General features: G+C 62.5%; 175 protein-coding genes and 3 tRNA genes (2 of these 178 only partly in view). 100 read left to right on the forward strand and 78 right to left on the reverse strand.

The genetic code is table 11. The annotated features are described in order from the left end of the window. The 9 genes from ACN9MW_RS08155 to ACN9MW_RS08195 all read left to right on the forward strand — a co-directional run. Positions 1-2175: the 3' portion of a TonB-dependent receptor gene (locus tag ACN9MW_RS08155; RefSeq protein WP_426169608.1), read on the forward strand. Its footprint begins 924 nt before the window's first position; 2175 of the gene's 3099 nt are visible here — the last part of the coding sequence; its start codon lies beyond the left edge, outside the window; the stop codon is at positions 2173-2175. A 63-nt stretch (positions 2176-2238) separates the two neighbouring features. Then, positions 2239-3759 (forward strand): tryptophan halogenase family protein, encoded by a 1521-nt coding sequence (locus ACN9MW_RS08160; protein WP_426169610.1) that lies wholly within the window; start codon positions 2239-2241, stop codon positions 3757-3759. Further along, positions 3756-6404 carry a beta-mannosidase gene (locus ACN9MW_RS08165; protein WP_426169612.1) on the forward strand — a complete coding sequence of 883 codons (2649 nt, stop codon included), beginning with the start codon at positions 3756-3758 and terminating at the stop codon, positions 6402-6404. The genes ACN9MW_RS08160 and ACN9MW_RS08165 overlap by 4 nt, the downstream gene beginning before the upstream one ends. Before the next feature lie 191 nt (positions 6405-6595). Then, a complete protein-coding gene (locus ACN9MW_RS08170; protein WP_426169615.1) occupies positions 6596-7582 on the forward strand; it encodes a LacI family DNA-binding transcriptional regulator in 987 nt (328 codons plus the stop codon). 19 nt (positions 7583-7601) lie between these two features. Next, a complete protein-coding gene (locus ACN9MW_RS08175; RefSeq protein ID WP_426169617.1) occupies positions 7602-8816 on the forward strand; it encodes an AGE family epimerase/isomerase in 1215 nt (404 codons plus the stop codon). Next, on the forward strand, positions 8809-9732 hold the full coding sequence (locus tag ACN9MW_RS08180) for a carbohydrate kinase family protein (protein ID WP_426169620.1): 924 nt from the start codon (positions 8809-8811) through the stop codon (positions 9730-9732). Before ACN9MW_RS08175 ends, ACN9MW_RS08180 begins: the two co-directional genes overlap by 8 nt. Next, positions 9732-12134, forward strand: a complete 2403-nt coding sequence (locus ACN9MW_RS08185) for a GH92 family glycosyl hydrolase (RefSeq protein WP_426169622.1) — start codon at positions 9732-9734, stop codon at positions 12132-12134. The genes ACN9MW_RS08180 and ACN9MW_RS08185 overlap by 1 nt, the downstream gene beginning before the upstream one ends. 23 nt (positions 12135-12157) lie before the next feature. Next, the gene (locus tag ACN9MW_RS08190) at positions 12158-13420 is read left to right on the forward strand and encodes a sugar MFS transporter (RefSeq protein WP_426169624.1); all 1263 of its coding nucleotides are present in this window, start codon (positions 12158-12160) and stop codon (positions 13418-13420) included. Continuing rightward, positions 13407-15872 carry a TIM-barrel domain-containing protein gene (locus ACN9MW_RS08195; protein WP_426169626.1) on the forward strand — a complete coding sequence of 822 codons (2466 nt, stop codon included), beginning with the start codon at positions 13407-13409 and terminating at the stop codon, positions 15870-15872. The genes ACN9MW_RS08190 and ACN9MW_RS08195 overlap by 14 nt, the downstream gene beginning before the upstream one ends. On the opposite strand, the gene ACN9MW_RS08200 is transcribed toward ACN9MW_RS08195, so the two are convergent. Genes ACN9MW_RS08200 through ACN9MW_RS08210 form a run of 3 tightly spaced genes read right to left on the reverse strand, consistent with a single transcriptional unit; the run spans position 15836 to position 21705 of the window. After that, positions 15836-17224 carry a TolC family protein gene (locus ACN9MW_RS08200; RefSeq protein ID WP_426169628.1) on the reverse strand — a complete coding sequence of 463 codons (1389 nt, stop codon included), beginning with the start codon at positions 17222-17224 and terminating at the stop codon, positions 15836-15838. The genes ACN9MW_RS08195 and ACN9MW_RS08200 overlap by 37 nt on opposite strands. Further along, positions 17221-20511, reverse strand: coding sequence for an efflux RND transporter permease subunit (locus ACN9MW_RS08205; RefSeq protein WP_426169631.1), 3291 nt, complete (start codon positions 20509-20511; stop codon positions 17221-17223). Before ACN9MW_RS08205 ends, ACN9MW_RS08200 begins: the two co-directional genes overlap by 4 nt. A 9-nt stretch (positions 20512-20520) precedes the next feature. Next, positions 20521-21705 carry an efflux RND transporter periplasmic adaptor subunit gene (locus tag ACN9MW_RS08210; protein ID WP_426169634.1) on the reverse strand — a complete coding sequence of 395 codons (1185 nt, stop codon included), beginning with the start codon at positions 21703-21705 and terminating at the stop codon, positions 20521-20523. Between the two features lie 224 nt (positions 21706-21929). On the opposite strand from ACN9MW_RS08210, the gene ACN9MW_RS08215 reads away from it, so the two are divergent. Continuing rightward, positions 21930-22445 (forward strand): TetR/AcrR family transcriptional regulator C-terminal domain-containing protein, encoded by a 516-nt coding sequence (locus ACN9MW_RS08215; RefSeq protein WP_426169637.1) that lies wholly within the window; start codon positions 21930-21932, stop codon positions 22443-22445. 9 nt (positions 22446-22454) lie between these two features. Here the strand turns inward: ACN9MW_RS08215 and ACN9MW_RS08220 are convergent, their stop codons facing one another. Next, positions 22455-22667 (reverse strand): hypothetical protein, encoded by a 213-nt coding sequence (locus tag ACN9MW_RS08220; RefSeq protein WP_426169640.1) that lies wholly within the window; start codon positions 22665-22667, stop codon positions 22455-22457. 229 nt (positions 22668-22896) lie between these two features. Between ACN9MW_RS08220 and ACN9MW_RS08225 the strand changes: the two genes are divergently transcribed. From ACN9MW_RS08225 to ACN9MW_RS08245, 5 genes are all read left to right on the forward strand, one after another. Then, on the forward strand, positions 22897-24039 hold the full coding sequence (locus tag ACN9MW_RS08225) for an MlaE family lipid ABC transporter permease subunit (RefSeq protein WP_426169643.1): 1143 nt from the start codon (positions 22897-22899) through the stop codon (positions 24037-24039). Further along, positions 24036-24815, forward strand: coding sequence for an ABC transporter ATP-binding protein (locus ACN9MW_RS08230; protein WP_426169645.1), 780 nt, complete (start codon positions 24036-24038; stop codon positions 24813-24815). Before ACN9MW_RS08225 ends, ACN9MW_RS08230 begins: the two co-directional genes overlap by 4 nt. After that, complete coding sequence (locus ACN9MW_RS08235) at positions 24805-25398, forward strand: MlaD family protein (protein ID WP_426169648.1); 594 nt, start codon at positions 24805-24807, stop codon at positions 25396-25398. Before ACN9MW_RS08230 ends, ACN9MW_RS08235 begins: the two co-directional genes overlap by 11 nt. Before the next feature lie 259 nt (positions 25399-25657). Continuing rightward, the gene (locus ACN9MW_RS08240; RefSeq protein ID WP_426169651.1) at positions 25658-26392 is read left to right on the forward strand and encodes an MFS transporter; all 735 of its coding nucleotides are present in this window, start codon (positions 25658-25660) and stop codon (positions 26390-26392) included. Further along, complete coding sequence (locus tag ACN9MW_RS08245) at positions 26392-26910, forward strand: hypothetical protein (protein ID WP_426169653.1); 519 nt, start codon at positions 26392-26394, stop codon at positions 26908-26910. Before ACN9MW_RS08240 ends, ACN9MW_RS08245 begins: the two co-directional genes overlap by 1 nt. Before the next feature lie 228 nt (positions 26911-27138). Here the strand turns inward: ACN9MW_RS08245 and ACN9MW_RS08250 are convergent. Continuing rightward, positions 27139-27215 (reverse strand) — tRNA-Pro (locus tag ACN9MW_RS08250). Positions 27216-27308: 93 nt separating this feature from the next. Here ACN9MW_RS08250 and arsC point away from each other — a divergent pair. Together arsC and ACN9MW_RS08260 are read left to right on the forward strand one after the other, a co-directional pair. Next, on the forward strand, positions 27309-27656 hold the full coding sequence (gene arsC / locus ACN9MW_RS08255; protein WP_426169656.1) for an arsenate reductase (glutaredoxin): 348 nt from the start codon (positions 27309-27311) through the stop codon (positions 27654-27656). Continuing rightward, on the forward strand, positions 27657-28466 hold the full coding sequence (locus tag ACN9MW_RS08260; RefSeq protein WP_426169659.1) for a hypothetical protein: 810 nt from the start codon (positions 27657-27659) through the stop codon (positions 28464-28466). A gap of 30 nt (positions 28467-28496) precedes the next feature. Here the strand turns inward: ACN9MW_RS08260 and ispB are convergent, their stop codons facing one another. Continuing rightward, positions 28497-29447 carry an octaprenyl diphosphate synthase gene (gene ispB / locus ACN9MW_RS08265; protein WP_426172150.1) on the reverse strand — a complete coding sequence of 317 codons (951 nt, stop codon included), beginning with the start codon at positions 29445-29447 and terminating at the stop codon, positions 28497-28499. 227 nt (positions 29448-29674) lie between these two features. Between ispB and rplU the strand changes: the two genes are divergently transcribed. The 4 genes from rplU to proB all read left to right on the forward strand — a co-directional run bounded on the left by rplU (position 29675) and on the right by proB (position 32746). Beyond that, positions 29675-29986, forward strand: coding sequence for a 50S ribosomal protein L21 (gene rplU / locus ACN9MW_RS08270; protein WP_055933037.1), 312 nt, complete (start codon positions 29675-29677; stop codon positions 29984-29986). A gap of 43 nt (positions 29987-30029) precedes the next feature. Beyond that, positions 30030-30290 (forward strand): 50S ribosomal protein L27, encoded by a 261-nt coding sequence (gene rpmA, locus ACN9MW_RS08275; RefSeq protein ID WP_155456463.1) that lies wholly within the window; start codon positions 30030-30032, stop codon positions 30288-30290. Positions 30291-30379: 89 nt separating this feature from the next. Beyond that, positions 30380-31489, forward strand: a complete 1110-nt coding sequence (gene obgE, locus ACN9MW_RS08280; protein ID WP_426169663.1) for a GTPase ObgE — start codon at positions 30380-30382, stop codon at positions 31487-31489. A 138-nt stretch (positions 31490-31627) separates the two neighbouring features. Beyond that, on the forward strand, positions 31628-32746 hold the full coding sequence (gene proB / locus ACN9MW_RS08285; RefSeq protein ID WP_426169665.1) for a glutamate 5-kinase: 1119 nt from the start codon (positions 31628-31630) through the stop codon (positions 32744-32746). A gap of 100 nt (positions 32747-32846) precedes the next feature. Here proB and nth read toward each other — a convergent pair whose 3' ends face one another. The 10 genes from nth to ACN9MW_RS08335 form a co-directional block, all read right to left on the reverse strand. Next, positions 32847-33494, reverse strand: a complete 648-nt coding sequence (gene nth, locus ACN9MW_RS08290) for an endonuclease III (RefSeq protein WP_426169667.1) — start codon at positions 33492-33494, stop codon at positions 32847-32849. Then, a complete protein-coding gene (rsxB, locus tag ACN9MW_RS08295; RefSeq protein ID WP_426169669.1) occupies positions 33491-34168 on the reverse strand; it encodes an electron transport complex subunit RsxB in 678 nt (225 codons plus the stop codon). Before rsxB ends, nth begins: the two co-directional genes overlap by 4 nt. Positions 34169-34397: 229 nt before the next feature. Further along, positions 34398-34823, reverse strand: a complete 426-nt coding sequence (locus ACN9MW_RS08300) for a YeeE/YedE family protein (protein WP_426169672.1) — start codon at positions 34821-34823, stop codon at positions 34398-34400. Beyond that, positions 34820-35248: a YeeE/YedE family protein gene (locus tag ACN9MW_RS08305; RefSeq protein ID WP_426169675.1), complete on the reverse strand. Its 429-nt coding sequence runs from the start codon at positions 35246-35248 to the stop codon at positions 34820-34822. The genes ACN9MW_RS08300 and ACN9MW_RS08305 overlap by 4 nt, the downstream gene beginning before the upstream one ends. A gap of 5 nt (positions 35249-35253) precedes the next feature. Continuing rightward, on the reverse strand, positions 35254-35559 hold the full coding sequence (locus tag ACN9MW_RS08310) for a metalloregulator ArsR/SmtB family transcription factor (RefSeq protein WP_426169677.1): 306 nt from the start codon (positions 35557-35559) through the stop codon (positions 35254-35256). Between the two features lie 74 nt (positions 35560-35633). Continuing rightward, the gene (locus ACN9MW_RS08315) at positions 35634-36869 is read right to left on the reverse strand and encodes a polyhydroxyalkanoate depolymerase (protein WP_426169680.1); all 1236 of its coding nucleotides are present in this window, start codon (positions 36867-36869) and stop codon (positions 35634-35636) included. 208 nt (positions 36870-37077) lie between these two features. Then, positions 37078-38145, reverse strand: a complete 1068-nt coding sequence (locus tag ACN9MW_RS08320) for an NAD(P)/FAD-dependent oxidoreductase (RefSeq protein ID WP_426169682.1) — start codon at positions 38143-38145, stop codon at positions 37078-37080. A gap of 81 nt (positions 38146-38226) precedes the next feature. Then, positions 38227-38550: a ferredoxin FdxA gene (gene fdxA / locus ACN9MW_RS08325; RefSeq protein ID WP_028100735.1), complete on the reverse strand. Its 324-nt coding sequence runs from the start codon at positions 38548-38550 to the stop codon at positions 38227-38229. 139 nt (positions 38551-38689) lie between these two features. Next, a complete protein-coding gene (locus tag ACN9MW_RS08330) occupies positions 38690-38968 on the reverse strand; it encodes a protealysin inhibitor emfourin (protein ID WP_426169685.1) in 279 nt (92 codons plus the stop codon). Then, positions 38965-40374 (reverse strand): hypothetical protein, encoded by a 1410-nt coding sequence (locus ACN9MW_RS08335; RefSeq protein ID WP_426169688.1) that lies wholly within the window; start codon positions 40372-40374, stop codon positions 38965-38967. The genes ACN9MW_RS08330 and ACN9MW_RS08335 overlap by 4 nt, the downstream gene beginning before the upstream one ends. Before the next feature lie 121 nt (positions 40375-40495). On the opposite strand from ACN9MW_RS08335, the gene ACN9MW_RS08340 reads away from it, so the two are divergent. Further along, positions 40496-40777, forward strand: a complete 282-nt coding sequence (locus tag ACN9MW_RS08340; RefSeq protein ID WP_426169690.1) for a polyhydroxyalkanoic acid system family protein — start codon at positions 40496-40498, stop codon at positions 40775-40777. A gap of 128 nt (positions 40778-40905) precedes the next feature. On the opposite strand, the gene ACN9MW_RS08345 is transcribed toward ACN9MW_RS08340, so the two are convergent. The 9 genes from ACN9MW_RS08345 to ACN9MW_RS08385 form a co-directional block, all read right to left on the reverse strand. After that, entirely contained in the window at positions 40906-41301 is a 396-nt protein-coding gene (locus ACN9MW_RS08345) for a hypothetical protein (RefSeq protein WP_426169692.1), read from the reverse strand. 211 nt (positions 41302-41512) lie between these two features. Next, positions 41513-42427 (reverse strand): GNAT family N-acetyltransferase, encoded by a 915-nt coding sequence (locus ACN9MW_RS08350; RefSeq protein ID WP_426169695.1) that lies wholly within the window; start codon positions 42425-42427, stop codon positions 41513-41515. 92 nt (positions 42428-42519) lie between these two features. Next, positions 42520-43053, reverse strand: a complete 534-nt coding sequence (locus ACN9MW_RS08355) for a DUF2867 domain-containing protein (protein WP_426169698.1) — start codon at positions 43051-43053, stop codon at positions 42520-42522. Next, positions 43050-43388 (reverse strand): hypothetical protein, encoded by a 339-nt coding sequence (locus tag ACN9MW_RS08360; protein ID WP_426169701.1) that lies wholly within the window; start codon positions 43386-43388, stop codon positions 43050-43052. The genes ACN9MW_RS08355 and ACN9MW_RS08360 overlap by 4 nt, the downstream gene beginning before the upstream one ends. Positions 43389-43468: 80 nt before the next feature. Further along, the gene (locus ACN9MW_RS08365; RefSeq protein ID WP_028100729.1) at positions 43469-43720 is read right to left on the reverse strand and encodes an acyl-CoA-binding protein; all 252 of its coding nucleotides are present in this window, start codon (positions 43718-43720) and stop codon (positions 43469-43471) included. Between the two features lie 87 nt (positions 43721-43807). Next, positions 43808-44851: a DUF1176 domain-containing protein gene (locus ACN9MW_RS08370; RefSeq protein WP_426169705.1), complete on the reverse strand. Its 1044-nt coding sequence runs from the start codon at positions 44849-44851 to the stop codon at positions 43808-43810. A gap of 110 nt (positions 44852-44961) precedes the next feature. Further along, the gene (locus tag ACN9MW_RS08375; RefSeq protein ID WP_057261775.1) at positions 44962-45249 is read right to left on the reverse strand and encodes an HU family DNA-binding protein; all 288 of its coding nucleotides are present in this window, start codon (positions 45247-45249) and stop codon (positions 44962-44964) included. Positions 45250-45422: 173 nt separating this feature from the next. After that, positions 45423-46700, reverse strand: coding sequence for a hypothetical protein (locus tag ACN9MW_RS08380; protein ID WP_426169708.1), 1278 nt, complete (start codon positions 46698-46700; stop codon positions 45423-45425). 105 nt (positions 46701-46805) lie between these two features. Beyond that, positions 46806-48173: a S8 family serine peptidase gene (locus ACN9MW_RS08385; RefSeq protein ID WP_426169711.1), complete on the reverse strand. Its 1368-nt coding sequence runs from the start codon at positions 48171-48173 to the stop codon at positions 46806-46808. Positions 48174-48262: 89 nt separating this feature from the next. Here ACN9MW_RS08385 and ACN9MW_RS08390 point away from each other — a divergent pair, with 89 nt between their 5' ends. Together ACN9MW_RS08390 and ACN9MW_RS08395 are read left to right on the forward strand one after the other, a co-directional pair. Next, entirely contained in the window at positions 48263-48766 is a 504-nt protein-coding gene (locus ACN9MW_RS08390; protein WP_130315233.1) for an RNA polymerase sigma factor, read from the forward strand. Continuing rightward, positions 48763-49521: an anti-sigma factor family protein gene (locus ACN9MW_RS08395; protein ID WP_426169715.1), complete on the forward strand. Its 759-nt coding sequence runs from the start codon at positions 48763-48765 to the stop codon at positions 49519-49521. The genes ACN9MW_RS08390 and ACN9MW_RS08395 overlap by 4 nt, the downstream gene beginning before the upstream one ends. A 21-nt stretch (positions 49522-49542) precedes the next feature. On the opposite strand, the gene ACN9MW_RS08400 is transcribed toward ACN9MW_RS08395, so the two are convergent. Then, positions 49543-49899: an FKBP-type peptidyl-prolyl cis-trans isomerase gene (locus ACN9MW_RS08400; protein ID WP_057261771.1), complete on the reverse strand. Its 357-nt coding sequence runs from the start codon at positions 49897-49899 to the stop codon at positions 49543-49545. A gap of 141 nt (positions 49900-50040) precedes the next feature. Here ACN9MW_RS08400 and ACN9MW_RS08405 point away from each other — a divergent pair, with 141 nt between their 5' ends. The 8 genes from ACN9MW_RS08405 to ACN9MW_RS08440 all read left to right on the forward strand — a co-directional run bounded on the left by ACN9MW_RS08405 (position 50041) and on the right by ACN9MW_RS08440 (position 61919). After that, the gene (locus tag ACN9MW_RS08405) at positions 50041-51009 is read left to right on the forward strand and encodes a cytochrome D1 domain-containing protein (RefSeq protein WP_426169718.1); all 969 of its coding nucleotides are present in this window, start codon (positions 50041-50043) and stop codon (positions 51007-51009) included. Continuing rightward, positions 51009-51788: a polysaccharide deacetylase family protein gene (locus ACN9MW_RS08410; protein WP_426169721.1), complete on the forward strand. Its 780-nt coding sequence runs from the start codon at positions 51009-51011 to the stop codon at positions 51786-51788. The genes ACN9MW_RS08405 and ACN9MW_RS08410 overlap by 1 nt, the downstream gene beginning before the upstream one ends. Next, the gene (locus tag ACN9MW_RS08415; RefSeq protein WP_426169723.1) at positions 51785-52750 is read left to right on the forward strand and encodes a sterol desaturase family protein; all 966 of its coding nucleotides are present in this window, start codon (positions 51785-51787) and stop codon (positions 52748-52750) included. The genes ACN9MW_RS08410 and ACN9MW_RS08415 overlap by 4 nt, the downstream gene beginning before the upstream one ends. After that, positions 52750-53577 (forward strand): EI24 domain-containing protein, encoded by an 828-nt coding sequence (locus tag ACN9MW_RS08420; protein WP_426169726.1) that lies wholly within the window; start codon positions 52750-52752, stop codon positions 53575-53577. Before ACN9MW_RS08415 ends, ACN9MW_RS08420 begins: the two co-directional genes overlap by 1 nt. Further along, positions 53562-54347 carry a competence/damage-inducible protein A gene (locus ACN9MW_RS08425; protein ID WP_426169728.1) on the forward strand — a complete coding sequence of 262 codons (786 nt, stop codon included), beginning with the start codon at positions 53562-53564 and terminating at the stop codon, positions 54345-54347. The genes ACN9MW_RS08420 and ACN9MW_RS08425 overlap by 16 nt, the downstream gene beginning before the upstream one ends. 311 nt (positions 54348-54658) lie before the next feature. Beyond that, positions 54659-57868, forward strand: coding sequence for a transglycosylase domain-containing protein (locus tag ACN9MW_RS08430; protein WP_426169730.1), 3210 nt, complete (start codon positions 54659-54661; stop codon positions 57866-57868). Between the two features lie 153 nt (positions 57869-58021). Next, positions 58022-59320 (forward strand): TAXI family TRAP transporter solute-binding subunit, encoded by a 1299-nt coding sequence (locus ACN9MW_RS08435; protein WP_426169732.1) that lies wholly within the window; start codon positions 58022-58024, stop codon positions 59318-59320. A 106-nt stretch (positions 59321-59426) separates the two neighbouring features. Further along, on the forward strand, positions 59427-61919 hold the full coding sequence (locus ACN9MW_RS08440; protein WP_426169735.1) for a TonB-dependent receptor plug domain-containing protein: 2493 nt from the start codon (positions 59427-59429) through the stop codon (positions 61917-61919). A 90-nt stretch (positions 61920-62009) separates the two neighbouring features. Here ACN9MW_RS08440 and ACN9MW_RS08445 read toward each other — a convergent pair whose 3' ends face one another. Next, positions 62010-62471: a rhodanese-like domain-containing protein gene (locus ACN9MW_RS08445; protein ID WP_426169737.1), complete on the reverse strand. Its 462-nt coding sequence runs from the start codon at positions 62469-62471 to the stop codon at positions 62010-62012. Between the two features lie 217 nt (positions 62472-62688). Here ACN9MW_RS08445 and glnA point away from each other — a divergent pair, with 217 nt between their 5' ends. From glnA to ACN9MW_RS08480, 7 genes are all read left to right on the forward strand, one after another. After that, entirely contained in the window at positions 62689-64104 is a 1416-nt protein-coding gene (glnA, locus tag ACN9MW_RS08450) for a type I glutamate--ammonia ligase (protein WP_090437322.1), read from the forward strand. Between the two features lie 99 nt (positions 64105-64203). Continuing rightward, a complete protein-coding gene (locus ACN9MW_RS08455) occupies positions 64204-64689 on the forward strand; it encodes a DUF4124 domain-containing protein (protein WP_426169741.1) in 486 nt (161 codons plus the stop codon). Further along, the gene (gene glnL / locus ACN9MW_RS08460) at positions 64686-65777 is read left to right on the forward strand and encodes a nitrogen regulation protein NR(II) (protein ID WP_426169744.1); all 1092 of its coding nucleotides are present in this window, start codon (positions 64686-64688) and stop codon (positions 65775-65777) included. Before ACN9MW_RS08455 ends, glnL begins: the two co-directional genes overlap by 4 nt. 9 nt (positions 65778-65786) lie before the next feature. Beyond that, on the forward strand, positions 65787-67274 hold the full coding sequence (ntrC, locus tag ACN9MW_RS08465; RefSeq protein ID WP_426169747.1) for a nitrogen regulation protein NR(I): 1488 nt from the start codon (positions 65787-65789) through the stop codon (positions 67272-67274). Positions 67275-67410: 136 nt separating this feature from the next. After that, positions 67411-68376, forward strand: a complete 966-nt coding sequence (gene corA, locus ACN9MW_RS08470) for a magnesium/cobalt transporter CorA (protein ID WP_426169749.1) — start codon at positions 67411-67413, stop codon at positions 68374-68376. 42 nt (positions 68377-68418) lie between these two features. Then, positions 68419-69960, forward strand: a complete 1542-nt coding sequence (locus ACN9MW_RS08475) for an HD domain-containing phosphohydrolase (protein ID WP_426169751.1) — start codon at positions 68419-68421, stop codon at positions 69958-69960. Between the two features lie 9 nt (positions 69961-69969). After that, on the forward strand, positions 69970-71313 hold the full coding sequence (locus tag ACN9MW_RS08480; protein WP_426169753.1) for a sensor histidine kinase: 1344 nt from the start codon (positions 69970-69972) through the stop codon (positions 71311-71313). Here the strand turns inward: ACN9MW_RS08480 and ACN9MW_RS08485 are convergent. Further along, the gene (locus tag ACN9MW_RS08485) at positions 71288-72922 is read right to left on the reverse strand and encodes an NAD(P)/FAD-dependent oxidoreductase (protein WP_426169755.1); all 1635 of its coding nucleotides are present in this window, start codon (positions 72920-72922) and stop codon (positions 71288-71290) included. The genes ACN9MW_RS08480 and ACN9MW_RS08485 overlap by 26 nt on opposite strands. Positions 72923-73159: 237 nt before the next feature. On the opposite strand from ACN9MW_RS08485, the gene ACN9MW_RS08490 reads away from it, so the two are divergent. Further along, positions 73160-75952, forward strand: coding sequence for a TonB-dependent receptor (locus tag ACN9MW_RS08490; protein WP_426169758.1), 2793 nt, complete (start codon positions 73160-73162; stop codon positions 75950-75952). A 169-nt stretch (positions 75953-76121) separates the two neighbouring features. Here ACN9MW_RS08490 and ACN9MW_RS08495 read toward each other — a convergent pair whose 3' ends face one another. After that, positions 76122-76847, reverse strand: a complete 726-nt coding sequence (locus ACN9MW_RS08495) for a 16S rRNA (uracil(1498)-N(3))-methyltransferase (protein ID WP_426169760.1) — start codon at positions 76845-76847, stop codon at positions 76122-76124. 126 nt (positions 76848-76973) lie between these two features. Between ACN9MW_RS08495 and tkt the strand changes: the two genes are divergently transcribed. Next, positions 76974-78965 (forward strand): transketolase, encoded by a 1992-nt coding sequence (gene tkt / locus ACN9MW_RS08500; protein ID WP_426169762.1) that lies wholly within the window; start codon positions 76974-76976, stop codon positions 78963-78965. 24 nt (positions 78966-78989) lie between these two features. Continuing rightward, entirely contained in the window at positions 78990-80000 is a 1011-nt protein-coding gene (gap, locus tag ACN9MW_RS08505) for a type I glyceraldehyde-3-phosphate dehydrogenase (protein ID WP_426169765.1), read from the forward strand. A gap of 197 nt (positions 80001-80197) precedes the next feature. Here the strand turns inward: gap and ACN9MW_RS08510 are convergent, their stop codons facing one another. Then, positions 80198-81166, reverse strand: a complete 969-nt coding sequence (locus ACN9MW_RS08510) for a helix-turn-helix transcriptional regulator (protein WP_426169768.1) — start codon at positions 81164-81166, stop codon at positions 80198-80200. A 92-nt stretch (positions 81167-81258) separates the two neighbouring features. On the opposite strand from ACN9MW_RS08510, the gene ACN9MW_RS08515 reads away from it, so the two are divergent. After that, the gene (locus tag ACN9MW_RS08515) at positions 81259-81837 is read left to right on the forward strand and encodes a glutathione S-transferase family protein (RefSeq protein ID WP_426169770.1); all 579 of its coding nucleotides are present in this window, start codon (positions 81259-81261) and stop codon (positions 81835-81837) included. Here ACN9MW_RS08515 and ACN9MW_RS08520 read toward each other — a convergent pair whose 3' ends face one another. Then, entirely contained in the window at positions 81838-84702 is a 2865-nt protein-coding gene (locus tag ACN9MW_RS08520; RefSeq protein WP_426169772.1) for a TonB-dependent receptor plug domain-containing protein, read from the reverse strand. It abuts the gene before it with no gap. A gap of 121 nt (positions 84703-84823) precedes the next feature. Next, positions 84824-87553: a bifunctional [glutamate--ammonia ligase]-adenylyl-L-tyrosine phosphorylase/[glutamate--ammonia-ligase] adenylyltransferase gene (glnE, locus tag ACN9MW_RS08525; protein ID WP_426169774.1), complete on the reverse strand. Its 2730-nt coding sequence runs from the start codon at positions 87551-87553 to the stop codon at positions 84824-84826. 101 nt (positions 87554-87654) lie between these two features. On the opposite strand from glnE, the gene ACN9MW_RS08530 reads away from it, so the two are divergent. The 4 genes from ACN9MW_RS08530 to udk all read left to right on the forward strand — a co-directional run bounded on the left by ACN9MW_RS08530 (position 87655) and on the right by udk (position 94818). Then, entirely contained in the window at positions 87655-91818 is a 4164-nt protein-coding gene (locus ACN9MW_RS08530) for a YhdP family protein (RefSeq protein ID WP_426169777.1), read from the forward strand. After that, positions 91815-92624 (forward strand): carbon-nitrogen hydrolase family protein, encoded by an 810-nt coding sequence (locus ACN9MW_RS08535; protein WP_426169779.1) that lies wholly within the window; start codon positions 91815-91817, stop codon positions 92622-92624. The genes ACN9MW_RS08530 and ACN9MW_RS08535 overlap by 4 nt, the downstream gene beginning before the upstream one ends. A 38-nt stretch (positions 92625-92662) precedes the next feature. Next, positions 92663-94123, forward strand: coding sequence for a metalloprotease TldD (gene tldD / locus ACN9MW_RS08540; RefSeq protein ID WP_426169782.1), 1461 nt, complete (start codon positions 92663-92665; stop codon positions 94121-94123). Positions 94124-94185: 62 nt separating this feature from the next. Further along, a complete protein-coding gene (udk, locus tag ACN9MW_RS08545; RefSeq protein WP_426169784.1) occupies positions 94186-94818 on the forward strand; it encodes a uridine kinase in 633 nt (210 codons plus the stop codon). Positions 94819-94876: 58 nt separating this feature from the next. Here udk and ACN9MW_RS08550 read toward each other — a convergent pair whose 3' ends face one another. After that, positions 94877-97750: a TonB-dependent receptor gene (locus tag ACN9MW_RS08550; protein WP_426169787.1), complete on the reverse strand. Its 2874-nt coding sequence runs from the start codon at positions 97748-97750 to the stop codon at positions 94877-94879. Between the two features lie 401 nt (positions 97751-98151). Continuing rightward, positions 98152-100791 (reverse strand): TonB-dependent receptor, encoded by a 2640-nt coding sequence (locus tag ACN9MW_RS08555; protein WP_426169789.1) that lies wholly within the window; start codon positions 100789-100791, stop codon positions 98152-98154. Positions 100792-101226: 435 nt separating this feature from the next. Between ACN9MW_RS08555 and aroG the strand changes: the two genes are divergently transcribed. Next, on the forward strand, positions 101227-102285 hold the full coding sequence (gene aroG / locus ACN9MW_RS08560; protein WP_426169791.1) for a 3-deoxy-7-phosphoheptulonate synthase AroG: 1059 nt from the start codon (positions 101227-101229) through the stop codon (positions 102283-102285). 128 nt (positions 102286-102413) lie between these two features. Here aroG and ACN9MW_RS08565 read toward each other — a convergent pair whose 3' ends face one another. The 4 genes from ACN9MW_RS08565 to ACN9MW_RS08580 all read right to left on the reverse strand — a co-directional run bounded on the left by ACN9MW_RS08565 (position 102414) and on the right by ACN9MW_RS08580 (position 114612). Next, positions 102414-105206 carry a TonB-dependent receptor domain-containing protein gene (locus ACN9MW_RS08565; protein WP_426169794.1) on the reverse strand — a complete coding sequence of 931 codons (2793 nt, stop codon included), beginning with the start codon at positions 105204-105206 and terminating at the stop codon, positions 102414-102416. Between the two features lie 392 nt (positions 105207-105598). Then, on the reverse strand, positions 105599-108415 hold the full coding sequence (locus tag ACN9MW_RS08570; protein WP_426169797.1) for a TonB-dependent receptor: 2817 nt from the start codon (positions 108413-108415) through the stop codon (positions 105599-105601). 164 nt (positions 108416-108579) lie between these two features. Next, the gene (locus tag ACN9MW_RS08575; protein ID WP_426169799.1) at positions 108580-111477 is read right to left on the reverse strand and encodes a TonB-dependent receptor; all 2898 of its coding nucleotides are present in this window, start codon (positions 111475-111477) and stop codon (positions 108580-108582) included. 366 nt (positions 111478-111843) lie between these two features. Next, on the reverse strand, positions 111844-114612 hold the full coding sequence (locus tag ACN9MW_RS08580; RefSeq protein WP_426169802.1) for a TonB-dependent receptor: 2769 nt from the start codon (positions 114610-114612) through the stop codon (positions 111844-111846). 241 nt (positions 114613-114853) lie between these two features. Between ACN9MW_RS08580 and ACN9MW_RS08585 the strand changes: the two genes are divergently transcribed. From ACN9MW_RS08585 to ACN9MW_RS08680, 20 genes are all read left to right on the forward strand, one after another. Next, positions 114854-115789 carry an ABC transporter permease gene (locus ACN9MW_RS08585; RefSeq protein ID WP_426169804.1) on the forward strand — a complete coding sequence of 312 codons (936 nt, stop codon included), beginning with the start codon at positions 114854-114856 and terminating at the stop codon, positions 115787-115789. A 12-nt stretch (positions 115790-115801) separates the two neighbouring features. Then, positions 115802-116833, forward strand: a complete 1032-nt coding sequence (locus tag ACN9MW_RS08590; RefSeq protein ID WP_426169807.1) for an ABC transporter permease — start codon at positions 115802-115804, stop codon at positions 116831-116833. 1 nt (position 116834) lies between these two features. Continuing rightward, entirely contained in the window at positions 116835-118508 is a 1674-nt protein-coding gene (locus tag ACN9MW_RS08595; RefSeq protein WP_426169809.1) for an ABC transporter ATP-binding protein, read from the forward strand. Between the two features lie 70 nt (positions 118509-118578). Continuing rightward, positions 118579-120801 carry a response regulator gene (locus ACN9MW_RS08600; protein ID WP_426169811.1) on the forward strand — a complete coding sequence of 741 codons (2223 nt, stop codon included), beginning with the start codon at positions 118579-118581 and terminating at the stop codon, positions 120799-120801. A 29-nt stretch (positions 120802-120830) separates the two neighbouring features. Further along, positions 120831-121820 carry a VTT domain-containing protein gene (locus ACN9MW_RS08605; RefSeq protein ID WP_426169814.1) on the forward strand — a complete coding sequence of 330 codons (990 nt, stop codon included), beginning with the start codon at positions 120831-120833 and terminating at the stop codon, positions 121818-121820. Between the two features lie 245 nt (positions 121821-122065). Continuing rightward, complete coding sequence (locus ACN9MW_RS08610; protein WP_426169817.1) at positions 122066-123076, forward strand: glucokinase; 1011 nt, start codon at positions 122066-122068, stop codon at positions 123074-123076. 177 nt (positions 123077-123253) lie between these two features. Further along, complete coding sequence (gene scpB / locus ACN9MW_RS08615; RefSeq protein ID WP_426169820.1) at positions 123254-123988, forward strand: SMC-Scp complex subunit ScpB; 735 nt, start codon at positions 123254-123256, stop codon at positions 123986-123988. Beyond that, complete coding sequence (rluB, locus tag ACN9MW_RS08620) at positions 123975-125990, forward strand: 23S rRNA pseudouridine(2605) synthase RluB (protein ID WP_426169823.1); 2016 nt, start codon at positions 123975-123977, stop codon at positions 125988-125990. Before scpB ends, rluB begins: the two co-directional genes overlap by 14 nt. 337 nt (positions 125991-126327) lie before the next feature. After that, complete coding sequence (gene rimP / locus ACN9MW_RS08625) at positions 126328-126816, forward strand: ribosome maturation factor RimP (protein WP_130315189.1); 489 nt, start codon at positions 126328-126330, stop codon at positions 126814-126816. After that, the gene (gene nusA, locus ACN9MW_RS08630; RefSeq protein ID WP_426169826.1) at positions 126813-128378 is read left to right on the forward strand and encodes a transcription termination factor NusA; all 1566 of its coding nucleotides are present in this window, start codon (positions 126813-126815) and stop codon (positions 128376-128378) included. Before rimP ends, nusA begins: the two co-directional genes overlap by 4 nt. A gap of 63 nt (positions 128379-128441) precedes the next feature. Then, on the forward strand, positions 128442-131330 hold the full coding sequence (gene infB / locus ACN9MW_RS08635) for a translation initiation factor IF-2 (protein WP_426169828.1): 2889 nt from the start codon (positions 128442-128444) through the stop codon (positions 131328-131330). Between the two features lie 197 nt (positions 131331-131527). Then, the gene (rbfA, locus tag ACN9MW_RS08640) at positions 131528-131929 is read left to right on the forward strand and encodes a 30S ribosome-binding factor RbfA (protein ID WP_426169831.1); all 402 of its coding nucleotides are present in this window, start codon (positions 131528-131530) and stop codon (positions 131927-131929) included. Then, the gene (truB, locus tag ACN9MW_RS08645; RefSeq protein ID WP_426169834.1) at positions 131926-132852 is read left to right on the forward strand and encodes a tRNA pseudouridine(55) synthase TruB; all 927 of its coding nucleotides are present in this window, start codon (positions 131926-131928) and stop codon (positions 132850-132852) included. The genes rbfA and truB overlap by 4 nt, the downstream gene beginning before the upstream one ends. Next, entirely contained in the window at positions 132849-133430 is a 582-nt protein-coding gene (locus ACN9MW_RS08650) for a hypothetical protein (RefSeq protein WP_426169836.1), read from the forward strand. Before truB ends, ACN9MW_RS08650 begins: the two co-directional genes overlap by 4 nt. A gap of 111 nt (positions 133431-133541) precedes the next feature. Continuing rightward, positions 133542-135521 (forward strand): M13 family metallopeptidase, encoded by a 1980-nt coding sequence (locus tag ACN9MW_RS08655; RefSeq protein WP_426169839.1) that lies wholly within the window; start codon positions 133542-133544, stop codon positions 135519-135521. A 70-nt stretch (positions 135522-135591) separates the two neighbouring features. Then, on the forward strand, positions 135592-136689 hold the full coding sequence (locus tag ACN9MW_RS08660; RefSeq protein ID WP_426169842.1) for a sensor histidine kinase: 1098 nt from the start codon (positions 135592-135594) through the stop codon (positions 136687-136689). Beyond that, a complete protein-coding gene (locus ACN9MW_RS08665) occupies positions 136686-137405 on the forward strand; it encodes a LytR/AlgR family response regulator transcription factor (protein WP_426169845.1) in 720 nt (239 codons plus the stop codon). The genes ACN9MW_RS08660 and ACN9MW_RS08665 overlap by 4 nt, the downstream gene beginning before the upstream one ends. Before the next feature lie 73 nt (positions 137406-137478). Continuing rightward, positions 137479-139314 carry a translational GTPase TypA gene (gene typA / locus ACN9MW_RS08670; RefSeq protein WP_426169847.1) on the forward strand — a complete coding sequence of 612 codons (1836 nt, stop codon included), beginning with the start codon at positions 137479-137481 and terminating at the stop codon, positions 139312-139314. A gap of 263 nt (positions 139315-139577) precedes the next feature. Beyond that, positions 139578-142676: a TonB-dependent receptor gene (locus tag ACN9MW_RS08675; RefSeq protein ID WP_426169849.1), complete on the forward strand. Its 3099-nt coding sequence runs from the start codon at positions 139578-139580 to the stop codon at positions 142674-142676. An 8-nt stretch (positions 142677-142684) separates the two neighbouring features. Next, positions 142685-144592, forward strand: coding sequence for a family 43 glycosylhydrolase (locus ACN9MW_RS08680; RefSeq protein WP_426169851.1), 1908 nt, complete (start codon positions 142685-142687; stop codon positions 144590-144592). On the opposite strand, the gene ACN9MW_RS08685 is transcribed toward ACN9MW_RS08680, so the two are convergent. The 6 genes from ACN9MW_RS08685 to ACN9MW_RS08710 are packed head-to-tail and all read right to left on the reverse strand — an operon-like array spanning position 144579 to position 151332. Further along, positions 144579-145949, reverse strand: a complete 1371-nt coding sequence (locus ACN9MW_RS08685) for an FGGY-family carbohydrate kinase (protein ID WP_426169854.1) — start codon at positions 145947-145949, stop codon at positions 144579-144581. The two genes, ACN9MW_RS08680 and ACN9MW_RS08685, sit on opposite strands and share 14 nt — an antisense overlap. After that, a complete protein-coding gene (locus tag ACN9MW_RS08690) occupies positions 145946-146962 on the reverse strand; it encodes an ABC transporter permease (RefSeq protein WP_426169856.1) in 1017 nt (338 codons plus the stop codon). Before ACN9MW_RS08690 ends, ACN9MW_RS08685 begins: the two co-directional genes overlap by 4 nt. Further along, the gene (locus ACN9MW_RS08695) at positions 146959-147951 is read right to left on the reverse strand and encodes an ABC transporter permease (protein ID WP_426169859.1); all 993 of its coding nucleotides are present in this window, start codon (positions 147949-147951) and stop codon (positions 146959-146961) included. The genes ACN9MW_RS08690 and ACN9MW_RS08695 overlap by 4 nt, the downstream gene beginning before the upstream one ends. After that, positions 147948-149435: a sugar ABC transporter ATP-binding protein gene (locus ACN9MW_RS08700; protein WP_426169861.1), complete on the reverse strand. Its 1488-nt coding sequence runs from the start codon at positions 149433-149435 to the stop codon at positions 147948-147950. The genes ACN9MW_RS08695 and ACN9MW_RS08700 overlap by 4 nt, the downstream gene beginning before the upstream one ends. Before the next feature lie 26 nt (positions 149436-149461). After that, a complete protein-coding gene (gene rhaS / locus ACN9MW_RS08705; protein ID WP_426172152.1) occupies positions 149462-150427 on the reverse strand; it encodes a rhamnose ABC transporter substrate-binding protein in 966 nt (321 codons plus the stop codon). A gap of 38 nt (positions 150428-150465) precedes the next feature. Continuing rightward, on the reverse strand, positions 150466-151332 hold the full coding sequence (locus ACN9MW_RS08710; RefSeq protein ID WP_426169864.1) for a DeoR/GlpR family DNA-binding transcription regulator: 867 nt from the start codon (positions 151330-151332) through the stop codon (positions 150466-150468). 277 nt (positions 151333-151609) lie between these two features. On the opposite strand from ACN9MW_RS08710, the gene ACN9MW_RS08715 reads away from it, so the two are divergent. The 4 genes from ACN9MW_RS08715 to ACN9MW_RS08730 are packed head-to-tail and all read left to right on the forward strand — an operon-like array spanning position 151610 to position 156777. Beyond that, entirely contained in the window at positions 151610-153709 is a 2100-nt protein-coding gene (locus ACN9MW_RS08715) for a bifunctional rhamnulose-1-phosphate aldolase/short-chain dehydrogenase (protein WP_426169866.1), read from the forward strand. A 21-nt stretch (positions 153710-153730) separates the two neighbouring features. Further along, positions 153731-155023, forward strand: coding sequence for an L-rhamnose catabolism isomerase (gene rhaI / locus ACN9MW_RS08720; protein WP_426172154.1), 1293 nt, complete (start codon positions 153731-153733; stop codon positions 155021-155023). Positions 155024-155026: 3 nt separating this feature from the next. Beyond that, the gene (locus ACN9MW_RS08725; protein ID WP_426169868.1) at positions 155027-156463 is read left to right on the forward strand and encodes a glycoside hydrolase family 28 protein; all 1437 of its coding nucleotides are present in this window, start codon (positions 155027-155029) and stop codon (positions 156461-156463) included. Then, complete coding sequence (locus tag ACN9MW_RS08730; RefSeq protein WP_426169871.1) at positions 156460-156777, forward strand: L-rhamnose mutarotase; 318 nt, start codon at positions 156460-156462, stop codon at positions 156775-156777. The genes ACN9MW_RS08725 and ACN9MW_RS08730 overlap by 4 nt, the downstream gene beginning before the upstream one ends. Here the strand turns inward: ACN9MW_RS08730 and ACN9MW_RS08735 are convergent. Then, positions 156765-157670, reverse strand: coding sequence for an alpha/beta hydrolase (locus tag ACN9MW_RS08735; RefSeq protein WP_426169874.1), 906 nt, complete (start codon positions 157668-157670; stop codon positions 156765-156767). The two genes, ACN9MW_RS08730 and ACN9MW_RS08735, sit on opposite strands and share 13 nt — an antisense overlap. A 14-nt stretch (positions 157671-157684) precedes the next feature. On the opposite strand from ACN9MW_RS08735, the gene ACN9MW_RS08740 reads away from it, so the two are divergent. Then, a complete protein-coding gene (locus tag ACN9MW_RS08740; RefSeq protein WP_426169876.1) occupies positions 157685-158308 on the forward strand; it encodes a 3-keto-disaccharide hydrolase in 624 nt (207 codons plus the stop codon). Between the two features lie 14 nt (positions 158309-158322). Here ACN9MW_RS08740 and ACN9MW_RS08745 read toward each other — a convergent pair whose 3' ends face one another. Beyond that, the gene (locus ACN9MW_RS08745) at positions 158323-159663 is read right to left on the reverse strand and encodes a hypothetical protein (RefSeq protein WP_426169879.1); all 1341 of its coding nucleotides are present in this window, start codon (positions 159661-159663) and stop codon (positions 158323-158325) included. Positions 159664-159789: 126 nt separating this feature from the next. Here ACN9MW_RS08745 and ACN9MW_RS08750 point away from each other — a divergent pair, with 126 nt between their 5' ends. Both ACN9MW_RS08750 and ACN9MW_RS08755 read left to right on the forward strand, forming a co-directional pair. Continuing rightward, positions 159790-162096, forward strand: a complete 2307-nt coding sequence (locus ACN9MW_RS08750) for a DUF6250 domain-containing protein (protein ID WP_426169881.1) — start codon at positions 159790-159792, stop codon at positions 162094-162096. Positions 162097-162116: 20 nt separating this feature from the next. Continuing rightward, positions 162117-163472: a glycoside hydrolase family 88/105 protein gene (locus tag ACN9MW_RS08755; RefSeq protein WP_426169884.1), complete on the forward strand. Its 1356-nt coding sequence runs from the start codon at positions 162117-162119 to the stop codon at positions 163470-163472. Positions 163473-163506: 34 nt separating this feature from the next. Here the strand turns inward: ACN9MW_RS08755 and ACN9MW_RS08760 are convergent, their stop codons facing one another. Genes ACN9MW_RS08760 through ACN9MW_RS08780 form a run of 5 tightly spaced genes read right to left on the reverse strand, consistent with a single transcriptional unit; the run spans position 163507 to position 175588 of the window. Further along, positions 163507-166470, reverse strand: a complete 2964-nt coding sequence (locus ACN9MW_RS08760) for a DUF4982 domain-containing protein (protein WP_426169887.1) — start codon at positions 166468-166470, stop codon at positions 163507-163509. Next, positions 166467-169295: a GDSL-type esterase/lipase family protein gene (locus tag ACN9MW_RS08765; RefSeq protein WP_426169889.1), complete on the reverse strand. Its 2829-nt coding sequence runs from the start codon at positions 169293-169295 to the stop codon at positions 166467-166469. The genes ACN9MW_RS08760 and ACN9MW_RS08765 overlap by 4 nt, the downstream gene beginning before the upstream one ends. Further along, entirely contained in the window at positions 169292-171613 is a 2322-nt protein-coding gene (locus ACN9MW_RS08770) for a glycoside hydrolase family 2 TIM barrel-domain containing protein (RefSeq protein WP_426169892.1), read from the reverse strand. Before ACN9MW_RS08770 ends, ACN9MW_RS08765 begins: the two co-directional genes overlap by 4 nt. Before the next feature lie 14 nt (positions 171614-171627). Further along, on the reverse strand, positions 171628-174384 hold the full coding sequence (locus ACN9MW_RS08775) for a Tat pathway signal sequence domain protein (RefSeq protein WP_426169894.1): 2757 nt from the start codon (positions 174382-174384) through the stop codon (positions 171628-171630). 1 nt (position 174385) lies between these two features. Next, complete coding sequence (locus tag ACN9MW_RS08780; protein ID WP_426169897.1) at positions 174386-175588, reverse strand: DUF4861 family protein; 1203 nt, start codon at positions 175586-175588, stop codon at positions 174386-174388. A gap of 127 nt (positions 175589-175715) precedes the next feature. On the opposite strand from ACN9MW_RS08780, the gene ACN9MW_RS08785 reads away from it, so the two are divergent. The 7 genes from ACN9MW_RS08785 to ACN9MW_RS08815 all read left to right on the forward strand — a co-directional run bounded on the left by ACN9MW_RS08785 (position 175716) and on the right by ACN9MW_RS08815 (position 182855). After that, entirely contained in the window at positions 175716-177857 is a 2142-nt protein-coding gene (locus tag ACN9MW_RS08785; protein WP_426169899.1) for a DUF3141 domain-containing protein, read from the forward strand. A gap of 151 nt (positions 177858-178008) precedes the next feature. Continuing rightward, positions 178009-178953, forward strand: a complete 945-nt coding sequence (gene dusA / locus ACN9MW_RS08790) for a tRNA dihydrouridine(20/20a) synthase DusA (protein WP_426172156.1) — start codon at positions 178009-178011, stop codon at positions 178951-178953. Between the two features lie 335 nt (positions 178954-179288). After that, positions 179289-181034, forward strand: a complete 1746-nt coding sequence (locus tag ACN9MW_RS08795) for a methyl-accepting chemotaxis protein (RefSeq protein WP_426169902.1) — start codon at positions 179289-179291, stop codon at positions 181032-181034. Positions 181035-181084: 50 nt separating this feature from the next. After that, on the forward strand, positions 181085-181417 hold the full coding sequence (locus ACN9MW_RS08800; RefSeq protein WP_426169904.1) for an energy transducer TonB: 333 nt from the start codon (positions 181085-181087) through the stop codon (positions 181415-181417). Positions 181418-181453: 36 nt separating this feature from the next. Further along, positions 181454-181786 carry an energy transducer TonB gene (locus ACN9MW_RS08805; RefSeq protein WP_426172157.1) on the forward strand — a complete coding sequence of 111 codons (333 nt, stop codon included), beginning with the start codon at positions 181454-181456 and terminating at the stop codon, positions 181784-181786. Positions 181787-181865: 79 nt separating this feature from the next. Next, positions 181866-182429, forward strand: coding sequence for a hypothetical protein (locus ACN9MW_RS08810; RefSeq protein ID WP_426169907.1), 564 nt, complete (start codon positions 181866-181868; stop codon positions 182427-182429). 81 nt (positions 182430-182510) lie between these two features. Then, positions 182511-182855 (forward strand): hypothetical protein, encoded by a 345-nt coding sequence (locus tag ACN9MW_RS08815; RefSeq protein WP_426169910.1) that lies wholly within the window; start codon positions 182511-182513, stop codon positions 182853-182855. A 214-nt stretch (positions 182856-183069) separates the two neighbouring features. Here ACN9MW_RS08815 and ACN9MW_RS08820 read toward each other — a convergent pair whose 3' ends face one another. From ACN9MW_RS08820 to ACN9MW_RS08845, 6 genes are all read right to left on the reverse strand, one after another. After that, a complete protein-coding gene (locus ACN9MW_RS08820) occupies positions 183070-183510 on the reverse strand; it encodes a hypothetical protein (RefSeq protein ID WP_426169913.1) in 441 nt (146 codons plus the stop codon). A gap of 72 nt (positions 183511-183582) precedes the next feature. After that, entirely contained in the window at positions 183583-184287 is a 705-nt protein-coding gene (locus ACN9MW_RS08825) for an NIPSNAP family protein (protein ID WP_426169916.1), read from the reverse strand. A 37-nt stretch (positions 184288-184324) separates the two neighbouring features. Continuing rightward, positions 184325-185575 carry an adenylosuccinate synthetase gene (locus ACN9MW_RS08830; protein ID WP_426169919.1) on the reverse strand — a complete coding sequence of 417 codons (1251 nt, stop codon included), beginning with the start codon at positions 185573-185575 and terminating at the stop codon, positions 184325-184327. 52 nt (positions 185576-185627) lie between these two features. Next, complete coding sequence (locus ACN9MW_RS08835) at positions 185628-186605, reverse strand: VWA domain-containing protein (RefSeq protein WP_426169922.1); 978 nt, start codon at positions 186603-186605, stop codon at positions 185628-185630. A gap of 20 nt (positions 186606-186625) precedes the next feature. Further along, positions 186626-187549 carry a protein kinase family protein gene (locus ACN9MW_RS08840; protein WP_426169925.1) on the reverse strand — a complete coding sequence of 308 codons (924 nt, stop codon included), beginning with the start codon at positions 187547-187549 and terminating at the stop codon, positions 186626-186628. 83 nt (positions 187550-187632) lie between these two features. Then, positions 187633-188118 carry a tetratricopeptide repeat protein gene (locus tag ACN9MW_RS08845; RefSeq protein ID WP_426169928.1) on the reverse strand — a complete coding sequence of 162 codons (486 nt, stop codon included), beginning with the start codon at positions 188116-188118 and terminating at the stop codon, positions 187633-187635. 271 nt (positions 188119-188389) lie between these two features. Here ACN9MW_RS08845 and ACN9MW_RS08850 point away from each other — a divergent pair, with 271 nt between their 5' ends. The 4 genes from ACN9MW_RS08850 (at position 188390) to ACN9MW_RS08865 (ending at position 191632) form a co-directional block, all read left to right on the forward strand. Next, complete coding sequence (locus ACN9MW_RS08850) at positions 188390-188872, forward strand: pilin (protein ID WP_426169931.1); 483 nt, start codon at positions 188390-188392, stop codon at positions 188870-188872. A 645-nt stretch (positions 188873-189517) separates the two neighbouring features. Beyond that, positions 189518-190000: a pilin gene (locus ACN9MW_RS08855; protein WP_426169933.1), complete on the forward strand. Its 483-nt coding sequence runs from the start codon at positions 189518-189520 to the stop codon at positions 189998-190000. A gap of 470 nt (positions 190001-190470) precedes the next feature. Next, on the forward strand, positions 190471-190950 hold the full coding sequence (locus ACN9MW_RS08860; RefSeq protein WP_426169936.1) for a pilin: 480 nt from the start codon (positions 190471-190473) through the stop codon (positions 190948-190950). A 187-nt stretch (positions 190951-191137) separates the two neighbouring features. Continuing rightward, positions 191138-191632: a pilin gene (locus ACN9MW_RS08865; protein ID WP_426169938.1), complete on the forward strand. Its 495-nt coding sequence runs from the start codon at positions 191138-191140 to the stop codon at positions 191630-191632. A 264-nt stretch (positions 191633-191896) separates the two neighbouring features. Here ACN9MW_RS08865 and ACN9MW_RS08870 read toward each other — a convergent pair. From ACN9MW_RS08870 to ACN9MW_RS08885, 4 genes are all read right to left on the reverse strand, one after another. Further along, positions 191897-191972: transfer RNA gene (locus ACN9MW_RS08870), tRNA-His, on the reverse strand. 82 nt (positions 191973-192054) lie between these two features. Then, positions 192055-192891 carry a glutamate racemase gene (gene murI / locus ACN9MW_RS08875; protein WP_426169941.1) on the reverse strand — a complete coding sequence of 279 codons (837 nt, stop codon included), beginning with the start codon at positions 192889-192891 and terminating at the stop codon, positions 192055-192057. Beyond that, a complete protein-coding gene (locus ACN9MW_RS08880; RefSeq protein WP_426169944.1) occupies positions 192892-194418 on the reverse strand; it encodes a fumarate hydratase in 1527 nt (508 codons plus the stop codon). Positions 194419-194436: 18 nt separating this feature from the next. Beyond that, positions 194437-195045: a TIGR00645 family protein gene (locus tag ACN9MW_RS08885; protein ID WP_426169946.1), complete on the reverse strand. Its 609-nt coding sequence runs from the start codon at positions 195043-195045 to the stop codon at positions 194437-194439. Positions 195046-195159: 114 nt separating this feature from the next. Here ACN9MW_RS08885 and ACN9MW_RS08890 point away from each other — a divergent pair, with 114 nt between their 5' ends. The 4 genes from ACN9MW_RS08890 to ACN9MW_RS08905 all read left to right on the forward strand — a co-directional run bounded on the left by ACN9MW_RS08890 (position 195160) and on the right by ACN9MW_RS08905 (position 199587). Further along, entirely contained in the window at positions 195160-196299 is a 1140-nt protein-coding gene (locus tag ACN9MW_RS08890; RefSeq protein WP_426169949.1) for an acyltransferase family protein, read from the forward strand. A gap of 102 nt (positions 196300-196401) precedes the next feature. Continuing rightward, a complete protein-coding gene (acs, locus tag ACN9MW_RS08895; RefSeq protein ID WP_426169951.1) occupies positions 196402-198360 on the forward strand; it encodes an acetate--CoA ligase in 1959 nt (652 codons plus the stop codon). A gap of 124 nt (positions 198361-198484) precedes the next feature. After that, positions 198485-198575: transfer RNA gene (locus tag ACN9MW_RS08900), tRNA-Ser, on the forward strand. A gap of 211 nt (positions 198576-198786) precedes the next feature. Then, on the forward strand, positions 198787-199587 hold the full coding sequence (locus tag ACN9MW_RS08905; protein WP_426169953.1) for a hypothetical protein: 801 nt from the start codon (positions 198787-198789) through the stop codon (positions 199585-199587). Positions 199588-200193: 606 nt separating this feature from the next. Here ACN9MW_RS08905 and ACN9MW_RS08910 read toward each other — a convergent pair. Next, entirely contained in the window at positions 200194-200610 is a 417-nt protein-coding gene (locus ACN9MW_RS08910) for an organic hydroperoxide resistance protein (RefSeq protein WP_426169956.1), read from the reverse strand. 34 nt (positions 200611-200644) lie between these two features. Beyond that, on the reverse strand, positions 200645-201619 hold the full coding sequence (locus ACN9MW_RS08915; protein WP_426169959.1) for an alpha/beta fold hydrolase: 975 nt from the start codon (positions 201617-201619) through the stop codon (positions 200645-200647). 117 nt (positions 201620-201736) lie between these two features. Here ACN9MW_RS08915 and ACN9MW_RS08920 point away from each other — a divergent pair, with 117 nt between their 5' ends. Then, on the forward strand, positions 201737-202177 hold the full coding sequence (locus tag ACN9MW_RS08920; protein WP_426169962.1) for a MarR family winged helix-turn-helix transcriptional regulator: 441 nt from the start codon (positions 201737-201739) through the stop codon (positions 202175-202177). A gap of 61 nt (positions 202178-202238) precedes the next feature. Here ACN9MW_RS08920 and ACN9MW_RS08925 read toward each other — a convergent pair whose 3' ends face one another. Continuing rightward, a complete protein-coding gene (locus tag ACN9MW_RS08925; RefSeq protein WP_426169964.1) occupies positions 202239-202892 on the reverse strand; it encodes a DUF6445 family protein in 654 nt (217 codons plus the stop codon). Between the two features lie 154 nt (positions 202893-203046). Between ACN9MW_RS08925 and ACN9MW_RS08930 the strand changes: the two genes are divergently transcribed. After that, entirely contained in the window at positions 203047-203814 is a 768-nt protein-coding gene (locus tag ACN9MW_RS08930; protein WP_426169967.1) for a S1 family peptidase, read from the forward strand. Position 203815: 1 nt separating this feature from the next. On the opposite strand, the gene ACN9MW_RS08935 is transcribed toward ACN9MW_RS08930, so the two are convergent. Further along, positions 203816-204598 carry an EAL domain-containing protein gene (locus ACN9MW_RS08935; RefSeq protein ID WP_426169969.1) on the reverse strand — a complete coding sequence of 261 codons (783 nt, stop codon included), beginning with the start codon at positions 204596-204598 and terminating at the stop codon, positions 203816-203818. Positions 204599-204742: 144 nt separating this feature from the next. On the opposite strand from ACN9MW_RS08935, the gene ACN9MW_RS08940 reads away from it, so the two are divergent. After that, positions 204743-205519, forward strand: a complete 777-nt coding sequence (locus tag ACN9MW_RS08940) for a pseudouridine synthase (protein WP_426169971.1) — start codon at positions 204743-204745, stop codon at positions 205517-205519. Here ACN9MW_RS08940 and ACN9MW_RS08945 read toward each other — a convergent pair. Next, positions 205445-206341: a 5'-nucleotidase gene (locus ACN9MW_RS08945; protein WP_426169974.1), complete on the reverse strand. Its 897-nt coding sequence runs from the start codon at positions 206339-206341 to the stop codon at positions 205445-205447. The genes ACN9MW_RS08940 and ACN9MW_RS08945 overlap by 75 nt on opposite strands. A gap of 143 nt (positions 206342-206484) precedes the next feature. On the opposite strand from ACN9MW_RS08945, the gene ACN9MW_RS08950 reads away from it, so the two are divergent. Together ACN9MW_RS08950 and ACN9MW_RS08955 are read left to right on the forward strand one after the other, a co-directional pair. Beyond that, positions 206485-206691 carry a hypothetical protein gene (locus ACN9MW_RS08950; protein ID WP_426169977.1) on the forward strand — a complete coding sequence of 69 codons (207 nt, stop codon included), beginning with the start codon at positions 206485-206487 and terminating at the stop codon, positions 206689-206691. Positions 206692-206730: 39 nt separating this feature from the next. Continuing rightward, on the forward strand, positions 206731-207744 hold the full coding sequence (locus ACN9MW_RS08955) for a helix-turn-helix transcriptional regulator (RefSeq protein WP_426169980.1): 1014 nt from the start codon (positions 206731-206733) through the stop codon (positions 207742-207744). Here the strand turns inward: ACN9MW_RS08955 and ACN9MW_RS08960 are convergent. Then, complete coding sequence (locus ACN9MW_RS08960; RefSeq protein WP_426169982.1) at positions 207729-208049, reverse strand: hypothetical protein; 321 nt, start codon at positions 208047-208049, stop codon at positions 207729-207731. The two genes, ACN9MW_RS08955 and ACN9MW_RS08960, sit on opposite strands and share 16 nt — an antisense overlap. A 158-nt stretch (positions 208050-208207) precedes the next feature. Between ACN9MW_RS08960 and ACN9MW_RS08965 the strand changes: the two genes are divergently transcribed. The 4 genes from ACN9MW_RS08965 to ACN9MW_RS08980 all read left to right on the forward strand — a co-directional run bounded on the left by ACN9MW_RS08965 (position 208208) and on the right by ACN9MW_RS08980 (position 214957). Then, positions 208208-209530, forward strand: coding sequence for a BNR repeat-containing protein (locus ACN9MW_RS08965; protein ID WP_426169985.1), 1323 nt, complete (start codon positions 208208-208210; stop codon positions 209528-209530). 29 nt (positions 209531-209559) lie between these two features. After that, positions 209560-212445, forward strand: a complete 2886-nt coding sequence (locus tag ACN9MW_RS08970) for a TonB-dependent receptor (protein WP_426169988.1) — start codon at positions 209560-209562, stop codon at positions 212443-212445. Between the two features lie 96 nt (positions 212446-212541). Then, positions 212542-213675, forward strand: a complete 1134-nt coding sequence (locus ACN9MW_RS08975; protein WP_426169991.1) for a glycoside hydrolase family 88 protein — start codon at positions 212542-212544, stop codon at positions 213673-213675. Positions 213676-213688: 13 nt separating this feature from the next. Then, positions 213689-214957, forward strand: coding sequence for a DUF2264 domain-containing protein (locus tag ACN9MW_RS08980; RefSeq protein WP_426169994.1), 1269 nt, complete (start codon positions 213689-213691; stop codon positions 214955-214957). Between the two features lie 6 nt (positions 214958-214963). Here the strand turns inward: ACN9MW_RS08980 and ACN9MW_RS08985 are convergent, their stop codons facing one another. From ACN9MW_RS08985 to ACN9MW_RS09035, 11 genes are all read right to left on the reverse strand, one after another. Next, on the reverse strand, positions 214964-215911 hold the full coding sequence (locus ACN9MW_RS08985; protein ID WP_426169996.1) for a LysR substrate-binding domain-containing protein: 948 nt from the start codon (positions 215909-215911) through the stop codon (positions 214964-214966). 32 nt (positions 215912-215943) lie between these two features. Beyond that, positions 215944-216813, reverse strand: coding sequence for an SMP-30/gluconolactonase/LRE family protein (locus ACN9MW_RS08990; protein WP_426169999.1), 870 nt, complete (start codon positions 216811-216813; stop codon positions 215944-215946). After that, positions 216791-217447: a 2-dehydro-3-deoxy-6-phosphogalactonate aldolase gene (locus tag ACN9MW_RS08995; protein WP_426170001.1), complete on the reverse strand. Its 657-nt coding sequence runs from the start codon at positions 217445-217447 to the stop codon at positions 216791-216793. The genes ACN9MW_RS08990 and ACN9MW_RS08995 overlap by 23 nt, the downstream gene beginning before the upstream one ends. A 1-nt stretch (position 217448) precedes the next feature. Then, the gene (locus tag ACN9MW_RS09000) at positions 217449-218399 is read right to left on the reverse strand and encodes a 2-dehydro-3-deoxygalactonokinase (protein ID WP_426170003.1); all 951 of its coding nucleotides are present in this window, start codon (positions 218397-218399) and stop codon (positions 217449-217451) included. After that, entirely contained in the window at positions 218393-219541 is a 1149-nt protein-coding gene (dgoD, locus tag ACN9MW_RS09005) for a galactonate dehydratase (RefSeq protein ID WP_426170006.1), read from the reverse strand. Before dgoD ends, ACN9MW_RS09000 begins: the two co-directional genes overlap by 7 nt. 102 nt (positions 219542-219643) lie before the next feature. Next, positions 219644-222013, reverse strand: a complete 2370-nt coding sequence (locus ACN9MW_RS09010; protein ID WP_426170008.1) for a beta-galactosidase — start codon at positions 222011-222013, stop codon at positions 219644-219646. Further along, positions 222010-225159, reverse strand: coding sequence for a glycoside hydrolase family 2 TIM barrel-domain containing protein (locus ACN9MW_RS09015; protein WP_426170010.1), 3150 nt, complete (start codon positions 225157-225159; stop codon positions 222010-222012). Before ACN9MW_RS09015 ends, ACN9MW_RS09010 begins: the two co-directional genes overlap by 4 nt. A gap of 121 nt (positions 225160-225280) precedes the next feature. Then, the gene (locus ACN9MW_RS09020; protein ID WP_426170013.1) at positions 225281-227374 is read right to left on the reverse strand and encodes a TonB-dependent receptor plug domain-containing protein; all 2094 of its coding nucleotides are present in this window, start codon (positions 227372-227374) and stop codon (positions 225281-225283) included. Between the two features lie 67 nt (positions 227375-227441). Further along, positions 227442-227777 carry a hypothetical protein gene (locus ACN9MW_RS09025; RefSeq protein WP_426170015.1) on the reverse strand — a complete coding sequence of 112 codons (336 nt, stop codon included), beginning with the start codon at positions 227775-227777 and terminating at the stop codon, positions 227442-227444. 58 nt (positions 227778-227835) lie between these two features. Beyond that, positions 227836-228342, reverse strand: coding sequence for a TlpA family protein disulfide reductase (locus tag ACN9MW_RS09030; protein ID WP_426170018.1), 507 nt, complete (start codon positions 228340-228342; stop codon positions 227836-227838). 2 nt (positions 228343-228344) lie between these two features. After that, positions 228345-229442 carry a sialidase family protein gene (locus tag ACN9MW_RS09035; protein ID WP_426170020.1) on the reverse strand — a complete coding sequence of 366 codons (1098 nt, stop codon included), beginning with the start codon at positions 229440-229442 and terminating at the stop codon, positions 228345-228347. A 197-nt stretch (positions 229443-229639) separates the two neighbouring features. Here ACN9MW_RS09035 and ACN9MW_RS09040 point away from each other — a divergent pair, with 197 nt between their 5' ends. Next, positions 229640-230686: the 5' portion of a TonB-dependent receptor gene (locus tag ACN9MW_RS09040; protein ID WP_426170022.1), read on the forward strand. 1605 nt of this gene lie beyond the right edge of the window; only the first 1047 of its 2652 coding nucleotides appear in the window; it begins with the start codon at positions 229640-229642; the stop codon falls past the right edge of the window.

The following is a 230686-nucleotide window of genomic DNA, read 5'->3' on the forward strand; positions in this document are numbered from 1 at the left end:
AAGGGCGGCCAGATGACGCTGCAGTTCAAGCCGGTCCGCAACCTGACCCTGACTGCCAATTACTTCCGTTTCGACCTGAAGCAGAATTCGCAGACCAATATCCTGAAGGTGCCTGAGTGGAATTTGGCCCGCTACAGCGGCGACGGCAACTGGCCGGGCGGCCGCATGCTGGATGGCCTGACTTTCGACCGCAGCGGCACCCTGGTGACCGGTGCGCAGTACAGCGTCCACCCCGGCAAAGCCTATTATTGCAGCGAGGCGCAAGCGGCGGCGGCCGGCCAGCAGCCTGGCGGCTGGGGCCCGGACGATTGCACCATTCCGACGCCGCAAATCACCGGCAGCTACAACCACGAGAAGTCGCTGTCGCAGACCGCCGACTTCGAAGCCGAATGGCGCGGCAAGTCGATGGACGGCATTTTCAAGTTCGGCCGTACCTGGGCCAACGGTGGCCCGCAAATGCAGATGACGATGCCGATCAAGCCGCGCGTCCAGAATGCGGACGGCAGCTGGACCCTCGGCAACTACGCCAGCTCCTGGAACACAGTCGGCACGCCGGCAATGGTGTTCTCGCCGGAGCTGATGGCCAACCTGGCCAAGGGCATCGGCGAAATCGACCTCGGTTCCACCTCGTCCTCGTGGACGAAGAACAGCACCCAGCAGAAGTACGCCCAGGCCGACATGACCTGGCATGCCGACAGCAACTGGCTGGATTCGCTGCAGTTCGGCGCCAAGTATCGCAAGGGCGGCACCCATCGCGCCACCGGAAACAACTACTGGGTTTGCAAGGGCGCGGATCCAAAGGATTACGACATGCGCTACCAGGCAGGCTGCGATTCGAGCGCGAACAAGTTCCAGCCGCAGTTCCTGTACGGCCAGTCCCTGGGCAACCAGGCAGGCGGCATCAATGCCAGCGCATTCCCGGCGATTGACTACCCGGCCTATATCTCTTTCCTGAACCAGAACTATGGCCAGATGCAGACGCGTAACGAAGACAACTTCGTCTACAACGTGGACGAAAAGATATCTTCGGCATATCTGCAGGCCAATGTGAAGGCCGATCGCCTGCGCGGCAACGTCGGCGTGCGCCTGGTGCGTACCCGGCAGCACGCCGACTCGACCGACCAGGTGGAAAGCTACAAAGACTACTTCTTCAACGGCGCCAATGGCAGCCCGGCACCTTGCCAGGCCGGCGGCTTGCCGGCTGCCGGCGCGCCTGCCGGTTCCGGCTGCACCAGCGGCTTTACCCGCCTGCCGGACAGCATCGCCCGTGATTCGTCGTTCGTGGTCAGCTCGCTCGACCGTACCTACAACGACGTGCTGCCAAGCTTTAACCTGGCCTATGACCTGACCTCGAACCTGCTGCTGCGTGCCGCCGCCTCCAAGGTGATCTCGCGTCCAAGCTACAACGACATCGCTTCGCCAGGCGCCCTGCGCTATTACAGCCAGGAGTACGTCAACGACCGCCGCCTGATCGGCGGCGGCGACCAGCAAGGCTGGTTCGGCGAAGGCAGCAACAAGCAGCTCGAGCCCTACAAGGCCAAGCAGGTCGACTTGGGCCTGGAGTGGTATTTCCATCGCGGCTCGGTGCTCGGCATCGACTTGTTCCGCAAGAACGTCAGCAACTTTGCGGTGCCGGTGGTGCGCGACGTGACCCTGAACGTGGGCGGCCAGAACGTGACCGTGCAGCGCTACTCGACCAGCGCCGGCGGCCGCGACGGCGTGTCGAAAGGCGTTGAGCTGTACGCCCAGCATACGCTGGACATGGGCCTGGGCTTCCAGTTCAACTACACCTACAACAAGACCAACCAGGCCGACATCACGATGGAAGATGGCACCAGGATCGGCAAGTCGCCGCTGGTCGGCAGCGCCAGGAACCAGATGAACCTGACCGTGTTCTACGAGACCGACAAGTTCCTGGCGCGTGCTTCGTACAACCGTCGCGGCGAAGTGGTCGATGGCCTGGTCAACGGTTTGAACGTGTATGAAGAGCCGTACTATCAGGTCGACCTGAACGTGGCCTACAACATCACCAGGGAGTTGAGCCTGACCGCCTCGGTGCTGAACCTGACCAGGGAAGAGACGCGTTCCCACCTGGGTAACGACACCAAGGACCGCTTCTATTCCAACGGTTATGCCGGCCGTATTGCCTATTTTGGCCTGAACTACAAGTTTTGATGCTTCCTTCCTTCCTCCCCATGCCGCGCGGCTGGTGAGGTCTTTTCCTGTTTTGGGCCTGCCATGAACCAGCACAACCGAATCAGCAAGATCACCATCGTCGGCGGAGGGAGTGCGGGCTGGATGGCCGCGGCAGCCCTGGCCACCTACCGCGGCAAGGGAGCCTCGGTGCGCCTGGTCGAGTCCGAGGAAATCGGCATCGTCGGCGTAGGCGAGGCGAGCGTGCCGCATATCCGCCTGTTCAATGGCCAGATGCTCGGCATCGATGAAGCAGAGTTCATGAAGCGCACCCAGGGCACGATCAAGCTCGGTATTGAATTCAAGGACTGGAGCCGCATCGGCGACAGCTATATCCATGGCTTCGGCACCATAGGCCGCTCGGTCGGGCCGCTGCCTTTCCACCAGTTCTGGCTGAAACTGTTCCAGTCCGGGCGCGCCGCGCCCATTGGAGAATACTCGCCGCAAACCGTGATGGCGCCGCAAGGCAAGTTCGCGCCCGGCGATCGCCGTGCAGCCCAGGGCTCGCCGCTGGCCGACATCGCCTATGCCTACCATTTCGACGCCAGCCTGTATGCGCGCTTCCTGCGCGAGCTGGGCGAGCAGCGCGGAGTGCAGCGCATCGAAGGCAAGATCGTTGGCGTCAAGCAGCGCGCCGACGACGGCTTTATCGAATCGGTGACGCTGGAAAGCGGCCAGGTGGTCGATGGAGAATTGTTCATCGATTGTTCCGGCTTCCGCGGGCTGCTGATCGAGCAGACGCTGAAAACCGGCTATGTGGACTGGTCGCACTGGCTGCCATGCGACCGCGCCATGGCCGTGCCTTGCGAAGGCGTGGCGCCGATCGCACCGTACACGCGTTCCACCGCCCGCACGGCAGGCTGGCAGTGGCGCATCCCGCTGCAGCACCGCACCGGCAATGGCTATGTATATTCGAGCCGGCATATCAGCGATGACGAAGCGGCTGCGACCCTGCTGGCGAACCTGGACGGCAAGGCGCTGGCCGAGCCGCGTGCGCTGCGCTTCACTACCGGCATGCGCCAGAAATTCTGGAACAGGAATGTGGTGGCGCTGGGGCTGGCCAGCGGTTTCCTCGAACCGCTCGAATCCACCAGCATCTACCTGGCGCAATCGGGCATTACCCGCCTGCTGGGGCTTTTCCCCAAGCGCGACTTCAACCCCTTGCTGGCGGAGCGCTTCAACCGCGAATCGGCGTTCGAATATGAACGGGTGCGCGATTTCCTGATCCTGCACTACAACGCCACCGAACGCAACGACTCGCCGTTCTGGGACTACTGCCGCACCATGCCCGTCCCTGACAGCCTGCGCGAGACGGTCGACTTGTTCCGCTGCGATGGCCGCTATTTCCGCAACGGCGAGGATTTCTTCGCCTTGCCAAGCTGGGTGCAGGTGATGCTGGGGCAGCGCATCATGCCGCAAGGCTATCATCCGATCGTCGACGACATGCCCGAAGAAAAGCTGGTTGACGTGGTCGAAAGCATGCGGGCGATGCTGGCCAATGCGGTCGACGCGATGCCGGTCCACCAGGATTGGATTGAGCGCCACTGGAAGGCGGCCGCGCCATGAGCACCCACCTGTACTGGCGTTCCCTGGCGGCCCTGATGCTGGGCCTTTGCCTTGCCGTGGTCGCCGTTGTGGCGACGGCTGCCACGCCAGGGCGCAGCGTAATCGATGGCGGTTGGGCCTTCCGCCTCATGCCCGGCAACGCGCAGCTGGCTGCGCATCCCGAAGCCTTGCCATGGCATGCGGCGAAAGTGCCAGGTACCGTGCATACCGACCTGCTTGCGAACAAGCTGATCCCCGATCCCTACGTTGGCGCGCCGGAAGCCGGCTTGCAATGGATCGGCCTGGCGGACTGGGAATACCGCACCCGTTTCGAGGCACCGCGCAGGGCAAAACGCAGCGACCTGGTATTCGAAGGCCTGGATACCTTCACCGAGGTTTGGCTGAATGGAGAGAAGTTGTTCGAGGCGGACAATGCCTTCCGCACCTGGCGCATTCCGGTGCAGGACAAGCTGCGCGCGAAGGGCAACGAATTGCGCGTCGTCTTGCGTTCGCCGATCAGCCGCCTGCTGCCGGCCGTGCGGGCCATGCCGCGCAAGCTGGCCGGAAACTATCCCTCGCCCTATGGCGACGAATCGGCGGACGCGATGACAGCCAATTTCGCCCGCAAGCCGGGTTATCACTATGGATGGGATTGGGGGCCGCGCTACGTCAGCGCCGGCATCTGGCAACCGGTTGTGCTGGAAAGTTGGGACGCCGTGCGCATCGATAACCTGCAACTGAGGCAGGACCGCGTCGACCAGGCGCGCGCCGACATTGCCGCGGTCGTGCTGGCCGAAGCGGTGCGCGATGGCGCCTTCGACTTGCGCCTGTGGCAGGTCGCGCCGGACGGCAAGCGCTCGCTGGCGGCACTGCGACGCGTCGAGCTGCGCGCTGGCGACAACCGCATCGAACTTCCCGTGCGCATCGACCGCCCGCAACGCTGGTTCCCCAACGGATATGGGGCGCAGCCGCTGTACCGCTTCGAGCTGGAAATCGGCGACAGCAAGGCGGTTGCGGCCAGGGCCCGCGCCCGCACCGGTTTGCGCAGCGTCGCGCTGCGCCGTGAAGCGGACGACAAGGGCAGGAGTTTCTATTTCGAGGTCAACGGCATTTCGGTATTCGCCAAAGGTGCGAACAGCATCCCGTTCGACATGTTCCAGCCGCGCGTGGGCAAGGCGCAATTGCGCCGCGTGCTGCAATCGGCGCGCGACGCCAATATGAACTTCCTGCGCAGTTGGGGCGGCGGCTATTATGAAAGCGACGATTTCTTCGATCTCGCCGACGAACTTGGCCTGCTGGTATGGCAGGACTTCATGTTCGGCGGAGGCATGCAGCCGGCCTACGACGACGCCTTCCGCGCCAATGTGATCGCGGAAGCGCGCGACAATGTTCGGCGCCTGCGCAACCATCCGAGCCTTGTCCTGTGGTGCGGCAATAACGAGGAAGAAATCGCCTGGAAGTACTGGGGGCCGGGCAAGGCAATGACGGAAGCCGATCCGGAGTTCGCCGGCAAGGTGTGGAATGGCTATGTGCAGCTTTTCGGAACCGACCTGCGCAAGGTCGTGGCGGAAGAGGGGGGCGGGATTTCCTATTGGGCCAGCTCGCCCAGTGACGACCTGGCCGAAGTTGCCAATACGCCGGCCAGCGGCGACATGCATTACTGGGAAGTGTGGGGCAATCCGGCGTATCCGCCGTCGAAGTATCTGGAGATCACGCCGCGCTTCATGTCCGAGTACGGTTTGCAGGCGTGGCCGGTACAGCGCACGATCGAGGCTTTCGCCAGCCGTGGCCAGCAAGGCATCGCCACGCCGCTCATCGAGGCGCACCAGAAATTCATGGCAGGGAAGGGCAATGAACGCCTGATGAAGTACGTGAATTTCGAGTTCGGCGACCCGAAGGACTTTTCCAGTTTTGTCTATTTAAGCCAGGTGGCGCAGGCGGAAGGCATCGAGCTTGCAGCGTTGCACCATCGCGCCAGCCGGCCATACACAATGGGATCGCTGTACTGGCAACTCAATGACGTCTGGCCAGGAGCCTCGTGGTCGAGCGTGGACTGGTTCGGACGCTGGAAGGCGTTGCATTTCCATGCGCGCCGTTTCTACGCGCCTGTGGCCGTGGCAGCCCTGCGGAACGCTGAAGGCAGAACGAGGGTCAGCCTGCTCAACGACCGTACGCACCATGTGCGGGGCGAGCTGCGGCTGCGCCTGATGACGCTGGACGGCAAGCTGCTGCGTGACGAGCGCAAACCGGTGGAACTCGCACCGCTGTCGGCGTCGCAGTTGGCCAACTATAGCGACGCCGAGTTGCTTGGAAATGCTGATCCGGCGTCGACGGTCGCGGTCTTCGATTTGCAGTCGGAGGGCGAACCGGCCTCGCGCCGCGTGGTGTACTTCATGGCTGCCAAGGACATGCGCTGGCCCGATCCCGGCCTGCGCTCGGAATTGCGCCGGGACGGCGGCGGCGCCAGGCTCGCACTGCGCGCGACGAAGTTGGCCCGCGCAGTGTGGATCGACTTCGGCGACACCGATGCAGGGATTGCCGACAACGCGATGACGCTGCTGCCCGGGGAAGCCGTGGACCTGCACATTGCTTCCAGTGCCAGCCTGGCGACGCTGCGCACGGCGCTGCGACTGCGCTCATTGGCCGATGAGCTGCGTGTTTACTAAAACTGGCTAAAGATGATTGCTTCCGGCTGCTTTTGTTGACGCCTGCAAAAGGCGGCTGATATAAAACTTACCTATACCGGGAGCGAGAAAAGGCATTTCCGCTCGACGCTTGAAAGCGCCAGAATAGGCGTTTAATAAACTGAACATTGGAGACTCTTCATGCACTTGATTCCTTGCCCAGGGGTGCAGCCGTGAGCCAGGTCACTTTGCGCGACATCGCCGAAGCTACCGGGCTGTCGATCGGCACGGTCTCGCGCGCGCTGAAGAACCAGGCCGGCATGACCGAAGTCACCCGCAACCAGGTGCGCCAGGCCGCGGAGAAAATGGGCTACGACTTGGGACAGCTCAAGAAAGGGCGCATCCGCCGTATCGCCTTCCTCCTGCACAGCCAGCACAACACGCTGGCATCGAGCCAGTTCTATTCGCCGGTCCTGCATGGCGCGGAAGCGGCGTGCCGGCGCGAGGGTATCGCCCTGTCCTTCATCGCAGTAGGGCCGGCCGAACCGGTGCAGGGCCTGATCCGCGTGCACCAGCCAGACGCCATCCTGTGCGCAGGATTCTTCGAACCGGAAGTGCTGGCTGCCCTGCAGCAGTCCGGCAAGCCTATCGTGCTGGTGGACATGCACCGCCGCGGCTTCACTTCGGTCAACCCGGACAATGTGCGCGGCGGCTACCTCGCCACCCAGCACCTGCTGCGCTGCGGCCGCAAGCGCATCGCAATGATGTCCGGCTCGCTGGCCCACTACAGCATCCAGCAGCGCAACCGCGGCTTCCGCCAGGCGCTGTTCGATGCCAAGGTGTTTGCCGACCCGGAGCTGGAAGTCATCGTCCCTACCATGGGGGAGGGCGACGAGGCGGTGGTGGAATCCATGCGCAGCCTGCTCAGTCTTCCCAAGCGGCCCGATGCCCTGTTCTGCTACAACGACAGCACCGCATTGGTCGCCATGAAGCATTGCCTGAACGAGGGCATGAAGATCCCGCATGACATTGCCATTGTCGGCTTCGACGATATCAGCAGCGCTGCCGCTGCCATTCCTCCGCTCAGCACTGTCCACGTCGACAAGGAGGACCTGGGGCGGGCGGGCATCGAATTACTGCTCCAGAAACCAGACGAAAACCCCTTTCAGATAACCATGCCAGTCGAATTGATCGTGCGCGAAAGCAGTTGCGACGACTAGCGTACCCACCAGGCCAAACATGAACAAACTCCCGAATTTCCGCAACCCGGACGTCCTGCTCGATCACGCGCGCCACACCATGCGCTTTTACCACCCGCGTGCGCTCGACCCTGCCGGCGGCCTGTATCACTACTTCAAGGATGATGGCACCGTCTACGACGCCGCGCACCGCCACCTGGTCAGCAGCACGCGCTTCGTGTTCACCTATTCCATGGCTTATCGCCATTTCCGCGATCCGGCCTACCTGGAGGGCGCACGCCATGCGCTGCGCTTCCTGCGCGAGGTGCACCGCGACCCGACGGGCAGCGGCTACGCCTGGATGCTCGATGGCCGTGACGTGGAGGACGGCACCCAGCACGCCTATGGCCAGGCCTTCGTGCTCCTGGCTTATTCGCATGCCACCATGGCCGGCCTGGAAGAGGCGCGCGGCTGGATCGGCGAAACCTTCGAGCTGATGGAAAAGCGTTTCTGGAACCAGCAAGACGGCCTGTACGCCGACGAAGCGAGCCGCGACTGGAGCGAGCTTTCGAGCTATCGCGGCCAGAACGCGAACATGCATGCCTGCGAAGCACTGCTGGCGGCGCACCAGGCCACCGGGGAGCTGCGCTACCTGGAACGGGCCTACACCGTGGCCTGCAACATCACCCAGCGCCAGGCTGCCCGTTGCGGCGGCCTGATCTGGGAGCACTACGACGCGAACTGGCAGCCGGACTGGCGCTTCAATATCGACGATCCGGAAAACCTGTTCCGCCCGTGGGGCTACCAGCCGGGCCACTTCACCGAGTGGGCCAAGCTGCTGCTGCAGCTGGAAGCGCGCGGCAGTGTGCTGGGCAAGGACCTGGGCTGGCTGCTGCCGACCGCGGAACGCCTGTTCCAGACCGCTGTGGACAAGGGATGGGATGCCGTGCATGGCGGCCTGGCTTACTCGCTGGCGCCTGACCTGACCGTGTGCGATCCGCACAAGTATTTCTGGGTGCAGGCCGAAAGCACGGCGGCTGCCGCTATGCTGGCCAAGCGCACCGGCAACGACGGGTACTGGGACTGGTACCAGCGCCTGTGGGCCTATAGCTGGACCCACTTCGTCGATCACGAGCATGGCGCCTGGTACCGCATCCTGTCCGGCGACAACCGCAAGCTGAGCGACGAAAAGAGCCCGGCCGGCAAGGTCGATTACCACACCATGGGTGCCTGCTATGACATCGTGGCGGCGCTGGGGGCGGGCGATCATGCATGACGCGCCAGTGATGCTGTGCGCTGGCGAGGCGCTGACCGACATGATTTACCAGGGCGACGAGCGCTGGGTCAGCCGCGTTGGCGGCTCGGTGTGGAACGTGGCGCGCGCGCTGGCCGTGCTGGGCGAGCGCACCGCCTTTGCCGGCGCAATCAGCCGCGATCGTTTCGGCGACGCCTTGTGGAGCGCCAGCGAGGCTGTAGGCCTGGACCTGCGCCTGCTGCAGCGCGTTGAACGCTCGCCGCTGCTGGCGATCGTGGAGCAGGGCGAGCCGCCGAGCTACTTCTTCATTGGCGACGATAGCGCCGACCTGCATTTCGATCCGGAGGCACTGCCTGAATACTGGTCGCGCGATTTGCGCTGGGCGCATTTCGGCGGCATCAGCCTGGCGCGCGAGCCGCTGGCGTCGAACCTGGTCGCGCTGGCCGAGAAGCTGAAAGAGCAGGGCGTGGCCATCAGCTATGACCCGAACTACCGCAACCTGATGGATGACCGCTACGCGCCAACCCTGCGCAGCATGGCCGAACTTGCCGACGTGATCAAGGTTTCCGACGACGACCTGCGCGGCTTGTTCCCCGGCGTGCCGCTGGATGCGGCCCTGCAGCAGCTGCGCGCCGCCGCGCCTTCCGCGTGCTGCTTGCTGACCCGCGGCGGCCAGGGCGCAAGCCTGTTCCATGGCGAGCAGCGTGCCGACGCGCGCGCGCCGGCGGTCTCGGTGGTCGACACGGTCGGCGCGGGCGATGCCAGCGTGGCCGGCCTGCTGCACAGCCTCGCACGCCATCCGGGCCGTTCGCTGCAGTCACACCTGCATGCGGCGCTGGCGGCGGGTTCCGCTGCCTGCCTGCAGTCCGGTGCAACCCCGCCGCCGCCCGCAGCCATGCAGCAGCTGTTCGAATTGCTTGAAGGAGAGGCACCGTAATGAAAGCAATCCGCTTTGCCATTCGCTCCGTCCTGCTGGCGGCATGCGCCCTGCCACTGGCTGCAGCGCCGGCCGACATGCCGGTCAACACCTTCATCGGCACCCAGGACGAAGGCAATACCTTCCCCGGCGCCTCCGCACCCTTCGGCATGATCCAGGTCAGCCCGACCGGCGAACATTACGCCGGCTGGCACTATAGCGATGCGCGCATCCGCGGCTTTGGCCATTCCTTCCTGTCCGGCGCCGGCTGCTGGGAGCAGGGCGGCCAGCTTTCGGTGCTGCCGGTCATCGGCAGCATCGGCCCCGGCGGCGATTTCGACACCAAAAAGGCGGAAAGCTTCAATTACAAGCGCTATGCAGCCAACTACAGCCACGAAGGCGAAGTTGGCCAGGCAGGCTTCTACAAGGTGCAGCTCACCAGCTATGGCGGCATTACCGCGGAGGCCACAGCGCTGACCCGCGCAGCCGCGGAACGTTATACCTTTGCCCCCGGGACCGCCAGCGGCCACGTGCTGCTCAACCTGGGCCAGGCCAACGAGCGCCATTCCGTGGTCGGCAGCGAAGTGCGCGTACTGGACGAGCGCAGTGTCGAAGGCAAGATCGTCACCAGGAGTTTCTGCGGCGGCGCCCAGTACACCACCTGGTTCCGCATCGTGTTCGACCAGCCCTTCGTGGCCAACGGCATCTGGGATGACCGCGGCGGCTGGCCAGGCGTGAAGGGACCAAGCCAGCAAGGGGACAGCCGTCCGCATGGCGTGTGGCTGACATTCGACCTCAGGAACGGCCAGGCCGTGACGGCGGTCAGCGCCATTTCCCACGTTGACGCGGAAGGCGCACGCATCAACTTGAAGGCGGAAGGCATGGCCGGCGGCAAGCCGCTCACGTTCGACGCAATGCGGGCGCAGGCGCAGGCGGCGTGGCAGAAGGAACTGGGCACGGTCCGCATCGAAGGCGGCAGCAACGATGACCGCACCGTGTTCTACACCGCCCTGTATCATGCGCTGCTGCAGCCGCTGACGGGCAGCGATGCCGATGGCCGTTATCGCGGCTATGACGATGCGCTGCATAGCGCCAGGGACTGGACCTATTACGAGTTCTTCTCTCTGTGGGACACTTACCGCGCGCAGAACCAGTTGCTTGCCTTGCTGCGTCCGCAGCGCTCGCGCGACATCGCCAATTCCGTACTGAAGATCCGCGAGCAGGGCGGCTGGCTGCCGCGCTGGGGCTACGCCAACTTCGACAGCAATGTGATGACTGGCGACCCGGTCACGCCGTTCCTGGTCGACCTGTGGCGCTTTGGAGCGTTGCAAGGACGTGAGCGCGAAGCGTACGCCGCGCTGCGCGAAAACGCCTTTGGCGTGCCGCCGTCGCGCATCCGCGCCGAGGGCCGCGCAGGCAATCCGAACTACCTGAGCCAGGGCTTTGTCCAGTATGACCGTGGCTTTGTCGCCAAGGGCATGGACATCGACCCGCACCACGGAGCGTCGGCGACGCTGGAATATGCGCTGGCCGACAGCTCGCTCGCGATCATGGCCAGGGCGCTTGGCCAACGCAAGGATGCAAAGCTGCTCGAACAGCGCGCCCTCAACTGGCGCAAGATTTGGGATCCGTCGGTTGTCGACGCACCAACCGGGCAGCGCGGCTTCCCGCGTCCGCGCACGCTGGATGGCAGCTGGTTCACCGACTTGAACGGCAGCTATGACCCGCGCGCCGAGCGCGGCTTCCACGAGGGCACCGCCTGGCAGTACCAATGGCTGGTGCCGCAGGACGTTCCGGGCCTGGCAGAGGCTATGGGCGGACGCGCCAAGGCCTTGCAGCGCCTCGACCAGTTCTTCGATTACGACGCCGTGCTGGCCGATCCGGCGGCCGTGCGCAAGTCGTGGGTGGTGGGCGCCTACAGCTACTACAGCCAGTTCCGCTACAACCCGAATAACGAACCGGACCTGCACGCGCCATGGATGTACACTCTGATGGGGCAGCCGTGGAAAACCACCACCGTGCTGCGCGCGGCGGAAACCCTGTTCGGTAACGGTCCCGGCGGCGTCACCGGCAACGACGACCTGGGCACGATGTCGGCCTGGTACCTGTTCAGTGCCCTGGGCCTGTATCCGGATGTGCCGGGCAGCGGCCGTTTCCTGCTGCACGCGCCGCGCTTTGCGCGCGCCGAGATCGACCTGCCGCAAGGCCGCACCCTGCGCATTGAAGCGCCGCAGGCCAGGCCGGGCGAGCGCCGCTTCGTGCAGTCGGTGCAGTGGGGCGGCCGGCCGCTGTCGCGCGTGTGGCTGGATTGGGAACAACTGCAGGGAGCTGGCACCCTGTCGTTCAAGCTTGCACCGCAGCCTGATACGGCCGGCTGGGGCACGCAGGGCCGTGACCTGCCGCGCCCACCAGCCGGCATGTAAACATAAAAACTGAGGAGACATTCATGGCATCCACCGTACCCAACGCTACGCCAACTGCACCGCCAGCGGCGGCAGGCGGCGCTCAGAACGGAACGAACACCGGCGCGCTGGTCATCGTCACACTGCTGTTCTTCATGTGGGGTTTGATTACCTCGCTGAACGACGTGCTGATTCCGCACCTGAAGGCGATCTATACGCTGTCCTATTTCCAGGCGATGCTGGTGCAGCTTTGCTTCTTCGGCGCTTACTTCATCGTATCGCTGCCGGCGGGCGCCCTGATCCGCCGCATCGGCTACCAGAAGGGTGCGGTAGCCGGCCTGCTGATTGCCGCCGGCGGCTGCGTGCTGTTCTATCCGGCTTCGTTCGGCGGCTACGGCCTGTTCCTGCTGGCGTTCTTCGTGCTGGCTTCGGGCATCACCGTGCTGCAGGTTGCCGCCAACCCGTATGTCACCGTGCTTGGGCTGCCGCGCACGGCCTCCAGCCGCCTGAACCTGACCCAGGCTTTCAATTCCCTCGGCACCACCATCGGCCCTTCCGTTGGCGGCATGCTGATCCTGTCGGCGGCCGGCGTGGCGGGCGCCGCGGCTGATGCAGCCACCGTGCGCGGCCCCTACCTGGCCCTGGCCGGTGCGCTGGCCTTGCTGGCTGTGCTGTTCTTTGTCGCCAAACTGCCGCAGATCGCCGACACCGAAGACGTTTCGCTGGCGGGCGAGGGACACGGTTCGGCCTGGGCCCACCGCCACCTCGTGCTGGGCGCCATCGGCATTTTCCTGTACGTTGGCGCGGAAGTCAGCATCGGTAGCTTCCTCATCAACTTCCTGGGCGAGTCGCACATTGCCGGCCTGGCCCACGCCGAAGCGGCGCATTACGTCAGCATCTACTGGGGCGGCGCCATGGTGGGTCGTTTCATCGGCTTCGTGGTGATGCGCGTGGCCAGCCCGGGCAAGACGCTGGCCGTCAACTCGCTGGTGGCAATCGGCTTGGTGCTGGCGGCGACCTTCGGCAAGGGCAGCGTGGCAATGTGGGCCATCCTGGCGGTGGGCCTGTGCAACTCGATCATGTTCCCGACCATTTTCAGCATGGCGCTGCATGGCCTGGGCAAGTACACCGGCCAGGGCTCTGGCATCCTGTGCATGGCCATTGTCGGCGGCGCGCTGGTGCCGTTCGCGCAGGGCGCGCTGGCGGATGCCATCGGCGTGCAGGCATCGTTCATGCTGCCTGCCGCCTGCTATGCCTTCATCCTTTACTTCGGCGCGAAGTATTCTTCGATGTATGCGGCCCAGTAGTGTCCTGGCCGTCCTCGCGCTGGGCGCAGCAAGTACGCTGCACGCGGAAACCGTGGAGCGCATGGTGCTCTCCCGCGGCGGCGTGGTGCTTGAAGTATCTGCACCGGCCAGCGGCATCGTGCGCATCCGCATGGGCCGCGGGAAATTGCCGGAAGATGCCTCGTGGGCGGTGCCGGCTGCAAGGCGCAGCGCGCGCCTGCCGCTGAAAGTCACGCGCCGTGGCGAACAGGTGCTGCTGCGCACGGCGAACATCGCCGCCCGCATCGATTTGCGTACCTTGCGGACGGACGTGCTCGATGGCGGCGGCCGGCTGCTGCTGGCCGACCTTGCCGGACGGGCCGCGCTTTCACCCGATGGCGGCTTCCGCATGCGTGGGCGCATGGGCGGCGACGATCATGTCTTTGGCCTGGGAGACAAGACCGGGACCTTCGACCGCAAGGGTGGCGCCTACACCATGTGGAATACGGACACCTACAAGTTCACGCAGGCGACAGATCCCCTTTACAAGACCGTTCCATTCTTCCTGGCCGTGAGCGACCGTGGGCAGGCCCATGGCCTGTTCCTCGACAACACCTGGCGCACCACTTTCGATTTCGGCAAGACCGAACGGGGCGTGCTGTCGATCAGCGGCGAGGGTGGACCTGTCGATTACTACGTCATGGCAGGCCCCGCACCGAAGGACGTGCTGCAGCAATATGCCCGGCTGACCGGCTCGGCGCCGCTGATGCCGCAATGGGCGTTGGGCTTCCAGCAGTCCAAGTGGAGCTACAAGACGGACGCCGAAGTGCGCGCGATCGCGCGGCGCCTGCGCAGCGAAAGGCTGCCCTCGGACGTGATCTACATGGATATCGACTATCAGGATCGCTCGCGCCCATTCACCGTCAACCGCCAGGCCTTCCCCCACGTGCGGCGGCTTGCCGACGACCTTCGCACGCAGGGCATCCGCCTGGTGCTGATTACCGACCCGCATATCGCCAATGCTCCAGGCCAGGGCTACGCCGCCTACGACAGCGGTGCGGCGCAAGACCTTTTCCTGAAACTGCCGGGTGGCCGGTACTACTCGGGCGATGTGTGGCCCGGCGCAGCCGTGTTCCCCGACTTCAGCCGCGCCCAGGCGCGCCGCTGGTGGGGCGAGCTGTATGCCGGATTCGTGAGTGACGGCGTGGCGGGCTTCTGGAACGACATGAATGAGCCTTCGATCTTCAATGCTCCGGGCAAGACCATGCCGCTCGAGGTCGTGCACCGGATTGAAAGCGACGACTTCGCGCCGCGCAGCACCTCGCACGCGGAAATGCACAACGTCTATGGCCAGCTCAATTCGCGCGCCACGTACGAAGGCCTGCTGCGGCTGCAGCCGGACGTGCGTCCCTTCGTGCTGACCCGCGCCACCTACGCCGGCGGCCAGCGTTATGCGGCAACGTGGACCGGCGACAACGTCTCGAGCTGGCAGCACCTCAAGATGGGCATGCAGCAGCTGGTCAATCTTGGTCTGAGCGGTTTCTCCTACGCCGGCAACGACATTGGCGGCTACGCCGGCGAGCGGCCGTCGCCCGAATTGCTGACGCGCTGGTTCCAGCTTGGCGCCTTCATGCCGCTGTTTCGCGCCCATGCGGAAACCGGCCGGGCCGACCAGGAACCCTGGGTTGGCGTCGCGGCGCAGGTCGAGATCCGCCGTCGTTTCATCTCGGAGCGCTACCGCCTGATGCCCTACCTGTATGCCGCAGCGGAGGAAAACAGCCGCAGCGGCATTCCTCTGCTGCGGCCAGTCTTCCTCAACTTCCCTTCAGTACTGGCGCATGGCGACCGGCTTGGCGGTTCGGAGGACCAGTTCATGATCGGCGGCGACCTGCTGCTGGCGCCATCGCCGATGCTTGAATCGCCGGGCGACTACAACGTGGAGCTGCCCGGCAAGGGCTGGTACGACTACTGGACGGGACGGCGCCTGGACGGCAAAGGGCTTGTCGTCAAACCGGATATCGCCCAGTTGCCGGTCTATGTGCGCCCGGGTGCGATCATCCCCCGCCAGCCCCTGGTGCAAAGCACGGCCTTCATCCCTGAGGGCAGGCTGGAACTCCATGTTTATCCTGGTGCCGGCTGCCAGGGCGACATCTACGCCGACGATGGCGTCAGCCTGGCATACCAGCGCGGCGGCTTCCTGCGCCAGCGCATCCGCTGCGAGCAAACGCCATCGGGCCTGAAGCTGTTGTTCGAGCAGCGCGAGGGGAGCTGGAGGCCGTGGTGGAATGGCATGGCGCTTTATGTCCATGGATGGGATGCCGAGGCCGCGCCGCAAGCGTATGCGGCCGGCGGCGCACTGGCCACTTCCGTGGATCGCGAGCAGAATGCGGCCGTGATCCTGGCGCCGGACCTGGCAGGCGGGGTGGTCGAAATCGACCGGCAGCGAGCGGTTGACCCTCAGGGGCCGCCCCAGCCACCGGCAAGCGCCTTGTAGACCACGACCAGCGAAACGGCCGCACCGGACTGCGCCTGCGCCAGCCGGTCGCGCGCCGACAGCAGTTCGCGTTCGGCATCCAGCACCACCAGGAAATCGGTCGAACCAACCGCAAAGCGCTCGCGCGCAATTTTGGCCGCCTGCTCGGAAGCGACGACCGCGTCGTACAGCAGCGCGGCCTGCTGCTGCGAGCGCGTGTAGTTGATGAATGCGCCCTCTGTTTCCTCCAGCGCCGCCAGTACGGCGCGCTCGTAGTTCACCACCGCCGCATCGGCGCGTGCATCAGATGCGGCAATATTGGCGCGGATGCGGCCGAAGTCGAGCAGGTTCCACGCCAGTTGCGCGCCGAGGTTATAGGCGTAGGACGCGCCCTTGCCAAGGTCGCTCGCATGAGAGGCGTTCTGCCCCAGCGTCCCGCCCAGCGTGATGGACGGGAACCATGCGCTGCGAGCGACGCCGGCATTGGCTGCCGCCGCGGCCAGTTGCGCTTCCGCCAGCTGCACGTCGGGCCGGCGGCGCAGCAGGTTTTCCGGCGTGCCGATGCCGCCGATATCGAAGGATTTGAGCCCCGGCAGCGGGCGCGGCTCGCCCAGCTCCGCATCCAGCCCGGTCGGCGGCAGGCCGCAAAGCACGGCAAGCCGATAGCGCGTGCGGGCTAGCGCCGATTCGAATGCAGGCACCGAAGCGGCAGTCGAATTCACCAGCGAACGAGCGCGTTCCGTATCGAGCGCGGTGCCGCGCCCAACGCTCTCGCGGGCCTCGACCAGCTGCAAGGCGGCGCGCTGGGTCTCCAGGGAAGCAACGGCAACGCGCAATTGCTCCTGCAATCCCCGCAAGTTGAAATAGTTGCGCGCCACTTCGGCCGCCACGCTTAGCTGCGCTGCCCGATAGCCCGCCTCGCCGGCCAGGACGCCGGCTTGCGCCGCGCGCCGCGCGTCGCCCAGGCGGCCGAACACATCGACTTCCCAAAGCACGTCCAGGCCTACTAAATAAGCATTGTCGGTCTTGGGAACGCCGTTGCTATCCTTGGCCCGCACGCGTGCTGCCCCCGCGTTGAGGTTCACGGTCGGCCACAGGTCGGCGTCGGCGAAGCGTCCGATTGCGCGCGACTCGGCCAGGCTGGCAGCCGCGCTGCGCACGTCGGTATTGGCCTTCAGTGCGCGCAGGACCAGGGAAGACAACTGCTCGTCCTCGAAGCGGCGCCAGAATTCGGCCACCGGTTCGCTGTTCGCTGCCTGGCCGGGGGCGTTGACGAAGCCCGCCTGCGCGGGAGGCTGGTAGCGCGCCAGTTGCGGCGCATGGGAGCAAGCGCCAAGGAGCAGCGCCGCAAGCAAGGATAAGGTGCTTTTCATGATTTTCCCTCGGGCGGCGGACTGGCGTCGTCAATGCCGGCGTGGAAGGGGTGGGCGGCGGCGTCGACCGCGCGCCGCACTTCGGCCGCGTGTTCACGGCGCTTGGCTGTGCTCTTGCGCACCATGCTGTAGAACACCGGCGTCAGGAAGATGCCGAAGAACGTCACGCCAACCATGCCCGAGAAGACCGCAATGCCCATGGCCCGGCGCATTTCGCTGCCTGCGCCGCTGCCGAGTATGAGCGGGACGACGCCGGCGCAGAATGCGATGGACGTCATCAGGATCGGTCGCAGCCGCAGGTGGCAGGCTTCAAGCACCGCTTCGACCATGGGCCTTCCGCGCTCTTCCAGCTCCTTGGCAAACTCCACGATCAGGATCGCATTCTTGCAGGCCAGGCCGACCAGCACCACCAGCGCCACCTGGGTAAAGATATTCAGGTCCCCGGTCTGCCCGAAGGGCGGCCAGTGCGACAGCCAGACCCCGAACAGCGCGCACAGTATGCACATCGGCACGATCAGGATGATCGCCAGCGGCAGGCTCCAGCTCTCATATTGCGCAGTGAGCACCAGCACCACCAGCACAACGGACAGGAACAGGACCGCCGCCAGCGTGGGTATCTTTGCGCCGATCACCGGCAAGGTCACGTCGCGCGTCAGGCGGTCCTGGTAGGTCAGGTCGGTCCATTCAAAGCCCATGCCGCGCGGCAGGCCCTTGATCAGCTTTTCGATTTCCGCTTCCGCCTGGCCGCTGGAGAAACCCGGCTTGGGAGCGCCATTCAGGTCGGCGGCGGGAAAGCCGTTGTAGCGGGTCACGCGTGTCGGTCCAAAGGTAGGCTGGACCTGCATGAGGGCGCCGAGTTGCACCATCTGCCCTGCGTCGTTACGGGTTTCAAGGCGTGCGATGCTATCTGCGCTGGAGCGGTAGGGCGCGTCTGCCTGCACCACCACCTGGTAGGTTTTTCCGAAGCGGGTAAAGTCGTTGACGTACAGGGAGCCCAGGTTGATCTGCAGCGTATCGTAGATCGACTGCAGCGGCACACCCATCTGCTTTGCCTTGGTCCTGTCCACATCGGCGAACAACTGCGGCACATTGATATCGTAAGTCGAGTAAGGCGTCGCGATGGTCGACTTGGGATTGCCGTAGATCGGCCCGAGTATGCCCCACACGCTGCCATAAAGCGCTTGCTCGCCCTGGCTGCTGCGGTCCTGCACCATCAGCTTGAAGCCGCCGGCGGCACCCAGGCCCTCCACGGCTGGTGGCGGCACCACGAAGATACGGGCGCCCTGTATCTGCTGCATGGCGCCGTTCACCTTGCCCAGGATGGCGTCCTTGGACAGTGCGGCCGAGGTTCGCTCTTCGAACGGCGTCAGTCCCAGGAAGACAATGCCCTCGTTTGGCGCCGCCGAGAATCCTGCAATCGAAAGACCGGGGAAGGCGATTGAATCGCGGATGCCCGGCACTTTGCGGGCGATATCGCTCATTTCCCGAATCACCTTCTCCGTGCGATCGAGGGTCGCCCCGGCCGGCAACTGGGCTACGCCGATCAGGTATTGCTTGTCCGGCGCCGGCACGAACCCGCTGGGAATGGCGCCGAACAGCACTGCGGTCAGGGCCAGCAGCACGCCATAGACAAGCAACGCCGCAGATTTTCGCTTCAGGATAGCGTCGACGCCGCGACTGTACTTCTTGCTCTGGCGCTGGAAGAAGCAGTTAAACCAATGGAAGAAGCGTCCGAACAGCTTGTCCATCCAGATCATCACGGTATCCTTGGGCGCATCGTGCGGACGCAGGAGCAGCGCCGCCATCGCGGGCGAAAGAGTCAGCGAGTTGATCGCGGATATGACTGTGGAAATTGCGATGGTGACGGCGAACTGCTTATAGAACTGGCCGGACAGGCCGGGCACGAAGGTCAGAGGGATGAAGACTGCGCACAGCACCAGCGCAATCGCCACGATAGGCCCGCTGACTTCGCTCATCGCCTTGTGCGTTGCGGCGTGCGGAGTAAGTCCGTCCGCGATATTGCGCTCGACGTTCTCCACCACCACGATCGCATCGTCGACGACAATGCCGATTGCCAGCACCAGGCCGAACAGCGTCAGAGTGTTGATCGAATAGCCGAGCAGCAGGAGCACCCCGAAGGTGCCGACAATCGACACCGGCACCGCCAGCAGGGGAATCACCGAAGCGCGCCAGGTCTGGAGGAAGATGATCACCACAAGCACCACCAGCAAGATGGCCTCGACCAGGGTGTGCACCACCTTTTCAATCGAGGTCTGCACGAAGCGTGTCGGGTCGTAGACGATGTCGTAGTCGACGCCCTGCGGGAAGGACTGTTTTAGCCGGGCCATGGTGGCGCGGACATTGTCGGAGAGCGCCAGCGAGTTGGATCCGGGCGCCTGGAAAATACCGATCGCCACGGCATCCTTGTTGTTCAACAGGCTGCGCAAGGCGAAGGTGCTTGCGCTCATCTCGACGCGGCCGATGTCCTTGATCCTCACGACCGCGCCGGTGCGCGTATCGCTGCGAACAATGATGTTTGCAAAATCCTCTTCCTTGACCAGCCGTCCCTGCGCGTTGACCGCCAGCTGGAATTCCGTGTTGTTCACGGCCGGCGGCGACCCGACCACGCCCGCCGCGACTTGCGCGTTCTGCTCGCGAATCGCCTGGATGACGTCGCCCGCAGTCATGCTGCGCGAAGCCAGTTTCTGCGGATCGAGCCAGATGCGCATTGCGTAATCGCCGCCGCCGAAGAACAGCACGGACCCCATGCCGGGAATGCGCAGCAGTTCGTCGCGTACATACAGGTTGGCGTAGTTGCGCAGGTAAAGCGTGTCGTGGCTGTTGTCCGGGCTGGCCATGTGCACCACCATGGTCAGGCTGGAGGACTGCTTCTCCGTCGTCACGCCGATCTGGCGCACGATGTCCGGCAGGCGGGGAAGGGCGCGGTTGATCCGGTTCTGTACTGCCGTTTCGGCTTGCTCCGGCACCGTGCCGATCTTGAACGTGACCGTAATGCTCATGCTGCCGTCGGCCGTGGCCTGGCTCTGGAAGTACAGCACGTTTTCCAGCCCATTGATCTGCTCTTCGAGCGGGGCCGCGACCGTCTCCGCAATCACGCGCGGATTCGCGCCCGGGAATTGCGCGCGTACCACCACCTGCGGCGGCGCCACCTCGGGATATTCCGAAATCGGCAGTTGGAAGATCGCCAGCAGCCCTGTCAGGAAAATGAAGATCGAAATGACGGTTGCAAGGCGCGGATGCTCGATGAAATGTTTTGAGAAGTCCATGGCTCCTCCTCAACCCTTGGCCGGTGCAGGGGCTCCGGGCGGCGGGGCAGGGATGGGCATGCCTTGCTCATTCACTTTCAGCACCTGCGGCGTGACGGGCGCGCCAGGGAAGGCGCGCAGCAAGCCGTCCACGATCACAAGTTCGCCTTCCTTCACGCCTTCCACCACACGCATGCCGTCGATCAGTGCTCCGGGCTTGACCTCGCGCTGTTCGACGATATTGTTCTTGCCTACCACCAGCACGACCTTGCGGGTCTGGTCGGTGGTGAGCGCGCGGTCCGCAATCACGGTGGCCATGTACTTGCCGCTGCCCACCAGCTTCAGGCGCGCGAACAGTCCCGGGGTGAACAGGCCGTCCTTGTTTTCGAATACTGCCCGCCCGCGCAGCGATGCAGTGGCGGGATTCAGCCGGTTGTCGACGAAGTCCATCTTGCCTTCGTGGGGGAAACCCTCTTCATTGGCCAGGCCGAGGTAGATGACGTTCGGCGTATCGCGCGACGAGGCGCGGGTACCATCGCGGGCTGCGCGCATGTATTTGAGGTATAGCGCCTCGCTGGCGTCAAAGTATGCGTAGACCTTGTCGGTCGAGACGACCGTTGTCAGTACCGGCTCGCCCGCATTCACCAGGTTGCCTTCGGTGACGTTGGCGCGCGAAGTGCGGCCTTCCACCGGAGAGGTAATGTTGGTGAATTCCAGGTTGAGGCGCGCCTGCGTGAGCGCCGCCTCTCCGGCACGTATCGACGACTGCGAATTGGCGACGGCAGCGCGCAGCTGGTCCAGTTCCTGCTGGCTGACGCCACGAACGGCGACCAGTTTTTCCGCACGCGCGAATTCGGATTTGTTCAATTCGAACTGGGTGCGGGCGGACTGCAACTGCGCCTCGGCTCGCGCCACCTCGGCCGCGTAGGGGCGGGGATCGATGGTGAAGAGCGGCTCGCCTTTCCTGACGACCTGGCCCTCCTTGAAATGGACTTTGACCAGGTTGCCGGTCACGCGCGACCGCACGTCGACTGTGTGCGGCGCTTCCAGCCGTCCTGTGAATTCATCGAACTCCTGGACCTGCCGCTTGACGACCGGCGCCACCGAGACGGCGGGCGGACCTCCGGCTTGTTTGGAGGGATCTTCCTTGGCGCCGCAAGCGGCGAGAAGTGCCAGGACGGCAAAGGGGACAAGACGTGCTGCCAGCGTATTCATAGCTCGAACCTTCCAAACTGCGTTGCACAGCGGGGAAACCGATTCTTACAGCGTGATACTTACGGCGGGTTTTCAGGAAAATAGCACAAAAATAGCAGCGTGGGCAGGAAACGCTTCCACCTGGTTAAGACAGGAAATCGCTCGCGGACATGGTTCCCGCGAGGGCTCCGGGTTTCAGCACATAGGCCGCTGTATCCGGCGGCAGCGCCATGTCGCCATCAGCCTTGTTCGGGGAGCTGGTTTCGCGGTCCACGCAAGAACATGGCGGACAACTGGCCGATCTTTTTGGCGAGCGGCCGTGCGCCGCAATTGGCCCGGGCTTGCCGCCCGACGCAATGGAAGTGCTTGCCCTGCTGGACCCCAAGCAGGATGTCGAAGTTTCGCTGAAAGGCTTCGGCGAGCGCGTGCTCAGAACCTTTTTCACGCCGCAGAAATTCGCCATGCGGCGCATGGTGATTGCGGCCTCAGGCAACAATCCCGAAGTGGGGCGCACATTCTACGAGAACGGCCCAGGCAAGGGCATGAAGCTGGTCGCCGGCTATTTTGAAGCTGTGATGAAAGCAGGGAAGTTGCGCATGGCCGATCCCCATGTGGCAGCAAGCCAGTTCCGTGCCCTGCTCGATTGCGAATTGGAAGAGCGCGGCCTGATGAATGCCTTGCCCGAGTTTCACGATGCGCAGGTTGTTGCAACGGTAGCCCGCGCCGTGGACACCTTCATGCGCGCTTACCGCCCGGACTGAAGCCTGCGGTTATTCGCCCAGCGCTGCTTTTTCTTCGGCGGTCAGGCGCTTCGCCTTCACCACGACGATTGGAGTGGTGCTTGCTTTAACGCTGGCGACTTGAGCGGCCGGTGCCAGCAATTTCGGCACGGCGGCGGTGGCTGCGGCAGACACGCCGATCAGGATCAAAGCGCCCAAGAAGATGAATTCCATATGCTTACTGAGTTCCATACTGTTCTCCATAAAATGTAATTCCTTGGAAACATTATGTGGCAGTGCAGCATATAACTCAAATTCAAAGTTTCGATAATCGTCATTCGCAAAGAGAATGACTCGGTTGGCGCAGGGGAACCCCCAATGTGTTGTTCCGCACAGAACCGCCCAAAGCGTCGAGCCTAAACTGAAACAAAGAAACGCCAAGCTATTCGCGCATGTTCGGCGACCAGTTTATGCCACCAAATAGGCAGACACCATGCCCAGGGTTCCCGCCAATCCGGCGCAAGCCGCCTCACCCCGTTCACCACCGGCTATCGAAGTCAGCGGAGAAGGAGAGCGCCACGCACTGTCGGGCTCGCTCGTCATTGGCACCCTCACCACAGCCAGGAACTCGTTGAAGAGCTGGTCGAAGCCCGGGCCGTCGTGCACCCTTGATGTGGCCGGGATCACGCAGCTCGATACGCCGGGTGCCTTGTTTCTTTCAGCCCTCCGCAAACTGGGCGTGGCGCTCACCGGCGTGCGCCCGGAACACCAGACCCTGTTCGACTTGATCGACTCGCTCGATCTCAAGCCACTGCCGGCTGTAGCAGCAGTTCCGCGCTGGCGCCAGCGGGTGATAGCGTTGGGAAAAAGTGCCCATGACACCTGGCACGAGGCGCGCTCCCTCATTACTTTTGTCGGCTGTGTCGCAAGCTGGACCTTCCATGCCCTGTTACACCCCACTTGCCTGCGTCCGGCGTCGATCTCGCGCCATGTCCGGGAGACCGGGATCCAGGCCTTGCCCATCATCGGCTTGATGGCGGTCATGATTGCAATCGTCATCGGCTACCAGGGTGTCGCGCAATTGCGCCAATATGGCGGAGAAGACCTCACCATCAACCTGGTCGCCGTCTCGGTGTTGCGTGAAATGGGCGTGTTAATCACCTCCATCATGGTGGCGGGCCGCTCCGGCTCCGCCTACACGGCTGAAATTGGCGTCATGAAGACGCGCGACGAAGTCGACGCGCTCACCGTGATGGGGCTGGAACCGATGCAGATGCTGGTCGTGCCCCGCGTGATCGCACTGGTCCTGACCTTGCCTGTGCTGGCCTTTTTTGCCGACATCATGGGCTTGATCGGCGGAGCGGCCATTGCACAAGTGCTGCTGCAGGTGGCGCCGGCGCAATACCTGGCGCGCTTGCCGCAGGTCGTCAGCCTCAGCGACCTGAATGTCGGCTTGTTCAAGGCGCCGGTATTCGCCTTCTGCATTGCAGTCATCGCGTGCATGCACGGGTTGCGGGTCAAGGGTACTGCCGAAAGCGTTGGCCGCGAAACCACCCGTTCCGTCGTGAAGTCGATTTTCCTGGTGCTGGTGCTTGATGCGCTCTTCTCGATCCTGTTTGAAAAGCTTGGAGTATGAAACCCGCCGCCACGCCCATCCTGTCTGCCCGGGGCATCGTCAACCGCTTCGGCAAACAGCTCATACATGACAAGCTTGACCTTGACGTCAAGCGTGGAGAAATCATTGGCATCGCCGGCGGCTCCGGTTCCGGCAAGTCGGTGCTGCTGAAGACCCTGATTGGCCTGCACCAGCCGGACGGCGGCGAAGTCTTGCTCGACGGCGTGGCGATCAGCACCATTTCAGCCCATGAGCGCGCCTTTGCGTTTGGTGTCCTGTTCCAGCAAGGCGCGCTGTTTTCCTCCCTGTCTGTGGCCGACAACATCATGCTGCCAATGCGCGAACATACGAGCTTGCAGGCCGACGACCGTGAGCAGATCGCCGCGATGAAACTGGCGCTGACCGGCCTGGAGGCGGACAGCGGCCTCAAGTTTCCGTCCGCACTGTCGGGCGGCATGGTCAAGCGCGCCGCGTTTGCCCGTGCCCTGGCGCTCGATCCTCAGATTCTTTTCCTCGATGAACCGAGCTCCGATCTTGATCCGATTGCCGCTGCAGGCATTGACGCCCTGATCCAGCAGCTCAATCGTAGTCTGGGGATCACGGCCGTCATCGTCACTCATGATCTCACGACCCTGGTGACCATCTGCGACCGCATCGCCTTGCTGGTTGACCGGAAGCTGACGATCGATACCGCCAGCCAGTTGCGGAAATCCAAACATCCGTGGATACACGACTTCTTCCACGGGCCGCGCGCCGAGGGCGCAATGTCCGCCAGGGAGGTGAGTCATGGAAACTGACAGGCGCTATTTCATGGAAGGGCTGTTCATCATCGCCTTTGCCGTTGCCGCCGCCTTGTTTGCCGTCTGGCTAGGCAGCCCGGGACAGCGCGATGATGTGCTGTACCGCATCCACTTCCCCGAATCGGTCGGCGGCCTGACCGTCGGCGACCCGGTGAAGTTCCGCGGCGTCGATGCCGGCACGGTCAAGTCGATCATCAATGATCCGGACGACCCGAGCCTGGTGCAGGTAGACGTGCGCTTGCGCAAAAATACACCGGTCAAGACAGACACCCGGGCCAGCCTTGCGCTCAAGGGCATTACCGGCGTCGTTTATGTCGAGCTGAGTGGCGGAGGAAAAACCGCCAAGCCCCTGCTTGCTGTGACGGCTCCGGACAAGATTCCCGAGATCCCGTTCCAGAAATCAGGGCTCAAAGCCATGCTCGATGAACTGCCCAAGGCCGTTGAAAAATTCATGGCGATCGAAAACCAGGCCAAGAAGGTCGTGACGGACGTTGGCGCCTTGACTGAGAAGGTCAAGGCTAATCCCTCTCTGCTGCTGCGCCGTCCTGACAAGGACAGCAATGACGGCGCCAAAAAATAGCGGCAATTTAAGAGCAGTGACAGTGCATCGAGATTTGCAACGGATATCGCGATAAGACTGAAGTCAACACAATTGAAAGACCATTGAGCTTCGTTCGTTTGAGGTGGAGCCGTTGACTTTAGTGCGTTGTCATTCATACTGTCTATATATACAGCATGCGCTCGGGTGTAATTGCAAATTGACAACAATTGCTCTTATTGATCAGCAAATGTCGTAATGCCTAACTCAATGAATGACCTAGCTGTAGTATTGTGACGCGATGGAAACACCAAAAGAACTTGATTTCAGCATTGATGCGTTCAGCCCTGACACCATACCAATGTCTCGGCTAGCTGAATACATGCAGCAGCTGGCCGCCTTGTACGGGAGCGAGCCTGCTGTGCATTTTCGAACAGTTCGACCAGGAAGCGCAATTCTCAGCGTGCTGATCGACACCGCCGCTGTCGATTGTGTTGAATCTAGGCTGCGTATGGTTCACGACGCTTCGGCACCCGATGACCTGAAGAAGGCCTATCAAAACCTCAATAATATGCTGAAGGCTGACAAGGCAATCGGAGAGGTTAGGCAGACGACCGGAGGAGTCGTCTTAGCCTTCCCTGGTAGAGACACCCCGATCCAAAAGACGTTCCGTGTCAAAGAAGCAGGCGTACTTGACGGCGTCGTCATTCGAATTGGTGGCAAAGACAACACTATCCCCGTTTGGTTGAAGGATGTCGACGGCACGATTCACAAATGCGAAGCAAACAGCGATATGGCGCGAGAGTTGATTCGAAATTACCTTTCGACCCCGATTCGCGTTTCGGGGCAAGGCGATTGGCTGCGCGGCGAAGATGGGGTTTGGTCGCTTGAGAAGTTTCGAATCAGTGGCTGGGAACCTTTAGACGATGTGTCGATAACGGACATTCTTAATGCAGCTCGGTTAGCTAAGGGCAATGGATGGAACGAAGTTGATGATCCAATCAAGGAGCACCTGCTGATACGAGGATCGGATTAATGGTAATTTTTGACGCGGGCATTCTCATAAAACTGCTTGATCCGCGCACATCGGATATTCAGCGCGATAAGCTGGACTATCTAGTAGTTCGATTGCAAAGATCGAAGACTAAGATATTGATTCCAACGCCGGCCGTTTCTGAGTTCTACGTCAAGGCTGACCCAGACGTTTTGGCTTCCTTCAAAGGCCGTTCGGCCTTCATCATTGCTCCCTTTGATGAAAAGGCTGCAATCGAGTGCGCGATAAGCGTCAGAGACGCGGTTCGTTCCGGTAAGAAGAAGGGTGTCCAAGATGCCGCACCCTGGCAGAAAGTGAAGTTCGACCATCAGATAGTCGCGATTGCCAAGGTTCACAGGGCTACCTGTATTTACTCCGAAGATGAAGGGCTGCGAAACTTTGCTGCATCACTTGGGCTGAGCGCTCAATGCACAGAAGAATTGCAAGAAAATCCGGAGTCTAAACAGCAGAAACTTGACTTGAACATGGAAGGCGACGGGGCAATCCCCCCCACCAAATGATAGCCGCAGAAAGTAGAGATGGCACGACACTATGTCGAAGCTGGGCGCATGACCATCAAGAGCGCTTGCCTGGCGGTTTGCATCAGCCAGACCTGGTTTGTTAGGTGCTACGCGAGGTCAGTAAACCTCGGCTGGCATAAGGGACACTGGGACAACAGATTTACTCCATATCGTTATCAATAACTGATCAGTGTGAGATGGGAAACCGTTTGGGTTTAAAAGTATCTTTGGTCGGGGTGAGAGGATTCGAACCTCCGGCCTCTACGTCCCGAACGTAGCGCTCTACCGGGCTAAGCTACACCCCGACTGGTGTGAGCTAATTCTACACATAATTTTGTGGATTTATCAACTCCCTTGCCGGTGATATAGTGCGGCTTTGAATTAACTTCATTTGCATCATGGGAATCACCATTTATCACAACAATTCGTGCAGCAATTCGCGCGGCGCGCTGGCGCTGATCCGCGAAGCGGGCATTGAGCCGGAAATCGTTGAATACCTGAAGGCGCCGCCATCGCGCGAAGTCCTGATAGACCTGATTGCGCGAGCCGGCCTGACGGCGCGCGGCGCCATGCGCAACAAGGGTGAGCTGTACGACCAGCTTGGCCTGGCAGACGAATCGCTGCCGGAGGATGAGCTGGTTGACGCCATGATGGCGCACCCGGAACTGATCAACCGTCCCTTCGTGGTGACCGACAAGGGCGTGCGCCTGTGCCGTCCGCCGGAAACGGTCAAAGAGATCCTTTAAGTGCGCAAAGCCTTCGTTACCGCTTTGCTGGCGCTGGCCGCCAGCGCGCATGCCGACACTTCGGAATGCGAGATCCACAAGCTGGCCACCTACCCATTTCCGCATCGTCCGACGGCGGAGCAGGCCGCGGCATTGAAGGACTGCAATGCTGACAAGCTGTATTACGGCATCGGCGTGCATTTCGATTATGTGAAGGCGCGGCACTGCGCCTTTGCGGCGGATAGCCAGGATGTCCTGATGATGCTGTACGCGAACGGCCTGGGCGTGCCGCGCAATTATGCGGTGGCGAAGATGGCGGCCTGCCGCGCCGATGCCACCGAGATCGAAGCGCGCCTGGCGCGTTTGGCGCGCATGCAGACCGGCAAGGAAGGCCCATCGCCGAAGATCGACATGTGCGATGACGCGGCAAACAGCCATCTGCTGTCGCGCTGTGCCGCGATCCGGCTGGACCTGGCCGACCAGGACCGCAACGCACGCATCGACACCATTTCGGCACGCTGGAACGATGCCGAGAAATCCGCTTTGCAGCAGGTGCGGCGTCACGGGACAGACCCTGCGCAAATTGAGGAAATCCTCAACTCCTTGCTGGATTTCGAGGCCGGCAAGCTGCCATCCTTCATGGCAGAAGATGCCGCGGCAGCCGAGCGTGAAATGAGCCAGATGAAGATCCCGGCCGAGAAGCAGCGCAGCTGGCTGGCCTACCGCGATGCATGGCTGGCGCTGGGCAAGCTGCGCTACCCAGCGGTCGCACCGCATGCGTGGAAGGCATACTTCGCCAAGCGGCGCATAGCCGCGGTCAAGGCGCAGTAAGAAAAAAGGCGCCGATTGGCGCCTTGTTCTTTAGTGGCTGCGGTCCACCGAGAAGCGGGCCAGTTGCAGCAAGGCTTGTTTGTAGGTGCCGTCCGGCATGCTTGCAATCGCGTCGATGGCGCGCTGCGCTGCCACTTCGGCGGCGCGACGGGTGTAGTCCAGTGCGCCGCTATTAGTGATCGCGGCCAGGATGGTATCGAAGTGCTGTTCGTCGCCGTTCTCGATGCAGGAACGGACCAGGGCGCGCTGTTCTTCGCTGCCGTTTTCCATCAGCCAGATCAGCGGCAGGGTAGGCTTGCCTTCGCGCAGGTCGTCGCCCACGTTCTTGCCGATCTCGCTTGCGTCGCCGGCGTAATCCAGCACGTCGTCGATCAGCTGGAAGGCAGTGCCCAGCGAGCGGCCATATTCGCCTGCGGCGGCGATGTCGGTGTCGGAAGCACCGGCAACCAGCGCGCCCAGCTCCGCAGCCGCTTCGAACAGCTTGGCAGTCTTGGAGCGGATCACCTGCAGGTAGCTTTCTTCGGTCACGTCCGGGTCGTGCATGTTCAGCAGCTGCAGCACTTCACCCTCTGCGATCACATTGGTCGCATCGGACAGGATCTGCATCACGCGCATGGAATCCAGCGACACCATCATCTGGAAGGCGCGGGAGTAGAGGAAGTCGCCCACCAGCACCGACGCGGCATTGCCAAACAAGGCGTTGGCCGTCTGGCGGCCGCGGCGCATTGACGATTCGTCAACCACGTCGTCATGCAGCAGGGTCGCGGTGTGGATGAACTCCACCACGGCGGCCAGTTCATGGTGGCCGGCGCCCTTGTAGTTGTATGCATTCGCTACCAGTAGGACCAGGACTGGTCGGATACGCTTGCCGCCCGCGCTGATGATATATTCAGCAATCTGGTTGACCAGCGCCACTTCCGAGTGAAGGCGCTGGCGGATCACCGAATTGACCGCGTCCATATCGGCGGCAATGGTGCTCATGATGTTGTTCTGGGCGTTGTTCGACAAGGCAAACCTACTGGTAAGGTTGGTAAGAGTGCCGCGATTATACGTTACTCGTTGCCGACATACCACGACGGCCGCCCGTCGACAATACCTTTTGACCAGTTTCCCGAAACTATGTATAATCAGCGGTTCCCCGGCTTTCGTCTGTTGTTTTTGGGCGTCGAGCAAGCGGGACTTATTAACAATTCAAGAGGTTTCCAATCATGTACGCGGTCATAAAAACCGGCGGCAAACAATACAAAGTTGCTGCTGGCGAAAAAATTAAAGTAGAACAGTTGCCGGCTGACATTGGTTCCGAAATCACTATCGACCAGGTTCTCGCCGTTGGCGCGGGCGACAGCATCAAGTTTGGTGCTCCTCTGGTTGCAGGTGCATCGGTTCTGGTGAAAGTAGTTGCCCAAGGTCGTCACGACAAGGTACGCATCTTCAAGATGCGTCGTCGTAAGCACTACCAGAAGCGTCAAGGCCACCGCCAGAACTTCACCGAAATCCAAATCGTTTCGATCAACGGCTAATTGCTGCTTGCCCGAATTTACCGAGCTATCAAGGAGTAACTAAATGGCACACAAAAAAGGCGGCGGTACTACCCGCAACGGTCGCGACTCTGAATCAAAACGCCTGGGCGTTAAAGTGTACGGCGGCCAGTCCATCAATGCTGGTGGCATCATCATCCGTCAACGCGGCACCCCAGTGTCCGCTGGCGAAAACGTCGGTACCGGCAAGGACCACACCCTGTTCGCACTGGTGGACGGCGTTGTGAAGTTCGTGACCAAGGGTCCGGACAGCAAGAAGTACGTTACCGTCGTAGCTGCTGCTTAAACCAGCAAATACAGGTACAGTAAGGCGAAAGCCTTCTCTCCAAAAGGCTCTGCCAGTGGTAGGGCCTTTTTAGTTTTCAAGGTGGTCTTATGAAGTTTATTGACGAAGCACGCATCGAAGTTATCGCCGGCAGCGGCGGCAATGGCTGCGCCTCTTTTTGCCGTGAAAAATTCCGTCCATTCGGCGGCCCTGATGGCGGCGACGGCGGCAAAGGCGGCAGCATCTGGGCGGTAGCCGACCGTAACGTCAATACGCTGGTGGACTATCGCTATTCCAAGATGCACCGCGCCGGCAACGGCGAATCCGGCCGTGGCTCCGACTGCTACGGCAAGGGCGCAGACGACATCTTCCTGCGCATGCCGGTCGGCACCCTGATCATCGACGAAGTCACCGGCGAAATCATCGCCGACATGACCGAACATGGCCAGATGGAACTGCTGGCCAAGGGCGGCGAGGGCGGCTGGGGCAATATCCACTTCAAGACCTCGACCAACCGCGCACCGCGCCAGAAAACCGACGGCAAGGAAGGCGAACGCCGCGAGCTGCGCCTGGAGCTGAAAGTGCTGGCCGACGTTGGCCTGCTGGGCATGCCGAATGCCGGCAAGTCGACCTTCATCACCGCGGTATCGAATGCCCGTCCGAAGATTGCGGACTACCCGTTCACCACCCTGCACCCGAACCTGGGCGTGGTGCGTGTGTCGCACGAAAAATCGTTCGTGATCGCGGACATTCCTGGCCTGATCGAAGGCGCCGCCGAAGGTGCGGGCCTGGGCCACCAGTTCCTGCGCCACCTGTCGCGCACCGGCCTGCTGCTGCACATCGTCGACCTGGCGCCGTTCGAGGCGACTGTCGATCCGGTCAAGGAAGCCAAGGCCCTGGTCAAGGAACTGCAAAAGTACGATCCTGCGCTGGGCGACAAGCCGCGCTGGCTGGTGCTGAACAAGCTGGACGTGATTCCGGAAGAAGAACGCGCCAAGCGCGTCAAGGACTTCGTCAAGAAGTTCGGCTTCAAGGGTCCGGTATTTGAGATCTCCGCACTGTCGCACGAAGGCACGCAGGAACTGGTCAACGCCATCTACCTGCACTTGGAGCAGCAGCGCTATTCCGAGCAGCGCTCGGAAGAAGTGCAGATGACCGAAGAAGCCCGCGGTATCTCCTCCATCGACCCGGACGACCCACGTTTCAAAGTTCTCGATTAAAATCGAGACAACCTCTTATCTTTGCCGCCCCTGCCAACCGCGGGGGCGAGCATTGTCTGCGGCAAGCCGGCATCACCCCGCCCGGCGCATCACCAGAAGTTTCGCGTACCTTTTGTTTGATCAGACTTTTGCCGTCCTATGAATTCGCTTATCCAGAACTCCACCCGCATCATCATCAAAGTGGGCTCCTCGCTCGTCACCAATGACGGCCGCGGGCTCGATCATGCCGCTATCGCCCGCTGGGCCTCACAGATTTCCGCCCTGCGTGCGCTGGGCAAGGAAGTCGTGCTGGTCAGCTCAGGCGCCGTAGCAGAAGGCATGCTGCGCCTGGGCTTCGAAAAGCGACCGACGGACATACACGAACTGCAGGCATGCGCCGCCGTGGGCCAGATGGGCCTCGCGCAGATTTATGAAACCAGCTTCCGCGAGCACAGCATCGGCACTGCCCAGGTGCTGCTGACCCACGCCGACCTGGCCGACCGCGAACGCTACCTGAACGCGCGCTCCACGCTGACCACCTTGCTGCGCCTGGGCGTGGTCCCGATCATCAACGAGAACGACACCGTCGTCACCGATGAAATCAAGTTCGGCGACAACGACACGCTCGGCGCGCTGGTGGCAAACCTGATCGAAGCCGACGCGCTGATCATCCTGACCGACCAGCGCGGCCTGTTCAGCGCCGACCCGCGTAAGGACCCGGCGGCCTACCTCATCACACATGGCCGCGCCGGCGACCCTGCGCTGGAAGCGATGGCGGGCGGCGCCGGCTCCGCGCTGGGACGCGGCGGCATGCTGACCAAAATCCTGGCCGCCAAGCGTGCGGCCAAGTCCGGCGCCCATACCGTGATCGCCTTTGGCCGCGAAGCAGATGTGCTGACCCGCCTGGCTGCAGGCGAGAATATCGGCACCGAATTGTCCGCGCAGACCGGCCACCTGACGGCGCGCAAGCAGTGGATGGCAGACCACCTGCACACCGCAGGCCAGGTTGTGCTGGATGCCGGTGCCGTACAAAAGCTGGTGAAAGAGGGTAAATCCCTGCTGCCGATTGGCGTGATAGAAGTACACGGTGAATTCGGCCGAGGCGCGGTCGTCACCTGCATCGGCGAGGACGGTCACGCCATCGCGCGCGGCATCAGCAATTACACCAGTGCTGAAACCCGCCGCATCAAGCGCAAGCCCTCCGCCGAGATCGAAGCCATCCTCGGCTATGTCGAAGGACATGAGCTGATCCACCGCGACAATATGGTTTTACTCTAAACCGGTAAACCAGTGTCAGACCCGCGGGGTCTGACACTAACCCGCGGCGGCCGCTGGCCAGGTGTCTGACCCTGCGGGTCGGACACCGAAGTTCCGGTTTTCAGGCGTTGGCGGGGGCGGGCGTCTTGCCCTTGAATTCGCATAGGTCGGCGATGATGCAGTTCCAGCACTTGGGCTTGCGCGCGACACAGGTGTAGCGGCCGTGCAGGATCAGCCAGTGGTGCGCATCCATCAGGAATTCTTTCGGCACGAACTTCATCAGCTTCTGCTCGACGATGTCGACGTTCTTGCCCGGCGCGATGCCGGTGCGGTTGGAGACGCGGAAGATATGCGTGTCGACCGCCATTGCTACCTGCCGGAAGGCGGTATTCAGCACCACGTTGGCGGTCTTGCGGCCTACGCCCGGTAATTGCTCCAGTTCTTCGCGTGTCTGCGGTACTTCGCCGCCGTATTGGTCCACCAGGATCTGGCAGGTCGCAATCACGTTCTTCGCCTTGGTCTTGTACAGGCCAATGGTGCGGATGTATTCGGTGAGTTCGTCGAGGCCCAGGTCCAGGATCGCCTGCGGTGTGTTCGCCACCGGATAGAGCTTGCGCGTGGCCTTGTTCACGCCTACATCGGTCGCCTGCGCTGATAGCAGCACGGCGATCAGCAGCTCGAACGGCGTCGTGTATTCCAGTTCGGTTTCGGGATTGGGATTCGCCTCGCGCAGGCGTTCAAAGATCTGTTGGCGTTTGGCGTTGTTCATTTATTCTTGTCGGCTTCGGCGCGCTGGCGGGCGCGCTCCATGGCGGCGGCGATGATCTGGCGCTTGCGTTCCTTTTCCGCCAGCTCGGCTTCATTTTCCGGCGTCAGGCGTTCCACGGCAGCGGCTTTCGCGTGGGCCTTGGCGGCAAGGCGCGCATCGTTTTCTTCGCGCTCGCGGATCAGGCGCGCCAGGCGGAAGTCGTGGCGATCGCGCGCCTCGTCGGCCTGCGGTTGGGTCCAGGCATCCCAGCCGGTGGTTTCGGTCACCGGGTACATCACGATGCAGTCGACCGGGCAGGCCGGCACGCACAGGTCGCAGCCGGTGCACTGTTCCGGGATGATGGTATGCATCTGCTTGGCCGCGCCCATGATGGCGTCGACCGGGCAGGCCTGGATGCACAGCGTGCAGCCAATGCATAGCGATTCGTCGATGAAGGCCACCGCGCGCGGGCGCTCGAAACCATTGACGGGATTCAGCGGAATGACGGGGCGCCCGGTCACGCTGGATAAGCGGCGGATGCCTTCGGCGCCGCCAGGCGGGCATTGGTTGATGTTCGCTTCACCGGACGCAATCGCTTCTGCATACGGTCGGCAGCCCTTGTAGCTGCACTTCGTGCACTGGGTTTGCGGCAGCACGTCCTCGATGCGGTCGGCCAGGGTTTTCGGATCAGTCACGGCGAAAAGCGGAACGTTAAAGCGCTATTATCCAATATCTGCGCGGGCTTTGCGGAAGTTGCTTCGTATAAACTTGTGTGGAACATGCCGCTTCTTACCGGTCAACGTCTCCACGCTCCGTGAGCTGCGCGAGGAGAGCATCGGCATCGTGACCGCAAATTCGAACGCGACTACCTGCGCCGCCTCGACACCGACCGCCCGACAGCCAATTGACCTGCCTCAAAGCTTGTTAGCTTGGCCTTCCTGCTCGCCTTTCGACAATTTCGAATAGCGCCATCCCGCCAAGCATCGCAATGAAAAAAATCCATGGCTTGCTGCCGCCTGTCGCCAGCGATGCGACTGCCGGACCAGGACAGTAGCCGGCCAGTCCCCAGCCGATGCCGAAGCCAAGATTGCCCAGCACCAGGCGGCGGTCGATGTCGCGTTTGGTGGGAATGTTCATCGGGTTGCCAAGCAGTGCGCGCTGGCGCTTGCTGGCGAAGCGAAACGCGATGGTGCCAACCAGCAGGGCGCCGCCCATCACGAAGGCCAGCGATGGGTCCCATTTCCCGAACAGGTCGAGGAAGCCGATGATTTTGGCCGGGTTGGTCATGCCTGAAACGATCAGGCCAATCCCGAACAGAAGGCCGGCCAGCATGGAAGCCAGCGCGTTCATGCGAAGCTCCTTACGACGGCAACTGTCGCAAAGCCGGCTGCCATGAAGCACAGCGTGGCAACCAGCGAACGGGGCGACAGCCGCGATAGTCCGCACACGCCGTGGCCGCTGGTGCAGCCGGAGCCATAACGCGTCCCCACACCGACCAGCAAGCCGGCGGCGGCCAATGTGAGCGTGCCCGCATCGACCTGCACGGATGGCAATGCGGCGAAGGCGCCATACACTAGCGGTGCGGCCACCAGGCCGCCGAGGAAAGCGAAACGCCAGGCCGCATCGCCTTCCGTGGCCTGGCCAGGGAAGGCGCGCGACAGCAAGCCTCCCACGATTCCGCTGATGCCGGCAATCCGGCCGTTGACCAGCAACAGCATCGCTGTCGCCAGCCCGATCAAGATGCCGCCTGCCAGCGGCGCGTAGTAAGCACTCATTTGCATCACTCCTTGGGACAGTAAAGTTTGTACAGCACCTGCAGCACGGCCATCGCTTCCGCGCTGGCGATGCTGTAGAAAATCTGCTTGCCTTCGCGCCGCGTGGCAACCAGCTCGCCGTTGCGCAATACGGTCAATTGCTGCGACAAGGTCGGCTGCGAGATCCCGGTTGCCGCTTCCAGCTCCCCGACTGAATGCTCGCCTTGCACCAGCTGGCAAAGCAGCAGCAGGCGGTCCTGGTTGGACAGGGACTTCAACAATCCGGACGCGCGACCGGCAGCGGCCTGCAAAGCAACGGGATCAATCTTCATATTATATAAAAAAGTATAATGTATACGGTAATAAAAGCCGGGCACGCAGGCCCGGCCGGCTGAAGGGCAGGCCCTTAGCCGTGTTTCTTGATGAACGCCGCGATCCGCGGGCAGACCATCTCGCGCCAGCGGCGGCCGGAGAAGATGCCGTAGTGGCCGGCGCCCGGCACTACGAAGTCTTCCTGCATATTGGCTGGAATGCCGGAGCACAGGTCGTGCGCCGCCTGCGTCTGGCCGGCGCCGGAAATATCATCCAGTTCGCCTTCGACCGTCATCAGCGCTACGTTCTTGATGTCCTGCGGACGCACGAACACGCCATCGACTTCCCAGGTCCCTTGCGGCAGGCGGAATTCCTGGAATACGGTCTTGATCGTGTCGAGGTAGTACTCGGCCGGCATGTCCAGCACTGCATTGTATTCGTCGTAGAACTTGCGGTGGCTTTCCGCCGGTTCGTCGTCGCCGCGCACCAGGTGCATGTAGAACTCTCGATGCGACTGCGCATGGCGGCCCGGGTTCATGGCGATAAAGCCCGCGTGCTGCAGGAAACCGGGATAGACCTTGCGGCCAAAGCCCGGATAGTTCGGCGGCACAGCATAGATCACGGTGTTTTCGAACCACGAGAACTTCTTTTCCACTGCCAGGTTGTTGACCTGGGTCGGCGACTTGCGCGGATCGATCGGGCCGCCCATCATGGTCATGGTCTTCGGCAGCTTTGGATCCTTGGCCGTCGCCATCAGGGAGATGGCCGCCATGACGGGCACGGTAGGCTGGCAGACGGAAATGACATGCAGGTCAGGGCCGAGCAGGCGGATGAATTCCTGCACATATTTCACATAGTCGTTCAGGTGGAACGGGCCTTCCGACAGCGGCACCAGGCGCGCGTCGATCCAGTCGGTGATGTATACGTCGTGTTCGGACAGCAGCGCCTGCACGGTATCGCGCAGCAGCGTCGCGTGGTGGCCGGACAGCGGCGCCACCAGCAGCACGGTCGGCTGCTTGAGGGCCTTGAACTCCTTCTCGCTCAAGTCCTTGCGGAAGTGGAGCAATTTGCAGAAGGGCTTGTTTTCCACGACGCGTTCATCGATGTGGACTTGCTTGCCATTGACCACAGCCTGCTTGATGCCGAACTCCGGCTTCTCGTATTCCTTGCCCAGGCGGTACATCAATTCGTAGCCCGCTGCGATACGCTGTGAGAACGGTGTGTGCGCAAACGGCGAGACAGGATTGGTGAACAGCTTGGACGAGGCTTCAGCCCACTGCATCAGTGGATGCAGGAGCGAGCGTTGCATTTCGTGCAATTGGTAAAGCATAGTATGTCCCGCCGAAAATTGTGGCAATGCGCAAAGATGGTCCAATTATAGGCCATTTATACATGACCTACAGCATTCCGCAGTACCCCTCAGAAAGTACGTAAACAACGGCTAACACAACATGATTCCAACATAATACGAGGCGGGAAATAAAAAAAGCAGCGTTTCCGCTGCTTTTTTGTAGGATGCGTCCGAAGAACCGGTCGGATCAGTCGAACACCGGAGTTTCCACGCCCAGCACCTTGTGCAGTTTTGGCGACGTGGTGGTGTACTGCATGTGGATCTTCTTGTCCGGGAAGATATATGGTGCAGCGCCGAAAGCGGCCAGCGCGGCTTCGTGGAAGCCCGACAGGATCAGCTTTTTCTTGCCTGGGTAGGTGTTGATGTCGCCCACGGCGAAGATGCCCGGCACATTGGTTTCGAACTTCTCGGTCGACACCACTTTCAGCTGCTTGCGCTCGATATCCAGGCCCCACTCGGCGATCGGGCCCAGCTTTGGCGACAGGCCGTAGAATACCAGCAGCATGTCCAGCGGCACACGGCGGGTCACGCCGTCGGCGCCGGTTACGCGCAGTTCAGACAGCTTGTCATCCTTGGTTTCGATGCCCGACACCTGGCCGATGATCAGCTGCATCTCGTACTCTTCGCACAGCTGCTTCATCTTCGCCACGGAAGCCGGGGCAGCGCGGAAGTCTTCACGGCGGTGCAGCAGCACTACGGACTCGGCCTTGCCGACGAAGTTCAACGCCCAGTCCAGCGCGGAGTCGCCGCCGCCGCAGATGACCAGGTTCTTGCCTTCGAACATGGCCGGGTTTTTCACGCGGTAGAACAGCTGCGAGCCTTCGAAGGCGTCGATGCCGTCCACCTTCATGGTGCGCGGCTGGAACGAACCCACGCCGGCAGCGATAAAGATGGTCTTGGTGATGAACTTGGTGCCCAGCGAGGTCTCGACGTCGAAGCGGCCGTCTTCGCGCTTTTGCACGACAGTCACTTCCTGGCCCAGGTGGTAGGTCGCGCCGAACGGCTCGATCTGCTTCAGCAGGCCGTCGGTCAGTTCCTGGCCGGTGCAGGATGGAATGGCTGGAATGTCGTAGATCGGCTTGTCCGGATACAGTTCCACGCACTGGCCGCCAACGGCGCTCAGCGAGTCGATCACGTGGGCTTTGATCTCCAGCAGGCCGAGTTCGAAGACCTGGAACAGGCCGACCGGGCCGGCGCCGATGATGACTGCATCGGTCTCGTGGAGACCGCCTGGTGGGGTGCTGACGACATTCATAATGATTCTCATTCCATCTGAATAAGCGAACACCGCGTCAGGCGCGGTGTTGCACGGTGAATAACAGGCTGCTGGAAGCGTTTAGCGCTTCAGCAAGTGGGCCTTTTCCTTGACGTCCTTGAACTGCTCGGCTTCCGGCAGGGCAGGCTTGGTCTTGGTGATCGAAGGCCAGTTGCGCGACAAGTCAGCATTGATCTTGATGTATTGCTGCTGGTCGGACGGCACGTCTTCCTCAGCGAAGATGGCGTTGACCGGGCATTCGGCCACGCACACGGCGCAGTCGATGCACTCGTCTGGGTCAATGGCCAGGAAGTTCGGGCCTTCGCGGAAGCAATCTACCGGGCAAACATCGACGCAATCGGTATAGCGGCAGGCGATGCAGGATTCGGTGACAACGTGGGTCATAACAGTCCTATCTATGTTGGAGCGCTGGAAAAAGCTCAGCAAAGCACTGTATTTTAAGGCAATCCGCTATTTCTCACAATTCGGGCTTAGATACAATCTAAATAAGCAAATTCGTGGCGTGACTCTAACAGTCTTGCTTTCAGGCAGCGGAACGGATCAAATCGAGCAGATTTTGCCAGGGCGGCGCGCCAGTCTCGACAAAGCTTAAGCTATGTCGTCGACGGCCATCGTCGGCTGTGATAGTCCAGTGCCCCAGATCGGCGCCAAGCGGGGGCGAAAAATTTTCTGCGGACGCGAAAAAACCACTGGAGGCGAGGGCCGCCTCCAGCGCCGAACCGACTGGACTTGCATCCGTGTCAACTTCGAAGTGCTGGCTGAGGCCGGCGAAGCCGCCTCCACCGGTCGCGGTGATCTTCATTTTTCGACGGTGAATTCTCCATGGCGGGTACTGTAATTTTTGCACCAGGCCGCTAAAGCCTGGCGCTCGGCATCGAGCACGCCTTCCAGGTCGAAGTATTCGGCATGGTTCATGGTACCGCAGCAGGCGCGGCGGTCCTGGCGCGCGTCGGGGGCGTCTTCCACCATGGCCGGCAGTTCCAGGTTTTGCGGCTGGTCCTCGGTCAGCGGCACGGGCGAGACCACCACCTCGCGCAGGGCGAAGCGGTTGCGGATGAAGTTGGCGTAGTCGACAGGCTTGCCGTCTTCCTGCGCAATGCGCAGCATCTGGTTGACCACGTCGGCATACTTGGCGTTGGCGTCGGGTGCTGCGACCAGGGCGCGCAGCACCAGGCTGCACAGGTACCCTGCCACGCCGTGCAGGCAGGCTGCATCGTCGCGCAGGCCCGGGGCGCGTTCGAACGAGAAGATGTCGGCCAGGATGTCATAGATGGCGCCGGTGAACACCTGGGAGATCGCGTGCACTTCATTGCCGGTTTCGGACAGCTTGAGGTCGTTGTCGGCATTGCGCAGGCCGTTCGGACGGCCGAGTGCGAGGCCGAACTGTTCCGCCATATCGGCCAGGAAGGTTTTGTCGTGCAGGTCAGCCTTGGTTTGCGCGATCACGGCTTCCACCTGGTCGAGCTGGGACAGCGCCAGGAAGATCGCCGTCAGGTCGCCGAAGGATTCATGCAGGCCGCCGGTTTGCGGCGGCGCGCTGTTCAGTATCCATTGTGGTTTCAGCCCGTCCAGCACGGCGTGGCCGGTCTCGTGCGAGACGATATCGAAGGAGCGGCAGGTGAACACGCGCCCGGTGGCGCCGGTCGGCACGAAGTCGCCGAATTTCAGCGCGCGGTCGCTGCGGCTGTAATAGGCGTTCATCACATTCGGCAGCCCATGCGGGAACACCTGCAGCGGATCGGTGTTGCTGCCGCTGTTCCAAGCCCAGGGCAGGGGCGCGCTCGTGTCGGCACGCGATAGCACGCGCTGGTACATGGTCAGGGTCGAGCGCACCACGGCAAAGGCATGCACGGCATCGAACTGGTCGGTGTCCGGCGCCATGATGAAGTCGCCGAAAGCATTCGGGCTGACCGGGGCAATGCCGGGCTGGCCGTACGTGATGCGGGCGTCGCGCGGACCTTCCAGGATCACGCCGGGCAGGAAAATCTTGCGGGTGCCGAGTTCGCTGACGGAAGGGTCCTGCTTCCAGATCAGCACGCGGGCGCCAGCGGGCGGTGCGGCGGCGGGACGCGTTGGCAACGCGGTATCTTTCAGGCGTGGCAGGCTGGGCTGCTGTAGCAGTTGCGCCGACTTACGGTGTGCGCGGTACAGGGCGGATGGTGTCGGCACAAAGCTGACAGGCAAAGTCATGCACATATTCTCATCCATGATCACTCTCCCAAGGGCGGTTGAATGACCATGGTTACCCTGTCTGTGGCATCGCCCTTTGATCCAGCACAAAGGTGCGTGCGTTAAAATAGCGCCTTTTGTGCTTTTTGATTAGCAGAGTATGGCCGATATCAACATCACCCAGGCCCACAGCCTGGAACCTGCGCAAGCGCGCGCAGCAGCAGAACAAGTCGCACAACGTATCGCCAAGGAATTCGACCTGGCCTGCCAATGGCACGGCGATACCCTGAAGTTCGGCCGCAGCGGCGTGGAGGGCACGCTGACCCTGGCCGACAGCGCAGCCCATATGAATATCAAGCTCGGCTTCCTGATGGGTGCCTTCAAGAGCGCCATCGAAGGCAAGGTGGCCGAGAAGATGCGCGCGGTATTCGCTCCGGCCTAAGCGGCCCTGGTGGGTTGGCCCACCGTCTCGCTCATCGCCACCGCAGCACGCTCCAGTTCCTGCCTGCCTGGCTCATGCTTGCCGCTGCCTGCCATGCGCTGCTCGATGTGCAGCAGGCGCTTGCTTCTTCATCGTTCCAGGTCCTTTCTCATCGCTAGGGCGGCTCGGCAGGCTGGATCTTCCTCGCCAAACTTACACGATTTCTTGAGCGCTTCGAGGGCTTTCTGCCTGTTGCGCGGATTGCTCTTGTCCCCGCCCAGGATAAACCCGCACATCGAACAGCCCCATGGGTCGTTTGCCGCACAAGTTCGCTCGAACGTGCGCGCAGGGCAGCTTTGCGCGTCCACCTTCGCTGGACGTTCCGGCATCAAGGTGGCTGCACGGTTGGTGCAACCGGATGCCACGCCTAATTTGCAGGATCGCTGGAACAGAATGTCCGACGCGCGATCATCCTGCGCCGATGCTTGCAGCGCAACCCCTAACCAATAACAATATTCGCCTTTGCCGGCCTTGCAAGCAGCCATGCATGCCGTCTGGCTGGACGTGGTCTCGCATTGCGCCTTGACGCCGTGGTTGTAGTCTGGCTGCTAGTTGCAAGCATCAGGTCGGCAGGGCATCTTGCGAGATCGCCTGCCCAGTCCTTGTTTGCATTTATCTCCTTGGCCAGCGCCGAAGTGTTTGATTCGGCCCACGCTGAAGGCAGCATCAAGCAAAGCAGCAGGAACATTAACTTCTTCATTCTTCTTCAAGGAATCGATGTAAAACGTAGGCGTCGACCAGTCCAAGTTCGCGATGACGGAAAGCTTGCGGCAAGATGCCGGCGATGTTGAAGCCAAGCTTGCGATACAGCGCCAACGCCGCGGCGTTGGTACTGACGACGTAATTGAACTGCATGGCGAGGAAGCCTTCGCGACGCGCCTGTGCCAGGCTGTGTTCGACCAGCGCGCGGCCGATGCCATTCCCATGCGCCGGTGCGGCGACGGCGTAGGTGGCGCTGGCGACGTGGGCTCCGTGGTCGGGATAGTTGGCGCCCATTTTGTACATGCCGAGAATGACGTCTCCCGCGCAGGCAACATAGGCCGGGTGGCTGCCGAACCAGTGCAACTGGAAGGTGGATTTCTCAAATCCCTCGCCAAACGGGAATGCGTCGCCGCCTGCCAGCAGCGGCTGGAAAATGCTCCACATTGAATCAAGGTCGCGCGGTTCGGCAAGGCGAATCGTCGTCGCTCGCTCGAGCCGGTAGTGCACATCGACGCCATTGCTGATCTCACCGCGCTGCCAGCCTTGGGCCAGATAGAAGCGATCGGCGCGCGTGTCGGCCGCAGTGGAGAGTTTGATGGATTGGGCGCCGCTGGCAAACAGCCATTGCGTCGCCAGTTGCAGCAAGCGCTTGCCCGCGCCCAATCCTTCAAATGCCGGCTCAACGAATAGTGCCCAGATCGAGTTGTCTTCGCGCGCAGCGCAAGAAAAGCCGATTACTGCTCCTTCGCGTTCGCACACCCAGCCCTGGCCAAGGCGATCCAGGTAATCCTCATACATCTGTTGCGTAACGCGAGCCGGATTGGAAAGCGCGTTTTCGCGCACGGCCAGCCTGATCGCACTCATGGCGGGAATATCGGCAGTTGTCGCGCGGCGGAAAAGAAGTGTCATGCGTCGGGATTGGCTTATAAAAAGCGCAACTCTAGCATGCAGGTGGAAGAGGTGGCGAGCTCGCGCGCCTGCTTGCACATTGGCGGCGTGTGCTACCGACAGCGATGCGCGAACGTCGCCAAGGCTGTCCTCTTCAGCATTGTCCTGACAATTATCTTGTGCAGAGGCGTGACCGGCAACATGTACAAGCGCCCCAGCCAATTGTGCACATGGACGACAGTGGTCACGCTGACCGCACCTTGCGGCGCTTTGCAGACGGATAGCACCACGTTCAGGTGCTTGTCCGAGTCGCCCAGCAGCACTTCATCCTGCGACAGGTAAAGCAGGGAGAAGATGCCGACGCGATCGCCGATACGATATTCGCTTACCGGTTTGGCCGCGCGCAGCGCGCCCAGGTGGCCCAGGTTTTTCAGCCCGGCCAGGCCGGCCAGCCAGTTGCGCAAGGCCATGAGCCGGTTTACCCAAGCTGGAGTCTGCTCCACAACGTGCAAGTACAGCTCCAGCGCGGAGACGTTGGCGTCCGGTGAGACGATCTGGTAGCAGTCATGGAAGTACGCGCCCGGCAGGCGCAGGCTTGCCTGGCTACCCGCTGGCGCTGAGGCGGGAGTAACTTGGCCGCGCATCATTTGCGCAGCAGCGCCCACAGGGAATAGCCGCCTGTCACGGTGCCGACTGGAACGTTGAACAGGGCGACAATGCTGAAGATGATCAGGGGCGTGCGCGCGGCGCGCGAACCCTTCAGGTAAGCGATGGCTGAGCCGATTTGCAGCAGGCAAAGCGCAACCAGCAGGCCAAGAATGATGGTGCCCGCACCCGTGATGAATTCAACGACACCCGGAGCATTGCGTACGATCTCCGCCAAGGCGTGGAAGAAGACGGCCAGGCAGGCCACCAGTAACAAGGAAAGGAAGCCGAGGACGATGTGGGCAATCGCGGCGATCCTGGAGTGGTTGTCCAGCATTTGACTGTTAATTATTTTGCAAATACTGGAGTGTGCAGCGCCGCGCTGGTTTTGACAAGCGCGGCGTCAAGGCGGGAGGATTACTTCAAGCTTTCGATCAGGTCGATGTACTGCTGCTTGGCGTCGTCCTGGCTGGTGCCTGCCAGTGCCGCCCATGCGTCGAACTTGGCGCGGTTGACGAAGTCGGTCATGCCAGGGCGCTCGCCGGTGGCGTCGCCTGCCGAGCCTTGCTTGAACAGGGCGTAGATCTTCAGCAGGGTCATATTGTCTGGGCGTTCCGGCAGGTTCTTGGAATCGGCCATCGCTTGGTCAAACTGTTCTTGCAGGCTCATGGTGTCTACCTTTGGTTTAGTGGAGTTATGAAGCGCCATCATACAAAAGAAAGCCTGCGCTGCCTTAGAGGGGAGGCTCCAAATTCGCTACTCCTGGGTCACCACGGTTGGCAGGTGCCAGGTTCCGCCAGGTGCGATCGCCTGGCACATGCCGGTCGTGGATGCTGCGGTAAGCTGGAATTGCTTGCCGTTCCAGCGCAGGGTTTTATAGGTCCAGCAGTCACCGAGGCCACGTCCCTTGTGCATCTCGCTGATCTTGCCGGAGGCGTAGTCGCTGCCGGTCGTCGTCACCAGGACCGGCCGGAACGGCGGCTTGTCGTTGACGACCCAGTAGCCAGCTCCTGCGTTATAGGCCGCTATCCAGCAGCGCATGGATACCAGCATCTGATTGGAAGTCAGCCTGACCGCTTTCAGCGAGTACAACATCTCGTCGTCAAACAGTTCTTCGCAATCGTCCGGCTTCACGCTGGTGCGCAGGGCAGCCACCAGGTTCTTGCGATGGCGATCCACGAAGCGGGAGTCCGCCTGCTGCGTCATGGCGGTTGGCGCGGGCAGGAACTTTGGCTTGGCGACAGCCGGCGGGACGCTTGATTCGGACCGCGAACCCTTGCGAACCACCGCGCCGGGCGTGCCAACCCGTCCCTGGTATTCGTCCATCTTCAGCAGGACGGCGGTGGCGCCAGCGTCGGATATCTCTCCCCATAGCTCGTCTTCCCGCTTCAGTTCAACGGTGGCATGCTGGGGCAATGCGGCCAGCAGCGCCGCGGTCTGAGCCTGCGAAAGCTCGGCTACCAGCGTCTCCCGGGCAAATTCCAGCGCCCCTGTCGCCGTGTCGTTGATCCACAGTTCAAGCTTGAACTTTGCCGGCATGTGCGCAATCGCTTCCCTTTCGTCATAATGGCCCAGCATGACTTGTCCGCTGACTTGCTGGCCAGGGCCGGCTTGCCTGGTCAGCAGGATGGATGCTGCCTGGTCTTTCTGGAGATTCCCGCCGTAGCCGGCAGCACGGCAGGCGCCGGTGTTGTCGCAGGCCAGTTCCCATGCGTCGTGTTCGAAATACAGGCCGGACGGATTGAAGGCGTGGGCGCAAAGCGGCAGCAGTGCCGCGGCGAGGGCAAATATCAGGCGCATGAATTTTCCTGGCGTGGGCGCCGTGTGCGGCGCACCATATAAAAACGGCGGTTCAAGACAAGCCGCTTGGGCCAGCCTTGAACCGCCGTTCTGGCGGTAAGCCTGAAGAATTACTTCTTCTTGGTTGGGTTCACAGCGGCTTTCAGGGTTGCGCCAGCCGAGAACTTAGGGGTCTTGGATGCAGCGATCTTGATCGCTTCGCCGGTTGCTGGGTTGCGGCCTTTACGGGCGGCGCGCTTGGCGACGGAGAAGGTGCCGAAACCGGTGATGCCAACGGTGTCGCCCTTTTTCAGACGCTCGGTAACGATCGCGATCAGGGTGTTAATTGCGTCGTTAGCGGCTGCGCCGGACATTTCGGTACGCTTCGCAAATTCTGCAATCAGTTCGCCTTTTTTCATTACTACCTCCTTGGTTAATGGAGCGCGCAGATTAGCACATTAATTGAAAAAAGTGTGTACCGTTTTTTGAAGAAGCCCATATAGTGACTGGCTCGCCACGAAATCTGGGGCGGTTTTTGGCGAAAACCTCAGCTAGTTTAAGCTTTTCCGCCGCGCCGCCCCAGCCTGGTGCGTCATTGCGCGGAGCCTTCAACGGCGGCGCTCCTGCCTGCCTGGGCGCTGAAACCGGCGTTCACACCGCCGTTGGCTGAAGCGCTTTTCGGCGATTGCTGCGCTGCGGTTTGGCTACCGTTGCGGGCGCTTTTACTGGCGCTGGCGGAACCGTTGGCCGAGCCGTTTGCCGCCGCGTTGGCATGGCGGGAAGGCGTCGCTGCCTTGCCGCTGGCCGCGCCGTTGGTGCTGCCGTTCGCCGAACCGCTGGCGCCGGAACGGCTTGCATTCGCGTTTGCGCCGCCGTTGGATGCGCCGTCTGCGCTGCCGCTCACCATGCTTGTGCCGCGTGCCAGGCTGGCGCCCAGGCCGGACGCGCCGTTGCCGCTGCCGGATGCCGAACCGGACTTGCCGCCGTTCGAAGTTCCGCTTGCCGCGCCGTCGGCGTTGCCGCTAGCCGCACCGGCATTGCGCGCCACCTGAGCGCCCAGGGAATGTGCGCCCGCGGCGCCGCCTGCCAGGCTACCCGTCAGGCCGTTAGCCGTACCATTCGCCGCGCCGCCCGCGTTGCCGCTGGCGTTGCTGTTCGAAGCGCTGTTGGATGCATTGTTTGCCGCGCCGTTTGCGGTGCCCGATGCGGCACCGTCCACTGCGCCGGTGGCAGAACCTGCACGGTGCGCCACCTTGCCGCCGAGGGCGGATGCGCCTGCCGCTGCGCCAGCCAGGCCGCCTTCCGCACCATTCGCGCCGCCACTGGCCGCGCCGCTAGCAGCGCCGTCGGCGCTGCCGCTGGCAGTGCCAGCGCCGCGCGTCAACTGGGCGCCGAGCGCAGGTGCGCCGCCGGCACCACCGGCCAGGCTGCCGGCGATGCCGTTCGCCGCTCCATTGGCGGCGCCGTTTGCTGCACCGTCCGCGTTACCGCCTGCCGCGCCAGCATTGCGCGACAGGTTGCCGGTCAGGTTGGCGGCGCCGTTGGCCGCACCGCTGGCGTCCAGGCTGCGCTGGGTGGCATTGTTAGCCGCCGAATCCGCAGCGGAGGCGCGGGAAGCGGTAGCAGTGACATTGCCTGCTGCATTGCCGGCGATATCGGCGCCGGCACGGCTGCCGCGCATGGTGCTGCCGGCGATATCACCGGTCATTCCGCCGCGCATGGCGCCCATGCCGCCGCCAAAAGCACCGCCGATGCCGCCGCCGATATTCCCGCCCAGTGCGCCGCCGAGCGGGCCGGCCTGGGCGATGGATGCGACGCTGGCAGCAGCGATAAAGGCAGCGCGGATGATGGTTGCGATGTTGGTTTTCATATCAGTTCTCCTTAGTCTGGCTGCGGGAAATCCGCCGCTTACATACAGAGAACGAACCGGGAAATGGATTTCTTCCATCCATCCGAAAAAAACTTCAGATTCTTTTCAGCGGAAGGCGGAAGGGGGAACGCGCAGGTTTTCGGCCACCACGCCGCGGCCGGTGCCGTCGCCGGCTGCGCTGGCGTCGGCGGCGAGGGCGGAAACCGCTTCGGCGGCCTGCGCCGGGGAGGGCGTGGGCAGGCGCGGCGCCAGCAACGCGGCCACCAGCGGCGAGGCGAAACTCGTCCCGCGCACAAGTTTGTAGGGCGGCGTGCCGATGGCAGCTGCGGCCATCTGGCTGCCTGGCGCGGCGAACATCACTTGCGGGCCGCGCGCAGCTTCCGGCAGCGGGCGGCGCTTCGGATCGATGCCCGTCACGCCGATCACGCCGGGGTAGCTGGCCGGATATAAAGGCGGTGCAGCCGGCCCGTCGTTGCCGACTGCTGCTACCAGCAAGTGGCCGCGCGCCACCATTGCCTGCACCACGCGGCCCAGCATCTGGTTGGGCGGACCGACCAGGCTGATATTGATGACCCCGACCTGTTCCCGCGCCAGCCAGGCCAGCGCCTGCACGATCCGGCTGGCCGAGCCGCCGGTCGGCTGGTCGCAATATATATCTGCAGCATAGAGTTTTGCGCCGGGCGCTGCGCCGGTGAAGCGCTCGGACTTGCCGATCATCAGGGCGCCTACCGCCGTGCCATGGGGCGCAGGATGGGCCGCTCCGTCGCAGCCCCAGCGCACGATGCGGGCGTTCTCGAAAACCTCGTGGCTGCCATCGATGCCGCTGTCCACCAGGCCAACGCGCACATCGCCGCCAACCGCGCGGGCTGGCTTAGTGCGCGGCAAGCTGCCCGCATTGTCTCGCGCCGCTGCCGGATCGGCATCTGGCGCATCGTTCGCACCGGCGCCTGTATACACATGGTTGAAATCGTAGCTGCTATCAGGATCGGCGGCGCGCAGCCTGGCCAGCGCATCCGCCGTGGCAATGCCATCGGGGACCCGCAAGGTCACCAGCACCTGTCCGACCTCCGGCATTTCCTGGCGGCCGGTCAGCGTCAGCCCGGCCGCGGCGGCTGCCGCAAGTCCGGCCTCCGATGGCGACCAGGCCAGGATTTCCTTGCGCACAATAGGAAATCCGGCGGGATCCGGCTCAAGCTGCGCCGGATGCCGCTGCAGCAATTGGCGCATGTTCAGCGCACGGAGCTGGTCCAGCGACACCTTGCCTGGCAGTTCGGCCGTGTCCAGCAATTTTTCGCGCAGCCGGTCGCGCAAGCCGTTGTCGCCAAGACGGGATGGCAGGCCGCCGGGCAACTGGGGCAAGCCAGGCAGGCCGATTTGCGCCGCCGCCGGCCCCGCGCCGGCCAGCAGGCCAAGGGCCAGCAGCAGGCAGCGGCAGGAACGCAACAGGGAATAAGTCGGGCGCAAGGTTGGCATGGTCGGATGATAATATAAGCTACCGGTATCTATTCTGTATTAACGACGGAGAGAGGGAAGAAAATCCCGATCCCGTTCGTTATCTTCATATGATGGACAACGATAGCGCCCTGCACGAGGAAATCGCCACACTGTTGCCGCGACTGCGGCGTTTCGCCCGTACCCTGGCCTGGCACCGCGAGGATGCCGACGACCTGGTCCAGCTCTCCGTGGAGCGCGCCATCCTGCACAGCAGCTCTTACCAGCCGGGAACCCGCCTGGATAGCTGGTTGTTCCGCATTATTAAAAATGCCTGGATCGACGAAGTGCGTTCCCGTACCCGCCGCAGCGAACTGTTTGCGCCGGAGGAGGAAGGCGAGCACGTAGGCGACGATTATGCCGAAGCGCACCAGCAGCGCATGGCGGTGCAAAAAGCCGTCAGCCTGCTGAGCGAAGAGCACCGGCTGGTGGTCGGCCTGGTGCTGGTGGAGGGGCTGCCTTATAAAGAGGCGGCCGAGGTGCTGGATATTCCGGTCGGCACCCTGACCAGCCGCCTGGCGCGTGCCCGCACCGCGTTGCAAGAAATGTTATCGGAACAAGCGAGGACAGTATGAAGAGTTTTTCCGACGAAATCCTGATGGCCTATGCCGACGGCGAGCTGGATGAAGTCACCCGCCGCGCAGTGGAAGAAGCCATGCACAAGGATGCCGCGCTGGCGCGCCGCGTCGCCCAGCACAAGGCCATGCGCAATGACGTCTTTGCCGCCTTTGCCCCGGTGGCGGAGGAAGCGGTGCCGCCAAGGCTGGCGCAGCCGCTGCGCCAGGCCACGGTGGTCAGCCTCGATTCCGTGCGCGCCCGGCGCGAGGCCGAGCAGCAGGCTGCCCGCAAGGCCACTCGTGGCCGGCGCTGGTCATGGCCGGAGTGGGGCGCGCTGGCGGCGATGTTGATGGTGGGCGTGATGGCCGGCCATTACGGCGTCGGCATGCTGCCGATCGACCGCGGCGAAACGGTGGCCAGCCGCGATGGCGTGCTGGTGGCGCAAGGCCGCCTGGCAACGGCGCTGGACCAGCAACTGGCCGGCAGCGGCGGCCCGGTGCGCATTGGCACCAGCTTCCTGGCGCAGGACAACAGCTACTGCCGCAGCTTCACCACGGCCCAGGATATGTCGGGCCTGGCCTGCAAGCAGGGCGGTGCATGGAAGGTGCAGCTGGCGGTGCAAAGCCAGGGCAAGGCCCAGCAGGGGGAATACCGGCAGGCGGCGGCGGACATGCCGACGCAGGTGTTGGATGCGATCGACCAGCGTATTGCCGGCCAACCACTCGATGCAAAAGCGGAGCAGGAGGCCGTGCAGCGCAAGTGGCAGCGCTAGGCCTCCCGTCGCAGGGCTGGCTTATACGCCCAGCAGTTCCACGTCGAAGATCAGGGTGGCGTTTGGTGGAATCACGCCGCCGGCGCCGCGCGAGCCATAGCCCAGTTCAGCAGGGATGATCAGCTGGCGGGTGCCGCCTACCTTCATGCCTTGCACGCCTTCATCCCAGCCGCGGATCACCATGCCGGCACCCAGGGCGAATTCGAACGGATCATTGCGGTCCTTGGACGAATCGAATTTCGGGCCTTTGCTGCCGTCGTCGTTGCGCAGCCAGCCGGTGTAATGGACGGTGACGTTCTGGCCAGCTTTTGCTTCCGCGCCATCGCCAACCTTGATGTCGTCGTATTGCAGGCCGGATGCGTTAGTGATGATAGTCATTTGGATTCCTTAGAAATGTGGGGCTTAGGCCGCGATTGTAGTCCATTCGCGGCCGATACCCATTAAATGTTGTCGGTAATAACTTAATGCAAGACGTTTGACCGTAAAATACTGGTTGGCTTAACCAATAAGCGAGTTTTCATGTTCCGCAGTATCCGTAGCGCAGCAGTTTTATGTGGTTTGCTGGCAGGCGTGCAGCCTGTCCAGGCAAACGTCGTCGTCGTGCTCAATTCGCGCGATGCCACGGTCCAGTTGCTGGACCAGGTAAGCTACAAGAGCCTGCAGACCTTCCCGGTGGGGAAAGAGCCCCACCACCTGATGGCCACGCCCGATAACAAGTCGCTGATCGTCGCCAGCGCCGTGGGCAATGAGCTGGTCTTCCTGGACCCTGTGACCGGCCAGGTGCAGCGCCACGTCAAGGATATCCTAGATCCATACCAGATCGGCTTTTCGCCGGACCAGAAATGGTTCGTCGCGACTTCGCTGCGCTTGCACCGGCTCGATGTCTATTCGTATAACGGCAAGGAAATGACCCTGGCCAAGCGGATTCCGCTGCCCAAGCTGCCCAGCCATATCGCCTTCGATGCCAAGAGCACCACGGCCTTCGTCACCCAGCAGGGCAGCGACCAGGTCAGCGCGGTCGACCTGAAGACGCAGAACGTGCTGTGGACTATCCCGGTCGGCAAGCTGCCGGCCGGTATCGCCATGACGCCGGACGATAAATACCTGCTGGTCGGGATCATGGGCAGCGACTACGTCGAAGTAATCGACTGGCGCACCCGCCAGACCGTCAAGCGCATCAAGGCCGGCGCCGGCACCCACAACTTCCGCGCGCTGGGCGATGGCCGCTACACCTATGTGTCGAACCGGGTGTCGAATACCATCAACATCATCGACCAGAAGACGCTGGAGAACGTCGGCACCATCGACGTGCCCGGCGGCCCCGATTGCATGGAAATCACGGCCGACAAGAAATACATGTGGGCCACGCTGCGCTGGATTAAAAAAGTGGCAGTGATCGACCTGCAGCAGAAGAAGGTCGTCAAGATGATCCCGGTCGGCCGCTCGCCGCACGGCGTCTTCTTCGCCAACTCGTCCGCGAGGATGTAATGCGGTTGCAGGCATGCGTGCTGGGACTGGCCGCTGCGGCGGCCACCGGCGCGTCGGCCGCCGCGCAGGCGCCCGCGCCGGCATGCCGCGGCACGATCTACCTCACCTTCGACACCGGCAGCCAGTCGCAGGCCGACCTGATCGCGACGGTCCTGGCGCGGCAAAACGTCAAGGCCACCTTCTTCCTGGCGAACGAAAAGACCGTCAAGGGCGACTACAGCCTGGACCCGTCCTGGCAAGCCTACTGGCGCGCCCGCGTCGCCGAGGGCCATGCCTTCGGCAGCCACACCTTCGACCACACCTATTACGTGCGCGACGCCGGCAACGGCAAGATCAGCGTCAAGCCGCAATTCGGCGCCCGCGCCGGCAAGGTGCAGGACTGGACTTCGCAACAGTACTGCGCAGAGTTGCGCCGCGTCGACCAGCGCTTCCAGGAACTGACCGGCAAGGCGCTGGACCCGTTCTGGCGCGCTCCCGGCGGCAAGACCAGCCCGCGCACCCTGGCTGCCGGCAAGGCCTGCGGCTACCAGCATGCGGGATGGGCCACGCCCGCCGGCTTCTCCGGCGACGAACTGCCGGTGGAACGCGCCTCCAACGCGCAATTGCTGAAGCGCGCCCTGGACGGCCTGCGCGACGGCGACATCTTCATGGCCCACATGGGCATCTGGTCGCGCAAGGATCCATGGGCGCCGGCCAACCTGGAACCCCTGATTGAAGGCCTGAAGCAGAAAGGCTTCTGCTTCGCCACCCTGAGAGAACACCCGGATTACCGCAAATGATTCAATTCTTCCTGGACCTCCTGGGCCAAGCCCAGGGCTGGCTGTTTGAAAACGCCATCCAGCCGCTGATTTATTACTCCGGCATGGGCGACATCACCGAAGAAGCCTTTGAAGGCACGGAATGGCTGCTGATCGGCATGGCCGAACTGCTGCTGATCTACCTGGTGCTGCGCCCGCTGGAAGCGGCCATCCCGGTGCACCAGTTCAGCGACAAGCGCGCGCGCTGGAATGACTTCATCTACACCGTGCTGCAGCGTATCGGCCTGATTCCGCTGCTGCTGTTCTTTACGCTCGATCCCGTCATGGACGCCATTTCCGGCGCCTTGCACATGGAAGGCGTGCAGCCCTTCAACCTGGAAAACCTGGTCACCAATATGCACCCGCTGGCCAGCTTTGCCGTCTACCTGCTGGTGCTGGACTTTTTCGATTACTGGTTCCACCGCGCCCAGCACCAGTTCAACTGGTGGTGGGGACTGCATAGCCTGCACCACAGCCAGCAGAACATGAACCTGTGGAGCGACGACCGCAATCATTTGCTGGACGACCTGCTGCACGACGTCTTTATGGCGGTGCTGGCGCTGGCCATTGGCGTGCCGCCAAGCCAGTACGTGCTCCTCGTATCGCTGTCCCGTATCGTACAAAGCTTACAACACGCCAATGTTCGTATACACTTCGGCCGCATTGGCGAACGGCTGCTGGTGTCGCCGCGCTACCACCGCATGCATCACGCGATTGGCGTCGGCCATGAATCGAAGGGCCAGGGCACGCTGGGTGGTTGTAATTTCGCCGTGCTGTTCCCGATCTGGGACATTATTTTCCGCACCGCTAACTTCACGCCGCGCTTCGAAGCGACCGGCGTGCGTGACCAGTTGGCGGGCCGCGATTACGGCCGCGGCTTCTGGGCCCAGCAATGGCTGGGCCTGAAGCGGATGTTTGAATATTTGAGAAAGAAACCGAGTTAATGCGCGCTGTTATCCACGCTTATGGCAGGGCCCTGCTGTCCCAGTTCCACGGCAAGATCTTATTGCTGAGTATTGTTCCTTTCATTTTGTCAGTCGCCCTCTGGGCATTGCTGCTCTGGCTTGGCCTGCAGCCGCTGCTGGACTGGCTGCACGGCCACTTCGTGGAATTCGAGGTATACCGCGTCACCAGCGACTGGCTGCAATCGATCGGCCTGGGCGGCTTGCGCTCGATCGTGGTGCCGCTGTTTGCGCTGCTGCTGCTGCTGCCGCTGATGATCGTGACGGCCATGATCTTCATCGGCGTGGCTGCCATGCCGTTCATCGTGCGCCACGTCGGCGGGCGCCATTTCCCGCAGCTGGAAAAGAAGCAGGGCGGTTCGATACTGGGCGGCGTCGTCAAGGCGCTGGGTGCCTTCGGCATCTTCGTCGTGGCCTGGCTGTGCATCCTGCCGATGTATATCTTCCCGCCGCTGGCCGGCCTGGCCACGGTGCTGCTGTGGGGCTGGCTCACCAGCCGCGTGATGAGCTATGACGCGCTGGCCGACTATGCCAGCCCGGAAGAACTGTCCAAGCTGCAGCGCGAACATCGCTGGCAGCTGATGTCGATCGGCGTGGTGTCCGGCCTGGCCGGCTCGCTGCCGGCACTGGTGTGGGTGGGCGGCGCGGCTGCTGCCATTGCCTTCTTCCCGATCCTGCTGGCCGCATCGATCTGGGTGTATGTGGTGATTTTCATCTTCACCGGCCTGTGGTTTGAGTATTATTGCCTGCAAGCGCTGGCGCAATTGCGCCATGAACCCTTCGAGGAAAGCCTATGCGAATCGGACTGATCATCATTGGCGACGAAATCCTTTCCGGCAAGCGAACCGACCAGCACTTCCCCAAAGTGGTGCAGCTGCTGGCGGCACGCGGCTTGCAACTGTCCTGGGCCGAATTCCTGGGCGATGACCGCGAGCGCATCACCGCCACCCTGAAGCGCACCTTTGCCAGCGGCGATATCGTGTTCTCCTGCGGCGGCATCGGCGCCACTCCGGACGACCATACGCGGCAGGCCGCCGCTGCGGCACTGGGCTTGCCGCTGGTATTGCACGAAGGCGCAAAAGACAGCATCCAGCAGCGCGTGCGCCAGGTGGCTGAAGAGAAGGGCGAGGTAGCCGATCTCGCTTCGGCGGAAAATCTGCAGCGCCTGCAAATGGCCGAATTCCCGCAAGGCGCTGCGCTTATTCCAAATCCGTATAACAACGTGGCCGGATTCGTGCATGGAACACATTACTTCGTGCCCGGCTTCCCGGTCATGGCGTGGCCGATGATCGAATGGGTGCTCGACACGCACTACACCGACCTGTTCAATCGTGAGCCTCGCGCTGAGCGATCGGTGTTAGTGTACGAGGCAGCGGAAGCCGCGCTTACTCCGCTGATGCTGGCCCTGGAAGCAGCCTGGCCGCGCATCAAGGTCTTCAGCCTGCCAAGCGTGGGCGATGCGAACACCAGGCGCCATATCGAGCTTGGCGTGAAAGGCGATCCGCCCCAATGCGAGGCTGCATTTTCCCAAATGTGCCGTGAGCTCGATGCCCTGAACGTGGAGTACGCGAAGCCCTGAATCCACAGTGTGAAAAGGGTGTTAACTGCTCTTGCAACGGCGCTTACAAACGTGTGAAGCGCCGTTGTTTTTTTGCGAAACTGAACCGCGAAGTTTAAATATTTTGCGAGTTGCCCCGTGCAGTGCGCGCCGATGTGGTGCAATGGTAATCAAGCAGAAATACTCTGCGTGTACTGTCCGGTTTGAACACTATGTTAAGCAATCGTCGTTTTCGCCGGCCCCGAGTTGTCGTTCGAGCGGTGCGCAAAATGCGCGCCGGCGCGGCAGCAATTGGATATGGCGGCAACAGGCGGCGTTTGCGCTCGGTACCTATGCCTTCCCAACAAGATCACGAATCAAGCTCCTTCGAACCAAGCCCGCCAACCGAGCCAGCACTGCCACCTCCATCTGAACCGAAGAAGGGTTCGCGCTTGCGCAATGCGCTGATTGTGCTGATCCTGGTGCTGCTGACCGTGGGCGGATTCTGGGGCTATCACGAGACCCGCACCTCGACGATGCAGGCGAAAGTGTTCACCGACCTGGTCGGCAAGCTGACCTACAAGGTGGAACCGGGGCCGAGCAAGTCGATCCGCTTCCCGCACGACAGCCCATACGACGAGCGCCTTGGCTACGCCAACCTGCCGGATTACCTGGACAAGCTGAAGGCGCGCGATTACGAAGTCATTTCGCAGGCGCGTTTCTCGCCGAAGATGCTGGAGCTGACCGACATGGGCGTGTTCGCGACCTATCGCGAAAAGACCCGCACCGGCCTGTCAATCTTCGACTGCCGCGAACAGCCTCTATTCACTGCCAGCTATCCGGAGCGCATTTACGGCAGCTTCGAGCAGGCGCCGAACGCGCTGGTGCAAAGCCTGCTGTTCATCGAGAACCGCGAGCTGCTGGACAACAAATACCCGAAACGCAACCCGGCCGTCGAATGGGATCGCCTGTCCAAGGCCATCCTTGAAAAAACCGCGAGCGCCGTGGGCGCCGGCGGCCACCGCGCGGCGGGCGGCTCCACCCTGGCTACCCAGATCGAGAAGTATCGCCATTCTCCGGAAGGCCGCACGGGCTCGATGAAGGACAAGCTGCAGCAGATGATTTCGGCCTCGCTGCGAGCCTATCAGCAGGGCGAAGACACTACCAAGGTGCGGCGCCAGATCGTGGTCGACTACCTGAATACCGTGCCGCTGTCGGCCAAACCGGGCTACGGTGAGGTGAACGGCGTGGGCGACGGCATGTGGGTCTGGTACGGCCGCGACTTCGACGAGGTAAAGCGCCTGTTGGGCGGCAAGATGGACCAGCCGGGCAGTCCCCTGGCCTTCAAGGAAGCGCTGTCACTGCTGATCGCGCAGCGCCGCCCGAGCTACTACCTGGGCGAGGGCGATGAAGACCTGGAGACGCTGGCCAACAGCCACCTGCGCCTGCTGGCCAGCGCCGGCATCATCACGCCGCAGCTGCGCGACGCCGCGCTGAAGGAAAAGCTGCACCCGGCCAAGGGCAACGGCGTGCAGGCTGCGCCGCCGATGACCTATGTCACCAAGAAGGCCTCGAACGCCGTGCGCGTGCACCTGGCCAACCTGTTGGGCGACAACCGCATGTACAACCTGGACCGCCTCGACCTGTCGGTGAACACCACGCTCGACGCGGAAACCCAGAAAACCGTCACCGCCATGCTGCGCCAGTTGCGCGAGCCGGAGACCGCCGTGCAGGCTGGCCTGACCGGCAAGGGCATGCTGGGCAATGGCGACCCGGCCAACGTGGTGTACAGCTTCACGCTGCTGGAGCGCGGCGAGCACGCCAACTACCTGCGCGTGCAGACCGATAACTACGACCAGCCGCTGGACATCAACGAAGGCGCCAAGCTGGACCTGGGCTCCACCGCCAAGCTGCGCACCCTTGTCACCTACATGGACATCGTAGACCAGCTGTACAAGAAGTATGGCCAGATGGAGGTGGCGGAACTGAAGAAGGTCAGCGTCGACCAGCGCGACCGCCTGACGACCTGGGGCATCGAGTACCTGACCATGACGCCGAAGGACAAGCGCAACCTGCCTGACATGCTGCAGGCGGCGCTGGAGCGCAAGTACTCGGCCAATCCTGGCGAGGGCTTCTTCACCGGCGGTGGCCTGCATTACTTCGGCAACTTCAGCAAGGACGACGACTTCAAGATCATGACCGTGCGCGAAGCGCTGCGCCGCTCCACCAACCTGGTGTTCGTGCGCCTGATGCGCGACGTGGTCAAGTATTACTCCTTCCAGATGCCGGGCTCCTCGCAGACCCTGCTGACCGATTCCGACGATCCGCGCCGCGCGGCCTACCTGGCGCGCTTCGCCGACAAGGAAGGCAAGGAATTCCTGTATCGCTTCTACGCCAAGTACAAGGGCAAGAAGACGTCGGAGCTCGATGCCATCCTGCTCGATACGATCCGCCCGACCCCGGTGCGCCTGGCGAATATCCACCGCACCGTATATCCAAACGCGACGCTGGCGGAGTTCGACAAGTTCGTGAACGAAAACCTGAAGGTGCAGAACGATGTGCCGGAAGAGCGGCTGGCGAAGATGTACGAGCAATACGCGATGGACAAATGGAACCTGGCCGACCGCGGTTACCTGGCTGCCGTGCACCCGCTGGAATTGTGGCTGGTGGCTTACCTGCACCAGAACGAAGGGGCTTCGTTGTCCGACGTGGTGGCCGCCAGCGAGAAGGAGCGCCAGGAGGTTTACCAGTGGCTGTTCAAGACCCATCACAAGTACGCGCAGGACAAGCGCATCGCCGGCCTGCTGGAGATGGAGGCCTTCATGGGCATCCACCGCCAGTGGAAGAAGATGGGCTATCCGTTCGATTCGCTGGTGCCATCGTATGCGACCACGCTGGGCGCGTCGGCCGATCGTCCGGCCGCACTGGCCGAGATGATGGGGATCATCGTCAACGGCGGCGTGCGCAAGACTACCCAGCGCATCGAGTCGCTGCACTTTGCGGCAGGCACGCCGTATGAAACGACGGTGGCGCGCAACAAGTCCTCTACTAACGAGCAGGTGCTGACGCCGGAAGTGGCGCGTGCCGTGGCCGACGCGATCCGTGAAGTGGTGTCGGATGGTACGGCGCGGCGCGTGAAGTCCGCTTTCGTCGGCTCGGACGGGCAGATCATTCCTGTGGGCGGCAAGACCGGTACCGGCGACCAGCGCTTTGACGTGTATGCGGCGGGCGGGCGCCTGATCGAGTCGCGCTATGTGAACCGTTCGGCGACGTTTGTATTCAATATCGGGGAGCGCTTCTTTGGCTCGATGACGGCGTATGTGCACGGGCCGGAGTCGAAGAACTACGACTTTACTTCGGCGCTGCCGGTGCAGCTGCTGACGGTGCTGGCACCTTCGCTAATGCCGCTGATCGAGCCGAATGCGCAGAAGGCGGCGCCGGTTGTCACCGCGATGGCGGCTGGGGCGCCGGGCGGCGTGCAGCCGGTGGCCACGGCGGCTTTGGTGGCGGCGACTTCCGCTGCAGCTCCCGCCGCGCCGCTGCGCGCCTGCGGCGCGCGCTAAACCGGTAAACCTGGGTCTCCAGGCCGAGGGCTTGGGTTGTGCGCCGTTGATCTTCGTCGAAAGTCAAAAGCCTCAAACCCCGTCAGCGGCCGCCGCACTGACGGTGTCTGACCCTGCGGGTCAGACACCGGGTTACCGGTTTAAAATGCGCGAATGAAACTCATCACCAAGTTCACCCGCATCAGCCTGCGCGACCTGCTGGTCTCGTTCGCCCCCACCATCCTGCTGATCGCCGGCGCCTGCGCACTGGCCTACTGGATCATCGACCCCACCCCGCCGCGGGTGGTCAAGCTCTCCACCGGGCAGGAAAACAGCGCCTACGAAAATATCGGCAAGCGCTACGCGCAAGCGATGGCCAAGCACGGCATCAAGGTCGTCCTGCAGCAAAGCCAGGGCTCGCAGGAAAACCTGCAGCGCCTGAACAAAGGCGAAACCGACATCGCCTTCGTGCAAAGCGGCTCCACCAACGAAGCCGAAGCCGAACGCACCGGCCTGGTCTCGCTGGGCAGCCTGTTCACCGAACCTGTGTGGCTCTTCATGCGCGAGAAGAAAGCCGTCAACAGCCTGACCCGCCTCAAAGGACTGAAGGTCAACCTCGGCCCCGAAGGCAGCGGCGTGCCGCGCCTGTTCCGCCAGGTACTGCAGATTAACGGCGTCCACAACGGCGACATCATCGCCAGCGACCTGGAAAACACGCCCGCCACGGTGGAACTGCTGGAAGGGCGCATCGATGCCCTGGTATTCGCAGCGGCGCCGGACGACCCGCTGATCCAGATGCTGTTGATGACGCCCGGGATCAAGCTGTTCAACTTCACCCAGGCCGAAGCCTATGCGCGCCGGCTGCCGTTCCTGACCCATGTCACCCTGCCGCGCGGCATCGTCGACCTGGGCCGCGACCTGCCGGCTCGCGACTACCACCTGATCGCACCAACCGCCACCCTGGTGGCGCGCGAAGACTTGCACCCGGCCTTGATCGACTTGTTCGTGCAGGCCGCCAGCGGCATCCATAGCGGGGCGGGCTGGTTCCAGCAGCAGGGCCAGTTCCCTTCACCGCGCTATACCGAGATCCCGGTCGCGCGCGAAGCGGCCAAGTTCTACAAGGATGGCCCGCCGTTCCTGCAGCGCTACATGACCTTCTGGCTGGCCAACCTGTTCGATCGCCTGTGGGTGGTGGTGCTGGCCGCCGGCGCCCTGATCCTGCCGCTGTCGAAAGTCGTGCCGCCGATCTACGTCTGGCGCATCCGCTCGCGCGTCTACCGCTGGTATGGACAACTGCGCTCGGTGGAGCAAGGTGTCGATGAGGGCAAGCCGCGCGATGAGCTGCTGCACCGCCTGGACCAGATCGAAGAACGGGTCAACCGTCTCACCGTGCCGCTATCCTTTGCCGATGAGTTCTACGGCTTGCGCAACCACATCGAGTTCGTGCGGCAGAAGCTACGTACAAACACGTAAAACACCTTGAAAGTGTTGTATCCGCGAGACCCTTAATTGACAGTTGCTTACAGTTACCTCAAAGATAAGCCGGGGAGTGAAACTGGTTTAACAACAAGGGGTAGCTATGGCACCAAAAAAACAGGTTCTGGCAATCGCAGTTGCATCACTTTTCACCAATGCCGCATGGGCGCAGGAAGCGCCCGCCGGCGAAACCGCGACGGTGGTGGTGACCGGTACCCGGGTCTCCAACCGCACTGTGCTCGACACCACCGCACCGGTGGACGTCATCAGCGCCGACAGCATCAAGAATGCCGGTGTGCCGGAAGTGACGCAAGCGCTGTCCGTGGCGCTGCCTTCATTGAATTTTCCGCGTCCGGGCCTGGCCGACGGTACCGACACCATCCGCCCGGCCACCCTGCGCGGCCTGGCGCCCGACCAGACCCTGGTGCTGGTCAACTCCAAGCGCCGCCACACTTCATCGCTGGTGAACCTGAATGGCACTATCGGCCGCGGTTCGGCAGCGGTGGACATGAATACCATCCCGGCCGGTATTGTGAAGACCATTGAAGTGCTGCGCGATGGCGCGTCCGCACAATACGGCTCTGACGCGATTGCCGGCGTGATCAACGTGCGCCTGCGCACCGATCGCACCGGCGGCGAAGCCAGCGTGAGCTATGGCCGTCGCGATACCGAGTACAACTTCAATCCAGGCACGCCGCCGGCCGGCGCCACCTGGGGCGTCGAAGATTCGCGCAAGCGCAAGGACGGCAATACGCTCAATCTCAGCCTGTGGAAGGGCATGGAGCTGGGCGAGAGCGGCTTCCTGACTCTCGCGCTGGAGCGCAAGCGGCAGGATCATACCGAGCGTTCCGGCTGGGACGTACGCCAGCAATATCCGCTGGTAAACGGCGCCTTCGATCCGCGCGAAGCGAACTTCAACCGCTTCAACGCCTGGTACGGCGAGCCTGAGCTGACGCAGAGTACCTTCTTCGCCAACGCCGGCTACAACCTGGCAGGCGGCGTCAAGCTGTATGGCTGGACCAGCTACCAGGACCGCGATGCGCGTTCGGGCGGCTTCTTCCGCCGCGCCCAGCAGGACAACAATACGATCGAGATTTATCCAAATGGCTTCCTGCCGATCATCGCGCCGGCAGTATCGGACTTCAGTGCCGCCTTCGGCGCCACCTGGACCGCCGGCGAGTGGGACATGGATGCATCCGTGACTTACGGCGACAACCGGATGGACTTCACCATCGAGAACACGCTGAACCGTTCCCTTGGCCCGTCCTCCAAGACTGTCTTCGATGCAGGCGGTTTCAAGTACGACCAGCTCACCTTGAACCTGTCTGGCGTGCGGCAGTACGAAGTAGGCCTGTCGTCGCCGCTCAATGTGGCCGTTGGCGCGGAAGCGCGTCGCGAAGGCTACGCACTGCATGCAGGCGAGCCTGACTCCTGGCGTAACGGTGGAGTGACGCTGCCGCCGCTGCCGCCGCCGGCGGCGCAAACGCCACGGCCTACGGCTTCCGGTTCGCAGGTCTTCCCAGGCTTCCGTCCGAGTGATGAATCGGATGCCAACCGCAAGGCCTACTCGGTATATGTCGACGTGGAAGCGAACCTGACGCAGAACCTGTTGGCATCGGCCGCAGTGCGCGGCGAGCATTACACGGACTTCGGCAACAACTGGTCGGGCAAGCTGGCGGCCCGCTACAACTTCTCGCCATCGTTTGCACTGCGCGGTTCGGCGCAAAATGGTTTCCGCGCACCGTCGCCGCAGCAGCAGTTCTTTACCTCCACGGCGACCAACTTCGTTGGCGGCGTGCCATACGACATCACCACCTTCAAGCCTAGTGATCCGGCTGCAGTGGCGCTGGGCGCCAAGCCGCTCGATGCCGAAAAGTCGACCAACTTCTCGCTGGGCGCGGTCGGCAAGATGGGCAAGGCCAGCCTGACGGTGGATGCGTTCCAGATCAAGATCCGTGACCGCATCGTGTTGTCTGAGAACCTGCTGCAGGACAATGTGCGGAACTACCTGACATCGCTGGGCTTCATCGGCATCGGCGGCGGGCGCTTCTTCATCAACGGCGTGAACACGACGACGCGCGGCGTGGACGTGGTGGCCAACTATCCATGGAATGCAGGCAACGTGGGCAAGTTCGACTTCACTCTGGCGGGCAATTACACCAAGACCGAAGTGACCAAGGTGCCGGTGACTGCGCAATTGGCCGCGCTGAATCCTGCGCCCCCGCTGTTCGACCGCGTGAACGTGCTGACCTTTGAACATGGCACGCCGCAGACCAAGTTCACGGCCAGCGTGAACCATACGCTGGGCAACTGGAGTGGCACCTTCCGCGCCACGCGCTACGGCAAGGTGTTGCAACCGGATGCGAATCCGGCACGCGATCACTGGATGACGCCGAAGACTTTGGTTGACGTGGAAGGGCGCTACAAGATCACGCAGCGCCTGACTGCAGCGCTGGGTGCGGAGAACCTGTTCGACCAGTATCCGGATCCGTATCCAGCGTTGTTGAATGGCACCGGCAATGCGCCATATTCCAATTACTCGCCGTTTGGCCGCTCGGGGCGCTTTGTCTATGCACGTTTGAACTACGCGCTTTAACCCAGAAGCCGCGGATCGGATAGGCGGCAGTTACACCGGAGAGATGATGGGCATCGGCGATATTGAACTATCCCGATGCCCATTTAATTCTTACGCGCCCGCCCAGGGCAGGCCTGCCTTGCACCAGCCGCCCACGTTCTTGCGGTGGCCTTCGGCATCCTTGTCGCCTTCGAAGCCTTCCAGGATGTCGTAGCACTGGGTGTAGCCGGCCTCGGTCGCCGCCTTGGCCGCATGGCGCGAACGCACGCCAGAACGGCACAGGAACACAATCACTGTGTCCTTGCCAGGCACCGCCGCCGCCAACTGGCCCAGGAAGTCAGGATTGGGCGTCCCGCCCGGATAGACGTTCCACTGCGCCGCATGATGCTGCTCGGCCGGAATCGCCACGCGCCCCACCCAATCGCGCTCGGCATTGGTCCGCACATCGACCAGGCGCACATGCGGATCGCATTTCAGCAGCTCGTATGCCTCATGCGGGGTCACCGCACCGGCATAGGGCAGGGAAGTGTCGCGTTTGCGTGCACGGTCGAGGATTTCGGCGGTGGAACTCATGGTTTTTCCTTTATGATGACTGCACCACAACGATGCATTTGCTTCAATTGGTGCAAATATGCACCACAGTGGTGCGGTAATCGGCAGATGCACCCGCATGGTGCGCCTTTTGCGTGTTGGTAGCATGGAATTGGCTGGCATGATACCTGCTTAATGTACCACCAGCGTTCGCCGCACCCAAGTGGTCGCGGCAGTTTTTTCACTTAGGAGATATGTAATGGCACTGACCGCCGCAGACGTTCTGAAGATGGTACAAGAGCACGAAGTCAAGTTCGTGGACTTCCGTTTCGCCGATACCCGTGGCAAGGAACAGCACGTAACCGTGCCTGTGTCCCATTTCGACATCGACAAATTTGAATCGGGCCACGCTTTCGACGGTTCTTCCATCGCCGGCTGGAAAGGCATTGAAGCTTCCGACATGATCCTGCTGCCGGATCCTGCGACCGCCAACATCGACCCATTCTTCGAAGAAACCACCCTGTTCATGCAGTGCGACGTGATCGAACCGTCGGACGGCAAGGGTTACGACCGCGACCCGCGCTCCATCGCCAAGCGCGCTGAAGCCTACCTGAAATCCTCCGGCCTGGGCGACACCGCCTACTTCGGCCCAGAGCCAGAATTCTTCATCTTCGACTCCGTGAAGTGGAAGATCGACATGTCCGGCGCCATGGTCAAGATCGACTCCGACGAAGCTTCGTGGTCGACCGACAAGGACATCGACGGCGGCAACTCCGGCCACCGTCCAACCGTGAAGGGCGGCTACTTCCCAGTGCCTCCAGTCGACTCCTTCCAGGACATGCGCTCCGAAATGTGCCTGATCCTGGAATCGATGGGCATCCCGGTCGAAGTGCACCACCACGAAGTGGCCGGCGCCGGCCAGAACGAAATCGGCACCAAGTTCTCGACCCTGGTCGAGCGCGCCGACTGGACCCAGAACCTGAAATACGTAGTGTGGAACGTTGCCCACTCCTACGGCAAGACCGCTACCTTCATGCCTAAGCCAGTGGTTGGCGACAACGGCTCGGGCATGCACGTGCACCAGTCGATCTGGAAAGACGGCAAGAACCTGTTCGCCGGCGACGGCTATGCCGGCCTGTCCGACTTCGCGCTGTACTACATCGGCGGCATCATCAAGCACGCCAAGGCACTGAACGCGATCACCAACCCAGGCACCAACTCGTACAAGCGCCTGGTGCCAGGCTACGAAGCTCCAGTGAAACTGGCTTACTCCGCACGTAACCGTTCGGCTTCGATCCGTATTCCACACGTGGCCAATCCAAAAGGCCGCCGCATCGAAACCCGCTTCCCGGACCCGCTGGCCAACCCATACCTGTGCTTCGCTGCACTGATGATGGCCGGCCTGGACGGCGTGCAGAACAAGATCCACCCAGGCGAAGCAGCGTCCAAGGACCTGTACCACCTGCCACCGGAAGAAGATGCACTGATCCCAACCGTCTGCGCATCCCTGGAAGAAGCCCTGGATCACCTGAACAAGGACCGTGAGTTCCTGACCCGCGGCGGCGTGTTCACCGATTCGATGATCGATGCCTACATCGAACTGAAGATGACCGAAGTGACCCGCATGCGCCAGACCACTCACCCGGTCGAGTTCGACATGTACTACTCCCTGTAATCAGGGGACGATTGTCGGAATTAACCGGCAGTCAACAAAAACGCGAGGCCAGCAGCTTGCTTTCCTCGCGTTTTTTTTCGGATGTTGTATAGTCGGGGCATGAACACTCGCACTCTCGTATTACATGGGCTGGCGTTGCTGGCCGTGAGTGGCGCAGCGCAGGCGCAGCAAATTTTTCTCTGCGTGGATGCCGATGGCCGCAAGGAACTGACCGATACCCGCAAGGGGAAGAATTGCAAGACGCTGGACCTGCCGGGCGCCACCATTCCCGCGCCGGGCGGCGCGCGCCGCGGCTCGACGCCGTCCGCACCTGCCATAGCGCCAGCCAACTTCCCGCGCGTGGAAAGCTCGGAGCAGAAAGCCCGCGATGCGGACCGCCGCGCCATCCTGACCGATGAGCTCAACACCGAAAACCGTAAGCTGGCGGATTTGCGCAAGGAATTCAACAACGGCGAACCTGAACGCCGGGCCGACGAGCGCAACGCCGCCAAGTACCAGGAGCGCGTAACTGGCCTGAAGGACAGCATCGCGCGTGCGGAATCGAACGTGGAAGCGCTGAAGCGCGAGCTTGCCAATATAAAATGACCCCAGACAGCCCTGCCAGCATCCGGCCCGCTGAACTGGCAGGGCTGGACCTGCTGGCATCGGCCGTTGTCATCGTCGATGGCGGCGGCCATATCCTGTACCTCAACGCGGCTGGCGAAAACCTGCTGGAATCGTCGCTGAAAGCCCTGGCGCGCCAGCCGCTGGGCGGCCTGTTTGCAGCGCCGCTGGAGCTTGAGAACATCATCGCGCAGGCGCGCGAGCACAAATTCTCCGACGTACGGCAAGAGCTGGTGCTGGAACGCAGCGGGCGTGAAGCGCTGCACGTGCACATCATCGCCAGCGCGCTGGACGAGCCGGATGGCGCCGTGATGATCGAGCTGCGCGAGATCGTGCAGCAGATGAAGCAGGACCGCGAAGAACGCCTGATGGACCAGAGCCAGGTCAACAAGGAGCTGATCCGCAACCTGGCGCACGAAATCAAGAACCCGCTGGGCGGCATCCGCGGCGCTGCCCAACTGCTGGAAATGGAACTGCCGCCGCTGCACCTGACGCAGCTGCGCGAATACACCCAGGTCATCATCAAGGAAGCGGACCGCCTGCAAACGCTGGTGGACCGCCTGCTGGCGCCGCACCGCCGGCCGCACATCGTGGGCGACGTCAATATCCACGAAGTGCTGGAGCGGGTGCGCAGCCTGATCCTGGCCGAATTCCCGGTCGGGCTCACCATCCGCCGCGACTACGACGCTTCCTTGCCCGAATTCCGCGGCGACAAGGAGCAGTTGATCCAGACGGTCCTGAACATCGCCCACAATGCCGCGCAAGCGCTGGCGGCGCGCATCGAGCAGGGCGATGCCGAGATCATTTTCCGCACCCGTGTGGCGCGCCAGATGACGCTGGCGAAGGTGCGTTATCAGCTGGCATTAGATTTGCATATCATCGATAACGGACCGGGCATCCCGCCCCAGATCCGCGACCGCATTTTCTACCCGCTGGTGTCGGGCAGGGATGGCGGCAGCGGCCTGGGACTGACGCTGGCGCAAACCTTCGTGCAACAGCACATGGGTGTTATCGAATGCGAAAGCAGGCCTGGTCAAACGGACTTCAGAATCTTATTGCCTTTGCCTTGATCGGAATACATGAAACCAATCTGGATAGTTGACGACGACGAATCGATCCGCTGGGTGCTGGAGAAAGCCCTGGCGCGGGAGAACCTCGCAACGCGCAGCTTTGCCAATGCGCGCGATGCGGTCGCCGCGCTGGAACATGAGACGCCGCAGGTGCTGGTGTCGGACATCCGCATGCCGGGCGACTCCGGCCTCGACTTGCTGCAACTGGTGAAGCAGCGCCATCCCGGCCTGCCGGTGATCATCATTACCGCCTTCTCCGACCTGGATTCCGCCGTGGCGGCCTTCCAGGGCGGCGCCTTTGAATACCTGGCCAAGCCCTTCGATATCGACAAGGCGGTGGAGCTGATCCGCCGCGCGCTGGACGAAAGCCTGCGCGAGTCGAGCATCGAATCCGGGCCGGCCGATACGCCGGAAATCCTGGGCCAGGCGCCGGCCATGCAGGAAGTCTTCCGCGCCATCGGCCGCCTGTCGCAATCGAATGTGACGGTGCTGATCACCGGCGAATCCGGCACCGGCAAGGAGCTGGTGGCGCGCGCATTGCACAAGCACAGCCCGCGCGCCGAGCAGCCCTTCATCGCCATCAATACGGCGGCGATTCCGAAGGACCTGCTGGAATCCGAATTGTTCGGTCACGAGCGCGGCGCCTTCACCGGAGCGCAGACCACGCGCCGCGGCCGTTTCGAGCAGGCCGAAGGCGGCACGCTGTTCATGGATGAAATCGGCGACATGCCGTTCGACCTGCAAACGCGCCTGCTGCGCGTGCTGTCGGACGGGCACTTCTACCGCGTCGGCGGCCATTCGCCGCTGAAGGCCAATGTGCGCGTGATCACGGCCACGCACCAGAACCTCGAGCAGCGCGTGCGCGATGGCTTGTTCCGTGAAGACTTGTATCACCGCCTGAACGTGATCCGCCTGCGCTTGCCCAGTTTGAGGGAGCGGCGCGAGGATATCCCTATCCTGGTGCGCCACTTCCTGGTGCAGAGTGCGCGCCAACTGGGCGTGGAAGCCAAGCGCATGAGCGATTCGACGCTGGCGTTCTTGCAGCAGCTTGAGTTGCCGGGCAATGTGCGCCAGCTGGAGAACCTGTGCAACTGGATCACCGTCATGGCGCCGGGCCAGACGGTGGAAGTGAAAGACCTGCCGCTGGAACTGACGCAAGGGCAGGAGAGCGCCATGCATGCCGCCGTGCCGGCCGCGGCCGAAACCGCGATGCCGCAGCACCACGGCACAGTGCAGCCCTTGGCGCCACCGCCATTGGCTGCATCGCCGGAAGGCTGGCTTAGCCTGCTGGAACTGCAGGCGGCCGGCATGCTGAGCAGCGGCCAGCAGGACGTGATGGACGTGCTGGGTCGCCAGTTCGAATCGGCCCTGATCCGCACCGCGCTGAAGTACACGCACGGGCGCAAGAACGACGCCGCGATCCGGCTTGGCATCGGGCGCAATACCATCACGCGCAAGATTGCCGAACTGGGCATCGACGGCGCCAAGGATGACTGAAACCGGTAAGGCGGTGTCAGGCACAAGTGCCTGACACCGGTCCGCGGCGGCCGCGTGCGGGGTCAGGCCCTGCGGGCCTGACCCCGGTTTACCGGTTTTCAGTTATGCTGCGGGCTTGGAAATTTGAGGAGCCTGCATGCTGATTAACTGCGTCGCCTACCAGGATGGGCGCAAGCTGGCTGATATCCCGGTCGAGGACATCAGCGATTACGTGGCGCGTCAAGACGCCTTCGTCTGGGTCGCCCTGCGCGACGCTTCACGCGCGGAACTCGAAGTGATGCAGGAAGAATTCGGCCTGCACGAACTGGCGGTGGAAGACGCCGGCCGGGGCCAGCAACGCCCCAAGATCGAGGAATACGGCGACTCCCTGTTCGTCGTGGTCAAGATGCTCGAGTTGCGCGAGGACGAGCTGCATGTCGGCGAAGTCGATATCTTCGTCGGCCCAAACTACGTCCTGTCCAATCGCTCCAATTCCACCAAGGACTTCCTTGGCGTGCGCGCCCGTGCCGAGCGGGAACCGCACCTCTTGCAGCAAGGCTCCGGCTTCGTGCTGTACGCGCTGATGGACGCTGTGGTCGACCGCTATTTCCCGATCATCGACACGCTGGAAGTCGAACTGGAAAAGATCGAAGAGCGCATCTTCATCCGCGGTTCGCAGCAGGACAATATCGAGCGGCTGTATGAGCTCAAGCGCAAGGTGATGACGGTGCGCCACACCGTCGCCCCCTTGCTCGATGCCATTGGCAAGTTGCACGGCGGCCGCGTGCCGGCGGTCTGCCGGAATACGCAGGAATATTTCCGCGATGTCCACGACCACTTGCTCCGCATCAACTCTGCCCTCGATACCATGCGCGAGACCATCGGCACCGCAATCCAGGTCAACCTGTCGATGGTGGCGCTGGAAGAAGGCGAGGTCAACAAGCGCCTGGCCGCCTGGGCTGCAATTTTCGCCGTCTTGACCGCCTTCGCCGGCCTGTGGGGCATGAATTTCAAGCACATGCCCGAGCTGGACTGGCGTTTCGGCTACCCGGCGGCCCTGACCTTGATGGCTGTTGTTTGCGGCGCATTGTATCGACGCTTTAAGAAGGTGGGCTGGCTGTAGCGGTATATAATTTTCAATAAACAACCTCTGGTGGGGCTGGGCATGGTTGATGACGCAATGTTGTTCGACGATGATGAAACGCCAGCCCCGGCCGCGTCCCTCCCGCCCTGGGAGATCCTGGTCGTCGATGACGAGCAAGCGGTACACCAGGTCACCGAGCTGGTGATGTCGGACTTCGAGTTCGACGGCCGCCGCGTCCATTTCTCCCATTGCTATTCCGGCAGCGAAGCGCGCGCGCACCTGGCCCGGCCCGGCCAGTTTGCCCTGATCCTGCTCGACGTCGTGATGGAGTCCGAGCACGCCGGCCTGGAGCTGGTGCGCTATATCCGCGAAGAGCTGGGCGACCGCAACGTGCGCATCGTATTGCGTACGGGCCAGCCTGGCCAGGCGCCGCAGGCGCTGGTGTTGAAAACCTACGACATCAACGATTACCGCGAAAAGACCGAGCTGACGCACGCCAAGCTCAGCACCGTGTTCTATTCCGGCCTGCGCGCCTATCGCGACCTGATGCGGCTGGAGCGGGCCCGCCTTGGCTTGCGGCGCTCGATCGACGCCATCACCCATGTCTGCGATTCGGACAACCTGCGCCACTTCTGTTCCGCAGTACTGGAACAGGCCTCGGCATTGCTGGGCCGGCAGGCGGAAGGCGTCTGCGCCAGCCGCATGAATGCCTACGCTGCGGCGCGCCAGCCAAGCCGCCTGCAGGTGCTGGCGGTGACCACGGCCTACGCCGACCTGGCCCTGGAGGAAACGCTGGACCATTTGCCGGCGCAGGTGCGCGATGCCTTCCTGCGCTGCATGGCGGAGCAGGCCGACCATTATGGGCCGCGGTACTACGCTTGCTACTACCGCACGCGCGACGGCAACGAGAGCTTGCTGTACATGTCTTTCAGCGAAGCGCTGGAAACAGAGGAGCGCGAACTGCTTGGCCTTTTCTCGGCGAATGTCGCCATCACCTACGAACGGCTGCTGGCGCGCGAGGAACTGGAGGCGACCCAGGAAGCCATCATCCACATCCTTGGCCAGGCGCTGGAAAGCCGCTCGGCAGCGTCCGGCGGCCATGTGGAACGCGTGGGCGAGATCGCCGCCATGCTGGGCGCAGCGGTCGACATGCCGGAAGACGCCGTGCGCCAGCTGCGCCAGGCCGCCCCGCTGCACGATATCGGCCATGCCGGCATCCCGGACGAAATTCTCAACCTGCCCGGCCCGCTCGACGCGGCGCAGCGTACGCGCATGCAGGGCCATAGCGACATCGGCTGGCATATGCTGTCCTCTTCGACCCAGCCGGTCCTGCAACTGGCAGCGCGCATCGCCCACGAACACCATGAGCGCTGGGATGGCGCGGGCTACCCGCAAGGCTTGCAGGGTGCCGATATCAGCCTGGCAGCGCGCATCACCGCGCTGGCCGACTTCGTCGACGCCATGGTGAGCCCGCGCAGCTATCGCCCGGCGCATACGCTGCAGCATGCGCTGGATGAGGTGCGCGAGGGCAGCGGCAGCCGCTTCGATCCGGCATTGGCCAGCCTGCTGTTGCAGCATAAAGATGACCTGCAAGACCTGTACCGGCGCCACCCACCCCATTAGGAGCCCGTGATGGAATTATTCGACGCCAACGACGCGCGCACCCTGGCCGAAGCGGCGTTGCGCTCGATTACCGATTCCACTGCGCGTGCGCGCGGCGAGGAATTTTTCCGCGTACTGGTGCGCGACCTTGCGGCGGCGCTGGACGTGACCTATGTGATCGCGGGCCGCGTGATCCACATGCCGGACGGACAGGAAGGCATCCGCACCCTGGCCGTGTGGGGCGGCGAAGAGTTCCTGCCGAATATGGAATACAGCCTGGAGCACACGCCTTGCCACAACGTGACCGACCAGACCATGTGCTTCCACGGCTGCGGCATCCAGCAGGATTACCCGCTCGACACCCTGCTGGTGGACATGAAGGCGGAAAGCTACGTCGGCATGCCGATGGTCGATACCGAGGGCAAGACCCTGGGCATCCTGTCGGCCATCGACACCAAGCCGATTGATGAAAACAGGCGTCTGCTGGCGCTGTCGCTGCTGTCGATCTTCGCCGCGCGCGCAGCGGCCGAGCTGCAGCACCAGGACCGTGAGCACCTGCTGGAGGAAAAGGTCTCGCGCCGCACCGAGGCCCTGCGCGCGGCGCAGGCCAGCCTGGTGGAGCAGGAAAAGCTGGCGGCGCTGGGCGCGCTGGTGGCCGGCGTGGCGCATGAGGTGAACACGCCGGTGGGCGTGGCGCTGACCGCCGCATCGGCCATGAGCAGCTATACGGCGCAACTGGTGCAGGCATTGGAAGCGCCGAAAGTGAGCCGCTCCGACCTGGTCAACCTGGCCGCGCGCTTGAACGATGCGGCAGCGCTGATCGAGCAGAACCTGCACCGCGCCGCCGCCCTGATCGGCAACTTCAAGCAACTGGCAGTGGACCAGGGTACCGAGCATGTGAGCACGCTGGCGCTGAAGGATTATGTGCAGGGCGTGGTGTCGGCGCACAGCCCGGAATTGCGCAAGGCCGGCATCAAGGTGGAGGTGGAGATCGACCATCTGCTGCGGCCACGCCTGCCGCCCGGGAAGTTCTCGCAAGTGCTGTCCAACCTGCTGATGAACGCCGCGCGTCACGCCTACCCGGATGGGCAGGGCGGCACGGTGACCGTTCGCGCCAGCACGGCCGACGGCTGGCTGGAGATGGACTTCATCGACCAGGGCGTGGGACTGGCCCCCGGCGTGAGGGAAAGGATTTACGAGCCCTTCTTCACCACCAAGCGCGGGCAGGGCGGCTCAGGACTCGGCATGCATATTGTCTACACCATCATGCAGCAGATGGGCGGCGCGGTGGAAGTGCACAGCAAGCCCGGGCAAGGCTGCCGCTTCCACCTGCAGATGCCGTTTGAAGTCAGGACTTCTCCGCCGCCTGCATAGACAGCGCCACCGCTTCCGCCACCTTGATGCCATCCACGCCGGCCGAGAGGATGCCGCCGGCATAGCCCGCGCCCTCGCCGGCCGGGAACAAACCGCGCGTGTTCAGGCTTTGCAGGTCGTCGTTATTGCGCTTGATGCGGATCGGCGAGGAGGTGCGGGTTTCCAGGCCGGTCAGCACGGCATCGTGCTTGAAGTAGCCCTTGACCTGCTTGTCGAAGGCCGGGAAGGCTTCACGCAGCGCGACCACGGCGTAGTCCGGCAAGATGGTGGCCAGGTCGGTCCAGGTGATGCCGGGCTTGAAGGAAGGGACTACGGCGCCAACGTCGCTCGACGCGCGGCCGGCCACGAAGTCGCCCATCAACTGGCCCGGCGCATTGTAATTGGAGCCGCCCAGCACATAGGCCTTCTCTTCCAGGCGGCGCTGCAGTTCGATGCCGGCCAGCGGGTGGCCAGGGTAGTCTTCCTCAGGGCTGATCGACACCACGATGGCGCTGTTGGCATTGCGCTCGGCGCGCGAGTATTGCGACATGCCGTTGGTGACCACGCGGCCCGGCTCCGAAGCGGCCGCCACCACGGTGCCGCCCGGGCACATGCAGAAGCTGTATACCGCGCGGCCATTGCTGGCGTGATGCACCAGCTTGTAGTCGGCCGCGCCCAGGATAGGATGGCCGGCATTCGGGCCGAAACGGCACTGGTCGATCAGCGATTGCGGGTGCTCGACGCGGAAGCCGATCGAGAACGGCTTGGCCTCGATGTAGACGCCGCGCTGGTACAGGGTTTCGAACGTGTCGCGCGAGCTGTGGCCGATGGCCAGCACCACATGATTGGTTGCGAGATATTCGCCGCTGGCCAGGTGCAGGCCGCGCATCTGGCGCACGCCGCTTTCCTCGCCGATGTCGAAATCGGTCACGCGCTGCTCGAAGCGGATTTCACCGCCCAGGGCGGTGATTTCCTCGCGCATGTTTTCCACCATCTTCACCAGGCGGAAGGTGCCGATGTGCGGCTTGCTGACGTAAATGATTTCTTCCGGCGCGCCGGATTTGACGAACTCGGTCAGCACCTTGCGGCCATAGTGCTTGGGATCGCTGATCTGGCTGTACAGCTTGCCGTCCGAAAAGGTGCCCGCGCCGCCTTCGCCGAACTGCACGTTCGATTCAGGGTTCAACACGCGCTTGCGCCAGAAGCCAAACGTATCCTTGGTGCGCTCGCGCACGGTCTTGCCGCGTTCGAGGACGATAGGCTTCAGGCCCATCTGGGCCAGGATCAGGGCGGCGAACAGGCCGCATGGGCCCATGCCGATGACCACCGGGCGCGGCTGCTTGCCGTCGGCGTTGACGCCATGCGCGACGAACTTGTAAGCCATGTCCGGCGAGACCATCAGGTGCTTGTCGTCGGCGCGCTTGGCCAGGATGCCGGCATCGTCCGTGGTTTCCACATCGACCGAGTAGATCAGCGAGATGTTGGACTTCTTGCGCGCGTCATAGCTGCGTTTATAGACGGTAAAGCCCAGCATCTGCTGCGGTGAAATCTTTAGGCGGGCCAGAATGGCTTTGGCCAGCTCCGGTTCTTCGTGGTTGAGGGGGAGCTTGATTTCGTTCAGTCGCAACATGGTGGTCTTTCTCTCTCGGATGGGGCGCGCAACGGGCCCAAAGGCGACATTTTACCCGCTTCCTCCAGATTGATTTGTGTTGGTTGCACGCCATAAGGCTTTGCCGATTCGCCGCCGCCTTCCTGGCGACTCCGGCACAATCCGCTTTTTTCATTATTCATTGCTGAATTGACATGCTTTGATTCACAAGCCGCACCCGGCGGCGAGTACAAAAAACAGAGAGTCAAAGAGGAAACGATGATGAAAGAAACCATCCTGTCGCGTTCAGTGCGACTGATGTTCATGGCCGGCCTGGGCGTTGCAGTCCAGCCGGTGATGGCTGAGGAGAACATCCAACGGGTCGAGATCACCGGCTCGGCAATCAAGCGCGTTGCAGTGGAAGGCGCGCTGCCGGTGCAGACCCTGTCCAAGGCGCAGATCGAGCAGACCGGTGCCACCACGGTGGCCGACCTGGTAGCAACGCTGCCGTCGATGCAGGGCTTCGTGACGTCGTCGGCGTCGATCAACGGCGGCGGTGGCGGGGTGCAGACGGCTTCGGTGCATGCCATTGGCACCGGCTACACGCTGGTATTGCTGAACGGCCGCCGCATTGCACCTTACAGCTCGGGCTCCGCGGTCAACCTGGCCTCGATCCCGCTGTCGGCGGTCGAGCGGGTCGAGATCCTGACCGACGGCGCTTCGGCCCTGTACGGTTCCGACGCGATTGCCGGCGTGGTCAACTTCATCCTGAAGAAAAACCAGACCGACGCAAACATCGAGCTGACCTACAACCGGCCCACCAAGGGCAGTGCAGGCTCCACCTCGAACGTGGCCATTTCCAAGGGCTTTGGCGAGCTGGAGAACGATGGCTTCAACGTGCTGCTGGCCTACAGCCACGACACGCAGAAGGAGCTGAGCGCGAGCGACCGCCGCTTCTCGGCGCCGGGTGGGGTGCATGCCTTCGGCGAGGGCGGCAAGGCCTATTCGCTGTATCAGGTATCGGCCAATTCGATCCCGGGCAACGTCAATGCGCGCACCAGCAACGGCAATGTGCTGTTCAATCCAAGCCTGATCAATACTGGCGCCTGCGGCGCGCCGAACACCTTCAAGGTGGGCGACCGCTGCATGTACAACTACGGTTCGGTGGTCGAACTGTTGCCGGAACTGAAACGCGACGGCCTGTTTGCCTCCACCAACATCAAGCTCAATGCCGATTGGACCTTCTTTGCCGAAGGCCTGTATTCGAAGTTCACCAGTACGGCACGCTATGCGCCGCCGGCCCAGCCGCTGTCGTTGGATATCAATTCCGCGCTGTACAAGGCCAACGTGGTGCCGGCGCTGGTCAAGCTTGGCGTGGACCCGGCGACGGTGAATTCCGCCACCATGAGCTTGCGCCTGGTCGATGCGGGAGGCCGTACCGACGACTGGAAAACCGAAGCGAGGCACCTGGCGCTCGGCGTCGAAGGCCGGTTGGGCGGCTGGGACCTGACCGCCTCGTACACGCATTCCGAAACCAAGGCGGAAGACCACGCGGTAGCTGGCTACACCAGCAGCGACAAGCTGGACGCATTGATGGCCTCCGGCGCCTACAACCCCTTCATTGTGCCGACTGAGGAAACGCGCGCCGCGCTGGCTTCTGCCGTACTGCACCAGCAACTGGATGAAACCACCTCGAAGATCGATGTCGTGAACCTGCGGGGCTCGCGTCCGGTATTCGAGGCGCCGGGAGGGGCCGCCATGCTGGCTTTGGGCGGGGACTTCCTGCGCCAGAAATATGTTTACGATCCAAGCGCGATCACCATGGGTGCCAACAGCCTGCAGCCGAACTTTACCGATAGCCCGATCGGCGGCATCTCCGGCTCCTTGCCGACCGATGCCTCGCGCAAGAACTGGGGCGCGTTCGCCGAACTGGTTGTGCCGGTGATGAAAGGCCTGGAGCTGACTGGCGATGTGCGCTATGACAGCTACGACGCGGTGAAGGACAGGATGAACTTCGACAGTACCGGCAAGCTGGTCGCGCCGGGAACCAAGGGCAATGAGGCCAGCAAGACCACCTACAAGCTGGCCGCGGCCTGGCGTCCGGCCGATTCCGTGCTGGTGCGCGGCTCATACGGCACAGGCTTCAAGGCGCCGGTGATGACCGATATCACCAACCCGCTGCAAGGCGGCGGCTCGTCGAATGCGCATCCATGCCCGATTACGTCAGGTCCGCTGATGCCGCTGTGTAACGGCACCTCAGAATATAACCTGCTCAGTGGCGGTAATCCGTATTCCGGCGCCACCGGCTTGAAGCCGGAGACTTCGAAACAGGCTTCCATTGGCTTGCGCGTGGAGCCGATGCGCGAACTGTCCATTGGTTTCGATTTCTGGGATGTGAAGATCAACGACCAGATTTCCAAGTTGCCGGAGAACGAAGTGTTCAACAATCCGGCCAAGTATATGGGCCTGTTCGTGTCCTACTACGACCCGATCCAGAAGCAGGATACGCTGGCCGCTGCGCTGACGCCATTTAACCTGGCCAAGTCGCACTACCAGGGCATCGACTGGGACCACACCTACAAACTGGGCAAGCTGGCGTTCAACTGGACCGGTACTTATATGAAGAAGGCCGATTTCCAGACGCTGGCGACCGACCCGGTCGAGAACAGCGTGGGGCGTTTCGATTCGTATAACTCGGTGACCTTCCGCTGGATCAGCAAGGTGGTGGCGAGCTGGAAGCAGTCGGATGTGCTGACGCATTCGCTGACCGGGGTGTACAAGTCCGGCTATCACGATATGCCGATCAGCGCGGACAGCCTGGCGGTGCGGGATGAGGCGGGCAATTTCGTGGCGTCGAACCGCAAGGTGGATGATTACCTGGTGTGGGATTGGCAGACGCGCTATCGCTTCAATCCGAACCTGGTGCTGACTGGCGGCATCAAGAACCTGTTTGACCGTGAGCCGCCGTTCTCGCAGCGGATCGCGGGGGGCGGTAACCAGATGGGGTTTGATGCGCGGTATACCGATCCGCTGGGGCGGCAGGTTTATCTGGTGGGCAACTACAAGTTCTAAACCGGTAAACCGGGGTCAGACCCGCAGGGTCTGACCCCCAACGGTCTTGAAGCCTGGGTTGGGTTCGAGGCTTTTGATCTTCGCAATAAGTCAAAGGCCTACAACCACCCCCGCGGCAGTTGAGTCGACCGGGTCTGACCCTGCGGGTCAGACCCGGGTTTACTGGTTTTCAGATCCCGCCCCAGGCCGCAGACAGGATCGATACCGCCGCTAAAGCCGCCGTCTCTGTCCGCAAGACCCGCGGCCCGATCGACAAGGGCAGGACCCCATGCCGCAAAGCCTCAGCCTCCTCCTCATCGGAAAAGCCGCCTTCCGGCCCAACCATGATGCTGAGCGCCTGCGCCGGCTGGTGCCTTGCCCAATTGGCCAGCGACTCCGTCGCGCGCGGGGTCAGGATCACGCGCTTGTGCAAATCCTGCCGCGCAATCCACTCGCGGAACTCGAGCGGCGCCGCCACCGATGCCAGCCGGTTGCGTCCGCACTGCTCGGAAGCCGACACCACGATCCCATTCCAGTGTTCCAGCTTCTTCTCCGCCCGCTCGGCCGACAGCCGCACCACGCAGCGCCGCGCCGCCAGCGGCTGGATGCCGGCCACGCCCAGTTCCACCGCCTTCTCGATAATCCAGTCCATCTTCGAGCCCTCGGGCAACGCCTGGGCCAGGGTCACGGCAAACGGCAGTTCCGCTTCGCGCGGGTCGAAGACCTTGATCTCCGCCCAAGCTTTCTTTTTTTGCACATCTGTCAACACTGCCGTATACTCGCCGCCATCGCCATTGAACAAGGTCAACGTGTCGCCCGGCTCCATGCGCACCACGTTGATATGGTGGGCAACGTCGGCTGGCAGCTCCAGTTGCTGGCCTGCGGCAAAGGGCTGTTGCACGTGGAAACGGGGCATATGGTCACTTCGGAAAGGTTGAAATGCACCAATTTTAAGCGTTGCTGTCACGCTCTGGTAAAATATCGGGTTCCATAGGCGGCGTCTGCCGCAGTGCACCAAATACTCAACCTTCCTCGAACTACGATGAAAACTTCGCTCCCTTTCACCAAAATGGCCAACGCGATCCGTGCGCTGGCAATGGACGCTGTGCAGAAGGCCAATTCCGGCCACCCAGGCATGCCAATGGGCATGGCTGAGATTGCCGTAGCACTGTGGAGCGGTCATCACCGCCACAACCCGACCAACCCAGCCTGGGTCAACCGCGACCGCTTCCTGCTGTCCAACGGCCACGGCTCGATGCTGCACTACGCGCTGCTGCACCTGTCGGGTTACGACCTGCCGATGGAAGAGATCAAGAATTTCCGCCAGCTGCACTCCAAGACTCCGGGCCACCCGGAAGTGGGCTACACCCCAGGCGTGGAAACCACCACCGGCCCGCTGGGCCAGGGTATCGCCAACGCGGTCGGCATGGCGCTGGCTGAGTGGCTGCTGGCATCCGAATTCAACAAGCCAGGCTTCGACGTGGTCGACCACTACACCTACGCCTTCATCGGCGACGGCTGCCTGATGGAAGGCATCTCGCACGAGGTGTGCTCGCTGGCCGGTACCCTGGGCCTGAAGAAGCTGATCGCCCTGTACGACGACAACGGCATTTCCATCGACGGCAAGGTTGAAGGCTGGTTCACCGACGACACGCCTAAGCGTTTCGAGTCCTATGGCTGGAACGTGATCAAGAACGTCGACGGCCACGACGTGGCAGCGCTGTCCGCAGCCATCGAACAAGCGAAGAAATCCGACAAGCCAACCCTGGTTTGCTGCAAGACCATCATCGGCAAGGGCTCGCCAAACCTGCAAGGCGGCGACAAGGTGCACGGCGCACCGCTGGGCGACAAGGAAATCGCCGCAGTGCGCGAGTACATCTCCTGGGGCGCCGAGCCGTTCGACATTCCTCACGACGTGAAGGAAGCGTGGGACTTCAAGGAAGAGGGCGCGAAATTCGAAGCCAGCTGGAACGAGATGTTCGCCAAGTACTCCGCCCAGTACCCAACCGAAGCTGCTGAACTGACCCGCCGCATGAAGGGCGAACTGCCAGGCAACTTCCAGGCAACCCTGGACGCCGCCATCGCCGCCTGCGTCGAAAAGAAAGAAACCATCGCCACCCGCAAGGCATCGCAGAACGCAATCCAGGCCCTGGCGCCAATCCTGCCTGAATTCCTGGGAGGCTCGGCCGACCTGACCGGCTCCAACCTGACCAACTGGAAAGAATGCATCGCCGTTCGTTCCGGCGTGCCGGGCAACCATATCAACTACGGCGTGCGCGAGTTCGGCATGTCCGCCATCATGAACGGCGTTGCCCTGCACGGTGGCTATATCCCGTTCGGCGCGACCTTCCTGACCTTCGCCGACTACAGCCGCAACGCGCTGCGCATGGCCGCGCTGATGAAGCAGCGTTCCCTGTTCGTGTTCACCCACGACTCGATCGGCCTGGGCGAAGACGGCCCGACCCACCAGTCCGTGGAACATGTGTCCTCGCTGCGCCTGATCCCCAACCTGGACAACTGGCGTCCGGCCGACACCGTCGAATCGATGGTCGCATGGGGCGAATCCGTAAAGCGCGCCGACGGCCCGTCGACCCTGATTTTCTCGCGCCAGAACCTGCCGTTCATCGAGCGTTCCGCTGAAGTCCTCGCCAACGTCGCCAAAGGCGGCTATGTGCTGTCCGACGAAGCCGGCGCTAAGGCCATCCTGATCGCCACCGGTTCCGAAGTGGAACTGGCCATGAAAGCCGCCGCCGAACTGAAGGCAGCCGGCACCCCGGTACGCGTGGTTTCCATGCCGTCGACCGACGTGTTCGACCGCCAGGACGCAGCCTACAAGGCATCCGTGCTGACCAAGGGCCTGCCACGCGTGGCGATTGAAGCGGGTGTCACCGCCTTCTGGTACAAGTATGTCGGCCTGGAAGGCGCGGTGGTTGGTATCGACACCTTCGGCGAATCCGCACCGGCTGGCGTGCTGTTCAAGCACTTCGGCTTCACCGTCGACAATGTTGTGGCAAAAGTCAAAGCAGTCATCTAATTTCTATCATCAGGAGTAAACAGCATGACGATCAAAGTAGCAATCAACGGTTATGGCCGTATCGGCCGCAATGTCCTGCGCGCTTTCTACGAAGGCGGCAAAAAGCAGGACATCCAGATCGTGGCGATTAACGACCTGGGCAACGCCGAGTCGAACGCCCACCTGACCCGCTACGACACCGCCCACGGCAAGTTCCCAGGCACCGTCACGGTGGAAGGCGACAACATGATCGTGAACGGCGACAAGATCCGCGTGTTCGCGCAACGCAATCCAGCTGAAATCCCATGGGGCGAGCTGGGCGTGGACGTGGTGCTGGAGTGCACCGGCTTCTTCACCACCAAGGAAAAAGCTTCGGCCCACCTGAAAGGCGGCGCCAAGAAAGTGATCATTTCCGCGCCAGGCGGCAAGGACGTTGACGCGACCGTCGTGTACGGCGTGAACCACGGCGTGCTGAAGGCTTCGGACACCGTGATCTCGAACGCTTCCTGCACCACCAACTGCCTGGCCCCGCTGGTCAAGCCGCTGAACGACGCCATCGGCCTGGAAACCGGCCTGATGACCACCGTGCACGCTTACACCAATGACCAGGTGCTGACCGACGTGATGCACGAAGACCTGCGCCGCGCCCGTTCCGCCACCCAGTCCATGATCCCGACCAAGACCGGCGCTGCTGCCGCTGTCGGCCTGGTGCTGCCGGAACTGAACGGCAAGCTGGACGGCTACGCCATCCGCGTTCCGACCATCAACGTGTCGATCGTCGACCTGTCCTTCATCGCCAAGCGCGACACCACCGTTGAAGAAATCAACAAGATCATGAAGGAAGCTTCGGAAGGCGCACTGAAAGGCGTGCTGACCTACCAGACCGAGCCGCTGGTTTCCGTCGACTTCAACCACAACCCGGCCTCGTCCAACTTCGACGCCACGCTGACCAAGGTGTCGGGCAAGCTGGTCAAGGTATCGTCCTGGTACGACAACGAGTGGGGCTTCAGCAACCGCATGCTGGACACCACCGTCGCTCTGATGAGCGCCAAGTAATTCCTGGCTTCAGCGACAAGAAAGCGCCCTGCGGGGCGCTTTTTTTTTCAAATTCGCAAATTCGGGGTCAGGTCTGTCATTTGGACATCTACGAACATCCTTTGATCTTGATCAATACGCGAAACGCACAACTTTTGCTCCTTGATCGGCATCAAAGGATAGCGCTAGCTGTCCAAATGACAGACCTGACCCCGAATTTATCCTGCGAGGCGGGCGAGGCGGCGAGCTTCGTCGCGCACGGCGTTGCGTAGCTCTTCCGGGCCTTCGATCGTGAAATCGAAATTCAACGAGGCCAGCAGGCGCGCAAACCAGCTGTAGCTGGTGGTCGTTGTCTTCAGGCGCACCCCGCCTTCCACTTCCGCCAGCGGGCCGATATAGCGGCCGACTTCCCTTGCGGCGCTGGCCAGGTCCGCGTGCAGCAGTACTTGTACCGGCAGGGGCCGCGGCAAGGTCGCCATGGCGTGCTGCAATTGCGCGGCGGCGTCAAAGCTGTCGGGCTTGTCGAACACGGCACCGGTTTCGCTCACCTCCGCAATACGGTCCAGCCGGAACGAGCGGATTGCCAGTCGCAGCCGGCACATTCCCACCACATACCAGCGTGTATGGCTGAACACCAGCCCGTAAGGATCGAATTCGCGCTGCATGGCTTCACCGTCTTGCGGCGTGTAGCGGAAGCGCACGCGGTGCTGGGTCTGCGCGGCCAGTGCCAGCGCCGTCAGTTCGCCGGTCAGGGCAGGACGGGCGGCGCCGGAATAGGTCCAGCGCTGTTCTGGCGTGTCGAGTACCGCGGTCTCGCGCAAGGCTTGCACGCTGCCTTGCAGGGCTGGCGGCATCACGCGTTCCAGCTTTGCCTGTGCGCTGGCGACCGAGGGCGCGGTATCGGCCAGGCGCAGCGAGCGTACCGCCATCAGTCCCAGCGCTACGGCGGACGCCTCGTCATTGGTGAACATCAGCGGCGGCAGCTTGAAACCCGGCACCAGCATGTAGCCGCCATAGCGGCCTCGCTCAGCCGTGATCGGAATGCCCAGCTCTTCCAGCATGGCGATGTAGCGGCGCAGCGTACGGCGGTCGATGCCGAGCCGCTCGGACATGTCGGCGCCGGAAATCTGCCGCTGGCTTTGCAGCAGTTCGAGGATGGAGAGGGCTTTGATGGCGGGTTTCGACATGATGTGGCAATCATTGCACGAAATCAGGGCGGATATTGTCCTATATTAGTCAGACAATGCCTCATCCCCAACAAGAACAATGAGGCAAGCACATGGAAACCATCCTGTACCACGGCGCACCGCAGGGCTGTGCATTCAGCGTGATCGTCGCCCTTGAATGGTTGTGCCGGCCGTACCGGCTGGTGCGGGTCGACCTGCCGGGCTTGCCGGTGCCGGTCATGCAGGCGGGCGGCAGGATGCTGCGCGATTGCCGCAGCATCCTGCGCCATATCGGCCAGCAGAAACGCTACCTGCTGGGCTACCGTGCCGGCACGGCGGAGGCGCGCAAGCTCGACACGCTGCTGGATTACCTGCACGAAGGGTTCGATGGCGGCCCGGCGCGCATGGCGCTGGCCTGTGCCGCGCTGGACGAAGTGCTGGCTAGCCAGGAGTGGCTTGACGGCTGCAAGCGCACCGTGGCGGATGCCTGCCTGGTGGCCGTGGTGCGCTGGGCGCAGCGCGAGGCGGGACTGGAACTGGCGGCTTATCCGGCGTTGCAGCGCCATGTGGCGGATCTGCATGGCGATCCGGCCGTCTTCTTTGCCGATGCGATTGAAGCGCGGCGGCCGGCGGTGAGCAGCGGCCGCTTCCTGGGCAGCGCATCGGCCGATGCGCTGCCCATGGCTGCCTGATCAGAAGAAGCGGTACTCTGCCGTCAGGCGGATGCGGCGGCCGGCCACGTCATCCAGGTTTTGCGGGACGATGCCGCCGCCATCGCGGTTGACGGCCTTCAGGTCCAGCGGCGGGCGCTGGTCGAACAGGTTGCGGATATTCACCGACAGCGTCAGGTTCTTGATGCCGTTATAGGCGAAGTTGTAGTCCCAGCGCACTTCGGAACCGACACGGCATACGCCCGAACCCCATTCGTTCGCTTCGCAAGCTTCCTTGGTGTACTCCTCGTCGAAGTAGTCGCCCTGCAGCTTTTGCGGGCTGAAATATACTGCGCGCAGGCTGTTGGTGTAGGCGCCGGTGGTCAGCGCCGCCATCAGGTTGGCGGTGAATTTGGAGTAGTTATAGCGGCCCGCCAGGTTGTCACCCCAACTGCCGCCATTGCGCGTCGGAGCAAAGTTGCGCAAGTCGATCAGGTAGGTGGCATTGCCGTTGATGTCGAGGCGGCCGGCCGGTACCGTGAAGCGCGAAGCCAGGCCCAGGTCGACGCCGCTGGTCTTGGTCTTCGACACGTTCTCGAACATGCCGTTGGTGGAGGCCAGCGGGCCAGCGGTCACGCCATAGGTCGCGCGTTCGGCGGCGCTGAAGGTCGTGTCCTGCGCGAGGGGCAGGCGGGTGATCGTGCCCGCTGGCAGGGAGTCCTCCGCCGACAACAGCTCGGAGGTGTTCTTCAAGCCGATTTCGTTCTTGCGCTCGATACGGAAATAATCGAGCGCAATCGAGGTGCCTTTCACCGGCTCCAGCACGAAGCCCAGCGTGGCGCTGCGCGAGGTTTCCGGCTTCAGGTTCGGGTTGTTGCGCACGATGGACGCCACGCCGGCCGCGCATTCGTTGCCTTCCACCGTGTCGGCGCGCGCCAGCAGCAGTGCAACATTGGGATCGCTGGGCGGCAACGCGTCGGCCTGGGTGCGCAAATCGTTGGCCAGGGCCTGTGCCTGGTCGCAGCGTTTCGGATCGGTGACGCCGTTATCGAAGGCGAACTTGCTCGATTGTGCGCTCTCGGTCAGGTTCGGTGCGCGGAAGCCGGATTCCACGGTCGCCCGCAACAGGAACGATTCCGCGGCTTGCCAGCGTGCGGCCACCTTTGGGGAGAAGCGGCCGGAAAAGCCAGGGAATTTGTCGTAGCGCGCGGCGCCGATCAGTTCAAGCTTCTCCAATACCGGCAGGCTGACCTCGGCAAACAGCGACTCGTTGGTGCGGCTGGCATTGGCGGCCGACGCGCCATTGCTGACGATATCGCCCGCCAGCAAGTTGGCCGTCGGCATGATGCGGATCTTTTCATGCCGTACATCGCCGCCTACCGCGACACTGACCGGGCGATTGGCGATGCTGCCGGCCTGGCCGTTAGCCTTCACATCGATGAAGGTTTGCGTGATCTTGCCGTCGTAGCCGTTTTCCGGGAACAGCCTGGCGATCACGTCGGGCGAGTTCATCTGGCCCAGCTTGTAGTCGCGGTTGAAGAAGTTCGCGTCAGGGAAGAGCGCCGGGTCGCGGTCTTCGCCGATCACCTGCCTGAAACCGCTGACGCTGAAGAAGCCGCCGCGGCTGCGGTCCTTGGTCTTGCCGCCCATCACGCCCAGTGCCGCCTCCCAATCCCATTTATTCGGCAGCGTGCCTTTGATGCCGGCCAGCGCGCGGTATTGGTCGCTGGTCGACTTGCGGTAGGAAGGGTCATCGGCGAAGCGGTAGCGCAGTTCGAGCTCTTCGCCGCTGGTGTTGAGCGGATGGGTGGCCGGCAGGCCGCGAGAGAAAAAGCTGCGTTGCTGGCCTGAGCTCGGGTCACCCCAAACGGCGACCGGATTGGTCGAACCATAGGTGGCGAAGGCACCGCCGTAGTCAGTAGTGGTGTGCGAGTACAGGACTTCGGCAAACCCTTCGGTGCCCTCATTGATCTTGAAGCGGCCGGAAATCAGGCTGTTGACACGTTCGGCACCCGGTTGGGCCTGGAAGCGGCTGAAACGGTCGTAGATGCACAGGCCGCCCGCATTCAGGGTGCTGCAGCCTGGCAGCGGGCCCTGGCCGATCAGGTTGCCCGGGAAACTGTAAGTGGAAGGCAGGCCGCGGTTGCCGAACATCTGGCCGCTCTTCGGCGCCAGCGCGCCGAAATAGTCGCCGTAGGTCGGGTTGATATCGTCCACCACTTCGCGCCAGAACACGCCGTTGCGCTTGTAGTACTCGATATTGGCCAGGACGTTGAAGCGGTCGGTGTCGAGGTCGCCCATGCCGCCGGTCACGCTGACGGTGCCGTTGCGTATCATTTGCTGCTCCACGGAGCGGGTGAAGCTGCCGCTGGCCGTCAGGCCGCGGAAGTCGGAGCGGGTAATCACGTTGATCACGCCGGCAACGGCGTCGGAGCCGTAAATGGCCGAGCCGCCGTTGCGCAGGATCTCGACGCGCTCCACGGCGTCAAGCGGCAGCGAGTCCAGGTTGGTGAACACCTCGTTGTAGTCGGCCAGCGGATAAGGTGCGACGCGGCGCGAGTTCAGCAGTACCAGGGTCGATTGCTTGCCGAGGGCGCGCAGCGACACGGACGAGGCGCCGCCGGCGAAGGAGTTGCTGCCGCCGGCATCGGTGAGGGCGGAACGGTCCGACGAGGTCAGGGTGTTCATCAGTTCCTTGACCGAGCTGACGCCGAGGCGCTTGATGTCCTGCTGGCGGATGACTTGCACCGGCTGCGAGGTTTCGGACTCGATGCGGGCAATGTTCGAGCCGGTCACGATGACTTTGGGGATGGGCTTGTCGCTGGCTTCCTGAGCCAGCAGGAATGGCGATACAGGCAGAGTCAAGGCTACTGCGATGACACTGCGTTTCGGCAGGATTCGCTTCACTATTGTTCTCCCATAGATGTTGCACAAAGGCCATGCATGTGTCGCATGGCCGCACGCTTCAATCTAGGAAGCAGACGTTATAAGCTCAATAATTTTGGTTGAAATGCACCTGAATCGGTGTTCATGGCGTGGTGTAGAAGATACATTCCCACAGCTTGCGCACATTTTTAGCGTGCGATGCCGCTTTCTCCGGCGCCACCCGGGACTGGTCCTGGCCTTGCAGGCGCAACTGGTGCTGCCACTTGCGCATGTCGCGGTAGGCGTCAGCCACCGCGCCCGCCAGCGTGGCCTCCACCAGGCCCAGCTGGCCGGCCAGGTGCAGCAGGGCGATGTTGCCGATGTTGCCGGTCAGCTCGCTGTATTGTGCGGCGTGCTGCAGCACCAGGTATTGCACGATGAATTCGATGTCGATCATGCCGCCCTCGTCCTGCTTGAGATCGAACAGTTCGCTGCGGTTGGGGCGGGCGTCGCGCATTTTCTGGCGCATGGCCAGCACTTCCTGTTTCAGGGCGGCAGCGTCGGGGCGTTCCTTGCGCAGCACCTGGCAGCGGATCTGTTCGAAGCGCTGGCCGATGGCGGCGTCGCCGGCACAGAAGCGGGCGCGCGTCAGGGCCTGGTGCTCCCACAGCCAGGCCGAAGTCTGCTGGTATTTTTCAAACGAGCCGACGCTCGATACCAGCATGCCGCTGGCGCCGTCCGGGCGCAGGGCGGTGTCGATGTCGAACAGGATCCCGGCCGGGGTGTGCGAAGTCATCCAGGTGATGAAGCGTTGCGCCAGCTTGGCGTACAGGCCGGGCGCGTCCTGGTCTTCATCGTCGAACAGGAAGATCACGTCGAGGTCGGAGACATAGCCGAGTTCCTTGCCGCCCAGCTTGCCATACGCGATCACGGCGAACTTGGGCACTTCCACATGGCGCTTGGCAACGGTCTGCCAGGCGGCTTTCACCACGGCGGCGACGATCACGTCGGCCAGGGCGGACAAATGGTCGGCCAGCTTTTCCACCGTCAGCGAGCCGGCCAGGTCTTGCGCCAGCAGGTGGAACAACTGGGCGTGGTGCACTTCGCGCAGGATGTCGAGCTGGCGCTCGGTATCGCCGGGGGCGGTGGCCAGTTGGCGCTCCAGCTCGGCTGCCGCGGCAACCGGGTCGAACGTGGCACTGAGGATGCGGTCGTCCAGCAGCTCGTCGAGCAGGATCGGGTGCTGGGTCAGGAATTTGGCGGCCCAGCCGCTGGCGTGCATCATGGTGATGACGCGTTCCAGCGTGTGCGGGTATTCGGTCAGCAGCGACAGGTAGGAGGAGCGGCGTGAGATCGCTTCCAGGAAGTCGAGCAGGCGGCCCAGCGTGCCAAGCTGGTTGCCTGCGCTGTTGCGCTCGGCGGCGCGCGCGATCTGCGGCAGGGCGGCGTTGACCAGGGCCACCAGGCGCTGGCGGCTGGCGTCGGGCAGGGTGGCCAGCTTGGGTGCTTGCCAGGTGGCGATCAGGCGCTGGGCTGCGGCGGCCGGGTCTTCGTAGCCGAGGCTGGCAAAGCGTGCTTCGATGGCTTCGCGGTTATCGGGATCGGCGCATTCATTGCTGGTGGCGGGATCGACATCTTCGCTGCCGTTGCCGCTCTTGTCGGCGAAGATGGCGTCAAATTGCTCGGCGACGTACTGGCGGCGGGAATCCATTTCAGCCAGCAGGGTGGCGACGTCAGGCAAGCCCATCATCTGCGCCACGGCCAGGCGGTCGGCCTCGTTCGGCGGCAGGGTGTGGGTCTGGGCGTCGTCGAGGTATTGCAGGCGGTGCTCGAGATTGCGCAGGAAGGTGTAGGCGTCCATCAGGCGTGCGACCACGTCGGCGCCCAGCAAGCCTTTTTCCGGCAACTGGCGCAAGGTGCCGCGCGTGGAGCGGCCGCGCAGCTCGGGATCGCGCCCGCCGCGGATCAACTGGAAGACCTGGGCCAGGAATTCGATTTCGCGGATGCCGCCGCGGCCCAGCTTGACGTTGTGGCTGCGTTCCGGGTGCAGCCTTTCCTGGCGCGCCACCTCGGCACGGATCTGGGCGTGCATGGAGCGGATGGCGTCGATCACGCCGAAATCGAGGTAGCGGCGGAAGCAGAACGGGCGCACGATGGCGTCCAGGGCTGCGATGTCTTGCGCGCGGCCGGTGACGGCGCGCGCCTTGACCCAGGCATAGCGTTCCCATTCGCGGCCTTGCACGATCAGGTAGTTTTCCACCATGCCCAGGCTGGCCGCCAGCGGGCCGGAAGCACCGTTCGGACGCAGCGCCATATCGACCCGGAAAGTGAAGCCGTCTTCCGTGATTTCCGCGATAGCGGCAATCAGCTGCTTGCCGAGGCGGACGAAATACTCATGGTTGGAGAGCTGGCGCTGGCCGGCACCGGCCGCAGTTTCGCCGTCTTCCGGATAGACGAAGATCAGGTCGATGTCGGACGACACGTTCAGTTCGCCGCCGCCGCCTTTGCCCATCGACAGCACCATCAAGTGCTGCTCTGCGCCCGATTCGGCGCCCATCGGCACGCCGTGCGCTGCCCGCATGGCCGCGTCCAGCTCGGCCAGGTGGCGCTCGATCACGAAGTCGGCCAGCCTGGTCATGGTGGTGACCACTTCGTCCAGGTCCGCCTTGCCCTCCAGGTCGCGCCGGATCAGGGTGGCCAGCACCAGGTTGCGCAGGCGGCGCATGCCGCGTGCCAGCGGCAGGTCGCCCTGCTCGTTTGCCAAAACATCGGCAAAGTTCAGCGTGGCAAGCGATAATTGCGCTAGAGCATCTATTTTGCCCTGGCGGGAGGGATCGGCAGCCAGCCAGCGCTGGTAAAAGCGGGATGCGGAAACGAGTGCGGAAGTGCTCATTGACAGATGTTAGAGAGTGTAAAAAGCCTGCGAAACCGTGCCTATTGGAACATAGTTTAACGGGGCAGTGCGGTAAAATGCTGTATTGATAAGGGCCTGGCTTGAGCGTATTGAAGGACAACCTGGTAGAGCAGATCGAGGCAGTCGAGGCCCCGCTCAAGGAGCGCTGGCATCGCCTGCAGGCCGCCTATCGCTTCTGGAACCTGGCTACCCATCACGTCCTCGGCTTCACCATCAAGCTGGTGCTGCTGCTGTATTTCGCCTTCACCATCGTGTTCCTGGCCCTGCGCTGGGTGGTGTTGCCGAATATCGACCATTACAAGCCCGACATCGAACGCCTGGCCACCCAGGCGGTCGGCAACCCGGTGGCGATCGACCGCATCTACGCTTCCTGGAAGGGCCTGCGCCCGCAACTGATTTTGGGCGACGTGGTCATGCGTGACGCGCGCGGCCAGCAGGCGCTGCACCTGCCGAGCGTGTCGGCCACGCTGTCGTGGTGGAGCGTGCCGGCCGGCGGCCTGCGTTTTGAATCGCTGGAATTCCACCGCCCCGAAGTCGCCGTGCGGCGCGAGGCCGATGGCAAGCTGTACGCCGCCGGCATCTACATCGACCTGGAAAAGAAGGGCGATGGCAAGAGCGCCGACTGGCTGCTGTCGCAACGCGAGGTGGTGGTGCGCGACGGCCGCATCGTCTGGACCGACCTGCAGCGCGGCAGCGCGCCACTGCAGCTCGAGAATGTCACGGCCCTGATGCTGAACAAGTGGCGCCGCCACCAGTTTGCCTTCAAGGCCACGCCGCCGGCCGCGATGGCGGCGCCGCTCGATGTGCGCGCCGATTTCAGCCACCAGCCGTTTTCCCGTATTTCGGACGTCAAGCACTGGAAGGGCGAGGTGTATGCGGAACTGCGCCATGCCGACCTGGCGGGCTGGAAGCCTTACCTGCCCGGCAAGCTTGACGTGCAGTCCGCCAGCGGCGGCGTGCGGGCCTGGCTGAGCATCGATAATGCGCGCCCGGCGGCCATCACGGCCGACGTCGCACTGGACAATGTGGTGGCCACCCTGGGCAAGGATTTGCCGCAGCTGGACGTTGCGGCCCTGCGCGGGCGCGTGACCGCCAGCGAGGAACATGCCGCCACCCTGGTGGCCACGCCCGGCACGCCGGCTGCCATCACGCGCTCGCTGGAATTGAAAGACGTGACGCTGCGCACGCGCGACGGCGTCGAGCTGGCGCCGACCACCGCCTCGGCACGCCACGTGACGGCCGCCCAGCAGCCGTCCTGGACCGAAGTCAAGGCTGCCGCGCTGGACCTGGAAATCCTGTCCGAACTGGCCACCCGCCTGCCGCTGCCGCAAGTGCAGCGCGACCTGCTGGCGGAAGCTGCGCCGCGCGGCCGCGTGCGCAACCTGGTGGCTGAATGGCGCGGCCCGTTGTCGGCAGCCAGGGACTACAAGCTGAAGGCGGACCTGGACGCGCTGGGCATGGAGGCGCTGGCTGCGCGTCCCGCCGTGCCGCGTTCGGCCAAGGCCCTGCCGATGCCGGCGCTGCCCGACATTCCCGGCTTCGCGAAACTGAGCGGCCATGTCGAAGCCGGCGAACAGGGCGGCAGCGTGGCCTTCGATGCGCCCGGCTTCACGCTGGCGATGCCGGCCTGGTTCGACGACGAGCCAATGGAATTCGAGCAGTTCAAGCTGAACGGCAGCTGGTCGCTGGCCGATGCCAGGCAGCTCGCGCTCAAGCTGGAGCAGCTGGACCTGGTGCAGGAGGGCATGAACCTCAGGCTGGCCGGCAGCCACAGCTTGCCGCGTGGCCCGGGCGCCAAAGGCCCCGGCGTGTCCGACTTCACCGGCAGCATCGACAACTTCACCATCAACCGCATCGGCCGCTACCTGCCGAAGCAGACGCCGGAGCACACCCGCCAGTGGCTGGTGGGCGCGCTGGAAGACGGCATGCTGCAGGAGACTTCGCTGCGCCTGCGCGGCGACCTGTCGCACTTCCCGTTCAAGGAGGGCTCGCCGGACAAGGCCAAGGGCGAATTCCGCGTGGCAGGCCGCATCGTGGACGGCCGCCTCAACTATGAACCGGGCTATTTTGCCAAGGATGGCAAGACTCCGGTCTGGCCGCTGGCGGAAAAGATCCGCGGCAGCATCGTGTTCGACCGCGCCCGCATGGAGATCAAGGCCGACACCGCACGCACCCTGGGCGTCGCGCTCTCCAATGTGAAGGCGGTGATTCCCGACCTGGGCACCCACGACAGCATGCTCGACATCGACGGCACGGCTGCCGGCGCGATGCAGGACTTCCTCAAGTACGTCACGGCCAGCCCGGTGCTGGAGTGGATCGGCCACTTCACCGAGGAAACCACGGCCAGCGGCAATGCGAGGCTGGCGCTCAGCCTGCACTTGCCGCTGTCGCACATCATCGACGCCAGGGTGCAGGGCAGCCTGCAACTGCAGGGCAACGACGTGCTGCTGTGGCATGACATGCCAACCGTGGCCGGTGCTACCGGCAAGATCGAATTCAATGAGAAGGGCGTCAACCTGAACAACCTCGCCGGCACCTTGCTGGGCGGCCCGCTGTCGGTGAGCGGCGGCAGCCAGAAGGATGGCAGCATCCAGGTGCGCCTGGGCGGCACGGCGACCGTGGACGGGTTGCGCAAGCAGTACCCGAACGCCGCGGTGCAGCGCCTTGCCAACCACCTTGGCGGCGGCGCCAGGTTCAGCGGGCTGGTCACGGCTCGGGACCACAAGTACGAAGTGGCGATCGATTCGAGCATGCAGGGGGCGAGCCTGGACTTCCCGGCGCCGCTGAAGAAAGCCGCGGCCGACAGCATGCCGCTGCATTTCCAGCTCAACGGCGGCAGCGCCAACGAGCAGGGCGTGGCGCGCGACGATATCCGCGTGACGCTGGGCAGCGCCTACGCAGCGCGCTACCATCGCCAGCGCGTCAACAAAGGCCCGTGGAAGCTGGTCAACGGCGGCATCGGCGTCAACCTGCCGGCGCCGGAACCGGACAGCGGAATGATGATCAATGCCAGCCTGAAGTCGCTGAACGTGGATGACTGGATCGACCTGGCGGCCGAGATCGCCGGCAAGGACGAGCATGAGCCGGCCGCTGGAGCGGCCGCCCACGACGCGGCCGACGGCGCTGATATCTCGCAGTACGTGGTGCCGGAAACCATGGCCGCGCGTGCTGCCGAGCTGATAGTCGGAGAGCGCAAGCTCGATAACGTGGTGGCCGGCGTCACCCACAGCAAGGGCGTGTGGCAGGCCAGCATCGATTCGCAGCAGGCGGTCGGCTACATCACCTGGAACGAATCGCCGACCGGCAAGGGCGTGGGCAAGGTCACCGCACGCCTGTCGTCGCTGATCGTGCCCGAATCGCAGGCGGCGGAAGTCAAGGATCTGCTGGAAAGTTCGACCAATGCACCGACCATCCCGGCGCTGGATATCGAGGTGCAGCGCCTGGAATGGTTCAACCGCCCTCTGGGCCAGCTCGAACTGCATGCCTACAACGCGCTGATCACATCCGCACGCGAATGGCGCATCAGCAAGCTGTCGCTGGTCAATGCCGATGGTGAATTGAACGGCACCGGCCGCTGGCAGAGCAAGGATGGCCAGCACAACACCTCGCTCAACTTCAATATGGATATCCATGACGCCGGCAAGCTGCTCGAGCGCTTCGGCTTCAAGGACACGCTGCGCAACGGCAAGGGCAAGCTGAGCGGCGATATCGCCTGGAAGGGCTTGCCCTACCATATGGACTTGCCCAGCCTGTCCGGCACGCTGGCGCTGAACGTGGAGAAGGGCCAGTTCCTGAAGCAGGACCCGGGCGCCGCCAAGCTGCTCGGCGTGTTGAGCCTGCAAGCCTTGCCGCGCCTGCTCAAGCTCGATTTCAACGACGTGTTTTCGGAAGGCCTGCAATTCGACGGCATCACCGCCAACGCCACCATCAACCAAGGCATCGTCAAGACCGATAACCTGAAGATGCACGGCGTGCAGGCCACGGTGCTGATGGACGGCTCGGCCGACATCGCCAATGAATCGACCAACCTGCGCGTGGTGGTGATCCCGCAGGTCAACCTGGGTACGGCGCCGCTGGTGTACGCGCTGGCAGTCAACCCGGTGATTGGCCTCGGCAGCTACCTGGCGCAGCTGTTCCTCAGCGCGCCGGTAATGAAGGCGCTGACCTACCAGATGCAGGTGACCGGGCCGTGGAAGGCCCCCGTCATCACCAAGATCGAAAATCCGAAGGAGCCGACGCCATGACGAATGTAGCCAATAAGGTCTCAGCGATCCAGATGGTATCCACCCCCGTGGTGGAACAGAATATCGCCACCGCCGCCCGCCTGATCGGCGAAGCTGCCGCCCAGGGCGCCAAGCTGGTGCTGCTGCCGGAATACTGGGCCATCATGGGCATGAGCGACAGCGACAAGGTGGCCAGGGCGGAGGCGCTGGGCAAGGGCCCGATCCAGGACTTCATGTCGGCGATGGCGCGCGAGCATGGCATCTGGCTGCTGGGCGGCACGCTGCCGCTGGCGTCCGACGATCCCGAACGTGTCATCAATACCACGCTGGTCTACGATCCGCAGGGCAAGCATGTTGGCCGTTACGACAAGATCCACCTGTTCGGCTTCACTAAGGGAAACGAGTCTTATGACGAGGCGCGCACCATCGTGCCGGGCAAGGCTGTCGGCACGGTCGAGACGGCAGTGGGCAAGGTCGGCATGTCGGTCTGCTACGACTTGCGCTTTCCCGAGCTGTACCGTGCCATGGGCCCGCTCGACCTGATCGTGGTGCCGGCAGCCTTTACCTACACCACCGGCAAGGCGCACTGGGAAATCCTGTTGCGTGCCCGCGCCATCGAAAACCAGTGCTATGTGCTGGCTGCCGCGCAGGGCGGGACGCACGTCAACGGCCGCCGTACCTGGGGCCATTCGATGCTGATCGACCCGTGGGGCGAGGTCAAGGCTGTGCTGGCGGAAGGCGAGGGCGTCGTGACGGGGGAACTGGACCCGGCCTTCGTACACGGCGTGCGCGAGAGCTTGCCAGCGCTGAAGCACCGAATCCTCTAAAATTCGGCTAAGAGCACATTTCAAAGAATTCTTCTCATATGAAACCATTCGACCCTAACCTGTCCGCCATGGCCGCAGCGAAAGATATCTTGCTGACGCCTTTTGGCCTGGATGAAAGCAAGCTGCTGACTGCACTCGGCAGCATGTTCACCCATAAGGTCGACTACGCCGACCTGTACTTCCAGTTCACCAAGAACGAGGGCTGGAGCCTGGAAGAAGGCATCGTCAAGACCGGTTCGTTCTCGATCGACCAGGGCGTCGGCGTGCGCGCCGTGTCGGGCGACAAGACCGCCTTCTCCTATTCCGATGAGATCTCCGAAGCGGCGCTGCTGGACGCTGCCGCGGCAACGCGCACCATTGCCCGCGCTGGCGCCGGCAAGATCAAGGTGGCCGGCAAGATGTCGCCGGTCGGCGGCCGTTCGCTGTACATGCCGCATGACCCGCTGGTGTCGCTTGATGCGGCATCCAAGGTCAAGCTGCTCGAACGCGTGGAGAAGATGGCGCGCGCCAAGGATCCGCGCGTGGTGCAGGTGATGGCTGGCCTGGCTGGCGAATACGACGTAGTGCTGGTGGTGCGCAGCGATGGCGTGCTGGCGGCCGACATCCGCCCGCTGGTGCGCGTGTCGGTGACCGTGATCGTGGAACAGAACGGCCGCCGCGAAGTCGGCTCTTCCGGCGGTGGCGGGCGCTATGAATACAGCTATTTCACCGACGCGCTGCTGGACCAGTATGCGACCGATGCGGTGAAATCGGCCCTGGTGAACCTTGATTCGCGCCCGGCGCCGGCAGGCCCGATGACCGTGGTGCTGGGCCCGGGCTGGCCGGGCATCCTGCTGCACGAAGCGATCGGCCACGGCCTGGAGGGCGATTTCAACCGCAAGGGTTCTTCCACTTTCTCCGGCCGCATCGGCGAGCGCGTGGCAGCCAAGGGCGTCACCGTGGTCGATGACGGCACGCTGGCCAACCGCCGCGGCTCGCTCAACATCGACGACGAGGGCAACCCGACCCAGTGCACGACGCTGATCGAAGACGGCGTGCTGAAGGGTTATATCCAGGACACCATGAATGCGCGCCTGATGAAGATGAACGTCACCGGCAATGCGCGCCGCGAGTCGTTCGCGCACCTGCCGATGCCGCGCATGACCAACACCTATATGCTGGGCGGCGACAAGGATCCCCAGGAAATCCTGGCTTCTGTGAAGAACGGCATCTACGCGGTCAACTTCGGCGGCGGCCAGGTCGACATCACCAACGGCAAGTTCGTGTTCTCGGCTTCCGAGGCCTACATGATCGAAGACGGCAAGGTGACCTATCCGGTCAAGGGCGCCACCCTGATCGGCAACGGCCCGGACGTGATGAACCGCATCACCATGATCGGCAACGACATGAAGCTCGACCCGGGTGTCGGCGTGTGCGGCAAGGAGGGGCAGAGCGTGCCGGTCGGCGTCGGCCAGCCGACCTTGCGCCTGGATGGCGTGACAGTCGGCGGCACCGCCTAAAACGGGGGCAGCGCAAAGACCGGGTAAAATACCCGGTTTTTTTTGCCTGGGACGGAAATCACATGAACAATTCGAGCAACAAACCCTTCGTGATTGGCGTCGCAGGCGGCAGCGGCAGCGGCAAGTCGACGGTCACGCGCGAAGTGCTGAAATCCTTTGGCTCGGAGGTGGTGTCGGTTGTCCTGCAGGATGACTACTACCTGGACCAGACCCATATGTCGCCCGAAGACCGGCGCAAGGTCAATTACGACCATCCGGAAGCCTTTGACTGGGCCCTGATGATCGAACATCTGCAAAAGTTGCGTGAGGGCCAGTCGATCGAGATGCCGGTGTATGACTTCTCCATCGACAACCGCACCACCCGGACCATCACGGTCAAGCCGGCGCCGGTGATCGTCGTCGAGGGCCTGTTCGCGCTGTACGACGCCGACCTGCGCAAGCAGATGTCGCTGAAGATCTTCGTCGACACCGCGGCTGACGTACGCTTTATCCGCCGCCTGCAGCGCGATATCGCGGAGCGCGGCCGCAGCACCGAGAGCGTGATCAATCAATACATGGAAACCGTGCGGCCGATGTACAAGCAGTTCATCGAGCCGACCAAGCGCCACGCGCACGTGATCCTGCCGCACGGCGCCAACGGGCCGGCGGTGGACATCATCACCACCAAGGTAGCGAGCCTGATCAAAGGCGAGTAATCAAAAAAAAACCGCGCCCCGAAGGGCGCGGCTGTCAGGGGCGAGGTGCCCCGCCTGCTTAGAACTTGTAGCGCAGGCCGATGTTGAAGTAACGGCCCAGCGCGCCGCTGTAGTCCAGCGGATTGTAGCTGGTGGCGCCGTAGGTCAGCGGATCGAGCGGAGCCTTCTTGTCGAACAGGTTGTTGATCGAACCGAACAGTTCAGCTTTGTCGCTCAGGCGATAACGGCCCACCATGTCGAACGTGGTGAAGGACGAGATCTTGCAACCTGCTGGTGCCGGGCCACCGCCAAAGCCTTCGGCGAAGTGCGAGGCGCAACCATCTGGGTCATCCTTGAAGTTGATGTTGTCCAGCTTGTCGCGGTAGTTCATGTTCAGCGACAGGCGCAGCGCATCACGTTCCCAAGTGGCGCCCAGGTTCACGCGGTTGTCAGGAGTGCCCATGCAGTTGGTGGCGTCGCAGTTACCGTGGGTACCTGCGTAGTCACGCTTGCTGCCGTCCTGCTCCGTCCGTTCAAACTTGAACAGGTGGGTCCACTTGGCGTCGATGGTCAGGGTGCCATTGCCATCGCCCAGTGTGAAGGACTTACGTGCATCCAGGTCGACACCTCGTACAATGGTCGAGGCCGAGTTCACGTATTTCGCCAACACGGCGGTGATTTGGCCAGGGTCGCCAGGATGGTCGGGATCGGCAGTCGACGGGTCACGCGCAATGTGGCCAGCAGCGATTGCGGCGTCGGTCTGCTCCTGGTTGATCTCGTTCTTGCGCTTGATCTGCCAGAAGTCGACCGCCAGGCTGGTACGCGGCATCGGATCCCACACCATCCCCAGCGAGTAGCTCTTCGAGCGTTCTGGCGACAGGGCAGGGTTCGGGCTGGTGATGATGGCAACCGAAGCAGGGCTACATCCCACATCTACGCCCAGGGCGCAACGAACCGGGTCCTCTGCGGTGGAGAACGCTGCCAAGCCGCCTTTACCGTTTTCCGCAGCACTAGGCGCACGGAAGCCGCGCTCCAGGTTGGCACGCAGGGCAAAGTTGCCGGTCGGGGTCCACTTCAAGCCCAGCTTCGGCGTGTAGGAATTGCCGACGTCAGAGAAATGGTCCCAACGAATTGCGGTCTGCGCTTCCAGGGTCTTATGCAGTGGGATCGCCATTTCAGCGTACACTGCGCTTTCGTTACGTTTGCCGTCATAGGCCGAGTAACCCAGGCCAATGATGTTGCCCTTGTCGGTGCCCTCGGTCGGATCCAGGCGGGTTTCGGCGCGGCGGTATTCGGCGCCGAATGCCAAGCCAACCGAACCTGCTTCCCACTTGGCGATTTCACGTGAAGCCTTGAAGTCGAGTTGCGAGATGCTGGTTGCGGCATCGTTGGAGATCATTGGCGACAGAGCTGCGTACATTTCGCGCGAGTTCAGGCCGGCGTTCTCGCCGATGCGCCAGAAGGTGCCAGCTGGCAGAGCAGCATAGCGGGCGTTCTTCATGGCTGCGAGTACATTGGCGCCGGTGGTGCCCGGGCCGGTCGGGTTCAGCAAGGCGAAGGTGACATCGCGCTGCAGGTAGCCGGTGCGATCATTGCTGACCTTGGTTGCCGAATACAAGTAGGCGGTGTCGATATCCCAGCCTGCAGCCGTACCCTTCACGCCGATCAAGGCGCGGTAGAAGTTGGAGTCAACGTTGCTCACGCGTGGGCCGACGTCCGCGGCCAGGTAACGCACGCGGGCGTCGGTGCCGAAATATGGGTTGTCCGGGTGGCTCGCGCCCAAGGCCACGGCCGCGTTGCTGACCGGGCCGCCTGGATAGCCAACGCTGCCGGAAATGCCGGACGGGGTACCGCTGGCGATCGATTCGCTGCGGTAGGCGTTGCCTTCAAAGTAGGCTTGCCAGTCCTGGTTCAGATTAATGGTGGCACGGGTGAACAGGTTGGCAGTTTTCTGGCGTGGCTGGATTTGGCCGTATTCCTGCGCGGCATCGGTCAGGCAGCCGCCACCTGGGTCACCCTGCGGGTGGCTGGTCAGCTTGCTGCAATCTGCGCCCGGGAAGGTGCGAGTGAAGCCCGTGTCAGCAGCCATGTTGCCGCGGCTGTAGTACTTCGACGTGGCCGGGTTGCGCACGTTACCGACGATGGAACTACCAGCGGCGTTGGTGCCCGTGATGGCGCCAGTGCCGCCCAGCGCTTCCTGGGCGCTGAAGCCGAAGTCGCGCAGGTCGCTCTTGCCGATGGCACCGCGGTCGCTGCGGTCGCGGTTCCATACTTCGCGCTTGAGGCCGAATTCGGCGTTGAACAGCACGTTGTAGCGGTCGCTGTCCAGGTCGCCGAAGCCGGTGGTCAGGGCCAGTCGGGTATCGCCGCCGTCGCGTTCTTGCGACAGGCCTTGGCTGGCGCGCACGGTGGTGCCTTTGAATTCCTTGCGCAGGATGATGTTGACCACGCCGGCAATCGCGTCCGAACCGTACAGTGCGGAAGCGCCGCCTTTCAGAATCTCAACGCGCTCGACAGCTTCGGCCGGGATCACGTTCAGGTCCGAGAACACCTTTTGGCCGTCGTCGGCGAGGCCGTACGGCGCCATGCGGCGGCCATTCAGCAGTACCAGGGTGGACGCCGCGCCCAGGCCGCGCAGGGAGATGCCCGATGCGCCCGAAGCGAAGCCATTACCGAAGGAAGTCGGGACCGAACCCTGGTTGTCGACTGCCAGCGTCTGCAGCAGTTCGGAGACGGTAGTCTTGCCGGACTTTTCAATGTCCGCACGCGACAGCACCTGGATCGGGTTCGCGGATTCGGCTTCGGCACGACGGATGTGCGAGCCGGTGATTTCAACGCGCTGGATTGGCGCGGTGGCCTGCTGGGCTTGGGCGGCCACAGAAGACAGCAGCAGCGGCGCAGCCAGGTAAGGCAGGCAGCGGCGCAGATTCACAACCAGTTTCTTTTGTTGCATTGAACATTCTCCAAAAGGTGGGGATAACTCTTTTGCAAGAGATCTATCTTTTATAATATTTTTCAATTGGCAAGGGAATAGGGCGTTACAAAAAATCTTTGCCGAAAATAACTTTCAAATGAAAAGTATCATTTGCGCAAAACAGTCCAAATGTCGCGAAAATGTAGCGAAATCGAGGGAATTCACCTGTGTATACGACTTTTTGGTGGTTTCAATTAATCTTTCGGCTTTCTTCCCGCGCGGCGATTGTGTAACAAGCGGTTCGCGTAAAAACAACAGAATTACCGGCAGAAAGCTAAACAAGCCGACCAATTAAAGAACCCCAATTGTTGGATGCCAACAATTGGGGTTTAGTTTTAGATACCGTATTTCGCTTTAGCTTACGTATTATTACGCACGAGTCAGAAGCTGTAGCTGGCGCGCAGGTAGATGGCGCGGCCGATCGGGTCGGAGTAGCGCGGGTCATACCCCTTCTGGAACACGGTGCCCTGGTTGGTGAACGGCGGGTCCTTGTCCAGCAGGTTCTTCACGCCGCCAGTCAGGGTCAGGCCCTTCCAGCCGGTGTAGGTCGCCGACAGGTTCCACAGCTGGTAGGAGTCGACCTTGTTGAAGAATTCCGGCGCCACGAAGTTCTGGTCTACATAACCGGACTTGAAGTTTTGCGACAGCGTCGCGCTCCATGGGCCTTCGCGCCAGGTCAGCGAGGCGTTGTGGCGCCAGCGCATGATCGGGCCGTTGTCGCCGTAAGTACCGACGTTCTGGATGAACGCGCCGTCGCGCTCGTTCTGGTACTTGTAGCTGTGGACCCAGGTACCGTCCAGGGTGAAGCTGAAGTTGCCGTATGCGGTGCGGCCGGAGCTGACAGTTGCACTCAGGTCGATACCGTCGGTCTTGACCCGGCCCAGGTTTTCGTTCAGGTCGAGGATGGCGAACGGCGAGCCGTCCGGGTTGCGCAGGAAGCGATCCTTGTACTTCGCATAGTTGCCGTAGATCGCTTGCTCCGGCAGGGCGCCGATCTTGTCTTTCAGGCGGATGTTCCAGTAGTCCAGCGCAATGGTCGTATTGCGCACCGGCTCGAACACGGCGCCGAAGGAGAAGGTCTTGGATTTTTCCGGCGTCAGCGCAGCATTGCCGCCTTGCAGCTTGAACTGCTGCAGGTCGCAATCGCGCAGCGGGTTGGCTCCAGGCTGCGGCACGCCGCCCGGGCACAGGATCGGGTCGTCGTAGGAGTTGCTGGTGTCGTTCTTCGACTGCGGCGCGTTCTTCTCGAACAGGGTCGGGGCGCGGAAGCCGGTGCTGGCCGATGCGCGCAGCAGCAGTTGCTGCATCGGCTGGTAGCGCACGCCCAGTTTCGGATTGGTGGTGCTGCCCGCATCGCTGTAATGGTCGTAGCGCACCGCGGCCTGGATGTCGAGGTCCTTGATCAGCGGCACGCTCAATTCGCCGTACACCGCTTTCACATTGCGCGAACCGGTCTTGGACTGCGAACCGGACAGGCCGGAGCTGGACGCCTGGCCCGCGATATCGCGGTTCACGTTGAAGTCGGCGTCTTCCTTGCGGTATTCGGCGCCGAGCGCGACCGCCATGGCGCCGCCGGCCAGTTGCATCACGTCGCGCGAACCTTTGATGTCAAAGGTAGTGGACTTGTTCTTGGCGTCCTGCACCTTGCCGCGCAGGGCCACGCTGGCCAGGTAGGCACGGCCGGCTTCATTTTGCAGGCCGAAGGGATTCAGGATGCCGTTCTGCACGCCGGCAGCGAAGCCGGCGTCCTGCACATAGCCGCCGGTAAAGTTTTCTTCAGACTTGCTGACCGAGTGGTTCAGGCCGGCCTTGTAGTCCCAGCCTGCGGCGATGCCTTCCAGCGCGGCCACCAGGCGGTCGCCTTCACCCTTGGAGTTGATGCGGCGCTGGCCGGCTTCCGTTGGACGCCAGTTGACCGACAGCGGCTCGCCCGACAGGTTAGGCTGGGCCGGCACGCCGCCCGAATTACCTGGATAGTAAGGGCTGGTGATGGGCAGCGACAGGCCGGTCTGCGGCGGCGGCGCGGTGCGCGACACGACCTTGTTACGCGAGTGCAGGTATTCCAGGCTGGCCGTGGTATCGGCGTTCAGCTTGAATGCTGCCTTGCCGAAGAAGACCAGGCGGTCCTGCTCAGGCAGGTCGTCGATCTGGCGCGTATAGTCCTGGCGGCAGGTGCCATCCGAGGCGCGCGGCAGCGAGAGCGGCGGGTTGCAGCCGCCGGCAAAGCCGGGGTTGCCGGTGGCTTCGGTGACCGGATCGAAGTAGTTGCCGGGGAAGGTAGTGCCGGAGGTGCCGTCCGATACAGTCATGCCGCGTTCGGGGATCACGGCAGTCTTCGAGAAGTCGCGTTGCTGCGAGGTCAGTACATCCTGCTTCTGCCAGTCCAGCACGCCCATCAGGTTCCAGCCATCCTGGTCGAGGTTGCCGATGCCGCTGACGATATTGGCGCGGCGTTCCTTGCCGCCCGATTCGCGCGGCAGCATGGTCTCGGCCGTGACGGTGGTGCCGGTCACGGAACGCTTGGTGATGAAGTTGATGACGCCGCCGATGGCATCGGTACCGTAGATGGCCGAAGCACCGTCGCGCAGTACTTCGACCCGCTCCAGTGCCGCCACCGGGATCACGTTCAGGTCGACGCTGGCACCGTCATAGGGGTGGTTGGCGATGCGGCGGCCATTCAGCAGCACCAGGGTCTTGTCGCCGCCGAGGCCGCGCAGGTCGGCCACGGCCTGGCCGCCGGTCGGCAGGCCGCTGGCGTTGCCGCCCACCACGTTGCCGGCACCCATACTGGTCTGGTTGGACGGGATGCGGTCCAGGACTTCCTGGGCGGTGGTCAGGCCTTGCTTGGTGAATTCCTCGGCCTTGAACACGGAAAGCGGCTGGGAGGTTTCCGACACCAGCCGCTTGATGGACGAACCGGTCACTTCGACGCGGATCATTTTTTCTTCAGGAGCCTGTTGCTGCGCCATGGCCGGCAACACCGCCAGTGCGCCGAATGCTGACAACAGGGAATAGATCATGGATTTAGCCTTGATTGTAGCCAACGTACTTCTCCTCAAATAGAAGGTGTGCCAAGACTGACGGAAGTGCTTGAGTTAGGCACTTGCAAAGGTTGAACAAATTCTATTTGATATCTGATAACAATCGCCAAAAACTACTATTCGGAAACTCTTTTGTGTTGCGCCTGCGCGTCTACTTCCTGCTTGCAAGCGAACTCAAGCCTCGCTTGCAATGGGCGCTAACTGTTGTTATAGTGGATCGAAATCCGCGGAACTCTACCCATGCACCTGCACTTTTTTACCGGCTTTTTTTACTTTAGCAATTCCAACCCAAAGGCGGTGGAGTAGCGGCCGGTTCACGTAGCAGCAAAACGAGATCCCAGCAGATACAAGACAAACCGCCAGTAATGGCGGTTTTTTTTTACCGATTTTATTTAAGTCTCAGGAGAAACCATCATGCAACGTACCGACGACCTGCGTATTCGTGAAATGAAGGAGCTGACGCCACCGTCGCACCTGATTCGCGAATTTCCCTGCACGGAAGCGGCATCCAACACGGCCTCCCAAGCGCGCGTCGCGCTGCATCGCATCCTGCATGGACAGGACGACCGCCTGATGGTGGTGATCGGCCCATGCTCGATCCACGACCCGAAAGCCGCGCTGGAGTATGCGCGGCGCCTGGCGCCGGTACGCGAACGCCTCAAGGGCGACCTGGAAATCGTGATGCGCGTGTACTTCGAAAAGCCGCGTACCACGGTGGGTTGGAAGGGCATGATCAACGACCCCTACATGGACAACAGCTTCCGCATCAACGATGGCCTGCGCATGGCGCGCGAACTGCTGCGCGACATCAATGAGATGGGTCTGCCGGCCGGCACCGAATTCCTGGACGTGATCAGCCCGCAGTACATCGCCGACCTGATCTCCTGGGGCGCGATCGGTGCCCGCACCACCGAATCCCAGGTGCACCGCGAACTGGCTTCCGGCCTGTCCTGCCCGGTGGGCTTCAAGAACGGCACGGACGGCAACACCAAGATCGCCGTGGAAGCGATCAAGGCCGCTTCGCAGCCGCACCACTTCCTGTCCGTGACCAAGGGCGGCCATTCGGCGATCGTGTCGACCAACGGCAATGAGGATTGCCACATCATCCTGCGCGGAGGCAAGACCCCGAACTATGATGCGGCCAGCGTGGAAGAAGCGTGCAAGGCCATTTCCGGCTACGGCCTGGCAGCGCGCCTGATGATCGATGCTTCGCACGCCAATTCCTCGAAGAAGCCGGAAAACCAGGTACCGGTCTGCGCCGACATCGCGCAGCAGGTGGCGGGCGGCGATACGCGCATCGTTGGCGTCATGGTGGAATCGCACCTGGTGGCAGGACGCCAGGACCTGGTGCCAGGCAAGGAATTGACCTACGGCCAGTCGATCACCGATGGCTGCATCGACTGGGATGCCAGCGTACTGGTGCTGGAAAACCTGGCTGCCGCAGTGCGCCAGCGCCGCCTGCAAGGCGAATAAACCTGCGGTTTGAGCCTGCCCCAAGGGGCGGGTTCGATCTGCGAAGGCTGCAGGCTGAAAAAGCAATAAAAAAACCCCACCTGCGCATTGCGCAGGTGGGGTTTTTTGCACTCAGGCTACTTCAGCGATCAGTACTTGTACGTTGCGCCAACGTAGTAGGTACGGCCGATCGCGCTGGCGTAGCGTGGGTCGTAGCCCAGCTGGTGAGAACCAGTGTTACGCAGCGACAGCGGTGGGTTGCGGTCGGTCAGGTTCTTCACGCCGAAGGTCAGGTCCAGGCCCTTGATGGCGCGGAAGGTGGTCTGCCAGTCGAAGGTGGTGTAGCTTGGCACGTCCAGTTGCACGTCCACGCACTCCGCCGCTGCGTCGTTGGTGTTGACCGCGCAGTTGTCCACGTCGTGGTGCTTGTCCTTGTAACCATTGCGGAAGTTGCCGGTCAGGTTGTGGGTGAAGCGACCGATGTCGTAGGTCAGGCTGGTGGCGATCACGTTGCGGAACTGCACAGCGTTATCGACGCCGTACACGTTCAGGCTCGACTGCCATTCGTCGTCGGTACCTGGAGTGGTGTACTTCGAGTGGTACAGGTAAGTACCGGCCAGGCGAGCGGTCAGCTTGCCTTCCCAGACTTTCTCGCGGAACTGGAAGTCGTAGTCCACGCCCTTGTTTTCCTGACGGCCGATGTTGATTGGCAGCAGTTTGATAGCCAGTTTGTCCAGGCCGGTGGAGGCCTTATGCTTCACCGTGTACAGTTCGATGTACTTGTTCGGGTTGGTGGCGATCAGGTCTTCGCTGACGCTGGCAACCGCATCACGGATTTCAACCGACCACAGGTCGATCTTGGCGCTGAAGTTCGAAGTTGGCTCGAATACTGCACCCAGGGTCCACTGGCGCGATTTTTCCGGCTTCAGTTCGGTGTTGCCGCCCTGGAACACTTCCAGCTGGCCGCGGGTGTCGCAGTATTGGGCCAGTGGGTGGTTCTGCAGGCCATTGGCTGCGCTCAGAGGGCAGTTGTAGGTACCGCCGGTCACGCCGAAGTCAGCCAGTGGCTGGCCGATCTGGGTCATGGAAGCGACCTTGAAACCGGTGCCGTAAGCGCCACGGAATACCATGGTCTTGGTTGGCTGCCAGCGGGTGCTGACCTTGAAGGTGCCTGCGGACTGATCTTTGCCCAGGTTGCCGCCATGCAGGTCGTCGCTCAGCTTGGTCACGCGGTCATAGCGCGCCGAAGTGGTAACCGACCAATCCTTGGTGATTGGGGTCTCCAGTTCGCCGAACACGCCGCCGCTCTTGCGCGAGAAGGCGAATTCCGGCTGCACGTCGTCGAACAGGATTTCGGCATTTGCCACAGCCTGGTTAGCCAGCTGAGAGAACTTGGTCTTGCGAATGTCTACGCCCATACCCAGCATGGCAGGGCCGGCCGGCAGGGAGAAGGCTTCGCGGGAACCGTGCAGGTCCCAGCCGTACACTTTAACGTCGGTAGTGTTGTAGTTGCCAACGTATTGGGTGGAGCGCAGCACGTCCTGCATGTCCTGAGGCATTTCGCCGAGTGCGTATGGGAACGGGTCCAGTTTGCCGGCCGCAACAGCTGCATCGAACTTGTCGGCCAGCGGGAAGCCGCCCAGATAGTTCTGTGGTTGCTTGTTGCGAGAGTAGACCACAGCGGAATTGATATCCCAGCCTGCTGCCGAACCTTCCACGCCAGCGACGATGTTGCTTGCCTTGCTCTGGTAGTCGTAAGCGCGGCCACCCAGGTCTTGCAGACGGTACTTGACGGTTGCCGAGGTCATGCCGTTGAGCTGCTCAGCGGTCAGGTAAGGCTGCACGTATTTGGTGAATAGCGGGCTCGACTTCGCCAGCGAGAATTCAGCTGGGTATGGAGCGATGGTGGCGTAGATATCCGACTTGTTGTAAGAGATATCGGAGAAGGCTTTCCAGCCGGTGTTGCCCAGTTTCAGGCTGCCAGAGGCCCAGAAGCCATCGCGCTTGATTTCAGGAGAGATTTCCACCGAGGTGGTGTAGTCGAAGTAGCACTGGCCGTCGCCCAGATCAACGTGAGCGGCTGGGCACTTGCCGTTGAGCTTCAGGTAAGGGTTGACCGAGACCGAGCTCTTCTCGCCGGCGCTGTCCAGGTAGCCAACGGTCACGTTCGGAGGGATCGACCGCGAAGAACCGTTGAAGAACTGCAGTGGCTTGCCGGTCTTGGGATCGTTGAAATTGATGATGCCGGTCTTGGCGAAGTCGCGCTGCGAAGCCTTCAGGCGGTCGGCGTCCTGGTGGCTGTAGGACATGAACAGGCTGTAGCCATCATTCTCATAGTCGCCGAAACCTTTGGAAATGGACACGGTGCGGTCGGTGCCGCCTGGGTGCTGTGGCTTGCTGTATTTAGCGTCGATGGTCAGGGGAGCTGCGCCCTTCTTCATGATGAAGTTAACCACGCCCGCGATCGCGTCTGCGCCGTACAGTGCGGAAGCACCGTCGGTCAGCACTTCGATACGCTCAACGGCTGCCAGCGGGATGGTGCTGATGTCGATGGTGGTGCCGGAGGTCGCAGGTGCGATACGACGGCCGTTAACCAGGACCAGGGTGTAGGATTCGCCAACACCGTGGATGGATGCGGTGGTCAGGCCGCCGCCGCCGCCGCCGACCGAGTCGGACGACGCGGTGAAGCCCTGCATCACAGGCAGTTGCTGGATGAAGTCGGTGACCGAGGTGACGCCGGTGCGCTGGATATCCTTCTGGCTGAATGTCTGAACCGGCAGCGATGCCTCAGCAGCGATGCGCTTGATCGAGGAACCGGTGATTTCCACGCGTTGCATTGGCTGTTCAGCTGCTTCTTGTGCGAATGCGGCGTGCATGCCAAGCGCCAGGCCCCCCGCGCAGATCACGCGGACCGAGCGGGACAGAATGGTTTCCTTCAACATATCTTTGATACTCCCAAGAATTACAAACTGTTTAAGGCCGTTGCCAGCCCTTAATTTTTGTTTGACGACAAACAGTGCAACTTGTGGTCTCTGCTTTACGTCCGCGCTTATCAAATCATTCATTGACGAACTGTGTCAATGAGAACCAAGTCGCAAGTTATCGAGACAACTTCAGCTTTGGCGCTGGCTTGGAACGATGGAAAAGACGTAAATTGGCCTGAGTTAGGAGATTTAGTGATGGAATGGCGACAATTTGAGCAATTGACATTGAGCTCGAATTTGCCGAAATGCAGCTTTTGAAACGGAAGGAAGTGTGCCCGATTTGCCACAAAAATTACAGAAACGATAAAAAGCCCCGCCCGGGCAGGCGGGGCTGGTCTTAGCGTTGCAGCTTAGAACTTGTAGGAGGCGCTCACATAAAACTGGCGACCCAGTGCCGACGAATAGGATGGGTTGTAACCCACCTGGTGCGAGCCGGTGTTGCGCAGGGTGAACGGCGGGTCGCGGTCGAACAGGTTGATGATGCCGCCGGTGATTTCCAGGTTCTTCACCGGGCGGTAAGCCGTCTGCAGGTCGAAGGTGGTGTAGCTCGGCACCTGCAGGGTGATGCCATAGCATTCGCCCGGTTGGCCAGCCACGATCACGGCGCAGTCATCGACGGATTGTTCCTTGTCGGTGTAACCGTTGCGGTAGCTGGCGCTCAGGGTATGGGTCCATTGCGCCTGCTCGAAACTGGTCGACGCGCGCACCACGTGGCGGAAGCTGACCTTGTCGTTCGAACCGTAGCGGTTCAGGCTCGATTCCCACTGGTCGTCGGTGCCTGGCGTGGTGTAGCGCGAACGGATCAGCCAGGTGCCGGCCAGGCGGCTGGTCAGCTTGCCGTCGAACAGCTTGGTCTTGTGGGTGAAGTCATAGTCGACGCCGCGGTTTTCCACCTTGCCGATATTGATCGGCAGCAGCTTGATGGCCAGCACGTCCTTGCCGGTCGAGCCGATGTGCTTGGTGGTGAACAGCTCGGCATACTTGGCCGGGTTGTCGAAGATCAGGCCTTCGGAGACGGCGGTCACCTGGTCGCGGATTTCCACGTTCCACAAGTCAAGCGACATCGACAGCGAGTTGGTCGGCTCGAACACGGTGCCGATGCTCCACTGCTTGGATTTCTCCGGCTTCAGGTCGGGGTTGCCGCCCTGGAAGGCTTCGAACTGCTGGCGTACCACGCCGTTGCAGTAGGAGGCCAGCGGGTGGCTGGTGCCAGTCAGCGGGCACTGGTAGTTGCCGCCAGTGACGCCCCAGTCTTCCAGCGGGCCGGCGATTTCCTGCATCGAGGCAGCGCGGAAGCCGGTGCCGGCTGCGGCGCGGAACAAGAGGTTCCTGGCCGCGGTGTACTTGGCGCTCAGCTTCCAGGTGGCAGCGTTTTCCTTGTTGCCGACTTTTTGGCCGGTCAGGTTGTTGTCGATGGCGCCGATCTGGTCGTAGCGGGCGGAACCGGTCAGTTCCAGCGCTTTGCTGACGGGCATGACCAGCTCGGTGTAGGCGCCAAAGTTGTCGCGCTCGTAGGCGCTGTCCACCTGCGGGTTGTCGAACAGGATCTGGGCGTTCTTGGCCACGTCGGCCTGGTTGACCTTGAACGAGGTGTTGCGGTAGTCGACGCCGACGCCGACCTGGGCCGCGCCGCCTGGCAGGGTGAACGCTTCGCGCGAGGCACGGGCATCCCAGCCCTTCATTTCCACGGTCTGGGTGTTGTAGGTGCCGTTGAATCCGGTCGACAGCAGGGTGTCGCGCATGGCTTGCGGCATTTCGCCCAGGCCGTATGCGAACGGGTCGATGCTGCCGGCGTCGATCGCAGCCTGGAACTTGTCCGCCAGCGGGAAGCCGCCGACGTACTTCTGGGTCTGCTTGTTCTTGGAGTAGGTCAGGGCCGAGTTGACATCCCAGCCTGCAATCGCGCCGTCCACGCCAGCCACCAGGTGGGTCGCCTTGGTGCCGTAGTCATAGGTGCGGTTGCCCATTTCGTACAGGCGGTACTTGGCCACGACCGAGGTGGCCCCGGCGTCCTGTTCGGCGCTCAGGTGTGGCTGGATGTACTTGTTGTACAAAGCCGAACCCTTGGCGACCGAGAAGTCGGCCGGGTAAGGCGCGATCGAGGCGACGACTTTCGCTTCGGTGTAAGCCAGGTCGTAGAAGCCCTTGAAGCCGGAATTGCCGAGCTTGACGCTACCGGACGAGAACAGGGCGTCGCGCTGCGATTTCGGGTTGATCTCGATGGTCGAGGCGCTGTCGAAGTAACAGTTGCCGTCGCCGTAGAAGTCGGCGTTGACCGCGGCGCACTTGCCGCCGTGGGCCAGCGCATACGGGTTCAGGTTGACGGTCTTTTCCACCGGCTGGCCTGTGCCTGGGTCGATCTCGCTGGAGTTGTACGTCACGCCGGCGTTGGCTGGCAGCGAACGGGAAGAGCCGTTGATGAACTGCAGCTGCTTGCCGTTGGACGGGTCGGTGAAGTTGATGATGCCGGTCCGCGCGAAGTCGCGCTGGGACGCCTTGAGCTGCTTTTGCTCATCGTGGCTGACCGAGAAGAACACGCTGTAGCCGTCTTCATCGATGTCGCCAAAGCCCTTGCTCAGCGAGATGGCATTGCTGGCGCCACCGCTCTGCTCAGGGCGCGAGTACTTGGCGTTGATTTCCCAGTCGGTGGCACCCTTTTTCAGGATGAAATTGACCACGCCAGCGATGGCGTCGGCGCCGTACAGGGCGGAGGCGCCGTCGGTCAGCACTTCCACGCGCTCGATGGCCGACAGCGGGATGGAGTTCAGGTCGATGGTGGTGCCGGAGTTGGCCGGGGCGACGCGGCGGCCGTTCAGCAGCACCAGGGTGTAGGCGGCGCCGATGTCGTGGATGGAGGCGGTGGTCACGCCGCCGCCGCCGCCGCCGACCGAGTCGGCCGCCACGGAGAAGCCCTGCATGGCTGGCAGTTGCTGGATGAAGTCGGTCACGGTGGACACGCCGGATTTCTTGATGTCTTTCTGGCTGAACGATTGCACCGGCAGCGAGGATTCGGCAGCAATACGCTTGATGCTGGAACCGGTGATTTCAACGCGCTGCATCGGCGCTTCGGGGCTTGCTTCCTGGGCAATGGCGGCGGCGCTGCCGATGGCCAGGCTACCGGCGAACATCACGCGCAGGGTGCGCGACAGGGCTTTCTCGATGATCATTGATAAACATCTCAGTAATAAATTAATGGGAGTGTTATCAGATCATCGGCGGCTTAGTTTGGCAATGGATGTTTGATAAGTGAAACAAATGAAACATTAGGCGACAATAAAAAAATCCCCGCCAACTTGCGCGGGCGGGGAGCGGGAGTCGTGCTAAAGGTGGGTTACTTGAACTTGTAGCTGGCAGTCAGGTAGAAGGTACGGCCCAGCGGGTCGGTGTAGCGACCGTCGTAGCCAACCTGGTTGCCGCCGCCGGTGTCGCGGATCGACAGCGGCGGATCCTTGTCCAGCAGGTTGCGGATACCACCGGTGATCGACAGGTTCTGGTTGAAGACGTACTTCGACTGCCAGTCGAGGGTGGTGTAGGCCTTGACCTTGCGGCCCTCCATGTCGACGTAGCCGCCCAGTGTGCCGTCGTCGTTGACCGAGCGCACGCGGCCATCGTCGGCCGTGTAATTCTTGTCGGCGTAGCCGGACTTGTAGTTCACGGTCAGCGAGTTGGCCCACTGCTCGCTCGACTTCAGCGAGAACACCAGGCGCGAAATCCAGCGGAAGGTCACGTCGTCGTAGGAGTCGAAGCGTGCGATGCTGCTTTCAGTCTTGTTTTCGCCAGGCTTGTCTGCGTCAGGCACGGTCTTTTCGGCCTTCAGCATATAGGTGGCGGACCAGTTCGTGGTCAACTTGCCGATCGGGGTGGCGGCGCGGAAGGTGGCATCGAGGTCGATGCCGCGATAACGCGAGCTGGCCAGGTTCAGCGGCGACTGGGTCATCACCAGGACTTTCGATTTCTGGATCGGATCGAAGTAGATGGTGGCGTACTTGTTGGCCAGTGCTTCGGTGCCGAACAGCATGTCCTGCGACAGGTTCTGGATCTGGTTCTTCAGGCGCACGTCCCAGAAGTCCACGCCCAGCGACAGCGAGTCCATCGGTTCCAGGCGCATGCCGATCGACGCCTGCTTCGAGGTTTCAGGCTTCAGCGCATCGGCGCCGGTGCCTGGGTTACCCACGGTCAGCAGGCCGTATTCCTGCACGCCGCGGCAGTAAGCGAAGCGTGGGTCGGCCGCGTTCTTGATCGGGCAGGCGAAGAAGTTCGACGAGCCTGCGTTTTTCAGTGGGTCGGAGATGTCATTCATGGTCGGCGCCTTGAAGCCGGTGCCGTAGGAGCCACGCAGCATCACTTCTTTCGAAGGCTGCCAGCGGGCGGACAACTTGAAGGTAGTCTTCGAGACGTCTTTGCCCTGCTTGCCTGCCAGTGACGGATTGCCGTTTACGTCATAGCTGGTATTGCGCTTGTCGACCGCGTCGTAGCTGTCATAACGCGCCGAAGCGGTCACGTCCAGGCCTTTGATGACAGGCATTTGCAGCTCGCCGAATGCACCCCAGTTGTTGCGCTTGGCATCCAGCGGCTGGGAGCCAGTGCTGCCGCCGATGACGGTGTCGGTCCAGCCCGGATTGCCTGGGCCAGGGCCCATCACGATCCTGCTCGGCGAGTCTTCATACTTCTGCATGGTGTAGTCGGCACCCAGGCCCAGGGCGGCATTGCCGCCTGCCATGGCGAACACTTCACGCGATGCGTGGGCGCTCAGCACGTCCAGCTTGGACTTGGTGGTCGACAGGTTTTCATGCAGCACAGCCGGCGCCAGGATGGAAGCGGCATTCGGGTCGAAGACGTAAGGGTTGTAAGCGCCGGACTGGACCAGGGCTTCGAACTTGTCGCCGCTCATGTAGCCGCCTGCAGCCTTGTCGGTCTGCTTGTTCTGCGAATGGGTGTAGGCTGCGCCGACGTCCCAGCCAGCGAACTCGGAGTCCAGGCCGACGGAGAAGTGCAGGGCCTTGGTGCCCCAGTCATCGGTACGGCCGCCCGCGTCACGCGCACGGTAGTACAGGTAGGCGTCGGTCACGGCGTTCGGGTCGATGCCCTGGCCAGCCAGCAGCGGCTCAACCGACTTCTTGTAAGGCACGATGTAGACCGGGCTGATGGTCTTCACGTGGGTTTCCGGATCGGTGCTCATGGTGGTCAGCGGCTGCGCCGGTGCCGCGTAGCGTGCGGTGCTGGTGAACTTGGAATAGACGAACTCGCCGGTCAGGCGGGTCTTGTCGGAGATCTTCAGCGCGCCGGAAGTGAACAGGCTGTCACGCTTCAGCTCAGGCAGCAGTTCCACGGTTGCCGCATAGTCGTAGCGGCAAACGCCGCTGCGCGCGAACGTGTTGGGGCCGCTGCACTTGCCGTTGTTGACCAGGTCCGGCGAGAACGTTGCTTCGACATCGGGACCGTTGAACACGTCGGCATTGGCCGGGATCGAGTTGATCGAGTTCTGCCAGGTCGCATATTGCTTGCCGTCCTTGCTGAACTTGACCACGCCGGAGTTGGCGAACGGGCGCTGGGTGGCGTTCAGTGCCTTGCTCTGGTCGTGGCTGTACGCCAGCATGACGTTGAAGCCGTCGCTATCATAGTTGCCGAAGCCTTTGGTGATCGAGACGTTGGCGCTCTGGCCGCCTTTATGTTGCGGGCGGTTGTAAGTGGCGTCGATGTTCAGGTCGTTCTGGTTTTTCTTCAGGATGAAGTTGACCACGCCGGCGATGGCGTCCGAGCCGTACAGCGTGGAGGCGCCGTCGGTCAGGATCTCGACGCGCTCAACCGCTGCCAGCGGGATCGATGCCAGGTTGACGGCGCTGCCGGTGCCATAAGGCGCCATGCGCTTGCCGTTCAGCAGCACCAGGGTATAGTCGGTACCGATCGAGTGCACCGATGCGCTCTGCACGCCGCCGCCGCCGCCGTTGATGGAAGCGGACGAGGTGATCATGCCCTGCATCGAAGGCAGCAGGGCAACCAGGTCGGCCACGTTCTGCACGCCGGTTTGATCGATGTCCTTGCGGCTCAGGGTTTGGATCGGCAACGCACCCTCTTGGGCAATGCGTTTGATCGACGAACCGGTAATTTCAACGCGCTGGATGGCAGCGTCAGTTTGCTGGGCGAAAACTGGTGCACAGACTCCGGCTGCCAGCAAGCCGCTGGCGCAGGCCAGGCGGATTGCATACGACAGGCTGTTCTCTTTCATCATAATTCTTTGATCTCCCAGAAGGTGGACTGTTCTTTGCATTTGCGCAAAACCTAGCAATAGGCTGCTAGTACTTTCTTGCAAGTGTTCTCGTCTTGCAATCTTTTCGATACAAAAAGCCACAGACTGTTACGAAAGCGCAACAATGGCTGGCTCCAGGCGTGTGGGAAGTTGGCCTGAGATGAAGATCTTTACTTGGTAGTTGGAAGGATTTGGCTCCTTTTTGCCAGAAAGGCGCAATCGCTCTGCTACTGAATATTTCTTATTGTAACTATTTAGAAACATGCGCCTTGTGTACACAACTTGCGGCAGGGGTGAAAAAAAAACGGCACCGAAGTGCCGTTTTGGGAGTGCTTCAAGCCTCGTGGCTTAGAAGAACTTGTACTGCGCGCCGAGCTTGAAGTAGCGGCCAATGGCGCCGGAAGCGTCCATCGGGTTGTAGCTCATGCCGCCGTAGGTCAGTGGGTCCAGCGGCGCGATCTTGTCGGTCACGTTGTTGATCGAAGCGAACACCGTGAACTGCTGGTTCACGTTGTAGCGCGCCGACAGGTCCAGGGTGGTGAACGAGGCGATCTTGCAGCCGTTGGTGCCCGGCTGGCCGTTGGCCAGGGTGGAGGCGCAAGGATCACCGGCGAACTTGACGTTCTCCATGCTATCGCGGTAGTTGACGATACCGGCAACGTTCCAGTCACGGAAGTCCCAAGATGCGTTCAGGTTCATCTTGTTCTTAGGCGTGCCGGCGCAGTTTGAAGTGTCGCAGTTGCCGTGGGTGCCGTTGAACTGGTACACGGTAGTGGCGGACTCGTGACGCTTCCAGGTCGCGGTATGGGTCCATACGAAGCCCACAGTTGCGCGGCCGTACTCGCCCAGGCGGATGCGCTGCTTGACATCCAGGTCCACGCCGCTGACTTCGGTGAAGCTGGAGTTGCGGTACGGCGCCTGTGTCAGCACCAGGGTGCCCGAATTCGGGATCACGACGCCGTTGACGACCAGGTTGTTGTCGTTGCGGATGGCGGTTGGCAGGGCAGCTGCTTCGTTGTATGGCAGCGGGTTGATCTCGTTGCTACGCTTGATCTTCCACGCATCGAGCGCCAGGCTGGTGCCGTCGAACGGGTCCCACACGATGCCCAGGGTCGAGCCCTTGGAGGTTTCAGGTTTCAGGGCAGAGGAGCCAACCTTCACAGCTGCAACCGGAATGCCGCAGTCGGTCGAGGTAGCACCGCCAGGTGCCGGCGTTTTGCCGTTCGGGCAGCGGATTGGATCGGTAACGGTGGAAGTGCCGGTCGATTGCGACAGCGGGGAACCTTCCGCTGGGCCAGGAGCACGGAAGCCTTCGGTGTAAGTACCGCGCAGGGCGAAGGACTTGACCGGGGTCCATTTGAAGCCGGCTTTAGGCGTAGTGGAATTGAAACTGTCGTACTTGTCGTAACGTACGGCAGCGCTCAGTTCCAGGCCTTTCAGCACCGGGGCGGCCAGTTCGAGGAAGACTGCCGATACCTTGTTGTCGCCGAAGGCTGCAACGTAGGAAGAGTTGATCGAACCGTCGATCGAGCCAGACAGCGACGGGTTTTCCAGCTTTTCACGGCGGTGTTCGGCGCCGACTGCCAGGCCCAGGTTGCCGCCTGGCAGGGCGAACAGTTCACGCGAAGCGTGGAAGTCGATCACGTCCAGCTTGGTGGTCGAATCCGAGGTCGCGTTGGTGACCAGGGCAGAGTACAGGGCAGCCGAGTTCTTGGACGCTTCGGTGCCGATGTAGTACCAGCCGTACTGGGTCGGATCGCGCATTGCCGTGCGCAGCACGTTCAGGTTCAGCATATTGCTGTAGTCCAGGTGCAGCTTGGACTTGGAGTGGGTCAGGCCAGCGTCGTAGTCCCAGCCGGCGACCGCGCCTTTGATTCCCACCACGAAGCGATTGAACTCGTTGTTGGCCGAGCGGGTGCTTGGGCCGATATCAAACGCGGTGTAGCGCACGCGGGTCGCCACGCCATATGGGTTCTGCGGGTGGTTTGCGCCCATCAATGCCAGCGCGCCGTAGTTGACGAAACCCAGCGGGTTGGCGGCATTCGGCGGGAAAGCCACCGTTGGCGTGATCGATGGCGGCGTCATGGTGAAGGCGGTATCGCGCTTCGAGTAGCCGGCTTCAGCGTACACCTGGGTGTCGCCATTGACCTGCCAGGTGCCGCGCGTGTACAGGTTGACCGATTCGATCTCCGGCTGCATGTCGCGGAACTGATCCTGATGCCACAGGCAGCCGCCGTTGGCGCCGGTCTGGTCCTTGGTGGCGCTCAGGGTGGAGCAGCCAGGCAGGCCGACGTAATCCAGGGTGGCCGGATTGCGGATCGCGCCGGCTGGACCAGCCGAAGCGTTGTTGTTGCCGGCGATGTAGCCGCCGGCGAACTGGGTGCCGACCGGGAAGCCGTACGGACGCAGGTCGCCCTTGCCGATGTGGCCGCGGTCCTTGCGGTCGCTGTTCTTGATACGGTCCGAATCCGTGAACTCGGCATTGACCACCCAGTTGTACTTGTCTTCGTCCAGGTTGCCCAGCCCGTAGGTGATGGAAGCCTTGTTCTGCTTGCCGTCGTCGTAGCGCGACCAGCCGGTATCACCCTTGACTTGCAGGCCCTCGAAGTCCTTGCGCAGGATGATGTTGACCACGCCGGCGATTGCGTCTGCGCCGTAGGTGGAGGAAGCGCCGTCTTTCAGGATTTCAATGCGCTCGACGATCTGCATCGGCACCGTGGACAGGTCGGTAAAGCTCTTCTGGCCGTCGTCGGCACGTGCGAATGGGGCCATGCGGCGGCCGTTCAACAGTACCAGGGTCGACGTCGCACCGAGGCCGCGCAGGGAAATCGCGGTGGAGCCAGCAGCGAAGCCGTTGCCGAAACCAGTCGGCAGCGAACCGGCGCCGTCAACGGTCAGGGTCTGCAGGTATTCGGCCACGGTTGCCTTGCCGGACTTCATCAAGTCTTCCTTGCTGATGACCTGGATGGGCGATGCAGTTTCCTGGGTCGCACGCTTGATGCTCGAGCCGGTCACTTCCACGCGCTGCATTGGCGCCGGGGCTTCCTGCGCAAAGACAGGGGCGGCTATGGTGGCCAGCATACCGCCGGCGCAAACCAGCCGTACGGAACGAGCCATGATTTTTTCCATCATGTTTGCTATCTCCAAAAATTTGGAATAAAAAGACGAGCTACAGCTTTTGACTACTGCTTCGGCGCTCCCATTGGAAGGAACCATCTATGTGATTCCTCGGGGAAAGATGAGAGCATTTGGACTAATATTGCGTCAATTAAAAACTGGCCAACGATACAATTTTGAGAAGATCCGTCTCATTTATGAAACGATAGCAAGTGAACCAGTTATAGATTGATTACCGAGGATGATTTCATTTTTAATACGCCGCATCTGGCAAATGGCGCCGACACTGCTGGGTGTTGTGTTACTGGTGTTCGTGCTGTTCAACTGGGTAGGTGGCGATCCTGCCTATATCCTGGCCGGCAAGATGTCCGACGCCGCCAGCATCGACAATATTCGCCGCCAGCTTGGCGTGGACCAGCCCTGGTACGTTCAGCTGGGAATTTTCCTGAAGCAGATCGCGACTTTCGATTTTGGCCAGAGCTGGGCCACCGGGGAAGCGGTATCGGACATCATCACTTCCCGCCTGGGGCCTTCGCTGACCGTGCTGGTGCCGCTGACCTTGCTAGAAACCGTGCTGGGCATTGCACTGGCCCTGGCGGTGGCCTTCGTGCGCGGTTCGCTGGCCGACCGCGCCGTGATAGTCGCTTGCACGGTAGGCATGTCGATCTCCATCCTGGTCTATATCATCGTGTTCCAGTATTGGCTGGCCTACAAGGCGGGCTGGTTCCCGGTGCAGGGCTGGGGTGCCGGCTTGCCGGAGAACCTGCGCTTCGCAGCGCTGCCCATCCTGATCGGGCTGGCTGTGTCGCTGGCGCCGACCTTGCGCCTGTACCGCAGCTTCGTGCTGGACGAAGTCGGGCAGGATTACGTGCGCACGGCGCGCGCCAAGGGCTTGCCCGAGCGGCGCGTGATGTGGCTGCATGTGCTGCGCAATGCGGCGATCCCGATCATTACCCACGTGATGGCGAATTTGCCGGCCATGCTGATCGGCGCCTTCCTGCTGGAGCGCTTCTTCGGCATCCCGGGCATCGGGCGCGAAGTGATCCTGGCGGTGGAGCGTTCCGATTTCCCCGTGATCAAGGCGATTACCGTCTACGTAGCCGTGGCGACCATGGTGTTCAACCTGCTGACCGATCTGCTGTACCAGGCTGTCGATCCGCGCGTACAGCTCAAGTAAGAAGGACAGCGCATGCATGCCATTCATGACTCGGCCGGACTGTGGACCCTGGCCTGGCGCCGCCTGCGGGCAGACCGGATTGCCATGGCGGCGCTGGCGGTCGTAGCCGGCTTCCTGCTCCTGCTCGCAGCTTCCGCCAGCGGCATCGTAGCAGCCGACTGGGAAGAGGAGGTTGCGCTCAACTATGCGCCGCCGACATTTGCTGCGCCGCCTGCGGTGCAGGTGGCGCACGATGCCGCCGCCGGGACCGACAACGCCGGCAGCGCAGCGCCACCCCCCAATGAATTCGACCCGCTGGCGGAAGACCTGCGTGAGCTGCGCGCCACCCTGGGCAAAGCGGTCGCCGAGCCCGCTGCAGGACGGGCTCCGAGCCTGCCATTCGGCGCTGACAAATGGGGCCACGACATCATCAGGAAAACCATCAAGGGCGGCGAAACCTCGATCGTGGTCGGCCTGGCTGCGGCCACGCTGGCAGTTGGCCTGGGCACGTTTTTCGGCGCCGTTTCCGGCTTTTACGGCGGCGTGGTGGACGATTTCTTGAACTGGTTCTACAACGTCTTTACCTCGATCCCCTCGATCCTGATGATCCTGACCGTGGCCGCCGTGCTGCAGCAGAAAGGTGTGCTGACCATAGTCCTGATCCTTGGATTGACCGGCTGGACCGGCCCATACCGCCTGATCCGCGCCGAATACATCAAGCACAAGGCGCGCGAATACGTGCTGGCTGCCGACGCCATCGGCGCTTCGGCCTGGCGCAAGATGTTCAGCCACATCTTCCCGAATGTCAGCCACGTGGCCCTGGTGCAGCTGTCGATCCTGGTGGTGGGCTTCATCAAGGCCGAAGTGATCCTGTCCTTCCTTGGCTTTGGTGTGCCGGTCGGCGTGGTGAGCTGGGGCTCCATGCTGAACGAGGCCCAGAATGAACTCGTTCTCGGCAAATGGTGGCAGCTGACTGCTGCCGCCAGCGCCATGGCCTTGCTGGTCACGGCCTTCTCCCTGTTTGCCGACGCCCTGCGCGACGCGCTCGACCCCAAGGTGAAATGACATGCTGCTACAGGTCCGCAACTTGCGTATCCGCTTCCGTACCGACAAAAAGAACACTGTCGAGGCGGTGAAGGGCATTTCCTTCGACATCCCGCATGACCGTACGGTCGCCCTGGTGGGCGAGTCGGGCAGCGGCAAGTCGGTCAGCTCGCTGGCTGTCATGGGCCTGCTGCCGCCGCAAACGACCCTCATCGACCAGCAAAGCAGCGTGCTGTTCGAGGGCCGCGAAGTGCTGCACCAGCCGGCACGTGAACGCCGCGCCATGTGCGGCAGGGATATTGCGATAATTTTCCAGGAACCGATGTCCTCGCTGAACCCCGTGTTCACGGTCGGCTTCCAGGTCGGCGAAGTGCTGCGCCTGCATATGGGCATGGACCGGCGCAGCGCCCGCGCCCGCACGCTGGAGTTGCTGGAAGAGGTGGGCATCCCCGATCCGGCGGCCAGGATCGACGCCTATCCGAGCCAGTTGTCGGGCGGCCAGCAGCAAAGGGTGATGATCGCCATGGCGATAGCCTGCAGGCCCAAGCTGCTGATCGCCGACGAGCCCACTACCGCACTGGATGTCACGATCCAGAAGCAGATCATGGAACTGATTGCCGGGCTGCAGAAGAAACACCGGATGTCGGTGCTGTTCATCACCCACGACCTGGGCCTGGTGGCGGAAATTGCCGATGACGTGATCGTGATGCGGCACGGCGAAGTGCGCGAAACTGGCGATGCGCGTGCGGTGTTCGCCGATCCGAAAGACCTGTACACGCGCGCGCTGCTGCACTGCCGGCCATCGCTCGACGCGCGCCCGGTGCGCCTGCCGGTGATCAGCGACTACATGGAAGGGCGCTTCGGCGCTGCCGTGCAGCAGGCGCAGCGCGCGCGCGGCAGCGCTCCGGGCGATGAGATCGTGCTGGACGTGCGGGGCCTGAAAAAGAGCTTCTGGCTGCGCGAAGGCCTGTTCGGTAAGCGCGAATTCCAGGCTGTCAAGGACGTCTCGTTCACGCTGGCGCGCGGCAAGACACTGGGCGTGGTCGGCGAATCGGGCAGCGGCAAGTCCACGCTCGGCCTGACGCTGCTGCGCCTGCACCAGGCCAGCGGCGGCAGCGCCCTGTTCAAGGGGCGTGACCTGCTGGCGATGAGCGACAAGGAGTTCCGCCCGTTCAAGCGCCGCATCCAGATCATTTTCCAGAACCCGTATGCCTCGCTGAACCCGCGCTTTACCGTGGGCCAGATCCTGCTGGAACCGATGCGGCTGCACGGCATCGGCGCCGACGACGCCCAGCGGGTAGAGCTGGCGCTGGCGCTGCTGGAGCGGGTAGGGTTGCCTCAGCAAGCCTACCATCGCTATCCGCACGAATTCTCCGGCGGCCAGCGGCAGCGCATTGCCATCGCGCGCTGCCTGACCATGAAGCCGGAAATCCTGGTATGCGACGAGTCGGTATCGGCGCTGGACGTGTCGGTGCAGGCCCAGGTGCTGAACCTGCTGCAGGACCTGCAGGACGAATTCGGCCTGTCCTATATTTTCATCTCGCACGACCTGTCGGTGGTCAGGTACATTTCCGACCAGGTGATGGTGATGCACAAGGGTGAAGTGGTGGAAATGGCCGACTCGGACGAACTGTATCGCAACCCGCGGCACCCCTACACGCGCTCGCTGCTGGCGGCTATCCCCAGGGCTGCTTGATCGCCCCCAGCAAAGCTGGCACACTGGTCATTCGCGCCGCATACCGCGGCGCCCCGGCCGGAGCAGGTCTTTGCGTTCGAACAAAGTTGCCTCCATCGCATTATTGGTCAGCGTGGCGTTAGCGAGCATCGTCAGCGCCGTGCTGCTGGTGTTCGCCGCTTATTCCTATTCCTCGGAGAGCAGCAAGCGCTGGCAAGAGCTGCAGCGCGTGCTGAACATCAGCGCCGACCAGTTGGCGCTGGGGGTAGCCATGCCAGCCTGGAATTTCGACGACAAGCAAGTGTTGTCCATCATGCGCGCCAGCATGAACCAGCGCGACCTGCATGCCATCGTGTTGTACGGCACGGGCAGCAAGCGTGAGCTGGTGGTGCAGCGCGGCCCCGGCGACAAACTTGAAACCAGCCTGCCGCTGGCAACCACGCCGGACATGCTGGTGGCCCAGCGCCCGGTCGTCGTCGATGGCGCCGCGATCGGCACCATCAAGGTTTTCGCAACGCCAGCCTATATGCTGCAGCAATTGCAGGACCAGCGCCGCGCCAACCTGATGGCGATCCTGGTGCTGGCCGCGGCGCTGGTCACCAGCCTGTACGGCTTGCTGTGGTTCCTGATCCTGCGGCCACTGAAGGCTGTAGGCCAGTACGTCATGGGCGATACGCCGCAAAAGGCCTGCTTCTACGGCGAACTGCGCACCCTCAAAGAGTCCATCCACAAGATGTGGGAGCTGCTCGACAGCCGCTACCGCGCGATGCGCGAGAGCGAGGAACGCCTCAGCGTTGCCACCCGCGCTGCACGCATCGGCATCTGGGACTGGGACGTGGTCTACGACGAATTGATGCAGGACGACGAGATCATGCGCCAGTACGGCCTTGGCAGCCGGCTGGGCGGCGGCAACTACAAGGCCTGGCTGGAGCGCGTGGTGCCGGAAGACCGGGAGCGCGCGCGCGCCGAAGTGGCGGCCGCCTTGAACGGCGAGCGCGACTTTTCCCTGCAATTCCGCATCCGCCGGCCTGACGGCACGCTGCGCCACTTGCGTTCAATGGCTCGCTCCTTCCGCGATGCGCAGGGCAAGGTGGTGCGCATGGTCGGCGTCAGCATCGACGTCACCGAGGCTACCGAAAGCGAGCAGGAGTTGCGGCGCCACCGCAGCCACCTGGAAGAACTGGTGAGCGAACGCACGGCAGCCCTGTCGGTAGCGGTCGCCGAAGCCCAGGCGGCCAGCCGCGCCAAGAGCGTGTTCCTGTCCACCATGAGCCATGAACTGCGTACGCCCCTGAATTCGGTGATCGGCTTTTCGCGCCTGATGGCGCATTCGACCACCATGTCGGCCGATGAAAAACGCAATATGGCGATCATCCACCGCAGCGGGCAGCATTTGCTGGCCTTGATCAACGACATCCTCGAGCTGTCGCGGATCGAGGCCGGCGGCGTCAGCTTGCACCGGGAAGCGGTCGACGTGGCGCAGCTGCTGCGCGATGTGTGCGATATGGTCGGCGAGCGTGCCGTGCAGGCCGGGGTGGCGTTGAAGATGGAATGCGGCGCCTTGCCGCGCGCGCTGATGATGGATGGCGCCAAGGTGCGCCATGTGCTGCTCAACCTGGTGACCAATGTCCTCAAGCATGCGCGCCAGGGCACGATCACGCTGTCGCTGCGGCCGACGGGCTTGCCCGGCGGGCGGCATGGCCTGGCGTTTGCAGTATGCGCGGGACAGGCTGGCATTCCAGAAGACCCCGGCCTTGGCCTGGCGATTTCGCGCCAGTACGTGCGCATCATGGGCGGCGAGCTGGAAGTCGAGCCCGGGCCGAGGCCGGGAGCGGGCACGGTATTCCGCTTTACCATCGAGGCGGAAGAGGCCGATGCCGGCGAGCCCCTGGCGCGCCTGCCGCAGCTGGCGCCGATGCACCAGGGCCGGCGCATCCTGGTGGTGGATGACGGTGTCGAGGGCCGCCACCTGTTGCGCAGCATGCTGCTGCCGGCCGGCTTCGAGGTTCAGGAGGCGTCCGATGGCATGGAGGCACTGGATGTCATCGCCAAGTCGCAGCCGGAACTGGTATTGATGGACTGGCGCCTGCCAGTGCTGGACGGGCTGGAAGCAACGCGCCGCCTGCGCGCCGATCACAGCCTGCCGCAGCCGCGCGTGGTGTTGATGGCGGCAACGGCCTTTGGCGGCGAGCGGCAACAGGCCCTGGCGGCCGGCGCCGACGACTTCCTGCACAAGCCGGTGGAACAGGACAGGCTGTTCCGGATGCTGCAGCAACAGCTGTCGCTGCAGTACGTCGAGGGAGCCCTGCCTTAGCCCTCGTTTTGCGCTACCATAGTCGAACTATGGCTAACCTAATATCCTTGTTGCAGCAGTATGGTGTCCTGATCGTCTTTGCCGTGGTGCTGGTCGAACAGATGGGGTTGCCAATTCCTGCCTATCCGGTGCTGATCGTGGCCGGTGCGCTGGCCATCGATAATGGCAATAGCGCGCCGTTTCCGGTGGTGCTGGGCGTTGCCATGCTGGCATGCCTGCTCAGCGATTTCTTCTGGTTCCGCGCCGGCCGCCGTTTTGGCAAGCGCATCCTCAAGCTGCTGTGCAAGATTTCGCTGTCGCCGGACTACTGCGTCAGCCAGACGGAAGACAACTTCCGCAAATGGGGGCCGAAGTCGATGGTGGTGGCCAAATTCATCCCCGGCTTCAACACCATTGCCCCACCGATGGCAGGCGCGCTGGGCACCGGCGTGCCCACCTTCCTCGGTTTCAGCCTACTGGGCGGCCTGCTGTGGAGCGCCACCGGACTGCTGATCGGGGCCTATTTCCATGCCGACGTGGACAAGGTGCTGGACGTGCTGTCGACCATGGGGTCGACCGCGCTGACGGTGCTGGCTATCCTGCTCGGCCTGTTCGTGCTGGCCAAGTTCATCGAGCGGCGCCGCTTCCAGAAGGCCATGCAGACCGAGCGCATCAGCATCGACGAACTGAAAGAGTTGCTCGATTCGGGCCATGATCCGGTAATGGTCGATGCCCGCAGCGCCACCGCACAATTGCTGGATCCGCCGGTGCCGGGCGCCCTGCTGGTAGGCGCCAGCGACCCGCTGGCCGTGATCAAATCCCTGCCGAAGGACCGCCACATCATCGTCTACTGCAGCTGCCCGAACGACGTCACCGCCGCCAAGGTCGCCAAGCAGCTCCACTCCCACGGCTACAAGCGCGCCAAGCCCTTGCACGGCGGCCTCGATGCCTGGAATACCGCCTTCCGCAGCGAGGGCGAATCCGCCGTGATCGCCGAACAGACCCCCGACAGCCTCACCCCCGCCGACTCCCGTCATTAATTAAAGTCGGGGTCAGGTCTGGCAATCCGCCAAAAAAGGCACGTGCGTGCCTTTTTTGGCGGATTGCCAGACCTGACCCCGACTTTTTTTACGCAAGCTGGAGTAGTCATACTACCGTCGAAATATCGCGTAATGTAGTGTGTGTACCTAATTTTTACGTTTCTTGTACTCAAACTACAAAGAATTCCTTGCGTCTCGGCTAACAAATCCCTTAGGATTAAGGCTCAACTTAATCGCTTGTGCCCATGACTGCCCAGACCATCCCTGTCACGCCTGCCTTCTTCCAAAGCCCGCGCCTGCTGGCCGATGTGGGTGGGACCAATGCCCGGTTTGCCCTGGAACTGGCGCCAGGCAGGATTGAGCATATCCACGTGCTGTCCGGCGCAGCTTATGCAACGCTGGCCGATGCGCTAAGGGCTTACCTGGCGCTGCCGGATGTGGTGGCGGCTGCCGGCCTGGGCGTGCGTCATGGTGCGATTGCGATCGCCAATCCGGTCAATGGCGATTACGTCAAGATGACCAATCACCATTGGGAGTTTTCGATCGAGGCATTGCGCCTGGAAGTGGGCTTCGAGGTGCTGGTGGTGGCCAATGATTTCACCGCGCTGGCGCGCTCGCTGCCGCTGCTGGCGGATGACCAGAAGCGCCAGGTCGGTAGCGGCACGCCGCAAGCCGGCGCGCCGCTTGGCCTGATCGGCGCCGGCACCGGCCTGGGCGTGTCGGGCCTGATCCCGTCGGCAGCCGGCTGGACCGCACTGCTGAGCGAGGGCGGCCATGTCAGCTTCCCGCCGATGAATCCGGAAGAGGTGGCGATCCTGCAATATGCCTGGACCGAATTCCCGCATGTGTCGGCGGAGCGCTTGCTGTCCGGCGTCGGCATCGAACTGATTTACCGCGCGCTGGTGGCCCAGCGCGGCCATGAGGAGCCGGTACTGCCGGCGCCGGAGATTGCGCGCCGCGCGCTGACCGGCGAGTGCCCGCTGTGCGACGATGTGATTGAGCACTTCTGCACCATGCTGGGCACCATTGCCGGCAACCTCGGCGTGACACTGGGCGCGACGGGCGGCATCTATATTGGCGGCGGCATCGTGCCGCGCCTGGGCGAGCGCTTCGACCGTTCCGGCTTCCGCGCCCGTTTTGAGGAAAAAGGGCGCTTCAACAAATACCTGGCGGCGATTCCTACCTATGTGATCACTGCCGAGTACCCGGCTTTTGTTGGTGTTTCGGCAATCCTGGCCGAGCGCCTGGCCGGCTAAGCGAGCAGGCTTTTACACTTCTCCTGACTTTTATCAGGTACAATTGGCCAAGTTGGATGAAGCGGCGCCTGTCGTCCGCCTTGTTTTCGCCCTGAAAACGCTCTCCACCTGAGACTCTCGCCCCGGCGCGTAGCGGTCCGGCGCCTTCTTACTTAGTTACACAACCAAATGTAGTGTATGGATAATGCAGAGGCTAAGAAAGTCCTCGAAGCTGCGCTGCTATGCGCCCGTGAACCCTTATCGATCCACAGCCTGAAAAAGCTGTACGTCGAAACCGACGACCAGGGCAATCCGCTCGGAGCTGGGGTCGGCGCTGATACGATCAAGGAATTGCTGGAAGAGTTGCGCCAGGATTGGCAAGGGCGCGGCATTGAGGTGGTCAGCCTCTCCAGCGGCTGGCGCTTCCAGAGCCGGCCTGAAATGAAGTTGTACCTGGATCGCCTGAATCCGGAAAAACCGCAGAAATATTCGCGCGCCACGCTGGAAACGCTGGCCATCATCGCTTACCGCCAGCCGGTAACCCGCGGCGATATCGAGGAAATCCGCGGCGTTGCGGTGAACTCGCAGACGATCAAGATGCTGGAAGACCGCGGCTGGGTCGATACGGTCGGCTATCGCGATGTTCTGGGCCGCCCGGCCTTGCTGGGCACGACCAAGCAGTTCCTGGACGACCTAGGGCTGGAATCGCTGTCGCAACTGCCGCCGTTGCAGCAGATCAGCGATACGCAGAATGAAAATCCGCTGGAAGTGCTGGAGGCTCGACTGACCGAGAACTTCGAGAAGGCGGCGCACGAAGCACAAGCAGCAGAAGAAGAGAAAGAGGCGACGCCAGACGAGGCGCCGCCGGTAACAGATGACCCGGCGCCCGATAACGTCGAGCCCTTAGCAGAAACGAATAATGAACAAGCCTGATAACTCCCCAGAAACCGGTACCCCGGCAGCCGCCGAGACCGCACCCGCCAAGCCGAAACGCCGCACCAAGGCGCAGATCGAGGCTGACAACGCTGCCGCTTTGGCAGCCGGCGAAATGCCAAAGCCCAAGCGCCGTACCAAAGCCGCAACTGCGGCCGAAGCTGTGGCGGGCGAGCAGCCTGCTGCGAGCGCGGAAGCGGCTCCGGTCAAAAAGCCGCGTGCCAAAAAGGCTGTAGCAGCGGAAGCGGCGCCGGTTGCGGAAGCCGCTCCAGCGCCGGTTGCATCGGCGCCGGTGGAAACTGCGCAGGCCGGCGAAGGCGGGGAAGGCCAGGGCAAGGATCGTGGTCGTGCGCCGCGCGGCCCGCGCCAGATGCGCGAACAGCGCGCACTGCGCCAGGCTGAAAAGGCTGCCGTGGCGGCAGCGGCACTCGGCGCCGAAGCAGCGCCTGCCGAAGGCGCCGCGCCGGCCGCCGCTGAAGGCGGCGAGGGTGCGAGCCCATGGCCAAGCGCAGTCCCTGCTGAAAAGCGCCACGACAAGCACGGTAAGCACAAAGGCAAGAAGGGCAAGCACGGCAAGCAGGCGCACGGCGAAGGCCAGGGCGCGCAAGTCGGCGAGGGCGGGCAGGGCCAAGGTCAAGGCAAGGGCGGCCAGGGCAAGCAACGCGTGCCGGGCGCCTTCGGCAACAAGATGAAGGCCAAGGACAAGTCGTCCGAAGCCGATGCGGTGTTCTCTTTCGTGACCTCCGACGCGTTCGACCGCGACGAGGGCGGTTCCGGCAAGCCGGTCAAGGCGCGCCGCGACCTGACGGCGGAAGACGATGCGCCGAAGCTGCACAAGGTGCTGGCGGAAGCGGGCATGGGTTCGCGCCGCGACATGGAAGAACTGATCATCGCCGGCCGCGTGTCGGTGAACGGTGAGCCGGCCCACATCGGCCAGCGCATCCTGCCGACCGACGCAGTGCGCATCAACGGCAAGCTGGTGCAGCGCAAGGTTTCCAAGAAGCCGCCGCGCGTCCTGGTATACCACAAGCCGGCCGGCGAAATCGTGTCGCACGACGACCCGGATGGCCGCCCATCGGTGTTCGATCGCCTGCCGACCATGAAGACCGGCAAATGGCTGGCCGTTGGCCGCCTGGACTTCAACACCGAAGGCCTGCTGCTGTTCACCACCTCCGGTGACCTGGCCAACCGCCTGATGCACCCGCGCTACAACATCGACCGTGAATACGCGGTGCGCACCCTGGGTGAGCTGGAAGAGGGCATGCGCCAGAAACTGCTGGCCGGCGTCGAACTGGAAGACGGCATGGCGCAGTTCACCAAGATCGCCGATGGCGGCGGTGAAGGCGTCAACAAGTGGTACCGGGTGGTGATCGGCGAAGGCCGTAACCGCGAGGTACGCCGCATGTTCGAGGCGATCGGCCTGACCGTGTCGCGCCTGATCCGTACCCGTTACGGCGCGCTGACCTTGCCTTCGAACTTGAAGCGCGGTCGCTGGGAAGAGATGGAAGAGAATTCGGTGCGCGACCTGCTGACGGCTGTCGGCTTCAAGAAAGAAGGCAGCGCCGGCGCTGGTGCTGGCGAGGGTAAGAAGCCGCAGGGCGGTCCGGGTCAAGGCCAGGGCAAGCGTGAACGTGAGCGCGAGCCGAATGGCAACCGCATGGATGTGAGCAACAAGAATGCCGATCCTTTCCCGCAGGCGCCGCGCGGTGGCCGCAACCAGGGGCAGGGGGCGTTCTATGGTGCGCCGCGTCATGGCGGCGGCTTCACCGGATTCGGTGACCAGCAGCCGGGTGGCCGTGGCGCCGGTGGTGCTGGCGGCGGCAAGGGTAAGGGTAAAGGCAAGGGGCAGGGTAGCGGTCCTCGCCAGCCGGATCCGCTGATGACGACTTTTGGCTTCGCTGGCCAGGGCCACGGCCACGGCCAGGGGCAGCAGCGCCGCGGCGGGCACCAGCCGCGCGGCGGGGCTTCGGACCATGGCATGCCGCGCCGCCGTAAGGGCTAAAACCGGTAAACCGGTGTCTGACCCGCAGGGTCAGACACCTGCCCAGCCAGCGGCAGTAGCGTACAAGTGTCTGCCCCCGCGGGTCGGACGGGGCGGCCGTCCGACTGCAGTGCCGGTTTAAGGTGTTGGTTTTTGAGCACCTTCCTATTGTTACACCCTCGTCCGCTGTGGTATGTGGCATTGCAGCGAAGTCAATAAGGCGCTATAATGAGCAGCCTAGTTAAAGTTCTTCGCAGGTATTTTTGCCGAGAGTGCTTTCATCTGGCTGCAGTAACGAAAGATGGGCAGTTGCCCATTTTTTTTTGGTTGAATCGTTTTAAGTATCTGGAGATTTCTTTTGCAACTGCCTGAATTGATTGAAAAAACCGTCGCTGGCCTCGGCTACGACCTGGTCGATTTCGAACGGGCCGAACGCGGACTGCTGCGTGTTTATATCGACTTCACGGCGGAAGATGCAGAAGAAAAGGGCCCGATCACGGTTGAAGACTGCGCCACGGTGAGCCACCAACTGTCGCACGTGCTGACGGTCGAGAACGTTCCTTACGAACGCCTCGAAATTTCGTCGCCTGGCCTGGACCGTCCGCTGCGCAAGTTCAGCGACTTCGTCCGCTTTGCCGGCTCCGAAGCGATCGTCAAGCTGCGCATGGCCATTCCAGGCACTGCAAATCGCAAGTCCTACCAGGGCATCCTGACGGAGCCTGAAGGCGATCAACTGGGTATTGAATTTGAAGGTAAAGAAGGTCCTGCGGTGCTGAATTTCACGCTCGCGGACATTGACAAGGCACGCTTGGTGCCGCAGGTGAATTTTGGGAGCCGCAAAGCATGAGTCGCGAAGTATTGTTATTGGTTGATGCGCTGGCGCGCGAAAAGAACGTCGACAAGGAAGTCGTGTTCGGCGCGCTCGAGTTCGCACTGGCGCAAGCCACGAAGAAGCGCTATGAAGGCGAAGTGGATATTCGCGTTTCGATCGACCGTGAAAGCGGCGAGTTCGAGTCCTTCCGCCGCTGGCACGTAGTGCCGGACGAAGCCGGCCTGCAACTGCCTGACCAGGAAGTGCTGCTGTTCGAAGCGAAAGAGCAGATCCCTGACATCGAAGTCGATGAATACATCGAAGAGCCGATCGAATCCGTGGAATTCGGCCGCCGCTTCGCCCAGGACACTAAGCAAGTGGTCCTGCAGCGCGTGCGCGATGCTGAACGCGAGCAGATCCTGCAAGACTTCCTGGAGCGCGGCGACGCGCTGGTCACCGGCACCATCAAGCGCATGGAACGCGGCGATGCGATCGTCGAATCCGGCAAGATCGAAGCCCGTCTGCCGCGCGACCAGATGATCCCGAAGGAAAACCTGCGTATCGGCGACCGCGTGCGTGCCTACATCCTGCGCGTTGACCGCAATATGCGCGGCCCGCAAGTGATCCTGTCGCGCACCGCGCCAGAGTTCATCATGAAGCTGTTCGAACTGGAAGTGCCGGAAATCGAACAAGGCATGCTGGAGATTAAATCCGCTGCGCGCGACGCCGGCGTGCGCGCCAAGATCGCCGTGCACACCAACGACAAGCGCATCGACCCGATCGGTACCTGCGTCGGCATGCGCGGTTCGCGCGTGCAGGCCGTGACCGGCGAGCTGGGCGGCGAGCGCGTGGACATCGTGCTGTGGTCGGAAGATCCAGCGCAATTCGTGATCGGCGCGCTGGCACCTGCCAACGTGTCCTCGATCATGGTTGACGAAGACAAGCACGCGATGGACGTGGTGGTTGACGAAGAAAACCTGGCAATCGCCATCGGCCGCTCCGGCCAGAACGTGCGCCTGGCTTCCGAGCTGACCGGCTGGAAGATCAACATCATGACCGCGGAAGAATCGGCCGACAAGCTGGCCACCGAAACCGCTGCCGTGCGCGCACTGTTCATGGAAAAACTGGATGTGGACCAGGAAGTGGCCGACATCCTCGTGGAAGAAGGCTTCAGCAGCCTGGAAGAAATCGCCTACGTGCCGATCTCCGAGATGCTGGACATCGAAGCGTTCGACGAAGACACCGTCAACGAGCTGCGTACCCGTGCCCGCGACGCCCTGGTGACCGAAGCCATCGCTTCGGAAGAAGGCCTGGAAGGCATGGAAGAGCAGCTGGTTGGCCTGGAAGGCATGGACCGCGTCACCGCGGGCAAGCTGGGCCTCGCAGGCATCAAGACCCTGGCGCAATTTGCCGGTCTGGCCTATGACGAGTTCGGCGCCATCCTGGCATTGTCGAGCGACCGCGCGCGTGAACTGATTTCGAATGAGTTTGAGAATGTGACCGACGATGAAATGAAGCTGGTCGACGGTAAGTACGATGATCGCGCCAAGGCCCTGCAAGCCAAGGCCTGGGCATCGTCCGAAGCGGCCAAGGCCTAAAGAATGGCCTGAACAGCAGTAGCAGCTTTATTTATCATCGAGACACATAGAAAAGAGGACTGAATGGCGAGTAACAACGTAGCCCAATTTGCCACCGAACTGAAGATGCCTGCAGATTTGCTGCTGTCGCAGCTGAAGTCTGCTGGCGTCGAAAAGAGTTCGGCGTCAGATCCATTGTCAAAAGATGATAAGGACAAGCTGCTGGAACACCTGCGCCGTACCCACGGCGCAGGCGCAGAGCCGGGCGAAAAGAAAAAGATCACCCTGACTCGTAAAGAGACCACGGAGATCAAGCAGGCCGACGCCTCCGGCAAGGCCCGCACCATCCAGGTCGAAGTGCGCAAGAAGCGCACCTTCGTCCAGCGCGACGACGTGGTGACCACCACCGCCGCCAAGCCGGCCGCGCCGGTGATCGACGCTGCCGAACAGGCGCGCCGTGAAGAAGAAGCACGCCGCCAGGCCGAGCTGATCGCCCGCCAGGAAGCGGAGCTGAAAGAGAAACAGGAACGCCTGGCCAAGCTCGACGAGGAAAAGGCTGCACAAGCCAAAGCCGCCGAAGAGGAAGCCAAGCGCGTAGCGGAAGAACAGTCCAAGAAGGCTGCAGCCGACAAGGCCGCCGCCGAGAAGGCTGCTGCCGCCGCTGCAGCCGGCGCCGCGCAGAAAGCCGCCGCCGAAGAAGAAGAGAAGAAGCGCCTGGCCGATGCCGAAGAGTCCAAGCGCAAGCACGAAATCGCCGCCAAGGAAGCCGCCGAGCGCGCCGAAGCGACCGAACGTGCCCGTAAAGCTGTGGCAGACGAAGTGGCCCAGATCAAGCTGATGATGAGCCAGCCGCGCCGCGTGATGAAGGCTCCTGAGCCGGCCCCGGCAGCCGCTGCCGTCAAGCCGAAAGTCGCCGAAGGCACGCTGCACAAGCCTGCTGACAAGAAGCCTGCGACGACCGCAGCAGCTCCAGCCGGCGACAAGAAAGAAGGCAAGCCAGGCGACAAGAAGTCCATCAAGTCGGCCAACGTGGCTTCGACCTGGCAGGATGAAAAGCGCCGTGGCGCTCCAGGCGGCGGTGCAGGCAAAGGCCGCGGTGGCAACACCGGCGCCAATGCAGGCGGCCGTGACGGCTGGCGTGCAGGCGGCAAGGGCGGTCGTCGCGGTGGTCATCATGACGATCGCGAAACCAACTTCCAGCAGCCGACCGAGGCGATCGTGCATGAAGTGCACGTGCCGGAAACCATCACCGTGGCCGAACTGGCGCACAAGATGGCGGTCAAGGCATCCGAAGTCATCAAGCAGCTGATGAAGCTGGGCCAGATGTGCACCATCAACCAGGTGCTGGACCAGGAAACCGCGATGATCGTGGTGGAAGAGATGGGCCACAAGGCCTTCGCTGCCGCCGTCGACGATCCGGAAGCGCTGCTGGCCGACCAGGGCGAGCACGCCGAATACGAAGCAACCCCGCGTGCACCAGTGGTGACCGTGATGGGCCACGTCGACCACGGCAAGACCTCGTTGCTGGACTACATCCGCCGCGCCAAAGTCGCGTCGGGCGAAGCCGGCGGCATTACCCAGCACATCGGCGCCTACCACGTGGAAACCCCGCGCGGCATCATCACCTTCCTGGATACCCCGGGCCACGAAGCCTTTACGGCAATGCGTGCCCGCGGTGCGAAAGCAACCGACATCGTCATCCTGGTCGTGGCGGCCGACGACGGCGTGATGCCGCAGACGAAGGAAGCAATCGCCCACGCCAAGGCAGCAGGCGTGCCGCTGGTGGTGGCGATCAACAAGATCGACAAACCAGGCGGCAACGTTGACCGCGTGACCCAGGAGCTGGTGGCCGAACAGGTGGTGCCGGAAGAATACGGCGGCGATTCGCCGTTCGTGCCGGTGTCCGCCAAGACCGGCCAGGGCATCGACGACCTGCTGGAGCAAGTGCTGCTGCAAGCCGAAGTGCTGGAACTGAAAGCCCCGGTGGAAGCGCCTGCGCGCGGCCTGGTAGTGGAAGCTCGCCTGGACAAGGGCCGTGGTCCTGTGGCCACCATCCTGGTGCAATCCGGCACCCTGCGCCGCGGCGACGTGGTGCTGGCAGGTTCGTCCTTCGGCCGCGTCCGTGCGATGCTGGACGAGAACGGCAAGTCGATCGCGGAAGCAGGTCCTTCCATCCCAGTGGAGATCCAGGGCCTGACCGAAGTGCCGGCCGCCGGTGAAGAAGCGATGGTCATGGCTGACGAGCGTAAGGCCCGTGAGATCGGCCTGTTCCGCCAAGGTAAGTTCCGCGACGTGAAGCTGGCCAAGCAGCAAGCCGCGAAGCTGGAAAACATGTTCGACCAGATGGCCGAAGGCGAAGTGAAGAACCTGCCGCTGATCATCAAGACCGACGTGCAAGGCTCGCAGGAAGCGCTGGTCGGCTCGCTGCAGAAGCTGTCGACCTCCGAAGTGCGCGTACAGATCGTGCACGCAGCGGTGGGCGGCATCTCGGAATCGGACGTCAACCTGGCGACCGCCTCCAAGGCAGTCATCATCGGCTTCAACGCCCGTGCCGATGCACAGGCGCGCAAGCTGGCCGAGACTAACGGCGTCGACATCCGCTACTACAACATCATTTACGATGCGATCGAAGAGGTCAAAGCGGCGCTGTCGGGCATGCTGGCGCCGGAGAAGCGCGAACACGTTACCGGCCAGGTCGAGATTCGCCAGGTCATCCACGTCTCCAAGGTCGGCGCGATTGCGGGCTGCCTGGTTACCGATGGCGTGGTCAAGCGTTCGTCTTCCGTCCGCCTGCTGCGCAACAACATCGTGGTGTGGACCGGCGAGATCGACTCGCTCAAGCGCTTCAAGGACGATGCGAAGGAAGTTCGCGCCGGCCTGGAGTGCGGCCTGAACCTGAAGGGCTACAACGACATCGTCGTAGGCGACGTGCTCGAAGTGTTCGAAGTGCAGGAGATCGCCCGTACCCTGTAACAGCAGGACGGCGCGATACACGGCGGGTGCTTCCCGCCTCGCGAGAGCGGGGCAGGGCACCCGCCTTTTAGTTTTATGAAAACCGGCAAACCGATGCCCGACCCGCAGGGTCAGGCACCTGGCCCACGGCAGCCGCGTATCGGTGTCTGACCCTGCGGGTCAGACACAGGTTTACCGGTTTAAAAGGAAAGAAAATCATGGCAAAACACAGCAAATCCATCCCCCAGCGCGGCCTGCGCGTGGCGGATCAAATCCAGAAAGACCTGTCCGAGCTGATCGCCTTCGAAGTGAAGGACCCGCGCGTCGGAATGATTACCCTGTCCGAAGTGCAGCTGACGCCCGACTACGCGCATGCGAAAGTCTTCTTCACCACCCTGAAGGACGATCCCGAGTCGATCAAGAACACCCTGGCCGGCCTGGCCGCCGCCGCCGGCTACCTGCGCAACCAGCTGGGCAAGCGCCTGCACATCCACACCTTGCCGCAGCTGCACTTCCTGCACGACATGTCCGCCTCGCGCGGCATGGCGATGTCCGCCCTGATCGACAAGGCCAATGCCACCCGCGCCGCCGACTTCGAAGAAGACAAAGACGAAGAATGACCGAAGCACGTGTAAAGCGCGTGCGCGACGCGGTGAACGGCGTGCTGCTGCTCGATAAGCCGGTTGGCCTGTCCAGCAACGACGCCCTGATCAAGGCCAAGCGCTTCATGAACGCGAAAAAAGCCGGCCACACCGGCACGCTCGACCCGTTTGCCACCGGCCTGCTGCCGCTGTGCTTCGGCGAAGCGACCAAGTTCTCGCAAGACCTGCTGGAAGCCGACAAGACCTACCTGGCCACCGTGCACCTTGGCGTGCGCACCGACACCGGCGACACCGAAGGCCAGGTGCTGGAAACGCGCGACGTCGGCGCGACGCTGGCAGACATTGAAGCCGTGCTGCCCCGTTTCCGCGGACCGATCAAGCAAGTGCCGCCGATGTACTCCGCGCTCAAGCGCGATGGCAAAGCCCTGTACGAATACGCCCGCGAAGGCATTACGCTTGAGCGCGAGGCGCGCGACGTGGCGATCCACAAGCTGGAAATCGTCGGCTATGAGGCGCCGTTCCTGCGCATTGAAGTCACCTGCAGCAAAGGCACTTACATCCGCGTGCTGGGCGAAGACATCGGCGCCGCCCTGGGCTGCGGTGCGCACCTGAATGCCCTGCGCCGTACGCAAGTCGGCGCGCTGACCACCGACAAGATGGTCGCGCTGGAAGACCTGGCCGCCCACGCTGCGCCACGCGAGCTGCTGGCGCCAGTGGACGCACTGCTGTCCTCTTTCCCGCGCATCGTGCTGAACGCCGACCTTGCGAAACGCTTCCTGCACGGCCAACGCCTGCCGCTCGGCAAAGAGCCGAGCATTGCCGTCCCCACGCCATACGAGGGCCGGGTGCGCATTTACGATGAAGCCGGCCGCCTGCTCGGCACTGGCATCTTCGGCGAATATGCCATCCTGGCGCCGGAGCGCTTGATCGCAGCTGCGTGAAGGCGTACTTTGAACTCGGCGCACCTGACGGCCTCCGCTCCAGGTTTCTCGCCGATGCCGCCGAATTCGAAAGCTGGCTTCTTGACCTGGCAGGAGAACTATCCGGCGAATATCCGCCTGCGGCGCTGGCCAAGCTTGCGGACATTTCACTGCGCGGCGCTGCAGCGCTGAAGACTGCCCATCTGGACGAAGCATGCCTGATCGACCGCCTCATGCACGATTACTGGATCTTCTGCACCATGACCGCCCGGCATGGAGAGCAGGACGTCACGCCGGCGACCGGGCATTGCTACCCGATGGAGCTCGCGCGGGTCCTGCCGGCTGCCAGCCCCGAAGTGTGCGAATACTATCGGCGCCTGTTCGCGGGCAACACGCTGGCTGAGTGCAGCGGCCATACTTTTCGATCGGCAGCCGGCGTGTTCCGCTGGTCCTGGCTGTTGCCGCATGAGGTGGCGGATTTTTGCGACAGGTTGCAGGACCATGCACATTCCGAAAGCGAAGATGCAGTACGCGAGATTCTCGCGCTACTCCGTATGGCAAAGGACGAGCGAAGCAGTCTGCTGATTTCGATTGCCTGAGCGCCCAGGTTTTTTGCCACCTGTCCTCGCATAGCGCCGTTCGGCCCCTTTTTTTCCAGGCTCAAGGAAGAGGTCCGAGAATGAACCACCAATTCATTCGAAAGGCTCACCATGAAACTGCTGAAGCTTGCCAGCCTGGCCGTGCTGGCTTCCCTCGCCGCCCAGGCCGGCGCCGCTGCGCCGCGCATCCAGGATGACCTGTACCGGGCCGTCAACGGCGCCTGGATCGAGACCACCACCATTCCCGCCAGCCGCACCGAGTCCTACGGTGCGGAGCTGCCCGATATCGTCGATCAACGCGTGCGCGAAATCGTCGAGGAGCTGTCCGCGCGGCCGCAGCGCGCGGGCAGCATTGAGCGCAAGATCGGCAGCTACTACGCGGCCTACCTGGATACCGGACGGATTGAAAAGGCAGGCTTGGCGCCGGTCCGGCCCTTGTTGGCCGAGATTGACGCGATTGGCAATCGCCGTGAGCTGGCCCGGTGGATGGGACGGGCGCAGGGACGCATCGAGACGCCGCTGTGGCTGTGGGGCGGCTTTGCCGACTTCAAGGATCCGACGCTGAACCGCGTCATGATGTGGCAAGGCGGGCTTGGCTTGCCGAGCCGGGATTACTATCTGTCGCCGGACGACGTTCCGATGGCGAAAGCGCGCGCGGCCTACCGCGAGTACCTTGGGGCGCTGGCGGCGCTGGCGGGCCAGCCGCAGCCCGCAGCGATGGCTGCACGCGTGTTGGCGCTTGAACAGCGCATTGCTGCAGTCCAGCTTCCGCTGGCGCAGGCGCGCGATCCGGCGCTGATGCACAACCCGATGAACGCGCGCGAGCTGCTGCGGCATGCGCCCGGCATCGACTGGCCGGCCTTCATGCGCGCCGCCAGCATGCCCGCGGACGAAGCGGTAACGGTGGCGCAGCTTGCGCCGGCCAAGGCGATTGCCGCGCTGTTCGCCGCAGTTCCCCTGGACGACTGGAAGATGTACTTCAAGCTGCGCAGCCTGGACGAAGCGGCACCGGTATTGCCGAAGGCTTTTCGCGACGCCAGGTTTGCTTTCAGGGGCAGGGCCCTTGGCGGCCTGGGCGCTGAAGCGCCGCGTGCCGAAAGCGCGATCATCGAGCTCAGCTCGGCCTTGAGCGAACCGTTAAGCAAAGTGTATGTCGAACGCCATTTCCCGGCTGCGCACAAGGCGCGCGTGAGCGCCATGGTCGATCACCTGCTGGGCGCCTATAGCGAGGTGATTGCCGACAGCAGCTGGATGTCCGCGGCGACACGTGAGCAGGCATTGGCCAAACTGTCCAAATACCAGGCCAAGATCGGGTATCCGGAGCAGTGGCGCGATTATGCCGGGCTTGTCGTGCGTGACGGCGATGCCCTTGGCAACCGTCACCGAGCGCGTCGTTTCGAGTGGGAATACAAGGCGGCGCAGGCGGGCAAACGGATGGACCGCAGCGCATGGGCAATGTCCCCGATTGCCGTCAACGCTTTCTACGATCCGATGCTGAACGAAATCAACTTGCCGGCCGGCCTGCTGCAGGCGCCCTTGTTCGACATGGCAGCGGACGATGCGGCCAACTACGGCGGTATCGGGGTCCAGATTGCCCATGAGATCAGCCACGGTTTCGATTCGATGGGCGCGCAGTTTGATGGCGATGGCGTCATGCGCAACTGGTGGACCGATGCCGATCGCAAAGCTTTCGAGGAAATCGGGCAGCGTCTGCAAGCGCAGTACGCGCGCTACGAGGCCTTGCCGGGCAAGTACGTCAACGGCGCCATGACGCTGGCGGAGAATATGGCCGATCTGGCCGGGCTGCAGGTGGCGTTCCGCGCGTATCAGCTCGCATCTGCCGGCAAAGTCGTGCCGCTGGTGGACGGCTTCAGTGGCGAGCAGCGCTTTTTCCTGAACTTTGCAAAAAGCTGGCGCAAGAAGGCGCGCGACGAACGGGTGCTGCAGCTGCTGGCGTCCGATCCCCATGCGCCGAACGAGTTTCGCGCCAATGGGCCGGCAGTGAACGTCGACGCCTTCCATGAGGCGTTCGCCACCAAGCCGGGCGATGCCATGTTCAAGCCGGCGGATGAGCGTATTCGGGCGTGGTGAGGCGCATAGCTCGCTTATTGCATAAAAGTCACCTAGAATGCGGTACTCGAATCCTTTGCCTGCCACCTGCATGCGTCAACCCTTCTTCTTCCCGCGCGACAGGCAGTTCTGGATCTTCCATGGCAGCGCGCTCGCCCTTGGCTTTGCGGTGTCGGCATTGATGATCTATTTCGCCGGCTACCGCGTCGCCAGCAAGCTGCTGGCAAGCACGGTGTGGATGCCGGTATACACGGTGGCAGTGCTGTGTTTCCGCTGGCTTTACCTGCGCCGCGCATGGCAGCGACTGTCCATGGGACGCCTTGTTTTCATCGCGGTGGGCTACAGCGCGGTGGCGGGCATCGCCATCGGGGGGCTGGTCGTGTCGCTTGTCGCTCCGCCGTTCATCGGCGATGTGCGTGTCCAGTACCAGGCTCTCGGGATGTCGTTCGACCCCCGGCGCTATTACTTCGATTCGTTCGTTGAACAGGCGGTGCAAAGCCAGCTCTTTGTCTGCATCTGGTGCTTCATCTATACCAGCGTCACCTCGATGCGACGCATTCGGGAGACGGAATTGCAGACCTTGCGTCTGCAAAACGGCTTGAAGGAAGCCCAGTTGAGCAGCCTGTCAAACCAGCTCAACCCCCATTTCCTGTTCAACGCCTTGAACAACATCCGTTTCATGATGCATGAGGACGTGCAGTTGGCCGACCGCATGACGACGTCGCTGTCGGACATCTTGCGCTATTCACTGGAAAGCAGTCGCCATGACAAGGTGAGCTTGCGGCGTGAGCTGGCCATCATCCACCAGTACGTGGACATTGTGAAGATCCAGCTGGAAGAGCGCATGGATTTCGCGATCCGCATTCCCGAGCAATTGCACGGCGCCCTGGTGCCGCCGATGGTGCTGCAGATGCTGGTTGAAAATGCGGTCAAGCATGGCCTGGAGAACCTCCAGCGCGGCGGCAGGCTGGCGGTGGACCTGGCCGACCGCGGTGATTGCCTCGTATTCGAAGTCTGCAACGATACGCCGCAACAGGCGCCCGGCAAGACAGGCGGCATGGGTATCGGTTTGCAGAATATCGAACGCCGCTTGAAGCTGCTGTATGGCGAACTGGCCGCCATGCTGGTCGAGCGCAGCGCCGGCCAGTTTAAAGTGACCGTGACATTACCCAAGGAATATGCAAAGTGAAAGCTGTTGTCGTTGAAGATTCCCGCCTGGCGCGCGAAGGGCTGGTGCGCATGCTGCAGGCTTTCCCCGCGATGGACGTGATCGGACAGGCGGACCATCCGAGCACGGCGCTGGCATTGATGCGGGAGACGCGGCCCGAAGTTGTTTTCCTCGACATCCATATGCCCGGTGCCACAGGCTTTGATTTGCTGGAGCAGCTCGATTATGTGCCGCGCGTGATATTCACCACCGCCTATTCGGAACATGCCATCCGTTCCTTCGACTTCCATACGGTCGATTATCTCCTGAAGCCGATCAGCGCCGAACGCCTGGCCCTGGCCATAGCCAAGCTGACGGGTGCCCCCGGTGCCTCGGACGAGGATGAGGTGCACAAGCCGGAACTGGAATTTAACAGCAGGATCTTTATCAAGGATGGCGACCGCTGCCACCTGGTGTCGCTTGACGCGATCCATTACATCGAGAGCTGCAGGAACTACGTACGGGTGTTCTTCGGCGAGAAGAGCGCCTACGTCAAGAAGTCGTTGAACAGCATTGAGGCCCGCCTGCCCAGGCAGTTCTTCTTCCGCGCCAATCGCCAGCACATCGTCAACCTGCAGTCCATTGTGCGCATCGAGGAGTCGATGAATCTAGGCTACGACGTGACCCTCGCCTGCGGCAAGGTGCTGGAAATTTCGCGCCGCAACGCAGCCGAGTTGAAAGAGCTGCTCAGTTTCTAAGTCGCGCCACACCATGCTATACTAGTGGGTTCAGTGCTTCCGCACGTGCAGAATTCCTGTCAATACACAAATCATGTCTAATACTAAACGCGCAATTCGCAACATCGCCATCATCGCCCACGTTGACCATGGCAAAACCACCCTGGTGGACCAGCTGCTGAAGCAATCCGGTACCTTCCGCGAGAACCAGCAGGTTGACAACCGCGTCATGGACTCCAACGATCTGGAGAAAGAACGCGGCATTACCATCCTGTCGAAGAACTGCGCCGTTGAGTACGAAGGCACCCACATCAACATCGTCGACACCCCAGGCCACGCCGACTTCGGCGGCGAAGTGGAGCGCGTGCTGTCGATGGTCGACTCCGTGCTGCTGCTGGTCGACGCGCAGGAAGGCCCGATGCCTCAGACCCGTTTCGTCACCCGCAAGGCGCTGGCCCTGGGCCTGAAGCCGATCGTGGTGCTGAACAAGATCGACCGTCCTGGCGCGCGCGCTGACTGGGCGATCAACCAGACCTTCGAACTGTTCGACAAGCTGGGCGCAACCGATGAACAGCTGGACTTCCCGATCATCTACGCATCGGGCCTGAACGGCTACGCCGGCCTGACCGAAGACGTGCGCGGCGGCGACATGAAGCCGCTGTTCGAAGCGATCCTGAAGTACGTGCCGGTGCGCGACGACAATCCGGACGGCCCGCTGCAGATGCAAATCACCTCGCTGGACTACTCGTCCTACGTGGGCAAGATCGGTATCGGCCGTATCAACCGTGGCCGCGTGAAAGCAGGCCAGGACGTGGTCGTTGTCGACGGTCCAGGCGCTACCCCGATCAAGGGCCGCATCAACCAGGTGCTGAACTTCAAGGGCCTGGAGCGCGTTCTGGTTGACGAAGCTGTCGCAGGCGACATCGTCCTGATCAACGGTATCGAGGAAATCGGCATCGGTTCCACCGTGTGCGCAGCCGACACCCCTGATCCGCTGCCAATGCTGACCGTGGATGAACCAACCCTGACCATGAACTTCATGGTCAACACCTCGCCGCTGGCTGGCCGCGAAGGCAAGTTCGTGACCTCGCGCCAACTGCGCGACCGCCTGGACAAGGAACTGAAATCCAACGTGGCACTGCGCGTTGCCCCGACCGACGACGACACGATCTTCGAAGTGTCCGGCCGCGGCGAACTGCACCTGACCATCCTGATCGAGAACATGCGTCGCGAAGGCTTCGAAATGGCCGTGTCGCGTCCACGCGTTGTGTTCAAGATGGTGGACGGCGTGCGCCATGAGCCGTACGAAATGCTGTCGGTTGACGTGGAAGAAGCCAACCAGGGCGGCGTGATGGAAGAACTGGGCCGCCGCCGTGGCGACCTGCAGAACATGGAATCGGACGGCAAGGGCCGTGTGCGCCTGGAGTACCGTATTCCTGCGCGCGGCCTGATCGGCTTCCAGGGCGAATTCATGACCCTGACCCGCGGTACCGGCCTGATGTCGCACGTGTTCGACGCCTACGCTCCGGTCGACACCTCCAAGGGTGAAATGGCTGGCCGCCGCAACGGTGTGATGATCTCCCAGGACGACGGCCAGGCCGTTGCCTACGCACTGTGGAAGCTGCAGGACCGCGGCCGCATGTTCGTGGTGCACAACGACCCAGTGTACGAAGGCATGATCATCGGTATCCACTCGCGCGACAACGACCTGGTGGTGAACCCGATCAAGGGCAAGCAGCTGACCAACGTGCGCGCTTCCGGCACCGACGAGGCAGTGCGCCTGGTTCCGCCAGTCCAGCTGTCGCTGGAATACGCAGTGGAATTCATCGAGGACGACGAGCTGGTGGAAATCACGCCTAAGTCGATCCGCCTGCGCAAGCGCTACCTGAAGGAACACGAGCGCAAGCGCGCTTCCAAAGAAAACGCGTAATCGCCTCAGCGCATCGCGCCAGCCCGCCGCCTCGCAAGAGCCGGCGGGCTTTTTCTTTGCGCCTGCGCGTAACAAGCAATCACCGGATTGATCGTTTGCGCATTGCAGCAAGCATATCCTTATTCGTAGAACGCCTTTAACTGCGGGTTTTTTTCAACACTTTGATCATCGTAGTGATTCTTTGGCAGAGCCGTGATTTTTCGTTACAGGGCTCACTTAGAATCGGCTCACCAAGCAAGCAAAACTACAACAAGGAGATCACCGTGAGTCAGCCGCAGTACAGGAAAGTCCGACTGTTCAATCGAACGATGTTCATTTTGGTATCGCAACTGGTCGCCAGCGGCGCCTTTGCGCAGGAGGCGGAGCAGCAAGCGACGCATGTGGTGACCGTCAGCGGCACGCGTGCTTCCGTGGCGTCGGCCATCGAGCGCAAGATCCGCAGCAGCACCGTCTCCGATTCGCTGGTGGCGGAAGACGTGAACCAGTTCCCGGACAAGAACGTGGGCGAGGCGCTGTCGCGCATCACCGGCGTGCAGTTGACCCGCGATTTCGGCGAAGGCTCGCAGGTCTCCATCCGCGGCGTTGAGCCGGACCTGAACCGGGTGGAGATCAACGGCATGTCGGTGCTGGCCACGGGTGATGGCGGCGGCCGCGGCGCGGAATTACGCGAGCTGGCATCGGAACTGATCCAGTCGATCGACGTCTACAAAGGAACCACCGCCGACCTGACGGAAGGCGGCGTAGGCGGTACGGTGGTCATCACCACGCGCAAGCCGCTGGACTTCACCAAGCCCACCCTCAGCACTACAATTTCGGCCGAACGCGCGACGAGCCGTGGCGGCGCGCAGCCGCGTGCCAGCTTGCTGCTGGCCGACAAATACCTGGACGGCAAGCTGGGCCTGATGGCCAATATCGTCTACGACAAGGTTTTCACCCGCAACGACTACGCGCGCAATACTTCGTGGCGCTTCCTGCGCGACTGGGACTTCTCGCCGGAGAAGACCGTCACCAGCCTTGACCCGGCCGTGGCGGCTGTGAGCACGCCTGCCGGCTGCGCGTCGACGACGCTGACCTCGGCCCAGCGCACCGCCTGCAACGCGCAATGGTCCGACTATTCGCCGGGTATTTCGCGCTACGGCATCTGGACCCGCGACCATCAACGCACTTCGGCGGAACTGACGGCGCAATACCAGTTCACGCCGGGCTTGCGGGCCTTTGTCAGCTACGAAGGCAATGACCAGGACCAGCGCCTGAATGACCGCAACTTCGGCACGGACCTGGGCAACGTCAGCCGCCTGTCCAATGCCGGCACCGCGCCGGTGTATAACCCCGCCACAGGCGTCCCGACCACCGCAGGCAGCTGCGTGGGCGTCCCAACCACGAACACTCCCGCAGGCGTCACGGTGCAAAACCATTATGTGACCCAATACACAATCGGCAACTGCCTGTATGTGGGCGGCGCCGGCGGACAGGGCGCCTTCGGTACGTCGGCGCGCGACTTCTCGCTGAAGGTCCGCTCGGATTACCTGTCCACGGGATTCAACTGGAAGACCGGCGCCTGGGAGGTGGACGGTTTGCTGAATACGTCGAAGTCCAAATACAGCTCGCAGAGCAATAATATTTCGATGACGCAGAATGCGCCCGGCCTGAAGGTGTCGCTGGATGCGCAAGGCTTGCCGCATTTCGAATTCCCGTCAGGGTATTCGCCGGATGCCAACACCTCCTATACGCAAGTACAGCTGCAATACCGGCCTTCGGAAACCAAGAACACGGAAGACCAGGGCAAGCTGGATTTCAAGTACAAGCTGGATAACCCATTCTTCCGCAAGCTGTGGTTCGGCGTGCAGGGCCGCCGCTCGACGGCGCAAAAATATGGCGGCGGCGGCTACCTGGCCAGCAACGGTGCGAACCTGGCCTCGACTGCGGACGACGTCAACGTATTGCAGGCCAATGTCAACCAGACGCTGATCTACGATCCTTTGAACAAGACCGGTGTCGTGCGTGCTGCGGACGTGCAGCCGTTTATCTCGTCGACTTCTTCGACCAAGTACATCAATGCGGCGCAGATGGAAGCGCTGGTGGCCGCCGTGCGCGGAACTTCGCCGGGCACCTTCTTCAAGGGCTTCGATGGCGTCAGCAACATGCCTTCGGGCTGGTTGAGCCCCAACTACCAGGCAGCGGCGCCTTATTTCGATACGTCGAATTTTACCCACCAATACCTGTACAACGCACCGGGCAGCGACGGCAAGACCTATCCGCAGATTCCTGCATTCAAGGCGGAGGAACGCGTGCTTGCCGGCTACGGCCGCCTGGACTTCAGCACCGAGCTGGCAGAGCGCCAACTCTTCGGCAACATCGGCGTGCGTTATGCCCGTACCCAGGAAAGTGCCACCGGTCTGGCGAAATACCAGGTGCGGGTCGCCACTGCGCCTGGCAGCACGTCTTTCGTCGACCGCGTCATTTCCAACGGCATCGCTACCGTCGACAACACCTATCACGACTGGATGCCGAGCGTGAACGCCGGCTTGTGGCTTGTCCCCGACACTTTCCTGGTCCGCACCGCCTGGGGCAAAGTGCTGGCGCGTCCGAAGATCGACTTGCTGGTGCCGAACGCCACCTGTACCGCAGGCAGTGGCCTGGCGCAATTCGGGGGCGATGGCGTTGACGACTGCAAGGCCGGCAACCCTGACCTGAAGCCATACCGCGCAACCAATACTGACCTGAGCCTGGAATACTATCCAAGCAAGGATACCCAGTTGAGCATGGGCCTGTTCAACAAGAAGATCACCAGCTACATCGTCGACAAGGCGGTAGTGCCCAAGGTCGACTTGTTCAAGGATGGCGTGCTGTTCGACGTGACCCAACCGATCAACGGCCAGGGCGCAACCACCAAGGGCATCGAGCTGACGGCACGCACGGCCTTGACCATGCTGCCTGGCTGGCTCGGTGGTCTCGGCATCGATACCAACTACACGCGCATGAAGTTCAAGTACGCTGCCGGCACGGCGCTGGTGAATGCCCTGGACGGGACCGAGCTGCCATATCCGGGCTTGTCGAAGAACAGCTACAACATCGCCTTCTGGTATGACCGCAATGAGTACAACGCACGTATCGCATATACTTATCGCGACCGCTTCTTCACCGGCGGTAATGACGTGTCGGGTAATCCGAACTTCCAGGAGAAGACAGGCTTCCTGGATGCGAAATTCCAGTACCGCTTCAACAAGAACCTGACCTTCTCCATCGAGGGCAAGAACTTGACCGACCAGGAACAAGTCACCGATGCCGGCGACCTGTTCCGCGTGAACGAGCTGGCCTTCTCCGGACGTCGATATTTTGTGAGCCTGACTTATACGCACTAAGGAGTAAGATGGTTGCACGCTTCCTTGTAGTTTTGCTGGCTTTGCTGGCGATGGGGGAGGCGTCTGCCAATCCCCTGGTCCTGCAGCGCGCCGATCCACAGGTGCTGCTGCAGGACGACGGCAATTACTATCTCGCCGCCACCGTTCCCGAATATGACCGCATCGAGCTGCGCCGCGCGCCCACGCTGGAAGGCCTGGTCAAGGCCGAAGCGCATGTGGTCTGGCGCAAGCATGCGAAAGGTGAAATGGGCGCGCATATCTGGGCTCCCGAGCTGCACCAGATCGGCGGCAAGTGGTACATCTACTTCACGGCCGGCCGTTCGGATGCGATCTGGGAAATCCGCTTGTACGTGCTGGAGAATAGTTCGCCCGATCCCTTCAAGGGCGAGTGGATAGAGCGCGGCCAACTGAAGACCGGCAGGGAGTCCTTCTCTCTCGATGCCACCACCTTCGCGTTGCGCGGCCAGCGCTACCTGTTGTGGACGCAGAGCGATCCCGATCCTGCCAGGAAGGCGACCAACATCTATATCGCGAAGATGGATTCGCCGCTGTCGATCAAGGGCCCGGCAACCATGTTGTCGACACCCGATTACGCGTGGGAGAAGAAGGGCCATAACGTGAACGAGGCACCGGCTGCGCTGGTGCGCAACGGGCGCGTGTTCGTGACTTATTCCGCCAGCGCGACGGACGCGAACTATGCCTTGGGGATGCTGACCGCGCGCGACGATGCCGACCTGCTCGACGCTCGCTCGTGGAGCAAGTCGCCCGAGCCGGTGCTGCGCAGCAGCGTCGCGAACGGCCAGTTCGGACCGGGACATAACTCCTTTACCACAACACCGGACGGCAAGACGGATATCCTGGTCTACCATGCGCGCAATTACCGCGACATCAAGGGCGATTCATTGCTCGACCGGAATCGCCACACCCGTGCGCAGGCAATTCGCTGGCGCGCCGACGGTACGCCGGATTTCGGCGAGCCGGTGCCCGACGATGCCGGGGCTTTGGCCCCCAAACCGCTGTTCCGCGACCCGGTGCATGACGGCGCGGCAGACCCGGTCGTCATCTGGAATCCGTTCGTGGGGCGGTGGTGGATGTTCTATACCAACCGCCGTGCCAACGTCCCGGGCCTGGCTGATATCGCCTGGGTCCACGGTACGCGCATCGGCATTGCCGAATCGGATGATATGGGGGCGCATTGGCGCTACGTGGGCACGGCCAACATCACGCTGCCGGAGGAGCTGGGCGGGGCCGGTGCGACGCAATGGGCGCCGGACGTGGTGCGTGCGCCCGATGGCCGCTATCACATGTTCCTGACGGTGGTGCCGGGCGTCTTCAACGACTGGAAGCATCCGCGCCATATCGTTCACCTGACCAGCGGCGATTTGCGCAACTGGGGCGATGCGAAGGAAGTGCCGTTGGCTGTGCCGAAGGTGATCGACGCCAGCGTCGTAGCGCTGCCCGAAGGCGGCTGGCGCATGTGGTACAACAATGAGGCGGACAAGAAGTCGATCTATTTCGCAGACAGCGCGGACCTGGTGAAATGGACTGACGGCGGCCGCGCCATCGGCGACCAGGCCGGTGAAGGGCCAAAGGTATTCCGTTGGAAGGACAGTTGGTGGATGGTGACCGATGTTTGGCAAGGCCTGGGCGTGTACCGCTCCTCAGACGCCTTGAACTGGAAGCGCCAGCCGGGCTACCTGCTGCAGCAGCCAGGCAATGGGGAGGACGACCGCGCGATCGGTGGGCATCCGGATGTAGTGGTCAGCGGCGAGCGCGCATTCCTGTTCTATTTCACGCATCCGGACGGGAAGGGCACGCGCCGCTCCAGCATCCAGGTGGTGGAATTGGCCAGCGACGGCCAGGTACTGCATGCCGAGCGCGATGCTGCGGCACGCGTCATGCTCATCCCTCAATAAGTTCGCGCCAGCGCTGGCGGTAGGCTTGCAGGCCGTCCAGCGCAAGCGCTTCGGCGGCTTGGCCCTGCAGTTGGGGCGTGCCTTCGCGGCGATGCAGCAGCCAGCCGCCGCAAGTTGTTCCGCTGGTATCGTTAGTTGCCAGCACGCGGCCGGTGCGTAGCGCTGCCAGCACCGGAGCGAAGTACGCATTTCCGGTAAAAGCTCCCTCGACCACCACATCGCCGCGCACGCCCAGCGCATCCAGGCAGTAATCGCACATCAGGACGAGGTACAGCGTCGCCAGGGCTGAACGTTCCGCAGCGCTCGTCGGCGCCGGTCCGGCAATGCCGCCATTGCGCCGTGCGAAGGGGCCTGCCTGGGCGAATGCCGGCAGCGCGAACGTGGCCTGGTGCACGATGGCCGCCAGGTCGCTTGCCAGGAAGTCCGTTGGCGGTGTGCCGTCCGTGCCGCTGGCGATCGCGCCGAATTCCCTTCCGCCCATGAAGCGCATGCAGGGCACCGGTTGCGCGAAAGCGCTGCTGTTGGCCAGCATGTCCGCCTTCTCGCGCAAGCCGTCGAGCGCCATGCCGGGGGCGGCGGCGATGACCCAGGTGCCGGTGGAGAGCACGGCTGGGGCGGCAGGCGCGCCAAGGTGGCGCAGCAGGGACGCATTGCTGTCGTGGATGCCGCACAGTACCTGGCAATCGACCGGCAAGCCGGATTGCGCCGCCAGTTCGGGCTTGAGCGTGCCAAGCGCCTGCCAGGCTGGCTGCAAGGGCGGCAGCAGTGCATGCCAGCCCATGCGCTCCACCAGGGCGGTGTAAGCCTGCCTTGCGGGCTGCCACAAGTCGGTATGGCAGCCCAACGACGTCACTTCGCCCGCCGCCACCCCGCACAGGCGCCAGGCCCAATACTGCGGATACATCAGGATGTGCTGTGTTTGCGCGAACTCGTCGGGGTAGGCTTGTGCCAGCCATGCCAGCTGGCTGCCCAGGTTCAAGCCGGCGGGCAGGCGCGGCGAGTAGCTGCTTGTGTAGGCAGGCCGCAGCTCATCGTAGCGTTGCACGTGTGCGGCTGGAAGCACGTATTCATAATCCAGTACCGGCAGCACCAGGCCGTCGCAGTTGACCAGGGCCGCTGTGGCGCCGTGGGTAACAGGCACGATGGCGCCGATGCTGGCCTGGCCGCCAAATTGGCGCAGCACGCCCAGCATCCAGTGCCAGATGCCTTCCGTGTCGTGATGCGGATAGGGGCCATCCTGCAGGATGGTATTGGACCGGCGTTGCTCGGTAAGCTGGCTGCCGTCAGCGGCGATCAGGGTCAGCTTGGCGTTGGTCTTGCCGATGTCGAGGACGACGGTGGCGCGCTGATCGCTCATTTCGCCACCTGGCGACGACGAAACAGGCGCGGCAGGGCAATCGCGACCAGCAGCAATACGCCTACGGCAATCGTCATGTAAATGCCAGGCACGTTAGCCAGCGACAGGCCGAAGGTGACGGCGCCCAGCGTCAACACGGCAAGCATCACGCCGCCGATGGTGCCGATGCCGCCGGCGATGCTGACGCCGCCGAGGATCACCATCGTGATCGCTTCGAGCTCCCAGCCCATGGCAATGTTGGGGCGCGTGCTGCCTATGCGGCCGGTCAGGAGGAAGGCGGCCAGGCCGGCCATGGCGCCCGCCAGGACGAACAGCATGAAGCGGTAGCGTTCCACGGCGATGCCGGAAAAGCGCGCCGCCACCGGGTTGTTGCCGATAGCGTAGATGCGCCGCCCCCAACTGGTGGCGTGCAGCACGAAGGCGAACAGGGCGGCACACAGCAGCAATACGGTGAATTCACGCGGCAGGACGCCGAAGAAATAGCCCTGGCCCCAGTCGGCCATCTGCTGCGGGTAGCCGGTGAAAGCCTGATCGCCCAGCACCACGCTGGCGAGGCCGCGGAACACCGACACCGTGCCGATCGTGACGACGATGGAGGGCAGGGCGAAATGCGTTACCAGCACGCCATTCAGGGCGCCGCATGCCATGCCGGTCAGCAGGGCTACCAGGAACAGGGATTCCGGCGGCCAGCCGGCGCTGTTGGCCAGGCCCATCGCAACGGAGCTGAGCGCGAGGATGCCGGCCACGGAAATGTCGATCTCGCGGCAGATGATCAACAGGGCCATTGGCAGCGCAAGAAGGGCCTTCTCGCTGAAGTTGAAGGTGCCGTCGGCCAGGTTGTCCAGGTCAAGGAAATGCGGCAGCAGTGCGCCGTTGACGGCGAACACCGCGATGAGCAGCAGAGCCAGCATGGATTCCCAGCGTCCGAGCAGGGCGCCAAGCCGGAAGCCGGGACGATCGAGGATAGTGTAGCGAGAGGTGCTTGGAGCGGTCATGGTTTGAGCGGAGGTCATGCGGGACCCCTGGCGGGAATATTCAGTTGCAGCTGCAGGATCTGGCGCCCTTTGCTGCGGCCGCCGCGTGCATTGATCAGCACAGCGACCAGGATGACGAGGCCGGTCAGCGCACTTTGCCAGAATGGCGATACCTTGATGACCGGCAGGGCGTTGCCGATCACGGCGAGGAAGAGCGCGCCGAGGACCGCGCCTGTCACCGAGCCGCAGCCGCCGGCAATGCTGATGCCGCCGATGACGCAGGCTGCAATGACGGTGAACTCAAAGCCGTAAGCGATTTCGGTATAGGCCACGGCATAGCGCGCCACCCACAGGTAGCCGCACAGGCCGGCCACGGCGCCGGACAGGCCGTAAGTCCACAGCAGTCGGCGCGCGATCGGAATGCCGACGTAGCGCGCCGACGCCGGCTCGTTGCCGATGGCGTACAGGTCGCGGCCAAAGCGGCTGTGGCGCGCTACGTACCACGCTGCGAGCGCGGTGGCTGCGGCGATCCAGACCAGGTGGGTCAGGCCGAGCAGGCGTTCAAGCGGGAAAGCAATGAACTGCGCCGGCATCTGGTGCGAATTGACCCAGGCGCCGCCCGAAAGCACGAAGACCAGGCCGCGATAGACGCTCATGGTGCCTAGCGTGACGACGATGGGCGGCAGTTCAAGGTAGCCGACCAGCCAGCCATTGAGCAGGCCAAGCACGAGGCCCAGAGCCGTCGCCGCCAGCATGACGAAGGCAAGCGGCAAGCCGGGATTGCGCGACGCCAGCAGGGCGGCAGCCATGCCGCAGAGCGCAAGGGTGGACGCTACCGACAGGTCGACACCGCGCGTGACAATCACCAGCATTTGCGCCAGTGCCAGCATGACCAGCAAGGTGCCGTCGGTCAGCAGGTTGGCCAGGCTGGGCGCGGTCAGGAATACCGGCGCGCGCCAGCCGACCAGCAAGGCCAGGGCGGCAATCGAAAGCGCAAGCTGGGCTTCGCGTTGCTTCAATATCTTCATGCCGTCTCCATCTCCAATCCTGACGCGGCGGCCACCACGTTCTCGGGCGTGGCTTCACCGCGCTTGAATACCTGCTTCACATGACCCTTGTGCATGACCAGAACGCGGTCGGCCAGGCCCAGTACTTCCGGCAATTCGGAAGAGACGAGAATGACCGACAAGCCTTGCTCGACCAGCCTGCTGACGAAGCGGTGCACGGCGGCTTTGGAACCAATATCGATGCCCTTGGTCGGTTCGTCCAGGATGATGACCTTCGGCTGCGTTGCCAGCCATTTGCCCAGCACGACTTTCTGCTGGTTGCCTCCGGAGAGTTCGCTCACGTTCTGCAGCAGGTGGCTGGCCTTGAGTTCCAGCTGCTCGCTGTAGTGGCGCGCAATTGCGCATTCCTCGGCACGCCGCCGGCGCAGCAAGAAGCCAACGCGCGAAAGGATCGGCAGCGTGATGTTCTGCAGAATCGGCATCGACAGATGGGCGCCCTGGTGCTGGCGGTCTTCCGGCACGTAGGCGATGCCGTGACGGATCGCGTCCAGCGGCCCTCGGATGTGCAGCGCCTTGCCTTCCAGCCTGATGCTGCCGCTGACGTTGGCGGTCAGGCCGAACAGGCCCTGCATCACTTCCGAGCGGCCGGCGCCGACCAGGCCATAGAAGCCGAGGATCTCGCCGCGCCGCAGCTGGAAGCTGACCTGGTCAAATTCGGTGGGGTGGCACAAGCCTTCCACCTCCAGCAACACTTCGCCCGGCTCCACGCTAGCCTTGGGGTAGGCCTCGTGCACCGCCCGTCCAACCATGAGGGCGACCAGGCCGGCTTCATCGATGTCGGACAGCGCACCAGCAGCGATGAACTGCCCGTCGCGCAGCACCGTGTAGCTGTCGGCGACGGTAAATATCTCATCGAACTTGTGCGAAATGAAAATCACCGCCGTGCCGGCCGCGCGCAACTGGCCGATGATGCGGTACAGCTCCTGGATCTCATGCTGCGAGAGGGAAGCGGTCGGTTCGTCCATGATGACCACGCGCGCTTCCTGCGACAGGGCGCGGGCGATTTCGACGAAGTGTCGCTGCGCGACGCTCAGGTCCTTGACGCGGGCGCGAACCGGCAACGACACTTCGAGCCGCGCGAACAGACGCTCCGCTTCCGCTTCGATCAGCTTCCAGTCGATATGGCCCGCGCGGCTTGGGTGGCGGCCGACGTAGATGTTCTCGGCTACGGTCAGCTCGTCGAACATCACGGTTTCCTGGTGCACGGCAGTGATCCCCGCGCGCATGGCGTCCTGCGGACAAGTGAATGCCACGTCCTGGCCGGCGAGGCGAACGACGCCTTCGTCCGGCGTGTAGATCCCGGTGAGAGTCTTGACCAGGGTCGACTTGCCGGCGCCGTTCTCGCCCACCAAGGCCATGACTTCGCCTGCGCGTACAGAGAGGCTGACCTTGTTCAGCGCCACGATGCCGGCAAAACGCTTGCTGATGCCAGAAAGTTCCAGCACTGGTGCCTTGTTTTCCTGCATGGCGCTCAGAAGATACTGGAGAACTGGTCGACGTTCTCCTTGTTGTAGGTGAACGGCGGCGCCATGGCGGCTTCGCCGTGCGCGTCGAGCGAAATCGCGCCCATGCGGCCGGCGTTGATGCTGCCACCGGCCTTGGCTCCCGGCTCGCCCTTGACGAAGCCGTAGGCCGCATACGTTGCCGCGTAGCCCAGGTCGATCGGGTTCCAGATCGCGAACTCGCGTACTGCGCCGCTCTTGACGTGACCTGCCATTTCCGATGGCAGGCCAAGGCCAGTGACGAAGACCTTGCCGACCAGCTTTTCGTCCACTACTGCCTTGCTGGCTGCGTTGATGCCGACGGTGGTCGGGGCGATAATGGCTTTCAGTTGGGGATTGCTGCGCAACAGGCCGATGGCTTCGCGGTAGCTTTTGTCGGACTGGTCGTCGCCATACACGGTGGCGACCAGCTTGAGTTTGGCAAACTCTGGCTTGGCCAGTTCGTCCTTCATCACCTTGATCCAGATGTTCTGGTTTGTCGCCTGGGCCGATGCGGACAGGATCGCGATGTCGCCCGCGCCGCCGATGGCGTCGGAAGCCATCTGCACCTGCTTGCGGCCGATCAGCTGCGCATTGGAAGGATTGAGGTGCATCTGGCGGCCTTCTTCGGCCAGACCGCTGTCGAAGGAGATCACCTTGATCCCGCGCTGCATGGCCTTCTTGGCGATCGGCACCAACGCGTTCGGGTCGTTGGCCGAGATCACGATAGCGCTAACCTTCTGGCTGATCAAAGAGTTGATGATCTCGATCTGGCCTTCCGCGCTGGGCGTGGTGGGGCCGGTGTAGATAATCTCCACGTTCTTCAACTGTGCCGCCGCCTCGTTGGCGCCGGCATGGGCGGCATCGAAGAAACCGTTGCCGAGGCTCTTGACCACCATCGCGATGCGGATTTTCTCGGGCGCTTTTTGGGTGCAACCGGCGACGGCCGCCAGCATGCCTGCGGCGAAGGCCGCAATGACTAATCTCCTGGATTTCAATGCGAAGTCTCCGTGTGGTAAAGCGCTGCAGGCTGGAAGTCGAAGTTGGGTGCGAATGCGGCTGGGCTGATTGTTTGCGGCAGTGCCTCTGGCGCCACCGTGACGACGTGGACGCCGGATTGTTCCAGCAGCTGCACGGCGTAGTCGGAGGCATTGGTGTCGGTGATGACAGTCGAAACGCGATTCAGGCCGCACAGGATCAGGCCAGCTTTCTTGGCGAACTTGGAGCTGTCGGCCAGCACGATCAGTTCCTCGGCCTGGCTGATCAGGCGCTGCTCGGCCTGGATCAAGAGCGGATCGGCCTCCATCAGGCCAAGCAGGGACAGGCCGTACACGCTCATGAACATCTTGGCGGCGTAATGGTGCTGGGTGATGTCGTTGTCGAAGGGGCTGAGAATCACGTTCTGCTCGCGATACACTTTTCCGCCCGGGAGAATGATTTCGTTATCGCTCGAGACGAGCAGGCGCTCCGCCATCAGGAAGGAATTGGTCAGGATCTTCAGGTGCTTGTCGGTCAGGAACTCGGCCATCATGAAGGTCGTCGTTCCGCCGTTGATGATGATCGTTTCGCCATCGCCGCACATGCTGGCGGCATAGCGTGCAATGGCGCGCTTGCGCTCCGCATGGCACTGGATGTTGTTCTGGAAGGTTTCGCTCGTGAGCGGGAAGCCGCGCTTTTTCTGCGGCAGGTTGGCTGCGCCGCCCCTGGTGCGCGTCAGGAGGTTGCGGGCGGCCAGCCAGCTGATGTCGCGCCGCACCGTGGCAGGCGAGGCGCAAAGCCATTCGACCAGTTGCGGAACGCTGGCTGTCGTATGTTCCGCGAGCAGCTTGAGCAAACGTTTACGGCGCTTGTGATTCACCATCTTCGTCTCCTTATGTTGTGCCTTCCCTCGGTTCCGAAGTCGGGCCGGGTGGCAACTTTATTAAATCGAGGCTAATCAATCCGCCGGCACAGGTCAATCAAGTGATGATCAATTCGCTGATTATTTCGGGATTTGCTGTGACCGATAACCAAATGCGATCAACGATATGATTATTTCGTTCTTGGTCATCATGTTGATTGCTTTCGCATTGACACTCCACAGGCGCCTGATTTCTACTGGTTTCCAGGCAAATCAACCAACCAATACGGAGAAAGTAATGCAAGATTCAAGGCAGAAGGCGGCGATTGCATCGCTGTGGGACGACGCGAAGGCGGCCGCCATGAGCGAGCCGGAGCTGCTGCTGTACCGTTCCAACCTGCTCGGATCGGACCTGCGCATCACCAATTTCGGCGGCGGCAACACCTCGGCCAAGGTGATGATGGAAGATCCACTGACCGGCGGCCAGGTCGAAGTGCTGTGGGTGAAAGGCTCCGGCGGTGACCTGGGCAGCATCAAGATCGATGGTTTCTCGACCCTGTACATGGACAAACTGCAGGCGCTCAAGCAGCGCTATCGCGGCCTTGAGCACGAAGACGAGATGGTGGGCTACCTGCCGCACTGCACCTTCAACCTGAATCCACGCGCGGCTTCGATCGACACGCCGCTGCATGCCTACATCGACCGCAAGCATGTGGACCACATGCATCCTGATTCCGTGATTGCGATTGCAGCCTGCGCCAACAGCAAGGCGCTGACGCAGAAGATCTTCGAGGGTGAACTGGGCTGGCTGCCATGGCAGCGCCCGGGCTATGACCTGGGCTTGAAACTGGAGGCCCTGTCGCAAAGCCAGCCGGAGCTGAAGGGCATCATCCTGGAGGGCCACGGCCTGTTCACCTGGGGCGACAGCGCCAAGTCCTGCTACGAAACCACGCTGGCCATCATCAAGCGCGCCGAGGAATGGCTGGCAGCGAACACCCGGCAGCCGGTCTTCGGCGGCGCGGCGATCGCGCCGATGGCTGCGCAGGAGCGCGCCGACCTGGCCGCGAGCCTGATGCCCATCCTGCGCGGGAAAATCAGCAGGACCGAATTCAAGCTGGGCCACTTCGACGACAGCGACGCCGTGCTGGAATTCGTCTGCAGCCGCGACCTGAAGCCGCTGGCTGCGCTGGGCACGTCGTGCCCCGACCACTTCCTGCGCACCAAAATCCGTCCGTTCGTGATCGACTTCGATCCTGCCCGTCCGGATTTCGAGGCGCTGGTAGCTGGACTGGATGCCGGCCTGGAAGCCTACCGCGCCGACTACACGGCCTACTATGAGCGCTGCAAGCGGGCCAACAGCCCGGCGGTGCGCGACGCCAACCCGATCATCTACCTGATTCCCGGCGTGGGCATGCTGTCCTTCGCCAAGGACAAGGCAACGGCCCGCATCGCCGGCGAGTTCTACGTCAACGCCATCAATGTCATGCGCGGCGCGAATGGCGTCGACAGCTACGTCGGCCTGCCGGAGCAGGAGGCCTTCGACATCGAATACTGGCTGCTGGAAGAAGCCAAGCTGCAGCGCATGCCCAAGCCGAAGTCGCTGGCCGGACGCATTGCCTTGGTGACTGGCGGCGCCGGCGGCATCGGCCAGGCGGTGGCGCGCCAGCTGCTGCAGGAAGGCGCTTGCGTGCTGCTGACCGATATCGACAGTGAGGTGCTGGCCGAGGCGCACCAGGCGCTGGCCAGGGTGTCCGGCAAGGACAATGTCGCGAGCATCGTGGCCGACGTGACCTGCGAGCAGGCGGTGGAGGCGGTGCTGCGCGAATCGGCGCTGCGCTTCGGTGGTGTCGACCTGCTGGTGTCGAATGCCGGTATCGCGTCGTCGGCGCCGCTGGAGGAAACCACGCTGGAGATCTGGCAGCGCAACCAGGACATCCTGGTCAAGGGCTACTTCCTCGCCAGCCGCGGCGCCTTCCGCGTCATGAAGCAGCAGAAGCTGGGCGGCAGCATGGTCTTCGTCGCCAGCAAGAACGGCTTGGTGGCATCGGCCGGCGCGTCGGCCTACTGCACCGCCAAGGCGGCTGAAATCCACCTGGCGCGCTGCGTGGCGCTGGAAGGCGCGCCGCACGGCATCCGCGTCAACGTGGTCAATCCGGATGCGGTGATCCGCGGCTCGCGCATCTGGGATGGAAAATGGAAGCAGGAACGGGCACAATCGAACAAGATCGATGCGGACGACGTGGAGGCCTTCTACCGCGACCGCAGCATGCTGAAACGCAGCGTGCTTCCGGAAGACATTGCGGAAGCGGTGTATTTCCTGGCCAGCGACAAGGCTGGCAAGAGCACCGGCAACGTGCTCAATGTCGATGCCGGCAACGCGGCAGCCTTCACACGATAAGCAGCGCAACAAGGAGACATGATGACGGCAGTAGTCAAGCAGGACCAGGTGGCGGGACATAACGCCACCCTGCAGGCGGGACTGGATGCGGATTACGCAGCCCTGGGCGGCATGCTGGGGCGGCGCGGCGTGGATATCGAGCAGCTCACCGCCGCGGCGCAAACTTTCGCGGTGGCCTTGCCCAGCTGGGGCGTCGGCACCGGCGGCACCCGCTTCGCGCGTTTCCCGGGCAAAGGCGAGCCGCGCAATGTGTTCGAGAAGATGGAAGACTGCGGCGTGATCCACCAGCTGACGCGCGCCACGCCGACCGTTTCGCTGCATTTCCCCTGGGACCGTACCGACGACCCGAAGGCGCTGCGCGAGCAGGCTGCGTCGTACGGCCTTGGCTTCGATGCTGTCAACTCAAATACCTTCCAGGACCAGCCGGGCCAGCAGCACAGCTACAAGTACGGCAGCCTGACTGCGCAGAGTGCCGAAGCACGCGCGCAGGCCGTTGCGCACAATATCGAATGCATTGAGCTTGGCAAGGCGCTGGGTTCGAAGGCGCTGACGGTGTGGGTGGGCGATGGCGCCAACTTCCCGGGGCAGCATAACCTGCGTGGGGCGCTGGAGCGTTACCTGGACAGCATGCGCGACATCTACGGCGCGCTGCCGGCGGACTGGCGGGTATTCATCGAGCACAAGCTGTTCGAGCCGGCCTTCTACGCCACCACCATCGCCGACTGGGGTACCAGTTTCGCCTGCGCGCAGCAACTGGGCGAGAAGGCGAAATGCCTGGTCGACCTGGGCCACCACGCGCCAAATACCAATATCGAAATGATCGTGGCGCGGCTGGCGCAGTTCGGCAAACTGGGCGGATTCCACTTCAACGACAGCAAGTACGGCGACGACGACCTGGATTCTGGCAGCATCAACCCTTTCCAGCTGTTCCTGGTATTTAACGAGCTGGCCGATGCCGCGCAGCGCGATGCTGCACTGCAGCCGGCCTATATGCTGGACCAGTCGCACAATGTGACCGACCCGATCGAAAGCCTGATGAACAGCGCGGCTGAAGTGCAGCGCGCTTTCGTGCAGGCTGCCCTGGTCGACCGCGCGGCGCTGCGCCGCTACCAGGAAGCGAACGACGTGCTGCAGTCGGCGCAGACGCTGAAGCAGGCTTACCGCACGGACGTCAGCCCGATCCTGGCCATGGCAAGGTTGCGCTCCGGCGGCGCAATCGATCCGGTGGGAGCATACCGTGCTTCAGGCTATCGCGAACAGGCGGCGGTGCGTCGCCCGGCCAAGGCCGGCGCCAGCAGCAGCGGCATCGTTTAAGGCGTGCTGCGCTACCTTGCCGCCGTACTGCTGGTCCTGGCCCAGGCCTGCGGCGCTGCGCACGCGGCAAGTGCCGCCACCGTGGCCGAATTTGGTGCGAAAGGCGACGGTGTCACGCTGGACACGGTCGCCATCCAGCGCGCTATCGATGTTGCCGCGTCGAAGGGCGGCGGCACCGTCAGCTTCCGGCCCGGAACTTACCTGACCGGCTCGATTTTCGTCAAATCCGGCGTCACGCTGAACATCGGCAAGGGCGTGACCTTGCTCGGGTCCCAGCGCATCGAGGATTATCCCGTCCTGCCGACCCGCATTGCCGGCATCGAAATGAGCTGGCCGGCCGCGCTGGTCAACGTCTATGGGCAGAAGGGCGCGGCGATTGAAGGCGAGGGCACGATCGATGGCGACGGCAAGGTTTTCTGGGACAGCTACTGGACGCTGCGCAAGCAATATGAGCCGCGCGGCCTGCGCTGGGCGTCCGATTACGATGCCCGGCGCCCGCGCCTGGTGCAGGTCTTCGACAGCAAGGACGTCAAGGTGGGCGGTGGCCTGCATCTGCGCCGATCCGGCTTCTGGACCCTGCATATCTGCTATTCGGAAAACGTGACGGTGGACGGTGTCACCATCCGCAACAATGAAGGCGGGCGCGGGCCGTCGACGGACGGCATCGACATCGATTCGTCGCGCAAGGTGCTGGTGCAGAACGCCGATATCGCCGTCAACGACGATGCACTCTGCATGAAGGCTGGCCGCGACTCGGACGGCCAGCGTGTAGCGCGGCCGACGGAAGACGTGGTCATTCGCAATTCCATCGTGCGCGACGGCGCCGCCGGCATCACGTTCGGCAGCGAAACCGCAGGCGGTTTCCGCAATGTGGAGGCCTACAACATCACCGTGGAGCGCGCTGTACCCGTCGGCATCCTGTTCAAGTCGGCCCACACACGCGGAGGCTTCGGCGAGAACCTGCGCCTGCACGACTTCACGATGAAGAACGTTGCGGTGGTGCTGCGCATCACGATGAACTGGAACCCCAGCTACAGCTATGCCGCCATACCGCCCGGGATGAAAGACGTGCCGCCGTACTGGAAAGTGCTGGCGACGCCGGTGCCGCGCGCAAAAGGCATCGCGCATTTCCACGACGTGGAGATCAGGAATATCAAGGCCACCGGCGCTGCCACGGCCTTTGAAGTCAGTGGCTACAAGGAGGCGCCGCTGCAGCGCTTTACCCTCGACAAGCTGGAAATCCAGGCTGCCAACGGCGGCCATTTGTACGATATCGACGACTGGAGCATCACCAACAGCCGGCTCGAGCTGGGTGCGCCGCTCGAGATGGAAGACGCCCGCGGCGTGCAAGGCCTGCCGCAAGGGAGCTTCATCGTGCGCCCGGCTGCGCCGAGGGCGGATCCATCGAAAAAGAGTTTTGAGGAGCAGGACAAGACATGACGACGACACGAGCATTCCGCATGAAGCTGAAACCTGGCATGGTGGAAGAATACCGCCGCCGCCACGATGAACTGTGGCCGGACCTGGCGCAGGCGCTGGGAGAGGCCGGCATCTACGACTATTCGATCTTCCTTGACGAAGAGACGCTGCACCTGTTTGCGGTCCTCAAGCTCAGGCCGGACCACAGCATCGATGCGCTGCCGCAGCAGCCTGTCATGCGCAAATGGTGGGATTGCATGGCTGACCTGATGGAGACGGTGCCCGGCAACCGTCCCCGCGAATGGCCCCTGCAGCCGATGTTCTACTTCGCTTGAGGCGTCGCCAGCAGGCCGCGTGCGCGCAGCCACTCCTCGGCGCGCCTTGGCCAGGCCGAAGCCGTGCCAAGGTTGTCGCGCATGCCCATGCCGTGCGAGCCCTGTTCGAACAAATACATTTCAGCCGGCACCTTGTGGCGGGTCAGGGCCTGGTAGAACAGGATGCTGTTCTCGACCGGCACCGACTGGTCGGCCTGGGTGTGGATCAGCAGCGTCGGCGGCGTGCGCGGCGTGACCTGCTTCTCAAGCGACATCAGCTCGACCAGCTCCGGCGACGGCGCCGCGCCAAGCAAGGCTTTGCGAGAACCGTGGTGGGCGGCGGGGCCGTCCAGCGTGATCACCGGGTACATCAGGACCAAGAAGTCAGGCCGCGCGCTGACGGCGTCGAGCGCTGCGCCGGTGCGGCCGGCGGGATGGTCGAACAGGGTGCCCGCGCTGGCCGCCAGGTGGCCACCGGCGGAACTGCCCATGATGCCGATGCGGTTCGGGTCGATGCCGAATTCTGCGGCGCGCGAGCGCACCAGGCGGACTGCGCGCAGCACGTCCTGCAGCGGGGCCGGATGGCCGAACTCCTGCATCCGGTAATTCAGTACGAAGCTGGTGACGCCGAGGGTGCTGAGCCAGTTGGCATATTGGACACCTTCGCGCATGGCGGACTGCCGCACGTAGCCCCCGCCCGGCGCAATGATGACGGCAGTGCCGTTGGGGCGGTCGATTGCGGCGGGTACCACGGTCAGCGTCGGCACGCTGGTATTGGAGATATAGCCGTCCTTGCGCACTTCGGCGCCGATATTGCGTGCACCCGGCACGCCTTCGGGCCACAATGGCATTTCGGCGGCTTGCGCGAGCAGGGCGCCGGCGGACAGGATCAGGAACAGCAGTGTTTTCTTCATAGGGAGTCCAGGTGGTGAATCGACGAATTCTTGTTGCGGCTTTGGCGCTGGCACTGGCCGGCAGCGCGGCGGCAGCCGATATGTTCAATGGCCGCGATTTCAGCGGCTGGGAGTTGCGCACGGAGCCCTCGGCGGCGATCGACAGCGTATTCAACGTTCAGCCGGGCGGCGTTATTGCGGCCAGCGGTTCGCCGCTCGGCTTCCTGGCGACCAAGGCCAGCTACCGCAACTACAAGCTGCACGTGGAATGGCGCTGGCCGGGCAAGACCGGCAACGGCGGCGTGCTGCTGCACATCAGCGACGGCCCGCTGGACCGCGTCTGGCCTCTGAGCCAGCAGGTCCAGACCAAGTTCGGCGCTGTGGGCGACCTGCTGCCGATGGCGGGCGCCAGCTTCGCCGAACCACTGACCGGCGACAAGCCGGCGCTCAAGGCACATATTGCGCCAGCCAGCGAGAAGCCGGCAGGGGAGTGGAATGCCGCCGATATCGTCAGCCGCGACGGCGTGATCGAAGTGACCATCAACGGCGTGCTGCAGAACCGCATCAGCGGGGCGGCGCCGCGCGAGGGACGCATCGGCTTCCAGCTGGAGGGCACGCCGTACGAGCTGCGCGCGGTGACGGTGACGCCTCTCGACTGAGGCGGCGCTACGCGTCATTTCCGCTTCAGCCATTCCTCGGGTACGGGCACCACCACGATATTCATGGAGCGCCCGTCGGCCGACAGCATGGCCGACTGGATCTCGATCTTCGTCCCGTCGGCATTGAAGGTCGGATGGGGATGGTCCTGGGCGGTGTCCTTGTGGCCGGTGGTCAGCATGATCATCTCGCGCGTACGGCGGTCGATCAGGTAAAGGCTGCGGCTGAAGTCATCGCCGACGGCGAAGCGGCCGTCGGGTGAGCCATGCACGTGCCACAGGCCGCTGCCTGAAGGCGTCTGGCCGGCGATGGTCATTTCACGGGTGCGCAGGTTGACGATGGCAAGGCCGGTTGGCTTTTCGCGGGTGCCACTGTTGCCCCAGCCGGCATCCTGGCCCGGATTTGCGCCATACACACCGGTGGCCGGCGCCGCGACACCGCCTCCGCCGCCCGCCACGGGCCGATGGCCCATGATGGCCATCGCCACCTCGTCTTTGCCGATCACGGCCTCGTGCGTTACCCATTCATACGGCGCTTCCGGATACAGCGGGCGCAAGCCGCTGCCGTCGGCCTGCACGGTCCAGGTGCGCTGCGGCGACTTGCCGCCGGTCTCCCAACAGAAGACGATCTCGCCCGCCTGCCACAGGTTGGCCTGGATATGGCCGATCTGGAAGGGGACCGACACTACGTGGCGGATTTCTCCCGTCTGCAGGTTCATGCGCGCGATGCCGTTCGGCCCGGCGCCCATATTGCGCGGGCCGAAATTGGGTTCGATCCTGGTGCCTGGCTTCAGGTGGGGGGCTGCAGCCTCTTTGCCGACCCTGAAATAGACCCATTCCTCGTCCGCATCCAAGGCCATGTCGCCGCCGGCCTCCAGCTCTGCGGGCGTGATCCCTGCCACGCGCTGGTAGCTGGCTGCAGGCTGCATGGCGCCTGCCTGGCTGTCGGCCAGGACCTGTCCCAGGTCGACTTCAACGATCTGCACCCGGCCCGGCGTGCCGTCCTTGCGCATGAAATACAGCTTCATCGCCTTGCGGGCCAGGTTAAGCATGCCAATGTAGCCGCCTTCGGTCACCTGCACCAGGTCCCCGGTCGCTTCGTTGACGGCCATCGCTTCGCCGCGCACACGGTTGGAACGGAACACCAGCCATTTCCCGTCGGACGTCCATTGAGGGTGCGTCGGGTAGATCTTGGCGTCGCCATGCGGCTGGCTGGTGAGGAAGGTCAGCATGGTGCCGGTAACCGGGTCCTTGACGACCTTGCGCTCGGAAGCGAAGCGCTTGCCGATCTGCGCCTGCGCAGTGGTGGAGAGGAAAAACGCCACGCACAGCATGGCGCAGGTGGTCAATCGTTTCATCTTGGTCTGCATCGCCTGTTGAAGGAATTTGATTGTCGGCGCTTTCTTTTGATCATATTGCTCATTTTCTTGATTCTTTAAACCGGGGGCGTTTTGGCCGAAACGCGCTCGCTTAGAATTGGCCGCATGAACAGCTTCCAGAAGGCGCTTGCCAGCGCCGCCGCCTATATCTTCCTGCTGGCGGGTTGCGCACAGCAGCCTCCCGCTGCCGTCAACACCGACCCCGCGCGGGCCCAGGTTACGCTGCCGGAACCTGGCAACCCGGCATTGCCGTCGCTGATCCTGATCGGGGATTCTACCGTGCGCAATGGCCGCGACGATGGCCAGGGCAAGGGACCGCAAGGGCAGTGGGGCTGGGGCAATCCGATTGCGGCCTATTTCGATCCTGCCAGGGTGAATGTGGTGAACCGCGCCGTGGGCGGCTTGAGCAGCCGCACCTACCTGACGAGCGGTCACTGGGCGAACACGCTGGCGCTGGTCAAGCCGGGCGACGTGGTAATCATGCAGTTCGGGCACAACGACAGTTCGGCCATCAACGATACCTCGCGTGCGCGCGGCACCATCCGCGGATTTGGTGACGAAAGCCAGGAGATTGACAACCTGTTGACCGGCAAGCACGAAACGGTGCGCAGCTACGGCTGGTACCTGCGCATGTACATCGCCGCGATCCGCGAGCACGGCGCGACGCCGGTGGTGGCGTCGCCGATCCCGCGCAAAGCCTGGGATGCGGAAGGCCGCGTGGCGCGGGCCCGCGGCGATTACGCCGGCTGGGCGGAGGCGGTGGCGCGCCAGCAGAATGTGGGTTTCATCGACCTGAACGAACAGGTGGCGCGCCAGTACGATGCGCTGGGCCGCGACGAGGTGACGAAGCTGTTCCCGCAGGTGACGCCGGATGAGCGGGTGCATACCAACCTTGCCGGCGCCGAACTGAATGCGCGCACCGTGGTGGCGGGCATCAAGGCGCTGCGGCTCCCGATGCTGCTTGCCGCGCTGTCGCCGCGCGCGGACAGCATCGCCGCCGCCGAGGACGAGCGTCCGGTGGTGGATGCCGCCAGGATCAAGGGCGAGCAGCCGCGCGATCCGCGCCTGCCCAGCATTTTCATCGTGGGCGATTCCACCGTCCGGAGCGGCGGCCAGAACGGCGCCATCGGCTGGGGTGAACGCATCGCGCCTTACTTCGATACTTCGCGTGTGAACGTCGTGAACCATGCGATAGGCGGACGCAGCAGCCGCACCTTTTTCACCGAAGGACGCTGGGAGCGCGTGCTGGGCCAGTTGAAGACCGGAGATGTGTTGTTGATCCAGTTCGGCCACAACGATGGCGGCCGCATCGGCGACCCGGCCAACAAGAACAGGGCATCGGCCCCCGGTACCGGTCCGGAAACCGTCACCGATACACGCCCGGACGGCAGCCAGGAACAAGTGCATACCTTCGGCTGGTATATGTCGCGCTACGTGCAGGACGCGAAGGCGCGCGGAGCGCGCGTGGTGCTGCTGTCGCCTGTGCCGCACCGGGATGCCTGGGAGCAGGGACGCGACTTTGCCAATTTTGCCGAATGGGACCGCGAAGTCGCTGCGCGCGAAGGCGCATTGTTCGCAGACCTCACCATGACGGTCAGCGACGGCTACCGGCGCCTGGGGGCTGCAGCGGTCAATACCTTCTTCTCCGACGCCCGTACGCATACCAATGACGCCGGCGCGCGCTTCAATGCCGAAAGCGTGGTCGCGGCCCTGAAGTCCTTGCCCGAAAATCCGGTTGCCGCTTGGCTCTCCCAGCGGGAACCGCAAGTCTGCACCTTTTCCGGCGAGCACGGGAAGCTGCTGTATGCCGACGATTTCACTAGGGGACTGGCGCAGTGGCAGGCGGAGTACAGGCGCGGCGCATCCAGGGCGCCGGCGGCTCGCATCGGCGCCGCCAAGGGCCGGTTGGTCATGGACCTGCCGGGCGACGCCACGCTGTGGTTCAAGCCAAAGCTGAAGGGCGATATCCTGGTCAGCTACAAGCGCAAGGTGGTCATGGCCGGTGGGACGAACGACCGCCTGTCCGACATGAACCAGTTCTGGATGGCCAGCGATCCCGCCAACCGCAAGCTATTTACCCGCGACGGCACGTTCGCGCAATACGACAACCTGTCACTCTACTACGCTGGCATTGGCGGCAACGGCAATACCACAACACGTTTTCGTAAATATGACGGCAAGGGCGAACGCGTCTTGCTGGCGGAGCGCAACGATGCCGCGCACCTGCTGCAGCCGAACAGGGAATATGCCATCGAGATTGCGGTGCGCGATGGCTGCACCCGCATGACGGTGGACGGCGAAGAATACTTCAACTGGCGCGATGCCGAGCCGCTGCGCGAGGGCCACTTCGGCTTCCGCAGCACGCATTCGCACCAGCAGATCCGCGATTTCAAGGTTTACCTGCTGAAGTGATAACAACGAGAGACAAACGAATGAACCGAAAGAACCACCTGCTGACCGCTATCCTGGTTGCGCTGGCGTTGCCGGCGTATGCTGCCCCGCAAGCTCCGCTCAACGACGTGACAGCGCCGCTGCACCTGATGAAGCCGGACTACCCGACCCCGTACGGTGCGCCGTCCGTGGCGGACGTGAGCAAAGTGCTGGACCGCGTCTTCACCTACCTCGACGCGGTGACCCCGGCCAAGGTGATCGACCAGAACACCAAGCAGGAGATCAGGGATTTCAGCAAGATCGACGACAATACGGTATTCGCCCAGGGCGATTACCGGCTCACCAGCTACGAGTGGGGCGTCACCTACGCGGGCATGCTGGCAGCCGGCGCCGCCACCGGCGAACAGCGCTACGTGGATTACACCAATAAGCGCGTGGCCCTGCTGGCCGGCCTGGCCAGGCCGACCCTGGCGCGCCTGAAGGCTAATCCGCAAGCCAAGTCCCCGGTGCTGCGCACGCTGGAACCGCACGCACTGGACGATATCGGGGCGCTGTGCGCAGCCTTCGTCAAGGCCAAGCGCAACGGCCTGCAAGCTGATGTAACGCCGCTGCTCGATGCCTGCCGTAATTTCATCGGCAGCAAGGAGCATCGACTGGCCGACGGTACGCTGGCACGTTTGCGCCCACAGCCAGATACCCTTTGGCTGGACGATATGTTCATGGGCGTGCCGGCCTGGGCGCAGTTGGGCAAGCTGACCGGCGAGCGCAAATACTTCGACGAGTCGGTCAAGCAGATCCTGCAGTTTTCGCAGCGCATGTTCAATCCCCAGAAGGGTATCTACATGCACGGCTGGGTGCAAGGCATGGAGGTACATCCGGAATTCCACTGGGCCCGCGCCAACGGCTGGGCGGTGATGACGATGGTGGAAGTGCTGGACGTTCTGCCGGAAGACCATCCGGGACGCGAGGCGGTACTCAAGCAATTGCGCGCGCACGTCAAGGGCCTGACGTCATACCAAGATGGCACCGGCTTCTGGCACCAGCTGCTGGACCGCCCGGACAGCTATCTCGAAACCTCCGCCACCGCCATCTACGCCTATTCGATGGCGCGCGCCATCAACAAGGGCTATGTCGACCGCATGGCTTACGCTCCGGCCGTCATGCTGGCCTGGAATGCTGTCGCCACCAAAGTCAACGCCAAGGGTCAGGTGGAGGGCACTTGCGTCGGTACCGGCATGGGATTCGATCCTGCCTTTTATTATTACCGCCCGATCAATGTGTTCGCTGCTCACGGGTATGGGCCGGTGCTGCTGGCCGGTGCGGAAGTCATCAACATGCTGAAATCGCACAAGTTCGAAATCAACGACAGCTCGCTGCAGCTGGTCACCCGCAAGTAAGCGGGGAAAGCACTGCGGCCGCGAGCCGCAGTGCTTATTTCCTCGATTTTTCGTAGAACTCTGCCTCGATAATCGACAGCACGCCGCGTGGCGCGCGATTGGCGCCGGTATCCGGCACGGCGTTCGCGTCGACTTCGATCAATTTCAGGGCGTCGCTGTCCACCGTGGGCCCGGTCAGTTCGATTTTTACGCTGGAGCCGTGGACCGGCCGCAATGGCAAGGTGACGTAGCCCAGGCTTTTCGGCGTGTCGCCGGCAAACACTTCTTGACCATCGACCGTGATGCGGATCGGGTAGCTGCGCTCGCGCCAGCCGGACAGGCGCAGGCTGGCTGCCGTCAGCGTGGCAGGATTTTCCAGCTCATAAGCGATCCAGCGTTTGCCCGCCTCCTGGCTGCTGGTCCAGCCGGTGGTCTCGTCGTCGTCGATGGTCCTGGCGGCGGCCGCGTCGTTGCTGCCTGCCGTGGTGCTGGCCACGCCGACCGATACGCGCGACACCTTGAACGATGGACCGGCCGGCGTCGGGCCGCGTTCCAGGTAGGAGGGCAGGCCGTCAGCGGCGCTGCCGACAACCAGCCCGCCTTGCTGTGGAACCGCATGCGATTGCAGTGTGACGGCTGCTGGCTGCATTCCCTGGGCGCTGGCGCGCAGGGTGATGGCGCCGGGCCGGGTCGTGCTGCGCACCAGGACTCGGTTGACGCCGCCCTCGACGGGGAGGCTGGTCTTGAGGATGTAATTGTCCGGACCTTGCGCGATGCCGCCGCGCCATTCGGCCGGCCCTTCCAGCCTGAAGTCGACCATGTCCAGCGCGACCGGGTTGCGGCGGCCTTCGGCGTCGATGGCTTCCACTTCGAACAGGGCCATGTCTGCCCCGTCGGCGCGCATGCCGCCAGGACCGGTGACGGCCTTCAGGCGCAGCGCGACCGGCGCTCCGGCTGTGTGCAAAGTCGCCTCGGCGACCGGCCTGCCGTCGGTCGAGTAACCGATGGCTTTCAGCTCGCCCGCTTCGTAGGCCACGGAAGGGAAGGTATGCAGGAAGCCGGCGCTGCGCTGGCCCCTGCCAAGGGAGCGTCCGTTCAGCAGCAGTTCGACTTCCGCCGCGCTGGAGACGACCGTGACGTCCTTCTTTGTCGCAGGGGCGTAGTTCCAGTGACCGATGATATGGAGCCGCGGCTTCTCGACATCGACCCAGCCATCCCACATGACCTGGTGGGCAAAGTAGCCGTCCTTCGGAATGCGCATGGCGTCGACCTCGCCGCTGCGGCGGTAGTTCTCCGCGCCCCGATGATGGGTATTGGTGTCCGAGAACACGATATTCACGCCGCCGCTGTTGACGCGGCGCCCGGTGCCAGGACGTTCGGCGTAATAGTCGTACCAGCGCAGCACGTCCTCGATGGCGTGCGTGTCCTGGTTTCGGTTGTAGGCGCTGGCGTCTTTCCCTTTGTGCAGGGGACCATCGCCGTTCTTGTGGAAAGGCGGGGAGAAATCGTCCCAATACTTGCGCAGCGCTTCGTCGCGCGAATACTCCATCGACCAGAAAGGCTGGCGCGCACTCTTGTTCACGTAGAGCATTTCGCCGCCGTATTCGTTGAAGCGGCTGCCCAGCATGTCGCGGCTGCCGGAAGCGCGGCCGCCGTGCGGATCGAACTGGTTGCGCAGCGCTTTCATCTCCTGCATATGCTCGTCCGAAACGCCACGGTTGCCGGATTCGTAGAAGACGATGCTTGGATTGTTGCGGTTGTAGATGATGGCGTCGCGCATGAGGGCGATGCGCTGTTCCCAGCGGCGCCCCGTCACGTCGGCTTCGGAATCGCCAGCCGGCATGGCCTGCATGATGCCCAGGCGATCGAGCGATTCAACGTCCTGCTTCCACGGCGTGGTGTGCATCCAGCGCACCAGGTTGCCGTTGCCTTCGACGATCAGGCGGTTGCTGTAGTCGCTCAGCCAGGGCGGCACGGACATGCCCACCGCCGGCCATTCATTGGAGGTGCGCTGGGCGTATCCCTTGAGCTGGATTACGCGGTCGTTCAGCTTGACTACACCGAAGTCGAATTCGGTCTTGCGAAAGCCGGTGCGGGTGCGCACGGTGTCGACCGCCTTGCCGTTGACCTTGAGCGTCGTATCGACGTCGTACAGGTAGCCGTAGCCCCAGCTCCACAGGTTCAGTTGTTCGACACGACCTCCGGCGCTGACGGTGCCGGTGGCGCCGGCGGCAAGCGTCTGCACCGGGCCGTTGAAGCTGGCTACCTGCCTGCCGTCACGGTCGCGCACTTTCACCTCATAGGCGAAAGTGCGCGGCCGTCCCGTTTCATTGCGGACCTGTGATTCGGCGTGGATATTGGCCGTGCGCGCCGCGACGTTGATGCCCTTGGCATAGACATACACGCCAGTGGTGCCGAGCGACGAGTAGAGGGGCAAGGTCTGGTAAAGCTTGCCCGCCACGTGCAGGCGGACGTTCTTCGGGATGCCGCCGTAGTTGGCGTTGAAGTTCTTGTCCGACCACTGGAAGCGCTGGTTGCTGGCCTTCTCTCGATAATCCCAGGCGTTGTCCGTGCGGACGGCGATCACATTGTCGCCAGGCCGGATGGCATCGCTGATGTCGACGCCAAACGCCATCACGCCATTTTCATGCAGGATCAACTGCTTGCCATTGACATACACCTCCGCCGCCTGCCGCACGCCTTCGAACTCGAGGAAGACCTTGCCGCCGGCAGATCCGGGCGGAAGGCGGAAAGACTTGCGGTACCAGGCGATGCCGGTGGAAAGGTCGGCGATGTCCTTCTTGAAGGCGTCGTCCTCATTCCAGGCGCGCGGCAGCGTAACCGGCTTCCATGCCTGGTCGTCGAAGCCGGGCTGGCTGGCGCCGGCAGGGTCGCCCACCAGCAGGCGCCATCCGGGATTGAAGTCGTAGACGCTGCGCTGTGACGGCGCCGCCTGCGCGACAGCTGCCGCCACGCAGGCGGCCATCAGGGTAAGGCAGGGGAGTGTGCGGAATGTCATGGCTTGGCGGCGGCAATGGTGGAGAGCAGGAATTCCAGTTCGGCCGCCCACGTGGCGTAGCCTTCGGTGGTCAGGTGCAGCTTGTCGCGGCTCAGGCCTTTCCAGTTGTCGCCTTCAGGCGTGAATTTCGATGCCAGGTCGAGGTAGAGCACATTGCGCCCGTCGGCCATTGGCACCAGAAGCTTGTTGGCGGCGGCCATCTTGTCGTTGGCGCGCGCATTGGGCAGGATGCTGCACAGGACTACTTTCACGCCGGGGAATTTGTCCTGGATCGCTGCAATCACGGCGCGCACACCGGCGGCAATGTCTTCCGGCGAATCGCCAACATTATTGGTGCCGATCATGAGCACGGCAATTTTCGGCTTCAGGAAGGACAGGTCGAAGTTCTGCAGGCGCCACAGCACGTGCTGGGTTTTGTCGGCGCCAAGGCCGAAATCAAAGGCGCGGTCTTCGAAGCGCTGCTTCCAGACCGGAGCGCCCGCGCCCCAGCGCCATTGCTCGGTGATCGAATCGCCGATGAAGATCAGCTCCGCCGGCCGGCCCTTGCACAGCGCCAGGTAGTCGGCGAAATAGCTCTGGTAAGGCACGCGCGCTTCGTAATTCTGGGAGCTCGCGACCGTGGTAGCCGGTCCGGCTGCCGCGTTGAGCGCCGCGATGGCGCTGGCCGGTGCGGCGAATACGGTACCGTGGCGCATGCGCTGCAGCGTGCCCTCGTCGGGGAAGTGCATGCGATCGCTGACGTCCTCCCAGTTGACCAGGTCGCGCGAGCGCATGCCGCCATAGCGCTTGGCCTGGTAGGCGTCGTAGTAGACCAGGTATTCGCCGTTGGCCTTGATGGCGGTTGGTCCCTCGACCCAGAGGCCGGGCGGGGTGAAGGGCTTGCCGAGCGTGCCAAAGGGCCCTTGCAGGTCGGGCGCATCGGCCAGTTGAAGGTATTTGTGGGCCGGGACACTGGTTTCATCCTTCACCAGCAGCAGGTTGCGGCCGTCCGCACGCAGGAAGGTCGCGTCGATCACGCTGAAACCGGGATCGTAGAACAACCGGGTGGGCGTAAAGGTGACGAAGTCCTTCGTAGTGGTGGCGTACATGCGGTGGTTGTACTTGCCTTCCGGCGAGGCTGCCGGCGCAGGGAACTTGCCCGGCACGGTGGAAGCCCAGAACAGCAGGAACTCGCTGCGCTTTGCGTCCCACACGATTTCCGGCGCCCAGGTATTCAGAACGCCGGGTTCGTGAGCCATCACCGGCAGCTCCTTCTGCGCCGACCAGTTGACCAGGTCTTTCGAAGAGGCGTAGCCGATATTGTTTTCGTTCCAGCCGCTGGTCCAGACCATGTGGTAAGTGCCGTCCGGACCGCGCACGATGCACGGGTCGCGCATCAGTTTTGCCTTGCCCACCTTCGGCGCCAGGTAGCTGCGCCCGAAGCCGACTTTCTCCCAACGGTAGCCGTCAGTACTGCTGGCGAAGTGCAGGCCGTCTACTCCATTGCCGGTGAAATAGGCGAACAGCCAGGCGTCGCCGGCATTGGCATCGTCGCCAGGTGGCCGTTCTGTGGCCCGGTTCGGGCTGGCCGGGACGGCAAAGCGTTCGGGCGGCGCAGGATGGGCTGGGTCGATGACCGCGACATCGGAAGCGATATCGGTTTGCAGAGGAAGCCGGTTGTCGCGAATGCCCTTGATCACCAGCCTGGCCAGCTCGTAACTGCCGTAGTTATTGTGGTGGGTGTTGTCGATCTTGCCGGGAGCAGGGGAAGCAAAGGCCGCCTTCGAACCTTCAGGGCCGAGCGCTTCGTAAAACACCTTGCTCATCGCGTTCAGGTCGATGAAGGGCGTCTTCAGTTCCGTCGCGGACTGGCGCGCCGCCTCGGCATAGTCGGCGAGGGAAGGGACGATCTTGCCGCTGGCGTCGAAGTTGCGGCGCTCCATCGGCGAAATGATGACGGGCAGGCCGCCACGCTTGCGGATGGCTTGCACGTACTCGCGGATCTCTTCCTTGTAGGTAGTGAAAGGAGCGCCCTTGCCATCCTTGATCTGCTTCTGGTCGTTGTGCCCGAACTGCATCAGCACCACGTCGCCCGGATGGAGCTGGCTCAGGACCTTGTCGAGCCGGCGCCGCGCCAGCGAATCGCGGTAGGTTTCGCCCGACTCGGCATAGTTGGCGACTGCGACGCTGCCCGGCTTGAAGAAGCGGGGCAACATCTGGCCCCAGCTGCTATACGGCTCCTGCGGCTGGTCGCTGACCGTCGAATCTCCAAGCAGGAAAACCGTGCGGCCGTTTGCCGGCTCGATATCCAGCGATTGCAGCGATGGGTTGTTGCCATTGAATTCAAGCGTCAGGCGGTTATCCCAGGCCCAGGCCTCCTGCACGGTCTCGCGCGGGACTTTCAACTGGACTTCGCCGGCGGCGACATCGTTTGCTGCGGCGATGGGGGGAGTGCGGATATTGACGGCGAAAGTCTTGACCTGAGACTGGCCGGGGGCCGTCTGCACGTTCTCCAGCATCAGGCGGCGCAGCTCGGCCTTGACCGTGGTGCTGGCGGCAGCGGCGCCGCCAAGCCTGACGGTGACCTTGTAGCTGCCTTCGGGCAGGTCGACTGAAAAGTAGAACGGCTTGCCGCCGCCGGGCGCCGCACCGGGTTCGAAGCCGTAGCCGTGCGCAGCGGTGTAGGCCATATCGGGAGTAACGGCAATGACAGCGGCGCTCCTGGCGGCAACGGGGGCGTCGCCGAAAGCGAAGTGCCGGGGCTGCGGCGCAGCGGCGCTTGCAGCCTGTGCGAACGTGCCGGCGGCAAGCAGGATGGTGGCAGCAAGGCGTGGCGCGGGCATCATTTCCTCCCCGCCGCGATGCTGACGGACCCCGCTGCGATGCCCGGAGCGGAAGCCCGCAGCGTGATGGCACCGTTGGCGGCGCTGGCTTTCACTACCGCCAGGCAGCGGCCAAACTGCGGTTTGCACTGGTTGGACTGGTAGGAATCGTGGCTCGTGTTATCGCCATTATCGACGGCAGCCAACATGCCGGGACCGTCAATGCTGAAGGTGATGGCGGCCGTGGCATTCGGATGGGGGACGCCTTTGGCATCGACAACCTGCGCCCAGACGAAGGCCGCGTCGTCGAAACCATCGCCCAACTCGCTGCGGCTGGTGGTGAGCTCGATGCGCGCAGGCGCGTCGGCGGTCTGCAGCTCGTCCGAGGCCACTTCCTTGCCGCCGTTCCGCGCCACGGCGCGCAGTTTGCCGGGGGCGAACGTGACGTCCCACTGGCGCGGGGAATCGTTCTTCGGTTTGGCTTTCACGCCCAGCGAAGCGTCGTTGAGGAACAGTTCGACCTCCTCGGCATTGCTGTAGACCTGGACCTTGGCATCGTCGTAGGTATGGATGTCGGTCGGGGTCCAGTCAGCGCGCAGCGGCCCGACGCCGCCGTTATCCTGGCTGCGCACAATATGCACCACCGGCTTGCTGGACCACCAGCTGCGACGCTGCAGGCCGCGCGGCTTCCAGTTGCCGGCGCGGTCGAACAGGCCCTGGTCGTAGGTCGTCATCGGCCAATCGGCCTCGCCCAGGTAGTCGAAGCCGACCCACAGGAACTGGCCCGCCATGAAAGGATTGTCGCGCAACGCCAGCCAGGCTGAAAGGGCATGGTTGTTTTCGGTGCCGATCACCTTGCGCGCCGGCTTGACCTTGTGCGCCGCCACCAGTTCGTTCTCGCGGTAGTTCTGGCCGACGATATCCATCATTTCGGCAAAGCCGTTCTCATACACCTTGGATAGGCCGGGGCGGAACAGCGCCATGGTGACGGGGCGTGTCGGGTCCAGCTGGTGCACCAGGTCCTGCTGCTGCTTGTACTTGCGGAAGCCTTCCGGGTTGTCCAGGTTGTCGTGGATCTCGTTGCCCACGCTGTACAGGATGATGCTCGGGTGGTTGCGGTCGCGCAGAACCATGGCGCGGGTATCGGCTTCCCACCAGTCGGTGAAGAAGCGGTTGTAGCCTTGCTCGCCGTTGTGCTTTGCTTCGTTCCAGGTATCGAAGGTCTCGTCCATGACCAGGAAGCCCATCTGGTCGGCCAGGTCCAGGAATTCCGGCGCCACGGGATTGTGCGAAGTGCGGATGGCGTTGACGCCCGCCTCGCGCAGCAGCTCGAAACGGCGCCGCCACGCATCCAGCGGCACGGCAGCGCCCAGAGCGCCGGCATCATGGTGCAGGCAAACGCCTTTGATTTTGAGGTTGACGCCGTTCAGCCAGAATCCGGTATCGGCATCGAACCGGAAATCGCGGATGCCAAAGGTGCTGGTGTGCTGGTCCAGCACCGTGCCGCCATTGCGCAGCGTGGCCACGGCGCGGTACAGCTTTGGCGATTCGAGCGACCAGCGCTGCGGCGCGGCCACTGGGAGGTCCAGCGCGATGTCGGCGGAGGCGCCGGCAGCGATTTGCCGGCGCACCTCGCCGTCCTGCACCGCCTTGCCATCGGGGTCGTAGATGGTTACCTGCAGCGTGTATTCGCCGGCGGCGCTGCCGGTGTTGCGGACGTCGGAACGCAGGGCGAGCTTCGCGCCAGCGGCACTGATTTCAGGCGTGGTGACATACACGCCGCCGTCGCCGAATTGCACGGCCTCGGTGCTGACGAGCCGTACGTGCCGGTATATGCCGGCGCCAGTGTAGTAGCGCGAGGCCGGCTGGGCGGAGTTGTCGGCACGTACGGCGATGGTGTTGGACTGGCCTTTGCCGAACCTGAGGTGGGGCGTCAGGTCGTAGGCAAAGCTGCTGTAGCCGTAAGGACGCTTTCCAAGCAGTTTGCCGTTGATCCAGACTTCGCTGTTGGACATGACGCCATCGATTTCGATGCGCACGCGGCGCTTAGCTTCCGATTGGGGGAGCGTGAATGTCTTGCGGTACCAGCCGACGCCGGCGGGCAGGTAGCCGCCGCCACGGCCGCTGGGATTGGCCTGGTCGTACGGACCTTCGATGCTCCAGTCATGCGGCACAGCCAGGGTGCGCCATTTGCCGTCGTTGAAGGCCTGCTTCTCCGCCCCTTTGGCGTCCGCCTTCAGGAAACGCCAGCCGGCGTCGAAGTTGACGGTGGAACGGCCGTCGGCCAGGGCGTGGCCGGAAAGCGCAGCTGCCAGCAGCGCTGCAAGTAATCTGGTCTTCATGTCTCGTTGGCTTGTTATGATTTGGTTGGAAGCTGTGCGCCAGCGAGCGCCAGGTTCTGGATAGCCGCGAGGCCCCATTGCGCGGTGTCGTTGGTGGTCATCCATGGCACTTCGCTGACCGGCACCAGCACGTCGGGACCCTTGATCGTGGTGCAGCGCAGCGCTGGCGTGCGGCCGCTGAAGAACTCCTGCCACGCCCTGCGCGCAAGTTCCGCATCGTTGCGGCGCCAGGCCGCGTAGGCAGTCAGGCGCGAATGGCCGACCCGCAAGGCATTGGTGCCGCCATGCGGCCCGCCAAGTTCGCGTTGCTGCTCCGCAGGATTTGCGTTGTAGAGGGCGCAGTAGCGCAGCCACGCTTGCTCGAAGCGCGGCTGGTCGAGCATTGCAATCAGTTCGGCGAAGATTTCCGGCGCGCCGAAGGCGACGTTCAGGTGGCTGGCGGTGACTTTGCCGCCCTGGGTGTTGTGCAGATGGCCGCTGCTGCGGTCGTAGCCCATGGCATTGGCGCTGAAAAAGCCTTGCGGCATGGCGGCGATGTCGCGCATCCCGGCCAGCAGCATGTCGCGCCAGCGCTTGTCGCCGGTGCGCTCCCATTCCACCAGCCAGGTGCCGGCCAGCGAGCTCCAGTCGGTGCCGAAACTGGCGCGCGCCGTGTACGGTCCTTGCAGCGCGCCGGCGCGTTTGCGCAGCGGGTCGACGGCGGCCAGGCTGGCGTCGGCATCCAGCAGTTCCCGCATGATGTCGCCGATGCGTTCGTCGGCTGTCAGGTAGTAATAGTAGCGGCGGTACAGGGCCTGGCTGATACGCAGCTGCTTGGCGCTGCAGCCCCAGTGCTGCACGTTGTGGCGCGAGCCTAGGCCGGCGAAGCGGCCCAGATGGTAGGTGTCCACTTCGCTGGTGTGGCGCGCCATGGCTTCGGCCAGGCGGAAGATATCGGCTCGGCCGGTGCGAAGGAATGAGTACCAGAGCCACAGGTCGGGCGACAGTTCGGAATTGTCCCAGGCGTAGCCGCCGACGTCGTAGCGCCAGGTGTGGCGGTCGGCATCGTAGGTGTGCATGACGTCGCCGTAGTCCCAGAAGCCGTACCAGTGGCGCTGTTCGACCTCGTTGCGGTAGAAGTCGAAGCGCTTGTCCAGCTCATTTTCGAGCTCCGCGCGGGCGGGGCAGGAGCGGTCGGGCAGGTCCCACATCGGGCCAAACACGCCGGTCGCCAGGTAGCGGGCGGGCGAGACCACCAGTTGCGGCGGGGTTTGCACGGCGGCGGCCATGCGCACCATCTGCTCGCGCTGCGGCGTCGCGGCCAGCGCCCACAGCGTGATCTCGCTGCTGCGTGCCACGCCGACCGGTGTGCCGAAGCCTTTTTCGTAATCCTCGTAAGTGATCTCCAGGCCTTCCAGTTCCTGCTCGTGGGTTTCCATGCCCATGCCGTCGTGATAGAAGCGCAGGTCCATGGCCTGGGCGTCGGGAGACCACATCCACATCGTCACTTCGGCTTTTTCCGTGTGGGCGCTGCGGATGTCGAGCTGGGTGGGGTGACGCTGCCAGAAGTCGCGCAGGCCGAATACGACGCCGCCGCTGGCGCCGCCGACGTAACCGCAACCGGCGGCGCGACGGCCCCACGCGGCGTTGATCCAGCCGTGGCCAGGCTTGGTGCGCTTGCGGATCTGGAAACCGTCTGCCGACAGTTGCGACAGCGTGTAGTCGCCCCAGGCAGGGATCAGTTGCAGGCGTTCGCTGACCTGCTTGTTCATTTGCCCTAGCGGCGGCACGGGCAGGCCGGCTACCTGGGCCTGGCGGAACGCTGCGCCGGGATCGCGGCGCAAGCCAGTCAGCCCGCGCACGCCTTCACCCCACAGGCCGCCGTCCCCGCCGCTGAAGCGCACGTGCCGGTCGTGCGGGGCGTCGCGCATGGGAACTTCAAAGCGAAGGCCGATCCCGCGCAGGAAGTCCTTGTTTTCGTCTCCGTCGAACACGAAGGTGTGCATGATGCGGATGGGTTCGGCGCCAGCGTAGAAGTACAGGCGCACGGTGAAGGGCAGCCAGGCGCGGTTGGCGCTGCGGTGGCGGCCTTCGATCTTCGCGACGGTGCGCAGGGGGCCGCGCTGTTCGATAGTAGTGCGTTCGATGGCGCTGGAGAAATGCTGCTGCCGGGTGGCGCCGTTGCCGGCGTCGGGCTGGTCGTCGCAGAGCGCTACCAGGCGGCACGCCTGCGCGATGGACCTGCCGTCGCGCGTGATGCTGCGGATCAGTTGCTCGCCCCTGCGCGGCAGCACGCAGCGGATGATGCCGGTGTCGATCGTGAACGCGTCCTGCGCTTCCTGCACCACGATGGCGGCGGCAGGACGGGAAGCGGGCTTGCCGGGCCGGACGCTCAGGGAGCCGCCGACGAGGAGGGAGGGCTCGGCCGGCATCGCATGGGCGGTCCACTTCAGCGAGCCGTCGGGCCAATAGGCGAGCGGCCAGCTTTGCATGGGGTGTTCACCGGCAGCGCTGGCGAGGACGAAGGTTTGCTGTTGTTTCTGTTGGCCGCGCGGCCACGGAACGGTAAAGGTCGTGCCAAGCGACAGCGCTGGAGCGGCGCCTTCGAGCCAGCGCAGGGGGACGTCGGGTTCCGAGGCAGCGGCAAGTGCCGCGGCATTCGCGGCCGTGTCGGAACTGTGCGTCGCCCCGCCGGCCCCGCTGGCATCGCCCGCACCGGCAGGGCCGGCGATGCCGGCCAGCGAAGCGAGCGCGGAGGCCTGGATAAACTGTCGTCGTGTCAGCTGCGCCATATCATTGAGCGCCCTTGTACGAGACCTTCAACGGCGACTTGATGCGCGCGGTCTCGGCGGCGATATGGCGATCCCAGTCAGCCTTGCTGGCGAACGGGCTGCCGCGCGACCATGTCGCGCCGGCGTAATAGCGCAAAGGCTTGCCTGAAACGACAGGCGCGGTGACCAGTTCATTCAGGTCGTCCTGCGCGTAACCCTCGGCGGACGGCAGGATGACGGCCACGCCAAACGCACCATTACTTTTCTGCTCGACCCACTGGCTTAGCGAGCCTGCGGCGCGTCCCGTCGTCACGACGGCCTCCTGGCCCTTGTCGGCCGGATTCCGGTTCAGCCCCAGGGCCGCCGTCAGCGAGGGAACGCCGTTGAACGTGAAAGTGCTTTCAACCTGGTCGAAATAGTGTCCCGCGTCGACGGTGAAGCGTTTTGCTTCCGAGACCTTGACGCCGGCGGCATCCCAGCTGTCATAGGAGAGTTCGAAGACTGCTCGCACCGGTCCGTTTGCCAGCACCTTCCATTTTGCATAATTGCGCGCGGTGGACAGTGTCATGCCATCCCAGATCCCGGTACCGCCGGCCCCGCGCGAGCGGCCGACGTTGTACATGTCCATGCCTTCGCCTTCGTCATGGTGATAATGGTCGTGCCCCTTGTTGTACCAGCGGTCGACGATCGGGTATTCCACGCGTTTGAACCAGATATCGAGACCGCTCGTGACCAGCACTTCCTTGCCGCTGCCCGGTTCTGCCGGCGCGCCCAGCGCTGGCCCGTAGGTGCGGTGCGCCACCTTGTCGTTCTCCCACGCGAAGTCGTCCAGGCGTTCCGGCACGTAGCGCGCAAACACCTTGGAAGGGAACGGGGGCGACACGGCGCCGCTTTTCTCGACGGTGAAGGTAGCGCTACGCTCACCAGCCGCGAAGTCGTGCTGGAAGATCAGCTCACCGTAGGCGATGCCTTTGCCCTCGGGATCTTTCGCTTCCGGCAGAACGTTGGTCACCTGGTAGGGCAAGGCCTTGCCCGACGCATCACGCACCGTGATCTTCTGCAGCAATGCCCCGGGCAGGGCGCGATTGACTTCTGCCCATGGCACAGCGATCGTCTCGGAGGGGCGCGCCTGCGCCAGTTCATGGCTGGCAGTGATGGTGAGGCGTTCGGCGGCATGCGCGCTGCCGGCAGCGGCGAGAATAAGGAACAGTGCTTTGGCGCGCATGGTAGGCTGTGTTAAGGTTGATGTGATCACAATAGTGTTCCGAGTATTGGATTTCGCGCAGGGAGTGTCAACGGAGCAGGGCATAGTAATCATGTAAATGATCAGATACACGCTGAGGGAGAATTGCATGGCCGACCAAACCAACCTTGCAGCGCAAGCAGTGGAGTACTGGACCGACGCCTGGCAGCGTTCGATCCTCTTCATGGACGTGCTGTATCGCCGCGGGACCGAGCGCAATGCGCGCGAACGCGAGACCGCGCCGCATGTGCTCAATTTCGAATTCGAGACCGTTATCGATGGCCGTACGCTTCCGCGGCCGGTGAATTATTCGCTGATGCGGATCATCCCGCCTGAGGGCGTGGAGATCGACGAGAGCAAGCGACCCTTCATCGTCGTTGATCCGCGCGCCGGGCATGGCCCGGGCATCGGCGGCATGAAGCAGGACAGCGAGATCGGCGTCGTCCTGAAGGCGGGCAATCCCTGCTACTTCATCGGCTTCCTGCCGGCGCCGGTGCCGGGGCAGACCATCGAGGACGTCTGCCATGCCGAAGCCCAGTTCATCGAACAGGTGGCCTACCTGCACCCGCAGGCCGAAGGCAAGCCGGCCCTGATCGGCAACTGCCAGGCCGGCTGGCAGATCATGATGACTGCGGCGTTGCATCCCGAGCTGGCTGGGCCTCTGGTGCTGGCTGGCGCGCCCTTGTCTTACTGGGCCGGCGTGCGCGGCAAGAATCCCTTGCGCTACCTGGGCGGCCTGACCGGCGGCACCTGGATGACGTCCCTGGCGGGCGACCTTGGCAACGGCAAGTTCGATGGCGCCCACCTGGTCAGCAACTTCGAAAACATGAACCCTTCCAATACCTACTGGAAGAAGGGCTACCACGTGTATGCCAATGTGGACACCGAGGAAAAGCGCTTCCTCGAGTTCGAGCGCTGGTGGGGCAACCCGGTGCTGCTGAACGCGGAGGAAATCCAGTTCATCACCGACAACCTGTTCGTCGGCAACCGACTGAGCAACGGCACCATCCACGACACGGCCGGGCGCCGCATCGACCTGCGCAATATCCGCTCACCGATTGTAGTGTTCTGCTCCTGGGGCGACGACATCACGCCGCCGCAGCAGGCGCTGGGCTGGCTGCTTGACCTGTATGAAGACGATGCGGCGCTGGTGGCTGGCGGGCAGACCGTGGTGTACACATTGCACGAATCGATCGGGCACCTTGGCATCTTCGTGTCGGCTTCCGTCGCCAACAAGGAGCACGATGAATTCGCGCGCTCGATGGACTTGATCGACGTGCTGCCGCCGGGGCTTTACGAAGCGGTCTTTATCGACAAGGCCGGTGACGGCGTGCACAGCCCCGAGCTGGCAGCGGGTAATTACGTTGTACGCTTTGAAAGGCGCGACTTGAACGAATTGCGCGCGCTGGGCGGCAACGACGATGAAGATGAACGCCGCTTTGCCGCGGTGGCGCGGCTGTCAGAAATCAACCAGGGGCTGTATCGCACTTTCGTCAGCCCGTTCGTGCAGGCCGCAACCAATGAGCAGTCGGCAGAGTGGATGCGGCGCATGCATCCCTACCGCATGCGCTACGAGCTGTTCTCAGATATGAATCCTTTCCTGGGCGGGATCAGCGCCCTGGCCGAGCAAGTGCGCGGGCAGCGCAAGCCCGTTGCGCAGGATAACTTCTTCCTGAGGATGCAGGAGGCGGCTTCCGAGCAGATCGTGGCGGCGTTGGATCAGTACCAGGTGATGCGCGACCAGTCGGTGGAGCAGTTCTTCCTGTCCACGTATGGCCAGCCGCTGCTGCAGACGCTACTGGGCTTGCGCGCTGATTCGGCCAATATTCGCCGCCGCATCGGGCGCGATATTGCGCGCGAGTCGGTGGTGGCCGCGCGGCGCACCGAAGCGGCCAAGCGCCTGGCGAGCGGCGGCGAAAGGGAAGCGGTGGTGCGGTCGATCCTGTATATCGCCCGTAGTCCCGAAGTGCGCGTGGCCGACGAGCGGGCCTTTGGCGTGCTGCGTGAACTGCGCACACTGCTGCCGGCGAAGGAGCGCGTATCGCTGGCCCGCTTCAAGGAAGTGGTGCAGGAACAGAACATGATCCTGCAACTGGATGAAGAGCGCGCCATGTCGGCGGTGCCAAAGCTGCTGGCCGACGTCGACCGCAAGCGCGCGCTGGAAGGCATCCGCCAGATCATGACCGCCTCCGGCGCCCTGTCAGGCGAAGCGGCCCGCCGCATGTCCCGCGTCGAAGAACTCTTCGCTTGAAAGTCGGGGTCAGGTCTGGCAATCCGCCAAAATGGCGGATTGCCAGACCTGACCCCGACTTTCGCTATAATATGCGGCCCTTCTTGTTGACCTTTGCATTATGACCACCCCGATCGCCCCCAAGCCTTCCCGCCGCCTGTCCGTGGCGCCGATGATGGATTGGACCGACCGCCATTGCCGTCATTTCCATCGCCTGATCTCGCAGTACACCTGGCTGTACACGGAGATGGTGACGACCGGGGCATTGGTGTACGGCGATGTTGAGCGCCACCTGCGCTTCAATGAGGAGGAGCATCCGGTGGCGCTGCAGCTTGGCGGCTCCGATCCGAAGGATCTTGCCATTTCCGCCAAACTGGGCGAGAAGTGGGGTTACGATGAAATCAACCTGAATTGCGGCTGCCCGTCGCCGCGGGTGCAAAAGGGGGCCTTCGGCGCCTGCCTGATGACCGAGCCGCAGCTGGTGCGCGATTGCGTCAAGGCGATGAAGGATGCGGTCGACATCGAGGTCACCGTCAAGCACCGCATCGGCATCGACCATGAGGAAAGCTACGACTTCGTGCGCGATTTCGTCGGTACCGTGGCGGAAGCCGGCTGCACGACCTTCGTGGTGCATGCGCGTAACGCTATCCTGAAGGGCTTGTCGCCCAAGGAAAACCGCGAGATTCCGCCGCTGAAGTACGAATACGCCTACCAGCTCAAAAAAGACTTCCCCCAGTTCGAGATCCTGATCAACGGCGGCATCAAGACCCTGGAAGAAATCGATACCCACCTGCAGCACGTGGATGGCGTCATGCTGGGCCGCGAGGCTTACCATAACCCTTACCTGATGGCTGCCTTCGACCAGCGCTACTACGGGGCGAGCGAGCCGCCGCGCAGCCGCCAGCAGGTGCTCGAGGCGATGATGCCGTATATCGAGGAGCAGCTTGCGAAAGAGGGCGGCAAGGGCTTGAAGATCAACACCATCACCCGTCATATGCTGGGCCTGGCCCAGGGTTTGCAGGGCGCGCGCCAGTATCGCCAGACCTTGTCCGATGCCAGCAAACTCGCGGCAGGCGATCCGGCAATCCTGCTCGACGCTTTCAGTCGAACCAAGTAAACGCGAGTTGTCCTGCGCATTCACTTCCGATTTGCGCTGCTGCTGAGCTGTTTCTCCGAAGGAAGTTCAATTGCCAACAGGGTAAGCAAAATTTGCTTGCCCTGTGGAAACCTCACGTCTATAATTTCCTTGATACACACTTGCAATTTGCGGTTCCTACCGCGTTTTTGGGATGAAATACGACAGGTTTCATCCCGCGGCGATAGCGGTCTTTGCATTCGCAGTCATAGTTTGCTACTGTCGATACTTGCGTAGCAGCAAGGGTCAGTGGATGTGGTTAATGTTTCACTAAAGCATCCTTCAGGCAATCGAAAATCTTCTAATTAAGAGCCGAAATGAATTTGAGCAAAATGAAAGTAGGGGCCCGCCTCGCCCTCGGATTTTTCCTGGTACTGGCGTTTCTCGTCATTATCACCATCGTCGGCATCTGGCGCATGGCTCAGATTCAGGACCGCCTGGATCATGTGGTGAGTGTGAATGCTGTGGCTACCCGGCTGGTGGTCGACATGCGTAACAACGTTGAAAACGTCAGCGACCTGAAGATCCTGACGCTGATGTCCGAACCTTCCGACATGGAGCCGGAACTGGCCCGCATCAACAAAGAGCTGAAGGATTACCAGGACGCCGATGCCAAGCTGAGCGCCCTCTACGCCAAGGATGCCACGCCAGAAGAAAAAGCACTGCTGACGCAAGTGAAGGCGCAGGAAGCGCTGGTGCTGCCTGCCGTGAAGAAGGCATCCGAACTGTGGCTGGCCAATGATGCCCTGGCCGCAACCAAGATCTACCTGAAGGAAATCAAGCCGGCGCAGAAGAAGTGGACCGAAGCATTGGTCCAACTGGCTTCGCTGGAAGACAAGATCAACGAAGAAATGAAAGTGGAAGCCGCTGAAGGCTTCTCGTCGGCACGCCTGTTCATGATCGTGGCAGGCCTGGCCGCCACGGTAGTGTCGATCTTCGCAGCCTGGGTCATCACCCGCGGCCTGCTGAAGCAACTGGGCGGCGAGCCTGACTACACGGCGTCGATCGCTGGCGCCATCGCCAATGGCGACCTGTCGGTGCAGATCGACACCTCGTCCACCGACAAGGATTCGCTGCTGGTCGAAATCAAGGAAATGCGCGACAGCCTGGTGGATATCGTTGGCCAGGTGCGCCAGGGTACCGAAACCATCGGCACCGCTTCGCGCGAAATCGCTGCCGGCAATATCGACCTGTCGTCGCGTACCGAAATGCAGGCTTCGTCGCTGGAGAAGACTGCTTCCGCGATGGAAGAACTGACCTCCACCGTGAAGCAGAATGCCGACAACGCCCGCGAAGCCAACCAGCTGGCAGCATCGGCTTCCGACGTGGCGCTGAAAGGCGGCCAGGTTGTATCGCAAGTGGTCGAGACCATGAGCTCGATCAATGCTTCCGCCAACAAGATCGTCGACATCATCGGCGTGATCGACGGTATCGCCTTCCAGACCAATATCCTGGCGCTGAACGCCGCTGTCGAAGCAGCGCGTGCCGGTGAACAGGGCCGCGGCTTCGCCGTGGTGGCATCGGAAGTGCGCAACCTGGCCCAGCGTTCCGCTGGCGCCGCGAAAGAAATCAAGTCCCTGATCGGCGACTCGGTCGAGAAAGTGGAACGTGGTTCGAAACTGGTCGGCCAGGCTGGCGTGACCATGGATGAAGTGGTTGCTTCCGTGCGCCGCGTCACCGACATCATGAGCGAAATCGCCAGCGCTTCGCAGGAACAGAGCGCCGGCATCGAGCAGGTGAACCAGTCCATCATCGAGATGGATGCCATGACCCAGCAGAACGCTGCGCTGGTGGAAGAAGCTGCTGCCGCTGCGCAGTCGCTGCAAGACCAGGCTGGCGAGCTGTCGCGCGTGGTGTCGATCTTCAAGCTGGACGCTGAAACCGAATTTGCGCTGACCGCCGCCAAGCCGGCCGTCACCCAGACCGCTGTTGCCGTGGTGCCGAAGGCTCCGGCGAAACGCGCGGCTCCCGCCAAGCCGGGCGAGCGGCATGCCGCGAGCGCGCCAGCACCGAAGAAAGTGGTGGCCGCCACCGCCGGCAGCGACGAATGGGAAGAATTCTAATAATCGGGGACACACCCGCAGTCTTTTATAAATTTTGATTGGGATTTGAAATGAACAAGCGTCTGATTGGTTTTATCGCAGCATCCATCGTTTCCGTTTCCGCATTCGCGGGCGAAACCCCAGCAGTATTCGATGCCAAGAACTGCAAGGCTGAATACCCGAAAGCTTCCTTGATGAACGAGGAACAGGGCCAGGTCACCATGTCCTTCCTGATCTCGGCTTCGGGCGAGGTGATGGATTCCAAAGTGGATAAATCCAGCGGCTTCAAGAACCTGGACAAGGCGGCAGTCAAGGCCATTACCGCTTGCAAATTCAAACCAGGCACCAAGGACGGCGCCGTAGCCCAGACCTGGACCAAGGTCGACTACGTCTGGTCCCTGTAAATCATTTCTTTTCTCATTCGGTAGGGGAACATCATGATGACCAAGTTGAGTGTTATCACTGCAGCGCTCGCAATGGGCGCATCGGCCTTCGCGGCCGAAGTACCAGCATCGTTCGATGCCAAGAATTGCAAGGCTGAGTATCCAAAAGCGTCCCTGATGAATGAAGAGCAGGGCACCGTGAGCATGTCCTTCCTGGTTGCCGCAAACGGCGACGTCAAGGATTCCAAGCTGGACAAGTCATCCGGCTTCAAGAACCTGGACAAGGCTGCAATGAAGGCGCTGAGCGCCTGCAAGTTCAAGCCGGGCACCAAGGACGGTGCGCCGGCCGAGACCTGGACCAAGGTGGACTACGCCTGGAAGCTCGACTGACCGGTGTTCCTGTACAAGAAAACGGCCCCTCGTGGGCCGTTTTTTGTTAATCTGCGGGTATTACGTCTGGATAGCCCGTATGAAAGTTCTGTTTCTCGTTCCACTAGCCGGCATTTTGCTATCCGGTTGCGCCATGTGGCGCGACCCGAATGACCCGGTGCGCAACAAGCAGTATGTTGTTGTCGTCAATTCCATGACCTGGCCGAATGCGGCGAGCGGCAAGCTGGACGGTACTCGCACCGCCTGGCAGCTCCAGGAATTGAGTAATAACGAGGAAATCTTCCCCTTGGCCCAGCTCAAACATTGCCCGGATGCCCTGCCTTGCGCCTGGGGCGTGCTGCTTGCCTCGCGCAACGTCACGCGCTACGCCTTCGAGCGCGGCGGCATTACGCTCGACCTGGGGCTGAACGTCGACGTGCACCGCCGCCAGCAAGACCGCCGCCGCAACTTCCATACATCGATCGCGGTGCCGGCCGACGTGCCGGCCCTGAGCTACCAGCACGTGTTGCAGGAGACGGTATCCCTGCCGTATGGCAAGGTGTACCGGGTCGACATGGATTATGGGATCACTTACCGGCTATGTGCCCAGCGCGTCGATGCGGCGGGCAAGGCGGTCGACAATTGCGACATCCCGTATATTTGAGTTGCCCGCGGTAAGCATTTGTAAAACCTGCGACATGCGCGCGATTTTTCCCTATAGTTGAATCCTGGGAAGGAGAATGCCATGAAAACCTTGATGATCTTGCCGGTGCTGGCCCTGGGCCTGGCCGGTTGCGCCACCCAACAGCCGGTGCGCTATGCCTCCAGCAATCCATATGAATGGCGGACGGTTTCGGTGACGCCGGTGCCGAACGGTACCGCTGCGCGTTCCGGTTCGCAGGTGACCTATTCGAGCGAGCCGGTGTATGTTGAACAGCAGCCTGTGTATGTTGCGCCGCAGCCAGTCTATGTGGCGCCTGCGCCTTACTATGCGCCAGCGCCGGTGTATGCTTACCCGCCGGTGACAATTGGCTTTGACTTCCTGTTCACCAACCGCCATCGCCACGGCTATCGTGGCCGTCGCTGGTAATCAGTGGAAGAAGAGGGGGATGTGCGTCAGCACGTCCGCCGAGCACAGCAGCCAGGTTGCAGAGGCCACCAGGCTAAGCAGCACAGCGCTGCTGGCAAATGGATGGTGGGACATGGGATGCTCCTGCCTAAGATTATGATCTCATCTTAATCAAGTGCAAACAAAAAAGGCATCGGAGAGCTGCCGATGCCTTTGTAGGACTATTGCTCGTCCGCTATTTTTTACCCCATAACACGACAGGCGCCTCCGGCGCAGTATCCAGGGCGTTGGACAGGTTCAGCCAGTCGTTCAGGCGGTCCGGCTCCTTCAGCGTAATGCCGGCGCCGTCGATATAGCCAACCTGCTCCAGGAACCGGGCATCCATCTTGGCTTTGGAAACGGTCGGCGCCACGGCGACCATGCGATCGTATGCCTTGCGCGCCTTGTTTTCCCATTTGTGCAGGGAGGATTCGTCAAAGCGGTTGGCCTCGAAGTAGATGGTCAATGAGCCGTCGGGATTGCCGAAGCCGACAATGCCGGCACCCTTGCGGATGGTGGTGGAATTCGCGAGGTCGAACAGGTCGGTCGGAACGAACACGCCGGCGCGCCCGCCAATGGCAGGCAGGCCAACCGGGGTGTCCTTGCTGTAAGTGGATAGTTCTTTCAACTCAGACATGACTTCTTCCATATTCGCAACGTTCTCGATATTCTATCCCCAAAACAAATGCTGTAGCACAACAGATGCCGCCTAAATTTTTGTGTGGTAACGCAAGCGCGATCGATGCGTCGGCCGCAGCAGGATGCGTTCGGGCGCTTCGCGCAGCAGGTCGTGGGCGGTGTCAGGGAGTGCTTCCAGCGCTGGCGGCTGGCAGCCCGCCGCAGCGCTGCCCAGCCAGACCAGGTGCGGGCCATCGCCGCGCACCGGCAATTGCGGGAAGTTGTTCGGCATGTCGAGCGTGACCAGGGTGCCGGCGTCGCGCCAGCCGGCATCGCGCCAGGCCGCGAAGGCCGGCGCTGCCAGTGCGGCAAAGCGCTCCAGCTGGCCGGGCTTCACCGTACAGAGGACCGCCACCGCTTCGCCCTGTGCGCCTTCGGTTTCCAGCACCGGATCGACGGCGGGCATGACGGGCACGCCGCTGCCAGGGCGCAAAGGGCGTAGCAGCAGCACGTTGTCGCTGTCGGTCATCAGCCCGTTCAGCGTGGCTTTGTGCTCCTTCCACACCGGGCCGTAGTAAAACGCGGCGTTGACCGCGGCGCGCTGCTCCCAACTGGTGAAGCCGCGCATCCAGAGGAAGCTGTTCGGGTTGCCGCGCTCGGTGAACTGGCCGAGCGCCAGCGCGCCCAGCTGCTGGAAGGCTTCCGGGAAAAGGGTTTCGAAATAGCGAGAGAACGCTGCCTGCGCGCCTTCTACAGTCGTGTAGCGGCGGAATTCAATGACGGGGTAGGTATCCATGCCGCCAGCTTAGGCGGCAATGCGGTCGGAATGCGCCCTATTTTCTAAATTGAATGTGTTGCCAGGTCGGGCCGTGCGAGCCGATAACGACGGGCAGGTTTGTGAGGCTTTGCAGTTCATCGACGAATGCGTCGGCGTTGGCGATGAGCGTGTCGGCGTAGTTGGGGCTCGCAGCGCGCAGCTGCCCGCACAGCGTTTCCTGGTGAGCCAGGTCGGGCTGGCCGGAGAGGGGGAGGTCGCGGATTTCACGGCCGTGCAGCTGGTAGCTGTGGGCCCAGCGCAGTTCGGCCCCGCCCCGGAAAGCGTCGAGGTGGCTGACCAGCAAGCCTTCGATGCGGCCGGCGGCGGCAAGCGCGTAGCGCAGCAGGACGGCGTCTGGATGACCGCGGCGGAAGCTGCCTTGCCAGCCGCTATCGGCGTTATGCGGTTCTGCCAGGGCTTGCAACGCCTGGTCTTCGGTCGGCATGGGACCTTGGCCGTGGCGGGTGAGGTAGCTGCGCATTGCTCCGAAATGCCTGATGCGTTCAGAGACGCCGTAGCCAGCCAGAGCGGCTTCGGCGGCAACGGGGCCGGTGCTGCTCCATGTCGTATGCGGATGGAAGCCATGCCATTCATCGAGCAGCATTCCCTGGGCGCCTTCCATCACAATGCAGCCGGGACGCGCTAGTTGTGCGGCGACCTGTTCGGGCGCGAAGGGCGCTACCTTGGCGATAAGGCGTTGTACGTGTTCGAGCCACAGCAGCCCGAAACCTGGATCATCCAGGATTGCCGCGTCTTGACGGTCCAGCGCCGCCGCGCGGGCGGGCAGCGCAGCGCGCAGGTAGTGGCGCATGGCTTCCAGCTTGTTGCGGACGCGTGAGTGATGCAGCAAGTCGCCATAGCGAATCGCCTGTTCGGGCTGGGCCAGTGCATGGCCCACCGTTTCGCCGAAGCCTACACCACAGCTTCCGTGTGCCGCAGCGCCGCGCGCGCGTTCGCGCAGGCGGCCGGCTGCCTCGTGGTATGGCGTGGTGACGAGGCAGCGGGCATCGATGAGCAGGCGGTCCAGCGCATCGCCGATGCCCGCGCGCTGCAGGTAGTTTTCCTCGACCAGCAACGCGGTCGGATGGACCACGACTGGCGCGGACAAGACGGTCGCAACGCCGGGATTGAACGTGCCGGCGCCGAACTGGGAGAAGGTGTGATGGCGGCCGTCAGGCAAGACTACGTTATGCCCGGCCTGCGCGCCGCCGTTGAAGCGAACTACCGTGTGCGCTGACCTGGCACGGCAAAGGTAATCCGTGAACAAGCCTTTGCCGCAGTCGCCAAAGGCTAGTCCGATGACCGATACAATCCTGCCCTCAACCAAACAGACGCCTCCACCAAGGACGTTCGCCAAGCGCCACGGCCGGCGACGACACCGGAAAGTCATGCGCCGTGCCCTTATCCAGCAGGGCTGCATACGGGCGCAAGGCGCGGACGATAGCGGACACGCGGCCGCCGTCAATGCCTTCGCCGGACAGAACGCCTGGCAAGGAGTCCAGCTTCGGCAACGCGCCTTCGGTCAGGGCCACGATGGAGGCGGCAACTGCGCAGGCATCTTGCGGCGCTTCCATGCAGATCACATGGTCGCCCAGCAGCTCGCGCCAGCGCGCTTCGCATCGCTGGCGGCGCTGCAGGTCGGGAATCAGGAAGAACAAGTGGAAAGTCTCGGAAGCGGCTGCGATCACCTCTTCGATCGGCAAGTCCTGGTCAAGGCGGTCGCCGACCAGTGCTTCGACCTGGTGGCGCGACACCGCAGGGTAGGGCAGTTCATCGCCGGTCAGGAACAAGTAGCCTTTCTTGCGGCGCTTGGCCCAGCAATCGAGGTCGGTGTGCTGGGCCGCCATGTAGAAGGCCAGTTCATAGCTCTCCTCGCCCGAGCCGCCCCCGCCGCCTTCGATATAGCTCCAGGTCAGCCACTGGTCCATCAATTCCGCGGTCGATTCGAACTGGCCGACCTGCAGAGGCGCATGGTCGGATACCGCATCGCCGATTGCCATGAACTGGATTTGCGGGTCCGGGACGCCGCAAGCCATCAGTAAGCGCATGAAGGTCGGCAGCTCTTTCGTCGCCAGCTGCTGCGGGATGTCGCCCATCGAACCGGTGACGTCGAGCGCGAACACAATGCCCAGCGAATTCGGATGATCGGGATTATCGCGCGACTCGCGCATCTTGATGCCCTTGGGGTTCATCAGGGGATGGCAGGCCCGTTGCTGGAATACTTCGGTGCGCGACGCGGATGCGCGATCGGCGACCAGGGCAGCGTGGGCTGCGAAGGAGTAGTTACCGTGTCCCAATTTGGCTCCTTTGGATACGTTTAGGGTGTTGGGTGAAAATGCAGGAAGCGCGGCGGGCCGAAAGCGGCTGCCGCTGCGCTGGTGACTTCGTAGTGCAAGCCTGCTGCGCCTTGCGCCCGCAACCATCTGGCGTCGGAACAGGCGCGCTGCAGCAGCTGCGCCAATGGCGCCGGTACCGACGCTGGCAAGGCTGGCGCGTCGTCTCCAGCACGCTGGCCGGCGAGAAGGGCGCGCATGCTCCACGCCGACTGCACCAAGTCGCGCGACTGGTCGCCAGCCCGCTTCGCGCCTGACCAGCCGATCATGAACACGCCATGGTCGGCAGGGTGCACCAGCATATGTTCCAGGCTCACCGCGCCGTGGCTCCAGCCGATGCTGTGCACGTGCGCCAGCGCTTCAAGTACGCGGCGCCACATCCAGACCACATGGCGCGCATCAAGACCGGTTCCATTAAGCCGGTGGACTTCGGCCAGGCTGCCCCAATAGCCCGGTGGATGGCGCAGTACGTGTACCGTGCCGCCATTGCCGTCCGGGCCCAGTGCGACCGACTCGGGCAGGCGCTGCGAGAAATATGCGGAGCCCGGCGAGGTGTCCGCCTGCAGTTGGCGCAGGATGTCGCGCTCGCGCCCCAGCTTGACCGCGTCGGCGTATTTCAGCACCACGTGTTCGCCCAGCCGCCCGCAGCGCCGAGCCAGCATGACGCGCGCGCTGGCGCCTATATATAAGTGGCGGATGGTGCGGTAGCGCCGTTCGCCGCAGCGGACATCCTGGCCGGCCGGGTCGTTCTGGAAGCGATGGAGCGCTTCGTGATAGCGCGCCACGTCGACGATGGAATCGGAGCGGGTGACGGTGGCGTCGCAATACGGGCAGGCGACGGTGCGCCAGATCGCCTGGCGCGGGAGTATGCCGCCACACTGGGGGCAATTCAAAGACTGGAAGTCCACGCGATTCCTGGCAAGTTGTCTGAAATTAATTATATTTCAGAAATGCTAAATCACAACCTGGGACCCATGCAGGGACGGTGGTGTCACTCGCTGCGCTTTGCAATTGCGCCATTAATCAAGCCGGAAACTTGGGCCTGCGATACTGCGTGGCCGCCAGCTGCAGCCTTCGCAATCCACATCAATCCGATATATTCATCCTTGAGAACACCTGTGCCCTCAACATAAGACCGGCCCATCCAGTGCATAGCGCTCACATCGCCCTGCTTGATCGCGAGTTCAAGCCAGTACAACGCCTCCTTGTGCTTCTCTAAGCCACGAAACAATAGGGCCAGATCGCACTGCGCCAGCGGGTGTCCTGCGTCTGCTTCCAGTACAAGTTGCAAGTCCTCGGCGGTGAGCGTTACTGACAGGTGTGGAAGTATCGAATCGAGCACAACTGTCGATATTTCGTTTACTTTCACGTGTTCGGCACCCCGTTCCACCGAACCATCAGCAAATCTGCGCCAAAAAGTGCGCTTGCTCCAGCCCGTCAACGTGATTGCGGTGCTAATTTTGATTTGTTGATTCATTCCTCATCTTTAGTCAGGTTTGCCAGCGAACGTTGCAGACGAAACTCAGGATATCATGGCACACCAAATGGCCGTGCCAAGCTCTAATGATACGCTGGTTGCCACATGTTGGCACGGCATTTGCCTGCGCCACAGGCGTCGGATACCAGAAGTATTGCCAAAAAATGACCAAAACATCGCCTAAACTCCCCTGGCACGCTCATTGCTTGATATGCGGTGTGCAGCAAAAACTTTGAGCCAAAGTGGCTCTCAACACTCAATAGGAGAGAATATGAAATTCGCACAATATAAGAAGCAAGCGCAACAAGGTTTCACCCTGATCGAACTGATGATCGTTGTGGCAATCATCGGTATCCTGGCGGCTGTAGCACTGCCAGCATACCAGGACTACACCGTTCGCTCCCGCGTATCGGAAGCCATTGTTGCTGCAGATGCCGCTAAGATTACCGTCGCCGACAACGCTTCCAACGGCACTCCGTTTGCCACCGGCCTGAATCCAGGTGTCGCAACGCAAAACATTGCAACTCCACCTGCCATCACCGCAGCAACCGGCGTTATTACCGTCGTGACTACTACTCGTGCAGGCGATCTGACGATCAAAATGACCCCGTTTGACGGCGCTGTCGGTACCGCCCTGGTTGCAGGCACTCCTCCAGCCAACCAAATCGTGTGGGCTTGCAGCGTCGATTCGGCTCCTAAATTTAAATACGTGCCAGCAAACTGCCGCCAAGCTGCTGCTACTGCTCTGCTGTAATCAGCGAAACATCGGTCTATGAGGATTTATTATCCTCTACCCAGATGACTAAAAATGCCCGCTTTTCGCGGGCATTTTTCATGGGGGCGTCGAGCATGGACGGCATATGGACGCCTCCCTTTTGCAAGGCATTTTTTGCAATTTAATACAAGGACCGTGTCGATCAGCGCCGTCTGCTGCCCTTCCGTCTTGATCGCCACCGCCTTGGCACCGTGGCGGGGCAGCGCCAGCTAGAGTGTGCTGGCACTTTTGATGCCGTTGGCACCAGAGGAATCGTCTTCCTCGTTCTTTTACTTCCTGTCGCGTATCGTATTTTCGGCATCCAATGGCGAATCTGCGCCAAAACGTTCATTCTTCATCTGTAGTTGCCAGCAAACATTTCTCTCGAATAGCGAAGAGGTGGCTGAGGTAGTAAGCCACTATGGCACACCTGAATGCTGTGTCAAAACCCTTGTCATCAGCTGGCTGTCGTGCAGGATGCGAATAATGGCACACTAATTACGTGCGCCATTTGCTCGAGACATGAAATTATTGCCAAAGAATGGCAAAAACACCATCATGTTGCCTTGGCACGATTATTGTATAGTATGCAAGCGCAGCAATACTTTGAGCCAGTTTGGCTCTTAACACTCAACAGGAAAGAAAATGAAATTCGCGCAGTATAAAAAGCAAGCACAGCAAGGTTTTACCCTGATCGAACTGATGATCGTTGTGGCAATCATTGGTATCCTGGCGGCTGTAGCACTGCCCGCATACCAGGACTACACCGTTCGCTCCCGCGTATCGGAAGCCATTGTTGCTGCAGATGCCGCTAAGATTACCGTCGCCGACAACGCTTCCAACGGCACTCCGTTTGCCACCGGCCTGAATCCAGGTGTCGCAACGCAAAACATTGCAACTCCACCTGTCGTCACCACAGCAACCGGCGTTATTACCGTCGTGACTACTACTCGCGCAGGTGATCTGACGATCAAAATGACCCCGTTTGATGGCGCTGTCGGTACTGCGCTGGTTGCAGGTACTCCTCCAGCCAACCAAATCGTGTGGGCCTGCAGCGTGAGTGCGGCCGCAAAATTTAAGTACGTGCCAGCAAACTGCCGCCAAGCTGCTGCTACTGCTCTGCTGTAATTGGCAAAGCATTTCAGCAGGCTTTGCCGGTCGGGCTGTCAAATTCAATATTTTCTGGCCCGACCACAAAAAATGCTCGCTTTTTGCGGGCATTTTATTTATGCCCTCAACAGTGCAGGCTCTGCGCTCTGTGCTGACGGCGCCCCCTGATGAGATCTGTGTGGCCTGCTAGATGATCCGGGGATACCTGATATGTGTCTCCGCAGCCCAATGATCAGTTTGAAGCTTGGCCTGGTGGCAAACATGGCACAACCCAGGACCATGCCAACGCCCATGACACGCCGGTTGTCGTGCCACGCCAAATTGGTGGCATAGCATTTACCTGCGCCACGGAACTCCAAATGCCTGAATCTCGCCAAAAAATGGCAGAAACATTGTCCATTTGTCTTGGTACGCTGATTGCTCGATATGCCGTGTGCAGTAAGACTTTTGGGCCAGTGTGGCTCTTGACCCCTCAACAGGAGACAATCATGAAATTCGCACAGTATAAAAAGCAAGCACAGCAAGGTTTTACTCTGATCGAACTGATGATCGTCGTGGCGATCATTGGTATCCTGGCGGCTGTAGCACTGCCTGCATACCAGGACTACACCGTTCGTTCCCGCGTGTCAGAAGCAATCGTTGCCGCTGATGCGGCTAAAGTTACCGTAGCGGACAACGCTGCTAACGGTACTGCATTCGCGACCGGTTTCAACGCCGGCCAAACCACTCAGAATATTGCAACTGTACCTGCCATCGACGCTAACGGCGTTATCACCGTCGTGACCACCGCCCGCGCAGGTTCTGTTACGATTAAGATGACCCCGTTTGACGGTGCAGTTGGCACCGCGCTGACCGCGGGTACGCCTCCAGCTAACCAGATCGTGTGGGCTTGCAGCGTGAACTCGGCGGACGTATTTAAATACGTACCGGCAAACTGCCGCCAAACCACTGCTGCCGCACTGCTTTAATTAACCAGGCATTCCGGCCAGGTTTCCCAGTCGGGCTGTCAGATTTGTTATCCTTTGGTCCGTTAAAAAAATGCCCGCTTCTTGCGGGCATTTTTTATGCGCCCGGGCCCTGGCACGCTCATTGCTCAATATTTTGTGTGAAGTGAAACTTCGAGTGCTCTCGTTTTTAATACTCAGCCGGAAAAATATGAAATTCGCACAATACAGAAAGCAAGTACAGCAGGGTTTTACCTTGATCGAACTGATGATCGTCGTGGCGATCATCGGTATTCTGGCGGCACTCGCCTTGCCCGCATATCAAGACTACGCCGTTCGTTCTCGGGTGACGGAAGCAATTGCTGCTGCTGACGCCGCTAAAATTGCCGTATCCGACAACGCTGCCAATGGCACTCCGTTTGCGACGCCTCTTAATGTAGGTCAAGCGACGCAGAACATTGTACTTGTACTTGCCGTCAACGCTGCCGGCGTGATTACTGTCAAGACGACCGCAAAAGCCGGTGATTTGACGATCACCTTGACTCCATTTGATGGCGCAGGCGCCAATGGTGCTGTTGGGACCCCGCTAACCCAAGGCACTATTCCAACCCACCAACTGACCTGGGCTTGTAGCGTGGATTCGGCAGATAAATTCAAATACGTACCGGCAAACTGCCGCCAAACTACTGCTGCCGCTCTTCTGTAATCTCAGAATAATTTCGATTCCAACCAAATGCCCGCTTTTGCGGGCATTTTTTTGTACGATCGCGACGCTAAAGCATAAGATGGATTTCGGCTTACACTCGATGGTCCGGCATGCATTCGTTCTGTCAGCTGATTCCGCTCGAACTGGGCGAGGGCTGCAAACATGGACGAAGCGTAAAGCGGATGGACGAAAAAAAAGCCGCTAAGGCGGCTATTTTTGTCACTCGCTGGAAGATTCCAACTTTGTGTTTTCAACCAAGTAAATTGGGGTGGCTGATGGGGCTCGAACCCACGACAACAGGAATCACAATCCTGGACTCTACCAACTGAGCTACAGCCACCACTGAAAACTTCTTTTCCATCGCACCATAGCGCGACAGAGCCGAGATTATATAGGGACTCCGATAATCTGGCAAATATATTTCAAACGATCACGGAATCGACCTGAGGGTGCAGTCCGAGCAGGCTGGCAAACTGCTGCTGCAGCGCCTCTGCGTTGCCGCTGGTGTAGCCATGCAGGTGGGCTGGCGTGCCGCCAGGGCGCAGCAGGCCTGCGCCTTCCAGCAGTCGTGCCAGTTGGCGGGCTACGGCGTCGCCGGTGTCGATCAGCGTGACCGTCGCGGCGTCGCCGCGTGCCGCAACAAGCTGCGCGATGGCGTCCCGCACGAACGGGTAGTGCGTGCAGCCGAGGACCAGCGTATCGGCGCCTTGCTCCAGCAGCGGGTCCACATAGCCCTTCAGCATGGCTGCTGTTTCGTCACCGGTCAAATCGCCCTGTTCGATGCGCTCTACCAGTCCGATGCAGGGCTGCAGCAGGAAGCGCGTACCGTTTGAGCTCGAGATCTGTTCGCGCAAGGCCAGGAACTTCTCGCCGCGCAGCGTGCTTGCCGTTGCCAGGACGGCGACCGTGCCATTGCGGGTGGCCGCGGCGCCGGGCTTGAGACCCGGTTCCACGCCAACCACAGGCAGCGAAGGATAGGCAGCGCGCACCGCCTTGATGGCAGCCACGGTGGCGGTATTGCAGGCCACCACCAGCGCCTTGGCGCCCTTATCGAGCAAGAAGGCGGTCACAGCAATGGCACGCTGCACCAGCCATTCGTTCGTCTTGGCGCCGTAGGGGGCAAAGGCGGAGTCGGCGAAGTACAGCACGTGCTCGTGCGGCAGCTGCGCGTGGATATGGCGCAGCACGGAGAGCCCTCCGACGCCGGAGTCAAAGACCCCGATCGGCGCGTCGGCGGAGGAGGGGATCGGATGAATCATTTATGCTGGCTGCGCCGCCTTCAGGGACTCGATCTTCACCTGCCACTCTTTCGGGCCGGTGTTGTGCACGGAAGTGCCCGTGGAGTCGACGGCCACGGTGACAGGCATGTCGACCACGTCGAATTCATAGATCGCTTCCATGCCCAGGTCTTCGAAGCCGACCACCTTGGCGCCCTTGATCGCCTTCGACACCAGGTAAGCAGCGCCGCCGACGGCCATCAGGTATGCCGACTTGTGCTTCTGGATCGATTCGATCGCGGTTGGGCCGCGTTCCGCCTTGCCGACCATGGAGATCAGGCCGGTTTTCTCCAGCATCATGTCGGTGAACTTGTCCATGCGGGTTGCGGTCGTCGGGCCGGCAGGGCCAACAACTTCTTCGCGCACTGGATCAACCGGGCCAACGTAGTAGATCACGCGGTTGGTGAAGTCCACCGGCAGTTGCTCGCCCTTGGCCAGCATGTCCTGGATGCGCTTGTGGGCGGCATCGCGGCCGGTCAGCATCTTGCCGTTCAGGAGCAGGGTCTGGCCCGGCTTCCAGGAGGCCACTTCTTCCTTGGTCAGGGTGTTCAGGTCGACGCGCTTGGATTTTTCGGTGTCGGCAGCCCAGGTGACATCAGGCCAGTCGGACAGCTTTGGCGGCTCGATGTAGGCCGGGCCGGAACCATCCAGCACGAAGTGCGCGTGGCGGGTAGCCGCGCAGTTCGGGATCATGGCGACCGGCTTGGATGCAGCGTGGGTCGGGTACATATTGATCTTCACGTCCAGCACGGTTGTCAGGCCGCCCAGGCCTTGTGCGCCGATGCCCAAGGCATTGATCTTGTCGCACAGTTCGATACGCAGTTCTTCCAGCTTGTTCTGCGGGCCGCGCTTTTTCAGCTCGAACATGTCGATGTCTTCCATCAGCGACTCTTTGGCCAGCAGCATGGCTTTTTCGGCGGAGCCGCCGATACCGATGCCCAGCATGCCTGGCGGGCACCAGCCGGCGCCCATCAGCGGCACGGTCTTCAGCACCCAGTCGACCAGCGAGTCGGAAGGGTTCAGCATGACGAACTTGGTCTTGTTCTCGGAGCCGCCGCCTTTGGCCGCAACGGCTACTTCCACGGTGTTGCCTTCCACCAGTTCCATATGGACCACGGCCGGGGTGTTGTCCTTGGTGTTCTTGCGCTCGAAGTGCGGGTCGGCCACGATGGACGCGCGCAGCTTGTTGTCGGAGAAGTTGTACGCGCGGCGCACGCCTTCGTTGACGGCGTCCGTCACGGTGCCCTTGAAGCCTTCAAAGCGCACGCCCATGCCGATCTTCAGGAAGACGTTCACCATGCCGGTATCCTGGCAGATCGGACGCTTGCCTTCCGCGCACATGCGGGAGTTGGTCAGGATCTGGGCGATCGCATCTTTCGCGGCCGGGCTTTGTTCGGCTTCGTACGCGCGCGCCAGGTGCTGGATGTAATCGGCAGGGTGGTAGTAGCTGATGTACTGCAGCGCGGCGGCAACAGATTCGATCAGGTCGTCTTGCTTGATGATGGTCATGATTGGCTCGTTGGCTAATTAGTGGTGCTTGGAATCGTTGTGCGTCAGGGTGGTGATGCGATCGGTGTACGCAATCGCCATTGCGGACAGCAGGAATGCGATATGGATCACGGTTTGCGCGATCAGGACCTTGGGCTCGTAGTCTTTCGCGTTGATGAAAGTCTTCAGCAGGTGGATCGAGGAGATGCCGATGATCGCCATCGCCAACTTGGTCTTCAGCACGGAGGCGTTCACGTGCGACAGCCATTCCGGCTGGTCCGGGTGGTCTTCCAGGTGCATGCGCGAGACGAAAGTTTCATAGCCGCCCACGATCACCATGATCAGCAGGTTGGAGATCATGACCACGTCGATCAGGCCCAGCACCACCAGCATGATCACGGTTTCGGTCAGCTTGGTGGGAGCGCCTTCAGCCCCGTGGAAGGTCACGGCGATAATGTGCTCCAGCGAATGGGCGTCGCCCAGCGCCGCGCCGATCAGGTCCTTCAGTTCGACCCAGAAATGGAACACATAGACGCACTGCGCCAGGATCAGGCCCAGGTACAGCGGCAGCTGCAACCAGCGGGACATGAAGATAAAGGCGGGGATAGGGCTAAGGCGTTTGCCGTTGGAGTTCTGAGGTTCGGTCATCTGGGGATATTGGTGGAGCGTTTGAAAAACAGCCGATATTCTACACTCGCAACGGTGGCGTGGTAGCGGGGCGGCTGTGCTACATTGCCGTTTTGTCTAATTTGCCTGAAGATTATGAAGCTCGATTGGGTGCAGGGCCTGCGCGGGTTCGCCGTGCTGCTGGTGGTCCTGACACATGGCCGCTTTTTCCTGGACGGTACGCCGAATGAAGGATTGGCCACCGCGCTGTTTTTGCCAGGGGCGATGGGCGTAGACCTGTTTTTCCTGCTTAGCGGCTTTATCATGGTCTACACCACCCAAGGCGCAGGCGGCCCGCGCGATGCGGCGCTGTTCGCGGCCAAGCGTTTTGCGCGCATCTGGCCGGCCTATGTGGTGGTGACGCTCGCCTGGATCTTCATCAAGCGCGATGGCCTGTGGTTCTTCCAGGATGCGGAACACCTGCAGGCACTGTTCCAATCATTGACCTTGCGCCCGGTGACGGCGCAGGATGCCCCGTTCTTTGGCCTGGTGTTCCCGCTGGCGTGGACGCTGGCGTTCGAGATGTACTTTTACCTGGTGTTTGGCGCCAGCTTGCTGGCAGGGCGCTTGCGCTGGCTAGCGCTGGCAAGCTGGATGGTGCTGACGCTGATCTTGCTGCCCTTGGCGGCAGGCGGGCCGACGCTGGACGTGCGCCAGTACCTGATGTTCGACACTCCTTACCTGCACCTGGTGACCAACCCGATCATCTGGGAATTCGTGGCCGGCATGGGGATCGGCTTGCTTTACCTGAACCCTGGCATCCGCTTCCCCAATGCGGCGCTGGCCTGGCAAGCCGTGGCTTGCAGCGCAGGCTTCGTGCTGTGGTGGGGCTGGTCCGGCGTGGGCGGATTTCACGGGCCGGCAGGGTGGGGTTGGCCGCTGGCACTGATGCTGCTGGTGCTGGCCATCGCCAGCAAAACGGTGACCTTGCGCACGCCGCGCTGGTTGCAGTGGGTCGGCAACGTCTCCTACTCGATGTACCTCACTCATTTTCTTGGCCAAGTGGTCTTGACCCGCTGGCTGGACCAGCACTACCTGCACACCCGAAGCTGGAATGAGGTCTATCTCGCGCTGTTGCTGGCGATTCCGCTTGCTTCGGCTTCGCACTGGTTGCTGGAGCGGCAGTTGGGCGGATGGGCGCGGCGCAAACTGGTATTGCTGGTCGACCGCGCGCTGCCAGCGCCGCCTGTACCAGAGGGGCAGGATGTGATTAAAATGGCAAAAGTAGCGCCTTGAAAAATGTAAGGGCGCAGTAAGCGACAAGCTCTATTGTTGCAAGCAAACCATCACTAACCGGAGACAAGCATGACCAACCAGGGCGCAGACCAACAGGGACCAATGGAATCGCGTATTTTCGCGCCGCCAGCGGCATTTGTCGAAAAGGCTGCCGTATCGGGCATGGACGCATACAAGGCGCTGTGCGACGAAGCGGAGCGCGACTACGAAGGCTTCTGGGCGCGACTGGCGCGCGAGCACGTGGAATGGCAAACGCCCTTCACCCGCACGCTGAACGAAGACAACGCCCCATTCTACAAATGGTTCGAAGACGGCAAGCTGAATGTCTCCTACAACTGCCTGGACCGCAATATCAAGAACGGCCTGGGCGACAAGACCGCGATCATCTTCGAAGCCGACGACGGCCAGGTGACCCGCGTCAGCTACCAGCAACTTCACGACAAGACCTGCAAGATCGCCAACGGCCTGAAAGCGCGCGGCATCAAGAAGGGCGATCGCGTCGTGATCTACATGTCGATGTCGGTCGAAGGCGTGGCTGCCATGCAGGCCTGCGCCCGTATCGGCGCTACGCACTCCGTGGTGTTCGGCGGCTTCTCCGCCAAGTCGCTGCAAGAGCGCATCATCGACGCTGGCGCCGTGGCCGTGCTGACCTGCGACGAGCAACTGCGCGGCGGCAAACAGCTGCCGTTGAAAGCCATCGTCGACGAGGCGCTGGCCATGGGCGGCTGCGACACCATCAGGAATGTGGTGGTGTACAAGCGCACCGGCGGCAATATCGCCTGGACCGAAGGCCGCGACATCTGGCTGCATGACCTGGTCGAGGGCGAGGCCGCAACCTGCGAACCTGAATGGGTGGAAGCGGAGCATCCACTGTTCATCCTGTACACATCCGGCTCCACCGGCACCCCGAAAGGCGTGCAGCACTCGACCGGCGGCTACCTGCTGTGGGCAGCGCTTACCATGAAGTGGTCCTTCGACATCAAGCCGGAAGACGTGTACTGGTGCACCGCCGATATCGGCTGGGTCACCGGCCACACCTATATCGCTTACGGCCCGACCGCCGTCGGCGCGACCCAGGTTGTATTCGAAGGCATCCCGACCTTCCCGCACGCCGGCCGCTTCTGGGAAACCATCGCCAAGCACAAGGTCAACATCTTCTATACCGCACCGACTGCGATCCGCTCGCTGATCAAGGCATCCGACGTGGACCCGAAAGTCCATCCAAAGAACTTCGACATCTCCTCGCTGCGCCTGCTGGGCACCGTGGGTGAGCCGATCAATCCGGAAGCCTGGATGTGGTACTACAAGAACGTCGGCGGCGAGAAGTGCCCGATCGTCGACACCTTCTGGCAGACCGAAACCGGCGGCCACATGATCACTCCGCTGCCAGGCGCCACCCCGATGGTTCCGGGTTCGTGCACCTTGCCTCTGCCAGGCATCATGGCCGCCATCGTGGATGAAGCAGGGCACGACGTACCGAACGGCAGCGGCGGCATCCTGGTCGTCAAGCGCCCATGGCCATCGATGATCCGCACCATCTGGGGCAACCCGGACCGCTTCAAGGCCGGCTACTTCCCGGAAGAACTGGGCGGCAAATACTACCTGGCAGGCGACGGCGCAATCCGCAACGCCGAAACCGGCTACTTCACCATCACCGGCCGTATCGACGACGTGCTGAACGTGTCGGGCCACCGCATGGGCACGATGGAGATCGAATCGGCGCTGGTCGCCAACCCGCTGGTGGCCGAAGCCGCCGTGGTCGGCAAGCCGGACGAAACCACCGGCGAATCGATCTGCGCCTTCGTGGTATTGAAACGCGCCCGCCCGACCGGCGACGAAGCGAAGCAGATCGCCACCGAGCTGCGTAACTGGGTAGGCAAGGAGATCGGCCCGATCGCCAAGCCAAAAGAGATTCGCTTCGGTGACAACTTGCCGAAGACCCGCTCCGGCAAGATCATGCGCCGCCTGCTGCGCGTCCTGGCCAAAGGCGAAACCATCACCCAGGACGTCAGCACCCTGGAAAACCCAGCCATCCTCGAGCAACTGAAAGAAACCTCCTAAGTCTGAACGGGCGGGTCTGACCCTATGGGTCAGACCCTGGTTTACCGGTTTTCAGGAGAAAACCTTTGCACTCTCCAGAAACGCTGCTATAATTCGGGCCTCTCGCGATCAGCGTGAGAATGCAGGAGAGATGGATGAGTGGTTTAAGTCGCACGCCTGGAAAGCGTGTATAGGTTCATAGCCTATCGGGGGTTCGAATCCCCCTCTCTCCGCCAAGAATGAATAAAAGCCGCCTTCGGGCGGCTTTTTGCGTTCTGGAGCAAGGCGGGCAAGCGGCAGGTTGCTGCTGCGGCATGGCTGGCTGGCTCGCTCGCGGAGGCCGAGCGCTCCATTCTACTCTTCAAGTCTTCTCAGGCTTCCTCAATCATCTGGAGTTTCAAGTGCTTGGGGAGGCAAAGATAGTGGCGTGCTAAGATTTCAATTGATATGAAACTGATCCAATCATTTCTTATGCCGCTGCTGGCATTACTGGGGGCTAGCTGCTTCGCGGTCCACGCAAAGGAAACCTCGCTACTTGACAGTCCTTTCTATAAAAAGGGCGCTGCACTTCGTGATGCAGGGGCCTATCAAAAGGCCTTTGATGCTTGGTACCCCTTTGCCGAATATCTTGATGAAGCACCCATTCAATTGGCCTTAGCTGATTTGCTGTTGAGGCCAAAGGCGAAACCGCTAAGATCGCCAGTGCGCAGAGATGTGCTGGCTACTAGGCTAATTTTGCGGGCTGCGCTCAAAGCAGACCCTTCTGCATTGCAGCTAGTCGCCGGCGCGAGTCGCGCAGGCACGCACGGTTTTTCTCCTGATGCTGCGTCATCTGACTGTTGGAAAGCCGTCGCCTCAGGTCTTCATGATCCATTCGAATGTCTTGCAGTGACATCCCTTCGGCGTGTTGAGGCAATGCCAACCTGCGCCAATATGGTCGCAATCAAGACGCGCAATTCCTTTGCCGTTGACGGCGACGCTGTCGCACAGATGTGCATACGGCACGGACGGTACGCTTTGATGATTCCTGGCCTGCTTCCTGAATATGTAATTCGAGCTAATGAGAGTACGTATGCAAAATACGGGATTGAACAAATCCTCACTGGAGACGCGCCTGCCCAGGGCGAGATTGAATTCCAGCAGAGTTTCAATGCAGCGATGGAGCAGACCCTCATTCAAATGCACGGAGGTGGCATAAGTAAACAGATCGACGATGAAATCCAACTCAAGCTGGATAGAAGAAAGTGATTGCGGCGGTTAACAAATATGCAGTGACATGCTTAGTGCTAAGCAAACCGCATTGCTGTCGCTGGTTCGCGACTGCACGTACGGACATGTTGATGAAAAAACTCCTTTTCGCAGTTCCAGTATTCGCATTGTGCTGCAGAACAGGTTGAACTGCGGTCGAATTGGCATGCATTCGCCATTGGATTCCCAGTAAATCTCTTATTGAAGGGCTTGTTCTACGTCACAAGCTTCCTTTGAGCTCAGTGCCGGCGCCAACAATCCCGGCCACAAGCGGTCCATCGACTCAACCGTCTTTGCAGCCACCGTGAAATCGTTTAAGAAATGAGATGCGAGGAAAGTCAGTGTCACTGAATTTGGTCGCTGATATACAAGCAAACAAAGATCGCTTCGTGCGGCGCGTTATCGAAACTGGTCAGGTTGGAGATTGCGCTCTGACGAGGCTGGTTGGGCGGATGAGGAGCGCCCTTTTGAACGGGTAGCGTGAGCTGAATGTTCGGCAAAACAAAGCATCCTCAGCACGATTCAAAGTCTCGCTCTCGGTATCCATTGCGCGAGCGTACATACTGAAACGCCGCCTCGAGGGGCGGCCTTTTCTTCTGTAACGACTCACACCAGGTTGATGGTCACATCGATATTCCCGCGCGACATTTTCGAGTACGGGCAAATCTGGTGCGCAGTCTCAACCAGCTCTTGCGCGACTTCGCGCGCCAGGCCAGGCAAGCTCACATTGAGGCGTGCCTGCAGCTGGAAGCCGCCCTCAATGGTACCCAGGTCGACGTCAGCGTCGACTGCCGTATCGGCTGGCAGCAGCAAGCGTTTGTCCTTGGCCGCGCGTCCCATGGCGCCGATGAAGCAGGCCGACCAGCCGGCCGCGAAGAGCTGTTCCGGATTGGTTCCCGGGCCGTTGGAGCCTGGAGGCGACAGTTTGATGTCGAGGCGGCCGTCTTCGCTGCGTGCGGCGCCATCGCGGCCACCGGTGGTGCGGGTCTTGCCGGTGTAGAGGACGTTCTCAATCTTGTTCATGGTGTGTATTCCTTTCGGTTGGTTGGGGAGGGAATCAGAAATGGTCGACTGCGATCACGGCATCGGCGAAGGCGCGCGGTGCTTCCTGCGGCAGGTTGTGGCCTACGCCGCCCGAGATCAGCTGGTGCTTGTATTTGCCGGTGAAGCGCTTCGCGTAGCTCGCCGGATCGGGGTGCGGTGCGCCGTTGGCGTCGCCTTCCATGGTGATGGTCGGCACGGTGATGGCGGGGAAGGTAGCCAGCCGCGCTTCCAGTGCTTCGTATTGCGCTTCGCCCTGTGCCAGGCCGAGGCGCCAGCGGTAGTTGTGGACCGTGATGGCGGCGTGGTCCGGATTTTCCAGAGCGGCGGCGCTGCGGTCGAACGTCTTGTCATCGAAGCGCCATTGCGGCGATGCGGTCTGCCAGATCAACTTGGCGAAGTCGCGATGGTTCTTTTCGTAGCCGATGCGGCCGCGCTCCGTGGCGAAATAGAACTGGTACCACCATTGCTGTTCTGCGCTCGGGGGCAGGGGATTCTTGCCGCCTTCCTGGCTGCCGATCAGGTAGCCGCTGACCGAAACCAGTCCTTTCACGCGCTGCGGCCACAATGCGGCGACGATGTCGGCGGTACGCGCGCCCCAGTCGTAGCCGGCCAGGATGGCTTTGTCGATCTTCAGTGCATCCATCAGTGCCACCGTATCGGCGGCCAGCGCGGCAGGTTCGCCATTGCGTACGGCATTCGGATCGCGGAAACGCGTCGTGCCGTAACCGCGCAGGTGCGGAACGATCACGCGGTAGCCTGCCTTGGTCAGCCTCGGGACCACTTCGGCATAGCTGTGGATGTCATAAGGCCAGCCGTGCAGGAGGATCACGACCGGGCCATTGGCCGGGCCTTCATCCACATAGCCAACATTCAGCGGGCCGGCGTCGATCTGCTTGATGGTCTGGAAGGCAGCGAGTTCCTTTTGGGCTGCTTGCGACTGGCCGGCAAAGGCGAACACGAAGGCTGCGGCGAGGATCAGTTGTTTCATTTGTTTCTCCGAATTAATTATCGTGATAATGATTTGTGAGATAACTATATCCCGGTCTGCGCAGTTTTTCAAGTACGATAATCATTATTTCGATAATTAATTTGAGCGGGGTGTCAAATGAGCAATAGGGCCAGGCTCGGCGACTTCATGTGCTTTGCCATTTATTCAACCAACCTGGCGTATTCGCGCGTGTACAAGCCCGTGCTGGAGGAGCTTGGGTTGACCTATCCGCAGTACGTGACCATCATCTGCCTGTGGGAAGAGGACAAGCAGACTGTCAAGGGCTTGAGCGAGAAGCTGTTCCTCGAGCCAAGCACGATGACGCCGATGCTGAAGCGGCTCGAGGCAATGGGCTACGTAACGCGGGAACGTGATAGTGAGGACGAACGCAGCGTGCGCGTATCGTTGACCGAGGCAGGGCGCCAGCTGCGGGAGAAAGCCTTCGACTATCGCGAGACGACGGCAAAGGCGGCCGGACTGTCGCCTGAGGAGTTTCGTGTGCTGCAAAAGGCGATCGTCAATTTGCGCACAAACCTCATGAACGCAGCCGGCCCTTAAGCCTGGATCGTTGCAGGGCCGGAGTGCTGGCGGGTTACCGCCAGGCGTTGGGGCTATCGGCTCAGGCCATCCAGAAGAAGACCGCCGTCAGGCGCTTGTCTGCGTGGTCGAAACCAAAGTATCCGGTGGCGGAGTGCACCAGGTTTGCCTTGTACAGCAGGATGCGATTGAAGCGATTCTCCACGCGCACGTCCTCCTGCCATGCTTCCGGAGGCAGGCCCTTTACCTTCAAGGCTTCGCGCAGGTTGGCATGCGGCGGCATGCACAGGTTGCCGCCCAGCGTGCCGTTAGGCTGGCGCTGGCGGTAGAACGAGGTGCCGCAATCGGGATCGGGGTCCGGCGTCAGGTAGATCACGCTGGCGTAGCGACAAAGCTTGGTCGAGTCGGTGTGCGGGCGGGCGCCGGAATCGGGCATGCCAACCAGTTGTGCATAGTTGTGGTTCAACGACGTGCCTTCGGGCGTCGCTTCCTGCCACAGGCGCTTGGCGCCGGTCATCTTCTTCACCCACGTTTCCACGTACTCCATCTCGGCTGGTGTAAGCGCGTTCGGCGTGCGCTTGCCGGGCCAGGGCTCGTTGGCGTAGGGCGCGCCCAGTTCCCAGTATTCCTGGGTGTAGCAGCGCTGTGCGATTTCTTCGGCGTTGGGCAGGAAGTCGTCCTGCACCCAGTAGTCACGGCCTAACTGGGGTTTGCGGTAGGGGAGGATTGGCAGCATGGCCAAGAGCGTAGCAAGAAAACAGCGTTTTAACGTCTTCTTAACGCGCGTACTGTGTTCGGATTGACACGCCGGCGCGCCGGGTTGCAAGATTTGCATGCAATATCGTCCATAACCAGGCCTCAAGAGGGCCTTTCCAAGGAGATGACGCACTATGATGAAGTGTTCATTTGCAGCGCTGGCCCTGCTGGCCGCCGCCCATGCCCAGGCAATCACCTACGGCCAGGCCGACGGCAGCAAGCACCCGCAGGTCGGGGCCCTGGTCGATTACGACAGCAAGGGTACGGCTTACGCGTTCTGTACCGGCACCATGATCAGCCCCACGGTGATGCTGACGGCCGCGCATTGCAATCCCGGCGTGGCAACGGTGAAGGTGACGTTCGACAGCAAGGTGCTGAATTCGGCGCTCATGTACATGGGGCAGTATCACGCTCATCCCGAATACCGCGCGCAGCAGAATGATCCGCACGATATTGCCGTCATCGTGTTCGACCGGCCGATTCCGGACGTGGCTCCTGCGCAGTTGCCCACCCTGGGCCTGTTCGATACCCTGAAAGCCAACGGCCTGCTGGCCAACACCAGCTATACGGCGGTCGGCTACGGTGGCCAGGAACGGACTTTCGACGGTAAGGGCGGCTGGACCATCGCCTACCAGGATACGCGTGAATGGTCGGTGTCGGGCTTCGGCACCTTAAACGATAGCTGGTTGCGGCTGTCGCAGAACAATGCGGTCGGCAATGGCGGCACCTGCTACGGCGATTCAGGCGGTCCGAACTTCTTTGGCAGCGGCACGGCCGAATTGAAGATGCTGGCTGGTACCACCATCACTGGCGATACGCCCTGCGTGCAAAGCAATGTGATTTATCGGCTCGACACCCCGTCGGCGCGTTCATTCCTGGGCAATTTTGTGGTGCTGCCATAAGCTAGGCGGCGAGGCGGTCAGGCCCGCGCCTTGCGTTGTCCTGCACCAGCACCTGTGCGCCGGTGCGGGCGGCTGCTTCACGCAGGGCGGGAGTGTCGTCCTTGACCAGCACTTGCACGTTCAGCGATGCGACCTGTGCGAGGACTTGCGTCAGTTCGGCGGCGCCCGCCCCGTGCAGGCTGGCGATGCGCACGGCGTCGACCCGTGCGGGGCCGAGGATGGCTGGCAACTGGGATGGGGTGGCGACTTTCACTGATATGCGGAAGCCGTTGCGGCGGTAATTGTCGGCGACGTAGTTCAGCATCCAGTTCTGCCGCGCATTCACTGCGGGCAGTTGCAGGACGATCTGGTCCAGCGGCAGGCCCAGGGAGTCGAGGATGCGGCGGAACGCCATGCCGTGGTTGCTGCTCACGGCGCTGAGAAGGCGGTCATGCACATTCAGGTGCAATGCCTGGCCGTCGACGGTTTCCTTGCTGAAGAAATTGATCGCGTGGAGCGTGCGGCACATGCGATCCAAGGCAACGGACTCGTCGTCGCTTGCTGCGCCATCGAGGTAGGTCCACAAAGGCAGCCCCTGGTCTTCGTCCGTGACGGCTCGTACGCGGCCGGCATAGCCGCTTACATTTCCGCTTCCGAGCTCGCGGATTGGGTGGAAGACGCTACCCAGCCAGCAGTTGAAGATATGTCCCTGTACTTCGTCGTCGCCGCTTAGGCGCAGGCTGCTGGATGGCGTCTCGCTGGTCGCAAGACGATCCAGATAGTCATTCAAGGCTGGGTAGCGCATTTGAGGCTCCTCGGAATAACGGGGGTGGAGCCCAGTCTACGCCGCAGCCATCCCCCAAGTGAACGAAGGTTTCGGCATATCCAACTGCACAATACTCAGAACAAGCCTGTGCTGGACCGTGCTTGTGGGAAAATACTGCCTGCAATGAAACAGAATCCCCTTACAGAACTCTACCGCGACCAATGGCTGCTGGCGGTGCACAAGCCGGCCGGCTTGCTGGTGCATCGCAGCCCGATCGATCCGCATGAAACCGAATTCGCCTTGCAGTACGCGCGCGAGATGAATGGCGGGGAGTACGTCTACGCCGTGCATCGCCTGGACCGGCCGACCTCCGGCTTGCTGGTCTTTGCGCGCGACCAGCAAACGGCCAGTGTGCTCGGCAAGGCTTTCATGGCGGGCGAAGTGCATAAGCGCTACCTCGCCATGGTGCGTGGCTGGGCGCCGGAAGAAGGCCTTATCGGCCACCCGCTGCGGGAAGAGCCGGAGGACCGCCGCTGCAAGGATGAGGAGGCGCCGATACGCGAGGCAGTGACTCGCTTCCGCCGATTGGCGACGACGGAAATCCCGGTCGCGATTGAAGGCTACAGCAGCAGCCGTTACAGCCTGGTCGAGCTGTTCCCGGAAACCGGCCGTCGCCACCAGTTGCGGCGCCATATGAAGCACATCAGCCATCCGATCATCGGCGACGCCAATCATGGACGGGGGCGCCATAACCGCTATTTCGTCGAGCGCTTCGGCTTTGGCCGCCTGATGCTGGCGGCAGTCGGCATGTCGTTCAGGCACCCGGCGACGGGCGAACTGCTGGAGCTCAGCGCCGCACCGGAAGCCAGCTTCCTGCAGGTGCTGTCAATTTTCCCCGGCGACAGCGGCATTCGCGATGCCGTAGGGGACGTGCCCGGTTGGGACGAACTCCCGCGCTGAATCGCAGTGCATGGTCTGGTCGTCGAAGAAGATATCGGCGCCGAAGGCCTTGAGGAACGCACCCTTGGGCATCCCGCCGAGGAACAGCGCTTCATCGATGCGGATGTCCCAGGCACGCAAGGTGCGGATCACGCGTTCGTGCGCCGGCGCCGAGCGGGCAGTGACCAGCGCAGTGCGGATTGGCGCATCGTCGGCGCCATGCGCCGCCTGGATCGCGTGCAGTGCCCCGAGGAAGTTCTTGAACGGGCCGCCCGGCATCGGGTTGTGCGCTGCTTCCCGTTCATTACGGGCAAAGGCGTCAAGGCCAAGCTGCTTGTAAATGCGCTCGGAGTCGTCGGAGAACAGCACTGCATCGCCATCGAAGGCAATGCGCAACTGGCCGGTGTCGTCTTCACGGTGCGAAGGCAGGATGGTTGCCGCGGCGTGGCCCTGGGCCAGCGATTCGCGCACGTCGTCCGGGTTGGTGGACAGGAATAGCTGCGCGCCGAAGGCTTCCACATAACGGTGCGTGCTGGCGCCGGAGCAGAAGGCGGCGCGCTTGATGTCGAGCTGGTAGTGCTCGATGGAGTTGAAAATGCGGATGCCGGTGTCGGCGCTGTTGCGCGACAGGAGCACCACCTCCACCAGCGGCGATGCCGGCGCGCCCTTGTTCAGGGCCAGCAGCTTGCGCACCAGGTTGAAGGCAGGGCCCGGCTCCAGCACCACATGTTCGTTTTCGCGCTGGTGGGCGCAATACGCCGCCACGCCCTGGGATTCGAAGATGGCATGGCTCTCGTCCAGCTGGAACAGGGCGCGCGATGAAATGGCAACGACTAGCTTCATGTTTTCCTCCTTGCGCCTATTTTCGCAGACGCTGCGACAGATTGTGTCGCAGCGTCTGCGACATGGGCTGTCGGAAGCGCGCCCGATACTGCGGCATCTTCATTGAATAGAGGGAGCGCAGTTTGGGAGACGGGAAATTCACGATGAACGAGATCGCAGGGGCCATCGATTTTGTGCGTGCGCTGGAGGCGGCGCGCGGCGGCTTGCTGGCCTGTCCGGTATCGCGCTTGCAAGTCCGGTTCCGGCTTGGCTACCGGCGCGCCTGCGCACTGGCCGGGCGGCTGGAGGAGCTGGATGTGTGGGAGATCGTCGTGACGCCAAGCGGCATGCGGGGCGCGCGGCTTAAATAATTGCTACAATGAAATTCTTGATAACTGAGCATTCATCGGATGGCTTCCAAGGACTCCATGTTCCGGCAATGGAATATGCTGCGGCTGGTGCCGCGCGCACCATTGAGCATTACGGCCGCAGAGATTACCGAACGCCTGGCGCAGGCGGAGTACCCGATCGACAAGCGCACGGTCGAACGTGACCTGAAGGCGCTGGAATCGGTGTTTCCGCTGATGGTCGATGAATCGGCCAAGCCATTCAAATGGAGCTGGCGGCGCGATGGCGCAATTTTCAGCCTGCCCGGAATGTCGGTGCCGGAAGCGCTGACGCTGACGATGGTGGAGCAGTACCTGCACCGGCAGCTTCCGCCTTCGACACTGGATGCGCTGCAGCCGCACTTTTCCGCAGCGGCCCAGACGCTGGCGGCAATTGATGAAAGCACGCAAACCAAGGCATGGCTTGGCAAGGTGCGCAGCATTCCGTCGGCGCAGCCTTTGCTGCCGGCGGAAGTGGACGAGCAATGCCAGCGCACGGTCTACGATGCGCTGATGAAGGATCGACAGCTCAAGCTGCATTACCAGAAGCGCGATGGCAGCGCGCCGACTGTCTACGAATCGGTGCATCCCCTGGCCATCGTGCAGAAGGCCGGCACGGTCTACCTGGTCTGCATGTTTTCCGATTATGAGGATGCGCGCACGATTGCGCTGCATCGCGTGAAGCAGGCGGAAATGCTGTTCCTGCCGGCGCGCCGCAAAGCCGGCTTCGATATCGATGCATTCATTGCCGAAGGACAGTTCGGCATTGCGAACGGCGGCGAGATCCGCCTGCAAGCGGTGTTCGCTCGCGCGGCCGGCGAACACCTGGCTGAAACACCCTTGAGCAAGGACCAGGTGCTGTACAGCGAATCGGCAGACCATTTGCGCCTGATCGCCACAGTGCCGCGAACCCGTGCACTGACCTGGTGGCTGCTGGGTTTTGGGGATGGGGTGGTGGTGTACGAACCGGCCGACCTGCGGGAAGAAATCAAGCAGACTGCCGAGCGCATGGCCGCCGCATATCAGGACCGGCGCTGAGCTGACTTGCCCCGCAGCCGCCGCCACAGGCCGATCAGCCACTCGATGAGGGCTGCCATCGGCTTGCGCAGGAAGGGAATGTCGTAGGACAGCAGCAGCAAGCCGATTGGCACATCTTCCACACCCACAATCGGCATATACGGCGCCACTATCCCAACCGTGATCAACGCCAGGGCGAGGGGAATCCGCACCCAGCGCGCACGGTCCGAGCGCGCCCATTCGATGAAGCGCTTCGCCTTGCTCGGAACCTCATGTTCAAGATCGTCGACCGCATGGTCGAGCTGCTGTTTGCCGTCCTTAGCCATTCCAGAATGCTACCCCTCCTGGACTTTTCAGCGCGCCCGGCTATAAGTACTGAAATGAGCTATATGCTTTTGATCTAGAAACTTCGAAAGAATATATAGGTTTCATATTTCTAATTGCATAGAATGATTTCGGCTTATTTAACGATTGCAACTCGACCATGAAATCATTCGCGAGGAAATGGAAGGCAATAGCTGCGGCGATGCTGGCCGCGCTGTGCATTCCGGCCGCGCAAGCAATCGACATCAAGCAATCCACCATTGGTCCCGGATGGGCCAATAATTCGGTCAACGTGACCGTATTCCGCAAGAATTCCCTCGTTACGCATGATGGCATGCAGTACGCCGCCTATTACGACGCCGAGCGCTACGTGGTGCTGGCCAGGCGGCGTGTGGACAGCAGCGACTGGACGGTCCAGCGCAGCCCATTCCGGGGCAAGGCCGAGGACGCGCACAACGGCATCAGCATCATGGTTGACGGGGCGGGCTACCTGCACGTGGCCTGGGACCACCACGACAATCCCTTGCGCTATGCCCGCAGCAAGGCGCCGGGTGGACTGGAACTGGGCGACCCGTTGGCAATGGTGGGGCGCGACGAACAGGCCGTGAGCTATCCAGAGTTCTATCGCCTGCCCGATGGCGACCTGCTGTTCCTGTACCGCGATGGCGCGTCGGGACGCGGCAACCTGGTGATGAACCGCTATCGCCACGCCAGCTCGAAGTGGGAACGCCTGCAGGACAAGCTGATCGACGGCGAGGGCCGGCGCAACGCGTACTGGCAGGCGCACGCCGACGGCCGCGGCGTGCTGCACCTGTCCTGGGTGTGGCGCGAGTCGCCGGACGTGGCGAGCAACCATGACCTGGCCTATGCCCGCTCGCGCGACGGCGGCAAGAGCTGGGAACATTCGGACGGGACGCCATACAGGCTTCCCATTACTGCGGCCAGCGCGGAATATGCCTTGCGCATCCCGCAGGGCAGTGAGCTGATCAACCAGACTTCGATGGCCGCCGATGCGGAAGGCCGTCCTTATATCGCGACATATTGGCGGGATGCCGGCAGCGCGATTCCCCAGTACCGCGTGGTATTCAATACGGGGCAGCGCTGGGAAGCGCGCACCCTACCGCTGCACAAGACGGCTTTCAGCCTGTCAGGCGGCGGCACCAAACGTATTCCGATGGCACGGCCGCAGTTGCTGCTGGCCGATAAAGGCGGCCTGGTGGTATTTCGCGACGAAGAGCGCGGCAGCAAGGTGTCGGTCGCAGTCATCGAGGATTTCCAGTCTTTCCAGTGGTCTGTGCACGACTTGTCCGAAACTTCGGTCGGCGAATGGGAGCCGACGTTCGACAGCGAGTTGTGGAAATCGCGCGGCATCCTGAGCCTGTTCGTTCAGAAGGTGTCGCAAGTGGACGGGGAGGGCGTTGCGCAGCGGCCGGCAGAACCGGTGCGTGTGCTGGACTGGGAGGTGTCAAAGCAGGTTCGTTAAAAAAGAAGTTAACAAGGGAGACATAAGAAATGAGGAAGAAAGTTCTTGCAACGCTGGTGCCCCTGGCATTGGCAACAGCATATGGCACTGGGGCCATGGCGCAGGAGGCGGCAGAAGCTCCGGCAGCACCGGCCGCACCCGCGGCAGCTGCTGCTTCGGGCGACGTTGCGGCAAACGTGGATGCGGCCAACACTGTGGTGGTGACGGGCTTCCGTTCCAGCCTGCAGAAGGCCCTGAACCTGAAAGCCCAGGCAATCGGCGTGCGCGATTCCATCGTGGCGGAAGACATCGGCAAGTTCCCGGAGTCGAACGTGGCGGAATCGCTGCAGCGCGTGCCGGGCATTATCCTGAACCGCGATGAAAGTTCGGCCGAAGGGCAGCGCATTTCGATTCGCGGCTTGCCGACGGAGTATTCGGTCACCACGCTGAATGGGGCTCCGGTGAACACCACCAGTACCGGTTCCATCGGCAACGCAGCGCGCGGCTTCAACTACGACGTGTTTGCTTCCGAACTGTTCGGCCGCGTGGACTTCTACAAGTCGCCGCTGTCCGAACTGCCGGAAGGGGGCATGGGCGGCGTGGTGGACCTGCAGTCCCCGCGCCCGTTCGATAATCCCAAAGGCGCGGTGCGCTATTCGGTAACGGGCGCGTACAACACCATGTCCGAGAAGACCGATCCGGCGGCATTCGGCCTGTTCTCCAAGACTTGGGGCAACTGGGGCTTCCTGGTCGGCGCTGCGCATTCGAAGGCGATGAACAATCGTTCCGGCTTCGAGGCGACCGGCGGCTATAACAGCTCGGCGCGCGGCAGCAAGACGCCGGTGCAGGGCAACTTCGCGATGCAGCTCGATTACGACGATCCGCGCGCCAACCTGTCGGGCTACACGCGCGACCAGGTGGACAATGCGCTGCTGCCGCGTATCTACCGCTTCTACGGCTCGTCCAATGACCGCAGCCGCGATGGCCTGGTCTCTTCGCTGCAGTACAAAGACAGCACGCTGAACGTCAGCCTGGATACCATGTACTCCAAGCTGAAAAACTCGCGCGACGAGCTGTATTACGGCATCCTGATCCGCAACAGCAAGACCACCAACCCTAGCGCGCCTCCGGGCACGGCCGGCCACAATGGCCTGGTGCCGATCAACGTCCACATCGATCCGGGTTCGAACCTGTTGACCGGCACCTTCGGCAATACCTCGTACAGCAGCGGCGTCACCTACACCGAAGACGAGACGAAGTTCAGCTACGCGTCGCTGAACGCGAACTGGAAAGCCAACGACAGGCTGTCGCTGACCGGTCAGCTGAGCGTCAACAGCAGCAAGGCGCAAAGCTACCAGGACACGCTGTCCGGCCAGATTTTCGGCATCACCTCCACCATCGACTATGGCAGCGACCACGTTTATCCGTCGCTTTCGTCGACCAGCGATTACCTGAACCCGGCCAATTATGCCGGCTTCGGCATCGGCACCGGCCTGACGCGCGAGACCGACCGTGGCCGCCAGGGCCGCGTGATCGCGGACTGGGACTACAACCTGTGGGGCGATTGGACCGGCCACCTGAAAACGGGCCTGGTGTACGTGGAAACCGAGAAGGGCGTCCACAAGCGCAATGCCACGTCAGATATGACGGCCAAGCTGAATAGCCTGGGCAACACCGGCATGCGGCAGGGCATGGTGTTCGACCTGCCGATCAGCAACCTGGACATGAGCGCCGGCTGGCCGCACCAGTTCGGAACCTTCACCCGCGATTACACCTACTCGACTTTCGATCCGCTGGCGTACAACACCGAGGCGACCTTTACCCCGGCACAGAGCTTTACCGCGACCGAGAAAGTGACCTCCGGTTTCGTGCAGTCGGACTTCAAGGGCGAAGTGCTGGGCCACGGCTTGCGGATCAATGCAGGCGTGCGCTATTCGCGCACCGAGCTGGATATCGACAACTTCAAGAAGACCGGCGCCGGCGGCACCTACCAGCCTAACCAGGAAAGCGGCTCTTACCATAACCTGCTGCCGGCCATCAGCGGCGCCTTCGACGTGACCGAAGACTTGATGTGGCGCGCCTCCTTCGGCAAGACCATTTCCCGTGCTTCGCTGTCGATCATCGCAGCGCAGACCGTGGTGCCGAACCCGTTCGACAACTCGGCCACGGCGGGTAATCCGAACCTGCGTCCGCAGCAGTCGAAGAACATGGACACCAGCCTGGAATGGTACTTCCGCAAGGGCAGCTTGCTGTCGGCGGCGTACTTCCGCAAGGTGCTGACCGATGCCACCGTGTCCAGCACGACCCAGACCACCTTCGGCGCTCTGGGTCTGCCTGACACCGCGATGGGCGCGATCTTCTACGGGCCGGATGGCCGCGTGGACCCGAACCTGCCGATGACGCTGCGCACCTACAGCAACGCCGGACGCCAGGTGCTGAAGGGCTACGAGCTGTCGTACCAGCAGGACTTCGATTTCCTGCCTGCGCCTTACAAGGGCTTCGGCATGCTGGCCAGCTACACCCACATCGATCCGTTCAACAGCGCAAAGTGGATCACCAATGCGGGCAGGGAGATCGAGGTCAACTCGGTGCCGAAATATGCCTACAGCACCACCGCCTATTACGAAAACGGTCCGCTGGCGATTCGCTTCTCTTACAACTACAAGGGACGCAGCCTGCACGGCGACAATCCGAAGAATAACGGCGATGACCTGATCCGCTGGCGCGCGGCACGCGGCTACCTCGATGGCAATATCAGCTACAAGATCAACGACAACCTGGAACTGCGCCTCGACGCGCTGAACCTGTCGAACACCTTGTCGTACGATTATTTCGAGGATGCCACCGGCCAGTACGGCAGCGGCAAGAAGACCCGCATGGACTACGCGAAGTACGACGGCCGGACGATCAAGATCGGCCTGCGCGGCAAGCTGTAACAAACCTGGGGCGGTCTACTCTCTCCCGCTCCCGGTCTCCTTCGCCGAAGGCACGCAAGTGTCTTCGGCTTTTTTCGAATATGGACTATCGAAAATATGAAGCTAATCCACACAGTTTTTCTGTTTTTTGCGGCCGCGCTGGGAAACGGCTGCGCTTCCACGCCGACGGTGCCGCAGCGGCAGGAAGTTGTCGGCATCATCGACAAGGTCAACACTTATTGGCAGGCCAACACGCCGGCCAGGGAATGGTCGTTCTGGAATGTGGCGGCCTACCACACCGGCAATATGGAGGCGTACCGCATCACCGGCAACCAGGCCTACCTGAAGTACTCGCTGGAATGGGCGCAGCATAACCAGTGGCAGGGCGCCAAATCGACCGACAAGGCACAGTGGAAGCTGACCTACGGCGAGACCGACGATCACGTGCTGTTTGGCGACTGGCAGATCTGCTTCCAGACTTACGCGGACCTGTACCAGCTCGACAAGAACCCGGCACGAATCGCCCGCGCCCGCGAGGTGATGGAGTACCAGATGTCGACCGCGCGCAACGATTACTGGTGGTGGGCGGATGGCCTGTATATGGTGATGCCGGTGATGACCAAGTTGTACAACATCACGGGCAATCCGCAGTACCTGGAAAAACTGCACGAGTATTTCCAGTATTCGAACAGCATCATGTACGACCAGGATGAAAAACTGTACTACCGCGACGCACGCTACGCGTACCCGGCCCACAAGAGCGTCAACGGACGCAAGGACTTCTGGGCGCGCGGCGATGGCTGGGTGTTTGCCGGGCTGGCGAAAGTGCTGCACGACCTGCCGAAGGACGCGCCGCATCGCGAGGAATACGTGCGCAAGTTCCAGGGCATGGCGGCGGCGCTGAAGAAGGCGCAGCAGACGGAGGGCTACTGGACGCGCAGCCTGCTCGATCCGCAGCATGCTCCGGGTCCCGAGACCAGCGGCACGGCCTTCTTCACTTACGGCTATTTGTGGGGCATCAATAATGGCCTGCTGGACCGCGCCGAATACGCGCCGGTCGCACTGAAGGGCTGGGGCTACCTGGCAAGCGTGGCGCTGCAACCGGATGGCAAGATCGGCTATGTGCAGCCGATCGGCGATCGCGCCATTCCGGGGCAGGTGGTGGACAGGAATTCGACCGCGCACTTCGGCGTCGGCGCATATTTGCTCGCGGCCGCCGAAATGGTGCGCTACATCGATAAAAACAAATAGAAGGAGACACAGGATGGAACGACGTAATTTCATGCGCGGCCTGCTGGCTGGGGGAGCAGCGGCCGCAGCTCCGGCCACGGCTCTTGCGGCTGGCGCTGGCGCGGCTGCTGCTGGGGCGCCGGGCGGCGATCGCGCGTACATGGCCGGGCTGCTGCAAAAGATGGCCGATCCGGTGCTGGCCAGTATGTCGAAGGGGGAGCTGAAGAAGAAATTCGCCCTGGAACTTAGCCCTACCTGGGACGGCCGCGATTCCGGTGTGGCCTACCTGGAGTGCTTCGGCCGCCTGATCGCCGGCATGGCGCCCTGGCTGGCGCTTCCCGACGACGACAGCGCAGAAGGCCGCGCCCGCAAGCGCCTGCGCGAACAAGCCCTGCAAAGCTACACGCACTCCGTCGACCCGAAATCGCCGGATTACCTTTCGTGGAAAGTGCACGGGCAGACCCTGGTCGATTCCGCCTACTTCACCAATGCCCTGATGCGCGCGCCAAAAGCGCTGTGGGAGCCGCTGGACGCCGCCACCAAACAACGCATCATCGATGAAATCAAGGGCCTGCGCCGCATCGAGCCGCCGTACATCAACTGGATGCTGTTCGCGGCCATGAACGAAGCCTTCCTGCTCTCCATCGGAGAGCAGTACGACCCGATGCGCATGAACGTGGCGATCCGCAAGGTCAACGAATGGTACGTGGGAGACGGCTGGATCAAGGATGGGGAAACTTTCCACTTCGACTACTACAACTCCTTCGTGATGTACCCGATGCTGGTGGAGATCCTCGAAGTGCTCGCCCGGGCCAATGGGCCGTTCTGGAACGGCAAGCCGGCGGACCTGCTGGCGCAGGCGCAAAAGCGCATGCAGCGCTATGGCGAACACCTGGAACGTTTCATTTCGCCGCAGGGCACCTTCCCGCCGATCGGCCGCTCGCTGACTTACCGTACCGCCGCCTTCCAGCCGCTGGCACTACTGGCCTGGCGCAAGCAATTGCCGGCCAGCCTGCCGGAAGGCCAGGTGCGGGCTGCGATGATGGGCGTGCACAAGGCGATCTGGACGGAGCCAAGCAATTTTACGAAAGAAGGCTACCTGACCATCGGCTTTGCGGGACACCAGCCGGAACTGGGCGACTGGTACTCGAACAACGGCAGCATGTATATCGCCGCATCGAGCTTCCTGGCGCTTGGCTTGCCGGCCGACGATTCGTATTGGACCTCGGCAGCGCAGGACTGGACGCAGAAGAAGGCCTTCGGGGGCAAGAAATTCCCGAAGGACTACCACGTCAGCTATTGAAGGGGCTTAACGCCGGTAGCGGGCCTGCGCGGCATCGCGCAGGGCTACCAGCATGGCTTCCGCGCCCGGCGACAGGCGGTGGCGCTTGCGGGTGACGATGCCGTACATGTCCATGCGCAGGCCAAGGTCCCAGGGCAGCACGGCCAGCAGGCCGGCATCCAGGTAAGGCCGCACGGTTTCCTCCGGCATGGCCGCGATCATGCGGCTGCCCGGCAGCAGGTTGACTACCACTGGCATGGCGAGCGTTTCCACCACTTCGGTCGGCGGCTCCAGGCCTTGAGACAGGAACATCGACGTCAGGCGGTCGCGCAGGATACTGCCGGCCGGCGGCAGCACCCAGGGTTCGCGCGCCAGGTCGGCCAGTTGCAGGTCCTTGCGTCCCACGAAGGGATGGTCGGCTGCGGCGATCAGGCTATGCGGCTCGTCGGTGAGCGGCTCGAAATTGAACTCGGAAGCGACGTTGGAATCGAGCAGGCGCCCGATCACCAGGTCGAATTCGCCGGCACGCATGCGTTCGACAAGAATCTTGGAAGTGTCGACGGTAATCGATACCTGCACCTTGGCGGTGCGGTTCTTCAGCAGCTTGACGGCGTCGGTGACCAGGCCGGCCGAAGGCGTCAGCACCGTGCCAATGGAAACGCGGCCGGAAAGGCCCGAGACCAGTTCCATCACTTCCTGGTGCGCCGCATCCATTTCTGCCAGCGCGGTGCCGGCGCGCCGTATCATTACTTCGCCGTACCACGTCGGCACTACGCCTCGCGGCAGGCGCTCAAACAACTGGACGTTCAGTGCGTGTTCGATCTCGCCCAGCAGCTTGGATGCCGCGGGCTGGGTGAGGTTTGCCGCCTGCGCTGCATGCAGGATCGAGCGGTGCCGGCCCAATTCGACCAATAGCACCAGGTGGCGCGTTTTCAGGTGGGACCTTACAAATCGGTCCGAGCGTGGATCTGACATGCGGACAATAATAGGGCCGCTCCCCGGCAGCGTCAATCAGCGGCGTCGTCAAACAGGGACGGGGCCAATCCCTGCACGCCGGGTATCTCGATGGCGTGCAAGCCGCCGTCAAGGGCGCCTGCTGCCAGTTGTTCCAGCCCCAGTCCGCCGAAGACCGGGCGCGAGGGTTGTGTTGCCGACAACGGCAGTTCGCGCAACTGCGTGCCGTCGGCGGTGAATTGCGCCAGGCGGCCGCGCCGTCCTTCTTCGCGCAGCGCAATCCACACGTTGCCGCCGGCATCCAGCGCCAGGCCGCCGGCACGGGCATCTCCCAGGCTGGCGAACCGTTTGATTCTACCGACTTCGGCTCGTGCCGGGTCATACGTAGTTTCCAGTACTTCGCGGCCGTCGCCGCTGGCGAAGTACAGCGTGCCGCCATCGGGGCTGAAGCCGATTCCATGCGCGGCAACGACTGTCGGCAAGGCCAGCCGGCGCAGGCCGAAACGCCGCGAGAACTGGTAAAAGCTGCCGATGGGAGGAGAGTCGGGATTCAGGTTGGCAGTGCCGAGGACGAAGTTGCCGTGGCGGTCGGCACAGCCGTCGTTGATGCGAGTGCGTGCTTCGGCGGGATCGACGGCGGCGATGGCGAGGGGCAGGCGGCGCGCCAGTTTCAGGGCGCCCGGCGGGGTGCGTTCTGCCAGGTACAGCCATTTGTCGAGGCCAAGCAGCAGTTTGCCGCTGCGGCAGAAGGCGAAGGCGGCAAGATGTTCCGGCAAGCGGCTGTTTTCCGGGGCGCCCTTGCCGCCCCAGGCCTTCAGGGCCGGCGTGGCGGCATCGCTCCACCACCAACAGCTGTCGTGCCAGAGCAGTGCGCCAATGAGGGCGTTGGGCAGGAGCGTTTCAGGCTGGGCGTGCTGTTCCATCCTGCCTCCAGGCGGTGACGAAGGCGTTGGCTCGTTCGGCTACGGCTGCGGCATCCAGGCCTGGCTGGTACAGCGCCGAACCCAGGCCGAAGCCGCTGGCGCCGGCGGCACGCCAGGTGGCCATGCTGCCCGGCGTGACGCCGCCCACCGGCAGCAGCGGCAAGGCAGGCGGAAGCACGGCGCGCATGGCGCGCATGACAGTCGGCGTCACCAGTTCGGCTGGGAACAGCTTGAGCGCATCGGCGCCGGCGTGGGCGGCCGCGAAAGCTTCGGTCGGCGTGGCGGCGCCTGGTACGCAGAACATGCCGGCTGCCTTGGCGGCGCGGATCACGGAGGTATCGGAATGCGGCATCACGATCAGCGCGCCAGCGGCGTCGCGCACTTCCTGCACGGCGGTGGTAGTCAGGACGGTGCCTGCGCCCAGCACGGCGTCGGCCGGCAGGCTGCGCGCCAGGCGGGCAATGGAATCCAGCGGCTGCGGGGAGTTGAGCGGAACTTCGATCAGGCGGAAACCAGCTTCATACAGGGCGGCGCCGATGGCTTCCACCTCGTGCGGCTGGACGCCACGCAGGATGGCTACAAGGGGCAGCGTCTTGAAGGCGGTTTCGAAAGGTGTGGCGGAAGGTGCGGTCATTTCAATCCTTGAGCATGCCGGCGGCGCGTGCCAGGTGGTACAGGCCGGCGGGAGCGGTGTTATCGAGCAGCAGCGGCGCCGCGGCGTGGAAGCATTGCAGGGCAAGCGCGTAGCGCCGGCACAGGACCTGGCTGCCGACCAGTGCCAGCGGCGCACTCGCCAGGCCGGCCGCATCGCGCCAAGCCAGGCCGGCGCGCAGTTCGTGGCCGACCAGCAAGCCGGAAAGGTAATCAGCCAGGTCGCTGGCCGGCGCGCGGCCGGTGACGCCGAGGGTGCGTGCTGCAAAAATCTGGTGGCTCATGCCGAGATGGCCGTAATCGCGCGCGGCTTCGACGCCGGCGACGAAGGCATGTTCGGCGAAGGTTTCGCTGTTGCCCATCAGGCGGCCCAGCACGGAATGGGTGCGCAGCACGGCAAACAGTTCGCCCGTCATATGGGTCGCGAAGCGCATCAGGCGGCCGTCGTACACTTGCGCCCATTTGGAATGAGTGCCGGGCATGACGATGCAGGATGAGTCGCGCAGCGCGGGTTGCAGTTGCAGGGCGCCAACCACCTGAGTTTCCTCGCCGCGCATCACGTCGGGCGGCAGGGCGCCGTCGTCGTACAGCATGCCGGGAACGATGGAGATTTCGGCGCCAGGGCTGGCCAGCATGCCGGCTGCCAGCGCGCTGGCGTTTGCAGGGCAGGCAGCGTATGGCACGTCGCGCCAGCCGTGCTGGCTGCCGATCATGCCGCAGGCCAGAACCGGCAAGCGCGGATGCGCAGCCAGCCAGTCGCCGGCAACGCCGTCCAGCGCGGCCGCGAAGGCCGTCGCGCCGGACAGCGTGGACGCACCTTTGCCGTTGCTGCGTTCCGCCAGCACTTTGCCGCCGGGGCCCAGCAGGAAGGCGCGCAGGCTGGTGCTGCCCCAGTCAAGGGCGAGCAGGCTGGCGGTGTTGGCGTTGCTTACCATTCCGCTACGCTGCCGTCAGGATGGCGCCACAGCGGATTACTCCAGTCGGGCGCATTGCGGCTGGCTTCAATCACGCGCTGTTCGTCGACCACCACACCCAGGCCTGGCTTGGGCAGCGGCTTGATGTAGCCGTTCTCGATCTTGAAGTCTTCCTTGTTCACCACGTAGTCGAGCAGCTCGCCGCCCTTGTTGTAGTGAATGCCCATGCTCTGCTCCTGCAGCACGGCGTTGTACGACACAAAGTCGACGTGCAGGCAGGCGGCCAGCGCAACCGGGCCAAGCGGGCAATGTGGGGCCAGGGCAACGTCGTAAGCTTCCGCCATGCCGGCGATCTTCAGGCATTCGGAAATGCCGCCGGCGTGCGACAGGTCGGGCTGCACGATCGAAATGCCGCCGGCCTGGAAGACGTTCTTGAATTCGAAGCGGGAGAACATGCGTTCGCCGGCCGCCAGCGGAATCGAAGTCGATTCGGCCAGGCGCGGATAGTACTCGGCCTGTTCCGCCAGCACCGGTTCTTCGACGAACAGCGGGCGGTAAGGTTCCAGTTCGCGCAGCAGCACCTTGGCCATCGGCGCAGCGACGCGACCGTGGAAGTCGATGCCGAATTCGATCTGGTTGCCGAAGGCTTCGCGGATCTCGGCGATACGGGTGACGGCGGCATCCACGGCGGCGGAACTTTCGATGATGCCGAATTCCTCGGTGCCGTTCATCTTGAAGGTATCGAAGCCTGCTTCGCGCAGCGTCTTGATGCCGGCGATGACGTCGGCCGGGCGGTCGCCGCCTACCCAGCTATAGGTCTTCATGCGGTCGCGCACCAGGCCGCCCAGCAGCTCGTACACCGGCACCCCGAGGGCCTTGCCCTTGATGTCCCACAGCGCCTGGTCGATGCCGGCGATGGCGCTCATCAGGATGGCGCCGCCGCGGTAAAAGCCGCCGCGGTACATGACCTGCCACAGGTCGTTGATGCGGCGCGGGTCCTGGCCCACCAGGTATTGCGAGAACTCGTGGACGGCGGTTTCCACGGTACGTGCCTTGCCTTCGATGACCGGTTCGCCCCAACCGACTACGCCTTCGTCTGTTTCAATCTTGAGCAGCATCCAGCGCGGTGGAATGCGGTAGGTGGTCAGTTTTGTGATCTTCATTTTTGTTCGTTTGTGAAGTGGTAAGGCAAGTCTATCTTGGCGAGCTAGTTCAGAAATATGAGAAATTTATCGTCTTGTATATCGATTGGGCATAACGTCGACTTATTCCCCCGGGTCCACCAGCTGCGCGCCAACGTAGGCGTTGAAGCGCTTGATGCGGCCCGTCACCTTGTCGTCGCCCTGGCGCGGCGTATAGCGGATGCCGGCCACTTCGACGGTCTTCTCGAGGTCGATCACCAGGCGGTGCGGGTGGGTTGGCGCCGGGGTCTTGCCTGCGAACGCGGTGTGCCAGAAATCGCTGGCCTGGCCATTGATGGCGTTCAGCGCCTGCCCGTCTTCGCGCTTGCCTTCCTCGCTGCTCACGTAGGCGATGGTCCAGGCGGACTGGTTGATCGGCTGCCCCTTGGCGTCCAGCAGCGAGATTTCGGCCACGGCTGCGTATTGCTTGCCGTCGAAGGCATCCAGCGATTCGAGGCAGAACTGGCGCCCGCTGACCGGGGCGGCGAAGCGCACGTCCTGCGTGGCGCTGCCGGGCTGGAACTGGCCACTGTAGGCAGGCGTGACGCCTTCCAGCTTGGGCTTGGCCTTGTTCGGAGGGCGGGGCAGGTCGCGTTCCGGTTGCAGGCGGTCGAGAATCGGGGTTTCCAGGCCGCGCAATTCGGCGCGCTGCGGGCCGGTCAGGTCAAGCACCACGACTTCATTGCGGCCCCGTTTCAGCCATGGGCCGGGCAGGTACATGGTTTGCGTCGGGCCGATGCTCCAGTAGCGGCCCAGGCAGCGGCCGTTGATCCAGACAACGCCCTGGCCCCAGGCCGACATGTCGAGGAAGGTATCGGCGGTTTTGGCCGCGTCGAAACTGCCGCGCCAGAAGGCGGGCCCGCGCGCGCGCTGCTGTTTCCATTGCAGCGGCGGCAGCACGCCGTCGGCGTCGAAGTCGATGGCGCGGATTTCCCAGTTTTCCAAGGCGACCGGCGCGGCGCCTTTCGGCTGGTATTGCACCGGGCCGTGCAAACCTTTGCGGTCGTGCACTTCGGGACCGAAATTGACGCGGGCAATGGTGTACAGCAGGATTTCCAGCGTGGCGGGCTTGTCGCGCGCGGGCAGGTCGATGCTGAAGCGGCGGTGCCGGGTGTCGAAGGTCCCGGCCAGCTTGCCGTCGACATGTACCCAGGCCAGGTCGCGCACCTTTGCGGCGGTCAGCTTGCCGGCCGGGCCGGCAGGCAGGGTAACGCGGTAGGACACCATGCCGCGGCTGATGTCGTATTGCTCGATCGGCTGCGGCGATTTGTCGCGTATCGCTTCCTGCGGCAGGCTGGCGAAGACCGCAGCCGATTCCTTGAGCGTAAAGGCGGGAATCGCCATCACAGGCTGGCGCGCCGGTGGCGAAGGCAGTGTTTCGCCGGGCTGCAGGAACGGCTCGATGCCTTTGCGGTAGGCCTGGAATTTTTCGCCGGTCCATCCCGCTTCGCCGATCGGGGCGTCGTAGTCGTAGCTGCTGGTGTCGGGGCGGAAGGGACGGTCGCAGCCGCCCCACAGGCCGAAGGTGGTGCCGCCATGCGCCATGTACAGGCTGAAGGAGCCGCCCACTTTCAGCATCTGCTGGATATCGGCTACGGCCTTGGTGGCGGCGCCGCGGCGGTGCGGGTTACCCCAGGTATCGAACCAGCCGGAATAGTATTCGCCGCACATCAGCGGGCCTTGCTGCACGGCTTTCAGTGCCTTGAAGCCTGCATCGGGATCGGTGCCGAAGTTCGCTACCGAGAACAGTTCCGGGATATGGGTGCTTGAGACGGCATTGGTCGGATTGCACTGGAATAGCGGCACGTCGAACTGGGCGTCGAGCAGGGCCTGGCGCATGCCGCGCATGTATTCCAGGTCGTCGCTGAAGAAGCCATATTCGTTTTCGACCTGCACCATCAGGATAGGGCCGCCGCGCGTGACCTGCTGCCCGCCCAGCACGCGGCCGACTTCCGCCAGCCAGCGCTTGGCCGGCTTCATGAAGGCTTCGTCGCGGGTGCGCAGGAAGGCGTCGCTGCTGCTCTTTTTCAGCAGCCACCAGGGCAGGCCGCCCATCTCCCATTCGGCGCAGGCGTAAGGGCCGGGGCGCAGAATGACCCACAAGCCCTCCTGTTGCGCCAGGCGGCAGAATTCGGCGGCGTCGCGCTGGCCGCCCCAGTCGTAGCGGCCTTCGCGCCATTCGTGGTAGTTCCAGAACAGGTAGGCGCAGACGGTGTTCAGGCCCATGGCCTTGATGGCTTTCAGGCGGTGCTGCCAGTATTCGCGCGGCACGCGGGCGAAGTGCATTTCTCCGCAGCGGATCTGCAGCGGTTTCCCGTCGAGCAGGAAATCGTCCTTGCCGATGCTGAAGCGCGCGCTGGCGGCAGCATGCACGGTGGCGGACATGGGCAGCAAGGCAGCGCCGGCGCTTGCTGCGGCGCCGGCCAGGACGCGGCGGCGGGTTTGGTTTGTCATTGCGCGGCTCCTTGCGGCGTGATGGTGAACTGGTAGGTGGTTGGCTCCAGCTTGATGCGGTATTGCGTGTGCGGACGGCCTACCTGGCTCCAGCCGGTGTCGCCGCCTACGCCGGTCTGCACCGCGTCAACCAGCAGCGAGCCGTCGCCGTGCGGGCGGATGTCGGAACTATGCCAGGTGCCGCGCGGGCGCGGGTACAGGTCCTCGTATGGGAATGGCAGGGCGTTGACCGAGAGCGCCTGCGTGCCGCGCAGTTGCAGGCCGCTGCCGCCACCTTTCAGCGTCAGCCAGCGCACGCCGGTCTTGTTGCCGCTTTCCTGTGGACGGATGTAGTTGTGGTACTGGTCGGCCAGCTTGCCGCTGTATCGGCCAAGCGGCGCGCCGGTGATGCGGTCGCTATACGATTCCTGTGGGCCGCGGCCATACCATTCCACCGTGTCCAGGGAAGGATTGCTGTCGAAGCGCATGCCGATGCGCAGCGGGTCCGGCAGGTCGCCGCGCAGTGGGGCGAAGGTGGCGGTAACCTGCACGGCGCCCTTGCTGTCCATGCGGTAGGTGGCGTCCCAGCGCGCGGAGCCGGCGCCGAAGATGTATTCGATGCGCACGCCGTCTTTCAGGACATCGAAGGAGCGCACGTTGCGTTCCTCGCTGAACTGCTTCCAGATGGTATGGGTTTTGTTGAGGCCAGTGCCGAGGTCGTTCTCCGTCAGCGCGCGCCAGAAGTAGGGCATGCCGCCGGCCAGCAATTGCTTGCCGCCTGCAGAGTAGGCCAGCTTGCCGCTAGCCGCATCGACCTCCAGCACTGAGCCTCCCGCGCGCAGCTCGACGCTGTTCCCGGCGCGTACGGGCACAACCCAGGCGCCGTTGCCCGCCGTAACGGCGGCAGCGGTTGGCGACTGCAGCACGAACTGGCTGAAGCCGAGCACCATGCCGGCCGGAACGCCGCGAATGGCGCCGTCGCGGGCCTTGGCGCGCAGCGTCAGCACGTACTCGAAGCGCGGATCGCGTTCCAGCCTCGGCAAGTTCAACGATACATCGGCAGACGTCTGTGCGGCTGCCTTGACGCCAGCAAGCGATCCGCCCGCGACTTGCGTGCCGTCGCGCGCAATCGACCAGTCAAAGTCGAACCCGGACAGGTCTGCGAAGTCATAGCGGTTGACGACTTTCAGGCGCCCGGACGCCGGATCGCCTTCAAAGACCACCGGCGAGTAAACCTTTTGCACCTCGTAATACTCAGGATCGGGCGTGCGGTCCGCCTGCACCAGGCCATCGCCGACTTCCGACATGTCCTTGCGCGGATTCGGGCCGTAGTCTTCGCCCTGCGCCCAGTAGCTGCGGCCCTGCTTATCCTTGAGCAGCATGGCCTGGTCCACCCAGTCCCAGATAAAGCCGCCCTGCAGCTTGCGGTGCGAGCGGATCACCTGCCAGTAGTCTTCAAAGTTGCCGAGGCTATTGCCCATCGCATGCGCATACTCGCACTGGATCATCGGCTGCTTGTAGCGTGGGTCCTGCGCGTAGTCGATCATTTTTTCGATCGGGTCATACATCGGCGCGTAGATGTCGACGTAATCGTTCGGCAAATGCTCCTCGCCGATGGTGCCATGACCAAGGTAGCTGATCAGGCGTTCCGGATCCTGTTCCCGGATCCATTTGGCCGCGTTCTCGAAGTTCGGCCCGGTGCCCGCCTCGTTCCCCAGCGACCACAGGATCACGCTCGGGTGGTTGCGGTCGCGCTGTACCATGCGGCTCACGCGGTCCAGGTGGGCGGCCGCCCAGTGCGGCTGGTAGCCCAGCTGGATCTTTTCGCGCTGGCTGGGGATGTTGCGCGCGTGGTCGCCCATGCCCATGTACTCGTGCGACTCGATGTTTGCTTCGTCCATCACGTACAGGCCGTACTCGTCCGCCAGGTCGTACCAGCGCGGATCGTTCGGGTAATGCGAAGTGCGGACTGCATTGATATTGGCCTGCTTCATCAGCTCTATGTCCTTGCGCATCGACTCTTCCGACATGACGTGGAAGGTTTGCGGGTCATGTTCGTGGCGGTTGACGCCCTTGATCATGATGCGCTTGCCGTTGACGCGCACTTCGCCATCCTTCACCTCCACGGTTCGGAAGCCAACCATGCGCGACGTCGAGGACACCAGCGCGCCCTTCGCATCATGGAATTCGAGCAGCAGGCGGTACAGGTTGGGCGCCTCGGCCGACCATTGGCGCACGCCGGGCACGGTGCCGCGCAGCGGCGCAGCCTTGCCGCCGTGGACGCCGCTTTCGAGCGACAGCACGGCCTTGTCGCCGTCCAGCAAGGTGGCGGTCAGCTTGCCCTGTGCGGCGCCCGTAAACTCGGGCTGCAGGGTGAATTCGCCGTCGCGGTAGGCGGCCTTGTCCAGGGTGGCGCGCACCACGTAGTCGCGCAGGTGAGCCTTCTGCTCGGCATACAGGTAGACGCTGCGCTCGATGCCGGAGACGCGCCAGAAGTCCTGGTCCTCAAGGTAGGAGCCGTCCGCGAAGCGATACAGCTCGATGGCGATGGTATTGCTGCCGGGGCGCAGGAAGCGCGTCAGCTTGAATTCCGACGGCAGCTTGGAGTCTTCCGAATAGCCGACCCGCTGGCCGTTGACCCAGATGTAGTAGGCGGCGCCGGCCGCGCCGATGTGCAGGAAGACATCGCGCCCATCCCAGTTGGCCGGAAGGTCGAAGTTGCGGCGATAGGAGCCCACCTCGTTCATGCTGTGCAGGATGTAAGGCTGGTTGGGCGGGAAAGGGTAGTCGCTGTTGTTGAACAGGGGCTGGCCGTAGCCCTGCGCCTGCATCATGCCAGGCACCTGGATGGTTTTCCAGCGGCTCACGTCGAAGCCGGGCTTGTAGAAATCGACCGGCCGCGATTCCGGATTGCGGGAGTAGGCGAACGACCAGGTGCCGTCCAGCGAGAGGTAATACTGCGAAGCCGCCTTGTCGCCCTTCAGCGCAAGGTCGCGCCGTTCGAAGTTGAAGAAGGTGGTTTTCATCGGCTCGCGGTTCACTTGAACCACTTCCGGTTGCTCCCATTCGGCATACTTGCTTGCGGGAGCGGCGCTGGCGGCCAGGGGGAAGGCTGTCGCCAGCGCACTGGCCAGGGCCAGCAGGGCGGGGAGTCGCGGTGTCGTCATTGGTGCTTGTCTCGTAGTTTTGTGTGTTGGACGGTATCCGGCAGCACAATCCTACGGTTGGCAGCAATAGCTTACCAATGGCTTATTTCGCGGCTCCTATATCGGTTTGATATACCGATCCCTACAACTTGAAGGTCAGGCCGGCATACACCGAACGCCCCATGCCGCGCACCCCGATTCCATAGGGAACGCCGTTCAGCGCCATGGTCATGCCCTGGCCGACATAGGCCCCGCCCAAAGGCAGGTCGTAACGGCGGTCGAACAGGTTTTCCACGCCAAAGTCGAGCTCCACCTTGTTCCACGCATAACTGGTGCGCAGGGCGGCCAGGGCGTAGCCGCCGGTGCGCAGTTCGTTGTGCAGCGACGAGACGCGGTCCTTGGCCTTGACGGCCCGCAGTTCCAGCGCGTTGCTCCACGCACCGAGGCGATGGTTCAGCGCCAGGCGGGTGTTCAGCGGCATCATGTTGTACAGGTTGTCGCCCGTGCTGCGGTTTTCGCCGCGCACGTAGTTGACCAGCATGTCTCCCGACAGCGTGCCGTAGCTGCCCGAGGCCAGCGCCGCGTGCGCCGACACCTCGGTGCCGTACAGCTTCCCATCGACGTTGGCAAAGCGCAGGTTGACGAAGGCGCCGGCCTTGCAGGTGGTGAGGCAGCGCGCGTCGATGTAGTCATCGACCCTGGTGTAGTACGGGGAGATGGCGAACGACCATTTTTCCTGCGCCGGATCGTGCCATTCGATGCTGCCTGTGGCCATGTGCGCCGTTTCCGGACGCAGCGACGGGTCGCCGACATAGCCGTTGCCGTCGCCGGCGATATTCACCATGGCCATCGCCATGCCGCCGGTGGACCAGGTATAGCGCTCGTACAGGTTCGGTGAGCGGGTCTTGCGGGCGTAGCCGAATTTGACCGTCATGTCCTGGGAGGGCACGTAGCGCGCCTGGGCGGTCAGGTCCAGGTTATGGTCGTTGCGTTTGCGGTCAAGGGCGTTGAAGACCGATGCATCCTTGCTGTAGCCGGCGTTATAGCCCTGCACCGTGCCAGTGTCGCTGGTCACCAGTTCGCCGCGCACGCCGAATTGCGTGAACCAGGCCGGATTCCAACGGCGGTCCCATTCGGCGAAGGCGCCCAGGCGGTCGCGCTGGCCGTCGCGGATGTTCCAGAACGTGTCCGGCGCCATTCCGCCGCCTGAGGGATCCCACCAGTCGTCGAGCCGGTAGCGGCGATAGTCGGCGCCGACGCGCAAGGTGTCGGGCTGCGACAGCGGGATGGTGGCTTTTACCGAAACGCCGGTGTTCTTGCCTTCGGTATCCATCGGCATGCCGGGGATGTTCTTCTTCGCGCCGTACCAGAATTGCTTGTCCGGGCCGAAGTTCATGGCGTGGCGGGTGTGTTCGTGGTAGGCGCGGCCTTCCAGCGTGCCCCAGCCGAAGCGCTCAAGGTAGCGCAGGTTGACCTGTTCGCTGTCGTTGCGGGTGAGGTCCATACGCTGGTTGGGGAAGCCCTGGTAGGGCATGCGCTGCAGGCCGAGCTTGAGCTCCAGCAGGCGCGCTTCGGAACGCATGGCCAGGGTTAATGAATGGTTGCGGGATTCGTAGGCGGAGGAGCCGATTTTTTTGCCGTCGCCATCTTCGTAGTTATGGGCCTTGATCGCGGCGCCGCGATAACTGGCGGAGAACGTGTCGCTGGCCATGGTGGCTGCCAGGCTGGCATCGCGCACATTGCCGTTGCTGCGGTAGACGAAAGTGGCCTGGCCTTCAAGCAGTTGCGCGCCGGCTTCGGCGAACTTGGGGTCGGCGGAGCGCACGCGGATAGTGCCGCCGATGCTGTCGCCGCCAACGCTGACGGGCGTAATGCCAGGCAGGACCTGGATCGATTCGACTTGCGATGGCGCGATGTAGGACAGCGCGGGATTCATGTGGTTGGCGCAAGCCGAGACCAGATCCATGCCGTCGACCTGGATGCGCAGGCGGTCGTCAGCCAGGCCGCGGATCGACGGCAGGCCGGACACGCCGCCGCCGCTGACCATGCTGACGCCGGCCACGGATTGCAGCAGGTTTGCGGTATCGCTGGGGAAGCCTTTCTTGCTGACGTCTACTTGCATGACGTCGGGATTGGTGCCGGTGATGATGACGCTGGGGAGGGTGGTTTGCGCGTAGCAGGGAAGGGCGGTGGCAACAGACATTGCAAGCAGGTGCTTGCGTAACTGCGGATTCATTTTTATTCTCCGGTGTGACGAGTCGTGCGCCGCCGGGGGCGGCGGCGCATTGGAATAAGAGCAGGTGTCACACTGCGGATGGAGGCCCTCGCGCCAGGTGCGGCAGATGGGATTCGCCATCGTACTGCGCCGCGATGATGGCGGTCCTAGGACCTGTGAGGTCATGCGGTGCGGGAGCGGAGGGCTTGCTGTAGCCGGGCGCCATGACCAGTGCGCCGCACAGCGTGCATTGGGTGAAGCAGTCCGCCATCCCATGTTGGTCGTGGCCTTCATGATGTTCAGCGCATGCTGCGTGATCCATCATCGGCATCGCTACCTGCGCTGCGGCTGCGTAGCCTTGCAGTGCTACATACAGCAGCAACAGCAGTGTTACGAAGCGGCGAGTGGTGCGGTGCGAGAACATGTGCCCATCGTAGCGATTGGGCTGCTGTCAAACCATGAACTCGGTCAAGTTTTTGCGATCAGCGCATTTTCTCGATCAAGGCCGGCGTGATAACGCCGGAGTGGGCCACACGCTGGCCCTGTGCATCGTACCAGTAACTGCGGGGTTTCTCGCCGCGCCAGCGTGGATCGATGGCGTAGCGCAGGCGCTCCGGTGCGAGTGCGCCGAAGCTCCAGGCGTCGCCCAGCAGGTCGATGCCGGACAGGCGCTTCTGCACCATCTGCGACAGGGCTGCGTCCGACAGCGGGTCGGTGGTGATGGTGACGATGTCGAAGCCCGGATTGGCGGCGCGGGCTTTCGACAGCACGTCCAGGCTGTGCTGGCAGAACTCGCAATCCATGGACCAGACCAGGACCACGAAAGGCTTGCCTTTGTGGCTGGCGGCGATCTGTTCGACGCTTTGCGGTTCAAAGGCCTTCAGGCCCGCGTTGCCTGCAGCGTAGGCGCTGGGGGAAGCAGCCAGCGCGGAAAGCGCGGCGATGGCGGTTGCCACGACTGCGGCGGCAAGGGGATGGAGCATCTTCATGATCATTCCTCGAGTTTGCGTACTACGATGCCTTCATCGGCAGTGCGCCACAGCAGCCAGAGTTCGGCGCCGCGCCGCATGATGTGGGGATGGTCGGAGCCGCCCCGCGTGGTGGCGATGGTGTGCCTGCTCCAGCTTGCACCGCCGTTCGGCGACACCTGGGCATGGATGCCGGTCGCGGTGCCATCGAACTCCTTCCAGACGACGGCGACGCGCTGGCCGGCCGCGCCAACTTCGGCATGCTCCGCCTGCGGGCCGCCAAGCCGCATCAACTGGCCATTGCCCGAATAGAACACGCCGCCTTCGTCGCCGGCAGCGCTGAACCAGGTTTGGTGGCGCTGGCCCTTGCCGTCGAACGCCAGCGAGGGGCCGTGGTGCGGGCAGGCGTCGATCTTCCAGCCGTCTTCGGTGGCGCGCGCCGGTGCGGCCGGGCGGCCGTCGGCCGGCAGCCACGCCACGGCATGGTCGCGGATATTCGGCTCGAAAATGTGGCGCCACATGGCGGCTATACGTCCATTGGGCGCGAATGCGGTGGCGATGCGGCAGCATTCGCAGGTATGGTCGGCCAGTTTGGCGTCGTCGCCGAAGCTGGCCCCGCCGTCGGTGGAGACGGCGTAGTAGATGGCGATGCCGCGATAGGGGCGGGAGGCTGCCTGGGCGGCGTCCTTGTCGCGCTGGTCCAGCCAGGCCAGGAAAATGCGGCCCTGCGGGTCGACCTGGATGTCGTCGAAGCGGTGGCCGATCGGCGCGCGGTCGCGCTGCACGGTGTATGGGGGCGAAAAAGTCTGCCCGCCGTCCAGCGAACGGGTGAAGCGGATGTTGCCGGTGTGGTGTTTGCCCAACGTTTGGGTGTAGCTCAAATAGAGCTGGCCCTGCGGGCCGAAGGCGATTTTCGGGCGTGCTTCGCCGTTCGCTTCCACCGTTTCCGGCTTGGGCAACACCTGGCGCGCTGGGGTCCAGCTGCGACCCTCGTCTGCGCTCGATTGCAGCACGATGCCGTTGTCGCCAGTGTGCGCCACCCACAAGCGGCCCTGCTGGTCAAAGGCCCCCGAGGTTCCGAGGGTGGAAGCGGCAAGGGCCGCCAGGAGTGTCAGGTTCATGGTCTGGAGGGCGAGAAGGGTCACTGCCAGTCATAATCCTGCATTTTCCTTACCTCTTTCCATGACCCAGATCAACCAGGGTGACATATCGGTTTTGATATCGAACTTTGATAAAAATTGATTAGTTCGATCTCAATGATTTACCTAAGATGAGTTCAAGAACAGGTAACTTACAAAAACTATAGTCAGGAGACCCTATGAAGCGCCAAGCATTCGCGCCTGGGCTGGTTGCACCGCGCCGTCCGATCGCACTTAAAGTATCCGTAGCTGCATTGGCCGGCATTGGCTTGTTCAGTACCGTTCCCGCCCTTGCGCAGCAGGCTGCCGAAACCGAGATCGCAGTGGTGCAGGTGAGCGGCGTGCGCGCCGCGGCCCAAAGTTCGCTCGATATCAAGCAAAAGGCCGACAATGTGGTCGATTCCATCGTCGCGGACGATATCGGTAAATTCCCTGACACGAACGTTGCCCAGACCCTGGCCCGCATTCCGGGCATCCAGGTGCGCCGCGACGCGGGCGAGGCGAACTCGGTCCTGATCCGCGGCCTGCCCGGCATCGCCACCATGCTGAATGGTCGCGAAATGTTTACCACCACCGGCCGCTATATCCAGCTGGCCGATATTCCGTCCACCATGCTGCAGCGGGTGGACGTTTACAAATCCCAGAGCCCTGAATTGGTTGAAGGCGGCATTGCCGGCGTGATCGACGTGCGCACCAACCGCCCATTCGACTTCAAGGGCTTCACGCTGAGCGCCAACGGCGGCGTGAAAAACCAGGACAAGGCGCACAAGACCGATCCGGAAGCCAATGGCCTGATCTCCAACCGCTGGAAGACCGAATACGGTGAAATCGGCGCGCTGTTCGGCGTTTCGTATGTGCGCAACAATTTCCACGAAGAGCGCAGCTTCAATACCTTCCCGGTCGAGAAAAGCTGGCTGCTGCCGAACCTGACCGGCCCGGACCTGGTCGGCCTGCAAGGCATCTACGGTGAGCGCAAGCGCACGGCCGAGAACTTCGCCCTGCAATGGCGTCCGAACAAGGATACCGAGATCTACGCCGAAGGCCTTTATTCCCGCTACAAGAACCAGGACGAAACCGACTTCTTCGTCGGCCTGCCATGGTGGGCGCCGGGGGGCGGCATCAGCGGCACCAAGATCCCGGGCACCGACCAGCTGGACGAGCTGACTTCGCATGATGCCAACACCATCCTGTCGACCCAGGCGCGCGCATCGCAGAACACCACCTGG

The sequence above is a fragment of the Pseudoduganella sp. R-34 genome, assembly GCF_049904655.1.
GTDB lineage: Bacteria > Pseudomonadota > Gammaproteobacteria > Burkholderiales > Burkholderiaceae_D > Rugamonas.

Coding starts and splice junctions, on each gene's coding strand:
- rluB (WP_426169823.1), top strand. CDS start 123,975: ATGAACAAGCCTGATAACTCCCCAGAAACCGGTACCCCGGCAGCCGCC.
- ACN9MW_RS08825 (WP_426169916.1), bottom strand. CDS start 184,287: ATGGATACCTACCCCGTCATTGAATTCCGCCGCTACACGACTGTAGAA.
- ACN9MW_RS08780 (WP_426169897.1), bottom strand. CDS start 175,588: ATGCGCGCCAAAGCACTGTTCCTTATTCTCGCCGCTGCCGGCAGCGCG.
- ACN9MW_RS08945 (WP_426169974.1), bottom strand. CDS start 206,341: ATGAAGCTAGTCGTTGCCATTTCATCGCGCGCCCTGTTCCAGCTGGAC.
- ACN9MW_RS08380 (WP_426169708.1), bottom strand. CDS start 46,700: ATGAAAACCAACATCGCAACCATCATCCGCGCTGCCTTTATCGCTGCT.
- ACN9MW_RS08420 (WP_426169726.1), top strand. CDS start 52,750: ATGCGCGCTGTTATCCACGCTTATGGCAGGGCCCTGCTGTCCCAGTTC.
- ACN9MW_RS08880 (WP_426169944.1), bottom strand. CDS start 194,418: ATGACCATCATCAAGCAAGACGACCTGATCGAATCTGTTGCCGCCGCG.
- tldD (WP_426169782.1), top strand. CDS start 92,663: ATGAAACCATTCGACCCTAACCTGTCCGCCATGGCCGCAGCGAAAGAT.
- ACN9MW_RS09035 (WP_426170020.1), bottom strand. CDS start 229,442: ATGAACCTGACACTCCTGGCGGCCCTTGCCGCTTCCACCCTCGGAACC.
- ACN9MW_RS08765 (WP_426169889.1), bottom strand. CDS start 169,295: ATGATGCCCGCGCCACGCCTTGCTGCCACCATCCTGCTTGCCGCCGGC.
- ACN9MW_RS08320 (WP_426169682.1), bottom strand. CDS start 38,145: ATGAATGTCGTCAGCACCCCACCAGGCGGTCTCCACGAGACCGATGCA.
- typA (WP_426169847.1), top strand. CDS start 137,479: ATGTCTAATACTAAACGCGCAATTCGCAACATCGCCATCATCGCCCAC.
- ACN9MW_RS08175 (WP_426169617.1), top strand. CDS start 7,602: ATGAACAAACTCCCGAATTTCCGCAACCCGGACGTCCTGCTCGATCAC.
- ACN9MW_RS08915 (WP_426169959.1), bottom strand. CDS start 201,619: ATGAAACAACTGATCCTCGCCGCAGCCTTCGTGTTCGCCTTTGCCGGC.
- aroG (WP_426169791.1), top strand. CDS start 101,227: ATGCAACGTACCGACGACCTGCGTATTCGTGAAATGAAGGAGCTGACG.
- ACN9MW_RS08575 (WP_426169799.1), bottom strand. CDS start 111,477: ATGATGAAAGAGAACAGCCTGTCGTATGCAATCCGCCTGGCCTGCGCC.
- ACN9MW_RS08340 (WP_426169690.1), top strand. CDS start 40,496: ATGGCCGATATCAACATCACCCAGGCCCACAGCCTGGAACCTGCGCAA.
- dgoD (WP_426170006.1), bottom strand. CDS start 219,541: ATGAAGATCACAAAACTGACCACCTACCGCATTCCACCGCGCTGGATG.
- ACN9MW_RS08365 (WP_028100729.1), bottom strand. CDS start 43,720: ATGAGCCTGCAAGAACAGTTTGACCAAGCGATGGCCGATTCCAAGAAC.
- ACN9MW_RS08750 (WP_426169881.1), top strand. CDS start 159,790: ATGAACAGCTTCCAGAAGGCGCTTGCCAGCGCCGCCGCCTATATCTTC.
- ACN9MW_RS08185 (WP_426169622.1), top strand. CDS start 9,732: ATGAAAGCAATCCGCTTTGCCATTCGCTCCGTCCTGCTGGCGGCATGC.
- ACN9MW_RS08410 (WP_426169721.1), top strand. CDS start 51,009: ATGCGGTTGCAGGCATGCGTGCTGGGACTGGCCGCTGCGGCGGCCACC.
- ACN9MW_RS08985 (WP_426169996.1), bottom strand. CDS start 215,911: ATGTCAGATCCACGCTCGGACCGATTTGTAAGGTCCCACCTGAAAACG.
- ACN9MW_RS08335 (WP_426169688.1), bottom strand. CDS start 40,374: ATGGATGAGAATATGTGCATGACTTTGCCTGTCAGCTTTGTGCCGACA.
- ACN9MW_RS08390 (WP_130315233.1), top strand. CDS start 48,263: ATGATGGACAACGATAGCGCCCTGCACGAGGAAATCGCCACACTGTTG.
- rbfA (WP_426169831.1), top strand. CDS start 131,528: ATGGCAAAACACAGCAAATCCATCCCCCAGCGCGGCCTGCGCGTGGCG.
- ACN9MW_RS08940 (WP_426169971.1), top strand. CDS start 204,743: ATGAAACAGAATCCCCTTACAGAACTCTACCGCGACCAATGGCTGCTG.
- ACN9MW_RS08655 (WP_426169839.1), top strand. CDS start 133,542: ATGAAACTGCTGAAGCTTGCCAGCCTGGCCGTGCTGGCTTCCCTCGCC.
- ACN9MW_RS08785 (WP_426169899.1), top strand. CDS start 175,716: ATGGCCGACCAAACCAACCTTGCAGCGCAAGCAGTGGAGTACTGGACC.
- acs (WP_426169951.1), top strand. CDS start 196,402: ATGGAATCGCGTATTTTCGCGCCGCCAGCGGCATTTGTCGAAAAGGCT.
- ACN9MW_RS08220 (WP_426169640.1), bottom strand. CDS start 22,667: ATGGAGAACAGTATGGAACTCAGTAAGCATATGGAATTCATCTTCTTG.
- ACN9MW_RS08385 (WP_426169711.1), bottom strand. CDS start 48,173: ATGCCAACCTTGCGCCCGACTTATTCCCTGTTGCGTTCCTGCCGCTGC.
- ACN9MW_RS08490 (WP_426169758.1), top strand. CDS start 73,160: ATGATGAAAGAAACCATCCTGTCGCGTTCAGTGCGACTGATGTTCATG.
- corA (WP_426169749.1), top strand. CDS start 67,411: ATGCTGATTAACTGCGTCGCCTACCAGGATGGGCGCAAGCTGGCTGAT.
- ACN9MW_RS08515 (WP_426169770.1), top strand. CDS start 81,259: ATGGAAACCATCCTGTACCACGGCGCACCGCAGGGCTGTGCATTCAGC.
- ACN9MW_RS08845 (WP_426169928.1), bottom strand. CDS start 188,118: ATGAATCAACAAATCAAAATTAGCACCGCAATCACGTTGACGGGCTGG.
- ACN9MW_RS08595 (WP_426169809.1), top strand. CDS start 116,835: ATGCTGCTACAGGTCCGCAACTTGCGTATCCGCTTCCGTACCGACAAA.
- ACN9MW_RS08180 (WP_426169620.1), top strand. CDS start 8,809: ATGCATGACGCGCCAGTGATGCTGTGCGCTGGCGAGGCGCTGACCGAC.
- ACN9MW_RS08430 (WP_426169730.1), top strand. CDS start 54,659: ATGCCTTCCCAACAAGATCACGAATCAAGCTCCTTCGAACCAAGCCCG.
- dusA (WP_426172156.1), top strand. CDS start 178,009: ATGATGGATTGGACCGACCGCCATTGCCGTCATTTCCATCGCCTGATC.
- ACN9MW_RS08495 (WP_426169760.1), bottom strand. CDS start 76,847: ATGCCCCGTTTCCACGTGCAACAGCCCTTTGCCGCAGGCCAGCAACTG.
- ACN9MW_RS08225 (WP_426169643.1), top strand. CDS start 22,897: ATGCCCAGGGTTCCCGCCAATCCGGCGCAAGCCGCCTCACCCCGTTCA.
- ACN9MW_RS08400 (WP_057261771.1), bottom strand. CDS start 49,899: ATGACTATCATCACTAACGCATCCGGCCTGCAATACGACGACATCAAG.
- tkt (WP_426169762.1), top strand. CDS start 76,974: ATGAAAACTTCGCTCCCTTTCACCAAAATGGCCAACGCGATCCGTGCG.
- glnA (WP_090437322.1), top strand. CDS start 62,689: ATGGCACTGACCGCCGCAGACGTTCTGAAGATGGTACAAGAGCACGAA.
- ACN9MW_RS08975 (WP_426169991.1), top strand. CDS start 212,542: ATGAAGCTAATCCACACAGTTTTTCTGTTTTTTGCGGCCGCGCTGGGA.
- ACN9MW_RS08695 (WP_426169859.1), bottom strand. CDS start 147,951: ATGAAGATATTGAAGCAACGCGAAGCCCAGCTTGCGCTTTCGATTGCC.
- ACN9MW_RS09000 (WP_426170003.1), bottom strand. CDS start 218,399: ATGGTAAGCAACGCCAACACCGCCAGCCTGCTCGCCCTTGACTGGGGC.
- ACN9MW_RS09010 (WP_426170008.1), bottom strand. CDS start 222,013: ATGACAAACCAAACCCGCCGCCGCGTCCTGGCCGGCGCCGCAGCAAGC.
- ACN9MW_RS08405 (WP_426169718.1), top strand. CDS start 50,041: ATGTTCCGCAGTATCCGTAGCGCAGCAGTTTTATGTGGTTTGCTGGCA.
- ACN9MW_RS08585 (WP_426169804.1), top strand. CDS start 114,854: ATGATTTCATTTTTAATACGCCGCATCTGGCAAATGGCGCCGACACTG.
- ACN9MW_RS08200 (WP_426169628.1), bottom strand. CDS start 17,224: ATGAAAAGCACCTTATCCTTGCTTGCGGCGCTGCTCCTTGGCGCTTGC.
- ACN9MW_RS08800 (WP_426169904.1), top strand. CDS start 181,085: ATGAACAAGCGTCTGATTGGTTTTATCGCAGCATCCATCGTTTCCGTT.
- truB (WP_426169834.1), top strand. CDS start 131,926: ATGACCGAAGCACGTGTAAAGCGCGTGCGCGACGCGGTGAACGGCGTG.
- ACN9MW_RS08305 (WP_426169675.1), bottom strand. CDS start 35,248: ATGAGTGCTTACTACGCGCCGCTGGCAGGCGGCATCTTGATCGGGCTG.
- ACN9MW_RS08425 (WP_426169728.1), top strand. CDS start 53,562: ATGCGAATCGGACTGATCATCATTGGCGACGAAATCCTTTCCGGCAAG.
- gap (WP_426169765.1), top strand. CDS start 78,990: ATGACGATCAAAGTAGCAATCAACGGTTATGGCCGTATCGGCCGCAAT.
- ACN9MW_RS08165 (WP_426169612.1), top strand. CDS start 3,756: ATGAGCACCCACCTGTACTGGCGTTCCCTGGCGGCCCTGATGCTGGGC.
- rhaS (WP_426172152.1), bottom strand. CDS start 150,427: ATGCTGGCGGCCGTCGCCGGTTGCACCCAAAAAGCGCCCGAGAAAATC.
- ACN9MW_RS08890 (WP_426169949.1), top strand. CDS start 195,160: ATGAAGCTCGATTGGGTGCAGGGCCTGCGCGGGTTCGCCGTGCTGCTG.
- ACN9MW_RS08905 (WP_426169953.1), top strand. CDS start 198,787: ATGAAACTGATCCAATCATTTCTTATGCCGCTGCTGGCATTACTGGGG.
- ACN9MW_RS08610 (WP_426169817.1), top strand. CDS start 122,066: ATGACTGCCCAGACCATCCCTGTCACGCCTGCCTTCTTCCAAAGCCCG.
- ntrC (WP_426169747.1), top strand. CDS start 65,787: ATGAAACCAATCTGGATAGTTGACGACGACGAATCGATCCGCTGGGTG.
- ACN9MW_RS08475 (WP_426169751.1), top strand. CDS start 68,419: ATGGTTGATGACGCAATGTTGTTCGACGATGATGAAACGCCAGCCCCG.
- ACN9MW_RS08935 (WP_426169969.1), bottom strand. CDS start 204,598: ATGCGCTACCCAGCCTTGAATGACTATCTGGATCGTCTTGCGACCAGC.
- nusA (WP_426169826.1), top strand. CDS start 126,813: ATGAGTCGCGAAGTATTGTTATTGGTTGATGCGCTGGCGCGCGAAAAG.
- murI (WP_426169941.1), bottom strand. CDS start 192,891: ATGATTCATCCGATCCCCTCCTCCGCCGACGCGCCGATCGGGGTCTTT.
- ACN9MW_RS08710 (WP_426169864.1), bottom strand. CDS start 151,332: ATGGTGAATCACAAGCGCCGTAAACGTTTGCTCAAGCTGCTCGCGGAA.
- glnE (WP_426169774.1), bottom strand. CDS start 87,553: ATGAGCACTTCCGCACTCGTTTCCGCATCCCGCTTTTACCAGCGCTGG.
- ACN9MW_RS08435 (WP_426169732.1), top strand. CDS start 58,022: ATGAAACTCATCACCAAGTTCACCCGCATCAGCCTGCGCGACCTGCTG.
- rplU (WP_055933037.1), top strand. CDS start 29,675: ATGTACGCGGTCATAAAAACCGGCGGCAAACAATACAAAGTTGCTGCT.
- fdxA (WP_028100735.1), bottom strand. CDS start 38,550: ATGACCCACGTTGTCACCGAATCCTGCATCGCCTGCCGCTATACCGAT.
- ACN9MW_RS08160 (WP_426169610.1), top strand. CDS start 2,239: ATGAACCAGCACAACCGAATCAGCAAGATCACCATCGTCGGCGGAGGG.
- ACN9MW_RS08850 (WP_426169931.1), top strand. CDS start 188,390: ATGAAATTCGCACAATATAAGAAGCAAGCGCAACAAGGTTTCACCCTG.
- ACN9MW_RS08960 (WP_426169982.1), bottom strand. CDS start 208,049: ATGGCTAAGGACGGCAAACAGCAGCTCGACCATGCGGTCGACGATCTT.
- ACN9MW_RS08730 (WP_426169871.1), top strand. CDS start 156,460: ATGACGACGACACGAGCATTCCGCATGAAGCTGAAACCTGGCATGGTG.
- ACN9MW_RS08920 (WP_426169962.1), top strand. CDS start 201,737: ATGAGCAATAGGGCCAGGCTCGGCGACTTCATGTGCTTTGCCATTTAT.
- ACN9MW_RS08885 (WP_426169946.1), bottom strand. CDS start 195,045: ATGACCGAACCTCAGAACTCCAACGGCAAACGCCTTAGCCCTATCCCC.
- ACN9MW_RS08535 (WP_426169779.1), top strand. CDS start 91,815: ATGACGAATGTAGCCAATAAGGTCTCAGCGATCCAGATGGTATCCACC.
- ACN9MW_RS08910 (WP_426169956.1), bottom strand. CDS start 200,610: ATGAACAAGATTGAGAACGTCCTCTACACCGGCAAGACCCGCACCACC.
- ACN9MW_RS08820 (WP_426169913.1), bottom strand. CDS start 183,510: ATGTCTGAGTTGAAAGAACTATCCACTTACAGCAAGGACACCCCGGTT.
- ACN9MW_RS08855 (WP_426169933.1), top strand. CDS start 189,518: ATGAAATTCGCGCAGTATAAAAAGCAAGCACAGCAAGGTTTTACCCTG.
- ACN9MW_RS08485 (WP_426169755.1), bottom strand. CDS start 72,922: ATGTTGCGACTGAACGAAATCAAGCTCCCCCTCAACCACGAAGAACCG.
- ACN9MW_RS08455 (WP_426169741.1), top strand. CDS start 64,204: ATGAACACTCGCACTCTCGTATTACATGGGCTGGCGTTGCTGGCCGTG.
- ACN9MW_RS08715 (WP_426169866.1), top strand. CDS start 151,610: ATGCAAGATTCAAGGCAGAAGGCGGCGATTGCATCGCTGTGGGACGAC.
- rpmA (WP_155456463.1), top strand. CDS start 30,030: ATGGCACACAAAAAAGGCGGCGGTACTACCCGCAACGGTCGCGACTCT.
- ACN9MW_RS08760 (WP_426169887.1), bottom strand. CDS start 166,470: ATGACATTCCGCACACTCCCCTGCCTTACCCTGATGGCCGCCTGCGTG.
- ACN9MW_RS08240 (WP_426169651.1), top strand. CDS start 25,658: ATGGAAACACCAAAAGAACTTGATTTCAGCATTGATGCGTTCAGCCCT.
- ACN9MW_RS08775 (WP_426169894.1), bottom strand. CDS start 174,384: ATGGCGCAGCTGACACGACGACAGTTTATCCAGGCCTCCGCGCTCGCT.
- ACN9MW_RS08580 (WP_426169802.1), bottom strand. CDS start 114,612: ATGGCTCGTTCCGTACGGCTGGTTTGCGCCGGCGGTATGCTGGCCACC.
- ACN9MW_RS08810 (WP_426169907.1), top strand. CDS start 181,866: ATGAAAGTTCTGTTTCTCGTTCCACTAGCCGGCATTTTGCTATCCGGT.
- ACN9MW_RS08770 (WP_426169892.1), bottom strand. CDS start 171,613: ATGAAGACCAGATTACTTGCAGCGCTGCTGGCAGCTGCGCTTTCCGGC.
- ACN9MW_RS08965 (WP_426169985.1), top strand. CDS start 208,208: ATGAAATCATTCGCGAGGAAATGGAAGGCAATAGCTGCGGCGATGCTG.
- ACN9MW_RS08445 (WP_426169737.1), bottom strand. CDS start 62,471: ATGAGTTCCACCGCCGAAATCCTCGACCGTGCACGCAAACGCGACACT.
- ACN9MW_RS08550 (WP_426169787.1), bottom strand. CDS start 97,750: ATGCAACAAAAGAAACTGGTTGTGAATCTGCGCCGCTGCCTGCCTTAC.
- ACN9MW_RS09025 (WP_426170015.1), bottom strand. CDS start 227,777: ATGTTCTCGCACCGCACCACTCGCCGCTTCGTAACACTGCTGTTGCTG.
- ispB (WP_426172150.1), bottom strand. CDS start 29,447: ATGAGCACCATTGCCGCCGATATGGACGCGGTCAATTCGGTGATCCGC.
- ACN9MW_RS08440 (WP_426169735.1), top strand. CDS start 59,427: ATGGCACCAAAAAAACAGGTTCTGGCAATCGCAGTTGCATCACTTTTC.
- ACN9MW_RS08230 (WP_426169645.1), top strand. CDS start 24,036: ATGAAACCCGCCGCCACGCCCATCCTGTCTGCCCGGGGCATCGTCAAC.
- ACN9MW_RS08375 (WP_057261775.1), bottom strand. CDS start 45,249: ATGAAAAAAGGCGAACTGATTGCAGAATTTGCGAAGCGTACCGAAATG.
- ACN9MW_RS08815 (WP_426169910.1), top strand. CDS start 182,511: ATGAAAACCTTGATGATCTTGCCGGTGCTGGCCCTGGGCCTGGCCGGT.
- ACN9MW_RS09020 (WP_426170013.1), bottom strand. CDS start 227,374: ATGAATCCGCAGTTACGCAAGCACCTGCTTGCAATGTCTGTTGCCACC.
- ACN9MW_RS08805 (WP_426172157.1), top strand. CDS start 181,454: ATGACCAAGTTGAGTGTTATCACTGCAGCGCTCGCAATGGGCGCATCG.
- ACN9MW_RS08680 (WP_426169851.1), top strand. CDS start 142,685: ATGGTTGCACGCTTCCTTGTAGTTTTGCTGGCTTTGCTGGCGATGGGG.
- ACN9MW_RS08930 (WP_426169967.1), top strand. CDS start 203,047: ATGATGAAGTGTTCATTTGCAGCGCTGGCCCTGCTGGCCGCCGCCCAT.
- ACN9MW_RS08350 (WP_426169695.1), bottom strand. CDS start 42,427: ATGACACTTCTTTTCCGCCGCGCGACAACTGCCGATATTCCCGCCATG.
- ACN9MW_RS08370 (WP_426169705.1), bottom strand. CDS start 44,851: ATGCGCCTGATATTTGCCCTCGCCGCGGCACTGCTGCCGCTTTGCGCC.
- ACN9MW_RS08950 (WP_426169977.1), top strand. CDS start 206,485: ATGAACGAGATCGCAGGGGCCATCGATTTTGTGCGTGCGCTGGAGGCG.
- ACN9MW_RS08245 (WP_426169653.1), top strand. CDS start 26,392: ATGGTAATTTTTGACGCGGGCATTCTCATAAAACTGCTTGATCCGCGC.
- proB (WP_426169665.1), top strand. CDS start 31,628: ATGAATTCGCTTATCCAGAACTCCACCCGCATCATCATCAAAGTGGGC.
- ACN9MW_RS08415 (WP_426169723.1), top strand. CDS start 51,785: ATGATTCAATTCTTCCTGGACCTCCTGGGCCAAGCCCAGGGCTGGCTG.
- ACN9MW_RS08865 (WP_426169938.1), top strand. CDS start 191,138: ATGAAATTCGCACAATACAGAAAGCAAGTACAGCAGGGTTTTACCTTG.
- ACN9MW_RS08555 (WP_426169789.1), bottom strand. CDS start 100,791: ATGATCTATTCCCTGTTGTCAGCATTCGGCGCACTGGCGGTGTTGCCG.
- ACN9MW_RS08955 (WP_426169980.1), top strand. CDS start 206,731: ATGGCTTCCAAGGACTCCATGTTCCGGCAATGGAATATGCTGCGGCTG.
- ACN9MW_RS08360 (WP_426169701.1), bottom strand. CDS start 43,388: ATGCTGGACAACCACTCCAGGATCGCCGCGATTGCCCACATCGTCCTC.
- ACN9MW_RS08310 (WP_426169677.1), bottom strand. CDS start 35,559: ATGAAGATTGATCCCGTTGCTTTGCAGGCCGCTGCCGGTCGCGCGTCC.
- scpB (WP_426169820.1), top strand. CDS start 123,254: ATGGATAATGCAGAGGCTAAGAAAGTCCTCGAAGCTGCGCTGCTATGC.
- ACN9MW_RS08510 (WP_426169768.1), bottom strand. CDS start 81,166: ATGTCGAAACCCGCCATCAAAGCCCTCTCCATCCTCGAACTGCTGCAA.
- ACN9MW_RS08590 (WP_426169807.1), top strand. CDS start 115,802: ATGCATGCCATTCATGACTCGGCCGGACTGTGGACCCTGGCCTGGCGC.
- ACN9MW_RS08570 (WP_426169797.1), bottom strand. CDS start 108,415: ATGATCATCGAGAAAGCCCTGTCGCGCACCCTGCGCGTGATGTTCGCC.
- ACN9MW_RS08990 (WP_426169999.1), bottom strand. CDS start 216,813: ATGGAACAGCACGCCCAGCCTGAAACGCTCCTGCCCAACGCCCTCATT.
- ACN9MW_RS08205 (WP_426169631.1), bottom strand. CDS start 20,511: ATGGACTTCTCAAAACATTTCATCGAGCATCCGCGCCTTGCAACCGTC.
- ACN9MW_RS08980 (WP_426169994.1), top strand. CDS start 213,689: ATGGAACGACGTAATTTCATGCGCGGCCTGCTGGCTGGGGGAGCAGCG.
- ACN9MW_RS08690 (WP_426169856.1), bottom strand. CDS start 146,962: ATGACCTCCGCTCAAACCATGACCGCTCCAAGCACCTCTCGCTACACT.
- ACN9MW_RS08345 (WP_426169692.1), bottom strand. CDS start 41,301: ATGGCTGCTTGCAAGGCCGGCAAAGGCGAATATTGTTATTGGTTAGGG.
- ACN9MW_RS08330 (WP_426169685.1), bottom strand. CDS start 38,968: ATGAAGATCACCGCGACCGGTGGAGGCGGCTTCGCCGGCCTCAGCCAG.
- obgE (WP_426169663.1), top strand. CDS start 30,380: ATGAAGTTTATTGACGAAGCACGCATCGAAGTTATCGCCGGCAGCGGC.
- ACN9MW_RS08970 (WP_426169988.1), top strand. CDS start 209,560: ATGAGGAAGAAAGTTCTTGCAACGCTGGTGCCCCTGGCATTGGCAACA.
- ACN9MW_RS08995 (WP_426170001.1), bottom strand. CDS start 217,447: ATGACCGCACCTTCCGCCACACCTTTCGAAACCGCCTTCAAGACGCTG.
- ACN9MW_RS08735 (WP_426169874.1), bottom strand. CDS start 157,670: ATGAAGAAAACACTGCTGTTCCTGATCCTGTCCGCCGGCGCCCTGCTC.
- udk (WP_426169784.1), top strand. CDS start 94,186: ATGAACAATTCGAGCAACAAACCCTTCGTGATTGGCGTCGCAGGCGGC.
- ACN9MW_RS09015 (WP_426170010.1), bottom strand. CDS start 225,159: ATGACGACACCGCGACTCCCCGCCCTGCTGGCCCTGGCCAGTGCGCTG.
- ACN9MW_RS08235 (WP_426169648.1), top strand. CDS start 24,805: ATGGAAACTGACAGGCGCTATTTCATGGAAGGGCTGTTCATCATCGCC.
- ACN9MW_RS08860 (WP_426169936.1), top strand. CDS start 190,471: ATGAAATTCGCACAGTATAAAAAGCAAGCACAGCAAGGTTTTACTCTG.
- infB (WP_426169828.1), top strand. CDS start 128,442: ATGGCGAGTAACAACGTAGCCCAATTTGCCACCGAACTGAAGATGCCT.
- ACN9MW_RS09030 (WP_426170018.1), bottom strand. CDS start 228,342: ATGAAGATGCTCCATCCCCTTGCCGCCGCAGTCGTGGCAACCGCCATC.
- nth (WP_426169667.1), bottom strand. CDS start 33,494: ATGAACAACGCCAAACGCCAACAGATCTTTGAACGCCTGCGCGAGGCG.
- ACN9MW_RS08355 (WP_426169698.1), bottom strand. CDS start 43,053: ATGATGCGCGGCCAAGTTACTCCCGCCTCAGCGCCAGCGGGTAGCCAG.
- ACN9MW_RS08480 (WP_426169753.1), top strand. CDS start 69,970: ATGGAATTATTCGACGCCAACGACGCGCGCACCCTGGCCGAAGCGGCG.
- ACN9MW_RS08315 (WP_426169680.1), bottom strand. CDS start 36,869: ATGCTTTACCAATTGCACGAAATGCAACGCTCGCTCCTGCATCCACTG.
- ACN9MW_RS08745 (WP_426169879.1), bottom strand. CDS start 159,663: ATGAAACGATTGACCACCTGCGCCATGCTGTGCGTGGCGTTTTTCCTC.
- ACN9MW_RS08210 (WP_426169634.1), bottom strand. CDS start 21,705: ATGAATACGCTGGCAGCACGTCTTGTCCCCTTTGCCGTCCTGGCACTT.
- ACN9MW_RS08660 (WP_426169842.1), top strand. CDS start 135,592: ATGCGTCAACCCTTCTTCTTCCCGCGCGACAGGCAGTTCTGGATCTTC.
- ACN9MW_RS08685 (WP_426169854.1), bottom strand. CDS start 145,949: ATGAGCGATCAGCGCGCCACCGTCGTCCTCGACATCGGCAAGACCAAC.
- glnL (WP_426169744.1), top strand. CDS start 64,686: ATGACCCCAGACAGCCCTGCCAGCATCCGGCCCGCTGAACTGGCAGGG.
- ACN9MW_RS08300 (WP_426169672.1), bottom strand. CDS start 34,823: ATGAACGCGCTGGCTTCCATGCTGGCCGGCCTTCTGTTCGGGATTGGC.
- rhaI (WP_426172154.1), top strand. CDS start 153,731: ATGACGGCAGTAGTCAAGCAGGACCAGGTGGCGGGACATAACGCCACC.
- ACN9MW_RS08195 (WP_426169626.1), top strand. CDS start 13,407: ATGCGGCCCAGTAGTGTCCTGGCCGTCCTCGCGCTGGGCGCAGCAAGT.
- ACN9MW_RS08190 (WP_426169624.1), top strand. CDS start 12,158: ATGGCATCCACCGTACCCAACGCTACGCCAACTGCACCGCCAGCGGCG.
- ACN9MW_RS08795 (WP_426169902.1), top strand. CDS start 179,289: ATGAATTTGAGCAAAATGAAAGTAGGGGCCCGCCTCGCCCTCGGATTT.
- ACN9MW_RS08755 (WP_426169884.1), top strand. CDS start 162,117: ATGAACCGAAAGAACCACCTGCTGACCGCTATCCTGGTTGCGCTGGCG.
- ACN9MW_RS08605 (WP_426169814.1), top strand. CDS start 120,831: ATGGCTAACCTAATATCCTTGTTGCAGCAGTATGGTGTCCTGATCGTC.
- ACN9MW_RS08925 (WP_426169964.1), bottom strand. CDS start 202,892: ATGCTGCCAATCCTCCCCTACCGCAAACCCCAGTTAGGCCGTGACTAC.
- arsC (WP_426169656.1), top strand. CDS start 27,309: ATGGGAATCACCATTTATCACAACAATTCGTGCAGCAATTCGCGCGGC.
- ACN9MW_RS08565 (WP_426169794.1), bottom strand. CDS start 105,206: ATGTTGAAGGAAACCATTCTGTCCCGCTCGGTCCGCGTGATCTGCGCG.
- ACN9MW_RS08395 (WP_426169715.1), top strand. CDS start 48,763: ATGAAGAGTTTTTCCGACGAAATCCTGATGGCCTATGCCGACGGCGAG.